This is a genomic window from Allomuricauda sp. ANG21 (genome assembly GCF_040705235.1).
In the GTDB taxonomy this organism is placed as follows: Bacteria; Bacteroidota; Bacteroidia; order Flavobacteriales; family Flavobacteriaceae; genus Flagellimonas; species Flagellimonas marina.
In genome coordinates, this window is sequence record NZ_JBFCVT010000002.1 from 1 (window position 1) to 230,686 (window position 230,686).

208 protein-coding genes and 1 riboswitch (1 of these 209 cut by a window edge) are annotated in these 230,686 nt (G+C 41.8%); of the genes, 103 read left to right on the forward strand and 105 right to left on the reverse strand.

What is annotated here, in order from left to right; all coding sequences use genetic code 11:
- The coding region (locus tag AB1A65_RS02335; protein WP_366585248.1) for a hypothetical protein at positions 1-214 on the reverse strand (214 nt) is incomplete at its 3' end.
- Between the two features lie 57 nt (positions 215-271).
- Positions 272-1,291: a LacI family DNA-binding transcriptional regulator gene (locus tag AB1A65_RS02340; RefSeq protein ID WP_366585250.1), complete on the reverse strand. Its 1,020-nt coding sequence runs from the start codon at positions 1,289-1,291 to the stop codon at positions 272-274.
- A 374-nt stretch (positions 1,292-1,665) separates the two neighbouring features.
- Between AB1A65_RS02340 and AB1A65_RS02345 the strand changes: the two genes are divergently transcribed.
- The 8 genes from AB1A65_RS02345 (at position 1,666) to AB1A65_RS02380 (ending at position 19,579) form a co-directional block, all read left to right on the forward strand.
- Positions 1,666-4,776 carry a SusC/RagA family TonB-linked outer membrane protein gene (locus AB1A65_RS02345; protein WP_366585252.1) on the forward strand — a complete coding sequence of 1,037 codons (3,111 nt, stop codon included), beginning with the start codon at positions 1,666-1,668 and terminating at the stop codon, positions 4,774-4,776.
- Positions 4,777-4,795: 19 nt separating this feature from the next.
- Positions 4,796-6,394, forward strand: coding sequence for a RagB/SusD family nutrient uptake outer membrane protein (locus AB1A65_RS02350; protein ID WP_366585254.1), 1,599 nt, complete (start codon positions 4,796-4,798; stop codon positions 6,392-6,394).
- Between the two features lie 179 nt (positions 6,395-6,573).
- Entirely contained in the window at positions 6,574-9,897 is a 3,324-nt protein-coding gene (locus AB1A65_RS02355) for a VCBS repeat-containing protein (RefSeq protein ID WP_366585256.1), read from the forward strand.
- Positions 9,894-13,235, forward strand: a complete 3,342-nt coding sequence (locus AB1A65_RS02360) for an FG-GAP-like repeat-containing protein (protein WP_366585258.1) — start codon at positions 9,894-9,896, stop codon at positions 13,233-13,235. Before AB1A65_RS02355 ends, AB1A65_RS02360 begins: the two co-directional genes overlap by 4 nt.
- On the forward strand, positions 13,228-16,467 hold the full coding sequence (locus AB1A65_RS02365) for a VCBS repeat-containing protein (RefSeq protein ID WP_366585260.1): 3,240 nt from the start codon (positions 13,228-13,230) through the stop codon (positions 16,465-16,467). The genes AB1A65_RS02360 and AB1A65_RS02365 overlap by 8 nt, the downstream gene beginning before the upstream one ends.
- Positions 16,468-16,471: 4 nt before the next feature.
- Positions 16,472-17,806: a vanadium-dependent haloperoxidase gene (locus AB1A65_RS02370; protein ID WP_366585262.1), complete on the forward strand. Its 1,335-nt coding sequence runs from the start codon at positions 16,472-16,474 to the stop codon at positions 17,804-17,806.
- A 22-nt stretch (positions 17,807-17,828) separates the two neighbouring features.
- Positions 17,829-18,719 (forward strand): GyrI-like domain-containing protein, encoded by an 891-nt coding sequence (locus tag AB1A65_RS02375; protein ID WP_366585264.1) that lies wholly within the window; start codon positions 17,829-17,831, stop codon positions 18,717-18,719.
- 2 nt (positions 18,720-18,721) lie between these two features.
- On the forward strand, positions 18,722-19,579 hold the full coding sequence (locus AB1A65_RS02380; protein ID WP_366585266.1) for a hypothetical protein: 858 nt from the start codon (positions 18,722-18,724) through the stop codon (positions 19,577-19,579).
- On the opposite strand, the gene AB1A65_RS02385 is transcribed toward AB1A65_RS02380, so the two are convergent.
- Positions 19,576-23,289, reverse strand: a complete 3,714-nt coding sequence (locus AB1A65_RS02385; protein WP_366585268.1) for a metallophosphoesterase — start codon at positions 23,287-23,289, stop codon at positions 19,576-19,578. The genes AB1A65_RS02380 and AB1A65_RS02385 overlap by 4 nt on opposite strands.
- Positions 23,290-23,345: 56 nt before the next feature.
- Between AB1A65_RS02385 and AB1A65_RS02390 the strand changes: the two genes are divergently transcribed.
- Positions 23,346-24,539, forward strand: coding sequence for a Pycsar system effector family protein (locus tag AB1A65_RS02390; RefSeq protein WP_366585270.1), 1,194 nt, complete (start codon positions 23,346-23,348; stop codon positions 24,537-24,539).
- A 1-nt stretch (position 24,540) separates the two neighbouring features.
- Here AB1A65_RS02390 and AB1A65_RS02395 read toward each other — a convergent pair whose 3' ends face one another.
- On the reverse strand, positions 24,541-26,913 hold the full coding sequence (locus AB1A65_RS02395; protein ID WP_366585272.1) for a GAF domain-containing protein: 2,373 nt from the start codon (positions 26,911-26,913) through the stop codon (positions 24,541-24,543).
- Positions 26,914-27,030: 117 nt separating this feature from the next.
- Here AB1A65_RS02395 and AB1A65_RS02400 point away from each other — a divergent pair, with 117 nt between their 5' ends.
- On the forward strand, positions 27,031-27,927 hold the full coding sequence (locus AB1A65_RS02400; protein ID WP_366585274.1) for a metallophosphoesterase: 897 nt from the start codon (positions 27,031-27,033) through the stop codon (positions 27,925-27,927).
- On the opposite strand, the gene AB1A65_RS02405 is transcribed toward AB1A65_RS02400, so the two are convergent.
- The gene (locus AB1A65_RS02405) at positions 27,924-29,186 is read right to left on the reverse strand and encodes an aminotransferase class V-fold PLP-dependent enzyme (protein WP_366585276.1); all 1,263 of its coding nucleotides are present in this window, start codon (positions 29,184-29,186) and stop codon (positions 27,924-27,926) included. The two genes, AB1A65_RS02400 and AB1A65_RS02405, sit on opposite strands and share 4 nt — an antisense overlap.
- Positions 29,187-29,266: 80 nt before the next feature.
- On the opposite strand from AB1A65_RS02405, the gene AB1A65_RS02410 reads away from it, so the two are divergent.
- Both AB1A65_RS02410 and AB1A65_RS02415 read left to right on the forward strand, forming a co-directional pair.
- Positions 29,267-30,430 carry an AraC family transcriptional regulator gene (locus tag AB1A65_RS02410; RefSeq protein ID WP_366585278.1) on the forward strand — a complete coding sequence of 388 codons (1,164 nt, stop codon included), beginning with the start codon at positions 29,267-29,269 and terminating at the stop codon, positions 30,428-30,430.
- A 103-nt stretch (positions 30,431-30,533) separates the two neighbouring features.
- Positions 30,534-31,667, forward strand: a complete 1,134-nt coding sequence (locus tag AB1A65_RS02415; RefSeq protein ID WP_366585280.1) for an acyltransferase family protein — start codon at positions 30,534-30,536, stop codon at positions 31,665-31,667.
- 31 nt (positions 31,668-31,698) lie between these two features.
- On the opposite strand, the gene AB1A65_RS02420 is transcribed toward AB1A65_RS02415, so the two are convergent.
- Entirely contained in the window at positions 31,699-32,361 is a 663-nt protein-coding gene (locus tag AB1A65_RS02420) for an outer membrane beta-barrel protein (protein WP_366585282.1), read from the reverse strand.
- A gap of 179 nt (positions 32,362-32,540) precedes the next feature.
- Between AB1A65_RS02420 and AB1A65_RS02425 the strand changes: the two genes are divergently transcribed.
- Positions 32,541-33,182: a hypothetical protein gene (locus tag AB1A65_RS02425; RefSeq protein WP_366585284.1), complete on the forward strand. Its 642-nt coding sequence runs from the start codon at positions 32,541-32,543 to the stop codon at positions 33,180-33,182.
- On the opposite strand, the gene AB1A65_RS02430 is transcribed toward AB1A65_RS02425, so the two are convergent.
- The 7 genes from AB1A65_RS02430 to AB1A65_RS02460 all read right to left on the reverse strand — a co-directional run bounded on the left by AB1A65_RS02430 (position 33,183) and on the right by AB1A65_RS02460 (position 39,772).
- Positions 33,183-35,345, reverse strand: coding sequence for an acylase (locus tag AB1A65_RS02430; RefSeq protein WP_366585286.1), 2,163 nt, complete (start codon positions 35,343-35,345; stop codon positions 33,183-33,185).
- Between the two features lie 51 nt (positions 35,346-35,396).
- Positions 35,397-36,434, reverse strand: a complete 1,038-nt coding sequence (locus AB1A65_RS02435; RefSeq protein ID WP_366585288.1) for a TPM domain-containing protein — start codon at positions 36,432-36,434, stop codon at positions 35,397-35,399.
- 76 nt (positions 36,435-36,510) lie between these two features.
- On the reverse strand, positions 36,511-36,843 hold the full coding sequence (locus tag AB1A65_RS02440; protein WP_366585290.1) for a ferredoxin: 333 nt from the start codon (positions 36,841-36,843) through the stop codon (positions 36,511-36,513).
- A 28-nt stretch (positions 36,844-36,871) separates the two neighbouring features.
- Entirely contained in the window at positions 36,872-37,228 is a 357-nt protein-coding gene (locus tag AB1A65_RS02445; protein ID WP_366585292.1) for a four helix bundle protein, read from the reverse strand.
- 29 nt (positions 37,229-37,257) lie between these two features.
- Positions 37,258-38,316: an NAD(P)/FAD-dependent oxidoreductase gene (locus AB1A65_RS02450; protein ID WP_366585294.1), complete on the reverse strand. Its 1,059-nt coding sequence runs from the start codon at positions 38,314-38,316 to the stop codon at positions 37,258-37,260.
- Positions 38,317-38,381: 65 nt separating this feature from the next.
- Positions 38,382-38,621, reverse strand: a complete 240-nt coding sequence (locus AB1A65_RS02455; RefSeq protein WP_366587032.1) for a NifU family protein — start codon at positions 38,619-38,621, stop codon at positions 38,382-38,384.
- Between the two features lie 11 nt (positions 38,622-38,632).
- A complete protein-coding gene (locus AB1A65_RS02460; RefSeq protein WP_366585296.1) occupies positions 38,633-39,772 on the reverse strand; it encodes an Mrp/NBP35 family ATP-binding protein in 1,140 nt (379 codons plus the stop codon).
- A 282-nt stretch (positions 39,773-40,054) separates the two neighbouring features.
- On the opposite strand from AB1A65_RS02460, the gene AB1A65_RS02465 reads away from it, so the two are divergent.
- Complete coding sequence (locus AB1A65_RS02465; RefSeq protein ID WP_366585298.1) at positions 40,055-41,713, forward strand: amidase; 1,659 nt, start codon at positions 40,055-40,057, stop codon at positions 41,711-41,713.
- On the opposite strand, the gene AB1A65_RS02470 is transcribed toward AB1A65_RS02465, so the two are convergent.
- From AB1A65_RS02470 to trmB, 3 genes are read right to left on the reverse strand one after another with little or no spacing between them, the layout of a single operon-like run.
- Positions 41,710-42,033: an MGMT family protein gene (locus AB1A65_RS02470; RefSeq protein WP_366585300.1), complete on the reverse strand. Its 324-nt coding sequence runs from the start codon at positions 42,031-42,033 to the stop codon at positions 41,710-41,712. The two genes, AB1A65_RS02465 and AB1A65_RS02470, sit on opposite strands and share 4 nt — an antisense overlap.
- A 1-nt stretch (position 42,034) precedes the next feature.
- Positions 42,035-42,664 (reverse strand): LysE family transporter, encoded by a 630-nt coding sequence (locus tag AB1A65_RS02475; RefSeq protein ID WP_366585302.1) that lies wholly within the window; start codon positions 42,662-42,664, stop codon positions 42,035-42,037.
- A 3-nt stretch (positions 42,665-42,667) separates the two neighbouring features.
- Complete coding sequence (gene trmB, locus AB1A65_RS02480; RefSeq protein ID WP_366585304.1) at positions 42,668-43,336, reverse strand: tRNA (guanosine(46)-N7)-methyltransferase TrmB; 669 nt, start codon at positions 43,334-43,336, stop codon at positions 42,668-42,670.
- A gap of 84 nt (positions 43,337-43,420) precedes the next feature.
- Here trmB and AB1A65_RS02485 point away from each other — a divergent pair, with 84 nt between their 5' ends.
- Entirely contained in the window at positions 43,421-44,533 is a 1,113-nt protein-coding gene (locus AB1A65_RS02485; protein ID WP_366585305.1) for a glycosyltransferase, read from the forward strand.
- Here AB1A65_RS02485 and AB1A65_RS02490 read toward each other — a convergent pair.
- Positions 44,437-45,513, reverse strand: coding sequence for an ATP-binding protein (locus AB1A65_RS02490; protein ID WP_366585307.1), 1,077 nt, complete (start codon positions 45,511-45,513; stop codon positions 44,437-44,439). The genes AB1A65_RS02485 and AB1A65_RS02490 overlap by 97 nt on opposite strands.
- Entirely contained in the window at positions 45,513-46,199 is a 687-nt protein-coding gene (locus AB1A65_RS02495) for a response regulator transcription factor (protein ID WP_366585309.1), read from the reverse strand. The genes AB1A65_RS02490 and AB1A65_RS02495 overlap by 1 nt, the downstream gene beginning before the upstream one ends.
- 178 nt (positions 46,200-46,377) lie before the next feature.
- On the opposite strand from AB1A65_RS02495, the gene AB1A65_RS02500 reads away from it, so the two are divergent.
- From AB1A65_RS02500 to AB1A65_RS02525, 6 genes are all read left to right on the forward strand, one after another.
- A complete protein-coding gene (locus AB1A65_RS02500; RefSeq protein ID WP_366585311.1) occupies positions 46,378-49,227 on the forward strand; it encodes a TonB-dependent receptor in 2,850 nt (949 codons plus the stop codon).
- A 62-nt stretch (positions 49,228-49,289) separates the two neighbouring features.
- Positions 49,290-51,533 (forward strand): hypothetical protein, encoded by a 2,244-nt coding sequence (locus AB1A65_RS02505; RefSeq protein WP_366585313.1) that lies wholly within the window; start codon positions 49,290-49,292, stop codon positions 51,531-51,533.
- Between the two features lie 153 nt (positions 51,534-51,686).
- Positions 51,687-51,995 (forward strand): T9SS type A sorting domain-containing protein, encoded by a 309-nt coding sequence (locus AB1A65_RS02510; RefSeq protein ID WP_366585315.1) that lies wholly within the window; start codon positions 51,687-51,689, stop codon positions 51,993-51,995.
- A gap of 145 nt (positions 51,996-52,140) precedes the next feature.
- Positions 52,141-52,464, forward strand: a complete 324-nt coding sequence (locus AB1A65_RS02515) for a T9SS type A sorting domain-containing protein (protein ID WP_366585317.1) — start codon at positions 52,141-52,143, stop codon at positions 52,462-52,464.
- A gap of 74 nt (positions 52,465-52,538) precedes the next feature.
- On the forward strand, positions 52,539-53,516 hold the full coding sequence (locus AB1A65_RS02520; protein ID WP_366585319.1) for an acyl transferase: 978 nt from the start codon (positions 52,539-52,541) through the stop codon (positions 53,514-53,516).
- 116 nt (positions 53,517-53,632) lie between these two features.
- Complete coding sequence (locus AB1A65_RS02525; protein WP_366585321.1) at positions 53,633-54,178, forward strand: quercetin 2,3-dioxygenase; 546 nt, start codon at positions 53,633-53,635, stop codon at positions 54,176-54,178.
- A gap of 137 nt (positions 54,179-54,315) precedes the next feature.
- On the opposite strand, the gene tyrS is transcribed toward AB1A65_RS02525, so the two are convergent.
- Complete coding sequence (tyrS, locus tag AB1A65_RS02530; RefSeq protein ID WP_366585323.1) at positions 54,316-55,611, reverse strand: tyrosine--tRNA ligase; 1,296 nt, start codon at positions 55,609-55,611, stop codon at positions 54,316-54,318.
- An 84-nt stretch (positions 55,612-55,695) separates the two neighbouring features.
- Here tyrS and AB1A65_RS02535 point away from each other — a divergent pair, with 84 nt between their 5' ends.
- Positions 55,696-56,694, forward strand: coding sequence for an SDR family NAD(P)-dependent oxidoreductase (locus AB1A65_RS02535; RefSeq protein WP_366585324.1), 999 nt, complete (start codon positions 55,696-55,698; stop codon positions 56,692-56,694).
- Here the strand turns inward: AB1A65_RS02535 and AB1A65_RS02540 are convergent.
- Genes AB1A65_RS02540 through AB1A65_RS02550 form a run of 3 tightly spaced genes read right to left on the reverse strand, consistent with a single transcriptional unit; the run spans position 56,684 to position 59,181 of the window.
- Positions 56,684-57,112, reverse strand: coding sequence for a DUF4296 domain-containing protein (locus AB1A65_RS02540; protein WP_366585326.1), 429 nt, complete (start codon positions 57,110-57,112; stop codon positions 56,684-56,686). The genes AB1A65_RS02535 and AB1A65_RS02540 overlap by 11 nt on opposite strands.
- 3 nt (positions 57,113-57,115) lie before the next feature.
- Complete coding sequence (locus AB1A65_RS02545) at positions 57,116-58,450, reverse strand: dihydroorotase (RefSeq protein ID WP_366585328.1); 1,335 nt, start codon at positions 58,448-58,450, stop codon at positions 57,116-57,118.
- Positions 58,451-58,452: 2 nt separating this feature from the next.
- Positions 58,453-59,181: a polyprenol monophosphomannose synthase gene (locus AB1A65_RS02550; protein ID WP_366585330.1), complete on the reverse strand. Its 729-nt coding sequence runs from the start codon at positions 59,179-59,181 to the stop codon at positions 58,453-58,455.
- Between the two features lie 116 nt (positions 59,182-59,297).
- Here AB1A65_RS02550 and AB1A65_RS02555 point away from each other — a divergent pair, with 116 nt between their 5' ends.
- Genes AB1A65_RS02555 through AB1A65_RS02565 form a run of 3 tightly spaced genes read left to right on the forward strand, consistent with a single transcriptional unit; the run spans position 59,298 to position 62,359 of the window.
- Complete coding sequence (locus tag AB1A65_RS02555; RefSeq protein ID WP_366585332.1) at positions 59,298-60,956, forward strand: glycosyltransferase family 39 protein; 1,659 nt, start codon at positions 59,298-59,300, stop codon at positions 60,954-60,956.
- Positions 60,953-61,609, forward strand: a complete 657-nt coding sequence (locus tag AB1A65_RS02560; RefSeq protein WP_366585334.1) for a DUF4271 domain-containing protein — start codon at positions 60,953-60,955, stop codon at positions 61,607-61,609. Before AB1A65_RS02555 ends, AB1A65_RS02560 begins: the two co-directional genes overlap by 4 nt.
- Positions 61,610-61,615: 6 nt before the next feature.
- Positions 61,616-62,359, forward strand: coding sequence for a uroporphyrinogen-III synthase (locus tag AB1A65_RS02565; protein ID WP_366585336.1), 744 nt, complete (start codon positions 61,616-61,618; stop codon positions 62,357-62,359).
- 52 nt (positions 62,360-62,411) lie between these two features.
- Here the strand turns inward: AB1A65_RS02565 and pckA are convergent, their stop codons facing one another.
- Both pckA and AB1A65_RS02575 read right to left on the reverse strand, forming a co-directional pair.
- Positions 62,412-64,028: a phosphoenolpyruvate carboxykinase (ATP) gene (gene pckA, locus AB1A65_RS02570; protein WP_366585338.1), complete on the reverse strand. Its 1,617-nt coding sequence runs from the start codon at positions 64,026-64,028 to the stop codon at positions 62,412-62,414.
- 63 nt (positions 64,029-64,091) lie between these two features.
- Positions 64,092-64,484 carry a DUF423 domain-containing protein gene (locus AB1A65_RS02575; protein ID WP_366585340.1) on the reverse strand — a complete coding sequence of 131 codons (393 nt, stop codon included), beginning with the start codon at positions 64,482-64,484 and terminating at the stop codon, positions 64,092-64,094.
- A 79-nt stretch (positions 64,485-64,563) separates the two neighbouring features.
- Here AB1A65_RS02575 and AB1A65_RS02580 point away from each other — a divergent pair, with 79 nt between their 5' ends.
- The 4 genes from AB1A65_RS02580 (at position 64,564) to AB1A65_RS02595 (ending at position 67,457) form a co-directional block, all read left to right on the forward strand.
- Positions 64,564-65,937, forward strand: coding sequence for a saccharopine dehydrogenase family protein (locus AB1A65_RS02580; RefSeq protein ID WP_366585342.1), 1,374 nt, complete (start codon positions 64,564-64,566; stop codon positions 65,935-65,937).
- A 45-nt stretch (positions 65,938-65,982) separates the two neighbouring features.
- Positions 65,983-66,453, forward strand: a complete 471-nt coding sequence (locus AB1A65_RS02585; RefSeq protein ID WP_366585344.1) for an Lrp/AsnC ligand binding domain-containing protein — start codon at positions 65,983-65,985, stop codon at positions 66,451-66,453.
- A gap of 39 nt (positions 66,454-66,492) precedes the next feature.
- Complete coding sequence (locus AB1A65_RS02590; protein ID WP_366585346.1) at positions 66,493-66,813, forward strand: hypothetical protein; 321 nt, start codon at positions 66,493-66,495, stop codon at positions 66,811-66,813.
- Between the two features lie 125 nt (positions 66,814-66,938).
- The gene (locus AB1A65_RS02595; protein WP_366585348.1) at positions 66,939-67,457 is read left to right on the forward strand and encodes a ferritin; all 519 of its coding nucleotides are present in this window, start codon (positions 66,939-66,941) and stop codon (positions 67,455-67,457) included.
- A gap of 46 nt (positions 67,458-67,503) precedes the next feature.
- Here AB1A65_RS02595 and AB1A65_RS02600 read toward each other — a convergent pair whose 3' ends face one another.
- The 5 genes from AB1A65_RS02600 to leuS form a co-directional block, all read right to left on the reverse strand.
- A complete protein-coding gene (locus AB1A65_RS02600) occupies positions 67,504-68,046 on the reverse strand; it encodes a DinB family protein (RefSeq protein ID WP_366585350.1) in 543 nt (180 codons plus the stop codon).
- Positions 68,043-68,399 carry a helix-turn-helix domain-containing protein gene (locus AB1A65_RS02605; protein WP_366585352.1) on the reverse strand — a complete coding sequence of 119 codons (357 nt, stop codon included), beginning with the start codon at positions 68,397-68,399 and terminating at the stop codon, positions 68,043-68,045. Before AB1A65_RS02605 ends, AB1A65_RS02600 begins: the two co-directional genes overlap by 4 nt.
- 130 nt (positions 68,400-68,529) lie before the next feature.
- Complete coding sequence (locus tag AB1A65_RS02610) at positions 68,530-69,231, reverse strand: zinc metallopeptidase (protein ID WP_366585354.1); 702 nt, start codon at positions 69,229-69,231, stop codon at positions 68,530-68,532.
- A 90-nt stretch (positions 69,232-69,321) separates the two neighbouring features.
- Complete coding sequence (gene ald / locus AB1A65_RS02615; protein WP_366585356.1) at positions 69,322-70,422, reverse strand: alanine dehydrogenase; 1,101 nt, start codon at positions 70,420-70,422, stop codon at positions 69,322-69,324.
- A gap of 429 nt (positions 70,423-70,851) precedes the next feature.
- Positions 70,852-73,719, reverse strand: coding sequence for a leucine--tRNA ligase (gene leuS, locus AB1A65_RS02620; RefSeq protein WP_366587035.1), 2,868 nt, complete (start codon positions 73,717-73,719; stop codon positions 70,852-70,854).
- A gap of 217 nt (positions 73,720-73,936) precedes the next feature.
- Between leuS and AB1A65_RS02625 the strand changes: the two genes are divergently transcribed.
- The 5 genes from AB1A65_RS02625 to AB1A65_RS02645 all read left to right on the forward strand — a co-directional run bounded on the left by AB1A65_RS02625 (position 73,937) and on the right by AB1A65_RS02645 (position 77,506).
- Positions 73,937-74,815, forward strand: coding sequence for a permease-like cell division protein FtsX (locus AB1A65_RS02625; RefSeq protein WP_366585358.1), 879 nt, complete (start codon positions 73,937-73,939; stop codon positions 74,813-74,815).
- Between the two features lie 100 nt (positions 74,816-74,915).
- Entirely contained in the window at positions 74,916-75,179 is a 264-nt protein-coding gene (locus AB1A65_RS02630; RefSeq protein WP_366585360.1) for a DUF3098 domain-containing protein, read from the forward strand.
- A 1-nt stretch (position 75,180) separates the two neighbouring features.
- On the forward strand, positions 75,181-75,975 hold the full coding sequence (locus AB1A65_RS02635) for an undecaprenyl-diphosphate phosphatase (protein WP_366585362.1): 795 nt from the start codon (positions 75,181-75,183) through the stop codon (positions 75,973-75,975).
- Between the two features lie 31 nt (positions 75,976-76,006).
- A complete protein-coding gene (truB, locus tag AB1A65_RS02640) occupies positions 76,007-76,693 on the forward strand; it encodes a tRNA pseudouridine(55) synthase TruB (RefSeq protein WP_366585364.1) in 687 nt (228 codons plus the stop codon).
- An 87-nt stretch (positions 76,694-76,780) separates the two neighbouring features.
- A complete protein-coding gene (locus tag AB1A65_RS02645) occupies positions 76,781-77,506 on the forward strand; it encodes a hypothetical protein (protein ID WP_366585366.1) in 726 nt (241 codons plus the stop codon).
- Here AB1A65_RS02645 and AB1A65_RS02650 read toward each other — a convergent pair.
- The gene (locus AB1A65_RS02650) at positions 77,489-78,121 is read right to left on the reverse strand and encodes a thioredoxin family protein (RefSeq protein WP_366585368.1); all 633 of its coding nucleotides are present in this window, start codon (positions 78,119-78,121) and stop codon (positions 77,489-77,491) included. The genes AB1A65_RS02645 and AB1A65_RS02650 overlap by 18 nt on opposite strands.
- A gap of 162 nt (positions 78,122-78,283) precedes the next feature.
- Here AB1A65_RS02650 and AB1A65_RS02655 point away from each other — a divergent pair, with 162 nt between their 5' ends.
- The 3 genes from AB1A65_RS02655 to AB1A65_RS02665 are packed head-to-tail and all read left to right on the forward strand — an operon-like array spanning position 78,284 to position 80,082.
- Positions 78,284-78,847: a DNA-3-methyladenine glycosylase I gene (locus tag AB1A65_RS02655; RefSeq protein ID WP_366585370.1), complete on the forward strand. Its 564-nt coding sequence runs from the start codon at positions 78,284-78,286 to the stop codon at positions 78,845-78,847.
- Positions 78,834-79,412 (forward strand): hypothetical protein, encoded by a 579-nt coding sequence (locus AB1A65_RS02660; RefSeq protein ID WP_366585372.1) that lies wholly within the window; start codon positions 78,834-78,836, stop codon positions 79,410-79,412. The genes AB1A65_RS02655 and AB1A65_RS02660 overlap by 14 nt, the downstream gene beginning before the upstream one ends.
- On the forward strand, positions 79,399-80,082 hold the full coding sequence (locus AB1A65_RS02665; RefSeq protein WP_366585374.1) for a DUF2490 domain-containing protein: 684 nt from the start codon (positions 79,399-79,401) through the stop codon (positions 80,080-80,082). The genes AB1A65_RS02660 and AB1A65_RS02665 overlap by 14 nt, the downstream gene beginning before the upstream one ends.
- On the opposite strand, the gene aat is transcribed toward AB1A65_RS02665, so the two are convergent.
- From aat to AB1A65_RS02680, 3 genes are read right to left on the reverse strand one after another with little or no spacing between them, the layout of a single operon-like run.
- Positions 80,053-80,733, reverse strand: coding sequence for a leucyl/phenylalanyl-tRNA--protein transferase (gene aat, locus AB1A65_RS02670; RefSeq protein ID WP_366585376.1), 681 nt, complete (start codon positions 80,731-80,733; stop codon positions 80,053-80,055). The genes AB1A65_RS02665 and aat overlap by 30 nt on opposite strands.
- A 37-nt stretch (positions 80,734-80,770) precedes the next feature.
- Positions 80,771-82,147: a TIGR00366 family protein gene (locus AB1A65_RS02675; RefSeq protein WP_366585378.1), complete on the reverse strand. Its 1,377-nt coding sequence runs from the start codon at positions 82,145-82,147 to the stop codon at positions 80,771-80,773.
- Between the two features lie 9 nt (positions 82,148-82,156).
- Complete coding sequence (locus AB1A65_RS02680; RefSeq protein ID WP_366585380.1) at positions 82,157-82,534, reverse strand: DUF3127 domain-containing protein; 378 nt, start codon at positions 82,532-82,534, stop codon at positions 82,157-82,159.
- Positions 82,535-82,657: 123 nt separating this feature from the next.
- Between AB1A65_RS02680 and AB1A65_RS02685 the strand changes: the two genes are divergently transcribed.
- Entirely contained in the window at positions 82,658-83,803 is a 1,146-nt protein-coding gene (locus tag AB1A65_RS02685) for a HAMP domain-containing sensor histidine kinase (RefSeq protein ID WP_366585382.1), read from the forward strand.
- 10 nt (positions 83,804-83,813) lie between these two features.
- Entirely contained in the window at positions 83,814-84,164 is a 351-nt protein-coding gene (locus AB1A65_RS02690; RefSeq protein ID WP_366585384.1) for a hypothetical protein, read from the forward strand.
- Here the strand turns inward: AB1A65_RS02690 and AB1A65_RS02695 are convergent.
- Positions 84,157-84,549 carry an HIT family protein gene (locus AB1A65_RS02695; protein WP_366585385.1) on the reverse strand — a complete coding sequence of 131 codons (393 nt, stop codon included), beginning with the start codon at positions 84,547-84,549 and terminating at the stop codon, positions 84,157-84,159. The two genes, AB1A65_RS02690 and AB1A65_RS02695, sit on opposite strands and share 8 nt — an antisense overlap.
- 69 nt (positions 84,550-84,618) lie before the next feature.
- Positions 84,619-85,095 carry a transcription elongation factor GreA gene (gene greA, locus AB1A65_RS02700; RefSeq protein WP_366585387.1) on the reverse strand — a complete coding sequence of 159 codons (477 nt, stop codon included), beginning with the start codon at positions 85,093-85,095 and terminating at the stop codon, positions 84,619-84,621.
- A gap of 185 nt (positions 85,096-85,280) precedes the next feature.
- Here greA and AB1A65_RS02705 point away from each other — a divergent pair, with 185 nt between their 5' ends.
- Both AB1A65_RS02705 and AB1A65_RS02710 read left to right on the forward strand, forming a co-directional pair.
- Positions 85,281-85,718, forward strand: coding sequence for a hypothetical protein (locus AB1A65_RS02705; protein ID WP_366585389.1), 438 nt, complete (start codon positions 85,281-85,283; stop codon positions 85,716-85,718).
- Positions 85,719-85,727: 9 nt separating this feature from the next.
- Positions 85,728-86,714 (forward strand): aldo/keto reductase, encoded by a 987-nt coding sequence (locus AB1A65_RS02710; protein ID WP_366585391.1) that lies wholly within the window; start codon positions 85,728-85,730, stop codon positions 86,712-86,714.
- A gap of 3 nt (positions 86,715-86,717) precedes the next feature.
- On the opposite strand, the gene AB1A65_RS02715 is transcribed toward AB1A65_RS02710, so the two are convergent.
- On the reverse strand, positions 86,718-87,719 hold the full coding sequence (locus AB1A65_RS02715; protein ID WP_366585393.1) for a Gfo/Idh/MocA family oxidoreductase: 1,002 nt from the start codon (positions 87,717-87,719) through the stop codon (positions 86,718-86,720).
- Positions 87,720-87,828: 109 nt separating this feature from the next.
- Positions 87,829-89,952, reverse strand: coding sequence for a TonB-dependent receptor (locus tag AB1A65_RS02720; RefSeq protein ID WP_366587038.1), 2,124 nt, complete (start codon positions 89,950-89,952; stop codon positions 87,829-87,831).
- A 220-nt stretch (positions 89,953-90,172) separates the two neighbouring features.
- A riboswitch (TPP riboswitch) is annotated at positions 90,173-90,303 on the reverse strand.
- 110 nt (positions 90,304-90,413) lie between these two features.
- On the opposite strand from AB1A65_RS02720, the gene AB1A65_RS02725 reads away from it, so the two are divergent.
- Positions 90,414-92,873, forward strand: a complete 2,460-nt coding sequence (locus tag AB1A65_RS02725; RefSeq protein ID WP_366585395.1) for an ATP-binding protein — start codon at positions 90,414-90,416, stop codon at positions 92,871-92,873.
- Here the strand turns inward: AB1A65_RS02725 and AB1A65_RS02730 are convergent.
- The 6 genes from AB1A65_RS02730 to AB1A65_RS02755 all read right to left on the reverse strand — a co-directional run bounded on the left by AB1A65_RS02730 (position 92,848) and on the right by AB1A65_RS02755 (position 98,903).
- Positions 92,848-94,185: a sigma-54 dependent transcriptional regulator gene (locus AB1A65_RS02730; protein ID WP_366585397.1), complete on the reverse strand. Its 1,338-nt coding sequence runs from the start codon at positions 94,183-94,185 to the stop codon at positions 92,848-92,850. The two genes, AB1A65_RS02725 and AB1A65_RS02730, sit on opposite strands and share 26 nt — an antisense overlap.
- Positions 94,186-94,323: 138 nt before the next feature.
- The gene (locus AB1A65_RS02735) at positions 94,324-94,626 is read right to left on the reverse strand and encodes a hypothetical protein (RefSeq protein WP_366585399.1); all 303 of its coding nucleotides are present in this window, start codon (positions 94,624-94,626) and stop codon (positions 94,324-94,326) included.
- Between the two features lie 651 nt (positions 94,627-95,277).
- The gene (locus AB1A65_RS02740; RefSeq protein WP_366585401.1) at positions 95,278-97,377 is read right to left on the reverse strand and encodes a DUF4301 family protein; all 2,100 of its coding nucleotides are present in this window, start codon (positions 97,375-97,377) and stop codon (positions 95,278-95,280) included.
- Positions 97,332-97,973, reverse strand: a complete 642-nt coding sequence (pnuC, locus tag AB1A65_RS02745) for a nicotinamide riboside transporter PnuC (RefSeq protein ID WP_366585403.1) — start codon at positions 97,971-97,973, stop codon at positions 97,332-97,334. Before pnuC ends, AB1A65_RS02740 begins: the two co-directional genes overlap by 46 nt.
- Complete coding sequence (locus AB1A65_RS02750) at positions 97,957-98,217, reverse strand: thiamine-binding protein (protein ID WP_366585405.1); 261 nt, start codon at positions 98,215-98,217, stop codon at positions 97,957-97,959. Before AB1A65_RS02750 ends, pnuC begins: the two co-directional genes overlap by 17 nt.
- A 44-nt stretch (positions 98,218-98,261) precedes the next feature.
- Positions 98,262-98,903, reverse strand: a complete 642-nt coding sequence (locus AB1A65_RS02755) for a 4'-phosphopantetheinyl transferase superfamily protein (RefSeq protein WP_366585407.1) — start codon at positions 98,901-98,903, stop codon at positions 98,262-98,264.
- 73 nt (positions 98,904-98,976) lie between these two features.
- Here AB1A65_RS02755 and ahcY point away from each other — a divergent pair, with 73 nt between their 5' ends.
- Positions 98,977-100,293, forward strand: a complete 1,317-nt coding sequence (gene ahcY / locus AB1A65_RS02760; protein ID WP_366585409.1) for an adenosylhomocysteinase — start codon at positions 98,977-98,979, stop codon at positions 100,291-100,293.
- Here ahcY and AB1A65_RS02765 read toward each other — a convergent pair.
- Genes AB1A65_RS02765 through AB1A65_RS02775 form a run of 3 tightly spaced genes read right to left on the reverse strand, consistent with a single transcriptional unit; the run spans position 100,290 to position 103,243 of the window.
- Entirely contained in the window at positions 100,290-101,372 is a 1,083-nt protein-coding gene (locus AB1A65_RS02765) for a hypothetical protein (protein ID WP_366585411.1), read from the reverse strand. The two genes, ahcY and AB1A65_RS02765, sit on opposite strands and share 4 nt — an antisense overlap.
- A gap of 35 nt (positions 101,373-101,407) precedes the next feature.
- A complete protein-coding gene (locus tag AB1A65_RS02770) occupies positions 101,408-102,163 on the reverse strand; it encodes a LytTR family DNA-binding domain-containing protein (protein WP_366585413.1) in 756 nt (251 codons plus the stop codon).
- The gene (locus AB1A65_RS02775; protein ID WP_366585415.1) at positions 102,164-103,243 is read right to left on the reverse strand and encodes a histidine kinase; all 1,080 of its coding nucleotides are present in this window, start codon (positions 103,241-103,243) and stop codon (positions 102,164-102,166) included.
- A 246-nt stretch (positions 103,244-103,489) separates the two neighbouring features.
- Here AB1A65_RS02775 and AB1A65_RS02780 point away from each other — a divergent pair, with 246 nt between their 5' ends.
- Both AB1A65_RS02780 and AB1A65_RS02785 read left to right on the forward strand, forming a co-directional pair.
- The gene (locus AB1A65_RS02780) at positions 103,490-105,877 is read left to right on the forward strand and encodes a TonB-dependent receptor (protein ID WP_366585417.1); all 2,388 of its coding nucleotides are present in this window, start codon (positions 103,490-103,492) and stop codon (positions 105,875-105,877) included.
- 76 nt (positions 105,878-105,953) lie between these two features.
- Positions 105,954-107,066 (forward strand): D-TA family PLP-dependent enzyme, encoded by a 1,113-nt coding sequence (locus AB1A65_RS02785; RefSeq protein ID WP_366585419.1) that lies wholly within the window; start codon positions 105,954-105,956, stop codon positions 107,064-107,066.
- Between the two features lie 98 nt (positions 107,067-107,164).
- On the opposite strand, the gene AB1A65_RS02790 is transcribed toward AB1A65_RS02785, so the two are convergent.
- The 6 genes from AB1A65_RS02790 to AB1A65_RS02815 form a co-directional block, all read right to left on the reverse strand.
- Positions 107,165-108,184, reverse strand: coding sequence for a phytase (locus tag AB1A65_RS02790; RefSeq protein ID WP_366585421.1), 1,020 nt, complete (start codon positions 108,182-108,184; stop codon positions 107,165-107,167).
- 94 nt (positions 108,185-108,278) lie between these two features.
- Entirely contained in the window at positions 108,279-111,182 is a 2,904-nt protein-coding gene (locus AB1A65_RS02795) for a TonB-dependent receptor (protein ID WP_366585423.1), read from the reverse strand.
- 170 nt (positions 111,183-111,352) lie between these two features.
- Complete coding sequence (locus AB1A65_RS02800; RefSeq protein WP_366585425.1) at positions 111,353-112,951, reverse strand: tetratricopeptide repeat protein; 1,599 nt, start codon at positions 112,949-112,951, stop codon at positions 111,353-111,355.
- A 148-nt stretch (positions 112,952-113,099) separates the two neighbouring features.
- Positions 113,100-113,360 carry a 50S ribosomal protein L27 gene (rpmA, locus tag AB1A65_RS02805; RefSeq protein ID WP_366585426.1) on the reverse strand — a complete coding sequence of 87 codons (261 nt, stop codon included), beginning with the start codon at positions 113,358-113,360 and terminating at the stop codon, positions 113,100-113,102.
- A gap of 24 nt (positions 113,361-113,384) precedes the next feature.
- Positions 113,385-113,936, reverse strand: a complete 552-nt coding sequence (rplU, locus tag AB1A65_RS02810; protein ID WP_366585428.1) for a 50S ribosomal protein L21 — start codon at positions 113,934-113,936, stop codon at positions 113,385-113,387.
- Positions 113,937-114,039: 103 nt separating this feature from the next.
- The gene (locus tag AB1A65_RS02815; protein WP_366585430.1) at positions 114,040-114,486 is read right to left on the reverse strand and encodes a DUF4199 domain-containing protein; all 447 of its coding nucleotides are present in this window, start codon (positions 114,484-114,486) and stop codon (positions 114,040-114,042) included.
- A 186-nt stretch (positions 114,487-114,672) separates the two neighbouring features.
- Here AB1A65_RS02815 and AB1A65_RS02820 point away from each other — a divergent pair, with 186 nt between their 5' ends.
- The 5 genes from AB1A65_RS02820 to AB1A65_RS02840 all read left to right on the forward strand — a co-directional run bounded on the left by AB1A65_RS02820 (position 114,673) and on the right by AB1A65_RS02840 (position 120,138).
- A complete protein-coding gene (locus AB1A65_RS02820) occupies positions 114,673-115,995 on the forward strand; it encodes a pitrilysin family protein (protein WP_366585432.1) in 1,323 nt (440 codons plus the stop codon).
- 1 nt (position 115,996) lies between these two features.
- A complete protein-coding gene (locus AB1A65_RS02825) occupies positions 115,997-118,069 on the forward strand; it encodes a pitrilysin family protein (RefSeq protein WP_366585434.1) in 2,073 nt (690 codons plus the stop codon).
- A 96-nt stretch (positions 118,070-118,165) separates the two neighbouring features.
- Complete coding sequence (locus tag AB1A65_RS02830) at positions 118,166-118,540, forward strand: hypothetical protein (RefSeq protein ID WP_366585436.1); 375 nt, start codon at positions 118,166-118,168, stop codon at positions 118,538-118,540.
- A 73-nt stretch (positions 118,541-118,613) separates the two neighbouring features.
- A complete protein-coding gene (locus AB1A65_RS02835) occupies positions 118,614-119,633 on the forward strand; it encodes a transporter (protein WP_366585438.1) in 1,020 nt (339 codons plus the stop codon).
- Positions 119,634-119,703: 70 nt separating this feature from the next.
- Positions 119,704-120,138 (forward strand): hypothetical protein, encoded by a 435-nt coding sequence (locus tag AB1A65_RS02840; protein WP_366585440.1) that lies wholly within the window; start codon positions 119,704-119,706, stop codon positions 120,136-120,138.
- Here AB1A65_RS02840 and gldD read toward each other — a convergent pair whose 3' ends face one another.
- Genes gldD through mutY form a run of 4 tightly spaced genes read right to left on the reverse strand, consistent with a single transcriptional unit; the run spans position 120,139 to position 123,560 of the window.
- Positions 120,139-120,696, reverse strand: a complete 558-nt coding sequence (gene gldD, locus AB1A65_RS02845) for a gliding motility lipoprotein GldD (protein ID WP_366585442.1) — start codon at positions 120,694-120,696, stop codon at positions 120,139-120,141.
- Positions 120,686-121,996 carry a gliding motility-associated protein GldE gene (locus AB1A65_RS02850; RefSeq protein ID WP_366585444.1) on the reverse strand — a complete coding sequence of 437 codons (1,311 nt, stop codon included), beginning with the start codon at positions 121,994-121,996 and terminating at the stop codon, positions 120,686-120,688. The genes gldD and AB1A65_RS02850 overlap by 11 nt, the downstream gene beginning before the upstream one ends.
- Positions 121,997-122,019: 23 nt before the next feature.
- Entirely contained in the window at positions 122,020-122,499 is a 480-nt protein-coding gene (gene ssb, locus AB1A65_RS02855; RefSeq protein ID WP_366585446.1) for a single-stranded DNA-binding protein, read from the reverse strand.
- A gap of 23 nt (positions 122,500-122,522) precedes the next feature.
- Complete coding sequence (gene mutY / locus AB1A65_RS02860; RefSeq protein WP_366585448.1) at positions 122,523-123,560, reverse strand: A/G-specific adenine glycosylase; 1,038 nt, start codon at positions 123,558-123,560, stop codon at positions 122,523-122,525.
- Between the two features lie 123 nt (positions 123,561-123,683).
- On the opposite strand from mutY, the gene AB1A65_RS02865 reads away from it, so the two are divergent.
- The 3 genes from AB1A65_RS02865 to AB1A65_RS02875 all read left to right on the forward strand — a co-directional run bounded on the left by AB1A65_RS02865 (position 123,684) and on the right by AB1A65_RS02875 (position 126,323).
- On the forward strand, positions 123,684-123,974 hold the full coding sequence (locus tag AB1A65_RS02865; protein ID WP_036380395.1) for an HU family DNA-binding protein: 291 nt from the start codon (positions 123,684-123,686) through the stop codon (positions 123,972-123,974).
- A gap of 274 nt (positions 123,975-124,248) precedes the next feature.
- Positions 124,249-125,799, forward strand: coding sequence for a ribonuclease E/G (locus AB1A65_RS02870; RefSeq protein ID WP_366585450.1), 1,551 nt, complete (start codon positions 124,249-124,251; stop codon positions 125,797-125,799).
- 53 nt (positions 125,800-125,852) lie between these two features.
- Entirely contained in the window at positions 125,853-126,323 is a 471-nt protein-coding gene (locus tag AB1A65_RS02875) for a regulatory protein RecX (RefSeq protein WP_366585452.1), read from the forward strand.
- Here the strand turns inward: AB1A65_RS02875 and AB1A65_RS02880 are convergent, their stop codons facing one another.
- The 4 genes from AB1A65_RS02880 to bioA form a co-directional block, all read right to left on the reverse strand.
- The gene (locus tag AB1A65_RS02880; RefSeq protein ID WP_366585454.1) at positions 126,324-127,193 is read right to left on the reverse strand and encodes a cupin-like domain-containing protein; all 870 of its coding nucleotides are present in this window, start codon (positions 127,191-127,193) and stop codon (positions 126,324-126,326) included.
- A 59-nt stretch (positions 127,194-127,252) separates the two neighbouring features.
- Positions 127,253-128,353, reverse strand: a complete 1,101-nt coding sequence (gene bioB / locus AB1A65_RS02885) for a biotin synthase BioB (protein ID WP_366585456.1) — start codon at positions 128,351-128,353, stop codon at positions 127,253-127,255.
- An 83-nt stretch (positions 128,354-128,436) separates the two neighbouring features.
- Entirely contained in the window at positions 128,437-129,600 is a 1,164-nt protein-coding gene (locus AB1A65_RS02890) for a beta-ketoacyl synthase N-terminal-like domain-containing protein (RefSeq protein ID WP_366585458.1), read from the reverse strand.
- 9 nt (positions 129,601-129,609) lie between these two features.
- Positions 129,610-130,896 carry an adenosylmethionine--8-amino-7-oxononanoate transaminase gene (gene bioA, locus AB1A65_RS02895; RefSeq protein ID WP_366585460.1) on the reverse strand — a complete coding sequence of 429 codons (1,287 nt, stop codon included), beginning with the start codon at positions 130,894-130,896 and terminating at the stop codon, positions 129,610-129,612.
- A 62-nt stretch (positions 130,897-130,958) separates the two neighbouring features.
- Between bioA and AB1A65_RS02900 the strand changes: the two genes are divergently transcribed.
- A complete protein-coding gene (locus AB1A65_RS02900) occupies positions 130,959-132,443 on the forward strand; it encodes a glycosyltransferase family 39 protein (protein ID WP_366585462.1) in 1,485 nt (494 codons plus the stop codon).
- Here AB1A65_RS02900 and bioD read toward each other — a convergent pair.
- Complete coding sequence (gene bioD, locus AB1A65_RS02905) at positions 132,435-133,049, reverse strand: dethiobiotin synthase (protein WP_366585464.1); 615 nt, start codon at positions 133,047-133,049, stop codon at positions 132,435-132,437. The two genes, AB1A65_RS02900 and bioD, sit on opposite strands and share 9 nt — an antisense overlap.
- Before the next feature lie 370 nt (positions 133,050-133,419).
- Positions 133,420-134,568 (reverse strand): pyridoxal phosphate-dependent aminotransferase family protein, encoded by a 1,149-nt coding sequence (locus AB1A65_RS02910; RefSeq protein ID WP_366585466.1) that lies wholly within the window; start codon positions 134,566-134,568, stop codon positions 133,420-133,422.
- A gap of 87 nt (positions 134,569-134,655) precedes the next feature.
- Here AB1A65_RS02910 and AB1A65_RS02915 point away from each other — a divergent pair, with 87 nt between their 5' ends.
- Entirely contained in the window at positions 134,656-135,186 is a 531-nt protein-coding gene (locus AB1A65_RS02915; RefSeq protein ID WP_366585468.1) for a GNAT family N-acetyltransferase, read from the forward strand.
- A 47-nt stretch (positions 135,187-135,233) separates the two neighbouring features.
- On the opposite strand, the gene AB1A65_RS02920 is transcribed toward AB1A65_RS02915, so the two are convergent.
- From AB1A65_RS02920 to AB1A65_RS02945, 6 genes are all read right to left on the reverse strand, one after another.
- The gene (locus AB1A65_RS02920) at positions 135,234-135,512 is read right to left on the reverse strand and encodes a F0F1 ATP synthase subunit epsilon (RefSeq protein WP_366585470.1); all 279 of its coding nucleotides are present in this window, start codon (positions 135,510-135,512) and stop codon (positions 135,234-135,236) included.
- Between the two features lie 79 nt (positions 135,513-135,591).
- Positions 135,592-137,100, reverse strand: a complete 1,509-nt coding sequence (gene atpD / locus AB1A65_RS02925) for a F0F1 ATP synthase subunit beta (RefSeq protein ID WP_366585472.1) — start codon at positions 137,098-137,100, stop codon at positions 135,592-135,594.
- A gap of 163 nt (positions 137,101-137,263) precedes the next feature.
- Entirely contained in the window at positions 137,264-140,026 is a 2,763-nt protein-coding gene (locus tag AB1A65_RS02930; RefSeq protein WP_366585474.1) for a TonB-dependent receptor, read from the reverse strand.
- A 209-nt stretch (positions 140,027-140,235) separates the two neighbouring features.
- The gene (gene glmS, locus AB1A65_RS02935) at positions 140,236-142,083 is read right to left on the reverse strand and encodes a glutamine--fructose-6-phosphate transaminase (isomerizing) (protein ID WP_366585476.1); all 1,848 of its coding nucleotides are present in this window, start codon (positions 142,081-142,083) and stop codon (positions 140,236-140,238) included.
- A gap of 129 nt (positions 142,084-142,212) precedes the next feature.
- Positions 142,213-144,048 (reverse strand): DUF4270 family protein, encoded by a 1,836-nt coding sequence (locus tag AB1A65_RS02940; RefSeq protein ID WP_366585478.1) that lies wholly within the window; start codon positions 144,046-144,048, stop codon positions 142,213-142,215.
- Positions 144,049-144,053: 5 nt separating this feature from the next.
- Complete coding sequence (locus tag AB1A65_RS02945) at positions 144,054-144,863, reverse strand: glycogen/starch synthase (RefSeq protein ID WP_366585480.1); 810 nt, start codon at positions 144,861-144,863, stop codon at positions 144,054-144,056.
- A 102-nt stretch (positions 144,864-144,965) separates the two neighbouring features.
- Here AB1A65_RS02945 and panC point away from each other — a divergent pair, with 102 nt between their 5' ends.
- The 5 genes from panC (at position 144,966) to radA (ending at position 149,796) form a co-directional block, all read left to right on the forward strand.
- Positions 144,966-145,814 (forward strand): pantoate--beta-alanine ligase, encoded by an 849-nt coding sequence (gene panC / locus AB1A65_RS02950; RefSeq protein WP_366585482.1) that lies wholly within the window; start codon positions 144,966-144,968, stop codon positions 145,812-145,814.
- 12 nt (positions 145,815-145,826) lie between these two features.
- Entirely contained in the window at positions 145,827-146,177 is a 351-nt protein-coding gene (gene panD, locus AB1A65_RS02955) for an aspartate 1-decarboxylase (protein ID WP_036380451.1), read from the forward strand.
- Between the two features lie 2 nt (positions 146,178-146,179).
- The gene (locus AB1A65_RS02960) at positions 146,180-147,145 is read left to right on the forward strand and encodes a lysylphosphatidylglycerol synthase transmembrane domain-containing protein (RefSeq protein ID WP_366585484.1); all 966 of its coding nucleotides are present in this window, start codon (positions 146,180-146,182) and stop codon (positions 147,143-147,145) included.
- A gap of 25 nt (positions 147,146-147,170) precedes the next feature.
- Entirely contained in the window at positions 147,171-148,316 is a 1,146-nt protein-coding gene (locus tag AB1A65_RS02965) for an alpha/beta hydrolase-fold protein (protein ID WP_366585486.1), read from the forward strand.
- Positions 148,317-148,434: 118 nt separating this feature from the next.
- Positions 148,435-149,796, forward strand: a complete 1,362-nt coding sequence (gene radA, locus AB1A65_RS02970; RefSeq protein WP_366585488.1) for a DNA repair protein RadA — start codon at positions 148,435-148,437, stop codon at positions 149,794-149,796.
- 1 nt (position 149,797) lies between these two features.
- Here the strand turns inward: radA and AB1A65_RS02975 are convergent, their stop codons facing one another.
- Positions 149,798-150,838, reverse strand: coding sequence for an aldo/keto reductase (locus AB1A65_RS02975; RefSeq protein ID WP_366585490.1), 1,041 nt, complete (start codon positions 150,836-150,838; stop codon positions 149,798-149,800).
- A 61-nt stretch (positions 150,839-150,899) separates the two neighbouring features.
- A complete protein-coding gene (locus tag AB1A65_RS02980; RefSeq protein WP_366585492.1) occupies positions 150,900-151,664 on the reverse strand; it encodes an exodeoxyribonuclease III in 765 nt (254 codons plus the stop codon).
- Positions 151,665-151,791: 127 nt separating this feature from the next.
- On the opposite strand from AB1A65_RS02980, the gene AB1A65_RS02985 reads away from it, so the two are divergent.
- The 6 genes from AB1A65_RS02985 (at position 151,792) to AB1A65_RS03010 (ending at position 157,533) form a co-directional block, all read left to right on the forward strand.
- The gene (locus AB1A65_RS02985; RefSeq protein WP_366585494.1) at positions 151,792-152,304 is read left to right on the forward strand and encodes a hypothetical protein; all 513 of its coding nucleotides are present in this window, start codon (positions 151,792-151,794) and stop codon (positions 152,302-152,304) included.
- A 27-nt stretch (positions 152,305-152,331) separates the two neighbouring features.
- On the forward strand, positions 152,332-152,886 hold the full coding sequence (locus tag AB1A65_RS02990) for a cysteine hydrolase family protein (protein WP_366585496.1): 555 nt from the start codon (positions 152,332-152,334) through the stop codon (positions 152,884-152,886).
- 31 nt (positions 152,887-152,917) lie between these two features.
- Positions 152,918-154,021, forward strand: a complete 1,104-nt coding sequence (locus AB1A65_RS02995) for a Gfo/Idh/MocA family oxidoreductase (RefSeq protein ID WP_366585498.1) — start codon at positions 152,918-152,920, stop codon at positions 154,019-154,021.
- Positions 154,022-154,057: 36 nt separating this feature from the next.
- Complete coding sequence (locus tag AB1A65_RS03000) at positions 154,058-156,118, forward strand: TonB-dependent receptor (RefSeq protein ID WP_366585500.1); 2,061 nt, start codon at positions 154,058-154,060, stop codon at positions 156,116-156,118.
- A 70-nt stretch (positions 156,119-156,188) separates the two neighbouring features.
- Complete coding sequence (locus AB1A65_RS03005) at positions 156,189-156,836, forward strand: Crp/Fnr family transcriptional regulator (RefSeq protein WP_366585502.1); 648 nt, start codon at positions 156,189-156,191, stop codon at positions 156,834-156,836.
- A gap of 70 nt (positions 156,837-156,906) precedes the next feature.
- Positions 156,907-157,533: an NAD(P)H-dependent oxidoreductase gene (locus tag AB1A65_RS03010; RefSeq protein ID WP_366585504.1), complete on the forward strand. Its 627-nt coding sequence runs from the start codon at positions 156,907-156,909 to the stop codon at positions 157,531-157,533.
- 27 nt (positions 157,534-157,560) lie between these two features.
- On the opposite strand, the gene AB1A65_RS03015 is transcribed toward AB1A65_RS03010, so the two are convergent.
- Positions 157,561-157,749, reverse strand: a complete 189-nt coding sequence (locus tag AB1A65_RS03015; RefSeq protein ID WP_366585506.1) for a hypothetical protein — start codon at positions 157,747-157,749, stop codon at positions 157,561-157,563.
- Between the two features lie 94 nt (positions 157,750-157,843).
- On the opposite strand from AB1A65_RS03015, the gene AB1A65_RS03020 reads away from it, so the two are divergent.
- The 4 genes from AB1A65_RS03020 to AB1A65_RS03035 all read left to right on the forward strand — a co-directional run bounded on the left by AB1A65_RS03020 (position 157,844) and on the right by AB1A65_RS03035 (position 161,067).
- Positions 157,844-158,068 (forward strand): helix-turn-helix transcriptional regulator, encoded by a 225-nt coding sequence (locus AB1A65_RS03020; RefSeq protein ID WP_366585508.1) that lies wholly within the window; start codon positions 157,844-157,846, stop codon positions 158,066-158,068.
- 32 nt (positions 158,069-158,100) lie between these two features.
- The gene (locus tag AB1A65_RS03025; protein WP_366585510.1) at positions 158,101-158,727 is read left to right on the forward strand and encodes a hypothetical protein; all 627 of its coding nucleotides are present in this window, start codon (positions 158,101-158,103) and stop codon (positions 158,725-158,727) included.
- A gap of 53 nt (positions 158,728-158,780) precedes the next feature.
- Positions 158,781-159,293 (forward strand): DUF3124 domain-containing protein, encoded by a 513-nt coding sequence (locus AB1A65_RS03030; protein ID WP_366585512.1) that lies wholly within the window; start codon positions 158,781-158,783, stop codon positions 159,291-159,293.
- Positions 159,294-159,399: 106 nt separating this feature from the next.
- The gene (locus tag AB1A65_RS03035; protein WP_366585514.1) at positions 159,400-161,067 is read left to right on the forward strand and encodes a formate--tetrahydrofolate ligase; all 1,668 of its coding nucleotides are present in this window, start codon (positions 159,400-159,402) and stop codon (positions 161,065-161,067) included.
- Here the strand turns inward: AB1A65_RS03035 and AB1A65_RS03040 are convergent.
- Together AB1A65_RS03040 and AB1A65_RS03045 are read right to left on the reverse strand one after the other, a co-directional pair.
- Positions 161,064-162,605, reverse strand: coding sequence for a glycine--tRNA ligase (locus tag AB1A65_RS03040; RefSeq protein ID WP_366585516.1), 1,542 nt, complete (start codon positions 162,603-162,605; stop codon positions 161,064-161,066). The two genes, AB1A65_RS03035 and AB1A65_RS03040, sit on opposite strands and share 4 nt — an antisense overlap.
- Before the next feature lie 36 nt (positions 162,606-162,641).
- On the reverse strand, positions 162,642-163,538 hold the full coding sequence (locus AB1A65_RS03045; protein ID WP_366585518.1) for a hypothetical protein: 897 nt from the start codon (positions 163,536-163,538) through the stop codon (positions 162,642-162,644).
- A 65-nt stretch (positions 163,539-163,603) separates the two neighbouring features.
- Between AB1A65_RS03045 and AB1A65_RS03050 the strand changes: the two genes are divergently transcribed.
- Both AB1A65_RS03050 and AB1A65_RS03055 read left to right on the forward strand, forming a co-directional pair.
- Positions 163,604-164,275, forward strand: a complete 672-nt coding sequence (locus AB1A65_RS03050) for a phosphoribosyltransferase family protein (protein WP_366585520.1) — start codon at positions 163,604-163,606, stop codon at positions 164,273-164,275.
- Positions 164,276-164,344: 69 nt separating this feature from the next.
- Entirely contained in the window at positions 164,345-165,964 is a 1,620-nt protein-coding gene (locus tag AB1A65_RS03055) for an Ig-like domain-containing protein (protein WP_366585522.1), read from the forward strand.
- Here the strand turns inward: AB1A65_RS03055 and AB1A65_RS03060 are convergent.
- From AB1A65_RS03060 to katG, 3 genes are all read right to left on the reverse strand, one after another.
- A complete protein-coding gene (locus AB1A65_RS03060) occupies positions 165,948-166,724 on the reverse strand; it encodes an amidohydrolase (protein WP_366585524.1) in 777 nt (258 codons plus the stop codon). The genes AB1A65_RS03055 and AB1A65_RS03060 overlap by 17 nt on opposite strands.
- The gene (locus tag AB1A65_RS03065; protein WP_366585526.1) at positions 166,721-167,200 is read right to left on the reverse strand and encodes an ankyrin repeat domain-containing protein; all 480 of its coding nucleotides are present in this window, start codon (positions 167,198-167,200) and stop codon (positions 166,721-166,723) included. Before AB1A65_RS03065 ends, AB1A65_RS03060 begins: the two co-directional genes overlap by 4 nt.
- A 103-nt stretch (positions 167,201-167,303) precedes the next feature.
- Complete coding sequence (gene katG / locus AB1A65_RS03070) at positions 167,304-169,517, reverse strand: catalase/peroxidase HPI (RefSeq protein WP_366587040.1); 2,214 nt, start codon at positions 169,515-169,517, stop codon at positions 167,304-167,306.
- A gap of 277 nt (positions 169,518-169,794) precedes the next feature.
- On the opposite strand from katG, the gene AB1A65_RS03075 reads away from it, so the two are divergent.
- Positions 169,795-170,400 carry a DinB family protein gene (locus AB1A65_RS03075; protein WP_366585528.1) on the forward strand — a complete coding sequence of 202 codons (606 nt, stop codon included), beginning with the start codon at positions 169,795-169,797 and terminating at the stop codon, positions 170,398-170,400.
- Between the two features lie 100 nt (positions 170,401-170,500).
- On the forward strand, positions 170,501-171,031 hold the full coding sequence (locus tag AB1A65_RS03080) for a lipid-binding SYLF domain-containing protein (RefSeq protein ID WP_366585530.1): 531 nt from the start codon (positions 170,501-170,503) through the stop codon (positions 171,029-171,031).
- 48 nt (positions 171,032-171,079) lie between these two features.
- Here the strand turns inward: AB1A65_RS03080 and AB1A65_RS03085 are convergent, their stop codons facing one another.
- The 3 genes from AB1A65_RS03085 to AB1A65_RS03095 form a co-directional block, all read right to left on the reverse strand.
- Positions 171,080-171,568, reverse strand: coding sequence for a hypothetical protein (locus AB1A65_RS03085; RefSeq protein WP_366585532.1), 489 nt, complete (start codon positions 171,566-171,568; stop codon positions 171,080-171,082).
- A 65-nt stretch (positions 171,569-171,633) separates the two neighbouring features.
- A complete protein-coding gene (locus AB1A65_RS03090) occupies positions 171,634-173,007 on the reverse strand; it encodes a DUF5689 domain-containing protein (RefSeq protein WP_366585534.1) in 1,374 nt (457 codons plus the stop codon).
- 10 nt (positions 173,008-173,017) lie between these two features.
- Positions 173,018-175,759, reverse strand: coding sequence for a TonB-dependent receptor (locus tag AB1A65_RS03095; protein ID WP_366585536.1), 2,742 nt, complete (start codon positions 175,757-175,759; stop codon positions 173,018-173,020).
- 102 nt (positions 175,760-175,861) lie between these two features.
- Between AB1A65_RS03095 and AB1A65_RS03100 the strand changes: the two genes are divergently transcribed.
- Positions 175,862-176,899: an endonuclease/exonuclease/phosphatase family protein gene (locus tag AB1A65_RS03100; protein WP_366585538.1), complete on the forward strand. Its 1,038-nt coding sequence runs from the start codon at positions 175,862-175,864 to the stop codon at positions 176,897-176,899.
- A gap of 28 nt (positions 176,900-176,927) precedes the next feature.
- Here AB1A65_RS03100 and AB1A65_RS03105 read toward each other — a convergent pair whose 3' ends face one another.
- The 8 genes from AB1A65_RS03105 to uvrC form a co-directional block, all read right to left on the reverse strand.
- Positions 176,928-177,365: a hypothetical protein gene (locus AB1A65_RS03105; RefSeq protein ID WP_366585540.1), complete on the reverse strand. Its 438-nt coding sequence runs from the start codon at positions 177,363-177,365 to the stop codon at positions 176,928-176,930.
- A gap of 94 nt (positions 177,366-177,459) precedes the next feature.
- Entirely contained in the window at positions 177,460-180,141 is a 2,682-nt protein-coding gene (locus AB1A65_RS03110; protein WP_366585542.1) for a TonB-dependent receptor, read from the reverse strand.
- Positions 180,142-180,311: 170 nt separating this feature from the next.
- A complete protein-coding gene (gene pgi / locus AB1A65_RS03115; protein WP_366585544.1) occupies positions 180,312-181,949 on the reverse strand; it encodes a glucose-6-phosphate isomerase in 1,638 nt (545 codons plus the stop codon).
- On the reverse strand, positions 181,949-183,229 hold the full coding sequence (locus AB1A65_RS03120) for a peptidoglycan DD-metalloendopeptidase family protein (RefSeq protein WP_366585546.1): 1,281 nt from the start codon (positions 183,227-183,229) through the stop codon (positions 181,949-181,951). Before AB1A65_RS03120 ends, pgi begins: the two co-directional genes overlap by 1 nt.
- Position 183,230: 1 nt before the next feature.
- Positions 183,231-184,211, reverse strand: a complete 981-nt coding sequence (locus AB1A65_RS03125) for a tryptophan 2,3-dioxygenase family protein (protein WP_366585548.1) — start codon at positions 184,209-184,211, stop codon at positions 183,231-183,233.
- Between the two features lie 5 nt (positions 184,212-184,216).
- Positions 184,217-184,996 (reverse strand): DUF3108 domain-containing protein, encoded by a 780-nt coding sequence (locus AB1A65_RS03130; protein ID WP_366585550.1) that lies wholly within the window; start codon positions 184,994-184,996, stop codon positions 184,217-184,219.
- A 336-nt stretch (positions 184,997-185,332) separates the two neighbouring features.
- Positions 185,333-187,546 carry a patatin-like phospholipase family protein gene (locus AB1A65_RS03135; RefSeq protein WP_366587042.1) on the reverse strand — a complete coding sequence of 738 codons (2,214 nt, stop codon included), beginning with the start codon at positions 187,544-187,546 and terminating at the stop codon, positions 185,333-185,335.
- A gap of 61 nt (positions 187,547-187,607) precedes the next feature.
- Positions 187,608-189,395: an excinuclease ABC subunit UvrC gene (gene uvrC, locus AB1A65_RS03140; RefSeq protein ID WP_366585552.1), complete on the reverse strand. Its 1,788-nt coding sequence runs from the start codon at positions 189,393-189,395 to the stop codon at positions 187,608-187,610.
- Between the two features lie 479 nt (positions 189,396-189,874).
- Between uvrC and AB1A65_RS03145 the strand changes: the two genes are divergently transcribed.
- Complete coding sequence (locus AB1A65_RS03145; protein WP_366585554.1) at positions 189,875-190,438, forward strand: 5-formyltetrahydrofolate cyclo-ligase; 564 nt, start codon at positions 189,875-189,877, stop codon at positions 190,436-190,438.
- Here the strand turns inward: AB1A65_RS03145 and AB1A65_RS03150 are convergent.
- The 4 genes from AB1A65_RS03150 to ileS form a co-directional block, all read right to left on the reverse strand.
- Complete coding sequence (locus tag AB1A65_RS03150; RefSeq protein WP_366585556.1) at positions 190,426-191,076, reverse strand: lipoprotein signal peptidase; 651 nt, start codon at positions 191,074-191,076, stop codon at positions 190,426-190,428. The two genes, AB1A65_RS03145 and AB1A65_RS03150, sit on opposite strands and share 13 nt — an antisense overlap.
- 32 nt (positions 191,077-191,108) lie before the next feature.
- On the reverse strand, positions 191,109-191,666 hold the full coding sequence (locus AB1A65_RS03155; protein ID WP_366585558.1) for a DUF4097 family beta strand repeat-containing protein: 558 nt from the start codon (positions 191,664-191,666) through the stop codon (positions 191,109-191,111).
- 91 nt (positions 191,667-191,757) lie between these two features.
- On the reverse strand, positions 191,758-192,141 hold the full coding sequence (locus AB1A65_RS03160) for a TraR/DksA C4-type zinc finger protein (RefSeq protein ID WP_366585560.1): 384 nt from the start codon (positions 192,139-192,141) through the stop codon (positions 191,758-191,760).
- A 3-nt stretch (positions 192,142-192,144) separates the two neighbouring features.
- Positions 192,145-195,546, reverse strand: coding sequence for an isoleucine--tRNA ligase (ileS, locus tag AB1A65_RS03165; RefSeq protein ID WP_366585561.1), 3,402 nt, complete (start codon positions 195,544-195,546; stop codon positions 192,145-192,147).
- Between the two features lie 183 nt (positions 195,547-195,729).
- On the opposite strand from ileS, the gene AB1A65_RS03170 reads away from it, so the two are divergent.
- Positions 195,730-196,038, forward strand: a complete 309-nt coding sequence (locus AB1A65_RS03170; RefSeq protein ID WP_366585563.1) for a hypothetical protein — start codon at positions 195,730-195,732, stop codon at positions 196,036-196,038.
- Positions 196,039-196,089: 51 nt separating this feature from the next.
- Here AB1A65_RS03170 and AB1A65_RS03175 read toward each other — a convergent pair whose 3' ends face one another.
- From AB1A65_RS03175 to AB1A65_RS03190, 4 genes are all read right to left on the reverse strand, one after another.
- Entirely contained in the window at positions 196,090-198,504 is a 2,415-nt protein-coding gene (locus tag AB1A65_RS03175) for a TonB-dependent receptor (protein ID WP_366585565.1), read from the reverse strand.
- 1 nt (position 198,505) lies between these two features.
- Positions 198,506-199,225 (reverse strand): DNA repair protein RecO, encoded by a 720-nt coding sequence (gene recO / locus AB1A65_RS03180; RefSeq protein WP_366587044.1) that lies wholly within the window; start codon positions 199,223-199,225, stop codon positions 198,506-198,508.
- Positions 199,226-199,315: 90 nt separating this feature from the next.
- Positions 199,316-200,659: an NADP-specific glutamate dehydrogenase gene (gene gdhA, locus AB1A65_RS03185; RefSeq protein WP_366585567.1), complete on the reverse strand. Its 1,344-nt coding sequence runs from the start codon at positions 200,657-200,659 to the stop codon at positions 199,316-199,318.
- A 128-nt stretch (positions 200,660-200,787) separates the two neighbouring features.
- Entirely contained in the window at positions 200,788-201,942 is a 1,155-nt protein-coding gene (locus AB1A65_RS03190; RefSeq protein ID WP_366585569.1) for a cystathionine gamma-synthase, read from the reverse strand.
- An 85-nt stretch (positions 201,943-202,027) separates the two neighbouring features.
- On the opposite strand from AB1A65_RS03190, the gene AB1A65_RS03195 reads away from it, so the two are divergent.
- On the forward strand, positions 202,028-202,768 hold the full coding sequence (locus AB1A65_RS03195) for a DUF3298 and DUF4163 domain-containing protein (RefSeq protein ID WP_366585571.1): 741 nt from the start codon (positions 202,028-202,030) through the stop codon (positions 202,766-202,768).
- A 17-nt stretch (positions 202,769-202,785) separates the two neighbouring features.
- On the opposite strand, the gene AB1A65_RS03200 is transcribed toward AB1A65_RS03195, so the two are convergent.
- Positions 202,786-203,337, reverse strand: a complete 552-nt coding sequence (locus AB1A65_RS03200; protein WP_366585572.1) for a conjugal transfer protein TraO — start codon at positions 203,335-203,337, stop codon at positions 202,786-202,788.
- A 209-nt stretch (positions 203,338-203,546) separates the two neighbouring features.
- On the opposite strand from AB1A65_RS03200, the gene AB1A65_RS03205 reads away from it, so the two are divergent.
- The 4 genes from AB1A65_RS03205 (at position 203,547) to AB1A65_RS03220 (ending at position 205,950) form a co-directional block, all read left to right on the forward strand.
- Entirely contained in the window at positions 203,547-203,900 is a 354-nt protein-coding gene (locus AB1A65_RS03205) for an ArsC/Spx/MgsR family protein (protein WP_366585574.1), read from the forward strand.
- Positions 203,897-204,790, forward strand: coding sequence for a DMT family transporter (locus AB1A65_RS03210; RefSeq protein ID WP_366585576.1), 894 nt, complete (start codon positions 203,897-203,899; stop codon positions 204,788-204,790). The genes AB1A65_RS03205 and AB1A65_RS03210 overlap by 4 nt, the downstream gene beginning before the upstream one ends.
- Positions 204,791-204,910: 120 nt before the next feature.
- Complete coding sequence (locus AB1A65_RS03215; RefSeq protein ID WP_366585578.1) at positions 204,911-205,291, forward strand: hypothetical protein; 381 nt, start codon at positions 204,911-204,913, stop codon at positions 205,289-205,291.
- Positions 205,288-205,950, forward strand: a complete 663-nt coding sequence (locus tag AB1A65_RS03220) for an SMI1/KNR4 family protein (protein WP_366585580.1) — start codon at positions 205,288-205,290, stop codon at positions 205,948-205,950. The genes AB1A65_RS03215 and AB1A65_RS03220 overlap by 4 nt, the downstream gene beginning before the upstream one ends.
- On the opposite strand, the gene AB1A65_RS03225 is transcribed toward AB1A65_RS03220, so the two are convergent.
- Positions 205,947-206,420 (reverse strand): acyl-CoA thioesterase, encoded by a 474-nt coding sequence (locus AB1A65_RS03225; RefSeq protein WP_366585582.1) that lies wholly within the window; start codon positions 206,418-206,420, stop codon positions 205,947-205,949. The two genes, AB1A65_RS03220 and AB1A65_RS03225, sit on opposite strands and share 4 nt — an antisense overlap.
- Before the next feature lie 116 nt (positions 206,421-206,536).
- Between AB1A65_RS03225 and AB1A65_RS03230 the strand changes: the two genes are divergently transcribed.
- The 11 genes from AB1A65_RS03230 to AB1A65_RS03280 all read left to right on the forward strand — a co-directional run bounded on the left by AB1A65_RS03230 (position 206,537) and on the right by AB1A65_RS03280 (position 213,616).
- Positions 206,537-207,514, forward strand: a complete 978-nt coding sequence (locus AB1A65_RS03230; protein WP_366585584.1) for a nitronate monooxygenase — start codon at positions 206,537-206,539, stop codon at positions 207,512-207,514.
- Between the two features lie 18 nt (positions 207,515-207,532).
- Positions 207,533-208,495 carry an alpha/beta fold hydrolase gene (locus AB1A65_RS03235; RefSeq protein WP_366585586.1) on the forward strand — a complete coding sequence of 321 codons (963 nt, stop codon included), beginning with the start codon at positions 207,533-207,535 and terminating at the stop codon, positions 208,493-208,495.
- Positions 208,496-208,610: 115 nt separating this feature from the next.
- Positions 208,611-209,093: a cytochrome c gene (locus AB1A65_RS03240; protein WP_366585588.1), complete on the forward strand. Its 483-nt coding sequence runs from the start codon at positions 208,611-208,613 to the stop codon at positions 209,091-209,093.
- A 71-nt stretch (positions 209,094-209,164) separates the two neighbouring features.
- The gene (locus tag AB1A65_RS03245) at positions 209,165-209,542 is read left to right on the forward strand and encodes an ester cyclase (protein WP_366585590.1); all 378 of its coding nucleotides are present in this window, start codon (positions 209,165-209,167) and stop codon (positions 209,540-209,542) included.
- 2 nt (positions 209,543-209,544) lie between these two features.
- Positions 209,545-210,249, forward strand: coding sequence for a membrane or secreted protein (locus tag AB1A65_RS03250; protein WP_366585592.1), 705 nt, complete (start codon positions 209,545-209,547; stop codon positions 210,247-210,249).
- 92 nt (positions 210,250-210,341) lie between these two features.
- Positions 210,342-210,761: an META domain-containing protein gene (locus tag AB1A65_RS03255; RefSeq protein ID WP_366585594.1), complete on the forward strand. Its 420-nt coding sequence runs from the start codon at positions 210,342-210,344 to the stop codon at positions 210,759-210,761.
- Positions 210,758-211,573, forward strand: coding sequence for an META domain-containing protein (locus tag AB1A65_RS03260; protein ID WP_366585596.1), 816 nt, complete (start codon positions 210,758-210,760; stop codon positions 211,571-211,573). The genes AB1A65_RS03255 and AB1A65_RS03260 overlap by 4 nt, the downstream gene beginning before the upstream one ends.
- Position 211,574: 1 nt before the next feature.
- A complete protein-coding gene (locus AB1A65_RS03265; protein ID WP_366585598.1) occupies positions 211,575-212,063 on the forward strand; it encodes a hypothetical protein in 489 nt (162 codons plus the stop codon).
- 10 nt (positions 212,064-212,073) lie between these two features.
- Positions 212,074-212,427, forward strand: a complete 354-nt coding sequence (locus tag AB1A65_RS03270) for a hypothetical protein (RefSeq protein WP_366585600.1) — start codon at positions 212,074-212,076, stop codon at positions 212,425-212,427.
- 114 nt (positions 212,428-212,541) lie between these two features.
- On the forward strand, positions 212,542-213,003 hold the full coding sequence (locus tag AB1A65_RS03275) for a YciI family protein (RefSeq protein WP_366585602.1): 462 nt from the start codon (positions 212,542-212,544) through the stop codon (positions 213,001-213,003).
- A 10-nt stretch (positions 213,004-213,013) separates the two neighbouring features.
- Entirely contained in the window at positions 213,014-213,616 is a 603-nt protein-coding gene (locus AB1A65_RS03280) for a DinB family protein (protein WP_366585604.1), read from the forward strand.
- 1 nt (position 213,617) lies between these two features.
- Here the strand turns inward: AB1A65_RS03280 and AB1A65_RS03285 are convergent, their stop codons facing one another.
- On the reverse strand, positions 213,618-215,144 hold the full coding sequence (locus AB1A65_RS03285; protein ID WP_366585606.1) for a SulP family inorganic anion transporter: 1,527 nt from the start codon (positions 215,142-215,144) through the stop codon (positions 213,618-213,620).
- A gap of 82 nt (positions 215,145-215,226) precedes the next feature.
- Positions 215,227-216,192 carry a phytanoyl-CoA dioxygenase family protein gene (locus AB1A65_RS03290; RefSeq protein ID WP_366585608.1) on the reverse strand — a complete coding sequence of 322 codons (966 nt, stop codon included), beginning with the start codon at positions 216,190-216,192 and terminating at the stop codon, positions 215,227-215,229.
- Between the two features lie 128 nt (positions 216,193-216,320).
- On the opposite strand from AB1A65_RS03290, the gene AB1A65_RS03295 reads away from it, so the two are divergent.
- Entirely contained in the window at positions 216,321-217,163 is an 843-nt protein-coding gene (locus AB1A65_RS03295; RefSeq protein WP_366585610.1) for an AraC family transcriptional regulator, read from the forward strand.
- A 96-nt stretch (positions 217,164-217,259) separates the two neighbouring features.
- On the opposite strand, the gene AB1A65_RS03300 is transcribed toward AB1A65_RS03295, so the two are convergent.
- Entirely contained in the window at positions 217,260-218,180 is a 921-nt protein-coding gene (locus tag AB1A65_RS03300; RefSeq protein ID WP_366585612.1) for a nicotinic acid mononucleotide adenyltransferase, read from the reverse strand.
- Positions 218,181-218,304: 124 nt separating this feature from the next.
- Here AB1A65_RS03300 and AB1A65_RS03305 point away from each other — a divergent pair, with 124 nt between their 5' ends.
- Complete coding sequence (locus AB1A65_RS03305; RefSeq protein ID WP_366585614.1) at positions 218,305-219,306, forward strand: NAD(P)H-dependent glycerol-3-phosphate dehydrogenase; 1,002 nt, start codon at positions 218,305-218,307, stop codon at positions 219,304-219,306.
- On the opposite strand, the gene AB1A65_RS03310 is transcribed toward AB1A65_RS03305, so the two are convergent.
- From AB1A65_RS03310 to AB1A65_RS03320, 3 genes are read right to left on the reverse strand one after another with little or no spacing between them, the layout of a single operon-like run.
- Positions 219,303-220,970 carry a glycerol-3-phosphate dehydrogenase/oxidase gene (locus AB1A65_RS03310; RefSeq protein WP_366585616.1) on the reverse strand — a complete coding sequence of 556 codons (1,668 nt, stop codon included), beginning with the start codon at positions 220,968-220,970 and terminating at the stop codon, positions 219,303-219,305. The two genes, AB1A65_RS03305 and AB1A65_RS03310, sit on opposite strands and share 4 nt — an antisense overlap.
- Positions 220,971-220,976: 6 nt before the next feature.
- Entirely contained in the window at positions 220,977-221,285 is a 309-nt protein-coding gene (locus AB1A65_RS03315) for an antibiotic biosynthesis monooxygenase (RefSeq protein WP_366585618.1), read from the reverse strand.
- 1 nt (position 221,286) lies between these two features.
- Positions 221,287-221,643: a hypothetical protein gene (locus AB1A65_RS03320; RefSeq protein ID WP_366587047.1), complete on the reverse strand. Its 357-nt coding sequence runs from the start codon at positions 221,641-221,643 to the stop codon at positions 221,287-221,289.
- A 59-nt stretch (positions 221,644-221,702) separates the two neighbouring features.
- On the opposite strand from AB1A65_RS03320, the gene AB1A65_RS03325 reads away from it, so the two are divergent.
- From AB1A65_RS03325 to AB1A65_RS03350, 6 genes are all read left to right on the forward strand, one after another.
- A complete protein-coding gene (locus AB1A65_RS03325) occupies positions 221,703-222,230 on the forward strand; it encodes a CvpA family protein (RefSeq protein WP_366585620.1) in 528 nt (175 codons plus the stop codon).
- A 153-nt stretch (positions 222,231-222,383) separates the two neighbouring features.
- Positions 222,384-222,893 (forward strand): CAP domain-containing protein, encoded by a 510-nt coding sequence (locus AB1A65_RS03330; RefSeq protein WP_366585622.1) that lies wholly within the window; start codon positions 222,384-222,386, stop codon positions 222,891-222,893.
- Between the two features lie 117 nt (positions 222,894-223,010).
- Positions 223,011-223,553: a 3-hydroxyanthranilate 3,4-dioxygenase gene (locus AB1A65_RS03335; protein WP_366585624.1), complete on the forward strand. Its 543-nt coding sequence runs from the start codon at positions 223,011-223,013 to the stop codon at positions 223,551-223,553.
- Positions 223,553-223,924 carry a DUF1304 domain-containing protein gene (locus AB1A65_RS03340; RefSeq protein ID WP_366585626.1) on the forward strand — a complete coding sequence of 124 codons (372 nt, stop codon included), beginning with the start codon at positions 223,553-223,555 and terminating at the stop codon, positions 223,922-223,924. The genes AB1A65_RS03335 and AB1A65_RS03340 overlap by 1 nt, the downstream gene beginning before the upstream one ends.
- 70 nt (positions 223,925-223,994) lie before the next feature.
- Entirely contained in the window at positions 223,995-225,548 is a 1,554-nt protein-coding gene (locus AB1A65_RS03345; protein WP_366585628.1) for an aldehyde dehydrogenase family protein, read from the forward strand.
- Between the two features lie 415 nt (positions 225,549-225,963).
- The gene (locus AB1A65_RS03350; protein ID WP_366585630.1) at positions 225,964-226,512 is read left to right on the forward strand and encodes a hypothetical protein; all 549 of its coding nucleotides are present in this window, start codon (positions 225,964-225,966) and stop codon (positions 226,510-226,512) included.
- Here AB1A65_RS03350 and AB1A65_RS03355 read toward each other — a convergent pair whose 3' ends face one another.
- A complete protein-coding gene (locus AB1A65_RS03355; RefSeq protein WP_366585632.1) occupies positions 226,513-227,508 on the reverse strand; it encodes an acyl-ACP desaturase in 996 nt (331 codons plus the stop codon).
- A 42-nt stretch (positions 227,509-227,550) separates the two neighbouring features.
- Positions 227,551-228,276 carry a metallophosphoesterase family protein gene (locus AB1A65_RS03360; RefSeq protein WP_366585634.1) on the reverse strand — a complete coding sequence of 242 codons (726 nt, stop codon included), beginning with the start codon at positions 228,274-228,276 and terminating at the stop codon, positions 227,551-227,553.
- Positions 228,277-228,432: 156 nt separating this feature from the next.
- On the opposite strand from AB1A65_RS03360, the gene AB1A65_RS03365 reads away from it, so the two are divergent.
- Positions 228,433-229,377 (forward strand): carbohydrate kinase, encoded by a 945-nt coding sequence (locus tag AB1A65_RS03365; RefSeq protein ID WP_366585636.1) that lies wholly within the window; start codon positions 228,433-228,435, stop codon positions 229,375-229,377.
- Positions 229,331-230,686, forward strand: the 5' portion of a protein-coding gene (locus AB1A65_RS03370; protein ID WP_366585638.1) for an alpha-amylase family protein. The gene runs 621 nt beyond the window's last position; only the first 1,356 of its 1,977 coding nucleotides appear in the window; it begins with the start codon at positions 229,331-229,333; its stop codon lies beyond the right edge, outside the window. The genes AB1A65_RS03365 and AB1A65_RS03370 overlap by 47 nt, the downstream gene beginning before the upstream one ends.

Genomic DNA, 230,686 nt, shown 5'->3' on the forward strand with positions numbered 1-230,686 from the left:
TCCACCATCCCACACGGGTCTTGTCCGGGTAGTAGACCCCTGCAATATAACTGCCCTGAAACGTTTCTCCGGAATAGTGTTCTTCAAAATTGGCACGTTGGCCCATGGCCCCGTTGCCCAAACTGAAAAGGCTTTCGGACGACTCAACCTGCTCACTATCAAATCCCTCCTCTATAATTGACCAAGGGTGTGCCTTTATATAATCCTGATTCATTGCTTACCAAAATTGTGGGGCAAATGTAGTTACCTTTATGATAAGGATAGTATAAACTTAATGAAATATGGAGTCCCTTACTACCAAGGTAGGTTCCAAAATCTTGGTCTGGAAGGTTTCCTCCTCTTCTTTTTCTCCCTCTACCTTGTCTATCAACATTTGTGCGGATATTTCTCCCATTTTTTCCCCATGTTGGGCCACTACTGTTAAGCTGGGATAGGCATATTTCGATAAAAACCCATCTGTAAAGCCTATAAATGAGATATCTTCTGGTATCTTAAGACCCTTCTCTTGGGCCAAACGCATACTGTAGACAGCAAAAATCTCATTGACACATAGAACGGCATCTACATCTTGGTGGCCCTCGAAAAAATCCTTGATCCCTTTTTCATCCATTTCCATGGTGGGAAGTTTCAGTATTCTAGATTCGTCAACGCCCAAACCACTATCTGTCAACGCTTTTTTATATCCCATGGTACGGGCTTTGCTCACACTTAAGTAGTCATCGGTAGTGATTAACGCTATTTTTTTTCGTCCTTGCTCTATGAGTTTTTGTGTAGCTCTATACGCCCCGAGTTCATCATCAATAACTACTTTGTCACACTCTATCTCATTGGTGATTCGGTCAAAAAGCACTACAGGAATACCTTGTTCCGTAACCTCCTTTAAATGGTTATAGTCACCTTTTTGCTGGGTTTCTGAGGATAAAGACATGATAAATCCATCAATACTTCCGTTAGCCAACATTTCCATATTGATCACCTCCTTGTCAAAGGATTCTTCTGAAAGACATACAATTACATTATATCCTCTGGCATTTGCGTATTTCTCAATCCCCCGAATGACAGTGGTAAAGAAATGATGGACAATATCGGGAATGACCACACCAATATTCTTGGTCCTTTTGTTTTTGAGGCTAATGGCAATATTGTTGGGCTTGTAATTATAGAGTTTTGCAAAAGCCTGGACTTTTTCCTTGGTATCCCTACTAATTTCCTCACTGTTTTTTAATGCTTTTGAGACAGTGGAAATGGACACCTCAAGCTCTCTTGCTATATCTTTTAATGTAATCTTCACTTTGTGTTGGTGCTAATTTGGTTCAAAAAATGAGTTAGGAATTTACATAATAAAGAAAAGGGGGTAGGCCAAAATATACTTTTTAACAAAATCAATACCGAAGTTCGAAAAAACTCTTATTAAAACGTTAATAGGTACTAAAGAATAAAAATACTATATTAGTGGTAAAATTGCACTTTTCTCATTTATTTGCTTTTATTTTATGATATAAGTGTTATACGCACATTAATTTTGTCAACCTTCTACAGATACAAAGTTATTAACACGAAACCGTTTTCGCTCTATGTTGCGATATGCTTAAATTTAGATTAACATTTTTTTTATATATGTTTAACACTTGAATTGAAATTAACTAAACTTAAAATTAACTATTTATGAAGATTACGCTACTTAGAAGCTTTTTGCTGCTGGGAGCATTTTTATGCTTTGGTTTGGTGAAAGCTCAAACAGTATCTGGTACTGTTTCGGATGCAACCGGACCTCTTCCGGGGGCAAGCGTATTGGTTAAAGGAACAACCAATGGTACGCAAACCGATTTTGATGGTAATTACACATTGGATGGTGTTGGTGACTCAGCCACCCTTGTGTTCAGTTACATTGGATACAAAACCGTTGAGGTTTCCGTTAATGACAGGTCTACCATTAACATTACCTTAGAAGAAGATGCTCAAGCATTGGATGAAGTGGTTATTATCGGCTATGGCCAAACCACTATTAAAGATGCAACCGGTTCCGTATCGGCTGTTACTTCAGAAGAATTTAATACAGGTATTATCGCTTCTCCTGAACAGTTGATTCAAGGTAAGACTGCTGGGGTACAGATTACCCAGACCAGTGGTGCTCCTGGAGCAGGAATCGATGTGAGAATTAGGGGTACAAACTCTGTACGTTCCAACAACAACCCACTTTTTGTGGTGGATGGTATCCCTCTACCTGGGGGATCCAGTGCTCCAAACACCGGAAACCAAGGTGTTGGAACTTCGCCAGCTTCAAACCCATTATCATTCCTTAACCCCAATGACATTGAAAGCATCAGTATTTTAAAAGATGCCTCTGCAACTGCTATCTATGGGTCCAGAGGTGCAAATGGGGTGGTCATAGTTACAACAAAAAGCGGCAGAGCAAGTAGAGGTGGTGTATTTGAGTTTTCCTCTTCTTTGGGTATTGCTACGCCAGCTAATGAATATGACTTGCTTGGCCGAAACGCATTTTTGGACGGTGTGGAGCAATTTGGAGGCGACAGAGACGCCCAAGACTTTGGAAATGACACGGATTGGCAAGATTATGTGACCCGAACTGTTGCTTCCCAAAACCAAAACTTGTCATATTCTCAAAGTTACGAGGGTGGAAATGTTCGTGCTACCTTTGGTTATGGTAAGCAATTTGGTGTAGTTGAAAACTCATCCCTTGAGCGTATTACAGGAAGAATCAATGCAACACATAGATTCCTTGATGACGATTTGACAGTGACTTTACAAGCTTCCATTTCCCGCGTTAATGAGGAGCAAGCTCCGTTGAGTGGTAGTGCAGGGTTTAGAGGTGACCTCCTTGGTGCCGCATATTCAGCCAACCCAACATGGCCCACAAGTCCAGATTTTGACACTGGTGGGCAATTGAGTCCTGCGACCTTATTGAACTACACCCAAAACACCGTAAATACGAACCGATTACTATTGAATGGTTCTGCAGAATACAAAATAACGCCAGAACTGGCAGCCAAAGTAAACCTTGGCTATGACGCTTCACAAAGTGAAGCACTTGCGCTATCCTCTGGCGCAGCCCGAAATTTGGATAGAAATACTTTTCAAAATGGTAGAGGTGGATACGGTACACAGGAATTGGAAAACAGACTTCTGGAAGCCACGTTGCAATACAACAAAGAATTTGATAATTCCTTTCTGGATCTTTTGGTCGGTTATTCCTTCCAAGACTTCAAAACAAGCGGCCGTGTGACCGAAGCTTGGGGCTTTTCCACACAAGACTTAAATAAAATGGGGCAGGATATCATCGCTTCTGTTGAAGCTGTGGAATCCAACATTGATGGTGAATATCAACAATATGGTTTCGATTCAAGATCAAACGATGTTTTTGTAAACCGCCTGTTTCCAGAGGTTTCCCAAGACCAAGTCCAAGCTAAGAGTGGCGCCTTGGTTCGATCTCTTTTCGCAGACAGAAACTTTACTGTTGACGAACTACAGTCCTTTTTTGCTAGAGCAAATTTTACACTGGCAGATAAATACTTATTCACTGCCACCTTTAGGGCAGATGGTTCTTCTCGATTTGGTGGAAATAACCAATACGGTTACTTCCCGTCTGGTGCCGTTGCATGGAAAATTAACGAGGAGGACTTCATGGGCGATACCTTTTCCACCTTGAAATTGCGTCTCGGTGCAGGTATTACAGGTAACCAAGAAGGTCTAGGGTACGGTAACTTCCTAAGAAGACAACGATATGCTGGTGCCACTACCCAAGATAATGGTAATATCGATCAACCTGGCTTGACCACTGCAACGTTTGCAAACCCAGATTTGAAATGGGAGGAAACTTTTGACGTCAATATCGGTATTGATTATGGTTTCAACAACGACAAGGTTTCCGGTAGCATCAACGTGTATCGCAAGGAAACTACTGACTTGTTATTGAATATTGAAGCTGCTCAGCCTTCTCCACAACCACGATTCTTTCAAAATATCGATGCAACCTTAATTAACCAAGGGGTTGAATTCGATATTAATGTTGATTGGGTACAAACTGAAGATGTAAGCTTTAGTACTGCCTTTAACATTGCGTACAATGATAACGAATTGCAGGATTTTGGTGGACAGATTCCAGCTGGTACTATTAGAGGACAAGGACTATCCTTGGCATTTGCCCAGATTCTTGCGGGTGATAGACCCCTATTCTCTTATTTCTTGAGAGAGTTTGAAGGGTTTGATGAAAATGGCCAGCCAATCGGTGATGTGCAAACCTTTGTTAACGAAGACGCACTACCTGACATCAACGCAGGTTTTTCATTGAACTTCAACTACAAGAATTGGGATTTTTCAACTTTCCTTGCCGGTCAATTCGGATTCTCAGTATATAACAACACCCGAAATGCCTTTTTCACAGCAGGTGCCATAAACAACGCTCGTAACGTTACTCCAGATGTGTTGACTTCTGGTGAGGCGGGAAGTGCCGCGGCAGAAGTTTCCACTAGGTTTTTGGAAGATGGTGATTTTGTAAGACTTCAGAACGCAACCCTTGGCTATACTGTGCCTCTAAGTGGTGAGGGAACTTTCAAAAGCTTGCGACTGTCGGTTACTGGCCAGAATTTATTCTTAATAACCGATTACAGTGGTTTAGACCCTGAAATTAGCGTTCAACCAGGATCTCCCATAAATGGTGTTAGTGATGCCCTGAACAATTTACCTACTGCAGGTATTGATTATACAGCCTACCCAAGACCTAGAATTATCACTTTAGGTTTAAACGCTACTTTTTAATCAAAAAAAATTGAGAAAGATGAAATTAAATTTTAAACTATTTTTGACGGCAGCAATTAGTGCCGCACTCACCTTCTCTTGTACCAATCTAGAGATTGATGAAACTGACTCGGTTTTCCCAGAAGATACAGGGGAAGGTTTCACAGGAGTTGAAGATCCAGAATCTGGATTGAATAACCTTTATCTAGATGTTCAAGGACAAGTTGGTGATCAAGCGAACTTATTTGCTTTGAATGAAGTGACCACCGATGAACAGTTGGTTCCTACAAGGGGAACAGACTGGGGAGATAATGGAATTTGGAGAACATTACACGCGCACACATGGTCTCCAACCCACCAATATATTTTGAATACTTGGAACAATTTGAACCAAAATGTGTTCCGTGCCTCCGAATTGATTGATTCGCGAACTGCTGCTTCCGCCGAAGTGGTTGCAGGAGCGAAGTTTTTAAGAGCTTGGAGTATGTGGTATGTATTGGACTTCTGGGGCCAGGTTCCTTTTAGGGAAGTTGATGAAGGACCAGAAATCAACCCAAGAATTCTAACTCCAACTGAGGCCGTGGATTTGATTGTATCAGACTTAAATGATGCAATTGCTGGATTACCTTCCGTTGCGGCTCCAGGAGGCGATGATTTAGAAAGAGCTTCTAAGGCTGCTGCCCGCCATCTTCTAGCAAAGGTTTTATTGAACAAGCATATTTATCTTGGCACCGCCCCAGATGCTGCTGATATGAACCAGGTAATTTCTTTGGTTGATCAAATTGCTGCTGAAGGGTATGCCTTGGAGGCTGGTTACTTTAATATTTTCCGTGAAGCTCCAGACAACGAAACCATTTGGTGGTTGGGTGCAGCTGTTGGTAACCGAATCTTCAATGGACTTCATTACAATTCTACATCAATTAGTGGCGGTGGATGGAATGGTTTCAGCACACTGTCCGAGTTTTATGATTTATTTGAGGGAGACCCCAATAGCAATAGAGGTGAATTGGACGGTACTCCATTGGACGGTCAAGAAGAGCGTAGAGGATGGGTACCAAATGCAGGTACCCCATTTACCGGTGCTGACGAAACTACCGACAATGGAGGTTTCGAGGACGGATCTAATGTTGGTCTTGGTTTCTTGATCGGTCAGCAATATGCGCTTGATGGAAGTAAATTAAAAGACCGCCCAGGTAATGATTTGGTATTCACAAGGGAAATGCCAGGATTAATTGGTAACAATGAAAGAACAGGTATTCGTGTGCAAAAGTATGCAGCAAGATACGATGCTTTCAACCCACACCAGATCGTTTTCAGATATGCAGATTCACATCTCATGAAAGCTGAAGCAATAATGCGAACTGGTGGTGATCCAACCGCAATGGTCAATGAGCTTAGAACACTTAGGGGCGCTACTCCACTTGGTACTGTTTCTGAAGCCGACCTTTTGGCCGAAAGAGGAAGAGAGTTGTATGTAGAGTTCCAGAGAAGGCAAGATATGAGAAGATTTGGACAATACACCAGAGATTGGGAATTCAAAGACCCTGCTGCTGTGGGGGACGTTAATAAAGAATTGTTCCCTATTCCTGTAAACGCCCTGCTCTCTAATCCAAATCTAACTCAGAATCCCGGTTACTAAACAAAACAAAGTTTAGGTTGTTTATACATAACAAAGGCCGCCCATGGGCGGTCTTTTCTTATACTATACCACGGTATATCCCAACACCTAAGTTTTCTCCATTATTAGCTGACCTTTAACCTATCATTAATCAAAGATTAATCGTTTTCACTTCTATTTTTCTTACGGAAATGCCTATTTTGAAATCGCTTTTGATACATGAAATGAGAGGATTACGTCTGTTGATTTTTGGGGGAATTTTACTGATTTACGGCTGTTCAAAAAACGAACCGAAAACCCTTTTTGTTCAAAAGAACTCATCCCAAACTGGAATTACCTTCGCCAACAATCTAACACAGACTCCCCAACTCAACATTCTAAATTATCTTTATTTCTATAACGGCGCTGGAGTTGCCTCTGCCGATTTCAATGGAGATGGTCTGGTAGATCTATACTTTACATCCAATCAAGAAGCGGATAGGTTATATCTTAATAAGGGGAACTTTAAGTTTCAAGATGTCAGTCAAGCTGCTCATATTAATAATGATTCTGGATGGACCACTGGTGTAACCCATGTGGACATCAACAATGATGGGCTTCTTGATATTTATGTCTGTAAAGTGGGGGACCACGGCCCTATACGAGGTCATAATCTACTCTATATCAATAAAGGCAGTGATAAAAATGGTGTCCCCAGATTTGAAGAGCAGGCCAAAACATATGGACTTGATTTCATTGGATATTCCACACAAGCCGCCTTTTTTGATTATGATTTGGATGGAGATCTTGATATGTATCTCTTAAATCACTCTGTAAATCCTAACCGTTCCTACGGAAAAGGTGCAAAACGAAAAATGATAGATTCCATGTCTGGCGACATTCTTTTTAGGAATGATGATGGCTATTTTGTAAATGCCTCCAAAGAAGCTGGTATTTTTCAAGGCTCCATAGGTTATGGCCTTGGACTGGCCATCAGTGACATCAACAATGACGGTTACCCAGACATCTACGTGGGTAACGACTTTTTTGAAAATGACTATCTCTATATCAATCAAAAAGATGGGACATTTACAGAAGTTATTTCCCAAGATGGTTCAAAAATGGGGCATACCACACATTTCTCCATGGGAAATGACATCGCCGATGTTAACAATGACGGCTTGGCCGATATTCTATCCCTGGATATGCTCCCAGAAGATTTGGAAACCTACAAAACCTCCGGGTTGGAATACACTTACCCCGTATATCAACAATACCTTAAAAATGGATTTGCCCCACAATACATGCAAAATGCCTTCCACCTGAACTTGGACGGTGAAAATTTTGGGGAAGTTGCCAACCTAAGTGGCATCAATGCTACAGAATGGTCTTGGGGAGCACTTTTCGCAGATTTTGACAATGACGGGCTCAAAGATCTCTTTATTTCCAACGGAATCCAAGGAGTTACCAATGACATGGACTTCATTAATTACATTTCCAATGACGAAATTCAAAAAAACATTGCTTCCGGCCTGTCCGACAAGGACATGGAGCTAATTGACCGGTTGCCCAGCAAAAAAGTCCCTAACTACTTTTATAAAAATAATGGAGGTATCACTTTTTCTGATGTAACGCACACTTGGAGTACTAAAACCCCATCTTACAGCAATGGCTGCACCTATGCCGACCTCGACAATGATGGCGATTTGGATTTGGTGGTGAACAATGTGAACGGCGAGGCGTTTGTGCTTGAAAACACCTTGTCCGAAGGAAATTTTATCAAGATAATATTGAAGGGAACATCTAGAAACAGATTTGGTATTGGTGCAAAAGTCATTCTCTACCAAAAACATCACAAAGCCGTTCAAGAAAATAAAACTACAAGAGGTTTCCTGTCCGCTATGGAAAACCGATTAAATTTTGGTATCGGCAAAGACAGCATAGTAGATTCCATTCAAGTTGTTTGGCCTAATGGAAGGTTTGAGACCTTGAGGAATGTCCCAGCCAATGAAACTTTGGTGGTATCGGCCGAAAATGCATCGGGCAATTATTATATGAATCTTCCTACCAAAAATCAATCTCAATTTTCTACCGTTTCAAACATTTTGAATTTTGCCCATAACGAGCGGCCCTCTCTGGATTTTGATAGAAATCCCTTGGTTCCTTTCGCCTATTCCAATGAAGGACCTTCGGCATCTGTTGGGGATGTCAATAACGATGGAGTGGATGATATTTTTATTGGAGGGGCAAAAATGCAACCCTCCCAATTATTTATCAGCAATGCTAATGGTTCCTATTCCGAGCATCAAACAGAATTGTTTGCTAAAGATGCTATCGCCGAAGATATTGATCATGCCTTTTTTGATGCGGACAATGATGGTGATATGGACCTAATTATAGTTAGCGGTGGCAACGAATTTACCGAAGGCACTCCTTTGCAACCCAGACTTTATATGAATCAGAATAGCACCTTTACTAAAAAAGAAGGACTATTTACACAGATTGAGGTAAATGCTTCAAAAGTAGGCACTGTTGACATTGACAATGATGGTGACCTGGATATTTGTATTGCCTCCAATGCTGTTCCCACCAAATTTGGTGAAGTTCCAAGGCAATATGTCCTAAGGAATGATGGAAACTTCAAATTCACCGATATTACCGCTTCTTATGCCCCAGAATTTGAGACCATCGGAAACATTCGAGATTTTATTTGGACAGATTTAGATGGTAATGGATTTAAAGATTTAGTGGTTGCAGGGCACTGGACCCCCATCACCATTTTCCTCAACAATGGCAAAAAATTGGTAAAACAAACCAAAAACGGCCTTGAAAATACAAATGGTTGGTGGAATTGCATAAAAATGGCCGATTTAGACCATGACGGTGACCTGGATATTCTGGCCGGAAATTGGGGATTGAATACAAAATTTAGGGCTTCCCAAGACAAACCTATAACTGTATACATCAATGATTTTGATGGTAATGGTTCCATTGAGACCGTGGTTACTTATTTCCATGGCGATAAAGAAACCGTATTTTCATCCAAGGATGAACTGGCTAAACAAATGCCCTTTCTCAATAAAAAATTCCTCTTTTACAAAGATTTCGCCAAGGCCTCTTTGGAAGAGCTTTTTGGCAAGGAAAATTTGGAGAACGCTGTCAAAAGAAAAGTGTATAGGCTGGAGACCTCCTATTTTGAAAACGATGGTAATGGCAATTTCTCCAGCAGAGAACTCCCACTGATGGCGCAGTCCTCAACCGTGAACGATATCTACATCAATAATAATGACGAAAAAAAGATTAATGAAATATTAATGGTCGGGAATAATTTTGAGATAAGCACCCAACTTGGTAGATTAGACGCTTCGCATGGGTTAGTATTACAAAGTGATGAACACGGCGCCATTTATTGGAAAGAAAACTTGAACATTTCCGGGGCCGCCCGTAGTATTGAAAAAATAAAACGAAATGGGAACGAAGAACTCATCATCACACTGAACAATGATTCTCCCGTTTTTCTAATCAAAAAACAGAACACCAAATGAGATTAAGAGCTGTAATCCTATGCCTTATTTTGATTCACTGGGGGTGTGCCGACAAGGAATCCAAAGAATCAACGGAAGAAAATATTGAAACACTCTTCACCTTGCTCACACCTGAAGAAACGGGAGTTGAATTTGTCAATGCGGTTGAGAATCAAAAGAACTTCAATATTTTCAAGTACCGGAACTTTTACAATGGTGGTGGTGTTGCTATCGGCGATATCAACAACGATGGTCTTTCGGACATTTATCTAACCGGAAACATGGTGGAAAACCGTCTGTATTTGAACAAAGGTGATTTTAAATTTGAGGATATTTCCGAAAGTGCCGGTGTAACAGGAAACAAGCCGTGGTCCACTGGCGTGGTTATGGTGGATATCAACCAAGATGGGTTGTTGGACATCTACGTTTGCAATGCTGGAAATATGGAAGGGAACAACCATGACAACGACCTCTACATTAACAATGGCGACCTAACCTTTACCGAAAGGGCCGAAGAGTTCAATTTGGCCAAAACAGGGTTCACTACCCATGCCTCATTCTTCGATTATGATAAAGACGGTGATTTGGATGCTTACATCCTAAATAATAGCAACATTCCGGTGAGCAGTCTTGGGTATGCCGAACAACGTGAAGTACGTGCACAAGACTGGGAAGGTGTTCCCGATATTTTTAAAGGGGTTGGTGACATGCTCTTGCGCAATGATAACGGCAAATTCGTAGATGTAAGTGAAGATGCAGGTATTTATGGAAGTTTGATCGGGTTTGGCTTGGGCGTCATGGTCACCGATTTTAATGGCGATTTGTATCCAGACATCTACGTTTCCAATGATTTTTATGAGCGGGATTATCTGTACATCAACCAAAAAGATGGAACCTTTAAAGAAGAAATTAAGAAATGGACCTCACACCTGAGCCTTTCTGCAATGGGAATAGATATTGCTGACATTAACAACGATGGGCATAACGATATTTTCATCACCGACATGCTTCCTGAAGAAGAGCGTCGGGTAAAATCAGTCATGGAATTTGAGGGATATACTGTTTTCAATCTCAAGCAAAGTAAAGATTTTGGCCAGCAGTACATTCAGAACACCTTGCAGCTCAACAATGGAAATGGCACATTTTCGGAAGTGGCTTATTATAGCGGAGTGGATGCCACAGACTGGAGTTGGGCGGGGTTACTATTTGATATGGACAACGATGGCCTAAAGGATATTTTCATCACCAATGGCATTAACCATGACCTTACCGATTTGGATTTTGTGGACTTTTTTGCCAATGAAATTGTTCAAAAAATGGCCCTGACGGGTAAAAAGGAATCCATTGATTCCATCATCAATAAAATGCCGGTAAAACCACAGCCCAATTATGCGTATAAAAACAATGGGGACATTTCCTTTAAAAATGCCAACAAGGAATGGGGTTTTGAACTGCCCACGCGTTCCAATGGGGCAGCTTACGGCGATTTGGACAATGATGGAGACCTGGATTTGGTCATCAACAATGTCAATACAGAGACTTTTATCTATAAAAACAACGCTGATACCCAATTGAACAACAACTACATTCAATTGATTTTCAAAGGACCAAAAACCAACCCATTTGGTGTAGGTGCATTGGTTCAATTTTACTTTGATGACAACATCATCAACCAAGAAATGATTCCGTCCAGAGGCTTCCAGTCCTCCATGGAATACGGTATGACCATTGGTCTCGGAGCATCGAAAACATTGGATTCCATGCGTGTGGTCTGGCCCGATGACCAAACCCAAAAGCTTGAAAATGTACAGGCCAACCAGCGCATTACGCTAAGCTATGATGAAGCATCGGAAAAATATGTCCCTGTCAAAAAACAAAGCCAAAAATCCTACCTGTCCGAAGTGAATACTGGAACGGTAGTGGCTCACGAAGAGGACAATTACAATGATTTTGATTACGAAGGCCTTATCTATCAAAAGCTCTCCCAAGAAGGCCCTTCCCTTGCGGTGGCAGACATTAATGGCGATGGACATGAGGACTTTTTTATAGGGGGAGCCCGAAATCAGCCGGGAACCATCTATCTGCACAACGGAAATGGAAGAATCTCCCAAAAAACATCATCCGCTTTTGAAGAGGATAGAGCTTTTGAGGATGTAGCGGCCGCATTTTTTGATGCTGATGGTGATGGTGATCTGGATTTAATGGTAGGCTCCGGCGGCAACAACGTTAGCGAGCAACGAAATTACATCCCACGCTTGTACCTCAATGATGGAACAGGAAATTTCAATAAATCGCAAAGTCAGCTGCCATCAACCTTCAAAAATATTTCTACCATAACCCCGTATGATTTTGACAATGATGGCGATATGGATGTCTTTATCGGCTCCCGAAGTGTTGTTGGGGTGTATGGCATATCTCCCGATCACCTTTTCTTGGAAAATATGGGTGATGGCACTTTTAATGATGTGACAGAGCGATTGGGATATGACCTAAAAGATGCCGGAATGGTTACTGATTCCAAGTGGGTGGACATTGATGGGGATTCAAAGAAAGATCTTATCATCACCTCGGAGTGGGATACCCCAAAAATCTATAAAAATACAGGCAGAAGACTTGCAAAAATGTCCTCGTCCTTGGACAGTCTCTACGGATGGTGGAACACTGTGGAAAGTGCCGATTTGGATAACGATGGGGATATGGATTTGATTTTGGGCAATCAGGGTTTGAACCTCCATTACAAACCCACTAAAGAAAACCCCATGAAACTGTGGATAAATGATTACGACAACAATGGAACCATTGAACAGATTGCCACATTGGGGCAAGATGGTGGGGATTATCCCATCCATCAAAAAAGGGAACTTACCGAACAATTGCCCGGTCTAAAAAAGCAAAATCTCAAAGCTTCCGACTATGCACAAAGAACCATCCACGAATTGTTTTCGGAAGAATTGGTGAATAATGCCATTGTAAAAAAGGTGGAGACTTCGGCCTCCGTAATCGCCATTAATGAAGGTGGTGGCAAATTCACCATCAAAAACCTTCCTCCCAGGGTTCAACTTTCCTGCGTATGCGATATAACCTGTACCGACGTAAACAAGGACGGCAACTTGGACTTAATCATGGCCGGCAATAATTTTGAATTCAAACCACAGTTTTCGAGACTGGATGCCAGTTACGGCAATCTTTTGTTGGGCGATGGAAATCTTGGGTTCACTTGGCAAGAGTATGATGTTAGTGGTTTTAAGGTGAAGGATGAGGTAAAACACATGGAACAGTTTAAGGACAAAAGCGGAAAAACCTTTGTAATTGTGGCCATCAATAACAGCAAACCAAAGATTTTTGCCATTGATGAATAAGTTCTACATAGTAATTTTGGCTGTACTCTTCCTTGCGGGTTGCAAGAAAGAAGGTAGCCTTTTTGAAAACCCTTCAGCCGAAAAGACCGGGGTGGACTTCACCAATACCTTGACTTCAACAGAAGATCTTAGCATTTTGGACTACCTCTATTTTTACAATGGTGGTGGGGTTTCGCTTGGCGACATCAACAACGATGGGCTCCCAGATGTTTTCTTTACCGGAAATCAGGTGAAAAACAAATTGTACCTCAACAAAGGCGACCTAAAATTTGAAGATATTTCCAGTTCCGCAGGAATTGAGGGCAATAGTAGCTGGAACACCGGAACAACGATGGCTGATGTAAACGGCGACGGCCTTTTGGATATCTACGTTTGTGCCGTGGTGGGCATTAATGGGTTCAATGGGTTCAACGAACTTTATATCAACAACGGAGACAATACCTTTACCGAAAGTGCGGCCCAATATGGACTCGATTTTGATTCCTATAGCTCCAACGCTGCTTTTTTTGATTATGATCTGGACGGAGATCTGGATCTATACCTCCTGAACCATGCGGTGCATACCCAAAACTCGTTTGGACGATTTGACCTGCGGTTTGAACGCAGATATGAAACAGGTGACAAATTACTTCGTAATGATGGTGGTAGATTTGTAGACGTAAGCGAGGAAGCAGGCATTTATGGTGGTATAAATGGATATGGCCTCGGTTTGGCCATTGCAGATTTTAATCAAGATGGATACCCAGATATCTATGTGGGCAATGACTTTCACGAAGATGATTACTACTATTTAAATAACGGCGATGGTACATTCACCGAGAGTTTGAAAAAATATTTTGGGCACACCACGCGGTTTTCAATGGGTAATGATGTCACCGACATCAACAACGATGGCCGTCCAGACCTTATTTCTTTGGATATGCTGCCCGAAGATGAAGTGGCCCTGAAATCTTCTGAAGGTGATGACAATATACAAACGCAAAAGCTCAGGGTAGACCGTTTTGGATATCACTATCAGTTTACCCGAAACATGCTCTTTGTGAACCAACCTGATGGTAATTTCATGGAAACCGCCCTTATGAGCGGTATTGCAGCAACGGATTGGAGTTGGAGCGCCCTATTTGGAGACTATGACTTGGATGGCACCCAAGACCTTTTTATCTCAAACGGAATTCCAAAACGGCCTAATGACCTCGATTTCATAAAGTTTGTCTCCAGTGATGAAATCCAGAAAAAGATAGACAACACCAAACTTGTTGATGAAGAGGCGATCAACTTAATGCCCTCTGGAAATGTACACAACTATGTTTTCCAAGGGAGCAAAGATCTAAAATTCAAGGATAAATCCGATGACTGGATCACTAAAGACACGTTGATTTCCGGGGCTACGGCCATGGCTGATTTGGACAATGATGGTGACCTGGATTTGGTCACCAACAACATCAACCAACCCGCTTCGTTGTACATCAATAAAGCTTCAAAAAAAGGGAACTACCTAAAATTGAAGTTTAAATTCTCCCAAAAAAATACATTTGGAATTGGAACCAAAGTGTATTCGTATCAAAATGGCAGACTTCAATTCAAAGAATTGTTCCCAACGCGAGGTTTTCAGGCTTCCTCCGAACCCATGATTCATTTTGGATTCGGCCCCCTTCAAAAAGTGGATTCGCTCAAAATTGTTTGGCCAGATAGGACCTATCAAATCTTAAAAGATGTAACCACCAACCAAACGCTTACCATTTCACCCAAAAATGTAAAGCCATTCGATTACAACTTGTTACGCAAGAGCCGTAAAAATCTTTTTGAAGCGGTCCCGGACAATCTGGGTATCGACTTCACCCATGTGGAGGACAATTACACTGATTTTAATCGGGAAAAGCTGATTCCATACCAAGTTTCCGATAGAGGGCCTGCGCTGGCTTTGGGCGACCTCAACAGCGATGGAAAAGAGGATATTTTCATAGGCGGATCAAAATTCATCCCTTCTAAAATTTACCTCCAGCAAGACACTGTTTTTGTCGGTCAACGTTTTGACGGCATTGCCAAAGATTCCATTAAAGAAGATATTTCTGCGGCTATTGCTGATTTTAACAACGACACGAAAAATGATTTGTTTGTAGCTACTGGCGGAGGCGATTTCTTTGGTGAATCAAATGCCCTTTTGGAAAGCTACTACGTTCAGCAAGATTCCGGCTTTTCAACCGTGGCATTGCCCCAATTTTTTCAGAATGCATCTGTCATGAAAACCCACGATTTTGACAACGATGGGGATTTGGATATTTTTGTGGGAGGTCATACCCTAACTGCCAAGTTTGGTGCTCCGGCCACATCCTACGTATTGGAGAACAACAATGGAAATTTCTCAGTTTTTAAAGGATTTGAGGCTTTTTCCAAAGGAATGGTGACAGACGCGGTCTGGGATGATTTTAACGGTGATGGGGTTACAGATTTGATTTTGGTAGGAGAATGGATGTCGCCCAAATTCCTTCAATATAAAAATGGGGCGTTCAGTGAAGCCCATTCTTTGGGATTAAACGGCCTATGGCAAAGTATCGCTACTTTTGACATAGATGGAGATGGTGACAAGGATTATCTTTTGGGAAATTGGGGAACCAACTCAAAGTTTAGGGCATCCAAAGAGTATCCGATGAAGTTGTTTTTTAATGACTTTGACAACAACGGTCAAACTGAGACCATAACCGCCCTTGAAAAAAATGGCGAATACTATCCGCTGGAATCATTGGATGGGCTTTCATCACAGTTGGTATATTTAAGAAAGGAATTCACAACCTACAGGTCCTTTGCCGGAAAAACCATGGAAGAACTGTTTGGAAAGGAAGTCTTGGATAAGTCAACACTTTTGGAAGTGAATACCCTTGAATCTGGGTATTTAAAAAATGATGATGGGAAGTTCACTTTTGTTCCGTTCAAGAGCGAACTCCAAGTTTCGCCCATATTGGAATTTTTGGTTGATGATTTTGATGGAGACGGCACCCAAGAAGTACTGATGGGCGGTAATTTTTTTGGGGTAAAACCGTACCATGGACGATTGGACTCCTTTCCCGGGGCCCTTCTGAAAAATGAAAATGAAATACTTTTGGGAAATACGCTAGGCCTGGATTTTACCAAGAAGTCTGTAAGGCATTTAAGCACATTAACCTTTAATGGCAAAACGTATATACTTGCCATTTTTAATAACGATAAAGTACAAGTCTATAGCATAAATAAGTAAGATCATGAAAGAAAGAATTAGTTTACTGGTAACAGTACTGTTGGTTTTTGTTTCCTGTCAAAAAAAGCAGGAGCCCTTAACCATATCGCCCGAAGATTATCATAAATCGGTGGACAAAGTAATCGAGGTCATGATTCATGATATCTTCTCACCTCCTGTGGCAAGTCGAATTTTTGCCTATCCCAATATTGCAGCGTATGAAATCATCGCAAAAAAAGATGACGGGTACAAATCGTTGGCGGGGCAAATTCATGAATTAGGGGAAATTCCAAATCCCAAAACGGATGAAAATATCAATTATGAAATGGCCGCTCTGGTGGCGCATATGGATTTGAGCCGAAAGCTAATTTTCTCTGAAGATAGGGTAAAAACCTTCCGCGATAGCCTGTATACGCTATGGGCCGATAAAAATGAGCCTGTTTTCAACGCGTCCAAGGAATACGGCCTCGAGGTTGCCGATTTTATAGCCGCTTGGATGGATAAAGATAATTACAAGCAGACGCGAACCATGCCAAAGTTTACGGTAAATACTGAAGACCCTTCGCGCTGGCAACCCACTCCTCCCGCATATATGAGTGGTCTTGAACCCCATTGGAGCGAAATTCGCCCTTTTGCCATTGATTCTTCCGAACAGTTCAAACCTATACCCCCACCCGAATTTTCCATGGAAGAAGATTCGCCCTTTTACAAAGAATTGATGGAAGTGTATGAGGTCAGAAAAAGTATGGTCGGCAAAGGTGATAAATCCGAAGAAATTGCCATTGCCCAATTCTGGGATTGTAACCCCTATGTATCCGTGACCAGGGGACATCTGATGTTCGCCACAAAAAAAATAACCCCGGGGGCGCATTGGATTGGCATTACCAAAATAGCAAGTAGAAAAGACAATGCGGATTTTGCCAGAACGGTCTATGCCTATACCAAAACTTCAATTGCGATTGCCGATGCATTTATTAGCTGCTGGGACGAAAAATACAGAAGTAATCTCATCCGCCCAGAGACCTTGATCAACGAGTATATTGATGATAGTTGGGAACCCGTATTGCAAACCCCTCCCTTCCCTGAATATACCAGTGGCCATAGCGTTGTATCAGGTGCGGCCTCCACCGCCCTAACCGATATTTTTGGTGATAACTTTTCCTTTGATGATGATACAGAAGTACCCTACGGTTTGCCGGTTCGCTCCTTCACATCCTTTAAACAGGCTGCGGATGAAGCGGCCATAAGCAGAATGTATGGTGGCATCCATTACCGAGCGGCCATAGAGGTAGGTGTAAAGCAAGGTCGGGATTTAGGAGAATATATTGTGAATAAACTTGATATGACGACTAGAGGGTAATTACCTATTTTTGCCATCTGCTATGAGAAAAATATCTATACTGGTCTTAACATTGTTAGTAATCGCCATCTTTTGGTATCTTTTTCTAAAACCACAAGATTATCAGGTAAGTTTTAAGGCAAAAGCTCTTCCTGGTACCGTATTTGAAACCGTTAAGGCATGGAATAAGACTCTGGACAGTGTAGTTCCGGTGCAATTTGAAACCTTGGAAGACTTTTCGCAGATTATCGTTACAGGTGATTCTCTGCACACCTATCAATGGAACATCACCAAAGTGCACGATTCGTTGAGTCAGGTTGATGTAAATATCAAGGACAAGGATCATTCCCTGATGAATAAAATCAAAATACCATTTTCGGATACCGATTTTGAGAAAGGTTCAAGAAAAACACTCTTGGATTTCAACCAGTTCTTGAAGGTACACCTTGAAAAGTTCAAAGTCTCCATTGTGGGTGAAGAAGAGCTTTTCTCCACATTTTGCGCTTGTGTCCCTTTGACCACCGAACCCGGTGAAAAAGCTGGAGGAATTATGGCCAATTATACGTATCTAAGTTCCACGATTTTTGAGAATGGCGTTGAACCCAATGGCCCACCTTTTTTAGAAGTGGAGGAATGGGATATAAAATCCAATTCATTATCCTATAACTTCTGCTTTCCTATTGTCCGTTCAGAAAAATTACCGATGAATCCAAGCATAAAATATAAAAGGATTTTCAATAAACCGGCACTTAAGGCCATCTACAATGGAAACTATGTAACTTCTGACAGGGCTTGGTATGCCCTTGTAAACTATGCTGAAGAAAACAATATTCCAATAGAAAAGAAACCTATTGAAGTCTTCTTCAACAACCCTAACATGGGAGGCAACGAAATGGAATGGACAACTGAAGTGTACATGCCGATAAAAGAATAGAAATGAATCGGTTTTTCCTCTTCTTGATTTTAGTGGTTGCCCAAGCATGTGCCCAAAAAACCCATTATGGTAAATTGAATCATTTGGGGGACTTCCCTTCAAAGCTTAAAGAAGTATCGGGAATGGCCATTCACAGCGGTGATATTTGGGTTGCTGAGGATAGTGGTAACAAAGACAGAATCTATAAAATTGATAAAAAGGGGAGTATCACCAAAAGCCTTAAAATTGACCACGCCAAAAATGAGGATTGGGAAGATTTGGCCATGGACATAGAAGGCAATCTCTACATCGGTGATTTTGGTAATAATGCTAACCTCAGAAAAAATCTGACCATTTATAGGGTTTCAAGTGCACAGCTGAAGAAAAAGGAGCCCAACGCTGAAAAAATTGAGTTCCGTTACCCTGAACAGAAAGATTTTCCGCCCCAAAAAGATAGTTTGCTCTTTGATACCGAGGGTTTTTTCCATTGGAAAGACCACTTGTACATTTTCACGAAGAATCGCACACGGCCTTATAGTGGAGAAACTTTAATTTATCGGGTTCCAGATGAAGAAGGCGAATACGATGCAGAATTCTTAGGATCCATAACGCTGTGTAAAAGTCAAGACCATTGTTCGGTGACAGGCGCAGATATTTCAGCTGATGGAAAAACCATCGCCCTTCTGGGATATGGCTTTATTTTTTTGGTGACCAACTTTGAATTGCCAAATTTTGACTCTGCTTCTGTCCAAATCATTGATTTTGATAGCAACACACAGACTGAGTCCATTGGCTTTTTGGATGAAAAAACACTCTTGATTGCGGACGAAAGAAATAAAACAACTGGAGGGGGTAAGCTTTACTCTTATTCCATCGATTAAAATCCAAATCCTACCCCAAAAGCAAACCGAAGGCCATCGGCACTATTGAAGAGTCCAAAATTAGCGGTAAGTATGTCAACTCCGTTTACAAAAAACCCGCCTCCATATGAATTGTGCCATTGATTGGAATCCTCTCCCGGAAACCACACGCGACCATAATCAAAACCTCCATAAATCCCTGGGGTTACTGGCAACAATCCCGTTTGTGTTCGCCTAAAACTATAGCGTAGGTCTGTACTTTGGTAAAATGCAGTCTTCCCGGTAAAACGTTGAAAACGGAAACCTCTTAACCCATCATTTCCTCCAATACTTGCAGCTTGATAGAACTCAAAATCATCTCCAATATTAATGTGCCCCTTTACTTTGGTCGCCAAGACCAACCTACCATTGGAACACAATCTATGATCCACGGAAAGGCTAGGCACCACGTATCCAAACGACCTGCCAGATTCCGTAAGATTGGTTTTATACCCCCCGAGCAATCCAAAACTCATTCCCAAAGTGGGAAAAGCTTCATTATCTGTATTTGAATAACTGTACTCCGCATCCACACCAAAGAAATTTAGGTGTTGTTCTTCTCCATTTGCCAAAAAGAAGTCATTGATGAACCTATCCTCAGTAGCCTCGACCTCAATATCTTCATATGAAAGCCCAACCCGAACTTTGGACCCTAAGTAACCACGCCAAACCAACGAGGGAGCAAATTGCAATGTCCGCAACTTTACCCTGTTGTAATCCAATCCTAGAGGTTCATCATCATCATTGTTTTCAGTTTCATTGCCAAAACCAAAAAAGTTTAGGGTGAAATTTGGACTCGTAAACCGAGCCTGAATCTCAAGATTTACCTTATTGATCACATTGGCAAATTCACCTTTGTACCCGAAATCAAATCCCGCTGTGGCAAAGTAATATGCCGCGTTAAAAGTGTGCTGCTGGGTAAAAGGATTTTGCCTGAAAGCGTTGTAGGTGTAGGTATCGGTCAACCCAATTCTAAAACCATCATCTGGATTGAAACCAATGGTTGGCAGCAATTGGTTGTTGCTCGCCTTAATCTTTAAAAACTCATAGGTGTTAGTCTCATAGTCGTTCAAACGATGGATTTTTCCTCCAAAGGCCTCGTCATAAGTATTCTTTTTCGTCTTAAAATCATAAACATAAGTTTTCTTGGATTCCTCACCAATCTTGTAGACATCATTGTTCTGGCCACCCACAATCCTGATCTTTATCTTGGATGTCTGGGCATGAACTTCAAAAACATCGTCGTCATCCAGACCATAAACCCAAATTTCCTTGGTGTATTTGGGGTCATAGACCTTCTGAAAGAAAATATCAGCCTTTTCGCCTCCTTTGATTCGGTATCCCGTTACCTCAAGGCCTCCGTCTGTAAGGGAATTAATGCTAAAATAATCATCTTTGTCCGTTCCAGTGATTACGCTGTACTTGTTAAGAACAGCGAAATATTCCCTAGCCGTTTCCACCAGATTTTCCTTTCTGGCCAACAAGATGTTTTTGATGTCATCAACCGTTTTATCCCGCACTTCTTCTGGGAAAGCAGTGAAAGCATCATCGATTACAGTCTCATTAATGTGTTGTTGAATGAACTTGGCCTGGTCCACCCACATTTGCATATCAGTTTCAGACAGAAGGGTCATATCCAATGCAAAGGTTCTTGGTGAAGAAGAAAACCCTTTTACGCTGCGAATCTCATCATGAAAACCTTCAAAAATCCGCAAAGAAGGTACCGCCCTTGAACCGAATTGCATAATCAACCCATCACCCCAACGGGAAAACACTTGGTCTCTGTCTCTTGGAATAGGCTTGTAAATTTTAGTGCCATCCTCGCTTTTAAACTCAGCCCATCGCCATTGATCTACATGGCGGTCCCAATCACCCAAAAGAATATCGAACAAACGGGCCTTTACATATTCTCGTTGGTCGATTTTAAATTCTTCATCTTTCCTTAACTTATTGATAAGGTCATAGGTACTTTCAATTTTCTCGGTCTTTCCAAAACTTTCAAGATCATCATGGCCTTCGGATACATGTTCCTCAATCATATAAAGACCATCGCCGAAATCGGTATTGAAATCACCCAAAACGGATTGTTTGGGTATGTAGTACAACTTTGGATTGGTATGGTAAATATCAACGGCATCGGATAATTTGGCAATGGTGAACGGGGCGTACGGGTGCGCACCAGTGTAGAGATCCAACAACAGATTTTCCGTATAGGTATCTTCGAACTGACCAATGATATACTGATCTTGAAAAGCGATGGCTTGAAGGTACCGCTCAGCACTTTTACGTAGACCACGCATTACATATTCCCTACCTTCACTATCTACCAATCGCAAGGAATTGGATTGGTTTCCTCCTCCCTTTCGCACCACGGTAAGTCCACCAAAGAGCGTGTCCAAACGAACTGTAGGCGCCTTTACCTTGGCGGCATAATATTTTCTATAGCGCTCCCCCCATAACCATTTATGAAATCCACTTTTATCAATTTCTTCCTCAGTGTAGACGGAAGCCTCCTTGAACGGCGGGAAATCATCTGGTAGCGACGTCTTTAGTGTAGACCTATCGGGTGGAAGGACCTCGGAAGTATAAAGTGGAATGTCATCAGATGCATCCGCCCCATAAAAACTGACGCTGGACGACCCATCCTTGAACACTTTCAACACTGCAAAACCCATTTGTCCCGTGGAGAACTTGCTACCGTTCAACAGTCGGGTAGCACCGGTTTTGGCCCCGGCCCCACTTACAATCTGTGGTTTTCCGGATTCCACAATATATTGAAGGGTATGCTCATGCCCTGAAGCAAAAATGACCTTATCCGAATATTGCGAGAGGGTTAAAATTCGCTTTCTGAGTTCATTGTATTTTTTGTTGGATACATCTTCAATGGTAACCCCAGCTGTCCTTCTCAGCAAATTGGCCACAGTACCCAAAACCGGAAGTGGAACCCCACCACCACTAGGATAAATATGTTGCTTAAAAGAGAATTGCCCTCCATGTGAGCCATAAGTGAACATGGGGTGGTGCAAAGCAATGATGATAGTCTTGTCCAGATTCTTCTTAATTTCACTTTCCAACTCCTCAAAAAAGCGTCCGCGATCTTTAATCTCACATTTATCATTCATGGTAGGATGCTTGTCCCAATCAGTGAGGTACCACTCCGTATCAATGGCGAGCAGCAAAATGTTGTCACTGATTTCAATGTCTTCGATAGGACAACCATTATCGGGAAGGAAAACATCTTTACTGTCCAGTGCGTCTTGGATGTATTTTTCTTCCCGTTCCAGTCCTTTCAAACCATCACTGTACCAATCATGGTTTCCCGGCAGAAATACCGTTCTTCCTTGAAAGGATTCCACCGTACTTAATTGGGCGTTTAAATAGTGTTTTGATAATTCATGTCCTTCAGGATCATCATCTTCATCCGGAAAACCGGCAGGGTAGATATTGTCTCCCAAAAAAATGGCAGTACTGTTGGCATCAGCCTTGGCTAAAACTGATTTAAACTTTTTTAAAGCAGGGTTTAATTCCCCCGCTGGGGACAAACCGGCGTCCCCAATTAAATAGAAAGTGTGCTCAACTTCCTTGGTGTCAAAAGTATTGGGAGTGCTTGGGGAATCTGCATATTTTGCCTCATAGGTTGCACATCCGTAGACCATTGCCAACAAGAGGATGAACATGTAATGTTTCTTCATAAGCAGATGAGGTTGACTCCAAAATTTTGTACTTTGGATTATTCAAACAAGCAGTTATGTCGGATATTGTTGAAAAAACTGAACACTTTGTCTGTGAACTTTTTGATAAAAAGCTCGATCCGAGGTTTTTATACCACAACTTGCGACATACCCAGCGTGTAGTTAAAAGTACTAAAGAATTGCTCAACTTCTATGACCTAAAAGAAGAGGAAAATGAAAAGCTTCTGCTAACCGCTTGGCTGCATGATACGGGCTATCTGGAGAGTCCCGAAAACCATGAAGAGGCCAGCTGTAAAATTGCTACTGATTTTTTACTCGATAATGGATATAATTCTGCGGATGCAAAGGAAGTCTGCGATTTAATCCTTGCCACCAAAAAACAGCATGAGCCCCAAAATTTACTGGAAGAAATCATCCGGGATGCCGATATGTCCCACTTTGCCAAAAAAAGCTATTGGGAAACCACTGATTTTTTAAAGAAGGAGCTAAAGGAATTGGGCATTGCCAATTATTCCTCAAAAGAATGGCGCGAAAAAAACATTCAGATGTTCAAAAATGGACAAAAGTTCTATACCGAGTACGCCAAAGAAAATTGGGAAGAAGGCAAGCAGCGTAACTTAAAGCAATTGCTAAAAGACAAGAAAATAGAAAAGAACATTGCTAAAAAGGAAGCGCTCAAGGCCAAATACAAAGAGGAAAGCCCAGATCGGAGTGTACAGACCCTGTATCGGGTAACCCTTAAAAATCACTTAAAACTCAGTGATATTGCAGACACCAAAGCCAACATCCTGTTGTCTGTAAATGCCATTATAATTTCTTTGGTGTTGGCCAATTTGCTCACCAAACTGGACAACCCTAGCAACACTTACCTTATCTACCCTACGTTTATTCTTATTCTTTTTAGTGTGATTTCAATGATTTTGTCCGTTTTGGCAACAAGACCCAATGTCACCACTGGAAAGTTTACCAAGGAAGATGTAGAAGAAAAACGTGTAAATCTTCTGTTTTTTGGGAACTTTCATCAAATGGATTTAAACGAATATGAATGGGCCCTAAAGGAATTGGTCAAGGATAAAGATTATGTGTATTCCTCCCTGACCAAGGACCTCTACTATCTTGGATTGGTATTGAACAAGAAGTACCGAATACTTCGTATCACCTACAATATTTTTATGATCGGAATGGTGATTTCGGTGTTGGCTTTTGGAATTGCTTTCCGGTTTTTCGGTCCTGACCGATTGATTTTTTAGGCTAAGATTTTAACTCCTCCATTAAATCATCATAAGTGTAGGTCTGCTCAGACTGTTTGTCTTTTTTGTACAGAATCTCTGCCCTGATCGCTTTTAATCCGGTCACTCCTTGGAGTCCTTCCAACTCCACAATTTCAATGTTGTCTGTAAAGTAGCCCTTATTTTTTAAGAACCGAATGTAGCGCATGTATTCCCGCTCATCTTTTCGTTGGGAATAGACAATCGACAGCTTCCCTTTTTGGGTCAACCTTTCGTTGGTTCCTTTGATAAAGGATTTGTCAATTCGTTTTTTAATGACTTCATATCGAGCATTGTAGGTGCCATCCACATCGAAGCGTTTTTCATCCATACGGAAACGGATAGACAAAGAGGTACTGTATACCAATACGAGAGAGGCAACATCCAATTGTACGGGTAAATATGGTTTTAGGGAATAGTATTTGTTCTCCATATCGCACATTACCTGAAGCTGCCATAACCTTAGGTTGCTCAGATAAAGTTCGTTGAACTCTCTGTCTCGGGCAATGGAACTCCCAATGTACATGTTATGTTCCACTCCATCAGTTTTATAACGCTCAAAATAATGCGGAAACATCTCTTGCGCGGCCAATTGCTTTTTGTCCAAAAGTGCAGCCAATTGCATATTGGCTTCCATAACGCTCTCGTCATAATTACGTCGATGATCGTAATAAGACTCTGTATTTGGGTCAATTTTGGCTTCATAGGCCTTTATCAGTGCCTTGAGTTCATCATCCTCCTTTTTCAAATGCTTGAAAACCGGATTAATTTCTTCTTTCACAAAATCAAAGACCGCCTGTTCTGTATGGGTGTAAAGTGCTTCCTTTACCTCATTGAGGTAAGTGTTTACACGAAACATCAACTCCTCATAAATAGGCAACCCATATTTTGCAATGGCTACTTCCAAAACATCATTTATTTCAGAAAGTTGAATCATTAAATCACGTTGTATGGAAAGGTTACGTTCCTTGGAAGAATCTTTTATATCGATTTGCCCATAGAGGGGATGTACGTCCTTAAAAACAATTTCTTTGAATACCGGTTGATTTCCAGACAATTCATCCGTCATAAATCGCTTGGCCTCCTCTTGAAATTTCCAATACACAGATGGGTGTACCGTAGTACATTCATGTTGAATAATGGCATCCACCAGGTTTTCTTCCTCCTCAATGGACCGCAGCACCGATGATATGATGTACGGCATTACATCATCCAGCTTATTGGCATTGACACTGTTCAATTCGTTTACAGTATCCGATACCAGTTCCAAAACTCCCAAAAGCTCCCCCTTGCTCGAAATAGGGGCCAGGATGGCGCTTCGTATCCCCTGTTCATAAAGACTTTTGTAGGGCTGGGCCTGCTCCTCTTGCCTATGATATTTTTCTACATTGGAGATGGCAAAATACTTGTTCTCCCTAAAAAGTTTTCCCTGGGAGTGTTCGCAAAGCATTAAATCGCACGATTCCGTTTCCTTTCCATTGAGAATATAGCTCTCCATTCCCCTACCATAGATCTTAAAGAAACTATTGGCACTGGAATCATACCCCGCAAAACCTACATTGATTTTCTTGAGTTTGAAGAGCGATCTGAAAGTATCCTGAAAACTTTCCATATAGTTTTCGTTCTCGCTCTTCTTTTTTCCAATAAGTGTTGATTTTATTTCAGAGATGGAATGCTCCGTGGTAACATCGAACATGTTGGAAATAACAAAGCCCTTTGCAATAAAACTATTAGGCGGTATTTTCTCCTTCCAAAGGTCCAGATTGTCAAAATTGTCCAATAGTTCATCAACATCCTCTTGGGTCAGTTTCTTGGATTTTTCCGTAGGAAGAATTTCCATAAAGTCCGCATTGTACAAAATGCGATAATGACGCATTACTCCATTGGCATCAGGAATATTGTAGAAGATGGGTCGTTTAAAATCTAAATGGAACCCATAGTAGAAGTTCAGTATCACGGTACATTTCATGATATAACTGAGCTCTGTGGGTATGTTCTGGATTTCAAGTTCAAAGTCCTCACCGGCTTCTTTCAATATTTTTTGAAAGCGTTCCGATGAATTGAACACCGAACTTTCAAAAGCTGTTGAAGCTGTTTTTATTTCGTTATTGGTCAAAGCAGGCGCAAAACTCTCCTTCAAAATAATACTGATGACGTCCTTGTGCTTTTCCAATAAGCTAAGATCGGTAAACCCGTCCCTTAACTCAGGATAAGGTGCCTGGGCATCCAAGACATATCTTGCCCAGTCAGCAAAGAATTTATCCTTGCTTTTGGCTTGCTGGTCGTAGTGTTCCAACAGTTTGTTGAAACTTACCAACTGCATCATCGGGCTATCGGTATTGCAATTCTGCTCCATACGGATATTGGTCGTAGATTGAGCGGTAAAGTTACAAAAAGAAAGGATGCCCGTCTTATAATGGTAATCTTAATAGATTAATCGCCATTTTTGAAGATATTTAGTAAAAATCACACTATGTCCTCCACGTATAGGTTAGATCGGGCCTACAACAATGCCAAGATTATTCCTTTTGATGATGATTCCAAATTCATCTTCTTTAGTGATTGTCATAGAGGGGACAACAGTTTTGCCGATGATTTTGCCAACAACCGCAACATTTATTTTCATGCCCTCAATCATTACTATCGTCAAGGATTCCACTATTGTGAACTTGGTGATGGGGATGAACTCTGGGAAAACATAAGCTTTGAGGAAATTTTTGAAGCGCACAAAAATGTCTACCAATTATTGCGACAGTTTCATTTGGAAAAACGCTTGCACATGGTCTGGGGCAATCATGATATGGTGTACAAAGACCAGAACTATGTAGATAATCACCTCTCCAGTTATTTTGAGCCGATTGATGGTTCGGACAAGGAACTTTTTGAAGGAATTACCTACCATGAAGCCATCATTTTAAAGCATTCAAAAACGGGGCAAGAACTTTTTTGCACCCACGGGCACCAGGCGGATTGGTGGAACTATGTCTGCTGGCGCATTGGCCGATTTCTGGTTCGTGTATTATGGAAACCCCTTCAAGTGGTGGGTATAGCGGACCCCACCAGTCCAGCTAAAAATTACAAGGAACTCATTCGAATAGAAAAACGCATTAAGCGCTGGATTTTAAAGAAAAATTTGAAGATTACGATTGCCGGACACACTCACAGACCCCGATTTCCCGAACCCGGACAAATTCCTTTTTTTAATGATGGAAGCTGTGTACATCCCAGAAGCATCACCGGCCTTGAAATTGAAAAGGGCAAAATTTCACTCATCAAATGGCATATTGCCACCAAAGCGGACGGCACCCTGCAAATAGTAAGGCTGTTGCTGGAAGGCCCAGAAAAACTATCGGATTATTTAGACACTTAAATGCGCTTTGCTATGGTTTTAATGGCAGACACAAAGCGATCCAATTCATCAAAGGTAGTATAGACATTGGGTGTGATTCGGCATCCATGAACATTTTCAAAATCTATGGCAACAGTCCAAACATTAAATTCATTTAAAAGGGTTTTTGCCAAATCATGGGGTTTCATATTCTTTAAACCGACATTGGCAATACCACAACTTCTATGGGGTTCAATGGGGGTATTGATCACCACATTGTCCACATTTCGTAGTTGATTGCTCCAATACCGTTGTAATTCTCGCAAACGTTCCTCTTTTCGCTCCATACCGATCAACTCCAGATAGTCCACACAATCGTTGATGGTAAGGTCCGTGTGCACCGGGTGGGTCCCTGTATGGTTTAACCGCCGGATTTTGGTCTCATCATCCTCATGTTCAGCCAACAAAGGCCAAATTTTGGGGATATGTCTTTCGGCTACATACAACATTCCAGCGCCAAGCGGTGTACTCAACCATTTGTGTAGGCTTGACCCATAAAAATCGCAGTCCAGTTCCGCCAAATCAACTTTTATGTGGCCCACGCAGTGGGCGCCATCCACCATGACCTCAACACCATGGGCATGGGCCATATCGCAAATTTTCCGAATAGGTAAAATCTGTCCTGTTACATTTACCATATGGCAAACCATCAATAACTTGGTCTTTGGAGTAATCTGGGATGCATACAATTCCACAATCTCTTCATCAGATTTGGGATGGTTTGGCAATGACACCTTTTTACAAACCATGCCATACCGCTTTTGCATCTGTTCAAAATGAATCTGCATGGCACCATAGTCCTGTACCGCAAAAATGGCTTCATCTCCCTTTTTCCAAGGAAATCCCCCTATGATCAAATCCAACGATTCGGTGGTGTTTCGGGTGATGATCAGTTCTTTTTCTGAGCAGTTTACCAATTGGGCCACACGAGCGGCAGCCTTGTTTTTATTCTCCCATTGCACCGTTCGCATGTAGTAGGAGCCTTGATAATTCACCTCTCTCACATGCTCGATGTATTTGTTCAAAATGGGAGTCGGGACAAAATTGTAGTATCCATTTTCCAAGTTAATGTACTCCGGTTTAAGTCTATAATCCATTCTGATACGCTCCCAAAAAGCTTCACTATTCTTATCTGGATATGGCACTATTGCACTGGAATCTTGAGCACTTGCTGTGATAGGGAAAAAGGGTGCGGCCATGGCCGCACTGCCCACATACCGTAAGAATTGTCTTTTTTTCATTTTTGGTCAACAGTTGATTAAAAAAAGAATGGTAATTTCCACTTTTGACGGAGTATTAAGATACGATTTAAGTTGTTAGCATGGAAGATATTACGGTCTTATTGGATAAAATTCCCATTCGGCACAATCTAGCATCACATATAATGCTTCTTGGTATTGTTCAAGGCTTGTTTTTGGTCTTGGTCATTTTTCTTCGAACCAAAAGAAATTCTGCTATCCGATTATTTGGATGGGCTTTGTTGGTGCAATGTTTGGTGTTTATAGACATCTACCTTTGCTATACAGGACTCATGAAAAAGGTACTGTTCCTAAACGATTCCACCGAAGTTTTTGTCCTGCTCATAGCACCCACGCTTTATTTTTTCCTCTATTCCCTGCTCAAACGCGAACCTTTTACGCTAAAAAAACATTGGTATCATTTTGTTCTTCCAGTAGCTTATGGGTTGTCTCAAATTAATTATTCCTTAAGTCCAATAGAGGTCAAACTCAATGCCTACATTGGGGCTTATCATCGTGATTTAGGCTTTGTGGACGTGCCTAATTCCGTTAATTATTCCTATCATATCATCAAAGATCAGTTCCGGTGGATATTATTGTTCGGCTTTGCATTCTACCTTATTTTATCCGCGCGATTGGTGGTATCAACATGGCGTACAAAAGAAATGTCGGCAAAGAATATTAAAGTGGACAAGTACACTTTCTCAAGAAACACTGTATTCTTCTTTTTGGCATTATTGCTATTCATTTTTTTAATATTCATTAATTATGATGATGACCGGGGTGATCATTACATTGGCATTTTTGGAACGATGACCATCTTCGCGACTTCTTTTTTTATTCTTTCTGAGTCACGCTTTTTTGAAAAAACCTGGATTGCGGACAAATACGAGACCCTCTCTTCCAACTCACTTGAGTTTGGGGCAGTGGAAGATTTTTTGAATCAAGGTGCTTATTATTGTCATCAAGATATTTCACTAAAGGATTTGGCTGAAAATCTCAATACCAATACCAATACCGTTTCTAAATTGATCAACTCCAAGACTGGGATGAATTTCAACGACTTCATCAACCAAAAAAGGATACAACTTGCCAAAATTCGGTTGTTGAATGAAGAATTTGCCAATTATACCGTAGAGGCCATTGGGCAGACGGTGGGTTTCAGGTCCAAATCTGCCTTTTATAGTGCCTTCAAAAAACACGTTGGAAGCTCTCCCTCGAGCTTTATGAAACAAAATAAAGGGTAAAAACACCCCTAATTCCTCCTAAATTGTAATTCTGGACGTCTTGAAGCTCCAAAAACTGCAACGCTTTGGAATGGAACCGCATCTTTGGTGAAATTCATCAATCATGCAAACAAAAATTAGACGTTACGATTTAGATTGGCTACGGGTCATAGTTTTTGGACTCCTTATTTTTTATCATGTGGGAATGTTCTTTATACCATGGGGGTGGCACATTAAAAACAATACAATTTATTCCTGGCTGCAATGGCCCATGCTTTTTTTGAACCAGTGGCGTTTGCCTATTCTTTTTGTCATTTCAGGTATGGGCACCTATTACGCCTTTGGAAAACGAACGGTTCGCCAGTTTAATTGGGAACGTTTCAAACGCTTGGGCATTCCGCTCATTTTTGGCATGTTGTTCATTGTACCGCCACAGGTGTACTTTGAACGTGTAGCGAATTCTCAGTTCACAGGTTCGTATTGGGAATTTTTTGCTACTGTGGCCCGAGATGGCATTTATCCAGAAGGAAATTTCTCTTGGCACCACCTATGGTTTTTGCCTTACCTACTCATTTTTTCTTGGGTTTTGTCCCCTATTTTCCTTCGAATCCGGAAAAACCCTGGGAAGTTTGTGCAATGGATAAAACGGTTTGTTGCAAAACCACTGGGACTGTACTGGTTTATTCTGCCACTTTATCTCTGGGAGTCTTTGGTAGAACCTTTTTTTGACATTACCCATGACCTCATCCGCGATTGGTTTGCCATCATCAACTACAGTACGCTTTTCTTTTATGGCTTTGTATTAATCTCACTGGGAGACACTTTTTGGGAAAATGTTGAAAAAATAAAGAGAAAAGCCTTGATCATTGGATCGGTATGTTTTGTGGGGCTCATCATTTGCTGGCAATTTGAGGATGGCTACACCAGACACTTCACCGAAGCCTTGTTAAAGGTGGTCAATCTATGGAGTTGGATACTAGTTCTGTTTGCTTATGCCTCACAATATTTAAATCGTCCCAGTAAAACATTGGCCTACGCCAACCGTGCCGTGTATCCATTTTATATCCTACACCAGACCGTTACCATTGCCATTGGGTACTATCTTATGAATTTGGATTGGGGCTTTATCCCAAAAGCCATCATTTTGGTGGTGGGTACTTTTGGAATCAGTTGGTTGATCTACGATTTGATCATTCTTCGGATTCCACTATTACACCCATTGTTTGGATTAAAAAAGAATAAGCCCGCTGCAGTGTAGCGGGCTTCCCAAGCTTGTTGGATTCAATTCATTAAAAGTAATAGGAAAGTCCAAAAAATAAACTTGAAGGATCTAAGCTAAGGTTGACACCACTACTCGTATTATCAAATCCATTGCTTTGGTCACTTTTAGTGGCATAATATTCCAGTACTCCTAAGGAGGATTCCAAGGCCAGTTTATTGGAAACAAAAAAAGTTATCCCCGGCCTTATGGATACGTTAAACCGATCTGAGGTTGAAGTGGCCCTTTCCGAACTGCCTGAAATATTTTCAGACCATGACGCAGAATACCCTAGTTCTCCCTGCAAATTGAAAAGAAGATTTTTGCCCACTCCAAAATACCTTCTAATGTATGGCGCAACTGATATGGACTCACCTTTGTTCTCAGTTTCACCTGTAAACTCTCCATTTTCAATACGTTCATTGTCAGATTTACTGAAACCATACCCAGCTTTCAGGCCTAACATCCAATTATCAGCGAAGACATATCCAATCCGAGGGGAAAAAGAGAATAAATACCTATCCAAATTACTGGTTGAAGCTTCATTTGTAGATTCTTGATCGTGAAATCCGAAAGAAAAATCGCCCCCGATGTTCCAAGTACCTTTTGGGATGGTTCTTTTGTCGTTTTCAGAATCTTGTGCTTGCAGGGCCACTGCGCCCAACAACAGGGTAAAAAGTAATACGTGTTTCATTTTTTGATATAATTAAAAGGTTAAGCCAAAAAAGTATCAAGCTTCATACCTGAGTTTCCCAACAAATCCTATTTGTGATGACTTTAACTCGTATCCGTTTTTTATCGATTTAACGCCACTTTATCATCTTCATGGCAAGGTATTTGCTAACTTTATATTTATCTATGGACCAAGTTGCTATGAAAAAGCTTGTTTTGTTTCTTACGGGTTTTGCAATGGGAATCAGCTCCCTGATAGCGCAATCCGATATACCTACAACCCGCCCCCTAAAAATTGGCGACAATAACAACTTGGATGTAAAGGCCAGTAATCAAGGTACTTTATTGCGTATGCCTTCCATTATTGACGAAAATCTAACCTCCGAAAATGAGAAACCTGGCGTTAAAATGTTACCGGATAGGGAACTGCTCCAGGCCGGGCATGATTTGGTAATTGACCCTAAGGTGGGAGAAAAGGAGAAAAAAAGTTCCAACGAACATTTTGGTGATCAATATCTGGGTGATTTAAAGACGACGTCCAAATTTGTGGGGATTGTATGCCGTGACCACGAGTACGTAGACGGTGACCGAATAAAAATATACCTCAACGGTGAAGTAGTGGAATACAACTTGCTGCTTTCAGGTGCTTTTAGAGGGGTTAACTTGGATTTGGCACCAGGATTCAACCGAATTGAATTTGAAGCTTTGAACCAAGGTTCATCCGGACCCAACACAGCCCAAGTCGTTGTTGCGGATGAAAAAGGTCAAGTAATTCATAATAATCGCTGGAATCTTTCCACAGGCTCCAAAGCCAGCTTGATTATTGTTAAAGAAGAAGAGTAATCACTCTCCCGGCTTATATGTCCGCTTCGCTCTTTTCAACACGTCTTCCTTGTAATAGGCTGCATCCTTAAATTTCATGTCTACATAACGTTGTGCCTGGTCGTCAAAATGAGGTGAATCCGGGTCGCCACTCTGCCCTCCGGCCAATATCGTCTTCGCTTTTACCTTATCGCCGAATTCCACAACGGCCACAAAACTGTTGCCACGGGTACCATATATTTTTTTGGTCCCATTGTCGTACCGGGCGCCATAGGCTGCCAAAGCGCCCCAAGTTCCGCTGGCAAAACCAATGGGAATACTTGGCTTGGCATCATCAAAAGGTTGGCGGATGTCCCCATTTAAACGTTGATACCGATTTACCTCACCCCAAGGCATTTTCCACGTTCCAAAATCATTCTGCAATTGGGCAATGGCTTCTTGAAACAGTTCCAATTTTCTGGTATTGGGCCAATCGCTCCCCCAATAATTCACCCACTCCATGGAATACATCCCTTCTGGCCGTTCCGCTTTTGCATAGCAATGTGTTCCATAATAATGGCCCAAAGTCATGGCCATGGATTCTTTGGATGTGGTAAAATCCCAATCCCGAAGCACTTGAATCGGTTCGCTTAATTCGGGAATTGGATTTGCGTCATACGCTTTAATCAATCCCGGAATCAAAGCTTCAAAAGCAGGCAAATACGGGTCGTGTGCCAACACAATAAGGCTGTCCAAGGTATAGCCGCTACGCCCGGTCAATAATTCAATAGCATGGACACCCCTAAAATTTTCTTGGTCGCGCGACATATAATTGGGGTAATCTTCACGTTTAGGACTGAATTCCAAGGCCGAGGTATAGGGGGTGGAATTACAGTTCTGAATCCACCCGTTTTCTGGGTTCAACAACAAAATATTCTCATCAACCGTATGCAGCCCTTGCCAATCGGTTTGGGGATTACTTCCGTCCACAGGTTGGGTGTAATCAAAAATAGTATCGCGTTTTGGTACAAAGTTGCCATGAAAATAGGCAATATTGCCCTCCGCATCGGCATACACCGTATTGTTTGAGGAATTGGTTCGGATATCCATCATTTCCCTAAAACCTTGATAACCGTTCTGTTTCGTTCTGATATAGGATTGTTCCAAAGCCTTCACAGGTTCCCACATCATTGCCGAAGCGGTCCACTGGCCATCCACCATATGCGTGATGGGACCATGATGGGTACGGTACATGGGGAAGGTCCTTTCTTTTAAAGCATCCCCATCCTTATATTTTAAAGTGACCTCCAATGAATCCACAGGCCGTAGTTCCTCTCCATATTGATAGAACAAATTCCCATCGTTTTTGATCAGGGTCTCTTTAAATTCATCCATTACATCGGTATAGGTTGATGTGTGCATCCATCCCGTTTTTTCATTAAAGCCTTGGTATACAAAAAATTGTCCCCAAGTTACCGCTCCGTAGGCGTTCAATCCTTCTTCACTTACCACATGCACCTCGCCCCTAAAATAAAATGAGGTGTGGGGATTGATCAAGAGCATGGCATTGCCCGATTGTGTCAACTTTCCCGATAACGCAATTCCGTTGGAGCCTTGAGGTTCGGCCATTTCCTCTTCTTTTTTGAGCTGAAGCGCTTCCATTTTTGGTAGCTCCATGCCACTTTCATAAAACGCCTTGATTTTTTCTGTGGAAATCCGCTCAATATCCCCTCCAATAGAACCTTCACTAAAATACATGGGCATCCAAGGTTCAAAATGGGTCAATAACTTGGGTTGTACTTCTGGATGGGTATGGAGGTAATAATTGATGCCATTTGCAAAAGCATCGCACAGTTTTTTCAACCACTCTGGGCTGCTCTCATACTTGGCGATGGCCTCTTCTTCAGTCATGAACAGTTTTGCACGCAAGTCGCTGTAGATGGCTTCCTCGCCCTCAACCTCAGCCAATCGGCCTGTGGCCCAGATATAGTTTTGTTCCACTCGGTTAAAATCGTCCTCACATTGAGCATACAACAACCCGAATACCGCATCGGCATCGGTCTTGCCATAGATGTGGGGCACACCAAAATCATCTCGAATTATGGTAATGTTTTCCGCTTGTGCTTCCCATTTTTCAACTTCAGTTTGGGGCTTGTCGGCACAGGAAATACATACAGATAGGATAGCTAGGATTGCAATTCTCATCTCAAGGGTCTGTTTAGTTAGTGTTGTGAAAATACGGTAAATCAAAAACAATTACCAACTTCCGCTGGCACCGCCACCCCCTGAGCTTCCACCACCCCCGGAAAAACTACTGGAACTGCTGCCTCCAGAACTTGAGCCAAACGAATGACTACCCCCAGAGGAAAAGATTTTGCTCATATAGGTGCTGTCTGACTTTACCCACGAAAGTTTGAAATCTTCCTTCCCTTTGATCAAAATCTTTATGACCGCAAAGGTTATGGTGACCGCAAAGAACCCAATGGGTACCACATAGAACAAAGCAGTGTTCAGGCTAACATTATCTGGATCAAAATCGAATCCAAAGACCATGGCCAGAAAAAATAAGGGCATCAAAACAAAAACAAGCCCAAAGACTACCATCATCAAGGTGGGGATAAGCATAAATAGTCCTGGAAGAAGTCCAAGTTTCCCAATGAATATTCCTCTGAACATTTCAACGAGATTGGAATATCCTTTATAAAAAACAAAACCTCCCGCGGCTATGAACACGGAAAGAAAAAGCGTCATCAATATCAGGGCCCACCATGGAAATTCCCCTTCCGCCTCAATCTGCCGATTGAACTCTTCCAATGCTTCAGGGTTTTTTAAGAACTCAATGATTAGATCAGTGGCCAGGTCGATGCCTCCATAGTAATCCTCCTCCTTAAATTTTGGAATCATGGTGTTTCTGATGATACGCGAAGCCACGGCATCGGTGATATAGGGTTCCAGTCCGTATCCGACTTCAATACGCACTTCCCTATCCAATTTTGAGAAAAGAATCAGAATCCCGTTGTCTTTTCCCTCCTGTCCCAATTTATTTTGATTGAACGCGCCGTTGGCATATTGCTCAATGGTCTCAGAGCCCAATTCATGTATGGTAAGTACCACTACCTGATTGGTGGTCTCGGTTTCAAATTGGGTGAGTTTGGCACGTAAATCCTCTAGTTGGGCATGGGAGAAAATCTCTGCATTATCCGTAACAATCTCTGTAAATTGCGGATACTGATCCTGCGACCAGCAAACTGCTGATACCAAAACTAAAAAACAAGCAAAAAGAGTCTTTCTCATTTTCTGATGACAAGAAAGACTAAATATAAGATTTTGCTGCTATCCTTTTAAGGATTGATGGAATACGTGTTTCGGATTAGCCTTCCTCTGGAGCCAATTCCACCTCTAGGCCATCCAAATCTTCAGTGATATGGATTTGGCAGCCCAAGCGGCTATTAGCCTTTACAAAGAAAGCTTCCGCCAGCATGGCTTCTTCGTCATCTGATTTTTCCGGTAATTGGTGATCAGATTGAACGTAACACTGACATGAAGCACACATGGCCATACCGCCACAAATTCCAATGGTCCCTTCGGGGGCCAATTCGTAGGAACGTACCACTTCCATCAAGTTCATGTTCATATCGGTTGGGGCATCCACTTCGTGTGAAACACCCTCTCGGTCGGTTATTTTAAGTTTGATATCACTCATTCTATGTATTGGAAATAGGGATTAGGGCTTAGGGATTAGTCTTCATGGACTTTATTAATCCATAGAGTAACTTCGACACTTCATTGGTCATCTCAATTATTTTATCTGCTCTTCCTTTAGCCAACAAATTTAGTTTAACAGAAAGATAAATCATAGACCTTACTTCACTATTCGAACCAAGTGAGTAAAATAAGAACTTGGAAAAGTCAGCGTTGGAACTTCTCTCGAAACCTTCAGCTATATTGTTCGATACCGAAACTGCGGCCCTTCTTATTTGGTCTCTAAAAGCAAAATCATTACATCTTTCAAAATCTTGGTAAATAAGGAGTGCCAGTTCTTGCGCTCTTTGCCAAACAATTAAATCTTCAAATTTTTGAACTGCCATACTAAATCCTATAGACTAATTCCCAACTCCTAATTAATTGCTTTGACTACTGCTTTTGGCGCCTCTTTTTTACTTCCGTCAAATCCGGTTACGCCACCAACAGTGGTATATTTCATGACATATTTCTTATCTGGATGAATACGTTGGTAGGCACTTTGGCACATCAAGGTCGCTTCATGAAACCCGCACAGAATCAATTTTAATTTTCCAGGATAGGTATTCACATCACCAATGGCGTAAATACCGGGTATATTGGTTTGATAGTCTAGCGAATTATCGACTTTTATCGCATTTTTTTCGATTTCCAACCCCCAATCGGCAATGGGGCCCAACTTTGGGGAAAGTCCAAAAAGCGGGATAAAATGGTCAACATTAATCTGCAATTCTTCTGATGCGTCTGTTTTCTTGACCGTTACTTTGTCCAATTTTCCTTCCCCATGGAGTGCCACGACTTCGGCTGGTGTGATCAAACTGATTTTCCCTTCATTTTTAAGTTGCTGTACTTTTTCAACGGAATCCAACGCACCTCTAAATTCATTACGCCGATGTACCAACGTTACCTCATCGGCCACATCGGCCAAGAAAATGGACCAATCCAAAGCGGAATCGCCTCCACCGGCAATCAGCACTTTTTTACCGCGATAGATTTCCGGTTCCTTGATCATATAGGCCACACCATTCTCCTCATAATCCGAAAGGTTGTCTAACAAAGGTTTTCTGGGCTCAAAACTTCCCAATCCCCCGGCAATGGCAATCACGGGCGCTTGATGCTTTGTGCCCTTGTTTGTGGTTACCACAAAAGAACCATCTTCCAATTTTTCAATGGTCTCCGCACGTTCACCTAGGGTAAATCCGGGCTGAAACGGCTTGATTTGCTCCATCAAATTATCCACCAATTCTCCGGCCAGTACTTCTGGATAACCGGGAATATCGTAGATCGGTTTTTTGGGATATATTTCGGCGCATTGACCCCCGGGTTGGGGCAAGGCATCAATTAAATGGCATTTGAGTTGCAACAGGCCAGCTTCAAAAACAGCAAAGAGACCCGTAGGTCCCGCTCCAATAATGAGTATGTCGGTCTGAATCATGTAACAATAGTTTTTGGAAATGCAACATATTTGTTGCTCCAGGAAGGATTCATGATTTTTATCAGTTAGCTCACATTGATGACTTCCTCTATTTGAGGGGCGTATTTTTTGATGGTCATTTCCACACCACTTTTTAAGGTCATTTGATTGACACTACAGCCGATGCAGTTGCCCTCCAACCGAACTTTCACTGAATTATCGTTGTCTATTGAAATCAATGTGATATCACCTCCATCGCTTTGAAGGAAAGGCCTGATTTCTTCCAATGCTTTCTCTACATTGCTCCTTATTTCTTCTGATGTCATTGTTGTCATGCTCATTTCTTTTTAACGGCGACACAACCAGCCATTGTTGTAATTTTTATTGCTTCAGTGGGTGGCAAATCGGTATTCCGTTTTACCAACTCACTTACCACATTCTTCGTCAACTCCTCAAAGGCCTCCTCCGAAGGTGTAGCCGTTTGCAATGCAGCTGGTCTTCCTACATCGCCGGCTTCGCGAATACTTTGCACCAAAGGAATTTCTCCTAAGAATGGCACATCTAAATCTTCCGCCAAGTTTTTGGCACCATTTTCTCCAAAGATATGGTATTTGTTGTTAGGCAGCTCTTCGGGCGTAAAATAGGCCATGTTTTCCACTATGCCCAGTACAGGTACGTTTATGGACTCTTGTTGGAACATGGCCACCCCTTTTCGGGCATCGGCCAATGCAATTTCTTGCGGAGTGCTCACCACCACCGCTCCGGTTACGGGCAGGGATTGCATTATGCTCAAGTGAATATCACCTGTTCCCGGAGGTAAATCCAATAATAAAAAGTCCAATTCTCCCCAATGGGCATCAAAAATCATTTGATTGAGTGCCTTTGCGGCCATAGGTCCACGCCAAATCACCGCTTGGTTGGGTTGGGTAAAAAATCCTATGGACAACAGCTTCACCCCGTAATTTTCAATGGGTTTCATTTTGGCTTTTCCATCCACGTTGATGGATAGTGGCTTTTCCATAGCCACATCAAACATAATAGGCATGGACGGTCCGTAGATGTCGGTATCCAAAAGTCCCACTTTAAAGCCCATTTTGGCCAAAGTGACCGCAATATTTGCAGTGACGGTAGATTTACCTACACCCCCCTTACCGGAAGCAACGGCGATGATATTCTGAATTCCGGGAATAGGGCTGCCTTTTATTTGATTGACTTGGGGTTTGGCAGGAGCATCAACCTTTAGGTTGACCTTAATCTTTGCCTTTTCATATACTTCTCTGTGGATACACTTTAAAATTTCCACCTCAGTCTTCTTTTTGGCTTGAAGACTAGGGTTCTTTATGGTTACATCCACCTCTACTTCATCCCCAAAAACCTGAATATTGGTAATTGCGCCGCTCTCTACTATATTTTGTCCATCACCTGGTGCGGAAATTTTTTCCAATGCCTTTAGAATGTCTGCTTTTTTCAGCTTCATGTAATCCTAATTTTATATGCAGTCGTTTGTACTGATTCTTAATTACAAAGATACGGCGTAGGTCTTAGATTAAGAAGTTGGTCCATTGAAATTCAATATGGTAGAACAACTTGCCTCTATAATGTGAAGTTTCATCCCATTTTACCTTGTAATTAAGTCTTGTCCCGTCTCAATCCGCTTAAAAATATTGATTGCAAGCTGATAGAAATAAAATTCAATGCGCCCCTATTTTTTGAAAAAAATGTAGCTTAGACCATCGTATGGACCAATAATCAACCGTAAATGCCTCTCAAGTCTAAAATCCACTCTTTTTTTCCCTTATTTGGTTTACTATTTCTCTTTTCCTGTGCCTCAAAACAGGAATTTACCAAAAGGGATGTCAAGAAATCAGAACGTCTTATCGGCATTCACTTTGCAAAACAGGGCAGGGATACACTTTATCCGTATTTAAAACGAAACCGCGAAGGCTTCGATTCCCTCCGAAAATACCCATTGGACAATAACGTTTTCCCTGCAATCCGTTTTGATCCCGTTCCTTTTGGTTTTGAGATGCCCCAACAAATGGAAAATCGAGCTTGGGAAATTCCAGATAATGTAGAAATTCCAAAACCTTATGACGCACTGGCTTTTTATACAATTCCGCAATTAGCCTCCTTGATCAAGCATCAAAAAATCACTTCAACAGCGTTGACCCAATTCTTTCTGGACCGATTAAAAAAATACCAACCAGAATTGCAATGTAGCATCAGCATTATGGATAGTCTGGCTTTGGCTCAGGCCAAACGTGCCGATGATGAGATACAAAATGGCACATACCGGGGCATATTGCATGGTATCCCATATGGTACTAAAGATTTAATGGCTGTTCCCGGATATCCCACTACGTGGGGCGCGGCACCCTATCAAAATCAAATGCTCAATGAAACAGCTACAGTGGTGAAAAAATTGGAAGAGGCCGGAGCCGTTTTGGTTGCTAAACTGGTTTCAGGGGCTTTGGCCCGGGGCGATGTATGGTTTGGGGGCAAGACCAAAAACCCTTGGGATTTAAAACAGGGTGCCAGCGGTTCATCGGCGGGGTCAGGTTCCGCCACCGCGGCAGGATTGGTCCCATTTGCATTGGGCACTGAAACCTTGGGCTCCATTACTTCACCCAGCACCCGAAATGGAATTACGGGACTTCGACCTACCTACGGGCGTGTAAGCCGACATGGGGTCATGAGTTTGAGCTGGTCCATGGACAAAGTTGGCCCCATGGGAAGAAATGCAGAAGATTGTGCCATTGTTTTTAGCGTAATCCAAGGAAAAGACAAAAAAGACCTGACCACAGTGGATTTACCTTTTGGCATGAATTGGGGCAAGGACATTTCAGAACTTAGGGTGGCTTATCTAAAAAAGGACATTGAAAAAGATACTACCGAAAGTGGTGATAATCTTCGGACCGCTATAAAAACATTGGAAGAAATGGGAATACAGCCTACCCCTGTAGAAATGCCAGACGGCATTCCATACCGTGGGTTCGATATTATTTTAAGGGCCGAAGCAGGTGCCTTTTTTGATGGATTGGTACGCTCTGGGGAAGTGGATTTAATGGTGGAGCAAGACCAGCGTTCCAGGGCCAATTCATTAAGGCAAAGCCGGTTCATCCCTGCGGTGGAATACTTACAGGCCAATCGCCATCGGCAAGTGCTGATTGAAAAAATGCAGAACTTAATGGAAGATTATGATGTGCTTATTTCCCCGAGTTTTGGTAACGACCAACTGTTGGCCACCAATTTAACGGGGCATCCGGTTATTGCCATCCCTACGGGATTGGATAAGAAAAACCACCCTACGAGCATGACCGTTGTAGGCAATTTATATGATGAAGCCAGTATTTTACTATTGGCCAAGGCCTTTCAGGAAAAAACAGAATTTGATGAATTGCATCCACCTGGGTTTTAAAGTTCTTTAGCCGGGTCCCAAAAATGCTTTTGGAAATCAACAATTTGGTTGTCTTTAACTTTTACACCTTCGTTTTCAAGTAGCTGCTGCATTAAATTGGTTCCACTAAAATGGTGCTTTCCTGTAAGCACCCCAACACGATTCACCACTCGGTGAGCAGGCACGTCTTTAGCTGACGAATTGTTCATGGCCCAACCTACCATTCTTGCGCTTCGGGCGGCGCCTAAATATTTGGCGATGGCTCCGTAAGAAGTAACCCTGCCGTAAGGAATCTTTCTGGCCACTACATATACTTTATCAAAAAAATTAGCTTCCTCCATATTATCGATAAAAGATTCGAAAAAGGGTGATTACCAAGAGTACGAGCATCAGGGCACACAAAATGTAGTTGGAATTCTTCGAGAATCGATTGGTTTTGGTCTCTAATTTATCGAAATAAAAAGTATACAAGTAGAGCACAGAAAAAGTTCCAGCGCCGGCGGCTACCACAAAAGTGATGATATCCTTGGCCTCAAATTTTATCCACCCTGCCTCGTTCCACATAGCATTTAAACCACTATAATACGGAATGGTCAAAAGGTTGAGTGCGGCAAGTAAAACCCCCTTAAAAAAACTGTTCTTTTTACTGACATTAACCTTCTTAAAATTCTTGACTCGGTTTCGTTTGGCGGCAACAAAAAAATAGATGGCAAAAAAGGCAAAAACCACAATGGCTATTTTTAGCAATAGGTCTATTACCTCTGGGTTACGGTACAGAAATTTTGAGATATTTACGGCAATATAGGCCTGTACCATTATCATGGAGGAAACTCCCAAACTGAAAATAATCCCATTCAGTTTTCCTTTTTCCACGCTGGTCTTTGCTGCGTTCATATTGAGCAGACCTGGAGGTACGGTAGCCATAAATGCAGCCGAAAATGTGGCAAAAAAAAGGATGATGATATGGGTCATTGGTTAGTTTATCCTACACTGTATGTAGGTAATTGGTTTTCCAGCATCAAGATACTGATTTTCATAGAAAGTCTGAATTTCCAAAACTTCTGGAGGGCTTCCTTCATTCTTGTACACATCATGATTAGCATATAGAATTTCATGCCCCAGCCCCTGCAAAAGCCCTAAGGTATAACCATGCATGAACTCGCTATCGGTCTTTAAATTTACAATCCCGTTTGGCTTTAGAATTCTTTTGTATCGTTCCAAAAACACAGGGTTCGTCATTCTATGTTTGGTGCGCTTGTATTTAATCTGTGGGTCGGGAAAGGTAATCCAGATTTCATCCACCTCGTTTTCCCCAAATATATGGTCAATCAGTTCAATTTGGGTACGAAGAAACCCCACATTATCCAAATTTTGCTCCAAGGCCGATTTTGCCCCGCGCCAAAACCGCGCTCCTTTTATATCGACTCCAATATAATTTTTGTCTGGGTTGCGTTGGGCCAAACCAACAGTATATTCGCCTTTACCACAACCCAGTTCCAAAATAATGGGATTATTGTTCTTAAAAAAAGAGGCCCAGTTGTTCTTCAATTTGAAGCCCGACAGAACTTCCTCTCGTGTGGGTTGCACCACATTGGCAAACGTTTCGTTTTCCTTAAACCGTTTTAGCTTGTTCTTACTTCCCACCACCTGTGTTTTTGCGCAAAAATTTAATGTTTTGGCAAAACTAAGGAAATCTACAAGCAATTTCGATTTTGTTTTTTTGCTGTTATGCAAAATTCGAAACGTATTTTGGTAGCTCCATTAAATTGGGGTCTGGGGCATGCCACGCGCTGCATTCCCATCATTAATGCGCTCTTGGAACACGGTCACCAGCCTTTTATTGCTTCGGATGGGGTTGCTTTGGCCCTTTTGCAGAAAGAATTCCCGGATTTACCTTCTTTTGAATTGCCCTCATACAAAATCACCTATGCCGAAAAAGGGAAGAATTTTAAAATTAAAATGATATGGGATTCACCCAAAGTGCTCAAGGCCATAGCCAAAGAGAAAAAGGCGGTTAAAAAGTTGGTAAAGGAGCATCAATTGGACGGAATCATTTCGGACAATAGGCTTGGGGTGTATTATAAAAAAGTGCCTTGTGTTTTTATCACCCACCAGCTTAATGTGCTTTCTGGCAATACCACTTGGATGAGTTCACAGGCCCATCAAAAAATCATAAAAAAGTTCAACGCGTGTTGGGTTCCCGATGTGGAAGGAAAGCCCAATTTAACGGGAAAGTTGGGCCACTTGAAGAAATCCAAACTCAACATAAAATATTTGGGGCCGTTGAGTCGGTTTGAAAAAATGGATGTCCCTCTTATTTATGACCTAATGGTTTTACTCTCCGGTCCTGAACCCCAGCGCACCTTATTGGAGGAAAAACTTTTAGGTGAGCTTCAACAGTTTCAGGGAAATATTCTCTTTGTGGGCGGTAAAATTGAGGCATCCCAGACCAAGGAGGTAATCACCACTGAGAAAGGTTCTTTATTGCACATCAATTTTATGCAATCACACGAACTGCAAACCGCATTGAACCAAAGTGCCAAAGTGTTATGCCGTTCGGGTTATACTACGGTGATGGACTTAGCCAAATTGGAAAAAAAGGCTTTTTTTATCCCAACTCCAGGGCAGTACGAGCAAGAATATTTGGCCAAACGTATGGAAAAGCAAAATCTAGTGCCTTACTGCGATCAAGATGGTTTCACTTTAGCGGAATTATCCCGGATGGATACTTTTAAAGGATTGGCTCAGTTTGATTCGGAAGTTGACTTTGCCGATTTGTTTACGGCTTTTTCCAAGGTGAATGAAAATTCAGAGCCCACATCTTCCTCACTCTCCACGTAGATTTTTTCACCATGCACTTCAATAATGTGTTTTACAATGGCCAATCCTAGACCTGAGCCACCTTCATTTCGACTTCCACTCTGATCTACGCGGTAAAAACGCTCAAAAAGTCGGGGGATGTGTTGTTTTGGGATACCCTCACCGTTATCCGTTACTCGAACTATGACCTTGTTTTTGATTAAATTCTCCACGCTCACCTCGGTGGTGCCGTTTGGATATCCATACTTGATGGAGTTTACAAGGAGATTACTAATTACCTGCTGAATTTTTTCCCGGTCGGCGTTCACGTAGATGGGCTGGTTGTATTCCATATCAAACGTTAGTGCGATATCCTTCTCCGCGGCCTTCATTTCAAGGAGGTCGAACACATTTTTAATGAGCTCAATAACATCAAAATCCGTACGCTCCAGTTTAAGCCCCCCTACTTCAAGTTTGGTGATTAAATCTAGGTCCTTTACAATATAAATCAACCGTTCCACACCTTTACTGGCACGCTCCAGATATTTTTCCCTAAGCTTTTTGTCTTTCATGGCGCCATCCAAGAGCGTTAGAATGTAGCCCTGTACGGTAAAAAGTGGGGTCTTGAGTTCGTGAGACACGTTTCCCAAAAAGTCCTTTCGGTATTCTTCCCTGATTTTGAGTGTATCAATCTCAATTTTCTTTCCCTCAGCAAATTTTTCAATTTCTTCGGTAAGGGTTTTCATATCGGTGGTTACCGGTTTGGATGAAAACGTGGATGATTCCAAAAGAGAGACGTCGTCATATATTTTTTTAATTCGCCTGTAGATAAACCGTTCTACCCGAATCTGAAGGATAGTAAAGCAAATGACAAAGCACAATAATGAAAATAGGATGGCATAGGGCCAATTCATTGGTCCATTGTCCAAAAGAAAAGCAACGAACAATCCAGTTAAACACGTGGTGATGAGGAGGGAGGACCTTAAGGCAAATTTGTAGGATTTCCTTAGTTTAATGGCCATTACAGAACAAACTTATACCCTACGCCCTTAACAGTTTTAAAGTGATGATCCCCTATTTTTTCACGTAGTTTTCTGATATGCACATCAATGGTACGGCCACCGACCACAACTTCATTTCCCCAAACTTTGTCCAAAATCACTTCTCTCTTGAACACTTTACTGGGTTTTGAGGTAAGAAGCGACAAGAGTTCAAATTCTTTTCGGGGCAGTACAATTTCTTCCCCGTCGTTAATAATCTTATATTCTTCCCGGTTGATCACAATGTTGCCAACTTTGACGATATCCTCAACTTCCTTCTTTTCTTCCTTTAACCTTCTCAACAAAGCCTTCACTTTACTGACCAAAACCTTGGGTTTAATGGGTTTGGTGATGTAGTCATCTGCACCAGCATCAAACCCTGCAACTTGCGAATAATCCTCCCCACGAGCCGTTAAAAAGGTAATGATGGTATTTTCAAGTCCTGGGGTGTTGCGAATCTGCTCACAGGCTTCAATACCATCCATTTCGGGCATCATTACATCAAGGATGATCAAGTGTGGTGCTTTCTTCTTGGCCTTTGCCACACCTTCGGCGCCATTTTTGGCGGTAAAGACCTCATACCCTTCTGCAGACAGATTATAGCTTACAATCTCCAGAATATCAGGTTCATCGTCAACAAGTAAAATCTTAATGTCCTTGGTTTTCATGGGATGGTATTTCTAAGTTAAACGCCCAAATGTAAAGATAATACTATAACGGGATAAATGCTTAACATTCATTTAATCTCATAACATTATTGTAACGGTTCTCAAATAAACACTTAACACACAGCTAACATCGCTTTTACAGCCTGTGGCGTTCTTTGCGCCAAATACTTACCTGATAATGAAATATTTTTTAGTGATTATGACCCTTGCAGTAACAATGCAAGCGGTAGCACAGGATACCACGGGAAGCATCGTAGGTAAACTGACTGATAGAGAGCTTAATGATGAGCCTCTAGCCTTTGCAAATGTTCTTATAAAAGGAACAACCAAAGGAACAACCTCAGATTTTGATGGGTTGTATGAAATTCCAAATGTAGAACCTGGAGTGTACACGTTGAGCTTTAGTTATTTAGGGTACGAAACCGTTGAAATTCCAAATGTGGAGGTGGTAGCGGGTAAAGTAACCAGTGTAAATGCACCAATGAGTGCATCATCTGGATTGGCTTTGGATGAAGTGGTAGTGACTACTGTTTCCAGAAAAGACTCCGAAATTGCTTTGCTTTTGGACCAAAAGAAAGCCATTACCCTAGAAACTTCAATTGGTGCACAAGAATTGGCCAGAAAAGGTGCAAGTGACGCCGCCGCCGCTGTAACCAAAGTCACGGGGATTTCTCGTGAAGAAGGTTCCAACAACGTTTATGTGCGTGGTTTGGGTGACCGTTTCAACATTACAACCCTGAACGGACTTCCATTACCCTCCAACAATACTGCCAAAAAGAATATTGATCTAAGCCTATTCGGAACAAGTATTATTGAATCCATTGGAATAGACAAAACGTATAATGCACAAAACTACGGTGATTTTGGTGGTGCCAACATCAACATTGTGTCCCGTAACTACACTGGCTCAGGTTTTTTGGAGCTTGGTGTGGGTTCTGGAGTGAATACGGAAGCTATTGGTGTTGACCAATTTTATCTGTTTGATGGACCGAATTTTTCCGGTTTTTACGACAAATCCATTCCAAATGGAGCTTTCAATAACAGTTTTGATACAAGCTGGGACCGAGAAACCCGAAGCACTCCCATAAATTCCAATATTTCCCTTAAAGGAGGAAACTCATTTAACTTGGGTGAAAATTCAAGGTTGAACTTCTTTGCAGTGGGTTCATTCAACAATGGAAATTCGTACAGAGAAGGGGTCAACAGAGGTGCTCCCAACTTGGGAACCGGATTGCCCAACTCAGATTTTGATTATCAGAAATACAGCTACCAAACCGCCACAACCTTAATGGGCAATGTTGGATTACGATTGGGTAACGCAAATGACTTCAAGTACAACTTTTTGTTGCTCAACAATAGTGAACAAAAGCATGAAGAATTCAATGGTATCTTGGACAGGGAAGATGATGCTCCCAATGGAGGTGGTTTTATACAGCGCCATACTTTTGACAAGACCTTACTGATTGTCCACCAACTTTTGGGGAGTCATGACGTTACCGACAAATTTGAGGTAAACTGGGGTCTGGGCTACAACTTTGTTCAAAACTTGATACCAGATCGTCGTCAAAACACTTTACTTCCCTTCACCAATAATGAACCAGAAGGGCCAAAATCATTTAGGCTGGTTTCAGCTGCTTCAGCAAACCATAGGTTTTTCCAAGAATTGGAAGAAGAAGAGATTTCGGCGAATTTGTCCACTGCGTTCAAGTTCAAGAAGAATGAAGATGATGGTTTTGATGGAAAATTTACCATTGGTTACAACGGACGTTTTAAAAACGTTGATTTTGAAGCGACACAGTTCAACTATCAAATTTTGAATGTTGCCAATCAGCCTTTTGTTGACCCCTATAATATTGATGCTTATTTTGAAGAAAATGGCCCAGATTCTGGCCTTTGGCAGATACGTACCTTTAGGGGAACAGCATCAACCGAAGGTTCTTTAGACCCACAAACCTATGGTGGTGAGCAGCAAATTAATGCTGGATATGCAACATTGGAATACAAATTTACCCCTAAGTTCACCTTATTTGCAGGGGCCAGGGCAGAGCAAATCAATCAAACTATAGAATGGAGTACTGTAATTCAAGGGGATGACAGTAATGAGTTGGATACCTTTGAGTTTTTACCTTCGCTAGCTCTAAAATACGAGTTGAACGAAAAGCAAAATCTACGATTTGCCGCAAGTAAAACATATACTTTACCTCAATTTAAGGAAAGAGCTCCCTTTCTTTTTCAAGAGGAAATCAACCAAGATACCCAAGGTAACCCCGCTTTACAGAATTCTACCAACTACAATTTTGACCTAAGATGGGAACTGTTCCCAACATCCAGCGAGTTGGTATCCTTGGCCGTGTTTGGGAAGTTTATTGAAAATCCAATCAACTCATTTTTGGTTGTATCAGCCGCAAACAACTTAAGCTATGCAAACACAGGAGACAACGCCAGAGCTTTTGGTGCCGAGTTGGAAGTGAAATTGGACGTTATTGAAAATGAAAGGGAAACCGCTGAAAGTTTTCTTGTCGACAGACTGTCCATAGGTGGTAATGTTTCCTACTTGAACACCAGTCAAGATTTGGATTTCCAAAAGGTTTCGGATGAAACGATCTTCGCCGCTGCTTTCACCAATACAAAAGCACCATTGCAAGGAGCATCTGACTTTATTTTCAATGCTGATGCGAGCTATTACACGGAGTTTTCTGAGAATAAAAACCTAAGGACAACCCTTGCCGCAAATTATTTTTCAGACCGCATCTATGCCTTGGGAAGCACCGGTAGGGGCCATTTGGTTGACAAAGGTTTTGTAACCCTTGATTGGATTACCGCAGTGGAACTTGGAGACCATTTTGGTATAGGACTGAACATGAGAAACCTTCTGAACCCAACTATTGAGCGTGTGAACGAGAATGCTGAAGGCGATTTGGATACAGAAAACCCTGCTATTCCTGGATTTTTGGAAGACGGACCCGTCACGGCCCTCTCTTTAAAAAAGGGAGTTGACTTTAGTTTGTCATTGACCTACAAATTTTAATAACGAATACTACTAATCAAAGTAAATATTAATCTGAATCTTTTAAATCTAAAACTATAATTATGAAAAAATCACTTTTCAAATTTTTGCTGAGCTTTGCTGCAATGGCTTTTATAGTCTCCTGTACAAGCGACGATAATGGCCCTACGCCAGATGATGATGACCCAGTAGCTACATGTTCCGATAACATCCAAAACGGTGATGAAACCGGTGTGGATTGTGGTGGATCTTGCAACGCATGTCCTGAACCTCCTGTTGAACTTTCTGATGACGTTACCGAAGACACGGAGTTGGATGCTTCAAACGATTATACCCTAACAGGTGCCTACATTGTTAGAGCTGGTGCTTCTTTGACCATTCCTGCTGGAACCGTTATCAAAGCTTCCGGTGGAACCGCTGCGTTTATCGGTGTTGAAAGAGGTGCACAAATCTTTATTAATGGTACAGCTGCTGCGCCTGTTGTTATGACTTCAGATGCTGCTTCTCCTGCCCAAGGTGACTGGGGTGGTTTGGTCATTGCAGGTGATGCACCAACCAACAAAGGTGTTGATGTAACCACAGAAGTAGGTGAACTTACCTACGGTGGTAGCACTGCCGATGACAATTCTGGTTCTATCACTTACCTTCGTGTTGAGTATACTGGTGCTACCTTCTCTAACGACAAAGAGTTCAACGGGGTTTCCTTGTTCGGTGTTGGTTCTGGAACTACCTTCGAGTATGTTCAGTCTTACAACGGAGGTGATGACGGTATCGAATTTTTCGGTGGTACTGTAGATGGTAACTACTTGGTATCCATTGGAAGTGGTGACGACTCCATAGACTTTGCCGATGGGTGGACTGGTTCTGGTAGCAACTGGTATATTGCCAATGGTGCAAAAGCTGGTATTGAAGGTTCCAACAATGGAGACAACGGTGATGCCACTCCTGTGACCACCACTACTTTGAGCAATATTACTGTGGTAGGCCCAACCAGTGATGAAGGTGCTCTTTTCTTCAAAGAAGGAGGAGGTAACTTTACCATTGACAACTTTTACGTTAGCAATGCCGTAGTAGGCATCAACATGACCGAAACTGATGCACAAGCTGCAACTCGTATAGAGGCAGGTGATTTAGCCATTACAAATATTCAATTTGCTGATACTCCAGAAGGATTCCTTGCCACAAGTTACACAGGTGCAAACCAATCTTTCTATACTGAAGGTGTTGCCACTGGTGCTGGAAACGGTGCCGCTTCTCCTGATTGGGCCTCTGGCTGGACCATAGGTCTTGATAATAGTGGTTCTACCCAAGAAAACTTGGCTGGTGAAGTAACTGGTGATGTTGAATTGGATGCTTCCGTAGAATATTTCCTTACCGGTGCTTTCATTGTTAGAGAAGGAGGTTCCTTGACCATCCCTGCCGGTACAACTATAAAAGCTTCTGGTGGAACGGCTGCTTTTATCGGTGTTGAAAGAGGTGCTCAAATCTTTATCAACGGTACAGCCGCTGCTCCGGTTGTTATGACTTCTTCTAGTGAAACTCCTGCTCAAGGTGACTGGGGCGGATTGGTAATCGCTGGTGATGCGCCAACCAATAAAGGTGTTGATGTGACCACAGAGGTAGGTGAGCTTACCTACGGTGGAAACACAGCCGATGATGATTCTGGTTCCATCACTTACCTACGTGTTGAGTATACAGGTGCTACATTCTCCAACGACAAAGAGTTCAATGGGGTTTCCTTGTTCGGTGTTGGTTCTGGAACCACTTTCGAGTATGTTCAGTCGTACAACGGAGGTGATGACGGTATTGAGTTCTTCGGAGGAACCGTAAATGGAAATTACCTAGTATCCATTGGAAGTGGTGATGATTCCATCGACTTTGCTGATGGATGGGCCGGTAATGGAAGCTTCTGGTATATTGCTGGTGGAGCTAAAGCTGGTATTGAAGGTTCAAACAACGGAGATGATGGAGATGCCACTCCTGTGACCACCACTACCTTGAGCAACATCACTGTAGTAGGTCCTGTTACTGAAGGTGCTCTTTTCTTCAAAGAGGGAGGTGGTAACTTTACGATCACAAACTTCTATACAAGCGGTGTTGATTTAGGTATCAACGTAACTGGCACAGATGCTGAAGCTGCCGCTCGTATCGAAGCTGATGCCTTGTCCATCAACCCAATTCAGTTCGATGCCACTGCAATGGGCTTCTTGAATACCAACTATGCTGGAGCCAATTTGGACTTCTTCACAGTTGGGGATAATGATGGTGCCGGTGCCGGTGCTGCGCAACCAGATTGGGCCGCAGATTGGACCGTTGGTATCGAATAATATCTTGATACTACCCTTGAAATAACAAAAGCTCCCGAATCATCGGGAGCTTTTTTCGTTATTCATCAATTCAAACTACCTTTTCGTCAAACTGCACACCACCACTTTTATATTTTTATATCTTTGTGGCATAGCCTTTGTAATCAATACTCTATGAAGCACTTTTACCTTGTCATTTTCTTTTTTGTCTGTGCCCTTGGTTTTTCACAAGAAAGTACCTCGAGTTCAGATATTGACGGGTTTAAGCTGTATCCCAATCCCGTTACGCAAGGCAAGGTATTTATCGAAACCTCAGAAAATGCCCCTAAGCAAATCCTAATTTTTGATGTGTTGGGCACCCAAGTCCTTCAAACCACAATTCTAGGGAAAGAACTCAATCTTTCAAAACTCAACAAAGGGGTGTATATTCTGCGGGTATTTGAGGGCAATAAAATGGCCACTAGAAAGCTTATTGTCAAGTAGTTTACCCTTTTTAGGACTTTCTTCCCCGCGCTAAACCACACATTTTACGCTTTTACCTACATATTTTTCTGTTTCACAACAATTTATGGCAGTAGAGCTGAGCTTCACCTATTTTTACATTGCACATGATCCCAAATCAGCTTGTATGAAGAAAATCTACTTTATTCTTATTATGGCTTTACCTATAATTTCCTACGGTCAAGAGTTGGTCAGTGTCAACACTGAGCCAGTACAAGAGCTAAAGGGTTTTAAAATGTACCCTAACCCCGCTTATGGCGAGGAAATCTATATCACTACAGAAACCAATGGCAATAAAGAGATAAAAATTTTTGATGTCTTTGGAGAAATTGTCCTAACGGACAGGATTGCCACCAATACGTTGGATATATCTCGATTGGTACCTGGGGTTTATGTGCTCCAAGTAACCGAGAAAAAGAAAACCATGACCCGAAAACTGGTCGTTAAATAATAACCATGCTGTTTTAAAAGCCCTTCTGCAGAAGGGCTTTTATTTTTGGGTACTTTTATGCCCCAATGGGCAACATGGATATTCAACAGATTTTCTCCATTTCAAATACGCAGGAATTTGAGACAGTAACCTTAGAAGTTTTCAGGTTTCAATACCACAACAATAGGGTTTACAAAACCTATTGCGACCATTTGAAAAAATCGCCATCCCATGTGACCCATTCTTCAGAAATCCCCTTCCTGCCCATTGAGTTTTTCAAGTCCCACAGAATAACCTCTAGTCCAAAATCCCCAGAAGCTATTTTTGAGAGCAGTGGCACCACTCAAACATCGACAAGTAAACACCATGTTCCAGATCTAAAAATCTATGAGCAAAGTTTCCGAAAAGGCTTTACCACGTTTTATGGCCCTGTTGAGGATTATTGCATTCTTGCTTTATTGCCCTCCTATCTGGAGCGCGAGGGTTCCTCTTTGGTCTATATGGTGAATGACCTGGTTGCCCGCTCCAATCATCCAGATAGTGGTTTTTATCTCCATAATCTGCAAGCATTGCACCAAAAACTCATCGATTTGGAGAAAAAGCAAACCAAAACCCTGTTGATTGGGGTGTCTTTTGCTTTAATGGATTTGGCGGAAAAAGCTCCACTCGCATTAAAAAATACCACCATTATGGAAACAGGAGGCATGAAAGGAAGGCGAAAGGAATTGATTCGAGAGGAATTACACCAAATTCTTAAAAATGCGTTCGGTATACCCCATATTCATTCAGAATATGGAATGACAGAACTTTTATCACAAGCCTATTCCCATGGAGATGGGATTTTTAAGGCACCACCTTGGATGAAAATCAGCACTCGGGATACCGAGGACCCGTTGACCCTGCAATCGCACACGAAGAGCGGAGGAATAAATATTATTGATTTGGCCAATGTGTACTCCTGCTCCTTTATTGCCACCCAAGATTTGGGCAAAACCTATTCAGATGGTTCCTTTGAAATTATGGGCCGTTTTGACAATTCGGATATCCGGGGCTGTAATTTGATGGTGTTCTAGATCTCCTCCTTGTTTTCCTTTTTACCGTTTATACATATTTATTGTTCAACCATGTAGATTCAATACGTTCTGTAAGAAGTTTTTATAACTTATGGGAGTAACCAAACAAATACATTATGGACAGAAGTGCATTTTTAAAAAGAGGGGCGTTATCCGCGGCAGCCCTCGCATCCCTGCCGGCATTCGCCCATTTTTCACCAAAACGGGAAAAAGATGGTGAAAACCTACCTCCAAAAATTGTTCGAAAAGGAGAAGGCCAAAAAGTAAATGTCCTTGGAGACCAACAAACCTTTAAACTAACCAGCGAGGACACCAACGGTCTCTTCTCACTAATTGAAGAGGTCAACCCGCCTGGCACCATGATTCCTCCCCATGTACACACCAAAGAGGATGAAATCTTTAAAGTATTGGAGGGCGAACTTGAGGTAACCGTTGGTGATGAAACCACCATTTTAAAGGCAGGGGATTTAGCCTTTGCTCCCAGAAATGTGCCCCACACATGGAAAGTGGTTGGCGATCAAGATTGCAAAACCATATTAAGCGTTTTTCCTGCTGGTCTGGAAAATATGTTCGCAGAATTGGGAGCGCTACCACCTGGCCCACCAGATTTTCCAAAAGTGGCCGAGATTTGTGGCCGATATGGAATTACTTTTATTTCATGATACAAAAGAGTGCCCTAAAAGTGTCATTCTGAATGAAATGAAGAATCTTTAATGCGTACATATCCATTGTACAGAACTTATTGGGATTTTTCGCCTTCGCTCAAAATGACAAATGGGGCACTTTTAGGAATTCCATTTTACTCCACCACCAGCACAAAATAGTTTTTCTTGCCTCGTTGCAGCAAAACAAACTTGTTGTTGATCAAATCATCTTCTGTGATCAGATAATCCTCTTTTACCTTTTCTTTATTGACAGAAATGGAATTCTGTTTTAATTCCCTACGGGCCTCACCATTTGAACCCAAAAAATTGGTCTTGGCCGCAAGTGCTCCGATCATGTCCAGTCCTGGAGTAAGTTCGCTCATTGAGATTTGGGCTTGTGGAACACCCTCAAAAACATCCAAAAAGGTCTTTTCGTTCAATTGTTTTAAATCGGTGGAGGTTGATTTACCAAAAAGAATATCACTGGCCTTCATGGCGTTTTCCAAATCTTCCTTGGAATGGACCATGGTGGTGATTTCCTCTGCCAATTTCTTTTGAAGCGTTCGTAGGTGCGGTGCTTCTGTATGCTCCGCTACCAAACCTTCAATCTCTTCTTTCCCAAGAAAAGTAAATATCTTGATGTACTTCTCAGCATCCTCATCTGAGGTGTTCAACCAATATTGGTAAAATTTATAGGGTGAGGTACGTTCGGCATCCAGCCATACATTGCCGCCTTCAGTTTTTCCAAATTTGGTCCCATCGGCCTTGGTGATCAAGGGGCAAGTCAAGGCAAAACCCTTTCCACCACCAATCCTACGGATAAGCTCTGTACCCGTGGTAATGTTCCCCCATTGGTCGCTACCTCCCATTTGTAGCGTACAATCATGGTTTTGGTAGAGGTATAGAAAATCATACCCCTGCACCAATTGATAGGTAAATTCAGTAAAGGACATCCCCTCTTTGGCATCTGAAGACAAACGCTTTTTTACGGAATCCTTCGCCATCATGTAGTTTACGGTAATGTGTTTTCCAACATCACGAATAAATCCCAAGAATGAAAAATCCTTCATCCAATCGTAGTTGTTTACCAGCACCGCAGCATTCTCCGCATCACTCTCAAAATCCAAAAAGCGACTCAACTGCCCCTTGATGGCCTCTTGGTTATGTCGAAGGGTTTTTTCATCCAAAAGATTCCGTTCCGCTGATTTCCCCGAAGGATCACCGATCATCCCCGTTGCACCTCCCACCAAGGCAAACGGTTTGTGGCCGGCCAATTGAAAATGCCTTAACATCATTACGCTTACCAAGTGCCCAATATGTAGGGAATCTGCTGTTGGGTCAATCCCCACATAGGCGGCCCGCATCTCTTCCATAAGATGCTCCTCAGCTCCGGGCATTACATCATGCACCATTCCTCTCCATTGTAGTTCTTGAACAAAATTCTTCGTCATGATTGTCTTTTAGGATAGCTGCAAATATAAAATGAACTTGGCACTTCCCTCAATAAATCCGATACAAATAGGTACTTTTATTGCATGATATTGGTTACCGGAGGCACTGGATTGATTGGTTCGCACCTACTGTTTCATTTGGTTAAGGATGGAGAGAAGGTAAGGGCAATCTATAGAAATGCGGACACCCTTAACAAAGTGGCCAAGGTTTTTGGGTATTATTCCGATAAAGCCTCGGTTTTGTTGGAGCGCATCGAATGGGTTAAGGCAGATATCACCGACATTGCGGGCCTTGAAGTTGCTTTTAAAGACATAAACTATGTTTATCACTGCGCTGCTTTGATTTCCTTTGATCCAAAAATGTACAAGGCTTTGGCCAAAATCAATGTGGAAGGAACAGCCAACGTGGTAAACCTTTGCTTAAAACATGATATTAAAAAATTGTGTTATGTAAGTTCCATTGCGGCCATAGGTTCAAGTACCAAGGAAAGTTTGGTGAAGGAAGACAACGAATGGAACGACACCAATGCTTCTGTCTATGCCATTACAAAACACGATGCTGAGTTGGAGGTTTGGCGGGGTTCGCAGGAAGGGCTGAGTGTTGTTATAGTAAACCCCGGTGTGGTTATTGGTCCCGGTTTTTGGAAATCGGGCAGTGGAACTTTTTTCACATATGCAGCAAAGGGTAAAAAGTCCGTTATTCCCGGTGGCACCGGTTTTGTTACTGTTAGCGATGTGGTGTCAGCCATGATTAGGCTAATAGACTCCAATATTGCCCAAGAACGGTTCATTTTGGTCAACGAGAACCTTACGCATGAAGAACTTTTTCAAAAAATAGCCCCTCAACTGGGTGTGGCACCCCCAGCAAAAAAAATACCGTTTTGGCTTTTAGAAGTATTTTGGCGATGGGACTGGCTCCGAAGTAACTTACTTGGAGAAAGAAGAAGATTGACCAAAACCATGACAAAAGGACTTTATCATCAAGAAATGTACAGCCATGTAAAGTTAGTGGGCGCCCTTAATTTCAAATTTGAGGACTTGGATGCGGCAATTGCCTTTTGCTGTAAGAAATTTAAGGGGTAACGGAATCCTTCTCTTTTTGTAGCGCTTTAATGGAATCCCTTCTTTTGTTTTGCGCCTCTCGGATACTGTCATTCCTTCTTGTGGTTGCTTTTTCCATAGCTTCCTTTCTTCTTTCAATCCTTGCATCTATATCCTCATAAATGGATTGGTATTGTAGGGGAACAGAAGCATAGTACAAATCACTTTCTGCAAACTGGATGCTGTCTATATCATATTTTTCGTAAAGAAACTCCATAATGTCAATACCAGTTTTTTCAAAAACACTGGAGAATGATGATTTTGTGGCGTTCAAAATGGCCAAATCGTAAAGAATGTCTGTCATTTTTTCCTTTGGAATCAAGTTTTCAGGTTCTTCCACCACCTTCTCTCCGCATGCAAGAAAAAAAAGTCCAACAAAGATTAGTATTGTCTTTTTCATGGTCTACCGATTGAACGTTAGTCGTTTTGCATTTTTCTTTTCCGAAAAAATTCCTTGGTCATAGGCCAAATGTCCATTTACAAAAGTGCGCAGCACTTTGGAGTCAAAAGTAATGCCTTCAAAAGGAGACCATCCGCATTTATAGAAAATATTGGTTTTTTTAACGGTTTCTTTGGAATTTCGGCTCACTTGGACCAAGTCAGCATAGTACCCTTCCCGGATATATCCTCTTCGGTCAATATCAAATAATTTGGCTGGATTATGGCACATTTTCTCCACCATTTTCTCCAAGGTAATGACTCCCTCCTTTTCTTTTTGAAGCATGGCCAACAGCGCATGTTGCACCAATGGCCCGCCAGAAGGTGCTTTGGTATAGGGGTTATTCTTCTCATCCAAGGTATGTGGCGCATGATCTGTCGCCACTACATCAATACGGTCATCCAATAGCGCTTCCCACAGTTTTTCTTGGTCTGTCTCAGTCTTTACGGCAGGATTCCACTTAATGAGCGTGCCCTTGTCCGCATAATCAGCATCTGAAAACCACAAATGGTGGATGCAGACCTCAGCGGTAATTTTCTTCTCTTCCAACGGAATTTCATTGGTGAACAAATCCGTTTCAATTCCTGTGGATACATGGAACACATGCAATCTTGCTCCCGTTCTTTTGGCCAAGGCAATGGCTTTGGAAGATGAAAGGTAACAGGCCTCAGCACTCCGAATGATGGGGTGAAGCTCAATAGGAATGTCTTCCCCATACATTTCTTGATATTTGGCCATGTTGGCCCGAATGGTTCCTTCATCCTCGCAATGGGCGGAAATCACCATTTCCGTATTGCTGAAAATCTTCTCCAAAACGGCTTCATCATCCACCAACATGTTTCCAGTGGACGAACCCAAAAACAATTTTACACCGGAACATGTATTTTTGTCCAAACGTTTCAACTCTTCCAGATTGTCGTTGGTTCCACCAAAAAGAAAGGAATAATTGGCCGAGGCATCCTTTGCGGCGATGGCAAATTTTTCTTCCAACTTTTCTATGGTGGTCGTCTGCGGATTGGTGTTGGGCTGCTCCATAAAAGTGGTGATTCCGCCAGCAATGGCAGCCCTGCTTTCCGTGGAAATAGTACCTTTATGGGTGAGACCGGGTTCCCTAAAATGTACCTGATCATCAATGATTCCCGGAAGCAATAGATCGCCCTCTAGATCAATGACATGGGCATGGGTATCCGAAATGTCAGTAGCAATACGGGCAATGAAATCACCTTCCAACAAAACATCGGTCTCAAAAATGCGATTCTCATTGACAACTTTGGCATTTTTTAATAGCGTTCTTGACATTTCTAAAAGTTCTTTTTGAAAAATATACTCCTAAACTTCATGGCAATGACCCCAAAAATGGCTTCGCGGATTATGGCTGAGTTCATTTTTGATTTTCCATTGACCCGATCCGTGAAAATGATGGACACTTCTTCTATTTTGAATTTTTTGAGGTATGCCCTGTACTTCATTTCTATCTGGAAAGCGTAGCCGATAAACCGAACATTGTCCAGATTGATGGTCTCCAAAACCTTCCGTCGATAACAGATAAAGCCAGCTGTGGGATCGTGAACCTTCATTCCCGTAATGAACTTCACGTAAAAAGAGGCTCCGTAGGACAACAAAATTCGGAACAACGGCCAGTTGACCACATTGACGCCTTTTTTGTATCGGGAACCAATGGCAACATCTGCTCCGTTGAGACAGGCGCGGTGCAAACGGGATAGATCGGCAGGGCGATGCGAAAAGTCCGCATCCATTTCAAAAATGTACTCATACCCTTTTTCCAATGCCCATTTAAATCCATGGATGTAGGCCGTTCCCAAACCAGATTTTTCCTTTCGCACTTCAAGGAACAACCTATCCGGAAAGTCCTTTTGCAGTGATCGGACCGCATCAGCAGTACCATCGGGCGAATTGTCATCTACCACAAGCACGTGAAAATCTTTCTTAAGGTCAAAAACCGTTTTGGTTATGGCCTCAATATTTTCAATCTCATTGAAGGTGGGAATTATGACCAAGCCGTCTGCCATTCGTACTGGATTAGGGGGTAAAAATACGGTTTTCTAGTTAGCCATAACAGCTTACTTCAAAGACCCGTATGCTCTTGGTCAATATTTGTAACTTTGCGCCATCTAAAATCCATTTAATGACCCAAAAGTTTCCCAGACTCTTTCTTGTTCTACTGGCTTTTCTCTTTGTTTTAAACCTTGTGCAGAGCTATTTTACAGGAATCATTTATGATGAGGCTTACTACTGGTATTATGTCCAAAACATGGCTTGGGGCTATTTTGACCACCCTCCGATGGTGGCTTTTTTAATTAAAGTGGGCGGCCTTTTGTTTGATGGGGAACTAGGGGTTCGTTTTATGAGCAGTGTGCTCTCGGCAGGTACGTACCTCATTCTTTGGTTATTGGTAGACCATCCAAAGAAAAAGGATTATGTAGTTCACTTTTTCCTATTGGTATTCTCCTTTACCTTAATGAATGCCTATGGTTTCTTAACCTTGCCAGACACCCCTCTGTTATTCTTTACGGCTTTGTTTCTATGGCTATACAAACGCTTTTTGAAAGAACCTTCGGCTTGGACTACCATCCTTTTGGGATTGACCATGGCCGCATTGATGTACAGCAAATACCACGCGGTCTTGGTTATATTGTTCGTGTTTCTGTCCAACATCAAGCTCATCACCAACAAAAAAGCTTGGGTGGCCGTGGTTTTGGCTTTGCTGTGCTACATGCCCCATTTTGTGTGGCTGTACCAAAACGATTTTGTTTCCATCACTTTTCATTTATATGAACGCCCTAACCAAGCCTACTCGTTTGAAGGCTTTACCCTTGGGTATTTCTTGAACCTAATCATCATTATTGGACTGCTTTTTTATTGGGTATATGCCGCTTTTTTTAAGTTCAGGGCTACAGATACCTTTTCAAAAGCATTGATTTTCTTGGTGTACGGTATCATCATTTTCTTTTTTATATCCAGTTTTAACCGAAGGGTACAGGCACAATGGGCTATTGTGATTTCAATTCCCATGGCTGTTATTGCCTTTACTTATCTTTTGGAAAATCCCAAAGGTCGAAAATGGATGTTCAGGATTGGAATGGTGAGTGCCATCCTTCTTTTCTATGCGCGCGTATGGTTGATTTATAGACCCTTGTTCCCGATGATTTTTGAAACCCATGGAAACAAGGAATGGGTGGCAGAACTCACTGAAAAAGCAGGGGGGATACCGGTTATTTTTGAGAATTCGTACCGGCGTGCTTCCATGTATGAGTTTTATTCCAGAATTCCCGCATTTTCCCTCAACAATTACATGTACCGAAAAAACCAATACTCCATTGATGATTCTGAAGAGCGTGTGAGAGGCAAAAAGGTGCTCTATGTAAGTCAATATCGCAAAACTGGGGATATAAACTATATGCACTTGGACAGTACGGTTTTTTACGGGAATTTTATTGAGGATTTTCAATCGTACCGAAAGCTGGAATGTATTGTGACCAAGGCACAAAGTGGAATAAAACATTCCTTAAAGGTCTATAATCCGTATGCCTTTGATATTCCCTTGGAAAAATTGAAATACACTATCTCCTATTCCAATGAACACAAACAAGTTAAGGAAATGTTGCCTTTGAAGGTCCAAAACCTCTATCCCAAAACCTCATTTCTAAAGACAAAGGACACGCTTTATTATGAATTTGAACTTCCGCTGCCAAAAATGCAAAATCCTGGGTATTTTAGAATCGGAATATCGGAAAATGGATTGCTTCCCGGTCTCAATGGAAAACCAATCAAGATGACGGAATGAACCCTATTGAGAGAACCATTTTTTCATTGGATTGGATGACCATGGTGCTGTTCATCAGCATGTTGGTTTTTGCCTTGGGCAAATATTTGAACCACAGCAAATTCCTCAATTTCGTTATCCTTCCCTTCAATGACAAGTACGTGCTGCTGCACAAGAAAAAAGGGCAATTGTTCAATTGGTTCCATGTGCTGCTCACCATTTTCCAAGCTATAAACCTATCATTCTTCATTTTTCTGTTCTTGAGCACTTTTGATGCCTTACCGAGCGGGAACCCGATGACTATTTTTTTCTTGGTTTTACTATTTGTGGTTCTTTTCCAAATAGTCAAATTGGCATTGCAATTTATCAACGGATTTGTTTTCAATACCCAAGAACTCATTTCAGAATTGGTGTTCAACAAAACCTCTTATCTCAACCATAGCAGCATCATTTTATTTATCAGCAATGTAATTTTGATATACATCTTCAAGGACTCAAAAATCATAATTTACACTACGATCATCTTAATTTTATTGATAAATGGCATAGGGGTGGTCAAGCTGTTGAAGAACTATCAAAAAGCTATGTTTCCGTATTTTGTCTATTTTATTTTGTACCTTTGCGCACTCGAAATTGCGCCCTTGGTGATAATTGGAAGCTATCTAAAAGTTTAAAAACTTATGAAAGTAAAAACAATTTTGGTTTCCCAACCAGAACCTAAAGTCGAAAACTCCCCCTATTCAAGATTGATCGAAAAAGAAAAGGTTAAAGTGGATTTTAGACCTTTTATTCACGTTGAGGGGGTTGAGGCCAAAAATGTTAGGCAGCAAAAAATTGACTTGAACAATTTTACGGCAATCATCTTGACCAGCAGAAACTCTGTGGATCATTTTTTTAGGATTGCCGAAGAGATGCGCTTTAAGGTTCCGGACACCATGAAATATTTTTGTCAGTCAGAGGCCGTGGCCTATTACCTGCAAAAATATGTAGTGTACAGAAAACGTAAAATCTATGTGGGCAAGCGAACGTTCAATGAATTGATTCCCTTGATCAAAAAGTATAAGGATGAAAAGTTCCTTTTGCCATCATCTGATGCATTGAAGCCTGCAGTGCCGCAAGCTTTGGATGAAATCAGCGTAGATTGGAAACGAGGTGTGTTCTACAAAACGGTCATTAGTGACCTATCGGACCTTAGGAACGTTTACTATGACATATTGGTTTTCTTTAGCCCTTCTGGTATTGAATCGCTTTTGAAGAATTTCCCGGATTTTGAACAAAACAACACAAGAATTGCCGTTTTTGGCAACAGTACCGTAAACGCAGCTACGGAAGCCGGACTTCGAATAGACATTCAGGCGCCAACACCGGAAACACCATCCATGACTATGGCGCTACAGAAGTACATTACCAGTGTAAATAAGTAAACTATTTTATTGGAAAAAAATCAACGCCCGATCAATGATCGGGCGTTTTGTTTTAGAAAGCATACCGCTGCGGTCCTCCCCTACGGATTTCTTCACTGGCATAGGCCTCAAACTTTTTAAAATTCTCCCGAAACGCATTCGTCAATTTAAATGCAGTTTTATAGTATGCTTCATCATTGTTCCAAGTTGCCCTAGGACTTAAAACGCTGGTGGGCACTCCGGGGCACTCCCGGGGCTGTGCCACTCCAAAAACGGAATGAATATGGTACTTGTCATAACTGTATAGCCCCAACTCCCCACTAAGGGCAGCACTGATCATAGCACGGGTATATTTTAGCTTCATACGGGTGCCAACACCATATGGTCCACCTGTCCATCCTGTATTGATCAACCAGACATCCACGCCAGATTCCTTCATCTTGCGACTAAGCATTTCAGCGTACTTGGCAGGGTGCAATGGCATAAAAGGAGCACCAAAACAGGCAGAGAATGACGGCTGCGGTTCAACCACGCCAGCTTCCGTTCCTGCTACTTTTGCTGTGTATCCCGAAATAAAATGATACGCCGCCTGTGCTGGCGTAAGTTTGGAAATGGGAGGCAAGACCCCAAAAGCATCCGCCGTCAAAAAAAAGATATTCTTGACATTTTTGCCGATAGAGGGCTCCTGAATATTGTCAATATGATAAATAGGGTAGCTTACCCGTGTGTTCTGGGTAATGGAAGTATCGGAAAAATCAACCACACCGTTTTTGTCCATGACAACATTTTCCAATATGGCACCCTTTTTAATGGCCCCATAAATTTCGGGCTCATTTTCTTCGGAGAGGTCAATAACTTTGGCGTAACATCCTCCTTCAAAATTAAAAACGGTGTTATCCGGTGTCCAACCATGCTCATCGTCCCCGATCAACTTTCTATCAGGATCTGTGGAAAGCGTGGTTTTACCAGTTCCAGAAAGTCCAAAGAAAATTGCGGTGTCACCATCTTCTCCCACATTGGATGAGCAGTGCATGGGAAGCGTGTTTTTGTAAACCGGAAGAATAAAGTTCAATGCCGAAAAAATTCCTTTTTTAATCTCGCCCGTATAACCCGTTCCTCCAATCAAAGCAATCTTTCTAGTAAAATTGAGAATGGCAAAATTATGCTGACGGGTTCCATCTATCTCTGCGTTGGCCATAAAGCCAGGCGCATTGATTACCGTCCATTCTGGCTCAAAATCTTCCAATTCCTCTTCGGTAGGCCGCAAAAACATGTTGTACGCAAACATATTGGACCAAGGATATTCATTGATAACCCTAAGGCTCATTCGGTAATCTGGGTCAGCACATGCGTATGAATCCCGCACATACAAGTCTTTCGAGTTGAGGTAATCTATTACCTTATTGTACAGTTTATCAAACTTTTCACTCTCAAAAGGGATGTTTATGTTTCCCCACCAAATCTTATCCTCGGTAATGGCATCCTTTACAATAAAGCGATCTTTGGGAGATCTTCCTGTAAATTCCCCTGTGTTTACCGCAAGGGCACCCGAGGAAGCTTCCTTTCCCATGTCCTTTTCTATAGTGATGTCGTGAAGTTCATCAGGAGAAAGTTGGTATTGAAAATTGTTGTGTGTAATTCCGTAGGGTTTTAACGAAATCGTTTTCGTTATCGAGTCAGAATTCTTCATTGTTTTGTTTTAGTTGCAACACAAAACTAGAAAATAATACGATTTCACAACTGCATTTCTAGGCTAATTGAGCCGTTTTTGCGTCAAAATGTAGTATCCTAAAAGAAACCAACCCAGAATTAGGAAAACCCCTCCTATTGGCGTTAAAAAACCAATGATTTTAAAATCAAATGCAGTTAAACTGTTCAAAGCCAGTAGATAAATTGAGAAGGAGAACAGAATAACGCCCACAAGGACCATACTAAAGACTCTCTTTTTCATTACCCTCTCCAGCCCGTTCCAAATCCCCAAAAAAAGCAGGAACAAGGCATGGTACATTTGATAACGAACACCTGTCTCAAACGTATCAACAGCTTCAGCATCCACCAATTTTTTCAACCCATGTGCTCCAAAAGCACCAAGAATTATGGCCATGAGACCTAATACGGTGGCCACCAATAGTATTGTTCTGTTCATAACTTTTACCGCTTGTTTTTTTAGAGATATAACAATTTGATACCTTAGTATCCGTTTTATTCAAAATTACACAAAACCTATGGTCCGCACTATTTTGGTTATTGGGGCTGGTAAATCAACCTCATATCTTTTAGATTACCTTTTAAAAAAATCAGATGCCGAAAACCTGAAACTGGTCATTGGTGATCTTCAACCCGAAAACATTTCCAAGCAGTTTTCTTCCCATCCTAACTGTAACGTTGTGTATTTGGATATATTCAATGACGAAGGTCGAAAAAAAGCCATTGAATCTGCATCCATTGTTATATCGATGCTTCCAGCAAGTTTACATATTAAAATCGCAGAAGATTGCATCCATTTCAAGAAAAATTTGGTCACCGCTTCTTATGTAAGCAAAGAAATGAAGGCCCTGGATGATGACGTCAAAAAGAATGGACTGGTGTTCATGAACGAAATTGGCCTAGACCCGGGCATTGACCATATGAGTGCCATGGAGGTCATAGACCGCATTCGGGATGAAGGGGGCAAAATGTTACTTTTTGAATCGTTTACGGGCGGATTGGTTGCCCCCGAGAGTGATTCAAATCTATGGAATTACAAGTTCACTTGGAACCCAAGAAATGTGGTATTGGCCGGACAAGGCGGGGTTGCAAAATTTATCCAAGAAGGCACCTACAAATACATTCCCTATCAAAAACTGTTCAGACGCACCGAATTTTTAACCGTAGAGGGTCACGGCACCTTTGAGGTCTATGCCAACCGGGATTCGCTAAATTATAGAGAAGCATATGGCTTACAAGATGTCCTTACCCTATACCGTGGCACCATGCGCAGGGTTGGGTTTTCAAAAGCTTGGCAGATGTTTGTGATTCTTGGTATGACAGATGACAGTTACACCATTGAAAATTCCGAAGGAATGTCTTACCGGGAATTTGTAAATCTATTTTTACCCTATTCCCCAACAGATTCCGTTGAACTCAAATTAAGACACTACCTTAAAATTGACCAAGACGATGTTCGCTGGGGCAAATTGTTGGAGTTGAACCTATTTGATCATTCCAAAAAAATACCGCTGAAAAATGCTTCTCCTGCCCAAATATTACAACATATTTTAGAGGACAGTTGGACGCTGAGGGAAGATGAAAAGGACATGATTGTCATGTACCACAAATTTGGGTATGAATTAAATGGTGTTAAGAAACAAATTGATGCCAATATGGTGGTTATTGGTGAAAACCGTACCTACACGGCTATGTCCAAAACGGTTGGGCTTCCTGTTGCTATGGCTACCCTACAAATTTTAAATGGTGAAATAACCACTCCTGGAGTTCAAATTCCCATTCATAAAGAGGTGTATGGCCCCATACTCTCAGAACTAAAATCCCATGGAATTTCCTTTAAGGAGTTTGAAGTGCCCTATTTGGGCTATAATCCAGACTCTGTGGCTAGTTGAATTATACGGATTTCATATATTTAGCTTCAATTTTAAGCTGTTCCTGTGAAAAACCATAACAATTCAGTCAAAATTGATGGCATAGACAAAAAGATTCTAAGGTATTTGATGGAAGATGCCCGAAAACCTATTTTGGAAATTGCCCGAAACATTGGCATTTCTGGAGCTGCCATTCACCAGCGGCTTCGAAAATTGGAAAGTTCCGGTTTACTAGCGGGGTCTAAGTTTGTCATAAATCCGAGGGTATTGGGCTATACCACAATGGCTTACATAGGTATTTTCTTGGATAAAGCCATGGCCAACCCTAGAGCCGTCAAGGAGTTGGAAAAGATTCCCGAAGTTCTGGAATGTCACTACACTACAGGAAACTGGTCCATCCTTATTAAAGTGTTGTGCCGAGATAATGAGCACCTCATGCAGGTACTGAACAAAAAAATCCAACAAATTGAAGGCGTTTCCCGTACCGAAACGTTCATTTCCCTAAACCAGCAAATAGATCGTCAAATTCAGATCTGATATTTGTATTCAATCTAAATAAACTTTACATTTGTACCCATGAATGTAATAGCTCAGTCTTCATATTACACTTTATACCAGTCAGCAAAGGAACGTACCTTCCATGTTGATTTTGGCCAGAAAATGGTCCGTATGTCCCTTTGCCAATTACTGGCATTGCGGTACAAGGTAATGTCCATACCTATTGAAAGCCATTTCGACGGTGACTTGAACAAGCACGGATTTGAGGTTCTATTGCTGTGCAACAAGGAGCATCTCTTTGTTTTGAACACCTACGAAATTTTGGATTTAAAACAGTTTGTGGAGCAAAGTTTTATGGCCTTGGGACTTTCAGTAGAGGCAGAAACCGTGACGGCATAACCACGCATTCCCAATCCCTTATTTTTATTCAGTCTTAAATCGGCTTAAAATTAACTACTTAGCCCAAGTATGCCGCAAGAATTCCGTATTTTTGCAATATATAATTTTTAAAAAAATACATACGTATGAAAGATATAGCACGACAAAGTATGAGCATAAAAGTGGAATCCATGGATTTGCTCAACGGACAGATTAAAATGGAAGCCCATGCTTCTGCCACCTATTTGGCCATGGCGTCTTGGTGTGAGCAGAACGGGTTTTTTACCAGTGCCAAATTTTTCTACAAACAATCTGAAGAAGAACGAGGGCACATGATGAAGATTTTTGAATTTTTGGTCGATACCGGAGGCAACCCTGTTTCACCAGAGGTGACCGACATCAATCACGATTATGCTTCCATAGTGGATGTGTTTGAAAATACATTGGAACACGAAGTCAAAGTGACCAAGTCCATTCACAATATTGTGAAAAAAGCACGTGAATTAGGTGACATTGCTACCGAGCGATTCTTAGATTGGTTTGTTTTGGAGCAAGTTGAGGAAGAAAACACCATCCGCGATATTTTGGATATGATCGCCGTAACCGGAACTGAGGGTGTTGGTCTCCAAATGATTGATAACAAAGTTGCTGATTGGATTGAATAAATCCAACAAAAATATTTGTAATACAACGGGGCCAGTGGCCCCGTTTTTAATTTACATACCTTTCTTTTATGATATTGAAATGACGGAGTTCATGACCTGCAATATGATAGGCTAGTCCCCGAACTGTTCTTTGATTTATAATACTCCCATCAATATCAACTCCTTTGCCACCTCTCATAAAACTCTCCTCTGGCAGATACTTAAAAAGAGTCAGTGTAGACCTTCTAACCGATTCATATTCATCAAAAATACTTTCCAAACTCCGTTCATTGGCCTTTGAATATGTAGCATACGCATCTTGGTCAAATCCATGGAGCGGGGTGTCATCATTTCTGGCATACCGCAAAGCCCGATAGGCAAAAATCCGTTCATCATCAATAAGATGAACCAATATCTCCTTAATGGTCCATTTATCATTGGCATACCTATATTCAAGTTTTTCTTTCGGGAGGGCGTACACAAACTCTTTGATTTTGACAAAATTTTCCCAAAGATGTTTCAATACCATACCATCATCTTCCAACAGATCCATATAAATATGGGAGTATTCTGGATACTCCCCCTTAACTGGTTTCTTGATATATCTCATTTCGCTTGCTTTTTTTCATTGTTATGGGTAAAGCTTTTTGCCCATCGGTGCCGCGCCCAGCCTCCCATAGGTTCCAAAAGTTCATACAGTTCTTGGCCATACTCTGTAAGGGCATAGCCTTCCAAGGTCCTTTTAATGAGGTTGCAGTCTCGCAACTCCTTTAGTCTTGTGTTAAGTGTTGTGGGCGAGATGGACTCACAATAGTCTTGCAAGCCCCGAAACGTATTTGGGCCGGCATACAAATGCCAAACAATGCCCATGGCCCAGCTTCGACCCAATAAATCCAATAACGCCATAATGGGTTGCCCACTTTTTGAACCGCGAACGGGAGCCCCAGGTTTAGGAATATCCATAATGATACATATTTTATAGCAAAGCTACAAATATTATAGCATTGTACACAAACCGTATTTAAATTCAATAAAAAAAGCCTGTTTGGGTGAATTCAAACAGGCTCCTTAATTATGTGTCTTGAAAATTATCTTAGTCTCGTCCCCCAAATACTTGCACCGCCCAGTAGAGCAAGGATGCCAATGCACCTAAGGCAGCGACCAAATACGTACGGGCAGCCCATTTTAAAGCATCTTCTGCCCCTGCATATTCTTGCTGGCTTACCATGTTTTTTTGTTTCAACCATACCAAAGCCCTTCTACTGGCATCGTATTCCACAGGAAGCGTAACAAAACTGAATAATGTGGCCATTCCCATCATGATCAATCCGGCCACGGCAATATAAAAGCCTATACCCCCAGCGACTCCTGTGGCAGCCATCAACATGATACCACCAAAGACAACCCAAGTGGACATTCCTGAGGTCACACTTACCACAGGTACCAACTTGGAACGCATGGTCAACCACTCGTAAGCTTGTGCATGTTGTACGGCATGGCCGCATTCGTGAGCCGCAACAGCTGCGGCGGCGGCGTTACGTTGACTGTATACGCCTTCACTTAAATTCACAGTTTTATTTTTTGGATTGTAGTGGTCTGTCAACATTCCGGGTGTAGAGATTACTTTTACATCCCTGATTCCGTGGTCATCCAACATTTTTTGGGCAATTTCAGCCCCACTCATCCCATTACGGAGATGCACCTTGGAATATTTCTTGAATTTGCTCTTCAATTTGCTACTTACCAGCCAACTGATCAACGCAATTCCACCAATCAATATATAATATGTCATCATAGCTTTTCTATTTTGGTAATTTAAATATACCACATAAATGCAAAAACCCCGCCAAATATTAGCAGGGTCTTTTTACTGACAAAATGTATGTTACGCCACTGCTGGCTCCCAATGAAAGGCTTCAATAATCTCTTTATAGACCACTTCACCTTCCACAATGTTCAATCCTTTGGCCAGTGATTTATCTAAATTGCATGCGCTTCGCCATCCCATATTGGCCAATTTTAGCACATAGGGCAGTGTTACATTCGTCAAGGCAACTGTAGAAGTATAAGGCACTGCCCCTGGCATATTGGCTACACAGTAATGAACCACATCATCTATGATGTAGGTGGGGTTCTCATGAGTTGTGGGTTTAGTGGTTTCCACACATCCACCCTGATCTACGGCCACATCCACGATCACGGTGCCGGGATGCATGTCCTTGAGCATGTCCCTAGTGATCAGGTTAGGCGCTTTGGCACCTTTTAAAAGTACACCCCCAATGATAAGATCATGGGTTTTAATATGTTTTCTGATATTGAATTCGTTCGAGAACTCGGTGATTACGTGACTTGGCATAATATCGTTCACATAACGGAGTTTCTTCATGTTCACATCCAAAATGGTTACCTGAGCCCCTAAACCAGCTGCCATTTTTGCAGCCTGAATCCCAACAGTACCAGCTCCCAAAACCAGTACACGACCGGGTGACACCCCAGGAACACCACCCAAAAGCACACCTTTGCCCTTTACGGGTTTCTCTAAATATTTGGCTCCTTGTTGAATCGCCATTCGTCCGGCCACTTCAGACATTGGTGTAAGAAGCGGAAGGCTTCCATCTGAATCCTCAACCGTTTCATACGCAATACATATGGATTTACTTTGAATCATAGCCTGGGTCAATGCCTCGCTTGAAGCAAAATGAAAGTAGGTAAACACAATCTGCCCTTTTTGAATAAGACTGTATTCCTGAGGTATAGGCTCCTTTACCTTTACGATCATATCACTCATGGCATATACCTGACCGATAGTATCCAAAATGGTGGCCCCGGCCCGTTGGTAATCTTGATTGAAAAACCCACTGCCCTCACCCGCACCTGACTGCACATAGACAGTATGGTTGTTCTTTACCAGTTCAAAAACCCCGGCTGGTGTCATCCCAACCCGGCTTTCATTGTTCTTGATTTCTTTTGGTACCCCTACAATCATTTTGTTGTGTTTTATGATTACCCTCCCAAAGTTGTTACAAAAAAAACAAACTGAGAAAGAAAATCGACAAAAAGTGGGGTGTATTGGTTAAAAACTATCATTTTTAACATTTATACCCCTATTTTAACAGGGGTATTAGTCATTATAAAATTTTTTATTTGCTTACTCCCCTATAATTTTTAAGGGTTAAGTGCTTTAAAAAACAAAAATACATGCCAAAAGGCATGCATTTTAGAAGTATTTTATTGAATTCTTATTTTTTATCTAAGTTTTATCGCAAAGATCACGTTAGCAAACCTCAGCCTGCCTGTCGGCAAAGGCAGGTTTCAGGTTCTCATAAGACTAGTCATGAGTCTGATGGGATTCCGAAACCCCGCCTGCGGACGGGCAGGTAGTTCGGAATGACGTAGAATCAAATTTGATGTAAAACTATCCTACGATATTCACAATCTTGCCTGGCACTACAATCACCTTTTTAGGGGTACGCCCTTGCAATTGTTCTTGGGTTTTTTCATGCGCCATGACAGCGGCTTCGATTTCATCTTTGCCCATATCCAAGGGAAGCTCCAACTTAAAGCGCATTTTACCATTAAAGGAAATAGGGTATTCCTTGCTGCTCTCCACCAAGTACTTTTCTTCAAACTTGGGGAATGGGGCTTCTGCAATGGACTCGTTATGACCCAATCGCTCCCAAAGTTCCTCGGCGATGTGTGGCGCATAGGGCGACACCAAAATGGCCAACGGTTCCAAAATGGATTTACTGGTACATTTTTGGGCCGTTAATTCATTCACACAGATCATAAAGGTTGATACCGAGGTATTGAACGAGAAGTTCTCAATGTCCTCTTCCACTTTTTTGATGGTCTTGTGGAGGGTTTTTAGGTTTTCAGCAGTGGGTTCCGCTTCCGTAACACTTCGACTACCTGCCCGACCGGCAGGCGGGCGCTCAGTGTCCAAATCGAAAAGAGGGGAATATAGTTTCCAGAGTTTTTTGAGGAAGGAATGTACTCCAGTAATCCCTGCTGTGTTCCAAGGTTTGGATTGCTCCAGTGGTCCTAGGAACATTTCATACAACCGAAGGGAATCTGCCCCATACTCCTCACAAATGGCATCGGGGTTGACGACATTGTACCATCTTTTTGACATTTTCTCCACTTCCCTGCCAACAATGTATTTCCCATCTTCAAGAATAAAATCTGCTTCTTGATATTCTGGCTGCCAATCCCTCAAAGCCTCAACGTCTAGTTCATTCGAAACATTAACCAAATTAACGTCGACCCTAAGTTCCTCAGTTGTATACTCATCTTTCAATCCGTATGAAGCATACTTATTGGTTCCAGAAATACGATAAACAATTGCTGATGTCCCCGTAATCATCCCCTGGTTGATCAACTTTTGGGCATACTCATCTTTGGGCACATAGCCCCTATCAAACATAAACTTCTGCCAAAACCGGGAATATAACAGGTGGCCCGTGGCGTGCTCACTTCCTCCTATATATAAGTCCACATCCTGCCAATAATCAATAGCTTCTTTAGAGAAAATAGCCTCCTCATTGCGCGGGTCCATATACCGATTAAAGTATTGGGAACTTCCTGCCCAACCCGGCATTGTGTTCAGTTCTAAAGGAAAAACCTTTTTGTTATCAATTAATTGATTACTGACCACTGTACATTGTTCAACATCCCAAGCCCAATGCGTAGCATTGCCCAAGGGCGGTTCGCCCGTTTCGGTGGGAAGGTATTTCTCCACCTCAGGGAGTTCCAACGGCAAATGTTGCTCATCAATCATTTGCGGCATCCCATCTACATAATATACCGGGAAGGGCTCTCCCCAATACCTTTGACGACTAAAAACCGCATCCCGAAGGCGATAATTCACCTTTCCAACGCCATGCCCAATCTTTTCCAACTCCGAAATGACCTTTTTGGTGGCTTCTTTATAGGAAAGTCCATTCAAAAAGTCGGAATTGGCAATAATGGTAGTGGCTTTATCAGCAAAAGCCTCTTCGGAAATATCGATTCCTTCAAAAATGTTGGGGATAGGAATGTTGTAATATTTGGCAAAATCGTAATCCCTTTGGTCCCCGCAGGGTACCGCCATCACCGCACCAGTTCCATAACTGGCCAAAACGTAGTCGCCAATCCAAATGGGAATGGACTCTTTGGTGAAGGGGTGCTCCGCATACGCTCCCGTAAACACACCTGAAACCGTTTTTACATCCGCCATACGATCACGCTCGGAGCGTTTGGCCGTGGCTTCCACATAGGCATCCACCTCGGCTTTTTGTTCTGGCGTTGTGATTTTGGCCACCAAATCATGCTCAGGGGCCAAGGTCATAAAACTTACCCCAAAAATGGTGTCGGGACGGGTGGTGAAGACTTCGATGGTGTCTTGAGATTTCTCGCTATCGCTCGAAATGACATTGAAAGTCACCGATGCTCCTTCCGAACGACCGATCCAGTTGGTTTGAGAATCCTTGAGCGGCTGTGGCCAGTCAATTTTATCCAAACCATCCAACAAACGTTGGGCATAGGCCGTAATTCGCATGCTCCATTGCGTCATTTTTTTGCGTATTACAGGGTGGCCTCCACGTTCGGAAACGCCGTTCACAATCTCATCATTCGCCAAAACCGTTCCCAAAGCAGGACACCAATTCACTTCGGTATCCGCCAAATACGTCAATCTATATTTTAAGAGGATTTCCTGCTTTTCCTTTTCCGAGAACCCAGACCAATCTTCAGCAGTAAAAGCTGGAGTATCGTCATCACAGGCAGCTTCAACTTTTGAATTCCCCGCTTTTTCAAACAGAGCAACCAAGGTTGAAATATCCTCGGCTTTATCCGATTTTTTATTGTACCACGAATTAAACAGCTGAATAAAAATCCACTGTGTCCATTTATAATATTGTGGGTTTGAAGTGCGCACTTCCCGGTCCCAATCGAACGAGAAACCCAATTGGTCCAACTGCTCGCGGTACCTTTTGATGTTATTTTCCGTGGTTATGGCCGGATGCTGACCCGTTTGAATCGCATACTGCTCCGCAGGAAGCCCGAATGAATCATACCCCATGGGATGCAGCACATTAAAACCCTTATGTCTTTTGTAGCGTGAATAGATATCCGTGGCAATATAGCCCAGTGGATGCCCCACATGTAAACCGGCCCCAGAAGGGTAGGGAAACATGGACAATGCATAAAATTTGGGTTTGTCGGAAGTGTTGGACGCCTTAAAGGTTTTGTTTTTAGCCCAATACTTCTGCCATTTGTCTTCAATCTGACGGAAATCGTAATTCATCATACTTCTTTATGTTCAATTTGTCACATCGAGCCCTTCGACTTCGCTCAGGGCGAGCTCCAATCGAGATGTCCCTAGCAGAAGGGAAGAGATTTCTCGCCTGAATTTCATAAAGGCTCGAAATGACAAAAAACTGTATCTCTTTTCGAGTTGCAAAAATAGGTTTAATCCCCTAAATACAATTTACTTTTCTATTTTTACGTATTGATTCCACTCTATGAGCCAATATATTGAAAGATATCAGCGAAGAAAACTGATTTCCTCTTATTTTTCTGTGGTTTTGAGCATCGCTTTGGTGCTGTTCCTCTTGGGAACGCTTGGTCTTTTGGTGCTGAACACCAAAAAATTAGCCGACCACTTTAAGGAACAGATAACTATTTCGGTCTTTTTGAAGGACAATGCCAAACCTGTGGAGATTGACCAATTACAAAAGAGTCTGACCTTGGCCGAGTATACCAAGTCGGCCGACTATATTTCAAAAGAAGATGCCGCAGAGCAATATAGCGAGGACATTGGGGAGAATTTTGTGGAATTCTTGGGCTACAATCCTTTAAAAAATTCTATCGACGTTCATTTAAAGGCGGATTTTGTCTCACCAGAACAAATCGCTGAAATCGCAGAAGATTTGGCCGCCAAGACGTATGTGGATGAAGTGAGCTATGACAAGCCGTTGATTTCACTGCTCAACGACAATGCCCGAAAAATTAGTTTATGGATTTTGGTGGCCAGTGCAGTTTTCACCGTGATAGCTGTTTTGCTTATCAACAGTTCTATTCGATTGTCCATTTACTCCAAGCGATTTATCATCAAGACCATGCAGATGGTGGGAGCCACAAAGACCTTCATACGAAGACCTTTTATTTGGCAGAACATAAAATTGGGCATGGTGGGCGCCGCCGTTGCTTTGATTTCCTTGGGCATTCTTGTTTATTATATCAACAAAAATTTCCCTGAGTTGAATCTGCTCCAAGATTATATGGTGCTCATCTTTTTGTTTGTGGGTGTTTTTGGACTTGGCGTACTCATTTCATGGGCCAGCACCCATTTTGCCACCCAACGTTTTTTGAATTTGAGGACAGATGACCTGTACTATTAGAAAAAAGATAAAAGACCGCTTCGCTTATAGATTTAAAACAGCATATCCACAAGGATTCCCAGTGGCTGGAAACTGGGAAACTTTTCACTAAATTTGAGCCATGAACAAGAAAAACAAAAACGTTCAAAAGCCCACCAAGGAATTTGTTTTCCAAAAGAAGAACTATCTCTTTCTTTTTATCGGCATCATTTTCATTGCTTTAGGTTTTATTTTGATGAGTGGTGGTGGCAGCGACGATCCCGAGGTGTTTAATCCGGATATCTACAACTTTAGAAGAATTCGTTTAGCACCCACTTTAGTGCTGATAGGTCTTGGCATTCAAGTGTATGCCATTTTGTTGAACCCTAACAAAAAGAAAGACTGATTTGGAACTTATTGACGCCATAATTCTTGGTATAATTCAAGGATTGACGGAGTTTTTACCCGTATCTTCCAGTGGACATCTAGAATTGGGAAAAGCTATTTTGGGCGCTCACGCCGTTCCCGAAGAGAGCTTGTTATTTACGGTAATTCTTCACTTTGCCACAGCTTTGAGTACCATTGTCGTCTTTCGCAAAGATATTTTGGAGATTTTTAAGGGACTTTTTCAGTTTAAATGGAATGAAGAGACCCAATTTTCCCTAAAAATCATCATTTCTATGATTCCCGCTGCGCTTGTGGGCATCTTTTTGAATGATTTTATTGAAGTTTTTTTTGACGGAGCCATTGTGATTGTGGGCATCATGCTCATTATTACAGCCTTCTTATTGTACTTAGCAGATTTGGCCAAAACTACCGAAAAAGGCGTATCGTTCCGAAGTGCTTTTGTGATTGGAATGGCACAAGCCGTAGCCATATTACCAGGAATTTCACGAAGTGGCGCTACCATTTCCGCTGCCGTTCTTTTGGGAGTGGATAAGAGTAAATCCGCCCGATTTTCCTTTTTGATGGTCGTTCCCCTTATTTTGGGAAAGGTTGCCAAAGACTTAATGAGTGGCGACATCAACTTTCATGGTGACCAAGCGGTAGCTATGGGTGCTGGATTCATTGCAGCCTTTATTGCAGGGCTTGCTGCCTGCACCTGGATGATTAAACTGGTACGCCAAAGCAAGTTGACCTATTTTGCCATTTACTGTTTAATTGTAGGACTCATTGCCCTTACTTGGAGCATTTGGGGATAGAACCGTATTTTTACCCTAAACCCCAAAGCTTTTGAAAACCAAAGAAGATTTCTTGAATGGTCAGATTTTATTAATCGACAAACCGTTGGAATGGAGTTCCTTTCAGGCGGTGAATGCCCTAAAATGGGCCATTCGTAAAAAATTTGACCTTAAAAAGATAAAAATTGGCCATGCAGGTACCCTGGACCCATTGGCCACCGGCCTTTTAATCATCTGCACCGGAAAATTCACCAAGAAAATTCCAGAGCTTCAAGGTCAGGTCAAAGAATATACAGGAACTTTTACCATGGGTGCCACCACACCATCTTACGATATGGAAACTGAAGTGGACCAGACCTATCCTACAGAACATCTTTCCGATGTGGCTATTAAAGAAGCGACCCATCAATTTTTAGGGGAAATCGACCAAATTCCTCCCATTTTTTCAGCGTTAAAAAAAGACGGTAAGCGATTGTATGAACTTGCAAGAGAAGGCAAAAAAATCGAAATAAAATCCAGGAAAATCGAGATATTGGAATTTGAAATCACTCGCATTGCACTACCAGAGGTAGATTTTCGGGTGGTTTGCAGCAAGGGCACTTACATTCGCTCTTTGGCGCATGATTTTGGTAAAGCTATGGGATCGGGAGCCTATTTATCCACCCTGAGAAGAACCAAAATAGGGGATTTCAACGTAAATAATGCTACAAGCCCCATGGTTTTCAAAGAAAACCTGTGATTATATGCCTAAAAACCACCTGAAGAGTAGGTTACATATAAGCGTTGGGGTAAAATATTTTTGAAAAAAAGCGGTTATAGTAAAACCATGAACTTTAATCTCAATAGAAGCCAGTTATCATTATTGATCACGTTCCTCTCTATGTCCATTGTGATATTGTTGCTGTTCAACATTCACTTGGGAGGCATGCAGGAAGAGGAATATGTGATTGAAATGAGTCTGGCTGATGAGGATATTGAGAAGTTATTGGAACAAGAAGAGGAGCGCTTGGAAGAAATGAAAGCGGCCAACGACCCAATCAAAAGCCACATGGCCTTTAACGAAACCGCAAAACCTTCTGTTGGGAATCCAGAACCTTTGAAAACTTTAGAGGAACTCTTGGAAGAAAGGGCATTGAGTAGCGAAACTGGTGAATATGCTGATAATTCCGGTTTTGAGGAACAATTGAAACAATTGAAGGCCCAACGGGATGAAAAAAAGCAAAAGTTGGGTGAGCGTGATGCCCAGAAAGAAGAGTTTACTCACTATCAGAAAGAAAGACAAACCTCCATTTCCTTTTCCTTGGTGGAGCGTAATGCCTATGAGCTCCCCCCTCCCATCTATACCTGTATTGAAGGCGGTAAAGTAGTCATTAACATTAGTGTAGACCACAATGGATATGTAACCGAAGCTACTTTCAATGATAAAAGCTCTGGAACCAGCAACGGTTGTTTGGTAGATAATGCTATTACCTATGCTTTAAAAGCACGGTTCAGCCCAGATTCAAAGGCTGCACAAATTGGAACAATTACCTACCTATTCCAAGGGAAGTAGATTTAAAACCTCCCTTAAGATACCTCTCCCTTTGTCTTTATTGTACCACACCTGAAGGTCCTGTTTGAACTCAGGGGTAAGTTTCCCATGTTCTTTTTTGTAGGCTTCCACCATTTCAGTTGCGGCGCGAGGTCTTGGTCCCCAGTCACCTACAATTTCCTTGTTTTCCTCGTCCCAAAGAATCACCTTGGGAATAGAACGGGCTTCGTTGGTCAAGAAAGCATCCATAATGTCAGGAACTTCGTCACGGAGAACAACCTTGTGATCTATATTTGGACTGAGTTCTGCAATCTTGTTGAAAACGGGCATGCTATGGGCTGCATCCCCACACCAGCTTTCAGTGATAGTTAAGAAAGTAAGTCTAGATTTTATATTGATTATCCTTTGCTGAACCTCATCAGGAATTGCAAAGGTTTTTTGCCATCGTTTCATTCGGCGATCATTGAGTTGGGTATAGTGAACATAGGCTTCGGTTTGTACATGACCCGTTGTCTGTTCAGTTTCCGCCAAATGATGCACCAAATCCCTATACTTTTCATAATCCATTCCCATGGAAATGCCTTGTTGCACCAATGTGGGCTTACTCTGTTGTTTGCGTTTTTCCAATAGTTCCATAAACTTCTTTCTGTAAATTTATCCTTCAAAAACAGCCTATCCGCTGACTTTTGTCATTTGTTGTATTGCACAAGGAAACCTTACACCTTTTCATTGAACGGATTTTGATGGATACTTTTCTGTTCTTCGGAACTTCCCCTAACTTTAGCTAAAATTTTCACCATGGATAAACATCGTTGTGGTTGGTGCGTGGGCGACCCGCTTTATGAAGCATATCATGATCAAGAATGGGGAGTTCCGGTTAAAGATGATGACACTCTTTTTGAGTTTTTGATTCTCGAGACCTTCCAAGCAGGATTAAGTTGGATTACAGTTCTCCGAAAGCGGGAAAACTTCAGGGAAGCATTTGATCACTTTGATTATAAAAAAATTGCCGGATACAATCAGGATAAAATTGATGAATTGTTGCAAAACCCAGGAATCATCCGAAATAAGCTGAAGGTAAATGCCACGGTCTCCAATGCCAAGGCTTTCATGAACATCCAAAAAGAGCTTGGAAGTTTCAGTAAGTACATTTGGGGTTTTGTGAACGGAACCCCGATTAAAAACACATGGGAAAATTACAAACAGGCCCCTGCCACTACCGAAATCTCGGATGTCATCAGCAAAGATTTAAAAAAACGTGGCTTTAAATTTGTGGGTAGTACCGTGATTTATGCCCATATGCAAGCCACGGGCATGGTGAATGATCACGAAATTCATTGCTTTAGATATGATGAAGTTTAATTTCATTTTTATAGGTTTTTTGTGTTTTATTCAGATAGGATTCGCACAAAACAAGTACGAGAAGGAGTCCAGAATAAAAAAGGAGGCCTTCCCTGAAAATGCGTTTGCGCTCATAGAAAGTTATTTAGAGGACGCCAGGCGTATTAGATTCTACCAAGAAACGGACAGTACCAAGAAAAGTTTTGAGGCAAAGTTCAAAAAAGGGCGATTACATTATAGCGTGGAGTTCAACCAAGAGGGTGATTTGGAAGATGTTGAGTTCATTATAAATGAAAACGACATTCCAGAGGATACTTGGAACAGGATCAAAAACTACCTCAACTCGCAATACCCAAAGTTGCGCATCAAGAAAATACAGCAACAGCATCCACGAATGGGGGACTCAAAAAAGACACTACGTGAAGCCTTCCAGAACTTAATGTTGCCCCACATCAATTACGAAATCATTTTTTCATCAAAAAAAGAAAAAAGGTTTCAGTCGTATGAAGCATTGTTCAATGCTGAAGGCAGCCTGTTGAACATCCGTAAATCATTCCCGCCAAGCTACGACCATGTCCTATACTAAATGGGTTTCTTTTCTACTTGTTTTTCTGTGTATCCACACGATGAATGCGCAAGATAACCTTACGGGGTATTGGCAGCCTCAAGTCGCCATTAATTATGATGTGGCCCCACTGTACTCCCATAACTTTTCTGTGACCAACCGAAATTATGTGCTAAATGACAGTGAGGTTCAATTAAGTGTTCGGCAATTGGACGTTGCACACTTTTCTAACCTTAAAATACAAGATAACCAAAGTATTGCGTTGGGTGTCCAATATCGGTTTAGGAATGCTTTTGAGGGAAGAGGGGATGAACTACGGTTTACGCAACAATACAACTTCACAAAAAAACCAATGACAATCCGGTATGGGCATCGGTTTAGAGCGGAACAGCGTATCACAAAATCCCCAACAATTCATCGATTTCGATATCGGTTTACCATGGATTTTCCATTAAAAGGAGAAACCTTGAATATGGGTGAAGCCTATTTTGTGGGCAATTTGGAAAACCTGCTAAGTGTTTCCAAAATGGCTTCTCCAGAATATGATGTTCGCTTGACCGGGCAAATTGGGTGGCAGCTTCAAGGAGGGTTAAAGCTTCAAACAGGCTTGGAATATAGGTTGGAAAACTTTTCATCGGGAGTGCCACAAAATGTGGTTTTCTTACTTACCAGTGCCCAAATCTCCCTGTAACAAATCCATGAATTTCTCCCGCGAGATCAATTCCGCACCCATACGTTCCAAATGATCGGTATGCACTTGGCAATCAATAAAGTGATACCCTTTTGCATCCAATTCCTGCGCCATTTTAATAAATGCAAATTTGGATGCATTGGGTTGAAGACTAAACATACTTTCCCCACAAAACACATGGCCCAAATCCACACCATATAATCCGCCTACCAAGTTGTTGTTCTTCCATACTTCATACGAACGCGCAAATCCTTTTTTATGAAGTTCGGCATAGGCATTTTTCATTTTTGATGTGATCCACGTGCCATCCTGCCCCTTGCGCTCCACCAAAGCACACTGCTGCATGACCTCATTAAAGCAAGTGTTTTGGGTTATTTTAAAAGCCCCATCACGCATAACCTTGCGCATGCTTTTGGACACTTTAACCTTTTTTGGAAAAAGCACCATGCGTGGGTCCGGACTCCACCATAATATCAAGGCATCATCATTGAACCAAGGAAAAATGCCACTTTTATAGGCCAGCAGCAATCGTTCTGGGGACAAATCGCCCCCTACTGCCAAAAGGCCGTCTGCATTGGCTGTCTCCACTGGCGGGAACTCCAAACGGTCCCCCAAAAAGTGAAGGGGAAAGTAATTTTGGTTATTTTCCAAAACGCAATTTTTACTAAAATACGGAAACCGAACAGGACTAAAAAACAAGGAGCCCAGCCATGTAGATCAAACTGCCAACAACCATAAAAAGAACTGTGTAGGGCAAAATTTCTTTGGCCTGTAATTTGGTAATGCCCAATAAAGGTAGCGCCCAAAAAGGTTGAAGCATATTGGTTACTTGATCGCCATAGGCCAAAGCCATTATAGCTTTCGGCAGTGGAACACCCAACTGCAGAGCAGATTGTAGCACCAAAGGCCCTTGAATGGCCCACTGACCCCCACCGCTCGGCACAAAAACGTTGACGAGTCCTCCACTTAAAAAAGTAAAAAGGGGCAAGGTAGTTGCTGTGCTTATAGATACAAAAAAGTCAGAAATGCTTTGAATCATCCCGCTGCCAGACATGATGCCCATAATGCCAAAATATAAGGGAAATTGTATCAGTATGCCCGCTGTATCCCCAATGGCTTCCTCAACCGCCATTAGAAAACTCTTAAAACTACCATGAAGGATAATGGCCAATCCCAACATAAAGAAATTGAGCATGTTTGGGGTAATGTTCAATGTTTTGAGCGCTGGTAAATATTGAATCAAGAAGGTCAGTAAAATCAAAATTCCAAATAGGGTGGAGACCCATGGGGAGTAATCCAATTTTTCCGCACCTTGCAAATGCTTCTTTTCCATTGATTTAAATTGATAACCCTTCAAATCCGTGGATCTGGCACTTGTTTTTTTACTCAGATAATAGGCCAATCCGGTAATGGACAAGGCTACCAATGCAAATAGCATCAAATTCCAATAGCTGAAAACAGTGAGTGCCGTGGAAATAGAATCGGGCAATTGGGCCAACACATCACTACTGGCGTTGGTTTCCAGCAATCCTTTTAAATGTCCTGACTCCGCCACTTTTATGGGGGCAGACCCACTGATTCCACCGTGCCAGACCATCAACCCAGAATAACCACAGGCCCCTATTAGTGGATAGTTGATGGAAATGTTGTTGTTTTGGGCATATTCTCCCACTTTTCGGGCCAAAATTGCTCCAAATATAAGTCCAAGCCCCCAATTGAAGAAGGAAACCAACAGTGTGGGCAATACCACCAATATCACGGCGTTCGACGTATTTTTGACTAAGCCAGTGATTTTTAAAATCAACCGTTCCATGGGTTTGCTCAGCACCAAAACATGGCCTAACACCAAAATGAGCATCATTTGATAGGCAAATACCAAAAGCCCATTGTTCCAAATACCTGCCTCCCAATAGGAAAGTAGGGCCGTGAAATGATTTCCATCGGAAGTATTCTCCGTAAAAATCAAGGCCAAAAGTAGCGTGAGCGCGGTAAGCAATACCGCAATGGTGAACGGGGAGGGCAAATACCTCCTAAAAATACGTTCTATGACCTTGGTAAGGCCCAAAGCTCCAATTTAAAAAGGAAGGTCGTCGTGGTCTTCCTCATTGAGGTCATCAGCGGGCTCAAAGGCTTCCATAGGTGGAACCGGAGGCATATCACCAGAACCGGATTCTGTCTGAAGGTTTTCAATACGCCAACCTTGTATGGAATTGAAATATTTGGTTTCTCCTTGTGGATTTACCCATTCCCTTCCTCTAAGGTTGATACTGATTTTCACCATTTGTCCTACACTATAGTTGTTCAGCAAATCGCATTTATCCTGCACAAACTCCACCAAAATATGCTGTGGATATTGTTCTTCCGTAGTAACGACCACCTCTCTTTTACGGAAACCATTGTTCCCATATGTCTTGGTCTCATCTATCATTTTTATTCTTCCCTGAACTTCCATGTATGCTAATTTTCAATGAATTTCAAATGTACACAAAATGATCTCCAATGGAAACCCAAGTTTATCACGAAGTATCAACATATTTTCCATTTTCCGCTATCTTTAATCACAATTCTGCCAAAAATGAACTTCAATCCCAAACGAAAAGCTTCCAATATCACCTTGCTGATTTCGGCATTCATTATTGTTAGCCTGATTTTGTGGAACACCAACAGCTTTTTTAAGAAGTTCAAGGAGGAGGAGCGTCTAAAAATGGAGATATGGGCCACGGCCCAATCGGAACTTATTCAATCTTCTGTAGATCAAGAACTGGGAAACCTTACCTTGAAGGTAATGGGCAACAATACATCCACACCCATGATTTTGATGAATGAGGAGGGGTCCTATAAAACTCATAACATCCCACAAGAACGAATTTCCGATAGCAGTTATATCCGCAAAAAAATACAACAGTTCCGCAATGAAAATGAACCCATTGAGATCATTCAAGATGGGGAACTTTTGGAGACATTATACTACGGAAATTCTGAAGTATTGAACAAACTAAAATACTATCCCCTTGCCCTTCTTTTGATCATATTTTTATTCGGAGCGGTCATTTTCTTCTTCTTCCGAACCAATAAAGCCTCGGAACAGAACAAGCTTTGGGCCGGTATGGCAAAGGAAACGGCCCACCAAATTGGCACTCCGTTGACATCTCTTTTGGGATGGAACGAGTTGTTGAAGTCAGAAAGCATCAATCCAGATATTACGCTGGAGATTGCCAAAGACATAGACCGATTACAGACCATTACAGAACGGTTTTCCAAAATAGGGTCTATACCAGAATTGGACGTGCATGACATTGTTGAGGAGACGAAAAAAGCGTACGAGTATCTAAAGAAACGCAGTTCCAAGTTGATACACTTTTCCTTTAGCTCCAATGTGGATGAACTTTACGTGCTATTGAATCCGCCGTTGTACAATTGGAGCATAGAAAATCTGGTGAAAAATGGCATCGATGCCATGAAGGGAAAGGGAAATATTGCCATACAAATTGATAAAAAAGGCCAAAATGTTAATATATTGGTATCGGATACGGGGCACGGTATCCCAAAAAGTGATTTTCAGAACATCTTCAGTCCGGGAGTAACTTCCAAAAAAAGAGGATGGGGATTGGGTCTTTCGTTGGTAAAAAGAATCGTGGAAGAGTACCACAAAGGAAAAATTAAAGTACTTTCGTCGAGTAAAGAAGGAACAATCATGCAAATTACACTAAGAGTAAAATGAACAGTGCACCATGTCAAAGGAAAAAAGAATTGTAATTAAGGATGCCGACATTACCAATAACTGCCCCGAGTGTTATAACCAAGAATTGAAGCTTACCTTTTACCAAAAACATACTTTAAATCCGTTGTATCACCGGACCACTGGCGAGGTTACGCATGAGATTAAGTGCAAGAAATGCCATTCCATCATTTACCCCGTAAATTGGACGCCAGATATTGAGCGCGTCTTTGACTATTATAACAAATTGGTACGCCCAGACCGACCTTCAGTCCGGTTTACCATGCTCTTTTTTATCCTTCTTATTTTAATTTTGTGCCTAGTAGCAGCTGGCATTTACTTTTATTTGGAAGGGCTTATTTAAGCTGCTCCTTTATTTTATGGGCTATGGCTTCAAATTCTTGGGCCTCCAAACTTTCCTTATGTTGAAATGTTGCATTTTTCATGCTGTGTAATGGAATTAAATGCACATGAACATGGGGCACTTCCAAACCAATTACCGTCATTCCCACTCGTTTACAATCAATTGCTGCCTCTATAGCCTTACCCACCTTTCTTGAAAAAGCCATGAGTTTCATGTACGCTTCTTCATCCAAGTCCAAAATCTTGTCCACTTCCTTTTTAGGTACGCATAGCGTATGGCCTTCGGCGTTGGGGTTAATGTCCAAAAAAGCAAAATTGTCGTCGTCCTCTGCAATTTTATAGCAAGGGATATCTCCATTGATGATCTTGGTGAAAATACTGGGCATGTTGTTGGTTTGGTTTTAAATAAAAAATCCTGTCGTGGACAGGATTAAATATAGGGATTCTATAAACTTTTAGTTACGGCTAATCTCCAAAATCTCCAACTTTAACGTTCCATTGGGCACTTTGATTTCGGCAACATCTCCTACAGATTTCCCCAACAGTCCTTTTCCGATAGGAGAGGTCACAGAAATTTTACCTGATTTCAGGTCTGCCTCACTTTCAGCCACCAGGGTATATTTCATTTCCATGCCATTACCCTGATTCTTTAGCTTGACGGTGGACAGCACCAATATTTTTGAAGTATCCAATTGGGATTCGTCTATTAACCTGGCATTGGAAAGGGTCTCCTCCATTTTGGAAATCTTCATTTCCAACAGGCCCTGTGCCTCTTTGGCAGCATCATATTCTGCATTTTCGGACAAATCTCCTTTGTCCCGCGCCTCCGCAATGGCCTGCGAAGCTTTGGGACGCTCCACATCTTTAAGATGGTTCAGTTCATCCCTTAATTTTTTTAATCCCTCCGCAGTGTAATAAGATACTTTGCTCATATCGTCATATTTTTATGCAAAAGAACATCGAAGAAAATCAAAAAATTTCCCCAATGGTCTTGTTCTCTACAAATACAAAAAATCCTCAACGATTACCATGACCTGCATGGTTTTTTGCGAGGATTTAACGCAAATATAGGTAATTTTTGTTCAACTTTGTAGAGCGATGAATTGAAATCCATACTATGAAGCAGTTTTGGGGCGGCGTCCTACTTATCCTTCTAATCTCCTGTAGTTCAGATAGTACCAACAGAAATCCCTATCTCCAAGAAGTGAGTTTCAGGTTTGAGCTTAACTTAAACCTTCCACTCTACAGTGGACTGAACACCATAGGGAATCCTGTATATGTAGGCAACAATGGAGTGGGCACTCGGGGCGCTTTTGTCATAAAATCCAGTTTGGACAGCTATTATGCCTTCGAAGCTAGCTGTCCCAACCATACCCCCAACAATTGCTCTACCATGAGCATTGATGGACAAAATGTGGTTTGCGATTGCGAAGGTTTTACGTATAGCCTTTTCACAGGACAGCAATTGGACCGTCCCGATGATGGGAAGAGATACTACGACCTTCTTTTTTATCGCGCCACACAAAGCGGAAACATAGTAACCATATCCAACTAAAAAAGTAGCATGCAATACAGAAAACTTGGAAAAACGGGACTTAATGTCTCTGAAATCTCTTTGGGAACATGGCAAGTGGGAGGCAAGTGGGGCTCTGGTTTTGATGATGCCCTAGCGGAACGCATTATCAATGAAGCGATTGATGCCGGAATCAATTTTATAGACACGGCCGATGTGTATGAAGCTGGGGCCAGTGAAGCTGCCGTAGGCAGGGTGATAAAATCCAGGTCTGAAGAAATTTATGTGGCTACCAAATGTGGACGGCAAATCAACCCACATGTAAACGAAGGGTACACCGTAAAGGCGTTGCGGAAGTATGTAGAGGATAGTCTTAAAAATTCAGGGGTGGAGTGTTTGGACCTTATCCAACTGCACTGTCCGCCTACTGAAGTCTTTTACAGACCGGAAATCTTTGAGCTTTTTGACCGATTAAAAGATGAAGGAAAAATAAAAAATCTGGGGGTGAGTGTTGAAAAAGTTGAGGAAGCCTTGAAAGGAATGGAATATTCCAATGTAACCACCGTACAAATCATTTTCAATATGTTTCGGCAGCGGCCTTCTGAACTATTTTTTGAACAGGCCAAAAAGAAAGATGTTGGTGTCATTGTTCGTGTGCCTTTGGCGAGCGGTCTGCTAACGGGTAAATTTTCTTCCAACTCCACTTTTGAAAAGGAGGACCACCGCTTTTTTAATCGCGAGGGTGCAGCTTTTGATAAAGGCGAAACTTTTTCGGGAATTCCTTTTGAATTGGGTCTGGAAGCTGTTGAAGAATTGAAAAAACTATTTCCTGATCATGATAATTTGGCCCCTATTGCCTTACGGTGGATTTTGGACTTTCCTGAGGTCAGCTGCATCATTCCGGGGGCTTCAAAAGCGGAGCATTTACATTCCAATTTGGAGGCGACAAAACTTCCGCCGCTAACAACCGAACAAAATCAGGCAATCAAGGCCATTTACGAGAAGTACATTAAAAAAGAGGTACATCAGCTCTGGTAAGATTCAAATCACACCCAAAATCCGGTCCATGACCCAACTGGTATGCAAAGCTGATTTCCCCAGAGAAGGATGCTCCCTTTTCCTTAGAAAATGGTCTCTGATATTTTCCACATGATGCTGTTGCACATGCTCTGGATGCGGGATTTCCAAAACTTGGTGTCCAGCTGCATTTTTTAACTCCACTGGAGCCTCATCCAATACCGAAAAGGTTATGGTTCCTTCGGAACCCAACAGTTCAACCTTATCAACACGATTTTGCGTTCCAAAATTCCAAACCCCATCACCTGTGATACCCGTATTGTGTATCCAAGAACCTGCAATGGCATCATAGGCGGAATACAACCCCTGCTGGTTGGTGGCAACACCATTTGCTTTCTCAATGTCTCCCAATAAAAACGAGAACAAGTTCAAGCCGTGACTTGCCAAATCGTCAAAATAGCCCCCTGGCGCCACAATTTTATCCGTTCGCCAATTGTACTTTCCGCTCAAATCAAATTCATTTGGTGGTTGCGTTTTTTGCCAATGGATATGGCGCACTTCACCGATTTGTTTCTCATCCAGCCATTGTTTTACTTTGAGAAAACGGGGTAAAGACCTGCGATAGTATGCAACAAAAAGAGGAATGTCTTTGGTTTCAAACGCATGGTAGATCTCCAAACTATCCTCATAATTCGGAGCCATGGGCTTTTCAATACAACAGGGTTTTCCTGCTACTGCTACTTGTAATGCGTACAATTTATGGGTGTCCGGAGGTGTGGCTATGTATATGGCATCAACATCTGGGTTTTCTATAACGGTTTTGGCATCTGTTGTCCAATTTGGAATATGGTGTCTTTTTGCATAATCTTCAGCCTTTTGGGCATCACGCCGCATTACGGAATGCACTTCAAAACCAGACGTTTTTTGATAGGCCGGTACGCTTTTCTTTTCGGCCACGCTTCCGCAACCGATTACCCCCCATTTAAGGGGCTTGTCTTCGGAAAAAAGAAAATGGGATTCTGTCATTGGTTATAAATGTACAGAATCCCATTAAAAACAATCGCTTAAAACACAGTTCTCGTTAATATCCTTTTAGTATTTCACTTGAACTGTCGCTTTTCTTTCCTCACATTGCTTAAAAATTAATGGTGGCACCAACCAAAAAGTTGATTCCAGCTTGTGGGTAATACCCTGCCCCCTCAATAGTGGTGATGGTTCCGGGATTGGAAAAATCATCATCATACGTAAAGAAATATCCATTGGAAACAATGTCGGCATCAAAAATGTTGTTCACCAAGCCCGAAAGCACAATACTCTTTACAAACGAACCGGTTTCAATCACGTACTGTACATTGAAATCGGTTTGGGTATAGCTATCCAAGGTTGAGTTTTCTGAATCAATATTTCCCATATATTGTTTCCCTACAAATTTCGACAGCAATGATACTTGCAAGTTTTCATTGGGCTGAAAAGCGAGAACATTTCCAGCAACCACTTGGGGTGAGTAGGCGATGTGGGTATTTCCCAAATCCTGAAGCTCTCCATCCCGCTGAAAAAAGAAATCGAGGTTTCGGTTATCGCTCAAGGCAATATTGGGCCGTAGCTTAAACTTGGTTCCCAATCGTAGATTTGCATCCACTTCCAAGCCCAAACGATAGCTGTCGCCCACATTGGCACGCAAAGGTGCCCCAACATCATTGAGCTCCCCGGTGAGCACCAATTGGTCTTTATAGCGCATGTAGTACACGTTGGTATTCAACTGGAAATCTGGGGAAACGTAACGCCACCCCAGCTCAAAATCGTTCAATTTTTCGGGTTTTGGGCTACCATTTTCATAATCGTTGCGGTTGGGTTCGCGGTTGGCCCTAGCGTATGACAAATAGAAATTGTTGTTCTGGTTCAAATCAAATGTTATTCCGGCTTTCGGGTTGAAAAAATTAAAGGTGTCATCAACCAAACCGGTATCATCACCGTTGGCCTGGTAGCTAACCCCGCGATACTGCACATCGCCAAAAATGGACCACTTGCGGTTTAATTGATAGTTAGCCTTGGCATATAGATTCAAATCTGTCTTTGTTGAATTGTCATCGTAATAGCGCTCTTCAATCTCACTATCGCTTGCATAACGGGCCCAAATGATTTCCCCAAAATGGTCTCCTTTGTACTCATTATACCCTCCACCAAGAATCAACTGAAGGTTGTCCTTATTATAAGTGGCCGAAAAAACAATACCATAGAAATCATTGTCCAGCCATCTCCTGCGTATTAAATCCGTAGTCTCAATGGTTTCTCCTCCGATAGCGATGGGCTCCAAACCGTATTCAGAAAAATCCTCATCTTCCCTGTACTGCTCAAAAAAACCACGTCCGCGGGTGTAGTGCAGTGCCAGGTTGGTGCTCCATTCAGGGCTTAAAGTTTCATTCCAATGCAATTGAAAATGGTCTTGTTTATAGTTATCGACCTCATTGTCGTAGAATTGTACATTTCCGTTCTCATCGGTATAAATACCAGCAGAATTGAATGTCCTATCGGTTTCCAATTCTTCAGCCGTGATTCCGTTCCATGCTTGATAGGTGATTTCATGCCCGCCAAAAAGTAATGCTTTCACCAAGGTGTTGTCATCTTGATACACTCCTTGCAGAAAATAAGAGTCCAAATCCGATCTTGCCCTATCCACATAACCATCGGAAGTAATTCTGGACAATCGCCCCGATATTTCAAAGTGATCGTTAAGGAGTCCCGTACTGAACTTAATGTTGTTCCGCAGTGTGTTAAAACTTCCTACGGAAGAAGAAATCCGGGCATAGGATTCTTCCGAAAAAGCATCCGTCAACAGGTTTAAACTGGCCCCAAAAGCGGCAGCCCCATTGGTAGAGGTTCCCACACCACGTTGCAATTGCAGACTCTGGGTTGATGAGGCAAAATCGGGCATATTTACCCAAAAGGTGCCTTGCGATTCCGCATCATTATAGGGAATACCATTGATGGTAACGTTGACGCGGGTAGCATCGCTACCCCGCACCCGAATTCCTGTGTAGCCCACTCCAGCACCTGCATCGGAGGTTGTGACCACAGCTGGTAAAAAGTTCATTAGAATGGGAATGTCCTGCCCCAAGTTTCGAGGTGTAATCTCCTCCTGATCTAAATTAGAAAACGTAATGGGAAATTCCTTGGTCGCCCGAATGGCTTGGACAAGAACCTCATCCAGCACCACTTTTGTTCCTTCCAAAGAATCGGTTTGCTGTTCTTGGGCACTCATTCCAAGTGCCAGCCCTGACAGGGCCAATGTTGCGAACAGATTTTTAACGCGATACCGTTTGCTATTTTTTGTCGGTCGTGTTGTGCCACATTTTAGTGCTGCGGTCCTGCACTGAATAATTGAATAAAGCGGTTTCATCCGTAAAAATTTTACGAATAAAAGGGGTCATTATTCTTGTTGCTATTTGATTTTTGTTTCTAAGGAAACATAGAAATTCCAAGATGCGCTTTGGCGCAATCCCTTGGCAGCATTACCCGCCCAGGTTCATTGGGTATAATCTCAGCTTGTCCTGAACTTGTTTTAGGACCTACCCAATTCAAGTTCGAGGTTTAAGCACCCCTTTGAGATGGCTGCAAATGTAAAAAGCAGCAATCTTTTTTCATAAGAATCCACAGAAATTAACTTTTGATAACAACTATGTGGTATACCTCAAAGCGTATATACTTTATCAACTGATGGCTATGAACCGTAAATCCAAAAGGAAATTCACGTTAAAAATCATAAGCAGCTATTTGGTTTTAGGGCTACTGGCCTGTTTGGCCGCTGCTTTTATCTATTCGGAGTTCAAAAGTTATACAGCTTCACAAAACAAAGAGGACGACAGTTTAAAATTGGTAAAAACCAATGTGCTGTTAACCAATCTGTATGAGGCTGAAAACCTGTCCAAACTGGCTTTACAGACAAAAAAGACCAAAGATCTTAGGGTCTATTCACAAAAAGTGGATTCCATAAATGTCCTTATTGATTCATTAAAGCCGTTGATTGATAATAAAGCAGGAACCCAAGTGGCTAAGTTGGACAGTGTGCAAAGATTACTTCAGCAAAAGGTGTACAACAGCGCGGAACTACGAAAATTAAAAGTGGAGAATGAAAATTCCACCTCTATTGATTCCATACTCGAAGCTTTCCATAAAATGGAGGTAGATATGGGACGGATTACCCCAGAGACCTTCGTACCCAACTTTAATCAGTTATCATCTGAAAATCAGGAATCCATCCGTAAATATGTGGCCATCCTTAACAAAAATATTCCAGACCCCAATGGAAACACCAATGCCAACAACATAGATTCCATTCTTCAGGTTTCCAAGTCAATTCTAAATAAGGCAAAAGTGGAAAATGCGGCACTTGAGCGCTCTATGTTTCAAAAAGAGCTGGAAATTTATCGAACAGACTTGGAGCTCTCCCAGAAAATGCGAAGTATTATTTCCACGTTTGAACGCGATATAGTTCAAAAGGCTTTTCGAGACAACCTTCAACAGCAACAAATTCTAAGACGGAGTACCCGGTTGGCAGGGGGTGCAATTGTTTTGGGACTATTGATCGTAATTATTTTCACCTTCCTCATTTCTCAGGATTTTTGGAAAATACAACGCTATCGAGATCAATTAGAGCGGGAAAAGAAAAACTCGGAATCCCTATTAAAAAGCAGGGAACAACTGATCGCTACCGTAAGTCATGATCTTCGAACGCCACTAAACACAATTAGCGGTTATACCGAGCTAATGGAGCACAGTGGCCTTAATGAAAAGCAACAGAAATACCTGAAGAACGTAAAATCAGCTTCAGGTTATGTTGAGAATCTGGTCAACGATCTTTTGGATTTCTCAAAATTGGAAGCTGGAAAGATACATTTGGATAAGGTTCCTTTTGTGCTCTCCACACTTATTGAGGACGCCGCACTACATTTTAGGGAAATTCACTCAAAAAAGGGCGTGGAACTCCGTCTGGATATTTCCGAGGCATTGGACAAACCCATCATTAGTGACCCCTTCCGAATCCGTCAAATCCTAACCAACATCATTGGCAATGCATTCAAGTTTACACACGAAGGGTTTGTGAAAATCGATTGCTACGTTAAAGGAAATAAAGTAATTATTAAGGTCGCAGATACCGGCATTGGGATTGAAAGAGAAAAACAAGAATTGATTTTTAAGGAGTTTACCCAAGCCGGAAATGACACCGAAAAGAAATATGGCGGTTACGGGCTGGGCCTCACCATCTCCAAAAAACTAACGGAACTTTTGGGCGGGAATTTGCTATTGGAAAGCGAGAAAAACAAGGGTAGTACCTTTACTCTATCACTCCCACTTGAGTTTTCATCGACCCCCCTTCCCCATAAGGTGCCCGAAAAACGGGGCGTCCAAAAAAAGTTATCAATGCTCATTCTTGATGACGACGAAAATATGTTGGGCCTATTGGAAGAAATATGTCAAGTCAATAAAATTGAAGTCCGTACTTTTAATCACTATTCTAAACTTACGGAAGCCACTCCCGAAGCATACGATGTTATCCTAACTGATATTCAAATGCCCGGAAAAGACGGCTTTGAGGTGATGGAAAAATTAAAACGAAATCGGATTGCCAACTATAAGGGCCAACCGGTTATTGCCATGACAGGTCAAAAAGTCAAGGATAAGACCCCTTATCTTAAAGCAGGTTTTATTGATGTTCTTCAAAAACCGTTCTCCAGCGATACGTTATTAAGCATTCTGTCAAAAGTAAATGGCAATGTAGAGTCACCACAGCATGAAACTCACTTAAAGGAGGAAATTCCCAAGCCAACCTCAAACCTGTTCAATACAGAAAGTATTGTCAGCTTTTTGGAAGACACACATGCCGTTATGGAAGTACTTGAAGTTTTTATGAAGAGTACCCACAAGAACATGGAGTTCATTACTCTGGCCGTTGAAGAGAACGATGCGGATGAGATACGGTCCATATCACATAAAATGCTACCCATGTTCCGCCAATTGGAAGTTCATGGGATTATCCCAATTCTTGAGCGATTGGAACATTTGGATGGGGATGCCCACAACAAGAAGGTCTTTTCAGATGTAACCCATTTGAAAAAAAAGGTCTTGCAGCTAGAAAAGGCAATTATGGGGTATTTGGCTAGACTTTCAGTTGGTAGTGACTGATTTTGTTGTAGAGCGTCTTCCGGGTCATTTGGAGGAGTTTGGCCGCTTTGGTCTTGTTGAAATTGGTCTGCTTTAAAGCATTCAGTATCCTGTCCTTTTCAAATTCTGATTTTGAAAAGTTCTGAGGAGTTCTGGTTCCCGCGCCATTGGCTACAACATCAGGAACTGATTTTGGCAGTACGGTATCACCTTCTGTGAAGAGAACAGCTCGTTTTATCATGTTTTTCATCTCTCGCAGGTTCCCCGGCCATGAATACTGCAAGAACATTTGTTTCACCTCTTCCGAAAATTCCAATACTTCCTTATCTAATTCGATGTTGGATTTATCCAAAAAATAGTTGGCAAACAACAAGATATCCTCATTGCGTTCCTGTAAAGAAGGCACCTCAATGGAAAACTCGTTCAAGCGGTGGTACAAGTCTTCCCGAAAACTACCTTCTGCAACAGCTTCCAATAAATCCTCATTGGTGGCGGCAATGATTCTAAGGTCTAATTGAATCTCTTTGGTACTGCCCACCCGTTTTATTTTTCGTTCTTGAATGGCGCGAAGCAATTGAATTTGATGTTCATAGGATAGGTTCCCTACCTCATCCAAAAAAAGAGTGCCCCCATTGGCTGCTTCAAAATGCCCTATTTTATCTTCAATGGCACCCGTAAAACTACCTTTTACATGACCAAAAAATTCACTGGTGGCGATTTCTTTGGGAATAGCACCGCAATCCACGGCCACAAATCTTTCGCCCTTTCGCTTACTGGCTTCGTGAATGGACTTGGCCGTTACTTCTTTTCCCGTTCCACTTTCCCCAGTCAATAAAACGGACATATTGGTGGGGGCTACCAATTGTACATACTGCTGTAATTTTTTGGATTTTTCACTTTCGCCAACCAGAAATTGACGTCGCCCTTCCTTTTTCTGAGGTTGCCTTTTGTTGGGCTCAAGTTTTGAATCGGGTTTAGCTTGCAGCGCATTTTGGATGACCAAAAGAATCTCCTCTGGGGTAAATGGCTTGGAAATATAATCAAACGCTCCTTTTTTCATGGCGTTTACAGCCGTTTTTACCTCAGCATAACCCGTCATTAAAATTACTTGGGTTTTTGAAGAATTTTGTTTTATCTGTGAGAGCAATGAAACCCCATTTCCTTTTGGAAGCCGCACATCGGATAGGATAACATCAAAGGTTGAATTTTTTAACTCTTCTTCTGCCTCTTGTATGGAATAGCTTGTGTTAACCTCAAAACCATGCCTGGTCAAAAACTTTTGCAGCATTTGACAGAAAGAAGTGTCGTCCTCGATGATCAAGATTTTGGGCATAATCGTGTCAGTAACTAATATACGATGACGACACTTTAAGAGACGCCCTAAGTTTTATAAAATTATCACAAAAAGAAAGGGCTGCAAATGCAGCCCTTTCTAACCAAACTAACTAACCTAACACGGTATCGAAAACTATTACATCTCAATCCAATTTCCTTCGGCATCAGCATATACGGTACCTTGAGTACCATCTTCTAAGGACAATTCCAATTTATATTGGTCTTTGTCATTTTTATATGCCTTGTCCACTGTTGCAGTGGGGTAATTTTGTGCCACAGCGGTTGTTACGGCCTCAGGAAGGTCAGAAACATTGATTTCCTCAAAATCCCCAACGGTGATTACGGTTGCTTTATCTACACTCAGTTCAGGTGCTTCTACACTGGCAAAAGCTGTGAATCCAACAAAAGATAATACGGTTGCTAAAACTAGATTTTTCATGGTATATGATTTTAATTGTTAAACTTGACTAACTATATGAAAAACCAGTGCCAAGATTTTTAATCAGTCAAAAATAAATGTAACTACCTGAATAAAAGATTTTTATAGTTTTTGTTCAATTAGCCAAACTGTGTAAAACTGTGTAATGAATTCCCAAAACCGTATAATTTTTATACAAGAAAGGCTGCCGAAGCAGCCTTTCAATGCCAAGATCATAGTCCCAAGGAAAAAGACTATCAACAGGTTTGGCATGGTGGAAAATGCATGATTAGTGTTTATTGCATAGCATCATCCTGATTTTTATGTTCGTTTCTTCTTCTCATATCCCTTACATAAGATGCCAATACGTAAATAACAATGGCCTATGAGATGATGTTTAGGAATAGAATTATTTTGTACAGCATTGTTGTTTCGTTCCTTTATCAATTTATGGTTGTAAAAGAAAGCCGTACATAGTGCACGGCCTCCTAACCAAATCAACCAACCTAATTTCAAATAACCGGTACCTGTCATTTACAGTCTGTCCCATTTTGTTTTTTGTATGGGATGGTTCGTTATCTTTTTGACACCATCTTTTGGACAAGGTCACATATTGAACAAAAAAATCCGCCTTTTTGGAGAGCGGATTTCAACTATCTGTGATTCAATTTTTTAGGCCTGGTGGGTAGGCTTCAATAAATCATTGACTGTTTTTACTGGATTGAAGGTAACCAAGGGAACTTCAACAAAAATGGTGTTCCAAAAGGCCATGCCACCATTCCAAAGACCGGGTAGTTCCAAAGCCTTTAGTTCTTTTCCTTCTTGGGTTTTGCCCGTTATGAACCCTTGCTTCTCATCTACAAAATCCAACAGGTTGTACTTTTTACCTTTGTGGTCGCGTACACCACAAACTAAATCTACCGGGTTAAAGTGGGTTGAATTTTTTAAAATAGCGGCTTGTTCGTCATTGGACATATCTATTTGTGCAGACTCAATAATCTGCAGTGAAATGTTCCCCTCCCCATCCTTTATCCAAAATGGGCCGCCGCCGGGTTCGCCCTCATTTTTGACCATACCACAAACTCGAATAGGTCTGTTTAGTTTTTCCTGTAAAATTCTCAATTGCTCATCAACCGACAGGTCATCATAGTTATCGGGCATGCGAACGTTAAGGTCCTTTTCCAAAAAGGCCTTGATTTGATCTGCTGTTTCTGGTGGAACATTGCCTTTATCCAACATTTCAGAATGGGCGAACGCCTTATCCTGAACTTTTTTAAGTACTCCGGCCAACATCTTTTTACTATTAGCTACTGCTTCCAAATTTTTATCAATCACCACATTGTCTATATTCTTGATGAAAATGATGTCGGCATCTTGATCGTTCAGGTTTTCAATGAGTGCCCCATGGCCTCCTGGCCTAAATAAAATGGAACCATCACTGTTCTTGAAAGGCTTATTTTCCATATCCACGGCAATGGTGTCCGTGGATGGTTTTTGGTTTGAATAGGAAATCTGAAATTCGGTATCGGTAGATTTTGAAATTTTTGGTCCTACTTTGGACTCCTCCTCCGCGAACATTTCATCATGCTGTTCTGAAACCGTAAAATGAAGATTGGCCTTGCCATCGGTTTTGGCGTAAAGGGCGGCCTCTTTTAAATGCTCCTCAAATGGGGTGGCACTGCCTGATTCATACTGGTGAAATGGTAACAAACCTTTTGGATAGAATCCGTAGTTGAGTCCATCTTCCATCAGCATTTCCTTTACAAAGAGATAGGCTTCCTCATCTTTATTGGCTGCCTTGCCCTTAATTTGTCCCATAATCAAATCGTAAAAGGGCAGCTTATGCAGATTATCGGTAAATTTTTTGGCATCGGAATCCCCGGTTCGCTCAATGTAGACTGAAAGCGATTCTTTGGATGGGTCATACGCATCCACAAAATTGAACATGGCCTTAAACATTCGGGATGCGGCCCCCGAGGCAGGAACAAATTTCAAAAGATCCAAGTTACCCCTTGAATTTTCAAAGTATTGAATAAGTTCCTCTTGCTCCTGTTCTGAAAATCGGAGAATACCATTGGAAACAACAGCGGCTTTCACCAAATCTACAAACGGGATTCCCTCTTTAAAGGTTTCAATTTGGCGGGCTACTTTTTCTTTGGAAATGCCTTTGCTTTGCAATTGTTCCAAGTCTTTTGGACTTAAATCGATCATGTTATGGAGAAGTTTATCAATGTGTTTTATTGCTGTTGAAAGCCGAGATGCTTTATCTCCCTTTAAAATAATAAAATTCCTGTGATATTTTTCCAAAGTCTCTTTGAAATACGCAAACATCCGTTCCCGTTCATTGGGTTTGTCCCGAAGATCATCTGCTTCCCATGGAGTATCAATATAGGTCAGCAGATATAGGTCATAGGAATTCTGCAACGCATATTTCTCCAAAATTGGATCACAAGAACCTGAATAATACGCCTCTGAATATACTTTGGTTTCCAAAAGATCGGTATCGCAAATGAGAATTTTATGTGCTTTTTTGGCCAACTCATTTTCCAATTTCATTTGTCCGTGGGCAATGGGCAGAAGATCTTTGGGCTCACAGGTATTTTGTTCCCTGTCCCATTTGTCTTGCAGGTATTCACGAGCATATTCCGGAACCCATTCCGTTTGGTAGTGTTCAGCCAATTCTATGGAAAGTGTGGTCTTCCCTGTGGATTCTGGTCCAAAAAGGACTACTTTAATGAGGTTTGTAGGGTCTTGTCCAAGTCTTTCTTCCATGCTAAATATCCCTGAATGGCCAATACCGTGAAGATAAGGTATTGCAATGAGAACATGCCCCATCCTCTATATGCGTATAAGGGCACGGTTATGATATCCCCTATGATCCAAAGGGTCCAGTTTTCGAGTTTTTTGTTGGCCATGTACCACATTCCGGTAAAAAAGATTCCCGAAGTTAGGATGTCAACATAATTGGTGACCTTAATTTCCGCCCCAAAGGCTTTATACACTCCAAAAGTGACCAATAGTGTAAGGAGGAAAAGACCGAATCCAACCCATTTTTCCTTGGTGCTGGTTCTGGAAATCTTCACCACAAATTCCCGGTTATTTTTTCTTCTGGCCCAGTTCCACCAACCATAAATACTCATTATGGAAAAGTAGAAGTTCATCATCATATCGCCCAAGAGTCGATCTACAAAGAAAATATAGGTGGTTATGGCCGTGGCCACCAATCCTGTGGGATATACCATGATATCTTCCCTTTTGGCATAGACCACACTGGCTATTCCAAATAAAAAGGCAGTGGCCTCCAATATGATGAGGGAGAGTTCACGATCCTCGTATGGACCAAGGAAGAAATCAAAAATGGGGTTCATAGTCGCTTCGATCAGATTTAACCATTTTCATGGTCAACACTACATGGTCTAGCTTCTCAAATGTTTCCTTTATTTCGGTGTGAAGCAATTCCATGACCTTATCGTACTCCCCATACACTTGTGTGCTCATCGGGTTTTCCAAAACCGTGAGTCCGGAAGAGCGCAATTTTTTGATAAAATCAATGATTGGAGGTTCAAAATTATCTTGAAGGGGGGTAAGGGTAAGTTCAACGGAAACTTTCATGGGATATGCAGAATTTTCAGGAGCAAAACTACAAAAAGGAATCGTCATCCTCCCATCATTTTTAAGGCGTATACACAGGTGAAACCTTCAAACTCCAAAAATTCAATCTCGTAGTGCGATTTTTTTCCTTTATATAAAATTTCGGCCACAGTGCGGGAATCCTCAAAGGTAAAATCCATTACGTTGATATGCCTTAAAAAACTCAACCCTTGTTGCGCATATATTTTGTAGAGCGATTCCTTGGCACCCCAAACAATAGTAAGTTTCCGAATGAGCGCCTCGGTATTGGCCAAGGTTTTGTATTCCTCTATTGGTGTAAATTTATGGGCTATCTTAAGGATTTTTTCGCGCTGCATTTCTATATCTATACCAACTTCATCCGTTTCGCTCACAATAATCCCTGTAAAATTATGGGAATGGGTAATGGAAATATGGTTGCCATCCCTTAAATGGGGCTTTCCAAAATCGTCATAAAATAAATCATGATCTTCATATCCCGCTTCCGCCATTAAGTGTCTGATACTCAAAAAAGCCCTTCGGTGAGCTTCTGATTTCATACCATCCATACGGCTTTGGCAATGAGGCGTGAGTTTAATTCCATCAGCTAAATCCTCTTCGGGTTCTTCAACCTTCCAAATATACACGGATGTTGTTGGAGAAACTGTTATGGTTTTGTAAATGGGCATGACCAAAAATTAAGCGAATTCGTATCTTTGTCGCACTAAAAGCGAAGCTACAAAAGTAAATTTATATAAAGTTATGAGCACAAAGACAATTCCGTATGTACCTTATAAGGTAAAGGATATTTCCCTGGCCCAATGGGGAAGAAAAGAGATTGAGCTTGCCGAAGCTGAAATGCCCGGACTAATGGCGTTGCGTGAGGAATACGGTAAAGAGCAACCTCTTAAGGGGGCCCGAATTGCCGGTTGTCTGCATATGACCATACAAACCGCGGTATTGATAGAGACCTTGGTTGCCCTTGGTGCTGAAGTTACCTGGAGTTCCTGTAATATTTTCTCGACCCAAGACCATGCAGCAGCTGCAATCGCTGCCGCCGGGATTCCCGTGTATGCTTGGAAAGGCATGAATGAAGAAGAATTCGACTGGTGCATTGAACAAACCTTGTTTTTTGGAGAGGAAAGACAGCCTTTAAATATGATTTTGGATGATGGGGGTGACCTTACCAATATGGTTTTTGATAAGTATCCAGAGTTGGCTACTGGAATAAGGGGCCTCTCTGAAGAGACCACTACTGGGGTTCATCGTTTGTATGAGCGCATGAAAAAAGGAACATTGCCAATGCCTGCTATCAATGTGAACGATTCGGTGACCAAGTCCAAGTTCGACAATAAATACGGTTGTCGGGAAAGTGCTGTGGATGCCATCCGTAGGGCCACCGATACCATGTTGGCCGGAAAACGTGTAGTGGTTGCCGGTTATGGGGATGTTGGAAAAGGAACTGCAGCTTCTTTCCGCGGTGCAGGTGCCATTGTAACTGTTACCGAGATTGATCCCATTTGTGCGCTTCAAGCCTGTATGGATGGGTATGAAGTGAAAAAGTTGGAGACCGTTATTTCCAATGCAGATGTGGTGATTACCGCTACTGGAAATAAAGATATCATCCGTGAGGAGCATTTCCGTGCGCTAAAGGACAAAGCCATTGTTTGCAACATTGGACATTTTGACAATGAAATTGATATGGCTTGGTTAAACGGAGCGTATGGGAATACCAAGGACGAGATTAAACCACAAGTGGACAAATACACCATTGATGGAAAGGATTTGGTCGTTCTTGCTGAAGGCAGATTGGTAAACTTGGGCTGCGCTACTGGGCATCCCAGTTTTGTGATGAGCAATTCGTTCACCAACCAGACCTTGGCACAGATCGAACTTTGGAACCACAGCGACAAATACGAAAACGAAGTGTACATGCTTCCGAAGCATTTGGATGAAAAAGTGGCCCAATTGCATTTGGCCCGTTTGGGTGCAGAGTTGACTGAGCTTAAGCAAGACCAAGCAGAATATATTGGTGTGGAGGTAAAAGGGCCTTTTAAGCCGGACTATTACAGGTATTAGGGTTTGGCTTTTTCAATGAGGTTGTCATCCAAATTTTCATCCTTGAGCGCCATTTGGTAGAGATCTGGGCTTAACTCAAAAGCTTTTTTCAAATTAAGGACAATCAGTTTCTTTAATTCGTCATTTTGATTTTGATTTGAAGTTTGGTTGCCCTGTTGGCTCCTATTGTATTGTCTACTGTAATTACATGCTAAATTGTAATACGCGGGGGCAAAATCCTTATGTTTTTCTATTAATTTTAGAAGTATTTTATTAGAATTTTGTTCTCCATTTTCGGAATACTGGCTTTGCAGGTACGCAGAGTTTAATTTGGAATACAATTCTCTTTCGTCCTTTTCATAGATGTGGTCAAAAACATGGATTGCTTTCTCATATTCTCCGAAATACACCAAGAATTTGCCCAATTTTTGCAACAAACCGATGTCATCAATCTCCAAATAGTTTTCATACATTGCTAGGATTTCCTTTTTCTCTTTTTCTGAAATTTTTAGTTTGACCTTCCCTTCATCATTGATTCTAAGGATTTCATTTACCGGAAGTTTGGCTATCTGGGTATTCTTAGATATTACTTTGTCTATTTTTTTCTCCCAGATTTCTGACATTTTTTTTTCATTGGCAATAAGATACTTGACAAAATCCGTTATTGTGAAAATATAAATTGATGTAAACCCGATGAAGAAAAATTCAATTAGGAGGGTACTTGAAAAAATTATTCCTGACTCTCCAACACCTAAATAGGTACTTGTGTCCAAAACAATATCTTGAAAATATCCAATGATACTTTTCAACTCTACCAATGTAATCCCGATAGTTATTTTGGTTATCCAATCAGCTATCTCCTTAAGTGAATTGTTTTTTTCATAGGCTACATCTTTGTTATCATTCTTTATTACTGGCAGGCCAAAAATAAAACCCAAAACACCACCAATCGAAAATGCAGATGCAGCTATTAATATTCCTAGTGACACTACCTTGGCAAAATCCCCTGTTTGGAAGGCGTATAAAACAACACATAGCATAGTTACCACAACTATGATTAGCAAATTCCGTAAATAAGGTTTTAGGTTGAGGTTGAGCATCTTTTCACTTTTGCTTCTGTAAGATAAGCAAATTCCTACATATCCAGCCACCGTTTAAAATTTGTGGTGCGCTCCCGGGATACAATGACTTGTTCTTCTTCCTTCGGCAGTAATTTTAGCAGCAAGCGACTGTTGAAGTAGCTATGAATCTCCACAACAGACTTGACCGATATCATAAACTTTCGGTTGATCCTAAAAAAATGGATGGGGTTTAAAATATTCTCCAATTGATCTATGGTATATTCAATGGGAAAGGACTGCCCGGTGTGGGTATATAGGCAAATTAAACCTTCGTTTGATTTAAAATAGGCAATGTCCTCTACATTGAACGAGCGAAATTGGTTCCCCACCTTTACCATAAACCTGTGTTTGTACTCTTTGTGGAAAAGCTGTTTGAGATGTTCCAAATTCTCAGTGGAGGTATGGCCGTTTCGGGTCACATTCTTTTTGAATTTTTCCAGTGCCGTTTTTAAATCAGACTTTACGATCGGCTTTAAAAGATAATCCACCCCATTGTATTTAAATCCACGAATGGCAAACTCATTATAAGCGGTTGTAAAAATAACGGGGGGATGATCCTCGATACCATCCAGAATATCAAACCCATAACCGTCATTGAGTTGAATGTCCAAAAAGACTAGGTCGGGCTGTTTGTTTTTCTTGAACCATGCAGCCCCACTCTCTACGGAATTCAATTCAGCAATAATCTCAATATCTGGTGTCAATTCTCCAACCAATTGGGTCAATCGCTTTGCCGCAAATTCTTCGTCCTCAACAATAACTGCTGTCATTTAGGATATCTCTTTCAAGTTTATTTCGTTTACTTTTTTGCTCAACAGAGGGATTATTACCTCAAAACAACTGTCCTCTTGCCTTATCAGCACCTGTTTATTGGTGTAATAAGAGTATCGCTTTTTAATGTTTTCCAAGCCCAATTTGGTGGTCTCTTCCTTTAGCTCACGCTTTCTTAAACTATTTTTTATGGCTAAGGCATTGTTTTCAATGGAAGTAATGGAAATCTGAAGCGGTTTCTCTTTGGAGTACCAATTGTGTTTCAGGGCATTTTCAATCAACATCTGCAAGGTAAGCGTGGGAATCCAATATTCTTCTGCCTTGACTTTGATATCCATTTGTATGGAAATAGCATCCTTATGCCGCACCTCCATCATAAAAACATAGGCGTCCAAAAAATTGAGTTCTTTTTGTAGACTCACCAAATCTTCTTCCTTATTATCCAGGATGTAACGATAACTGGTTGCCAATCGGGTGACGAAGTCCGAAGCAAGATCACGATCTTCATACATCAGGGAAGTAAGTGTGTTTAAACTATTAAATAAAAAATGGGGACTGATCTGACTTCTCAATGAGGAATATTTGGAAGCAATCATCTCCTTTTTCAGGTTTTCCATTTGTTCTTCCATTTCTTCCCTGTGCTTCATAGAAAAATAAAATAGATTAACAAATACTACTGTGGAACCAATCAACAAGGCCCTTGACACATCGCTGATGAACTCAACAATAACGGGTTCCTCACATTGAATCCCCAAAGTGTCCTTCAAAGGAAACAAGGCCAGGTAATAGGTCAATGTGCTCAAAGGCAGTAAAACTGCCATGGTCAACGCATAGATTTTAAGGCTATTATTAAGGTCAAGACTTCCTTTTTTACGCTCCCTATGAATCAGCCAATCATTAAACTCCCAAGTGACCATAAAAAAAAGGAAGGCCGTCCAATAGTAAAATTGACTAGTGGGATTTAAGAATGAATGCCAAGCGTCATTTTCGTGCTCAGAAGTAACCTTGATTAGGAAAAACACCACAGTGGCCACCATCCAGCGGAACAAAAGCTTTTTTACGCCCCTTTTGTTGAACATCCCAAAAACCATTTGTTAAAGATACTGAAGTCCTCGTGACACCTAAATTTCTCTCACTTCAAATGTCAAAAAAAGGATTGAACCGTGCTTAACTGCTATTAACTTGATTTTAAGTCTCCAGTAAACCGAATATCAGCCTTAATTGCCCGTTACACGGCTTCATCAGCAAATACAACAGTTCAAAAGTTTTAAGTTCCATTAGGAAAAACTTTGGGGCAACTTCGGCTAAAATCAAAAAACCTCGTCATGAAAAACATAATTTTAGTCCTCACATTCCTTTACGGATTTTCCATGTTTTGCCAAACGGGCACGCTAAAGGGAATCGTTGTAGACAAACAATCTGAAAATCCTTTGGAAGGGGCCACTGTTGAACTTTTGAACATGGAAATCGCTACTGGTGTCATCACCGATTTTGATGGTCGATTTACTTTAGAGAACGTTCCTATTGGCCGACAAACGGTACGTGTCAGTTACATTGGGTTTGAAAGCACTACCATTCCCAATGTTATAATCACTACGGGAAAAGATGCCTTCATTACCATTCAACTATTGGAGTCTTTTAATCAATTGGATGAAGTTATTCTCACGAACTCCGACCATAAAAATGAGCCTTTGAACAAACTGGCAACAGTCTCCGCCCGACAATTTGGTGTGGAGGAAGTGACCCGTTTTTCAGGTGGGCGAAGTGATGTAGGTCGCTTAGCCGCCAATTTTGCTGGGGTTTCGGCTCCAGACGATAGTAGAAACGATATTGTCATTCGAGGGAACTCCCCAACAGGTTTGCTGTGGCGTTTAGAAGGTGTCCCCATTCCAAGTCCCAATCATTTTTCCACCATTGGAACCACCGGAAGTCCTGTTTCGGCCTTAAATCCCAATCTGCTCAAAAACTCGGATTTTATTACCTCTGCGTTTCCCGCCGAATATGGGAATGCCATTGGAGGGGTATTTGATCTAGGCTTTAGAAAAGGAAACCCCGATGATTATGAATACACCCTTCAAACTGGTGTATTTACAGGTTTGGAGGCCATGGCCGAAGGTCCTTTGGGCAAAAACAGAGGTTCTTTTTTGGTGGCAGCACGATATTCCATGACCAGCATTTTAGGTGTCGGTGGCGCTGGGGGAACTTCTTCCGTTCCCAATTATAATGACATCTCTTTTAACGTTGATTTTGGAAGGGTGAATTCTGGAAATCTTTCCGCATTTGGAATTATCGGAACATCAGATATTGAATTTAAAGGGGATGATATTGACCCGGATGACCTATTTGCCGCCGAGGATGAAAACTCTTATGTAGACTCACAGTTTGGGGTATTAGGTTTGAAATACAATTTAAGCCTGAATCAAAATTCATTTTTACGGACCGTGGCTTCCCTGTCCTATTCCGGAAACAATTTCAAAACCGACCGCTATTTGGATATGGATACACCAGAAGAACGACTGGTTCGCTATACGGAAGCTGATAATTCCGAAACTCGGTTTACCTTTTCTTCACTCTATAATACTAAACTAAGCGGCAGACTCACCTTTAGAACTGGATTGTTATTAGAAACTTTCAATATTCAGAGTTTGTTGTTGGATCGAACGGAACAAGGGGACAATAATGGTGATGGCGACCCAGATCTGGTTAATTTTAGGGATATTGATGAAAATATTACCCTCTGGCAACCTTACATCCAAGGACAGCTCAGGGTCACCGAAAAATTGACCTTGAATGTAGGTCTTCATGCTCAATATAGCTCATTGAACAGCAAATTTGTGTGGGAACCTCGTGCCGCGCTAAATTATGCCCTATTTCCCAACCACACCCTTAATCTCGGATATGGACTTCACCATCAATCCATTCCCTTGCCCCTTTTGTTTTTGAATGAAAATGTGAACGGTGAAATCCAGCAGACAAACCGGGAATTGGATTTTGTTAGAAGCAGCCATTATGTCTTGGGCTATGATGTTCGCTTGGCCGATAGCTGGCGAGGCAAGGTGGAAATTTATTATCAAGATATTGATAAGGCAGGGGTTGAAGCTTTTCCATCCAGTTATTCCACCTTGACCGAAGGTGCTGACTTTGGTTTTGATAATGATCGGGTCTCCCTGGTGAATGAAGGAACCGGTTTTAACCAAGGTATCGAACTTACTTTGGAAAAATTCTTCAGCAAAGGGTATTATGGTTTATTGACGAGCTCCTTTTTTGAAAGCAAATACGAAGGCAGTGACGAAGTTGAACGCAATTCACCTTTCAACAATGGCTATGTGGTCAACCTTTTGGCCGGAAAGGAATTCAAGGCTGGTCCATCTGGAAAAAATATATGGTTTGTAGACACCCGACTTACCACTTCTGGTGGGCGTTATTACACTCCCGTTGATTTGGAAGCTTCGCAAATAGCTGGTTATGAAGTGTTGCAGGAAGACTTGGCCTTTACCCAACAATATGATGATTATTTCCGGTGGGATGTGAAGTTTGGTCTCAAAATCAACAGCAGAAAGAAAAAACAATCACATCAGTTTTATTTTGACCTCCAAAATGTGACCAACAATGAAAATATTTTTGTGCGCCGCTACAACCGTTTGACCAACAATGTGGACCGAGTGGACCAAATCGGGTTCTTCCCCGACTTCGGGTACAAGTTTCAATTTTAAGAGGAATCAACCCAAGTTTCCTCACAAATGATTACATTGTTTGCCAAACCAAAAGTTGAAACAAACAGCATTGAAGATGGTAGAAGATTGGTACGTAATCAAAAATGTGGAAACAGTGGATTCCCCTTCCGTGGCCTTGTATTTAGAACACCTCAAGTACAACATCAATGAGATGGTCACTTTGGTGGATGGCCAAACGGAACGATTGATGCCCCACATCAAAACCAACAAAATGCCTAAGGTAATGCGGGTTATGTTGGAGTCGGGAATTACCAATTTTAAGGCGTCCACGATTTCAGAAGCAGAAATTGCCGCTGAAGCTGGAGCTGAATCTGTCTTAATTGCCCATCAATTGGTTGGCCCTAAAATAGACCGCATTTTAAGCTTGATAAAACATTATCCCGATACCCAGTTTTCTACCATATTGGATAACGAGGACAGTGCAGAGCTTTTAAACCAAAAAGCGTTGGAACAAGAGCTTTCCGTTGCTGTTTATATTGATATTAATAATGGAATGAACCGCTCAGGCATTGCAATTGGCCCAGGGCTGGATGAGCTTATGGCCTATTTAAAAATATGCAAGGCATTGATTTTTAAAGGACTTCATGCCTATGATGGTCATTTAAGGGATTCTGAATTCGCGGTTCGTAACCAAAAGATAGAAGCCGGTGTAAAAGATGTTGACGTCTATTTTGAAGCGTTGAAAGAAAGTTATCCCCATGCTGAATTGATCTGCGGGGGAACACCTTCCTTCACTTCACATTTACAAAAACAAAAGAGAATAACCAGTCCTGGTACTTGTGTACTTTGGGATTGGGGCTACGGTGAAAAATTAACGGAGCAGAACTTCAAATACGCTGCCCTCCTGGTGACCCGAATTATCTCCAAGCCTACCGAGGGGATTATAACTGTAGATTTGGGCCATAAATCCGTCGCCGCGGAAAATCCCATTGACAAACGCGTAAAATTCCTGAATCTTGAGAATTACGAATTGCTTTCACAAAGTGAGGAGCATGGCGTGATCCAAGTAAAAGATTGGGACAACTATAAAGTTGGGGATGTCCTGTATGGCATTCCGTATCACATTTGTCCTACTATTAACCTTCATGATGAGGTATCTGTCATTGAAAATGGAATGAAAACAGATACTTGGGCCATTACAGCCCGAAAACGAAAATTGCGTTTTTAAGCTCTGGTTTTGTATCAGTAGCCACATAACTTTGTCAACTTGAGCGCCTGTCTGCCGACAAAGGCAGGCTCGATGTGATGATTATATTGAGGTGATTTCTATTTAGACTCCAAGAATTTTCCCAAATCGTAAAAGTAAAAGTCCTTTTGATCGTTCATGGCAACAAAAAGTCCATTCGGAAAGGTTTCGTTCAACGCAACAGTAACCGCATCACAACCATCTGTTTCAAGGGTGGAAAGATTGACTGCTTTTATAAATGAATTATCCTTTCTTGAAAAAATATTGAACTGACCACGTTGTTGGTCGGAAACAATGATATAGCCTTCTCCGTTGGGGTATCTGGCAATGGCGATGCCCTCAATATCTTCCAAAAACAATTCCCCCCCAAAACAAGCCAACTCTTCGTCACCCATGCTGGGTTCTGTGTAATATTTTTTTATGCATTCGCCTTCATCAGAATAATACACAAAACCGAGTTCGTTGTCCACTGCAATGGCCTCAATTTCTTTTCCTCCGGTAAAACTTCCAAATTTTCGTACCAAATTGGCGGATACCCCGGTGCTATCGGATTCAAATTTATACTGATAAAGGTACGAACCACTTGGCCCAATTTTTCTTCCGACAATGGCATAAATCGATGAATCTTTAGGGGATTTATACAGGCTGATTCCCATTGCCAAACGTTGCTCCACATCGGTTTCATCCTCAAAAACAGGGAAACCACCACTGTCCAAGGGTTTCATATCGGGGACAGAGAACAATCGAATTTGTTGCTTCTCTCTTTCGGTAAAGGCAATTACGTCAACAGCTACAGAATCATTCAATTGAAAACCGTATTCCAAATCCACATTGTTGGGGCGTTGAATACCTGTGATAGACTTCTCTCTGATTATTTTTCCATCCAAATCGAAAGCATAAACACCTCCGTTGGTTTCCTTATCGGTTCCAAAAACAATACTTTTTGAAGCATCTTCAGGATTGATCCAAATGGCAGGGTCATCGGTATCGTTTGGGGTTTTTTCGGTGATAACATCAGGAGCTATGGCCGGCAGTGAACTGCCTTGTTTGCACGAGATGATTCCCAACACCAAAATAAATGGGATATATAATTTTTTCATACTAGAAACTTTATGGGTAACGGTTGTCACTCCAAGTACCCGTCAGTAATTGACGGGTACTCATCATGACTTAGTATATAAAATACTACCTGAATTATTTTCTGAACAAATCGTATTTCAACCCGAATGTAAAACGGATATCGTAAAATTCCGCTTGTTGGGTCCTTTCTTTCACACTTTGGAAATACCGTAGGGGTTGATTGGTGATGTTGTTCACATCGGTATAAATCCTCAAGTTGTTGGTAATGGCATAGCTGGCATTGAAATCCAAGAAAAACTGGGTGTCATAGTAGCGGTCTTCAAAAGCGTTTCCTCCAATTTCATCGATATACGAATCGGAAAAGTTGGCTGAAAGTCGCGCGCTAAACCTTTTATCGGCATAGCCCAAAGATCCGTTGAACATATTAGGCGCTGTGTTGGGAAGATCCAAATCGGTACGCTCATCACCATCCTCGTTGCGGATACCATCGGCACTGGAAGATAAGTAGGTATAGTTTAAATAAATACTAAAGTTTCTGGCGAAACCAGGTAAGAAATCCAACTGACGCTGGAAGGATAATTCTGCTCCAAAAATGGAAGCGCTGTCTCCGTTCAAAGGTTGAAAAACATCATACCCTGTTGTTCCAGAACCAAAGGAATCATCTTCAGCTTCTGTGATATAGGTATAAATAAAGTCGTTGATTCTTTTATAGAAAAGACCTCCGGAAAGGATTCCCACGCTTTGAAAATAGTGTTCGGCATTTAAATCGAAGTTCATGGAAGTGGTTGGGTCCAATTCTGGATTCCCCACGATGACTTCCTCATCCTCGTTCACAATTTCAGCTCTTGGAATTAAATCCTGGTAATTTGGACGTGCCAAAGTATTGGTCCATGCAAAGCGAAGGATAGTGTTGGTATCCACATCGTACTTAAAATGAATGCCCGGCAGCAGATTGGTATAGGAGTTTTCATCAGATACAGGCTCAACTTCAATGCCTTCCTCTATGCCTGCGTCCTCATCTTCTTCAATGTAAACAACCCTATTGCCATCCGTTTCCAGTTTAGTGTTCTCCAATCTTGCTCCAGCCAATACACTCAATTTATCAGATAGTTTTTGATTGAACATTATATAGGCTGCCAATACATTTTCCTTTACCTCAAAGTTCCCTGGCAAGAATTCATCCGGTAAAGCTTCACCGTTGGTACTGTTCAAGTTCAAACTGCCCAACCATTCCTCACTGGCAAAGGTTCCCGCTTGGTATTTCTCACCTGCTAGAAAATCTGGATTGGTATAGCTTTTTACGGGAACTGCGCCCAAGGTTGGAAAATCATCTTCCAAATCGTATTCAAAGAAATCGTTGTCTCTTAATTTGGTTTTAAATCGACCTCTTGCACCAAACTTAATGGTTCCATTCCCTTGTCCAAAGAAATCCGCAGGAAGCTCAAAGTTTGCAAAGAAGTTGATGTCCTCCTCTTCTGTATATTGGTTTTCATTGGTGATTTCATCGAACTCAAAATTGTCCAAATTGTTAAAATCACTTGGGTCTGAAGCCGTCATTATGGGGTACTTTGGGTTGCTGTTGTCATTGTTGACGATATATTCAGCAGCGTAAGCGGCATAACGTTCGTTCAAACGCTCTTCGGAAGCTTTGGCATAAGACCCCATCCAATCGAACTTTAAATTACCAAAGAGATGGTTACCTCCCAAGGTATAGTTTTGCATACGCTGGTCTTCCAACCTTCGGTTTTTGTTGCGCCCTCCTGCAATACCACCTTTGGATTCACGCACAGCTTCAATAGGGAAACGGGTCGGGATTCCATTGGTTATGGTAAAATCTCCCTCTTCTATATCCTCACCATCCAATATTTCTTGGGCAAAAGCGAATCGATTTTCCCGATCGTCCCTCCAGTTGTACATGGTTTTCAAATAAATATTGTTAGCAGCATTGATTTGGTAATCAAAATTGGCAGAGAAACTTCTTCGTACCCGCTGAACCAAATAGGTTCGTTGTTCAGTTACGTTAGTGTAAGGGTCTACATCCGCTTCTTCCAAAATAGGATCTCCTTCTTCATCGTCTTCACCGGTATAGTATTCGAATTCATCGCTCCATTCGGCTTCAATGTTGTCCGAACCAAAATCATTGTCGTTGATGGTTGCTGAAAACATGTACCCGAATTTTCCATCATTGGTGCGGTCACCAATTAAGAGTGAACCATTCCATATTCTTTTATCGGTAATAAAATTGATTCCCGACCCTGCGGTGGCAGAAATCCTAAATCCTTGCGGCGCGGTACGGGTCACCAAGTTTACAGACCCTCCCAAAGCGTCCGCATCCATATCTGGAGTTACGGCCTTGTTCACTTCAATAGTCTGAATCATATCTGAAGGAATCAAGTCCATTTGAATGTTACGGTTATCCGATTCAGCAGAAGGAATACGGCTTCCGTTCAGGGTAACTGAGTTCAATTGAGGTGAAAGACCACGAACAATAATATTTCTTGCCTCACCTTGATCTACCTGCATGGTGATACCGGGAATACGCTTTACGGCGTCTCCAATGTTGGCATCGGGGAATTTTCCAATTTGGTCTGTGGAAACCACGTTGGTAATGTTCAGATTGGTACGTTGCGTGTTCAAGGCTTTGGCTTGACCACTAAGTCCATAAGCACTTACCTGAACCTCATCCAGTTCAAAGTTACTGGGGTTCAATACAATGCTAACACCTGTGGTTTGCCCACCAGATACAGAGACTTCTTGATCAACATCAGCATAGCCCATGTAGGTGATCTTTAAGGTATAGCTCCCTTCAGGAATACCAACAAGGGTAAACCTTCCATCAAAATCGGTAATGGCTCCCTTTGAAAGTGATTCAATATAGACATTGGCACCCGGAACATAAATCCCGTTTTCATCGGTTATGGTTCCCTGTATATTACCTGTTTGTGCTTGTGCCTTTGCAAAGCCAAACATCAAAAAAAGCGTTACAAAAAGTAGTTTTCTTGCGTTCATTGATTTCATTTTGGTTCTAGTTAGAATGCAATCCAAAACTATGTATATCAGCTTATTAAGATTTAAAATAAAGGGAAACAAAAAGGAAACAAATCGGTAGTAGGGCAGAAACAAGAGGGCAACAATTACATTTTTTTTACATGGGGCTAACCTTTTCAAAAAATTGGAGTGAAATTGACTCAAAGCTCTATCATAAAATTTACCAGTTCATCTTTTTGGTCAATGGGCAATTTTTTGCGAAGTCGGTGTCGGGCCACGCGAACACTATCTGGGGTCACCCTTAAGATAGAAGCGATTTCCTTGGAGGAAAGGTTCAATCGTAGTAACATACCCAATCGAAGTTCTGCGGGAGAGAGACTGGCATCAGAAAGTGTGGATAGTTTTTTGATGAACTCTGGGTGTATCTCCTTAAAGAAGTTCATGAATTCATCCCATTCGTCTTCCTGTTGAAGGTTAAAATCAATTTCCTTAACCAAGGCTTTTATTTTTTCCGAAGTATCCATGTTTTTTCGGGAAGCGATATTGCGAAGCGTATTGGCCAAATCGAGCAAGATTTTGTTCTTCTGGGACAAGTGCAGGCTGTACCGGGATAGTGAAGCCGTTTTGAGCTGCACCTCATTTTGAAGGTTTTCTTCCTCGATGGCTTTTTTATCAAGCTCCGCTTTGAGCATTCGCTGTTTGTATTCTTGGATTTTGAGTTTGGCCTTCCGTTTTCTACCCAAATAACTGTACAAAATGGTGAGGATGGCCGCCAGGGCAAACAAAGCCACCCACAAGAGGTTCTGATTGGCAGCACTTACCTTATTCTGCTCTTTCAACAATTGTATTTCAGCCTCTTTTTTATTGGTTTCATAAATGGTCTGAAGCACATTGAGTTGATTGGTATTCTGTGCTCTTAGCATGGCACTGTTGTACTCTTCAGATTCCAGTAGTTGAGCATGGGCATTTTTAAAATCGCCCATGAGTGCATAGGTTTTAGAAAGGTCTTTATGGGCACTTTCCAACTGATGAAAATCGTTCAACTTCTCTGCAATTTCCTGGGCTTTGCTGGTATATTCAATGGCTGAATCATACTTTCCCGTTTTTCGAAAACTATCGCCCAAGTTATTGAGCACATTGATTTCTTCGGTTGTAGTGCTACCTTGCAAATACGCATAGGCTTTATTAAAATATTCGTAGGCCAAGTCAAACTGCTCCAAATCCTCATAAATACTCCCGATGTTCTCATTGGTCATGGCCACCCCATGTTTGTCGTTCAACTGTTCAAACAGTAATAGGCTTTCTTTTTGGTAGGCCAAGGCTTTGTCGTATTCCCCTTGTTTTTCATAGCATGCGCCTAGCAACGCCATGGATTCAGCCTGTCCTTTGCCGTAATCCAAATTCACTGTGGTGTTCATGGTGTCAGTGAAGTGTTGTTCCGCCAACTCAAAATTATTTTGGGAGAGGTATACCCTACCAATATTATTGTTTAGGGTGAGGTAGAGGGTATCGTTGAAATCGGTGCCAATCTGTTCCAGTGCCCTATTGTACTGTTCCATGGCTTCGGAATACAATCCCAATGAGCGGTAATATTCTCCAAGTTTTAAATGGCTTTGGGCGATTTGTTTTGGAAACTCGGGTTTACTTTTGGATTGCTCCAACTGCTTTTGAAGCTCCAGATAGGTTGGGTCTGATGTTTTTGCCGAAGTAAGGTCAATAGACGTTTGTTGGGCCAAACCATTATTATGAATCAGGACCATCACCATCAAAAGAAAAAAAGGTCCAAAAAGTGTTCTCATTGAACGTAATTGGCAAAGAAGGTTCAAGAAACACAATTACGTTCGCCCAAATATCACCGTTAGGTTAACAAACCTTTACCAATCGGTTAGGCAGAAAAAAGAAAAGCCCCGCTATTGCGGGGCCTTTAATATGATATAACTTCTTGTCTTATGCTTGAAAAGGCTCGATGGAAACATAGGATTTTCCACCCACTTTCTTTTCAAACTTAACAATACCGTCTACTTTGGCATGCAAAGTATGGTCTTTTCCTGCATAAACATTTTCGCCAGGATTGTGCTTGGTACCACGTTGTCTAACGATGATGTTACCAGCAACTGCTGCCTGACCACCAAAAATCTTAACACCTAAGCGTTTCGATTCTGATTCTCTACCGTTTTTTGAACTACCTACACCTTTCTTGTGAGCCATGATATATAAATTTTAGTTCGTGTCTTATTTACTTAACGCTTTGATCAACTCAGCTTTCTTCATGGAAGAGTAACCGGTGATTTCCTTGGCTTTTGCCATTTCTTTCAACTCTGCTACGGTTTTAGAGCTTAAATCTTCAGTAGCCTTAGCTTTTGGAGCTTCCTTTTTGGGAGCTTCCGCTTTTTTGGCTACTTCTTTCTTAGGCTCAGCAGCAGGTTTCTCTTCAGCTTTGGCCTTAGCAGGAGCAGCAGCTTTCTTGGCTCCTTTGGCCACGATACTTTCAACAACAATCTCGGTCAAATATTGTCTGTGACCGTTTTTCTTGCGGTATCCTTTACGTCTTTTCTTTTTGAAGACAATTACCTTATCTCCTTTAAGATGCTTTACAACTTTGGCCTCAACAGCCGCACCTTCTATGACTGGGGCGCCAATGGTAACGTTTCCATTGTCATCCAAAAGAAGAACTTTGTCAAAAGTAACTTTTTTGCCTTCTTCAGTCTGCAAACGGTGAACGTACACTTTCTGGTCTTTTGCAACTTTAAATTGCTGCCCTGCCATCTCTACAATTGCGTACATAATGCGTTAATTAGAATTAATTTATGGTCGCTTTATTAAATTAGCGGGTGCAAATATACTGCTAAATCCTTAATCCACAAGTGCAATATCCCATTTTGGGCCATTATTTTTTGTGGTTGTTGGAGGATTTAAAGAGCTGCATGAAGGAAAGTGTTAAAACCAAGGTCGTGGCAAAACCCATGATTGCCACCGTAAAGAATACGATTCCTTGAAAATTTTTATAGTCTTTGGACCATGTTTTGGAGAGCTCATCCAAAAAAGAGCTGTTCAATTCCGTACTGTACAAAGCAAAGAAAATGGTGAACAATAGGGTCGCTATAAACCCTGTAGTGATTCCTGCCGTGAACCCCTTACCATAACTGAATCCCTTTCCTTGTCTAATTTTGGTGTACTTGATGGTCTCGTAAATGCCAAATCCCGTAATGACCCCATTGAATAAACTATAGAACACGTTGGTGTGCTTGCCCATGAGGGACAAAATCAAAAAATACGCGATAAGAATAGCACTGGTGACTATCCCAAACCGAATCGGAAGGGTTACATTTTTCATCTCATTTTATTTTTGGATGCGTTGATTAATTTAATGAATGTTTACGAATTATCCCATACTTTCCTACAAAGACTTGCACCTTCCCCGTTGGTCTTGTAAATTTTGTTCTATATTTAGTGTAACATCAGTCAAACAATCAATACCAACCTCGTAGTTCAACATACACCAACATTAAAATAAGGTAAGATGAAAAGACGATTACCATCAATGCTTTTCATATTTTTCATGGGCAACCTGTTATCTGCGCAGGAAGTAGCTTTTGAAGAGTATGATCTGCCCAATGGCCTACATGTAATTTTACATCAGGATAACACAGCACCTGTGGTGACCACGGCGGTGATGTACCATGTGGGTTCCAAGGACGAAGACCCACAAAAAACTGGATTCGCCCATTTTTTTGAGCATTTGCTGTTTGAAGGCACCCAAAACATTGAACGGGGCGAATGGGACAAAATAGTCTCCTCCAATGGCGGAAGAGGCAATGCCAACACCTATTTGGACCGGACCTATTACTATGAAACCTTCCCCTCCAATAGTTTGGAAACGGGTCTTTGGTTGGAGTCAGAGCGTATGATGCATCCCATTATTGGTCAAGTGGGTGTGGATACGCAAAAAGAAGTGGTGCAGGAAGAGCGACGACTTCGGGTGGACAACTCCCCTTATGGTGCTTATTTTGAGCAAATTTGTAAGAATCTCTTCATTAAACATCCCTACCGATGGGCGGTAATAGGTTCTCTGGAACATCTGGCCAGTGCCACTTTGGATGATTTTAAAAACTTCAACAAAACCTACTACGTCCCCAACAATGCGGTATTGGTCGTAGCGGGCGATTTTGAAACCGAAAAGACCAAGAAAATGATTTCCGATTATTTTGGCCCCATTCCAAAAGGTGCTGAAATTGATAGACCCAAAATAAAAGAAGAGCCAATTACCTCAACCCTATATGCCACCTATCATGACCCAAATATTCAGATTCCAGCCATCTTTCTGGCATACCGAACTCCCGGCCAGGCTGAAAGAGATGCGTATGTCATCAATATGATTTCCACGTATTTGAGTGATGGGGAAAGCTCCAAGCTCTACAAAAAGTTGGTGGACGATAAAAAAATGGCACTCCAGGTTTTTGCGTTCCCCTTGGATGGTGAGGATTACAGTGCTTATATTTTGGGTGGTCTTCCCTTGGGAGAATACACCATTCAGGATCTAAAGGATGAGATTGATGCTGAGATTTTAAAACTCCAGACCGACCTTATTTCGGAAAAAGACCACCAAAAGCTCCGAAACAAGTTTGAAAACGGGTATGTGAATGCGAACAGTGGTGTGGAAGGAATTGCTAGCTCCCTCGCTGAAGACTATATGCTCTATGATGATACCAACCTCATCAACACAGAGATTGACATTTACCGCTCCATCACCCGGGAAGAAATCCGTGAGGTGGCCCTGAAGTACCTAAAAGTCAATCAGCGATTGGAACTGGAGTATTTACCTGAACAAAAAGATGCCAATTAAGATGAAAAAGTATATCCTATTTTCCGTACTGTCGCTTTTCTTGGCAGTTACTAACGCCCAAATTGATCGTACCACTCCTCCAAAAAAAGGCCCCGCTCCTGAAATAAACCTAAAGGAACCCGCTCGCTTTGAACTGAGCAACGGGCTAAAGGTAATGGTAGTGGAAAACCATAAGTTACCACGGGTAAACATGTATTTGACCATAGACAACCCACCTATTTTACAGGGCGACAAAGCTGGCGTATCCGATTTAACCTCCAGTATGCTGGGGAAAGGTTCCAGTTCCATCCCCAAGGACGATTTTTATGAAGAAGTGGACTTTTTGGGAGCGTCTATAAATATTAGCAGTCAGAGCGCATCCGCAAACTGCCTCTCCAAATACTTTCCTAGGATTTTGGAACTCATGGCCGATGCAGCCCTAAATCCCAATTTTACCCAAGAGGAGTTCGAAAAAGAAAAGGAGCAACTATTAACTGGACTTAAAAGTCAAGAAAAGGATGTTTCCGCCATTGCAACACGAGTGCAACTGGCCCTTGCCTATGGCAAGAACCATCCGTATGGGGAAATCACTTCAGAAGAAACCGTAAACAACGTAACCTTGGCAGATGTGGAACAATTCTACAGAAACTATTTTGTGCCCGCCAATGCCTATTTGGTCATTGTTGGCGATGTAGATCTTGAAACTGCTAAGGCGCTCATCACCAAAAATTTCACACCATGGTCCAAAGCGGTACCCCCATCATTCAGTTATTCAAAACCTACAGATGTACAGTACACGCAAATCAACTTTGTAGATGCACCCAATGCCGTACAGTCTGAAGTGGCCGTGGAAAACATCACAGAACTAAAAATGAAGGATTCCGACTATTTGCATGCCCTTTTGGCAAACCGGATTTTAGGTGGAGGATCACAAGGCAGGTTGCAGCTAAACCTTAGGGAAGACAAGGGGTACACGTATGGGTCTTACTCAGCCATAAGGGACAACAAGTACAGCCCTATTCGCTTTGACGCCTCTGCTCAAGTGAGAAATGCGGTTACGGATAGTGCCGTGGTTGAAATACTAAAAGAAATCGACAAAATCATCAACGAGCCCGTATCCGTAGAAGAACTTTCCAATGCTAAGGCGGAGTATGCAGGAAGTTTTGTAATGGCCTTGGAAAATCCTACGACCATTGCGGCTTATGCCCTCAACATTGATACAGAGGACCTTCCCAGTAATTTTTACAAAACCTATTTGGAGCGACTTGATGCAGTTTCCATTGATGATGTGCAAAAAGCTGCCCAAAAACATCTTACCACGTCAAATGCCAGAGTAGTGGTTGTTGGGAAGGGAAGCGATATTGTGGAAAACCTTGAGAAAGTCACTTTTAAAGGCAAGGAAGTTCCCGTATTCCACTACGATAAGTTTGCCAACAAAACCGAAAAACCTGAGTATAATGCAGTGGTTCCAGAAGGCATGACCGCTAATTCGGTCCTAGAAAGGTATATTGAAGCCATCGGTGGAAAATCCAAATTAGAGGGTGTAGAATCATATGCTATGGTGGCCGAAGCAGAAATGCAAGGCATGAAATTGGAACTTGAGATGAAGAAGACCTCACAAGACCAATTTATGCAGAACATAAAGGTAATGGGCAACTCTATGCAAAAACAGGTTCTAGATGGAGAATCAGGATACATGGTGGTGCAAGGGCAACGCAAAGACCTTACCCCGGAAGAAATTGAGAAAATCAAGGAAGAGTCCGCTGCGTTTCCTGAATTGAACTATTTATCTGTTGGCAATGTTTCTTTGGAAGGCATTGAGCCTGTCGGTGATAAAAAGGCATACAAGCTTAAGATTACCGACAAAAAAACAGCTTTTTATGATATTGAATCCGGTTTGAAGATTCAGGAAATTTCTCTGGAAGAAATCCAAGGGCAGCAAATACAGAATGTTATGGGGTTTGCTGACTACCAAGAAGTCTCAGGAGTCAAATTCCCCTTTAACTTATCACAGAGTATGGGTCCCCAAACTTTTGAGTTTACTGTTACGGAACTCAAGGTGAATGAAGGGGTAAGCGCTTCGGATTTTGAGTGAGCAGACCACACAATTGTTAAAAGGCGCTCTAAAAGGGCGCTTTTTTATTGCAGGATTTCTCCTTATCTATAATTTTGCAGCGCAAAATCCTCACTATTGAACCGGCTCATTGCCCATATTTTTATAGCACTCTACTTTTTAGCCATGGCACGCCCCGTTGCACCATTGTTGGAGTACATTATTTATGAGGACTATATATCGGAATTTCTTTGTATCAATAAAGACAATACTGAATTAGAATGTAATGGTAAGTGTTACTTGATGCAGCGTATTTCGGAACAAAACGAACAAAAAAAACAGAATCTTCCCAGAATTGTATTGGAAGAATATCCCATAGGATTTGTTGAGATATTCGATTTAGATTCAGAAGATATTTTCTTTGATCAACTTCCCAATGGCTTTCATTACATCAACACTTACGCACACCTCTATTGTGCTCTTAATTTTCATCCTCCCAGCTCTGTTGGTTAATTTTTGAACATACTTTTTTTTAGAGCAACCTCTTACATGAAACGGTTGCCATCAATTTCAACATATAAATCGAATGAAAATATATATTTCGGCCATCCTTGTTATGGCCACAATTGCCTTGTGCGCACAGGAAATTAATGACAATACAGAAAAATGGTCTTCTGGAAGACCGGATGGACATGCTCCCATTTCGGTGATGGGTGACCACATGCATGGTAAAGGGGAATGGATGTTCTCCTACCGTTATATGTACATGAACATGGATGAACTGAAACAGGGCACGGATAATGCCTCCTATGGCAATGCATTGGAAAACTATATGGTAACCCCTACAAGTATGCCAATGAACATGCACATGTTGGGCACCATGTTTGCACCAAGCGATAAAATTACGCTAATGGCCATGATCAATTATATTACCATGGAAATGGAGCATATAAATCGCATGGGAGGGACCTTCACCACCGAAACCGAAGGCTTTGGAGATGTTCAGCTTTCGGTTTTGTACAAATTCTTTAATGCAAACCTACAGTCACTTCACGCACAATTGGGCTTTTCAATCCCAACAGGGGGCATCTCGGAAAGTGATATTACTCCTGCTTCAGCACCTAATGAAACCGAATTGCCCTACCCCATGCAATTGGGTTCTGGAACATTTGACACCAATTTGGCCTTGACCTATTTAGGCCAAAGTAATTCTGTTTCTTGGGGAAGTCAAGTAAGAGGTCTGTTTCGTTTTGGAAAAAATGACCGGGAGTACCGTTTGGGAAATAGATATAGCTGGAATAACTGGTTTGCAGTGAAAACCACAGATTGGTTGAGTTTTTCAGCTCGATTGGAAGGGTTGGCCATCAGCAAAATTGAGGGTGCCGACCCCAATCTAAATCCCATGATGGTAATCACTGTGGACACCTCAAATTCTGGAGGCACTTTGGTTAACAGTGGTATTGGTTTTAACCTCTATGTCCCTACAGGCGCTTTAAAAAACCTTCGGTTTGGTTTTGAATGGGCTATGCCATTGTTTCAAGACGTAAATGGAATTCAACTAAGAACCAAAGAGTCCGTAACATTGGAAACACAATACTCATTTTAAATTTTAACTTCCTGCGGGGCATACAAAATGCCTCGTAGGAATATAGTATTTTTGAAAAAAGACCAACGATATGAAAACAATACTTTCAATATGTATCAGCACTATCATTCTTATAACTCTTTCTTGCAAACAAGAAAAAAAAGCCTCTGACGGCCCATCCCAAATGGAACAGGTTATGACTGTACATGACGAGGTAATGCCTAAAATGGGGACTATCGGCAAATTGGTCGGTGAGCTGAAAACCAAGGTAGATACCACTGAAACCGGACAACAGTACGCCACTGCCATGAAAGATTTACAGGATGCACATGCTTCCATGATGGATTGGATGCAAAACTTTGGCAACCGTTTTGATCATGAAGAAATTCTCCAAGGCAAGGAGCTTTCTGAGCAAAAACAACAATGGCTGGATGAAGAGGAAGAAAAAGTGAATGCCCTTAAATCACAAATCAATGGTAGTATTGAAAGGGCTGAGGCACTACTTGCAAAAGACTCCGTGCAATAATCACTTTTTCCACCGCAAGGTTTCCATAATCCTACGGATGTCATTTTGTAGGTACATGGCGGCTGGGAGAATGGAATCGTAATTAGGCTTGGCATAAAAATAGAGCGACCCAGTAACAAAGTGTTCGGTGCTATCGGTTACATAAAATTGGGATTGGGAAGCTGCATTTCCACTTACTTCATAAAACATTCCGTAGACACCATCCTCAGGGTTCACAAAGGGCTGATCAATGATGTTGTCCGCCTTCCGAACATGCTCATAGGAGAGTTTTTGCGCATCAATCAATAAGGTGTCCAAATTACCATTTACGGGTTTATAGGTAAGATAAACGGAACCCTTCATCATGGGATAATCCAAAACCAAGGAGCAATCTTGGTTCTCCTTAATGGTGGAAAGCACGTTTTGATCAAACGTATACGGGCAGTCAATGTTGGATTCGGCATAATCTGCCTTTGGATAGTCCAATCGAAGCATGGCCTTTGGTTTAGGCTGAACATCATCTTTACACCCAAGCGTAAAAATCATTAGTACAAGAAAGATAAGGGGGCTATGCTTCATGGGGCAAGGTTACTTTTATGCGTTTTAATCTTTTCTTGTCCAAATTTTCCACGATGAATTGATAGTCATTGAAAAATACCTTCTCTCCTCGTTTGGGAAAACCGCCAGAAATCTCCAACACAAATCCGGCAATGGTTTCTGACTCACCTTTTTTCGACTCAAACTCTTCTTCATTTTCAATCTTTACCACCCGGTAGAAATCTTTAAGTGCCGTTTTTCCATCAAAAACGTAATTGTAGTCGTCCAATTTTGAGAAAACAAGGTCTTCATCATCAAATTCATCACTGATATCCCCCACAATTTCCTCAATGATATCTTCCAAAGTCACAATTCCAGAGGTTCCTCCATATTCGTCCACAACCACCGCCAAATGGTTTTTCTTATCCTGAAATTCCAACAATAGATCATCCAATTTTTTGTTCTCCGGCACAAAATAGGGCTCCCGAATCAAGGACATCCAATTGAAAGTTTTACGATCTATATACGGCAATAGATCTTTCACATAAAGTACACCAAGTACATTATCCATATTTTCAGAGAAAACAGGAATTCGGGAATACCCATTTTTTTTGATTTCCTGAAGCACTTCCGGGAATTTCATTTTCTCGTTCAGTGCAAAAATATCAATACGGGGCCGCATGACCTGTTTGGTATCGGTGTTCCCAAAGGTTACAATTCCTTCCAATATTCGCTGCTCTTCCCTTGTGGTATCTCCTTCGGAGGCCAATTCCAAAGCCTGCGATAAATGGTTGACGCTAAAACTGGATTTCTGTTTTCCCAACTTATCTTCCAAAAATAAGGTTGCAGAGCGCATGGGAGCACTTAGTGGGGTAAACAAAAAATTCAACCCTTTTAGGGGCAAGGCCATAAAATGGGAAAATTGCACCCGGTTTCTATTCGCGTAAATCTTTGGGAGAATCTCCCCGAACATTAAGATCAAGAAAGTAGCAACAACAACTTCAAGCAAAAAACGCCATGTTCCATCAATCTCTGCAAAAATGGTATTTCCAATGGAACTGAACAGTAATACAATACCAATATTGATGGCATTGTTGGTAATAAGTATGGTGGCAAGAAGTTTTTTGGGCTTTTCCAACAATTCAACAATAAGTTTACCTCGGGAAGTATCCCTTTCCTGCATCTCGTTTAAATCAGTTTGGGATAGGCCAAAAAGAGCAACCTCAGCGGCCGAAATCAACGCTGATCCGCACAATAGAAGCAAAAGCACAACTATTTTTAAGGTGAAGATACCACCAGTCGCTGCAAAGAAAAACACCAAACAATGGGGCTCAGGGTCCAAATTATATTGCTTTAAGCTTGTATTTAAAAGGGTAGATCGTCATCCTCTTCGGTATCGTCAATCGGCACCTCGGGTGCATTTGGTTTGGTAGGGTTATTCTGAGTTTGATTGCCAGAAGACTGCTGTGCATTGGCCATACCTAGCTGTCCACTAGCTTGGCTTTCGTTCTTGGTGGTCAAAAAGGTAAAGTCCTGTACATGTACCTCCGTAGTGTACCTCATATTGCCATCCTCACCTTGCCATTGTCTATTTTTTAGTCTTCCTTCCACATAGACCTTATCTCCCTTGCTCAGATATTTTTCACAAATTTCCGCGGCCTTGTTCCGTACAACAATATTGTGCCAATCCGTATTGGTGACCTTCTCCCCTGTCTGCCTATTGGTATAGGTTTCATTAGTGGCCAAAGGAAATCGAGCAATGCAGTTCCCTCCTTCAAAATAGTGGATTTTCACTTCGTCTCCCAAATGCCCGATCAGCATTACTTTATTCAATGTTCCGCTCATACGTCTTTAATTAGTCAAAAGTACTAAAATTTAAATTTTTTAATGAAATCCGCAATCAAAACTGGAACGGGATAGGCCATTATTTTCTTCCATGGTGTACCTTCTTCCAACACATCATCTGTTTTTAGAATCCAGAACTTCGTATATAAATGCTGATGGGAGAGTTTATGTATGATGGGTTCGGTGTTAAACAAGGAAAGGGATTCCGTATTGGGAAAATCAGTTTTGCAGGTCAATTCGCCCTCCATCTCGTCGGTTTGAAGCTCCTTTTCTGATTCCAACAATGGAAATTGATACAGATTTTGCCATATTCCCCGACCTTTCCGTTGCTCCATTAGCGTGTTTTCTTGCTCATCCAGAAACACCAAATAATTGAAATGACGCTCTTTAATCTTGGTCTTGTTGAGTTTTACGGGAAGCACATCAACTTTGTTTTCCTTTAGCGCAACACAACCATCTTGCAATGGACATAACAGGCAATACGGTTTCTTGGGCGCACATTGAATAGCCCCAAACTCCATAATGCCTTGGTTATAGTCTCGTACATTTTTGGTTTCCATAACCTCTCTGGCCAACTCTTTAAAGTATTTAGTGCCCTCGGTGCTATTAATGGGCAGCTCCACTCCAAAGTATCTTGCAAGCACGCGATACACATTTCCATCGACCACAGGTTCTGGCACATCAAAACAGATGGATGCAATAGCGCTTGCCGTATAATCGCCAACACCTTTTAAAGATTTTAACCCTTCATACGTAGTTGGAAACTCCCCATTAAAATCTTCAACAATCATTTTAGCAGTGGCATGAAGATTCCTTGCCCGCGAATAATACCCCAGTCCCTGCCAGAGCTTTAAAACTTTTTCCTCTGAGGCATCGGCCAAATCATGAACTGAAGGAAAAGCTTCCAAAAACCTATGGTAGTAAGGCATTCCCTGTACTACTCTTGTCTGTTGCAGGATGATTTCAGATAGCCAAATCTTGTAGGGATCACGGGTAGAACGCCAAGGCAGTTCCCGCTTATTTATGTGGTACCAGTCTAAAATTTTCTCAGAAAAAGACATCTAGAAAAATACTATTGCCAAAATGAATGAGTTTATATACTTAAAATTAAAGGCTTTAAACAAAAGATTAATTTTAATTTTTATATTTGCAAGCCGAAAAAATAAGAAAAATAATCAAGAGAAATGACGAAAGCAGATATTGTAACTAGAATCTCAGAAAAACTAGGAATTGAAAAAGGAGACGTACAAGCAACAGTGGAATCTTTTATGGAGGAGGTTAAGTCTTCCTTGGAAAACGGAGACAACGTTTATTTAAGAGGTTTTGGAAGCTTTATCATCAAGACAAGAGCCGAAAAAACAGGTAGGAACATTTCAAAAAACACTACCATTAAAATCCCCGCGCACAATATTCCTGCCTTTAAACCAGCAAAAGTGTTTGTTGAAGGCGTTAAGAGCAACGTACAAGTAAAATAGAAATAACTAACACAAAAGGAGAAGTACTATGCCGAGTGGTAAAAAAAGAAAAAGACATAAGGTAGCTACCCACAAGCGTAAAAAACGCAGGAGAGCTAACCGACACAAGAAAAAGTAGTTGTTAGCCAACTACTTTTTCATTTTGTATTTACACGTTCTTTGACATAGAGATTCAAGAAACGAATTTCAGTCGGTTTGAAATAGAACCGATTCTATATATTGTTTAATCATTTATCCCAAAAATTGGTATGGGATAAATACAAAATCGATTCAGGTGAATAGAGAATTAATTGTTAGATCTAGTCCTGAAGCAGTCGATTTTGCCTTACTCAAGGATGGAAAACTTATAGAATTACACAAAGAAGAGGACAACAACAACTTTTCCGTAGGGGATATCTTCCTAGCCAAGATACGTAAACCCGTTACAGGCCTAAACGCGGCATTTGTCAACGTAGGTTATGAAAAAGATGCGTTCCTGCACTATCATGACCTTGGTCCGCAACTGTCCTCCATGTTAAAATTCATCAAAAAAGTTAGAACAGGGAAGTTAAAAGACTATGCCCTTAAAGATTTTCCATTTGAAAAAGATATAGACAAGAATGGCAGCATCAATGATGTTATCAAAGCCAATCAGTCATTATTGGTACAAATTGTAAAGGAACCCATTTCCACCAAGGGGCCAAGAATCAGCTCAGAACTTTCCATTGCTGGGCGATATTTGGTAATGGTGCCTTTTTCAGACCGGGTCTCGGTGTCGCAAAAGATAGCGAGCAAGGAAGAAAAGGACAGGCTCATACGACTAGTAAAGAGCATAAAACCCAAAGGATTTGGAGTCATTATCCGTACCGTAGCAGAAGGCAAAAAAGTTGCAGAACTAGACAAAGATCTTCAGAACTTGTTTTCCAAATGGATAACAATGTGCAAGAAATTGCAAAGAGCACCTCATCCCTCCAAAGTATTAATAGAGCTCAATAGAGCCTCTTCCATTTTAAGGGATGTCTTCAACGATTCCTTTACGGGAATCCATGTTGATGAGGAAACGCTCTACAACCAAATCAAGGATTATTTGCACGAAATAGCACCCGAAAAAGAATCCATTGTAAAGTTATACACCGGTTCAGCTCCCATTTTTGAAAAGTTCGGGATTGAGCGTCAAATAAAGACCTCATTCGGACGTACGGCTTCCATGAGCCGCGGGGCATATCTTGTTATTGAACATACCGAAGCACTTCACGTTATTGATGTGAACAGTGGTAACCGTTCCAACAAGGCCAAGAACCAAGAAGATACCGCCTTAGAGGTAAACCTGCTCGCCGCAACAGAAATTGCACGGCAATTGCGTTTGCGCGACATGGGTGGAATCATCGTAATAGATTTTATAGACATGACCCGAGGTGAACACAGAAGAAAGCTGTTTGATCACCTACGGAACGAAATGAAGGACGATAGGGCAAAACACAAGATTTTGCCGCCCAGTAAATTTGGACTTGTACAAATTACAAGACAACGGGTACGTCCGGAAATGAACATCAAGACCAGCGAGGAAAATCCCAACGGCACAGGTGCCGAGGTGGAAGCTCCAATTGTCTTGATCGATCACATCCAAGCAGATTTAGAGCGAATCCTAAAAGGTGACCACAAAAACAACGGAATTGTATTGAATATACACCCGTTCATTGCGGCCTATATTACCAAAGGATTTCCCTCAATCCGTTCCAAGTGGTTTAAGACCTATAAAAAATGGATCAAGGTACAACCTAGGGATGCCTACAAATATCTTGAGTACCGTTTTAAGGATAAAGACGGTAAAACAATACGACCATAACAAGAAGCGACTCCAGAAATGGGGTCGCTTTTTTGTTTTATGTACATTTGAATATGCTGCATACCAAAAGTTACACCCTATCTGAAGCCACAAAAAAAATGGAGCATTATTGTGCCTACCAAGAGCGTTGCCATGTTGAGGTGGTTGAAAAATTAAAGGCCATGCGCATGATTCCCGAAGCCATTGACCAAATTGTGACCCACTTGATCCGAGAAAATTATTTGAACGAGGAACGCTTTGCCCGAAGTTTTGCCCGAGGGAAATTCAAAATTAAAAAGTGGGGCAAGCAACGTATCGTAAGAGAATTAAAGCAGCGCCAGATTTCAGTATTTAACGTTAAGTCTGCCCTAGCAGAAATACCCGATGAAGATTACCACGACACCTTGGATGAGCTTGCCAAAAAAAGATTGGACCAAATCAAGGAACCAAACATCCAAAAAAGAAAGAAAAAATTAGCGGACTATTTGCTATATCGAGGCTGGGAAAGCCATTTGGTCTACGAAAAGCTTCAAGAATTGATTTAACTATTTCTGAGCCAATAGTCTTTCGGTACGAACAACTGCCTCCTCATTCTTCCAATCAATCCACTTCTGACCCTTTAGCCTTCGCATTAAATTATCAAAATGCCGCATAAAAAAGATGTTATAGACTGCTTTTCCAAAATTTTTGGGTTTTCGGGCTATGGCTCTCAGACTCATTGAAAATCCTGGGGTAACATACTTCATATGGTGCCAATACCCTTCGGGTATATAAAGCACATTTCCATGTTCCAACTGGGCCACGTGTCCCTTGGCATGTTTTAAGGCCGGCCATTTGTCCAAATCTGGGGCATCAAAATCTATATCTTCCCTTGTAATCAAAGAATGTGGAATCTTATAAAGGAACTTTGTTTCCGATTGGGAAAAGAGGATGCACTGCTTTTTTCCTTCAAAGTGAAAATGGAAAATATTGGCCAAATCAATATCGTAATGCATGAAAGTGTGCGAATTACTTCCGCCAAAAAACAACATGGGCAGGCCTTTCATCAAGGGCAGGCCAAAATCCGGGTATGAAAAATCCTTTTGCAGTTGGGGTACTTCCTTCAACACATTCCACAGAAAAATTCGGTATTTGGTGGGCTTGCTTTTTAGCAGGTCGATGTACTCCCGCATCTTCATTTTAGCATGGGGCTCATTGAATCCCTCATCGTGCTTTACTGGACGATCGTCATACAGGGGAACTTCCTTTTCACCTGCAACATCCTTCATATAGTCCAAACTCCATTTGGAATAAGCGGGCCAATCCTCAATAAAGCGTTCTATAACAACTGGCTTTTGAGGTTTGAAGTACTTTTGGATAAACTCCTTCTTGGAAAGGGTCTCCTCCCTGGGAATTTGTTCAAGGTTTAGTTTCAAGATTTCAATGAGTTTGAAACTACTAAATTAGTAAAAAGGTTTTATAAAATATTGAAACCTTATTCCTTGGAGACCAACCCTTTTTTTTGCTTGGCCGCTTCATTTCGGTCGATGGTATGTCCTGGTCTGGACCATTTGGGTTTTTCTCCCAAAGGCTGAAATTGTGACTCGGCGGCTTCAACAGTCTGTGGTTGTGGCGCTTTTACAAAGGCTTTCTGCGGATTCAAGCCCAATTGTTTAAACATGGCCATATCCTCGTTTACATCTGGATTTGGAGTCGTCAATAATTTATCGCCAGCAAAAATGGAATTGGCGCCAGCAAAAAAGCACATGGCTTGGCCCTCTCTACTCATTTCTGTCCTTCCTGCGGATAAGCGAACTTGGGTTTTTGGCATCACAATTCGAGTAGTGGCCACCATGCGAATCATTTCCCAGATTTCCACAGGTTTTTGTTCTTCCATAGGTGTGCCCTCAACCGCCACCAAAGCGTTTATCGGCACCGATTCCGGTTGCGGATTTAAGGTGGAAAGTGCCACCAACATCCCCGCGCGGTCTTCCTCAGATTCACCCATTCCAATAATTCCACCACTGCAAACGGTTACGTTGGTCTTCCGAACATTCTCAATGGTCTGAAGTCGGTCTTCATAACCACGAGTAGAAATGACCTCTTTGTAATATTCCTCTGAAGTATCCAAATTATGGTTATAGGCATATAATCCAGCTTCGGCCAAACGTTTGGCCTGATTCTCGGTAACCATCCCCAAGGTACAGCACACTTCCATATCCAGTTTGTTGATGGTACGGACCATGTCCAACACCTGATCAAACTCAGGGCCATCCTTTACATTTCTCCAAGCAGCTCCCATGCAGACACGGGAACTTCCAGAAGCCTTGGCACGCAGGGCTTGGGCCTTTACTTGCTGAACGGTCATTAAATCATTGCCCTCAATATCCGTGTGGTAACGCGCAGCTTGTGGACAATACCCACAATCTTCTGGGCACCCTCCGGTTTTTATGGAAAGCAAGGTCGACACCTGAACCGTATTCGGATCATGGTATTGCCTATGAACGGTAGCCGCTTCATACAGCAATTCCATCAATGGTTTGTTGTAAATTTCCAGAATTTCTTTCTTGGTCCAGTTATGTTTTGTACTACTCATAATACTCGGAATCTGATTCAAAAATAAGGCATTCTTTAGTATTAAAACCAAGAATGGACAGATTTAGAAATAGTCTTTTAGTATTACTTTGTAGATTTTAGCAGAATGGTCACGGCATTTCCGCCAAAGCCCACAGCATTTACCAGTACCGTTTCCACTTTATTTTGTTCTCCCTTATTTTGATAAAATGGTGTTGGAATGTAGTGTTGATGTTGCAACATTAAAACGGCCAATTCCAAGCTCAATAAGCCTGATGCACCAAAGGTGTGACCCACTTTCCATTTGTTGGTGGTCAAGAAAGGTACGTTTGTGCCAAATACTTTTTTGATGGCGTTGAACTCGGTCAAATCGCCTTTGATGGTTCCTGGGGCGTGCATAACGATGGCATCTACCTGATTTAGACCAGCACTTTTAAGGGCCATTTTCATGGAATCTTGAAAACATTGGGCATCCGTGGAAATTGATACACTGTGCTCCAAAGGTTCTGTTGCATAACCTATACCCGCAACCAAAGCCAAAGCATCGGTTTTTATTCCTTTTTCCAAACAAGCCAATCCCGCGGCTTCACCTAAAACCATGGTATTTTGGTTCTTTTCCAAATCCATGGCTTTACAAGGATACGCATCCATTTCCCTTGAATAGATTTTCAAGGCCTGCATTTGTGCAATGGTAAACGGTGTCAGTGGCGCTTCGCTTCCGCCGACTAAAAATTGGTCTGTCAATCCACTTTGAATCCAAGCCACAGCATTTAACAATCCATGCAGCGCAGTGGAACAGGTAATGGAGTGTGATATTTCAGGTCCTTTTGATTTTAAGTCGTGCGCCACCCAAGACGAAATATTGCCCAAGGTGGTAGTTGGCGAGGCGAGCGTAGACGTTTTTCCTTGCTCTAAAAATTCTTGATGGTACTTTTCAAAAAGGGATGTGGCTCCCCGAGATGATCCAATGTTAACCCCAAAATTGGAGCCTGACTTCCACCCTGCCTTTTTAATCACCTTGCGGGACACATAAATCGCAAACAAAACGGTGTCATCCAAATCATTGTACTTAGGGTCGGATTGCCGAAGTGTTTCAATTGCTTTTTTGATTTCTTCCGATAGTGAAGATGCCCAGACGTGTTGTTTTCCAACTTCAGTTTTTGTAAAATGGTGGTTTTTATCAAAATAGGAATTCCAAACTTCTTCCGTACCATCTCCCAATGAAGAGATGGATGACAATGCGGTAATGGAAATGGGTTCTTTTAACATAAATTCAATTTATACCAAATCCAAGGCCGACTTGATAGCCCCATAAATCCGTTGCATTTGCTTCTTGGTTGTTATGAAAGGCGCCAAAATGTAGATGGTATGCCCCAAAGGTCTCAGGAACACCCCTTGCTCCATAAAATGATTGAAGAGTTTGTTTCGTAAATTACCATAACGCTCCATTTGCACCTTTAAATCCAAGGCATAAATGACCCCCAGTTGCCGTGTATTGGCTACTTTGGGGTGGTTTTTTATTTCCGCATCAAATTTTTGATGCCACTGAATGCTATTTTGAATCCCGGTCTGAATTTCATCCGTTTGGAGGAGTTCCAGTGCTGCCAAGGCCGCCGTGCACGCCAACGGATTGGCGGTATACGTATGCCCATGGAACAAGCCTTTGGCTATATCATCACTATAAAAGGCCATATAAACTTCTTCTGTACAAGTAGTAAGCCCCATGGGAATCAGGCCAGCTGTCAACGCTTTCGAGAGACACATGATGTCTGGCTTGGTCTGCACATAGTCTGATGCAAAATACTTTCCTGTTTTGCCAAATCCGGTCATTACCTCATCGGCTATCAGGAGTACACCGTGTTCCTTTAAAAATGCGAGAATTTTATCCAAGCCATCTGAATCGTGTATTTTCATGGCTGCAGCGCCTTGAACCAAAGGTTCATAAATAAATCCAGCAATATTGTTCTTTTCCAAGCGCCTTTCAAGAAACGTCAAAATCTGATTGATATTTGTTTCTGTGGGCACAGGAATGCGCTCAACCTCAATAAAAAAATCCGCAAAGGGACCGTTATATACCGATAGCCCCGAAACCGACATCGCTCCAAAGGTGTCTCCGTGGAACCCTTCCTCAAAAGCCAATAAAACATTTCGTTTTTCGCCTTTATTATGATGGTACTGCAAAGCCATTTTTATGCCAACCTCCGTGGCCGTGGAACCATTATCTGAAAAGAAAAGCTTTTCCTGATTCTTGGGCAGAATTTTGATAAGTTCTTCGGACAACCGAACCGCAGGTTCATGGGTAAACCCACTGAACACCACCTGGTCCAAATGTTGCATCTGTTCCGAAACCTTTTTCAAAATATAAGGATTGCAATGGCCGTACATACAGGTGTACCATGATGAAATGCCATCCACGTACTCCTTTCCATCCTCATCAAAAAGTAAGGCTCCCTTAGCTTTTGAAATACCCAACATATCTGGACTCACCTTGTGCTGGGTCAACGGGTGCCAAAGGTGTTTTTTGTCCCTATCCGATAATTTTTCCAACGCTACTGTCTTACGCAAAACCCTTAATTTATCTATATTGCAAAGATGACAATTAATAGCCAAAAAACTTAATCCGGAACGTGTTTACTAAAATCAACTCGCTTACTTCTCCAAGATATGAAGGCTTTGACTGGAAGGCGGTTTTCTTGATTTTGTTTTTGGCGGCCCTTTTTATTCGTTTCCCTTTTTTCTTCCGGGATTATGTAGATCGGGACGAAAGCACCTTTATTATTATGGGGCAATCTTGGGTAAATGGTCATTTACCATACACCCAACTTTGGGATTTAAAACCTCCGGTTACGTTTTTCTTCTTTGCCCTCGTCATAAAATTATTCGGAAAAAGTTTTATTGCCATTCGGTTGTTCGGGACTTTGCTTGTGGCATTGACTGCCTTGTTTACGTTCGGAATTGCATCCAAAATAACCTCTAAAAAAGTAGCGTTCTGGACTTCAGTATTCTGTGTCTTTTTTCAAAGTCTTTTTGGGAGTTTGCAAGGCGTAATGTCCGAACATATCTGTACTTTCTTCTTTATAGTGGGACTCTTTATTTTGTTTTGGAAGCATGATGCCAAATGGTTTTTTACTGCAGGTCTTCTTTTTGGACTTTCGGTCATGACCAAACTGAACATGGTTTACCCTGTATTGTTTTTGGGCATCTATTTTTTATGGGAAGGATTCCATAAAAAGCAAATCGGGGCCAACCTTAAGAATTTAATTTTTATGGGGGTAGGATTTGTAGTTACCATTGCATTAACGGCATTGCCCTATTATCTACAGAACAGTACCGCATTGTGGTGGGAATCTATTTTTAAAGCACCACTGGCTTATTCAACAGGGAAGTTTCATTCGCCAATGAAAACTTTACCATTTCTAATTGTGATTTTGGGATTGCTCATCACTGGGTTTATGACCAAAATAATTGACTGGAAAAACCGGGAACTGCAAATTTTGACCTTCATTGTGGTTGGGGTTTTACTATCGTTCATGCAAGCGGGAAAAGTAAATGGACATTACTTGATTCAGCTGTATCCTTTTATTTTGATACCCATTGGAATGGGAATTTCCAAAATTCCTGTCTTAACGAAAAAGTGGAGGCCCGTGATTATAGTATTGCTTCTATTAATTCCGATGGAATCCTATCTGGAATACGCCAATATTATTTCCAACAAAGCCCAAAAGGGTTCCTTTTTTAATGGAGAGGGCATTGATGTCCCCAACTATATCACTTCCCATAATCTGGAAACTGAAAACATTTTTTTTACGGAGTACCATATTGGGTATTGGCTACTGAATGAAAGTCCTCCAACCAAAGCAGCTACGCACCCCAGCAATATTACCCGTGAAGAGCTTTTCCCTTACATGCAAAATCCAAGGAAAACGGGAATGGAAGAATTGCGGTATATTATGGAAGTGATTCGGCCCAAGACCTTGGTGGCTAGAAAAAATAAGGAAATTTTTGATAAAAAACTACTAGAGTACAATGCCTATATCGATGCCCATCTCATGGAACATTACGCATTGGTGGGTACTGTGGGAAGGGGGCTGATTTACCAACGACTAGAATGATTCCAAAGCAAGTTTTAATTGCTCCGCATATTTTCGGATTACTTCCTTGTTGAAATTCGGCTCCTCATTGATTCTTCCCAAAAAAGCAACTCTAGATTTTTTTAAGATGATTTCCTCGGTGGTTGGGTGTTCGTCACCACTAAAAATAATTCCCACTTTTACATCCTTTTTCCTGAGCTTCTCCAAAGTCAAAAGGGTGTGGTTAATGCTTCCCAGATAATGCCGGGAGACCACAATTACTTTGTAATCGGGTTGGATAAGATCAAAAATAGTATCGGTGTCATTTAAGGGCACCAACAACCCACCTGCCCCTTCAATGACCAAATGGTTATTCGTTTCTGGGGGAACAATTTTTTCCAAGTCAATGGTTATTCCGTCAATATCAGCCGCGGCATGCGGGCTCATTGGGGTTTGCAACGCATAACTATTGGGGTGGATTACGGTTTTGGTGTTAGAAATATAGCTTTCAATTTTATGGCTATCCGAATTGCCCAAATCCCCAGCTTGGACAGGCTTCCAATAATCGGCGTGGAGCGCTTCCACCACAATGGCAGAAGCCACCGTTTTTCCTACTTCAGTTGAAATTCCAGTTACAAATAGCTTCATAATATCGGTCTTGTGATAAAATTGCATTGCATGCATCTGTATTTAGTCGATTCAAAAAATGGAAACAATTTGAAGAAAAGTCCTTTTCTAGAATAATAGGTCTCTGATTTTGTGGCTTTGCAATTAGGGCAAACAATCAGGTTGCCATGCTTGTCCCTCGCATAGTTTTTAACCTCCTCATATACGCGTAGTGCTTCATCCTTTTGAGACAGATAGACTTGGAGCCGAATCCTTGAATAGCTTGTGGCGGTATGGTAATTAAGGTTTTCTTCCCAAATAAAAGCCGGTATACCCTCAGACTCAAGCTTTGCTTTGGCGATTTGGGCGTCGGACTCCAGAAAAAATGAGTCAAGAGTGTAAAATTCCTTTTTCACTGAAGTTCATTTTTTAGCGTATTCAAAACTCGTGAAATTTCCTCTTTTGTATTGAAGGCATGTAAACAAAATCGCAAGCGTTCCTCCCCTTCTTTTACCGTTGGGGAAAGAATAGGCCTAACATCAAAGCCTTCAAGTTGTAATTGAGCTGAAATTGATTTCACTTTAGAATTCCCTGAAATTATGGCACATTGGATCGCGGAGTCACTTTTGATATATATAGCTGCTATTCCCAATTCTTCCACTTGTTGTTTGAAATAGTCAATATTCTGTTGAAGTTGCTGGCATTTTTCACTTCCTACATCTTTTAGATATTGATACGAAACCAAAAGATTTGCAATTGTGTGGGGAGGCAAAGCGGTGGTATACATTAAGCTTCTAGCAAAATTGACTAGATAGTTTTTTAACGCTTCACTTCCCAAAATAGCCGCTCCGTGGCACCCCAAAGCTTTTCCAAACGTAATGATTCGGGCAAAAACCTGTTCCTCCAACCCTAATTGACATGTCAAGTCCCTTCCTTCCCCAAAAATTCCAGTGGCGTGGGCCTCGTCAACAATCAAATGGCAACCATTATCCGAACAAAAATTGGCCAAAGCTTGCAAATCTGGAGAATCACCATCCATGGAAAAAACCGACTCTGTAACAACATAAATTTCGTATTCGCTCTCTACATTTCGACTCCGCTCAATGTGACGGCTTAAATCACCAATGTTATTATGGGCAAATTTGTAGCTTTTGGCATGTCCCAGTTGTATCCCATCCCGAATGCTGGCATGTACCAGTTCATCATATAGAACAATGTCTCCACGCTGTGGCACGGAAGAGAAAAATCCAACATTGGCATCATAGCCAGAATTAAATACCAACGCTGATTCCGATTTGTGGTGCTTTTTCAAAAAATTTTCCAATTCAACATATAAAGAATGATTTCCCGAGAGCAATCTTGAGCCTGTGGCCCCACTTTTTTGAGGCTTGATTGTCAGATAATTGGAAATTTCTTTGGACAGGTCTTGGTTTCGGGCAAAGCCCAAATAATCGTTAGAGGAAAAATCTACCAATCCCTCAACAGATGATAGGCTTCGTAAGGCATCGTTCACCAATCGTGCAGATAGTTTCTGCCGTAATTTTCTGGGCAATTTCTCCATATCGCAAATGTAGCACTTACTGTTTTTAAACCGTATCTTGGTTCTTCAGAAACCTTGCTAAAAATACCTAAGTCTCAATACTTCTGGATGATTTACTACAAACAAGCCTCCAGCGATCAAGAATTGGAACAAATTCTATCGCTACAGCAAAAAAACCTCATCAAGAGTCTATCGCACGAAGAACAGGAGAAAGAAGGCTTTGTAACCGTAGAACATTCCCTAGAAATCCTAAAAGCCATGAACGACGAATGTGGCCACATCATTGCGGTTGAAAATGGGGATGTGGTTGGTTATGCACTATGCATGCATCCCATTTTTGGCGATTCCATTGAAGTATTACGACCCATGTTCGCCGAAATCAACAAGGTGATGCCCGAAAAAAATAATTATATGGTCATGGGCCAGATTTGTGTGGCCAAGAGTCATAGGGGCAAGGGTATTTTTAGAAACCTATACCTAACCATGAAAAACCGATTGCCCGAAGGTTTCGACGCTATTATTACGGAAGTAGACGAAAAAAACAAAAGGTCGCTTGCAGCACATGCTGCTGTTGGGTTTAAAACCTTAAAGGTGTATAAATCCGGAGGAAAGAAGTGGCACCTTATTATTTTGGAATAAAAAAGCCACTCAAATTGAGCGGCTTTTTATAACTGAATTCATTTATTTTAGTCGGCCAAGACAATTACTTTATTGTCTTTCATCTCCACTGTACCGCTGGTAATGGCAAGTATGGTCTCTCCATCGTTTCCTTTGGAAAATTTGCTTTGAAAAGCTTCCTCAATTGCAAGATTACCTTTCACTTTTACTTTACCTTCTTGAAGCAAAGAAACTATGGGTGCGTGGTTTTCCAACATTTGAAACTCCCCGTTCACGCCAGGGACGGTAACCGAGGTTACTTCTCCTGCGAAAAGAGTGGCTTCTGGTGATACTATTTCTAAATACATGTTTTCTCTAGTCATTCCCGTGAAAGCGGGAATCTTTTGTAATTAATGATGCTTCGACTTCGCTCAGCACTCGCTTCGGCTATGCCTCAGCGAGCATTTTCTCTCCAGCCTCAATGGCCTCTTCTATGGTTCCTTTAAGGTTAAAGGCAGATTCTGGCAAGTGATCTAATTCACCGTCCATAATCATGTTGAATCCTTTAATCGTGTCCTTAATATCTACCAGAACTCCAGGGATACCGGTAAACTGCTCAGCTACGTGGAAGGGTTGGGATAAGAAACGTTGTACACGTCTTGCTCTACCTACCGCTAATTTATCTTCTTCTGAAAGTTCTTCCATACCCAAGATGGCTATGATATCTTGAAGCTCCTTATAGCGTTGCAATAACTCTTTTACGCGTTGCGCACATGCGTAATGTTCTTTACCCAAAATTTCGGGAGTTAAAATCCTAGAAGTAGAATCCAAAGGATCCACCGCAGGATAAATACCCAACTCAGCAATTTTACGTGAAAGTACAGTAGTAGCATCCAAGTGGGCAAATGTTGTCGCTGGTGCAGGATCCGTTAAGTCATCCGCAGGAACGTAAACCGCCTGTACAGATGTAATGGAACCTCTTTTTGTTGATGTAATTCGTTCCTGCATGGCCCCCATCTCTGTTGCCAGAGTTGGTTGGTACCCTACCGCGGAAGGCATACGACCCAAAAGCGCGGATACCTCAGAACCTGCTTGTGTAAATCGGAAGATGTTGTCCACAAAGAAAAGTACGTCTTTTCCTTGTCCGTCTCCTGCCCCATCACGGAAATATTCGGCAATGGTCAATCCAGACAATGCCACTCGGGCACGAGCACCCGGAGGTTCATTCATCTGACCGAACACGAAAGTAGCCTTTGATTCCTTCATCGCTTTTTTGTCCACTTTGGACAAATCCCAACCGCCTTCTTCCATAGAATGCAAGAAATCGTCTCCATATTTAATAATACCAGACTCCAACATCTCACGAAGCAAATCGTTTCCTTCACGGGTACGTTCACCTACACCGGCAAATACTGAAAGTCCACCGTGTCCTTTTGCGATGTTGTTAATCAATTCCTGAATCAATACGGTCTTTCCTACACCAGCACCACCGAACAATCCAATTTTACCACCTTTTGCGTAAGGCTCAATAAGGTCGATTACTTTAATACCTGTAAAAAGCACTTCTGTTGAAGTGGAAAGATCTTCAAATTTTGGCGCTTCCCTGTGGATAGGAAGTCCATTGTCTCCAGCTTTAGGAAGGTTTTCCATACCATCAATGGCATCACCTATTACATTGAAAAGTCGTCCATACACCTCTTCTCCAATAGGCATTTGAATTGGGTTTCCGGTAGCAACTACATCTACACCCCTGCTCAATCCGTCAGTAGAATCCATGGAAATGGTTCGTACCGTATTTTCTCCAACGTGGGATTGTACTTCCAATACCAATTTGGAGCCATCGGCTTTTGCAATTTCCAGGGAATCGTAAATTCTTGGAATTTCTACTCCTGATTCAAACTCAACATCAATGACCGGGCCAATAATCTGGGCAACCTTACCTGTAACTTTAGACATTACTGTGTTTATTTTTAATTGAATACACGAAAAAAACTGGTTTTTTTCCGGCTGCAAAGATATGCTTTTTCCTTTTTTAATAAGAAACTAAATTCCTCTTTTTTTACCAAGAAAAAAGGCACTGGGAAAATCAGTGCCTTTGTTACTTAGTTGTTTAGTTTTATTATGGATTGATGGTCCAAGATACATAGTAAATGGAACCTATATTTCCAGTACCTACTGCCGTGAAGTATTCATCTCCCAAAATATTGGAGCCACCAACCTTAAATATGGATTTAAGGCTAGGTACAGCATAGTTTATCTGAGCATCCAACACCGTAAAGGCCGGAATTTGACCATCTGCAAAGGAAGCTTCCCAGAAATAACTGTCACTCCATCTATAGTTTACATTAAAGCCAAAATTCTCAAAAAGCGCCGTATTCCCAAATGACGCCTTGACCTTATGTTTTGGAGTGTTAAAGTTGGTTCTAAAATCTGTCAACCTACCTTCATCGATATCCAGTTCGGCAAATGTGTAATTGACCCCCAGATCAAAGTTGCCCAATTTGGTGTCCACACCTACCGTTGCACCGTAGGAGTTGATGTCCTCATCTGAATTGGTATAGGTTTGATATACTTGGAAGTCTCCATTCTGAATGGCCAATAAAGACAATCCTCCATCCCCAGCTTCACCATAAAATGGCACAGCGGTAGTGGTATTGGCCAAGAAATTCTTGTAACTGTTATAATACCCACTCATGTCAATGGTAAACTTCCCTACTTGGGCTCTATATCCTACCTCATAAGCCGTAATTTCTTCAGGTTGTACTAAAGGTGTGTTTACGGCCTCAGGTGCTCCAGCTTGTAGCGAACTGGTGGAAAAGGCATTCTCATAAGCTGCCCGACCCACAATCTCCACGGTGGCTGGCTGACCCAAATTATCCTGCGCCGCTTGACTTACATTAAACGTTCGTACATCACGATCCAAATTCGCAGGGGCAGAACCCACCAAAATAGCTCGACCGGCATTCAAACCAATGAACAAATCTTGTGTGGTTGGGTTTCTAAAACCTTGTTGCACTGATACCCGAATGTTATGGTTTCTTTCTTCTCCCAAGGTATAGGCCAAGGAGAGTCTTGGAGAAACAAATCCATCGAAGAATTCGTTTTTATCATAACGGGCAGAACCTGTAAACTTCAATCGTTCATCTAAAAATTTCTTTTGAACTTGAAGATAGGCACCATATTCATTATAGGTAATTGGGCCATCAATATCGGTAAAGATGGTTCCGTTGGAATTTAATTCGTATTCCCTAAACGATCCACCGATTTGTATATCTGCCCAATTATCAATCAAGTGGGCCAGATTATAGTTACCGTTAACATGACGAAATTTGGTCCTGTCGATAAACTTTGCTCCCGTGGTCAAGTCACCATCATTTGTAACCCTATTGAATGCACTTTGGAATTCTGGCGTTCCAGGCACCAACCTTCCAGTGTCTGCAGCTTGTCTTCCTGCAATGTGCGCTTGGGTGGAAGCTTGTTCAGGGGTTAACCCTCCTTGTTGAATCCCTCCAAGGTAGGTAGGGATATAGGTGCTTGCATAGTCTGTGAACCATTGTGTGTCCGACTTCCATGCCCTATTTATATTGATGGCCGCAAAACGGGTATCATAAGCATCTCCTGAATTTTCGGAAACAATGTATCCTCTAAGGAAGAAATTATTGTTTTTGATTTCAACTTTGTGCTGTTGCATGGTAAATCCTGCAACGGCATAGCGGTTGGCACCCTGATATATGGTAGTACCTCTACCTATTCTACTGTTAAAGATGACCTCCAAGTCATTACCAAAAGGTCTATAGTGCAATGCAAAATCGGATTTGACACTTTCCGCATTGTAATTGGCCAAGTCGGCCTCATCATACCCCGTTCTGGAAACAACTGCCGACCCAACAGTTCCGGTAGGCAACCCGGCCGCAGCGTCAAAATTCAGGGTTGTTGAAACTTCATCTCCATAGACGTTTAATCCGTCGTACGCCGGATTGGAACGGTCGGCACCTGGGTTGTTTAAATCTATAGTTCTGTTGGCATGCCAATCCTCACCGGTTAGTACAGATAAATTCGCTTTTACGGCCAATTTATCATTGAAAGCGTGTGCTGCACGTATGCCAAAATCCTTATAAAAATGGCTTCCTGCAGCTTCTTGAACGGTATATCCGCCTTTGGCATAGGCACTTATCCCTTGAAAATCGAACGGATTTTTACTCGACATGAACAAGATACCGTTGAAGGCCCCTGCTCCATACAGTGCAGAGGAAGCTCCTGGCAGTATTTCCACGCTTTGTACATCCAATTCGGACATCCCCACCAAGTTACCGAGTACAAAGTTTAGACCCGGCGCGGTGTTGTCCATTCCATCTACCAATTGTAAGAAACGGTTATTGGCGAATGTGGCAAAACCTCTTGTGTTAATGGATTGAAAAGTTAAACTGTTGGTGTTGATATCTACACCCTTTAAATTTTGAAGACCGCCGTAAAATGATTCAGCGGTAGTGTTCTTTATTTCCCTGAGTCCAAATCTTTCCACGGAAACGGGAGACTCAAAAATACGTTCCGGGGTTCTTGAAGCAGAAATCACAATCTCATCCAGCAAGGTATTGGCTTCGGATAGGGTTATGGTAAGTGTCTGGTTGTTAGAAGTGACATTGGCCACAAAATCTGAAAATCCAATACTGGTAAATCGAAGTTGAAATGGGGGCTGTTCCGAAGTATTGAAGGTGAAATTTCCATCAAAGTCAGTAGTGGTTCCTTCTGCTTTTCCCACTAAGACCACATTGGCACCAGGTATGGGCTCATTGTTATCATCAACTACCTTACCCTGGATGGTTGTTTGCGCATAGGACACAACTCCAAACATCATCAGGGCAATGAATAAAAGTCTTCTCATCAGCTTTGAATTAGAGTTAAATAAGTTTTAAGTATCTGTTAAGCATTGGAGGTGGAAGATACATTTTTTTTTATTTGATTTCCACAAATATGAAAAAAATTATGCATGCATAATACTTTTTTCGTAAAATTTAGATGCTATATCTATGCATTTAATAAAAAAGGCACCCAAATGGATGCCTTTCTCTAGTAATTTAATAATGTTAAAAGTTACTCCACGGTAACTGATTTAGCCAAATTTCTGGGCTGATCTACATTGCATCCCCGCATTACAGCGATGTGGTACGACAGCAATTGTAGTGGTATGGTGGTTAAAAGCGGCGATAACCCTTCTGAAGTTTCCGGGACTTCAATAACGTGGTCCGCCAGTTCTTTTACCGTTTCGTCGCCTTCAGTGACTACGGCTATTATTCGTCCGTTTCTGGACTTGATTTCCTGGATATTGCTGACCACCTTTTCGTAATGCCCTTTTTTGGTAGCTATTACAATGACTGGCATTTGTTCGTCTATCAAAGCGATTGGCCCATGCTTCATTTCAGCGGCAGGATACCCTTCGGCATGGATATAACTGATTTCCTTCAGCTTTAAAGCACCTTCCAGTGCGACGGGAAAATTATAGCCCCTTCCCAAATACAAACAGTTAGTGGAATCCTTATATATTTCCGAAATCTGCTCTACGATTGAGTTGGATTGTAACGTCTTTTCAACTTTTGAGGGAATACTCTCCAATTCTGTCAGATACTCATGATATTTTGATTGGGAGAATGTTCCCTTTTCATGGGCCAGTTTTAAGGCGATCAGGGTGAGTACCGTAATCTGTGTTGTGAATGCCTTTGTTGAAGCTACTCCAATTTCCGGTCCAGCATGGGTATAGGCCCCAGCATCTGTTTCCCTAGCAATTGAGGATCCCACAACATTGCAAACTCCAAAAACAAAAGCACCTCTTTCCTTTGCCAACTTAATGGCTGCCAAGGTATCCGCGGTTTCTCCAGATTGGGATATCGCAATCAACACATCATTTTCTGTGATTACCGGGTTTCTATATCTGAATTCGGAGGCATACTCCACTTCAACAGGGATTCTGGCCAGGTCCTCAAAAATATATTCGGCCACAAGGCCCGCATGCCATGATGTTCCGCAGGCAACTATAATAATTCTATTGGCGTTAAGGAATTTCTCCAAATTTTGATCAATCCCTGCCATTTTAATAATGCCTTGGTCTGCTAGCAGTCGACCTCTGTAGGTATCCAAAATGGCCCTTGGCTGCTCATAGATTTCCTTCAGCATAAAATGCTCATATCCTCCTTTTTCAATTTCTTCAAGGTTTAACTGAAGCTCAAGAATATTGGGGTAGGCAATGGCATCATCCTTAATTTTTCTCAATTTTATTTCCTTCCCAATACGAACAATGGCCATTTCTTCGTCTTCCAGATAAACGGCATTGTTGGTGAATTCAATAAACGGGGAGGCGTCTGAAGCAATAAAATATTCATTTTCACCAATTCCAATGGCCAACGGGCTACCTAATTTGGCCACCACAATTTCATCAGGTTTGTTTCGGTCAAAAACCGCAATGGCATAGGCTCCAACAACTTGGTTCAATGCAATTTGAACCGCTTTGCCTAGTTTAACACCCTCTTTATTTTTAATTTCCTCTATTAGGTTGACCAAAACTTCAGTATCAGTGTCCGAATGAAATGTATATCCTCTTTTGATCAACTCTTTTTTAATGGACTCATAGTTTTCTATGATGCCATTGTGAATAATGACCAAATCACCTGAGTTTGAGTAATGTGGGTGTGAGTTTATATCATTTGGAACACCATGGGTTGCCCAGCGTGTATGTCCGAGACCTAATTTTCCTTCAGTGGATATTGTATTCTCAGCCTTGTTCTTTAAGTCTTCAACCTTGCCCTTTGTTTTGGACAAACTTGTGTCTTCTCCATTGAAAAGTACGATGCCGGCACTGTCATACCCTCTATACTCAAGTCTTTGAAGACCTTTTATTATGATGGGATAGGCATCTCTATGACCTATATACCCTACTATTCCACACATAAGCTAGATATTTAATGAAAGGTTGTTGTTGGGTTTTGGCTCGTAAAATTATAATCTTATAACTAAAAATCAACCAAACGACACGCCCAAAACGATGAACAACATAAAATTAACCATAAGAAGCAACTTCTAGTTCGCTTCGGTATAGTAAATTTCAAGTTTTAATTTCTTGTCTTCGTTTGCGGCGTCAACATTGCTGCCATAAAGTATGGTGCCCAAGGGGCTAATAGATGCCCGAACCGGTATGTCAATTCCATCACCGCTGCTGTCCATGCCCTCCTGCACGGTTGCAAACCTAATATTAGAAGTATGTGTTAATGCAAGGCTTGCATTTGTGGAATCCCTTACAATTATATTGTTGAGATGTTCTGTTATTCTAATGGTATATTTTAAACCTCTGTTATTTTCCTTTTGTATGATACCATCATGATTCAGATAAATTCCCAACGGCGCATTATTTGCATCGTTTATATTTCCATTGTTTTCAGTGGGTATATTGTACAAAGGCTGGTTTGTCTCTGCATTATACAGATAAAGTCGAGGTGGTTCATCAACAACATCTCCCAAAGAGTTTCTATCCACATAAAATACCAAGTTGGCCTCGTTTATGATCCAATTATTTTCCCGAATCTGGTTTATTATTGCGCCTCCACCGTTCAAAGTCTCTTCAAACAAGCGTATTTCCGCAAGGGTCTTTGCTCCTTTAACGTAAATACGCGATGCATTTTCACCATTGTCCAACGCTCCCTCAATATCTGGCATTAGGGGGTCTTCCTCAAAAATATTGATGGCATTCCCAACAAAAGAACTGTTACTGACCGCCAATAAATTAAGCGTATAGTCTCTTTCAGCCGTTTCAACGACCTCATCCTCGGAATTGTAATCTTGATATTCGTAGGTGATGGCAATATTGGCTTCGGTCAAATCGAGCAGAAACATTAATTGCTCTGAATCAGTGTCAGCAGCAGAAATATGTATTCCTCTGAAGAAATTGGCAAAATTGGATTGGCTCAATAACTCCGGTTGCCCTTCTTTATCCAAAATGTTCTCTTGAAAGAAATCAGGGTTCAACGGTACACGAATTCCTGGAGGCCTCCGTGTAGCCACCACAGTTTCAGATTCGTCCACATCAGTATCAGGGTCATCCTCCGCAAAAATCAAAGTTTCTTTATTGTCAATTGTTACCGTTTTCTGACCGGGAATCGTAAGTTCCTCACCAACAAAGCTTGAAAAATCCTGATTGGAAAAATAACGCTGCCGTTCCTCAAAGTTGGTGTTGGGATCCAAATCCCTTAGAAAATAGGTGGATCTTGACACAGTAATATCAAAAGTTTGGGTCCTATCACCGTAAATACTGTCCAAATCAAAGGTTCGGGGAAAAATATTGGCCACAAAACCTTCTCCCGAGCCATCTTCATCTGGATCTAGGGGGTTCGAGCCAATGTTCTTTTCATCAATATCCGTTACACCATCGCCATCTGAATCTGAGGTAGGGTCGAAAGGATCGTCGTCCAACTCATTCGCCACACCATCCCCATCGCTATCGTTGGATACCGATGGCGGTGTTTGGAAAGGAATAAATAAATAAACCTCTTTTACCGTTTCTTCTTCGGGAATGGTAGAATCATTATCGTCGGAGTCCGCATTGTTCTCCGTAGTTTGGGAAAAATCTCCAAAAATAGGTTCGGAGCTTGGCAGGGTCACTTGGGTTATTATACTTGCCTTGCGTTTTCCATAAACAGGATCATTGTAAGTACCCAACTGGTATAAGGGCAAACGATTGGTCTGCACGGCAGCAATGCCCTTGTTAAAAGCAAAAACATCATACTCTGCCTTGCCCGTGGTAAAGGGCTCTCCTCCCACAACACCTTCCCCAATGGTGTCCAGTTCATCTTCACAAGAAGCAGTCATCAAAAATAAAGCTCCAACCAAGGTTGAAACTTTCATCATCCTGGAAAATTTCATGCAATTTATTTTAAAACCTCTGTTTTATAGAAATTTGTGTATGCTTCCTCTGCTTCCTGAAGAGAAACATAAGGCAGCACCGGTTTGGAAAGATTGGCTATGTGGTTCTTTAAATCCTCTGACACCTCTTCCGCGGCTAAAATAATGGCATCGGAATGATCTACGGCAACCTTTAACAAATTATTATAGTCGGGGTGCTCAAGAGATGAAATGTGTGCTTTATCAATTCCATCAAAAGCAATTTTATTGATCATCTCTGGATCCAACTCCCCTTCATAACTTTTGTTATAGATGGAGGTTACTATTTTGCTGTCAGCGAACAACGGTTCGTCAGCATAGTATTTTCTAAGGTATAATGGAAGTAAAGAAGCCATCCAGCCGTGCACATGGATGATATCTGGCGACCAGTTCAACTTTTTAACCGTCTCCACAACTCCTTTGGCAAAGAAAATGGCTCTTTCATCATTGTCTTGAAATAGATTTCCTTCTTTGTCAGTAAATGTTGCCTTCCGCTTAAAATATTCTTCGTTATCTATAAAGTATACCTGAATTCGCTCCCTTGGGATGGACGCAACCTTAATGATCAACGGCATGTCCATGTCATTGATGACCAGGTTCATCCCCGATAACCGAATTACTTCATGCAATTGATGTCTCCTTTCATTGATGTTTCCATATCTTGGCATAAAAATGCGGATTTGCCCACCATTGCTATTGACCATGCGTGGCGCTTCGTACGACATTAAGGAAACCGGATTCTCTGGGAGGTAAGGAACTAATTCAGAAGATACAAACAATATCTTTTTACCATTCATAAACACTTTCTTTTGTTTATCCGAAAAACGTAGCTGCAAAAGTACAAAAATTATGCTGATTACCAGTATTTATAGTATTTTTGCACGCTTTTAAACTATGTAATGCACATTTTTGACCATAAAAAAGAACTCATGTCCTTTCTACAGAAAGAGCGCAACAACAACCGTACCATTGGGCTGGTGCCCACCATGGGCGCACTTCATGAAGGTCATATTTCCTTGGTCAAAAAAGCTCTTTTGGAGAATGATTTGGTGGTGGTAAGTATTTTTGTGAACCCAACCCAATTTGACAAAAAAGATGATCTTGAAAAATACCCCAGGAATCTTGAAAGGGATCTAAAACTTTTGGGGCTCGTATCAGAAAATATTATTGCTTTTATTCCTTCTGTAGATGAAATCTATGGCAAGGACATTAAATCTAAAACATACGAGTTCGATGGTCTGGACAAGGTGATGGAAGGTGAATTTAGAGCCGGTCATTTTGACGGTGTGGGTACCATTGTGGAACTTTTTCTGAGAACCGTTTTACCGAACAGAGCCTATTTTGGGGAAAAGGATTTCCAACAACTCCAAATCATTCGCAAGATGGCAGCTTCCAAGAAATTACCTTGCAAAATCATTGGGTGCCCCATAGAGCGGGAACCCCATGGCCTGGCCATGAGTTCTCGTAATGAAAGGCTCTCAAAAACGACTAGGGAAGAGGCGAGTTTCATTTATGAAACCCTACAGTCTGCCAAATCAAAATTTGGCACGGAAAGTGCAAAGAATATTACGGATTGGGTAAAGGATGGGTTTGAAAAAAATCCGTTGTTTGAATTGGAATATTTTCAAATTGCAGATGAGGATACGCTCACTCCAATGCTCAAAAAACAAAATGACACAAAATATAGGGCGTTCATTGCCGTTTATGCCGATGGTGTTCGCCTCATAGATAATCTAAGATTGAATTGATACATTTGCACCATGCAAGTAGAAGTTGTAAAGTCTAAAGTCCACAGGGTAAAAGTAACAGGAGCCGACCTTAATTATATCGGCAGCATCACCATTGATGAAGACATCATGGATGCCGCCAATATCATTAGGGGTGAAAAAGTGCAGATTGTGAACAACAACAACGGCGAACGGCTGGAAACATACGCCATTCCCGGGCCTCGTGGTTCTGGGGAACTTACCTTAAATGGTGCCGCAGCCAGAAAAGTGGCCGTGGGCGATGTATTAATTCTGATCACCTATGCCTGGATGAGCATTGAAGAAGCCAAGTCATTCAATCCCGCTTTGGTCTTCCCCAACGAAGCCACCAATCTTTTGAACTAATTTTGGGCACATCCCTAAAAAAATTCCTGAAGATTTTTGTTCCCATTGCCGTTGGGCTCTTTTTGGTTTGGTATTCCTATAACTCCACCACCCCAGAAGAACGACAACAAATTATCCATTACATCTCCAATGCAAGCCCTTTTTGGGTGACCGTTTCCGTAATCTTGGGTATTTTAAGCCATATTTCCCGTGCCGTTCGGTGGAACTATCTTTTGGAGCCCATGGGGTATCGCCCCAAAATCATCAACAATATCTTTATTGTACTCATTTCCTATTTCGCCAATCTGGGAATTCCAAGGTCAGGCGAAATCTTGAGGGCCACCGCTTTGACCACCTATGAAAAAGTGCCTTTTGAAAAAGGATTTGGCACCATTGTTACCGAAAGGGTCATCGACCTATTGATGTTGTTGTTGGTCATTGTCATAACCCTATTGCTCCAAACCGATATCATTTTGGCCTTTTTGGAAGAAAAAGGGGTTAATCTTATTGGTGCCTTTGGTATTCTACTGGTTGGCATTGTTGGTCTTTTTTTGGCCACTGCTGTCATCCGAAAGTCAAAATCAGCCATGGCACAAAAACTCAAGGCCTTCTTGAACGGCCTGCTCGATGGCGTCCTCAGCGTCTTCAAAATGAAGAAAAAATGGGCCTTTATTTTCCATACCTTTTTTATTTGGGCAGCTTATATTGGCATGTTCTGGGTCATCAAACACACCGTCACCGAAACCATATCACTATCCCTGAGCGAACTTCTAGTTGCTTTCGTGGGAGGTGCCTTTGCCATGTCCACCACCAATGGTGGAATAGGTCTTTATCCTATTGCCGTAAGTGCCGCTTTGGGCATTTTCGGAATCAGCTCTGTTTCTGGCGATGCTTTTGGTTGGATCATGTGGATAGCCCAGACCTTAATGGTTGTGGTTTTCGGTACAATATCCTTCATCGTCCTACCGTTATTGAATAGAAATAGGTAGGCCCCGACCAGCTAAATCTTAACCAATGAAAAAATGTCTATTGTTTCTTTTGATGGGCTTCGTATGTCTTAATCTTGGAGCACAAGTAAAAAAAGAAATCTTTGAATCCTTCAAACTTCAGGAACGAAGGGACGTCTCCTATTATTTTCCCGAAGATTATACCGATGAGAAAAAATATCCCTTACTAATTGTTTTGGATGCCGAATACCTATTTGACCTTGTTGTGGCCAATGTAAAATTCCAGAGCAGATTAGGGCGCATGCCCCAAGCCATTGTTGTGGGCATTGATCAAGGCAAAAACGATATCCGTTGGGAAGATTGCGCTTATGAAGAGGATTCCGGACTTCCTTCAGACAAAGGAAAAATGTTCTTTGAGTTTTTGGGAACCGAAATCATTCCCTATATCGAGACCAATTACAATATTGCCCCATTCAAAATGTTTGTTGGGTACGACATTACTGCCAATTTTGGTAATTATTACCTATTCAAAGACCGATCTCTTTTCAACTCGTATGTAAGTATCTCTCCTATTTTGGCCCCTGAAATGGAAAATAGGGTTCCTGCCCGGTTGTCCGCTTTGGACCAAGAGATTTTTTACAATGTCATTGTAGAAAAAGAAGCATCGGATGACAGACAGCTTATCCTTCAGATGAATCACAACATCAAATCCATCACCAAGGAATCCTTACATTATTTCTTTGATGAGTACGAAAATGCCGATCATGTTTCCATTGTAGCTTACGGAGTCGGAAAGGCTTTTGATAATGTGTTCAACATGTTCAGGCCAATTTCACCAAAAGAGTACAAAACAGAAATCATTACCTCAGATGAGCCTGCTTTTAAATACTTGGAGGATAGGTATGCTTTGATCGAAAAACTCTTTGGTTTTGAAAAACCCGTGGAACTCAATGATATTATGGCCATTTATGCCGCGTGTAGAAAAAAGGACGATTTTGAATCCCTAAAACCATTGGCAGAACTCTGCAAGGAACAATATCCCGAGACCATGATGGGCTTCTATTTTGAAGGCGAGTACTACGAGGAAATTGGCGAACCTAAAAAAGCCTACAAAACCTTTGAAAAGGCATTCCAAATGGAGGAAATCGACTTTTTGACGAAGGATATGGCCCTTGAAAAAATAGATGCCCTCAAAGCAGATTTTGGATATTAGATTATCGGAAAGTTGGACTTTTGGATCTTTAGACGGTGCAATCCAATAATCCAACTAGCTAAGTATCCATAAATCCAACAATCTAAATCCATATCTTTAGGCCCCTCATTACGTTGGAATGGCCAAGACCAAAACTGCTTTTTTTTGCCAAAACTGTGGCACCCAATACGCTAAGTGGGTCGGGCAATGCTCTGCTTGCAAGGAATGGAACACCATTGTGGAAGAAGTTGTCCAAAAAGAAGACAAAAGAGGTTGGAAAGCCAGCAATGTTTCAGACAAAAAGGCCAACAAACCCCTTCGGGTCTCCGAAATTACTCATGAAAGCGAGCTTCGACTGGACACGAAAGACCAAGAGTTCAATAGGGTTTTAGGAGGTGGATTGGTTCCCGGCTCCCTGACCCTGTTGGGCGGTGAACCGGGCATTGGTAAGAGTACCCTGCTCCTTCAGATTGCGTTAAAGTTGCCTTTTAAAACTTTGTATGTTTCGGGCGAGGAAAGTCAACGGCAAATTAAGATGAGGGCAGACCGCATTCAACCTAATAGTGAAACTTGTTTTATCCTCACCGAGACCAAAACCCAAAACATCTTTCAGCAAATTGCTTCGCTGGAACCGGATTTGGTCGTCATCGATTCCATCCAAACCCTGCACACCGATTATATTGAATCGGCCGCCGGAAGCATTTCACAGATTCGGGAATGTGCTGCGGAACTCATTAAATTCGCCAAGGAAAGTCATACTCCGGTGATTTTGGTGGGACACATCACCAAAGATGGCACCATTGCAGGACCCAAAATATTGGAGCATATGGTGGATACAGTACTTCAGTTTGAGGGTGACCGCAACTACGTGTATCGTATCCTCCGTTCCCTCAAAAACCGTTTCGGTTCCACCGCAGAATTGGGCATTTATGAAATGCAGGGCAGCGGACTTCGTGAAGTGAACAACCCTTCCGAAGTGCTCATTTCCAAAAACGAGGAAGACCTCAGTGGTACGGCCATTGCCGCAACTGTGGAAGGCATGCGTCCTTTACTGATTGAAATTCAAGCTTTGGTCAGCACTGCCGTTTACGGAACACCACAGCGTTCCGCTACGGGATTCAATGCCAAACGATTGAACATGCTCTTGGCCGTGTTGGAAAAACGGGCGGGTTTTAAGCTGGCCGCCAAGGATGTTTTTTTGAACATTACTGGGGGGATTTCTGTGGATGACCCGGCCATAGATTTGGCCGTTATGGCCGCCATTCTTTCCAGCAATGCCGATATTCCCATTGAAAAAGGGGTCTGTTTTGCTGCTGAAGTGGGTCTCGCTGGGGAAGTTCGGCCTGTACAACGGGTAGATCAGCGCATTCTGGAAGCTGAAAAACTGGGTTTCACCACGATTTATGTTTCCAAAAGCAACAAAATAGGGCTAAAAAGCTCTGCAATCCAGATTCAGAAAGTGAATAAGATTGAAGATGTAGTTGGGTTACTGTTCGGTTAAATTATGGCGCCGGATTCGGAATAGCATTGTGGATTTCCTCAATACCCTTCAGCACCTCATCCGAAAGATTTACTTCAATACTGCCAATATTTTCTTTGAGCTGCTCCATGGTAGTCGCCCCAATAATGTTGCTTGTTACAAACGGACGGGTATTCACAAAGGCCAAAGCCATTTGCGCCATGCTCAACCCATGCTTCTGGGCCAATTCCGCATACTTTTTAGTTGCTTCTACAGCAGTTTCACCACTGTATCGATTATAATTTGGGAAAAGGGTAATCCTTCCTTTTCTGGGAGGAATCTCATCCAGATACTTCCCGGACAACACACCAAATCCAAGCGGTGAATAGGCCAAAAGTCCTATCTGCTCCCGCATTGAAATTTCTGAAAGTCCCACTTCAAAAAGGCGGTTCAACAAACTATATGGGTTTTGAATCGTCTTTACTCGAGGTAAGGTTCTGTGCACCTTGCTCTCCTCTAAAAATCGCATGGTTCCCCAAGGTGTTTCGTTTGAAAGACCCAAATGCCGAATCTTTCCTTCGGCAATCAAATCCCGAAAAGTTTCCAAGACTTGATGAATGTTATCGTCCCACGAATCTACGGCATGGGCATTATAGCCGCGTTGCCCAAAATAATTGGTGTTCCGTTCTGGCCAATGCAGTTGGTACAAATCAAGATAATCCGTTTGGAGTCGCTTTAAACTCTTTTCCACAGATTCAATAATTTCTCGTTTATTGAACCCTTCATCCCTAATGAACGAAGCCGGCCCTCCCGGACCTGCCATTTTGGTGGCCAAAACAACCTTATCCCGATTGCCTGTCTTAGCAAACCAGTTTCCGATGATTTCTTCGGTAACGGCATACAGTTCTTTCTTGGCAGGAATGGGATACAGTTCTGCAGTATCAAAAAAGTTTACGCCTTGGCCCAATGCATAATCCATCTGCTCAAAACCTTCATCCTGGGTGTTTTGGCGCCCCCAGGTCATGGTACCCAAACAAATCTTACTTATTCTGATATCCGTATGTGGAATTCGCGTGTATTTCATCAAGCTTAATTTTTAAACGACTAAGGTAGTCAATCCTAATTTTTGGGTTTTAAAGCAATTGTTATTTTTCCAACTCCAACAAAATGGGACAATGATCGCTGTGCTTGGCCTCCGAAAGAATTACGGAGCGCTTTAATCGGTCTGCCAAAGACTCGTTCACCATGCCATAATCCAAACGCCAACCTTTGTTGTTGTTCCGGGAATTGGCCCTATAGCTCCACCACGTATAATTGTGGGGCTCTTTGTTAAAATGCCGAAAACTGTCAATAAAGCCACTATTTATAAAACTCCCAATCCACTCGCGCTCTACAGGTAAAAATCCAGATACATTTTTGTTCCGCACCGGGTCATGAATGTCTATGGCTTCATGGCAAATATTGTAATCCCCACAGATTACAAGATTGGGGCGCTCTTTTCTAAGTTCATCAGCATACTTTTGAAAATCGGCCATATAGGTCAGCTTATGGTCCAATCGGGCCAAGTTGGTGCCAGATGGTAAGTACATGCTCATAATGGAGACATCACCATAATCAGCACGAATGTTTCGCCCCTCAAAATCCATATAGTCGATGCCCGTGCCGTATTCCACATGGTCTGGTTGTTCTTTGCAAAGCAACGCTACTCCACTATATCCTTTTTTCTGCGCACTGAACCAATAATGATATGGATATCCAGCTTCCTCCAAAACAGAGGTGTCCACCTGTTCCTTCATCGCCTTAATCTCTTGCAGGCAAACCACATCGGGATTTACCGTCTTCAGCCATTCCACAAACCCCTTATTGATGGCAGCGCGAATGCCATTTACATTATATGAAACAATCTTCATGCTCAAATTTTGCCTAAAAATAACCATTGCAGCTCTTTTGTTAAAATAAAGCAAGTCTGCATTCATACTGTACCTTTGTTTTTGGAATGCTAATTGATTATCCTTCTTGAATTTAAAAACATGCCTCATGAAAAAACTTTTGCTTCTTGGGTTCCTGCTCTCCGGTTTTGTTATGTCGGCCCAAGCCTACCCTCCACTTTACAATAGCAATGAAATCAAGCTGAACATAGGTTTGTTTTTGGCCACTTCCACGGTTGAAGGCTCCTACGAATACTACTTTAGTGAAAACGCCAGTATTGGTGCAACGGTTTATTTTGATAATGATGCCACCGATTACAACGGTGATTTTGGAATTGGACCCAATTTCAGGGCTTATTTTGGCTATCAACCCAGAAGCGGATTCTTTGCCGAAGCCTTTGGACTCTACTACACAGGTGAGGATGAAATTGATAATGACCTTCAACCAAACAGGGATTACAGCACCACAGCTTTAGGATTGGGCCTGGGCAACAAATGGTCTACCCGAGACCAACGATTCACCGTGGAAATTTTCGGTGGTTTGGGTCGGAACATTAATCCAGAGGATTTTCAGGATGACTTTATGTACCGCGGGGGACTGTCTGTGGGTTTCCGGTTTTAATCTTTATTTTTATGAGAAATTTAGGGAATGACCACCTTACTCCTTATCGATATTCAACAAGGGCTTCAGGAAATGGAATTTTACGGAACGGAACGAAGCAATCCGCATGCGGAGGCCAACTGTTCAAAAATCCTGACTGTTTTCCGACAGAAAAAATGGCCTATCTTTCATGTGCAGCACTGCTCCACTAATCCAGAATCGCCCCTACATCCGAGTAAAGCCGGAAATAATTTCCATCCCTTGGTAAAACCTTTGGACAATGAGCCTATCATTCCAAAAAATGTGAACAGTGCCTTTATCGGAACCGATTTGGAAACTAGGTTGAAATCGGAAAAAATAAACGATTTAATCATTGTTGGCCTAACCGCGGAGCACTGTATTTCTACTTCGGTTCGCATGGCATCCAATTTAGGTTTTAACGTTACATTGATTTCGGATGCCACTGCCGCTTTTGATAAAATTGGAGTGGATGGCAAACGGTTAAGTGCTGATATTATCCACAATGCTGCCTTGGCCAACCTCAAGGATGAGTTTGCCAAAGTGATGAATACAACAACTTTGTTGAAAGAACTGGCAGATTAGTTCTTATTTTTAAGCCCAATTAAACAAACACATGCTTCGCAATCTCATTGCCCTTATTTTTTGCACGATTAATGTATCGGTTGGTCTATCCCAAGAAAAACCCTTAAAAATTGGAGTGGCCGGGCTCACCCATACCCATGTCCATTGGATTTTGGGCCGTGAAGACATTGGTGATATAGAACTTGTGGGCATCGCTGAATCCAATAGGGAGCTGGCCCAGCGATATGCCGACCAACATGGTTTTTCCATGGATTTGGTCTACGATTCGCTGGAAGAAATGATAGCTGCTGCGAAACCTGAAGCAGTAACGGCCTTTGGGACCATATACGACCATTTGGAAGTTGTACAGACCTGTGCTCCAAAAGGTATTCATGTAATGGTTGAAAAACCTTTGGCCGTAAATATGGACCACGCTACAAAAATGAAGGCCTTGGCCGAAAAATATAATATCCATCTGCTCACCAACTATGAAACTACCTGGTATCCTACCAATCACATGGCCAAAGAACTATTGGATCAGGGAAAAATTGGGGATTTGCGCAAAGTAATTGTGCGAGATGGACACCGGGGTCCCGTTAAAATAGGGGTCAACCAAGAATTTTTGGAGTGGCTCCAAGACCCCATTCTCAATGGTGGTGGCGCTATTACCGATTTTGGTTGTTACGGGGCCAATCTTATGACCTGGCTCAAAAAAGGAGTGCGTCCCAAAACGGTTACAGCAGTGACCCAGCAACTTCAGGCCGAAAACAACCCCAAGGTGGATGACGATGCCACCATCATACTTACCTATGATGATTCCCAGGCCATTTTGGAACCCTCATGGAACTGGCCCATTGGCAGAAAAGATATGGAACTCTATGGACTTACCGGAGCCATTTATGCCGATAACCGCAACACCTTACGCATCCGTATGGCGGAAGGGTATGATGGCTATGACGAAGAAAAAATGGTTCTTGAGGAAAGACCTACTCCGTATAACGATCCCTTTTCGTTGCTTGCCTCAGTCGTCCGAGGTAAAATTACCCTTTCGCCACATGACCTTTCTTCTTTGGAAAATAATATGATCGTTGTGGAAATTTTGGATGCTGCCCGAAAGAGTGCCAAAAATGGCAAAACCATCAATCTTAAAAAATAATAGCTTTTGTTCGCATATAACTCCCCTACAAACACAATGAAACTACTTTTTTACAGTATAGCGCTACTCTGTACAGCACATATTTTGGGTCAAGACATTCAAAAAGATTCCATAACACAGCTGGATGAGATTATCTTAACTGAAGATCTCGCTCCCAAAAAAGCCACGGGAATTACGGCTTCGTCCACCATCAGCACCAAAACCTTTGAGCGCTTTAACCCAACTGATATTCCATCCGCAGTGAACCAAATTTCAGGAGTATATATCCTCTCGGGGGCAATCAATACCAACCGGATTACCATTCGCGGAGTGGGTGCAAGAACCTTGTACGGAACTGACAAACTTCGAATGTATTTCAACGGCATTCCTGTGACCAACGGTACTAATTTTTCTGATATTGAGGCTTTCGATTTAGAAAATTTGGGTTCTCTTGAAGTCATTAAAGGACCTAAAGGAACGGCCTACGGTACTAACTTGGGCGGTGCCCTAATTTTGGATACCAAATCGGCACAAACAGATGAGACCCATCTTATCAATACCGCCACAGTGGGTTCATACAATATGTTGAAGGACAACCTCTCTTTCACCCATTCTGAAAAAACCTTCAACCTGACTTTTAGTTACAACCATTTGGAAACGGATGGGTATCGGCAGAACAGTTATTTTGAGCGTGATGGATTTTTATTGACCAGTAACATCAACCTCAATGCAAAAAGTAGTGTGGGTGTATTGGTGAATTATATCGATTACACTGCGGGTATTGCCAGTTCCATCAACCAGACCGATTTTGAGGAAGACCCTACCCGCGCCGCTGGAAACTGGCTGGCAGCCCAAGGCTTTGAAGCTAACAAATATGTACTCACAGGTTTGTCGCACACCTATCAATTTTCGGAAGCGTTCAAAAACACCAGTAGTATTTTTTATACCTACACGGACCATTACGAGCCACGTCCATTCAATATTTTGGATGAATTCACCAACGGTTTTGGTTTCCGAAGTCAATTTGAGGGAAGTTTTGACAAAGCTGAATACACCTTTGGGGCCGAACTTTACAAAGATGAATACCATTGGGGCACGTTTGAAAATCTCTACCAAGACAACAATGGGAATGGAAGTCTTCAAGGTGACCGTTTGAGCCAAAATACCGAGTTCCGAAGACAGTTCAATGCTTTTGGGACCTTCACCTACGCCTTGACCACCGACTTATCTGCCCAAGTGGGGCTCAACCTCAACAAGACGCATTACAACTTTAAGGATTTGTTCAATCAAGGTGCGGCCAACACCTCTGCTATTCGAGATTTTGATGCCATCCTTCTGCCCAGTTTTGGATTGCAATACGCCCTGAATAATGGGAATCTATATGCCAACATCAGTCGTGGATTTTCCAATCCCAGTTTGGAGGAGACTTTGACACCCGAGGGCGTCATCAACCCTGATATTGCCCAAGAAACGGGCACCAATTACGAAATTGGGGCGCAATGGACTTGGTTGCAAAAACGCTTTTCGGCCAACGTGGCATTATATCGAATGGACATCAATGATCTTTTAGTGGCCCAACGCGTGGGCGAGGACCAGTTTGTGGGTGCCAACGCAGGGGAGACGCGTCACCAAGGCGTGGAAATGGACGTAAAATACATTGCCAGACTTTCCAACCAACTATCCTTGGCACCTTATTTTAGCTACACGTTTAACGACCATGTGTTTGTGGATTTTGTGGATGAGGACAATGATTATTCCGGCAATCCGTTGACCGGAGTGCCCAAACACCGATTGAATACGGGGGTAGACCTGCAACATTCCAATGGTTTACAACTGAACCTTACCCACCAATATGTAGACAACATTCCGTTGAACGATGCCAACACCTTGAGCAGTGATTCCTTTAACGTTTTTAATGCCCGATTGGGGTACAAAACCCAACTCTCCAACCACTTTTCATTGGGAGTGTACTCGGGAATTAATAATGTGTTTGACACGAATTATGCGCAATCTGTGTTGATCAATGCCACGGGCTTTGGCGGTTCACAACCTCGCTTCTTTTACCCCGGAAATGCCAGAAACTATTTTGCCGGGGTACGTTTGGGGTATCTTTTTTAGGAATGGTTTGGTGGATTAGGTGAAAGTGCGGTAGTGGCCAAAAATGCCTCTACCAAGTTTTTAAAGGTGATTGGGGAATGATATCATGTTTCTTCTTCAAACAACTTACTCTTATCCGCTATCTTTGAAGAGATTATATGATATTCAAATGCATCCTCAACTAATACAAAATATATCAAAACACGTACAGCTTAGTCCTAAGGAAAAAGGCCTTTTTGACACTTTTTGGACAGAAAAAACTTTGCATAAAGGGGATTATCTTTTAAGGAATGGTGAGGTTTGCAAAAATGATAATTATATCATATCTGGTGCACTTAAAGCATTCTACATAAATTCAGATAAGGGCAAGGAAGAAATTCTTTATTTTTCCATTGATGATTGGTGGGCCACAGATATCCTAAGTTTCCAAAGGCAGAGACCATCATTGTATAACATACAAGCACTAGAGGAAACGAGGTTGTTGCAAATCAATTATCAGTCCTTTCAAAACATGTTGGTCGCTATACCAAAACTTGAACGGTATTTTCGTGTTATTTTGGAAGTCTACCTAGGCAGTTTGCAGCGAAGAATCATAGTTGGCAACACCTATGACGCTGCCTATAGATATTCTACATTTTTAAAAGATTACCCAAAAATTGTACAAAAAGTGCCTCAATACTTGATTGCCTCTTATCTAGGTGTCTCTCCCGAATTTATAAGTCGTATCAGAAAAAAATAAATCTTTATTGAACTAGGTCAATTTTTACATTTTCATTTCGTGCCAATTTTGCACTATAAAAATAAGGCACATGAAAAGAGTACTTATCATCAACGCAAGTGTACGAGATAAAAAATCACAAAGCAGAAAACTTACGGAACTGTTCATGAAAAATTGGAGACAAAAGTATCCTGAAGATATTTTTACCTTCAGGGAGGTTGGGCTCAATATTATTCCTCCAATTGATGAAAGTTGGATTGCCAGTGCATTCATAAGTCCAGAAAAACGAACCAATGCCAATCAGAAAGGTGTTTTGTTGAGCAATGAGTTCATCAAAGAGTTGAAAGAAAATGACATTTATGTAATTGGAAGTCCTATGTACAATTGGTCCATACCAAGTGGATTAAAAGCATATATTGATCAAGTCATGCGTATCAATGAGACGTGGAAATTCCGTTCCGGTAAACCTGATGGGGATTACGTTGGACTGTTGGAAGATAAAAAGTTGTTTATTCTATCCAGTAGGGGAGATACGGGTTATGGTGAAAACGAAAAAAACGAGCATATGAATTTTCAAAGCACCTATCTCAAGTTCATTTTTGGAATCATGGGTGTTGTGGACATTACCACAATTTCATTGGACAATGAAGAGTTTGGAGGTGAAATATTTGAACATTCAAAGCAGGAAATCCGAAAAAAAATTGCCATGATTGAATAGTTGTCCCCTAACAACATGTATAAAGCGTCAACCCAAAACTCGCTTTATCCCCTTCAACGCTGTCACCACATCCTGCACTTCAATCTGTTCAAAGGCATCTTTTTCCAAGTAAAACAACATTTCCACGGCCAGGTCAAAGTAATGAGCCAGGACCTCGGGGGTGCCGTAGGTATCGGTGATCCATGCTTGGAGCTGTGTGATTTGGATTTCGTTCATGTTTTGGACATTTATATCTAAAGATATAAAAAGAATTCAAAATAACTACTAATTAGTAGTTACTTATTAATAGCACTCTTGATTTCTTTACTTTATGGACAAATCCAAAGAGATTAAGAAGTTAGCAGAGCGTATCAAATCCTTACGGCTTCAAAAAGGATACTCAAGCTATGAAGGTTTTGCCAATGACCACGGTATCCATCGTGCTCAATTTGGTCGTTATGAAACTGGAACGGATATGCAGTACACCAGTCTTCTTAAAATTGCCCAAGCATTTGACATGACCCTTGACGAATTTTTCAGTGAGGGTTTTGATTAAACTAGCAGGGGTCTCTTGTAAATTTTCATATTGTGAATAAATACAAATTCGTAGAGAAATTTCAGGATAAAACAGATTCTGAACTTCAAAACATCATTTCAGACAAAAAATCCTATGTTGAAGAAGCCAGGTTTGCTTCCCTTCAAATCCTAAAAGAGAGAAATGGTAACTCACCAGAACTAGAAACTTTAGAAAAAGAATTGACTGAAGCCAAAGTAAGGAAGACAGCCTTGCAAAAACAGAATACGGAAGAGAAAAAGAAGAAGGATTTTCTAACCGATGACCCCGATGCCCCAGAGCTACACTCAAAGAAAGTCATTCTTGTATTTTCTGCAATATTTTCGACAATTTTCGGAGCTGTTCTATTGATGTATAATATGAAGCAAACCAACAATGGAAAAGGCAGAATCCAAGTTTTAATTTTTGGAATCCTTTATACCATATTAATAATGATAATTGTCAACACATTGAAAACCAGTTTTAATATTTCCATAATATTAAACCTTATAGGAGCTTCAGTCTTAAATGAATATTTCTGGAACAAGTTCATTGGAAAAGAGTTTTTGTATAGAAAAAGAAGTTGGATAAAGCCTGCGATAATTTCTGTAATCATTACTGTTCCCTTTATTTTGGCACTCATTTATGGTGATAGCCTCTAAAGCTGAATAAGCAATCTAAGAATCCGTATCTTAGTCAGACCTAACATCATCCTATGCAAAAGTTGGTCCTGATTGTTTTGTCACTTTTTATCTTTTCCTGCGTCGAAAAAGAGCAAAAAGAGGTGAGTTCCATGCATCCGGTAAACTGGAATAACCGCATGGCAACCCTTTCGGCCAGTGATTCCTTGGTACAGGGCATTAGTTACCTTTCTGTGTATTCCCAAATCTATAGCGAAACGGAGCATCGTACACACAACCTTACAGGGACCATCAGCATGCGGAACACCAACCTTAGGGACACCATCTACATCCGAAAAGCGGAATATTTTGACACGCATGGCAATTCCATCCGCACCTATTTCAACAAACCCATCTATATTAAACCCATGGAAACCGTGGAAATTGTGATTGATGAAAAAGACCAATCTGGGGGAACGGGGGCCAATTTCTTGTTTCAATGGTCTATAAAACCCAACACCCACGAACCCTATTTTGAAGGGGTGATGATCTCCACTTCGGGACAACAGGGCCTTTCCTTTACCACAAAAGGCATTCGGGTTGAATAAACCCAGGGGAACATTTGCCTTAGATTTAATTCGCCGATTATAGTATATTGTAAATCAGTTTGGTGGAAGACGAGTTGATTCCTTCAAACACAAAAATTTCTACACTATGACCGATTTGCAAATCGCGAAGGAGGTTGAACTGCAACCCATTTCCGCTATTTCCGAAAAGTTTGGAATTCCCGCCGATGCCATTGAAATGTACGGTAAATACAAGGCCAAGCTCCCCCTAAAAGCAATTGATAGGGAAAAGGCCAAAAAGAGCAATCTTATTTTGGTTTCGGCCATTTCCCCTACTCCCGCTGGTGAGGGGAAGACCACCATGTCCATTGGCCTGTCGGAAGGGTTGAATCGACTAAAAAAGAAAACAACAGTGGTGCTTCGGGAACCTTCCTTGGGTCCGGTCTTTGGAATAAAAGGTGGTGCCACGGGCGGCGGATATTCCCAAGTGTTGCCCATGGAAGACATCAATCTACACTTTACTGGGGATTTTGCTGCCATTGAAAAGGCCCACAACCTATTGGCAGCTATTATCGATAACAATATTCAAAGTAAAACGAACTCCCTGCTCTTAGACCCGCGAACCATTGGATGGAAACGTGTAATGGACATGAACGACCGTTCCCTGCGGCATGTGATTGTTGGTCTGGGAGGAACTACTTCGGGTGTTCCCCGGGAAACGGGTTTTGACATTACGGCTGCTTCAGAAATTATGGCCATTCTCTGCTTGGCCGAAAACCTCAGTGACCTAAAAGAACGTTTGGGAAATATTTTTGTGGGCTACACTTTTGATAAAAAACCCATTTATGCAAAGGACCTAAAAGGGGAAGGTGCCATGGCTGCCCTACTGAAAGATGCCATAAAACCCAATTTGGTACAGACCATTGAGGGGAATCCAGCGATTATCCATGGAGGGCCGTTTGCCAATATTGCACAAGGTACCAATACCGTCATTGCCACGTTGATGGGCATGTCACACTCCGACTATACTGTTACCGAAGCGGGCTTTGGATTTGATCTTGGGGCCGAGAAATTTTTCGACATTAAATGCCAAAGTGCCGGGTTGAAACCAAAAGCAGTTGTACTTACTACTACTATCCGAGCTCTAAAATATCATGGGGGAGCCGATTTAAAATCACTCACTGAACCCAATGTGGATGCTCTTAAAAAAGGGTTGCCCAATCTGGAAAAGCATTTGGAGAACATTGCCAAGTTTCAAGTAGTTCCCGTAATTTCCATTAATAAGTTTACTTCTGATACTGAGGAAGAGATTCAAGTGATCAAGGATTTGGCAGCATCAAAAGGTATTCGCATAGCCGTTGCCGATGTGTGGGCGAAAGGAGGGGAAGGCGCATTGGATTTGGCCCAGCACGTCATTGATGTGGTAGAGTCCAACACCTCCAACTTTAAACCACTGTACGATTGGAAATCCAGTGTTACGAATAAAATAGCCACCATTGCCACCGAAATCTACGGAGCAGAATATGTGGATTATACCGCTAAAGCCAAGGCCAACCTTCGTAAAATTTCCGATTTGGGATTGGAGCAGCTCCCTGTTTGTATTGCCAAGACGCAAAAATCATTATCAGACAATCCCAAGTTGTTGGGAAGGCCCAAAGATTTTATCATCACCGTACGCGAGATTGAAATTGCGGTTGGCGCCGGATTTTTGATTCCCATCACGGGTGATATCATGCGGATGCCCGGATTGCCTGCGCATCCTGCTTCGGAAGGAATGGATATCAATGAGAATGGAGAGATTACCGGATTGTTCTAGAGCTTCTGCAACCAATACCGCATGTCTACTTCTTTGGAGATGATATCCTTCACCTCTGAAAGTTTTACGCGTTTTTGGTCCATGGTATCTCTATGGCGAATGGTAACCGTATCATCTTCCAGGGTTTGGTGGTCAACCGTAACACAAAATGGGGTGCCCGCTGCATCTTGGCGACGGTAACGACGCCCAACAGCATCCTTCTCATCGTAATCCACATTGAAGTCCCATTTGAGCTCGTCCACCAATTTCTGGGCCACTTCGGGAAGACCATCCCGTTTGAGCAATGGTAAAACTGCCACTTTGTTGGGAGCCAATACCGCCGGAATCTTCAAAACGGTTCGTGTGGTACCATTTTCCAATTCTTCTTCTTGCAATGCGTTGGAGAAAACGGCCAAAAACATACGATCAAGCCCTATTGAGGTTTCCAACACGTAGGGTACGTAGCTTTTGTTTTCCTCTGGGTCGAAGTATTGCAGTTTTTTGCTTGAATATTTTTCGTGGTTGCCCAAATCGAAATCGGTACGGGAGTGGATCCCTTCCAACTCCTTAAACCCGAAGGGGAACTTAAACTCAATATCAGCCGCCGCATCAGCGTAGTGGGCCAATTTTTCATGGTCGTGGAAACGATAGTTGTCTTCTCCCATTCCCAAGGAAAGGTGCCACTTCATTCGTTTTTCCTTCCACGCTTCGTACCATTCCTTTTGCGTGCCAGGTTTGATGAAAAATTGCATCTCCATCTGTTCAAACTCCCGCATACGGAAGATGAATTGTCTAGCCACAATCTCATTTCGGAAAGCTTTTCCAGTTTGGGCAATTCCAAATGGAATTTTCATCCGTCCGGTTTTTTGCACATTTAAAAAGTTGACAAAAATACCTTGGGCAGTCTCTGGTCTTAGGTATAAATCCATGGCACTGTCAGCAGAAGCACCTAGTTTAGTGCCGAACATAAGGTTGAACTGCTTTACATCAGTCCAGTTTTTGGAACCGGAAACCGGGCAGGCAATTTCCAATTCCTCAATCAAAGCTTTTACATCGGCCAAATCTTCATTTTCCAAAGATCGGGCCATGCGCTTCAGGATGGTATCCGCCTGTTCTTGGTAACCCATTACTCGTGGGTTGGTCGTCAAAAATTGTTCCTTATCAAAACTATCACCAAAACGCTTTTCGGCTTTAGCAACTTCTTTATCGATTTTGGCTTCAATCTTGGCTACATAGTCCTCAATCAAAACATCGGCACGGTATCTTTTTTTGGAATCTTTGTTATCAATCAACGGGTCATTGAAGGCATCCACGTGGCCCGAGGCCTTCCAAGTGGTGGGATGCATGAATATGGCAGCATCGATGCCCACAATATTCTCATTGAGTTGCACCATGGCTTTCCACCAATATTCGCGAATATTCTTCTTTAGCTCGGCACCGTTCTGTCCGTAGTCATACACTGCACTGAGTCCGTCATAAATCTCACTGGATTGGAACACGTACCCGTATTCCTTTGCGTGGGAGATAACCTTCTTAAAAATGTCTTCCTGATTTGCCATTGGGCAAAAATAGAATTTTACCCAAAAAGAAGTGCGCTATTTTAGCTGAAATTCTGTGGAAGCGAGCAATCTTTCGTCCTCAAAAACATTAAGGGTATAAATTCCTTCCAGTAAGGAACCTTCTGGAACCGTAATGGCATCACAAATACTGATTTCCTTACCCGTGTAGACAATCTCCACTTTTTTACTGTATGTATTCCCACTCACGGAAATGGTATTGGCGTTGTCTTCAATAACGGCCATGTTGGGGTCTAAAAATTGGAGATAGAGTACTTTTACATCGCCTCGTTCATTGGGGTCACTCAAGACTGTAACGCAACCTCTGAGTTTTTCAATAGTGGATGCTTTGTTGGTTTTGATGGGTCTTCCTGCTCGCAGTCGGAAACCACTGCCTTCAGCATCCTGTAATTTTAGATAACTTTTTATACGCAGTTCTCGGGTAAGCTCCCTGTTGGTTTCTCGAAGCAATGATTCTGTTTGCTCCATGGAACTGGCTTTTCCCCGGAGTTCCTCAAGCTGTCTGCGAGTCTCTTCATAACGACTTGCCATTAAGCTGTTGTTATACCGAAGGAAGTTGTTTTTGAGTTTTAAGCTATCAAACCGGATTTCCAGTTTTCGAAGTTCTTTTCGGGTCTCCTTTAATTTAGTGATGCTGAAATTGAGCCTTCCCACAGAATCCAACAATTGCTGTACCCTGAATCTGGATGTTTGCAGTTCAATTTCGTTGACTTCATTAAGTCCGGATAAACGGTCTACTTCGGCTTTCATTAAAGTAAGGTCCTTTACCAAAATGGATTTTTCGTCCTCCAAAAATGACATTTGGTTCTTGGACTGTGCATAACTATAATAGAAAGCTATGAGAATACCCACGATGACCGCAACAAGTGCAGCAAAGATAATCTTGTAGTTGAAATTGTTATCTTGGGGACCCATGGGTTAATAGACTTGTCTAACGCATATAAGATTTGATACCAAAAAGGTTGGCTAAGATACTAAACGTGATTAACAACATCCTATTGCCACAGGTATGTTTTGGATGTAATACCCAATTATTTGGGGGAGAACACATTTTGTGTGCCGTTTGTCGACATGATGTGCCACTCACCGATCATAACTTTCTGGAAGAAAACACAGTAGACCGTATATTTTATGGGAGAATTCCTATAAAAAAGGCCGCCGCCTTCGTTTTTTTCTCAAAAAATGGGATTGTAAAAAACCTGTTGCACTGGTTAAAATACAAAAATCAGGAACAAATTGGAGGGTTTTTTGGTGATTGGTGCGGTGCTCTTTTGAAAAATGATGGGACCCTTAAAAAAGTGGATGTTGTGGTACCTGTTCCCTTACATCGCAAAAAATTGAAAAAACGAGGATATAACCAATCGGCTTTGTTTGCCAAAAAGATAGCCTCTTCTATTGGGGCCGATTACCGGGATGATCTGCTTCTGAAGACCATAAACACAATAACACAGACCAAAAAAGATAGACAGTTGCGTTGGGAGAACTCCAAAGAGGCGTTTCAACTTAATCCCAAGGCTGATTCCTCTTTCAAACATGTGCTTTTGGTAGATGACGTCATCACCACCGGTGCCACCATAGAGTCCTGTGCAAAAGCACTCTTGCAACTTAAAAATGTTGATGTTTCCGTGCTTAGTATTGCGGTTGTACCGTAGGGTTAAAATTTGTGAATCCTTGGGCCAAGTTTTTAAATTAGTTGTTTCTTTGCCCCATTGGTTTTGAGTATGGCATACATCAAAAAAATATTGGGTTTTCTGTTTTTTGCCTTTGCGGTACTGGCTCTTTGGCAATGTGCCCAAAGAGGTTCGCCATCAGGAGGTCCGGAGGATATTACCCCGCCAAAACTGACCCGCGCCGAACCCGAAAATTTCTCCACCAATTTTAAGTCTGAAAAAATACGGCTCTATTTTGATGAGCTCATCAAGCTACAGGATGTGCAACAACAACTGGTGGTTTCTCCTCCTTTAAAGCACCAGCCTGAAATTACACCACAAGGCGGACCTAGAAAATTTATAGAAATTATCCTAAAGGATACCTTACGGGAAAACACCACCTATACCCTAAATTTTGGGCAAAGTTTGGTGGACAACAACGAAGGGAACCCAAACAGCTTTTTAACTTATGTGTTTTCCACAGGAGACTATATTGATTCCTTGACATTGAGTGGTGCGGTGAAAGATGCCTACAACCGAAGAGCTGATGAATTTGTGAGTGTTATGCTGTATGAAATTGATACGGCCTATACGGATTCCACGGTATACAAAAGCTTGCCCAATTACATTGCCAATACAGGCGATAGTTTGCCACTTTTTGAATTAAAAAACCTGAAATCTGGCACGTATGCACTTTTTGCCTTAAAGGATCAGAACAAGAACAATCGGTTTGATCAACGTCTGGATAAAATAGCATTCTTGGAGGATACCATTTCTCTTCCAACCGACTCTATTTACTTGCTCAATCTATTCAAAGAACTACCTAACTACAGTGTTTCGGTGCCCAGTTATGTTGCCAAAAACCGTATCATCTTTGGGTACCAGGGCAATCATGAGGATATTACCATAGAGAGCTTGACCGAACTTCCAGATTCTGTGCAGACCGTAATTCTTAAAGACCGGGAAAAGGACACCTTGAATTATTGGATCACTCCCACCGATTTAGACTCGATAATTTTTACGGTATCCAACCAAAAAATGGAGTTGATCGATACCTTCACGGTTAAAACACGAAAATTACCTTTGGACTCCCTTACCTTAAGTTCAGGTGTTAAAGGTAAATTTAATTTTGAGGATACCTTCAGTGTATTGGCAAATACTCCGATTGCTTCGATAGACTCCACCAAAATTGGACTTGTATTGAACGATTCCTTGATTGCGCCCTACAGCTATTCTTTGGATTCGTTGGGCAACAAGATTGATTTTGATTTTGATATTGAACCCAACCAAAGCTACCGTTTTGCCTTTCTTCCCGGTGCCGTAACCGATTTTTTTGGTGTTCAAAACGACACATTGGACTATACCATTTCAACTGGAAGCTATGCAGATTACGGAAATTTGCGCTTTAACCTTAGTGGAGACACCCGGTATCCGGTCATTGTGCAACTCCTGAACGAGAAAGAAGAGATTCAGCGCGAAATTGCAGCGACCCAACCCCAGACATTTGAGTTCAGTAATCTTAATCCTGGAAATTATGTTGCTCGTGTTGTGTTTGATGACAATGCCAACGGAAAATGGGATACGGGAAACTACCTAAAAAAAATACAACCTGAAAAAATCAGTTACTATCCTGATGTAATTGAAGTACGTGCCAACTGGGAAAAAGAAGAAAACTTTATCCTAGTAGAGTAAACTGGTCTCGATCTTCCAAAAACCGCAATTTATTTCGGGTAGTTTTTATATGGTTCTTGTCCAATGTGACATACAAAATCTCTTCTTTGCCTGAATAGGCCAACTGTTTCCCCAAAGCATCGTACACCGCCGAATGTCCGGGATATTCATGCTCCAAATCATCCAAGCCAATCCTATTTACGCCAATTGTGTAGGCCAAATTCTCAATGGCCCTTGCTTTAAGAAGTGTATCCCAGGCAGAAATCCTTGGTTTGGGCCAATTGGCCACATAAATAAGTGCATCGTATTCCTCCACATTTCTGGACCATACCGGAAACCGAAGATCGTAACAAATCATTGGACAAATTTTAAACCCTTTGTAATCCACGAACAACTTTTGTGTTCCTGCCTCATAGACCAAATCTTCGCCAGCTAAGCTAAAAGTGTGCTTTTTGTCATAGGTTTTTACATCACCATCAGGAAAAACAAAAAACAACCGGTTAAAATATCTATTGTCCTCATGATACACGATACTTCCCACTAAGGCAGCCTTCTTTTGTTTGGCCAACCTTTGCATCCATGCAATAGTTGCATCACCCTCAGGATGTGCAATGTTCTGCGGCTCCATGGTAAAACCTGTAGTGAACATTTCTGGAAGAACGATCAAATCTACGTCATCGGGGATGGAAGCGATTTTCTCTTGGAACATAACCCTGTTGCCCAAAGGGTCTTCCCAATATAACGGGCTTTGAACAAGTGCTATTTTTAGTTTTGGTGTCATCTGGTTTTTTTCAATAATTCCACTAAGGGTTGGATTCCTTGCTCTTGCGCATAGTCTAAAGCAGTGTTGCCCCTTGCATCTTTTACGGAAACCGTGGCTCCATGTTTCAATAGCAGTTTCGCAATCTCTTGACGGTTGAAGGTGACAGCGTAAATAAGACAAGTAGACCCCATTGCATTGATATGGTCAATATTGGCTCCTGCGTGTATTAATTTTTCCGCAATTCCAGTATATCCTTTAAAGCAAACTCCCATTAGGGCCGTATTGCCCGATCCATCCTTGGCATCCACCTCCGCTCCTTTCTTCAATAAAAAGTCTACCATTTCATCATGGCCGTAATACGCCGCCAACAACAAGGGTGTTGACCCCCGCTGGTCTTTGGATTCCAACAATTTGTGATTTTTTTCCAAAAGGTCTTTCACCTGCTGTGTATCACCGCTTCGAATATGATTGAATAAATTATCCGTGTTGCTCATCTATGTGTGGAAGTTATAAAAAAACTGCCACAACCTATGGGGGGATGTGGCAGCTTGTCAAATTAATTTTCTTTTTCTTACAATACTATAGAAATGCTTTTTTCTAATTCAAGTCAAAGCGATCTAATTTCATCACCTTGGTCCATGCCGAAATAAAATCAGAAACAAACTTTTGTTTCCCATCTTCAGCAGCATATACTTCAGCCAAGGCTCTTAAGATGGAGTTGGAACCAAATACCAAATCGGCTCGGGTACCCGTCCATTTTACATCACCGGTTTCACGATCACGGCCTTCATACAATGATTTTTCCTCATTAACAGAACTCCACTCAGTGGACATGTCAAGCAAGTTCACAAAGAAATCATTGCTCAATACCCCAACGTTATCGGTGAACACTCCGTGTTTAGAACCGTCAAAATTAGCACCCAATACACGTAGACCACCAACCAAAGCAGTCATTTCCGGTGCGGTAAGGGTCAATAATTGGGCTTTATCCACCAATAAATGTTCGGCAGGTACCTTAACACCTTTCTTCACATAGTTACGGAAGCCGTCATATTTTGGCTCCAGATCGTTAGTGGACTCAATATCGGTCTGATCCTGACGAGCATCGTTACGTCCGGGTTCAAAAGATACTTCTGTTGAAAAGCCTCCGTCTTTAGCTGCCTTTTCTACAGCGGCCGTTCCTGCCAAAACAATCATATCAGCCAAGGAAATTTTCTTGCCTCCACTTGCATTGCCGTTAAATTCGTTGGCAATACCTTCGAGCACTTTAATTACTTTTCCTGTGTCCTTGTTCACTTCCCAACCGTTCATTGGTTCCAAGTTGATACGTGCACCATTGGCACCTCCTCTTTTATCTCCTCCGCGAAAAGTGGAAGCCGAAGACCATGCTGTGTATACCAAATTAGAAATGGAAAGCCCGGAATCCAAAACTTTTGCTTTCAACGCTTTTACATCAGAAGCATCCACTAAAGTGTAGTCTACTGCTGGAATGGGGTCCTGCCATTCAAACTCTTCTTTTGGCACTTCAGGTCCAAGGTAACGGGAACGGGGTCCCATATCACGGTGGGTCAACTTAAACCAAGCACGGGCATAAGCATCAGCAAAGGCCTGTGGATTTTCCAAAAATTTACGTGAAATCTTTTCATAAGCCGGATCAAAACGCAACGACAAGTCGGTGGTCAACATGGTTGGTTTTTTATTGGGTCCACCGAAGGCATCAGGAATAATGGCTTCTGCATCTTTGGCCACCCATTGGTGTGCCCCGGCTGGACTTTTAGTCAATTCCCATTCATATTTGAACAAAAATTTGAAGAAATCATTACTCCATTGTACGGGGGTAGAGGTCCAAGTTACTTCCAATCCAGAAGTAAAGGTATCAGGGCCTTTTCCTGAACCATTTTTATTGAGCCATCCAAAACCTTGCAATGCCAAATCCTCCGATTCTGGGTCAACGCCCACCAATTCGGCATCACCATTACCGTGTGTTTTACCTATGGTATGACCTCCCGCAATAAGGGCCACTGTTTCTTCGTCATCCATGGCCATTCGTTTAAAGGTCTCGCGGATATCATGTGCCGCTGCAACTGGATCAGGGTTAGCGTCCGGTCCTTCAGGGTTTACATAGATCAATCCCATTTGCACCGCCGCCAAAGGGTTTTCCAAATCGCGTTCTTCTTTATTGTGGGAATAGCGGCTGTTGGGTGTGTCACTCAAGGCCAACCACTCTGTTTCGCTTCCCCAGTATACGTCTTGGTCGGGTTCCCAAACATCTTCGCGTCCCCCCGCAAAACCAAAGGTGCGGAATCCGGTTGACTCCAAGGCTACGTTTCCGGCTAATATCATAAGGTCTGCCCAAGATATTTTCTGACCATATTTTTGTTTGACGGGCCACAATAGACGACGAGCTTTGTCCAAGCTCACGTTATCTGGCCATGAGTTTAGAGGCGCAAAACGTTGCTGACCACGACCTCCACCGCCACGACCATCTCCAGAACGATACGTTCCGGCACTATGCCAAGCCATACGGATAAACAAACCAGCGTAACTGCCAAAATCGGCAGGCCACCAGTCTTTTGAATCGGTCATGACATCCAAAAGGTCTTTTTTGAGTGCTGCATAGTCCAATTTTTTAAATTCTTCGGCGTAGTTGAACTTATCCCCAAGTGGATTTGATTTCTCTGAATGCTGGCTTAAAAGCTCCAGCTTAAGTCGGTTGGGCCACCAATGCTCATTTTGCGTGCCACTTCCGGCCACTTGTTTCATTTCCCCATTCAAAAAAGGGCAAGAGCCTTCACCTGTTCCGTTAGCCATTTCTTTACTCATTTTATTCGTATGTTTTATGTTTAATTTCAGTCCCATAAATTTACAAAATTGCCTACCAGGAGCATAGACAATTGATATTAAAATATTATAAAATCATAGATTTATCTTATTTTATAAATTAAGTTTCATAGATTTTATCTTTTGCTTAAACACCCCGCATTTTGGCATAATCACCCCCTAAAAGGGTGTTTATTTACATTATCTTTACGATGGATTCCACTTTTGATCCGAAAACACTATCTCAACAGACACAAAAACCACACAAATGAAAAAATTTATTCTACCCGCAGTAGCCTTGGTGCTCTTCAGTTTCAGTGCTGATAGCCCCAAGCTTACCGATGCAGAACGTGAAATGGTGAACAAGCACCTCACCGAAACGCGAGATCACATGCTGAATGTCTTGGACGATTTAACGGATGAGCAGCTCAACTTTAAACCTGACGAGACCACTTGGTCCATTGCTGAAGGCGTTGAGCACCTTGCCGTTGTTGAAAGTACTTTTAGGGGCTTAATCGGTAAAACTGTAGCTGCCGGACCCAATCCTGCACTAAAAGATTCGCTGGCCTTTAAAGATGAACAAATCATGCCCGTAATTACAGACCGAAGCAATAAAGTGAAAACTTCCGAGCCCTTTGAACCCAGCGGCAAATTTGGTTCCCATGAAGAAACATTACAAGCCTTTTTGGAGAAGCGAAGTGAGCTCATTGACTACGTAAAAACCACAGACGACGATTTAAGGAACAGGTACAATAAAGACCTTCCTTTTGGAACCGTTGACGGGGTTCAACTCATTATGTTCACCGCCGCACATACGGAACGTCATGTATTGCAAATGGAGGAGGTAATGGCCCATTCTGATTTTCCCGAATAGACAAAACCATAAGCTTTCATTAACAATAATTGGCAAACCCTTTCCATTTTGGAAGGGGTTTGTTGTTTAACTTTGGGAAACACTATAAAACAAGAACACTATGAAAGTTTTAAAATCAATTTTGCTGGTGGCATTGGTAGTCTCTACCACCAGTGTTTTCGCCCAAAATAAAAAAGATAAAAAAATAATGGCCGATGCTGTGGAAGCAAAGCAAACACTTTTGACCACAGTTCCTGGATTGGAAAGTTTTTTTGAAAACTCAGCCGGTTATGTCATTTTCCCCAATGTTGGGAAAGGAGGTTTTATCATTGGTGGTGCCTCTGGAAACGGCGTTGTTTATGAAGGTGGCGTGGCCGTAGGCATGGCCGACCTTAAAAAATTGAATATTGGTTTGCAAGCCGGCGGACAAGCCATTATAGAGGTTATCTTTTTTGAGACCCCGGTAGACTTACAGCGTTTTAAGGAAGAAAAGTTCCAATTTGCCGCAGAAACTTCCGCCGTTGCGCTTAAATCTGGTATTGCTTTTAATGCCAAATACAAAGATGGTGTTGCCGTTTTTGCGTTGCCAAAAGCGGGCCTTATGGCCGATGCCTCAGTGGGGGGACAAAAATTTGGGTACAAACCGTTTTAAAGACGTAGACCTCATATAAAAAAAAGCCCCGATACGGGGCTTTTTGTATTAAAACTGATATCGTATACCAAGACCTAAATCAAAATCAAAGCCATCTCCGTAAGAATCATCCCCAAAACCAATTTCTGGTCTCATATCCAAGGATAAAAGCAAAGGAATCTTGAAATTATATTCCAATCCAATATTCCCAGCCAGCAACGCAAAAGTGTCTGACCCACCAAAATCATAGTCCACATTGCCTAAACCTGCACCGGCTCCCACATACCAGTGAAATGACTGGTCTAAAGGCATCACCCATTGGTAAAGACCGACAGCTTTGAAAGCATCATAAACATCTTTTTGACTTCTTATCCCCAAATTAAATTCCAATCTATTGTTTTGTAAAATACCTAATTGGTAACTGATTTCCGCTCCTAAGGAATCAAACCCATCATCATCACCTATACGGATGCCAAGAGCATTTTTTGATATACGCTGTGCCTGACATTGACATATCAGGGCAACACCGAACAATATTGCAAATGTTAGTTTTTTCATTTAGTTAAAAGTTTAAGGTTCAGTACAATATACATAGTTTTTTTCACCTTCTTATAATGGTACTGTTATTCCCTTTTGCCCGGTGTAAAATCTTCAGGGGCATTTTGGGGTTGCTGTATGGTCCCTGCATCACCTGTATCGTTATAAACGGTCCATTCTGAAAAAGAGTAGACCGGATTTCCCTCTACTATTTCTGGATTGCGAACAGCCCGACCGTCCTCAAATTCATGGTTGGTGCCCGTACCATCTTCTCCAATAACTCCAAACACATCGATCACCTTACCAAAGGGGTCAACCAATTCCAAATTATCATCGCCATTGGAATCTGCCGGGCTGTTGGTGGAAACACCCAAATCTGGTGGGAATCCATAGACCATTTCAAAACTTTCAGCATCTGGCGAAATCACCAAAGTACTTTCAGGATCAATGATTAGCCCGGATAAATCAATGGTGGAACTTAGCTCGGTATTGTCGTTGGTATAGCGCCGAAGTGTCCATAGGTTTAAATCCAATGGTTCTGTTGCTGAATTGTAGAGTTCCACAAAACGTGTATTGATATCCCCGGTGGAATTATCTGGATCCGCCAATTCTGAAATAAAAATTTGAGTGGATGTAAACTCCGTTATGATTTCTGGACAGCGCTCATTGGAAAAATTAAGATCTTCCAAACTACGAATTACCAATTGATGTTTCTTTCCGTCTTTGATTAAAATCCCAGTGACCGATCCATTGTTTTCCGGAAGCAACTCGGCCTGAAAGTCGGAATAACCACTGTTCAGCATTCCAATTTCATCTTCCATGCAGTCTTTTAGGATTCGTTCCGTTTCCTCTTGGGCAATGGCAAACGATTGCCCTAATTCAACTTCCACAAACTCCAAACTATCTATTTGGACCAAGGTGTTCGAAGGAACATTTTCCAATTCAGCAATTGTGGCTTTAACAGGCTTAACCACACCATTATCGTCGCATGCCAAAAAAATATGCTCAGGGACCTTCAATCCAGGCAAACGACCTACTGAAATATTCCCAAAAGACGTGAACGTTCCTCCCAACTTTACGACATCACCACTTTTTCCCATATACAAGCCTTTCAACTTTACCAACACCTTGCTTCCTTCGGGGTAAAACAAATAGGATTCACGGAAATCAATTTCAATCTGTATGCCCATTGTGGGGTTTTCTGGAGCATCTTGTAGGTGCAGCACATTGAAAAAGTTCCCCGCTTTGTCAGAGGAAATCACATAGCCTTCTAAAATTAAATCGTCATGAACTTGAACAACTTCATCCCCGATTAACTCATCCAGTTCAGAAAAGGTTAAGTTAGGTTCCAAGTTGGTATCACATTGGGTATTGGGCGTGTCAAAATCTACGCTTCCCACGCAAGATGTCATCAAAATCATACTAAAAAGAATTGCATAGCGGTATCGTTGTTCTCTCATATTTTTAGTGTTAAAAACTTATTGCCAGATTTAAAAAATAGGTTCTTCCATAGCTGTACCAATATTTTGGCGCGAAGGATGGGGTACCGCTCAAATTATCTTGTTGCAATTGTCCAAAATTGCCATTACGACTTTGTTCATATCCTCCAGTCCTAAAAACCGAATCAAAGAGATTGTTGATACTTACAAAAGCACTGATGTATTTTTTGCCCCACAGCCACGATTTGCCCCCAATGAGGTTAAGCAGGTAGATATCATCTAAGGGCTGCTGTTTTAAAAGTGCATCAACATTTTCGTCTGTGGCATCAGGAAAGGGCTCGCCGGTGTCTGGGTCCAAAAGAAAGCTTGGCGTACGCGTGATGGTGGATATGTTAATGTAATTATTGGTAAGGTAATTCGCCGTAGCGCCAACCCACCAATATTTTGGAGCTCTGTATTCCACCCCTAAGGCAAGGGCAGTCTGTGGGCCTTGGGACAATTTTAAATCCTTAAGTTTGGCAATGCCCAAATCTATGGTGCCCTCCTGGGCTATGAGTTCTTCTTCTGCCCCAGCGGTATCGAAATTTATTTGAACATAGGGGTCGCTAGCGTACACGTAGTGTCCAAAATTACCAACAGCGGTTATTTTTACGTTGGATGACGCCTCATATTCTAAACCAAACTCGATTCCTTTGTGCAATTGATCTAAACCCGTTATCACCTCCTGCACAAAGTCGGAGCCCAGACCCGAGTCCACAAAAAAGAAATTGATGTCGGTTCTATTTTGAAAACGGGTGTAGAATGCACTTATCCGTCCGGTTACATCGGGCAATCTGATAAAATAATTCAAATCTAAAGTGGTGATGGTCTCTTTTTGAAGGTCGGGAACAACAGCGTTGTTTTCTCTTGGGTTGATAAAAGTGTTTTGGAGTGTAGGCACGCGTTCAATTTTTGCGCCGTTTGCCGTAAACCAATGACGCCCCGTAAAAAAGTAGGTGAGACCTCCTTTTAATCCCACGGTGGTGAATGCTACTTTTTCACTTGGTCCAAACGAGCTGTCCAAAAAGCGTTCATTGGTGAACAATCCGTTTCGTTGCACAGAAAAACCGGTCATGGAAGCCGAAGCAAATCCACTCCACTTTTTAGTCGATACCAAAGCTTGACCGTAAGCTTCAAACTGGGAAGCATCCAAGTTATAGTGATAATTAAAAATGTCATCTTCCATTTTTTGCAAACTGCCGTTGGCATCATTCAGGGTATTGGAAAAAGCATCAATATCCTCATGAAACTCAGCGCCCAACAAATCCTGAATCTTGGCATAGTTATCTGAAGACAATTTTCTATAATTACCCCCCAGGCCCAAATTGATCATCTCATTAAGATGGTAGTCTAAACTAGTTGAAAATGTCATTTGGGCATCACTGGCGACATCGTTGTAAAGTACATAGGCAGCCTTGCCATTGGTGTTAGGGTTGGTATTCGCGATATAGAGTTGATTCCAGTCCATTTGGGGGTTGTCCAAAAGAGCTTCCTTGGCCAGATTTGCATTGATAAAGTCGGCCCCAATGGAGCTGTTGATGTAATAGCTGGGCAGATATCGATAGTAGGTAGGGTCTGGGTTTGGTGCGTTAAAATAGCCCAATCGGCTCCTTGCATTGGACCCAAATTGATAGGCAACACCCAAATTCCAATCCAAGCTTTCCAGGTTTAATTTGTAGTTCAACAGGAACAGGGGTTCAAAAATGTCACGTTCCCTAGAGTTTCGAATTCGTCCGTCTTGGATGCCCCAATAGGGATTGTATTGATTCCCCATAAGCTGGAAAGCTTCTTCCGTAAGTGCCGAAGAACGGCCCCTTCGATTTCGCGCCAAAATGGAGGTAAGGATAATACTGTTCCTAGGATTAAATTGGTATTCCAAGGAGCCAAAAAAGGAGTAGGCGTCATACAATGTACCCTCTACAAATCCTTCTTTGGCCCATCTCCGAGAAGCGGAAAAGGTGTAGGCCAATCCCTTTTTTCCCAAACCTGAATTATACGTAGCCATCAGTCTACCTCTATAGGTTCGGTTGGATGCAGAACTGGACAAACGGATGCCCGACCTCATCCCAGACGGGCTTGTATCGATATTTGTGGTACCCAAAACCCCTCCAAAAGCATACGTGTTCTCCGTTAAGCCATAGGTATATTCCTGATTTCGGACCACATCATTGAGCCCGCCCCAATTGTTCCATTGCGGTCTTCCATCAAAAAATTTGTTCATGGGAATGCCATTGACCAAAACACTGCCGTTTTGGGAATCGTACCCCCGTACTTTAAAGAATGCCTGGCCAAAATCGAACGCAGCCCTATTCAGGAATATATCCTTGGTGGATTGCAATAATCCCAAGGCTCCCGAAACAGATTCTCCATCATCTAAAAGGTCACCATCCGTAAGAGTGATCAAGTTGTCCGTTTTTTCCCGTTCAATGTCTCTTTCCAATAGAATCTTACCCAAGTCAATGGTCTCGCCAGACAGATATATCGAAAAGCGTTTGGTAATAAAGTCCGGTGCGGAAATGGACAACAAAACATCCCCAGAATAATGAATCTCAAACTCAAAACTCCCGTCTTCATTCGTAAAAATTTCTTGGGATAGGGCTTCTGCTGAAATGATAGCATTGTGGATGGGTACATTTGTCCCCTTTTCTTGTACGCGTCCCATAATGGCAGTGTCCTGTTGTCCATATTGCAAATTGAAGCAACAGAACATAGCCAAGAACATGGCTGTTCTCATAGCCGTTGAGTAGGTTAATTAATAAAAAGGGGTTGTAATTGCCTTACAGGCTGCGCGATAATTTCACAATCTTACTTATTTTAGGGGCAAAATCAAAATAAAATGCGATTATTAATATGCCTACTTGTATTAATATCGACCTCACTTTATGGACAAACGTCCAAAATCTACACCCTAAGAACCATTGCGTTCTACAACGTTGAAAATCTGTTTGATACCGAGAACGACTCCCTCACTTTTGATGATGAACGCACACCCGAAGGAAGTTATCATTGGACCCATGAGCGGTATCTCCGAAAGATTGAACATGTTACAAAAGTGCTTTCCAAGATAGGGGAGGACACGTCCAAAACTTCACCGGATGTTATTGGATTATGTGAAGTGGAGAATAGAAAAGTTGTTGAAGATCTAATCCTACATCCCAATTTAAGGGACAAAGATTACGGAATTGTTCATTTTGATTCCCCTGATGCCCGTGGGATTGATGTGGCCCTGCTCTATAAAAAAGCTTCGTATCTGCCCAGTTCATTTAAAAGTCATCGGCTTTTGTTGTTTGATGACCTTGGCGAACGCGTTTATACCCGAGACCAATTGGTGGTTGGTGGACGTATGGATGGGGAGGATGTCTACTTTGTGGTGAACCATTGGCCGTCCCGAAGGGGCGGTGCTTCCAAAAGCAATCCCAAGCGGGTGCGGGCTGCACTGTTGAACAAGCGAATCATTGATTCCATCCAAAACCTGAACTGGAAGGCCAAGATTATTTGCATGGGTGATCTAAATGACGACCCAAGAGACAACAGTCTTAAAAGTATTTTGAAAACGAAGGGGAAAACCAAAGAACTGGACAGCTTGGACCTCTTTAATCCCATGGAACAATTGTACAAAAAGGGAATAGGTTCCTTGGCGTATCGCGATAAATGGAATTTGTTCGACCAATTTTTTATGACCGCCAATTTGGTCAATAATGAGAAACAAACCTTATCCTATTGGAAAGCGAGTATCTTCTCCCCTTCCTTTATGAGAACCAATGGCGGAAAATATAAAGGGTATCCCCTAAGAACATATTCTGGAGGAAGCTATACGGCGGGATATAGCGACCATTTTCCGGTGTATTTGTTTCTGATTAAAGAAAAAGAATGAGATTCCCGCCTTCGCGGGAATGACAGCCTTAACTAAACCACTGCCCCCATGGAATACGGCTAAGGATCAACAGCAACCCAAGGCCATAGAAAATGGTAATGGTCTTGAACTTTTTATCGCTTTCCATAAACTTTTTATGGCGAGACCACCCAATGGTGATCAAGGCAAGTGCAATAATGTTTGTGAACGGATGTTCCAAGGCCAGAAGACGAGCGGGAGCGTTCAATCCACCCATGCCCAAAGCCTGTATGGCCTTTAGGCCGTTTGCCGAAACAAAGTACAGAATAAGTCCAACCAAAAGCTGAATGTGACTTAAAATTAGCGCGAAAAGACTTATTCTAAGGTCCTTCTGCAAGGTAAAGTCCTTTTTGCCAAGCCAGCCCATGATAGCATTTACAACAGCAATGATGAGTACAGCCAATACAATGTAGGCAAGATACGAATGTAGGTTCTTGATAATTTCCATTTTGAGTGTAGTTTTTCGGTTTTAAAAATAACGAATTTGAAAATAAAAAAACCCTGCCGGTTGGCAGGGTTTCCTATATTTTTTTGAGATACAATTAAAAATCGTAACGCAGTGTAACGTTCCAGGTTCTTCCCCAACCAAAGTATCCTTGGTTGGAAACTGCAATACCTTCATAAAGCTCATCACCAGCTTCGGCAAAATTGGCCGTGGTCAATCTGGAGATATATTCTTTATCCAATACGTTGTTCATATTGGCCCTAATCTTTAGGTTCTTGGTTTTGTCAATTCCAACAGGAAGGTTAAAGGTAACCCCTGCATCCAACAAGCTGAAGGATGGCAGTTCCAGATTTTCCTTGATGGCCCCAACATCTGCATACAGGTTGTCATAGTATCTGAAATCAGAATCAATGGAGAACATGTTGGAAATTCTGTATGCAAAGCCAAGACCTCCAGAAAGCTGGGCAGCACCACCTACTTTACCTCCATCAATATCTTGGTTCTCGGTGCTAATTACGTTACGCTCTTCGTCTGTCACTTGGGTTACGGTCTCGCCTTTGTACTGCCAATCTCCTATAGAAGCGAAAGCATTAAGGCTAAGTCCGCTGCAAGGTCTTACTTTAGCATCCAACTCTATACCACTGTGCAACTGCTCTGCACCAAAGTTAGAAGTAAATGTAACCACATCGTCTACAACATCTGAACTGGTCACTACACGATCTTTCCATGAAGTGCGGTACAGGTTTATATTACCAGAAAAAATAGAGCTAGAGTATCCATAACCCGCTTCCAAACCAAAGATTTTCTCATTTTCGGTCAACGGATTTATTTGGTTGGTAAAGTTCAAATAAATGTTATCGTGATACGGTTGACGATTATAGTATCCTGTGTTGAAGTAAAAACTGTGTTGGTCAGTTGGGCTATAGCTGAATCCACCTTTTGCATTATATCCAAAGTTGTTCACTTTTTCTGAATCCACCCCTGGCTCTATTCCAGCAGGTAGTGGAGTTCCTGTCCATTGTGGAGAAGTACCATCGATCAAAGATTGATCAGCGTACTGGTATGGATCAAATCTTTGGTGATACTGATTGGATATTGACCCTTGGAAGAAAGCAGAAAACTGATCGGTAGCATACTCTAACTGCGTGAACAATCCTCCGTAAGAAATACGCTCATCATTGCTATAGGCAATTTTTTGGTCTTCTGGATAGCTGTTGAAAGCAGCAGCCCAACCTGATGGTCTGAATGACTCAGTAGCAATTACTTGCTTATACGTACCAAAAGTACCATAGGTTTCATGATTGTTGTTTTGATCTCTCAAACGAATATTTTCTTGCCATGAATTTAGGCCGTGGAAGTTAGAGACTACCCTGAAGTGTTTTCCATAATAGGTTCTTAGATCAAAACCTACGTTCCAAGTCAAATTATCAGATAATTGCTTTTCAAAGTTTGAAATCAACCCATACCAGTTGTGCAAGTTCATGGATGCTCTAGTAATATACCCTCCACCTGCAGCAAAATAGCCGCCGGCACCATTAGGTACACTGTTATTGAAAGCGTAGATAGCGTCATAGTCTATATAGCCATCATCTGTTCTAATTCGGTTACCACGATCTCCAGTACCTCCACCATTACCCCAAGAGGCATACAAAACCGTAGACAAACTAGTGGATGAATCAATGTTCCAGTCCCAGTTGAGGTTAGCAACAGGCTTGTGATAAAAGTTTCTCCTTTCAGTAAGGTATTGGCCATTATAAGTACCCCAGTTATTATTGTATCGCAATCCATATTCCAAATAGTCAGCAATAGGCTTGGTAAAGTTTTGGTCATGGAACTGAGGTGCCCCAGTAATCAAAAAGTTGAAGTTATGGCTGTCGTTTGGTGTGTATCCAACCGAAATGAAATAGGTCTGACCTTCACCAAAATTACCTTCATTATATCCATCTCCTTGCCAGTGCGAAAGCATTACACTCAATCCCCAACCCTTGTCAGAAATACCGGTGTTGTAGCCAGCAGAAGTTTTAATATAGTTGTTGTTGGCCACAGTGGCATATCCAAAGCCTCCTTCATTCATTTCAGTGGCTTTTGTCACAAAGTTCACTGTACCCCCTACAGAAGAAATAGCCAATTTTGAAGATCCCAAACCTCTTTGAATCTGTACTCCAGAGGCGATATCGTTCAATCCAGACCAGTTTGACCAGTACATCAATCCATCTTCCATACCATTGATAGGCTGACCGTTTAAAAGGAAAGCGGTATTGTCTTGGTCAAAACCACGCACTCTCATGTTGGTATCTCCAAATCCGCCTGACTGTCCTGATACATAAACAGAAGGGGTGTTTACCAAGGTCATGGTAACGTCTTGTGTGCCAATTTTTTCTTGAATGATCTTTACGGGAACGGAAGAAACCGCAATTGGGGTTTTTCTATCAGCAGCAAGGTCGATAATACCGGTACCCACCACTACTACTCCTTCCAATTCCTCGGCATCGGGCTGTAGGGTAATTGTCCCTACACTCCCAGTAGAACTAAAAGTAATGTTCTTCTTAACAAACCCAATATAAGAAACCACCAAAGTCCCGGAAGCTTGGTTGACTTCCAAGGTGAAGTTTCCATCAAAATCAGTAGAGGTACCAATGGAAGTACCCTTAACCACCACGCTAGCACCAGGGAGCGGGCCACCAAGCTCGCCGTCCACTACAGTACCAGTAATTGTTCCTTGTGAAAATGCCATTGCAGATACAAAAATCGCTACAATAGCCAAGTAGATTTTTTTCATTATTCAATGTTTAAGTGTTTAATTTGCCCTGCAAAAGTGCTGCATTTTTGACACTCAACGATTAAGTCAAGGTTAAAATGACACTTATACAGTTAACACAAAATTAACAAACAAAAACAGTTGACAAACAAATGTTTATGGTTTTTCTTAACAAATAAAAACCTACTTAATTAGCTCTTAAAAAATTGTAAAAGACGTAACGTAGAGCTATCATGCTTGCCAATTTCTGAATTTTCAATGTCGCTGAGAATAGTTTTGGCCAGTTGCTTGCCCAATTCCACGCCCCATTGATCGTAGCTAAAGATGTTCCAAATTACACCCTGAACGAAGATTTTGTGTTCATAAAGTGCAATCAATGCTCCCAGACTTTTGGGTGTAAGCTTGTTAATAAGTATGGTATTGGTGGGTTTATTGCCCTCAAATACTTTAAACGGAAGTAGGGACTTTTGCTCATTTTCTGACACACCCTGTGCTTCCAATTCTTTTTTGACCTCATCAACAGTTTTTCCATTCATCAATGCTTCGGTCTGTGCAAAAAAGTTGGCCATTAATTTGTTGTGATGGTCTACATCACCGTGCAAGGATTTTTTATATCCGATAAAATCTGTCGGTATCAATTTTGTGCCTTGATGGATCAATTGAAAGAAAGCATGTTGGGAATTGGTGCCCGGTTCTCCCCAAATAATGGTTCCGGTCTGGAGATCGACCCGGTTGCCTGCTCGGTCCACGCTTTTTCCATTACTCTCCATAATGCCCTGCTGCAAATAGGCCGAAAAACGATGCAAGTATTGGGTATAGGGAATAATGGCCTCGGTTTCGGCCCCATAAAAATTATTGTACCAAACACTTAACAAAGCCAAGACAACAGGAATGTTTTCTGAAAAGGGTGTTTCTTTAAAATGGGTGTCCATGGTATGTGCCCCTACCAAGAGGTCATCAAAATTTTGATATCCAACCGAAAGCGCTATGGATAAACCAACCGCACTCCAAAGCGAAAATCGCCCCCCGACCCAATCCCACATGGGGAACACATTATCATCGGCAATACCAAACTCCTCAATTTTTTCAAGGTTGGTGGAAACCGCCACAAAATGTTTGGCCACATCTTCTTGGGAAGCATTTTCCAAAAACCATTTTTTAATGGTGAGGGCATTGCTCAAGGTTTCTTGGGTTGTGAAGGATTTGGAGACAATAACAAATAAGGTAGTCTCTGGGTTGAGTTCTTTTAATACCTCGTGCACATGATCCCCATCAACATTGCTCACAAAGTGGGTCTTCAAGTGGTTCTGATAGAACTTTAGGGCTTCAGTCACCATTGCAGGGCCTAAATCCGATCCGCCGATGCCTATGTTGACAATATCGGTAAAGGCTTTTCCCGTAAATCCCTTTTTGTTTCCTAAAATCACCGCTTCGGAAAAGGATTTAATTTTTTCTTTTACTTGGTATACTTCTTCAACAACATTTTTGCCATCCACATGAACAACATCTCCTTTCTTTGCCCTGAGCGCAGTGTGAAGAACTGCCCTTCCTTCGGTTTGGTTGATCAAGTCTCCTCCGAAATATCCTTCCATGGCCTCCTTGAGTTTTACCTCTTCGGCCAAATCCAGCAAAAGCGAAAGGGTTTCTTCCGTGATTCGGTTTTTGGAATAATCCACGAAGAAATCGTTCCACTGAATACTGAACTTTTTGCCTCTGTTCTTGTCTTTGGCAAAGAGTTGTCTTAGGTGGGTGTCTTTATTTTCGGTGTAGTGTTTAGAAAGTTTTTTCCAAGCGTTGGTGGTTGTAGGGTTGATCTTGGGTAGGGCCATTACTGGTTATACGTTAATAGGTTCTCTTCTGGTTCTGGTGTTGGGTCCACAAATTCTATGCAATCCAATTGATCTCGCAATGGTTGAATGTATGCCAAATAGTCGGTACGCAACGAGTCTGCAATAGGTTCCGCAGCAGGAAGTTCTTCCCTAAATGGGTCTACTTGTCTTCCATATTTCCAAAAACGGTAACAAACGTGTGGGCCACCCGTATTTCCGGTCATTCCAACCCATCCTATCACATCGCCTTGACGTACAAAATCACCTCGCTTAACGTTTTGTGCCTTCATGTGAAGGTACTGGGTGCTGTACGTATCGTTATGTCTGATTTTTACATATTTACCATTTCCGCCCCTTCGGGTAGATTCGGTTACGGTACCATCAGCAGTGGCCACAATGGGAGTGCCAATGGGTGCAGCAAAATCGGTGCCTTTATGGGGTCTTACTTTATAACCGTAATAGGCAATTCTCCTTTTTAGATTATAGCGCGAGGATACTCTATATTTAAATTTAATTGGGGCACGCAAAAATGTGCTTCGTAGATTGTTCGCATCTTGATCAAAATATTCCAAGATATTGTTGGTGGAATCTGATATGTATGGGAAAGCATAGATGGTTTTACCCTTGTGCTCAAAATAGGCCGCCTTTACCGCGCCAATTCCCGCATAAATGGTATCATTGATATAGCGTTCCTCAAAAACCACCTTGAATTTGTCGCCTTTGTCCAATCGACCAAAATCAATGGTCCAGGCATAGATATCGGAAAGTGCAAAGGTAAGGTTGTAATCTACCCCCAACGTATCTATGGACATGGACAGGCTATGGTCTATAACGCCCCCTATTTCGCGCTCCACCAATTTTACTCTTTTTTTGCTCTTATACGCTTTGGTTGAATCGCGAAGGTCAACTACGGTATAATTGATCTTATCGTTTTGGTAAATGAACACTTCGGCAACTTCAGAGGTGTCTTTTGACTTTAAAATAAGGTAAGGTTTGCCTACTTGAATTTTTCTGACATCGAAGGTGTCACGATAGTTCTCCGAAATGGCTGCAATTTTTGGATAGTCTACCTTGTTCTTCAACATTAACTCCCCAAAGCTGTCCCCATTTCGTACCGTATCATGAACAACGGTATAATCTTCTAGGTTAAAGCCGTAATGCAACACAGGTGGTTTTTCTATGGTTTCCACCTTTGCCAACTCTTCATTTACAACAACCTTTTCTTCTTTACATGACACTAGAACCACCAGCGTCAAAATTGCCCCAAAAAATTTTTGCATGCTATTCTTGTTCCTTGTATTCCTTGTTTGCCGGATTAAATATATGGTCCACCCATTGTTTTCCCCATGTATCCAGCTCATTTTCTGAGTACAAAGTTGGGAAAAATATTATTTTCTGAAAACTGGGCGGTAAATACTGTTTCCAATTGGTGCCTCCAGTGGCATCAATCTCTTGGTTTCCCTTGGCCAGATATCTGTAAGCGGAACCCATATGCATTAGCGGCCAATTTACATTGGCGTTCATATCCAAATCTTTTAACGCCTTAATCAACTCTTTATTATTCCGAGATGTATCGGGCAATTGTAGATATTTTTGATATACAGTGCTTTCCTTAACCTGATTGGCAATGCGCAATAAACGAGGAGTGTATCGAATCTCAAATTGTTTGAGGGTCAAGGTCTTTTCTCCTGTGTCCTTATCAGTTGCTCCATTTTTCCAATAGATATGCTCAAAAAGTTCCTCAATACTATCTTTGGCCGAAAAATCATCGCGCTCTGTATGGTGCACCAAATTTTGCAAAGGGGTGGCATAGAGCTCTATCATCCGGTACTGTGCTGATTGAAATCCACTCGCAGGCAACAACGCCATTCGATATCGCAAAAACTGTTCCCGTTGCATTCCCTTAATCATTATGCTGAACGAAGAAATAAGGGCCTTGAAGTAGTTGTTGATCCTAGTTACTTTTTCAATAAAGAATTGGATGTCTTGTGAGCGGTCTTCTACAATCTGTTTTTGCTCATGGATGATCAATTTAAAATAGAGTTCGGTTATTTGGTGGTACATGATGAAGATTTCCTCATCGGGGAAATGGGTGCGGGGCACCTGAAGGCTCAGAAGGGTATCCAAATGTATGTAGTCCCAATAGGTAAGGTATCTCTGGTAGAGCAAACCATCCAGATAAGAGCTTAAGTCCTGACCCGAATTTTTGTACTTTTCCTCAAGCTTATTGATTTGGGACTCAATTCGCTCATCATTCTTCATCCAAACTAATCCATTATTATTTTAAACTGGTTTCGCAGTCCGTTGTACGCATCCAAATCCGCTTTCAACGACCCTACTGCCAAATCGGCTTTGATTCTTATCGGAATTTTGTTCAAATCGTTTGAAACCCAGAGGGTAAGGCTCTCTTTTTCTTTAAAAACACGACCCGACTGAACCAAAGGCCTAAATTTAAGACATTCCACCTTTCCAAACTTGGTTCTGAGCACTTCTTTTCCTAAATATTTCAATTTAAACTGAAAAACCCCGTCATCATCGAACAACATATCAAGATTAATGGATTGGCCTTCCTCAAATTCTTCCAGATTGTAATTGTTCCTCATAAAATAGGAAGCCGAGATAAGATCCTGAATTTTATTGTGCACCGGTATTCGCTGCTCGGTCCCATTCTTGTTATCCCTAAGAACGGCCATTTCCTCTTTATAGTTAAAGTCGATTTCGATATCCTTGGTATAGCCCCCTTCGTCTATCTTTCTCACAAATCTATAGGGTTTTCCATTCTTGCGGCCAAAGTAACTTTCATAGGTGTCATCGACCTTAAAGAAGATACTGGCAAATCCAGTAGTCTTTCCTTCGCCGACCACATGATATACCGGAATACTATCCAATGTATCGGAGGTAAGGTGTAGTGTGGCATAGCTTGCGTTCAAAAATCCGTAGTGAATTCTGAACTTTAGCCATTCACCTGACTTGTATGCTGGTTGGAACTTTTGCCCCAACACAGTTGCAGAAATAAGCAGGGTAAGTACAATCAATGTCTTTTTCATGACCTTTTTATTGCTATAAAATTAATAAAATCGCTCTCGGGGCTATGCGCTTTACATTTACTTAAACAAATCTTGTTCCAAAATATTATAATACAAAAAAAGCCCAGTCTTAAAACTGGGCTTTTCCTAAATAACCAACCAAACTTTAAATTATGAAAAACCAATACTTAAAGTTATAAGGGAACCACCCCTTATGTGATGTAAAGATACATTAAGCCTTTGTAGGAAAATAAGTTTTTAACGGACTTTAACTTAACTTCGATGAGATTGATGCTTTCCGTGCTGATTTTTGGCAGTTTATTAAGAAAAAATGGGGTTTCGTGAATATTTCCTTAACTAGAACCAATATCCAATACTAAAGAAAATACTGTCATTTTTTATCTCTGGGGTCCAAGAATAATAAATTTGGATTGGACCAATGAAAGACTCAAATCCATAGCCTAATCCATAGCCCGAAAAAGTGGGTTCACTGAACCAATCACCGGTTCTAAAAAGATCGTCATCCACATTGGCAAAATTTGCTGAAAACAATAAATGGTTCTTAGGGGCAAATCGGTAATCCAGCCTTCCGAATGCCTTTACAAAACTGTTCCCGGGCAGACTCAAAAAATCATACCCGAAAAAGGGCACAAAATTGTTTACAAAATCGTTCCCAAATCCACCCAGAACAAAATCAAAAGAGGTGACACCAGAGGTGCCAAATTTAACACCCCCTTCGGTCTCAACATTAAAACTTAAGTTGTGGGACAAGGGAATTACGGTACCCAACCTGGCCTTCCCCACGGAAAATTCTTTGAAATTCTCATTAAAATCCGAAGAGAAGAGATACAAATGAAAATCACTGTCAAAATACAGGCCTTTGGTTGGGAAGTATTTATCATCATAGGTGTCCAACGTAATTTTTCCGAAAGTGCTGAAGTAATTGGAATTTTCAAAATAGGTCCGCTCCGGCGGATTGGCCAACGACTCCTCGGCAACCTCACCTTCAAACTGGTTCAGGGTTCGGGTGCTGTATCGTAAAAGTTTATGCTCCGCCCCAATGGTAAAAGCAAATTCTTCTTGTAAAACGGTCTGAAGGTAAATCTGATTGGTTAAATCGGTAACATCCAAATTGATCTGCCGAATGTTGGGGTCATTTGGCACGTTAAAATTGGACTGAATCAATCCAAAGTCAATTTCCTCATCAAAATCCGTGAACTTGGAATTTACCCCAAAACTCCAATAATAGCCTTTGTCCAAATAGTACTGCATGTTGTACCGCACATGATCGCCCAAAATAAAATCAAATGAGGCCACATCATCCTTCATGAAAAAATTCTTTTTGGTGAGGTTGATGAGCGCCGCACTTTTGTAGAGATCATCGTAGTGCGCTGAAAGCTTCATGAACATCTTTGTTGGATTCTCTTTGAGCTTTAAAACCAAATCGGTTCCAAGGCCATTGGAGATCAGCTCATACCGGATAGCTTTAAAGTTCCCTGTGGCCGAAAGATTGTTCATTCCCTGTTTTAGGTCATCAAAAGAAATTTTTTCAGCCAAATTGAACCGCAATTTTCCTTTGATGTACCCCCGGGTATACTGATCATTTCCCCTAATAATCATCCGGTTAATGGTAAGGCTATCTATGGGCTGTACCCGTTTCTTGCTTACCCTCGGGTTACTTTGTCTTTGGGCCAAGTCCTGTAATTCCTGTTCTTTGGTCTTGGCGGCTTCCTCCCCGCTTTTTACGATTGCTTTGCTTCTGCCAAAGTCAATTACAGAAAAATCGTCAATCTCTGGTCGGATGTAGATATCGGTTTTGGCTGCCTTCTTTTTCATATCATTGACCGTCCTGTAATTGTTGATTTGAAGCAAAATTTCGGTGGCGGACATCAGTGATTCTCGTGTGGAGAGATTGTGCTGTACGTCCACCCCAATGATAACATCTGCTCCCATTGCCTGTATCTTGTCTATCGGATAGTTATTTACCACGCCACCATCAATTAAAATGTCCCCATCAATCTCCGATGGCTCAAAAAGTGATGGAAAGGTACCACTTGCCATAATGGCCTCGGGCAAATACCCCTGATCCAACATGACCTCTTCACCCGTTTCCACATTGGTGGCCACGCACAAAAACGGAATGGGCAATTTTTTAAAATCTTGAACGTCCTTCACATGGTAGAGCAATCGCACCAATTCATTATAGATGTTCTGCCCTCCAGAAATAGCTTGTGGAAAGGAAATACTGAAATTAGTGAACGGCAAGGCCAGTGCGTACCGCTCTGAATCCTCCTTTTCATAAAACGTCTTGGCACCCCTGGGCACGTTATCTTGGATGAGTTTAGTGAAATCGGTCACCCTAAAAATAGAGTCCAGCTCATGGGCGGAGTAGCCCGATGCATACAAAGCACCCACAATGGCTCCCATGCTTGTGCCTCCTATGTAATCTATTTTCACACCGGATTCCTCAATCACCTTAATGGCACCAATATGGGCGAGTCCCTTGGCACCACCACCACTGAGAACCAGCCCAACTTTGGGTGGAGCGTCACCTTTTGGAGTCTGGGACATGCCCAAAACCCCAGAAAAAATAAAGGCTATCGCGAAAAGAATTTTTTTTACACCCATGCTGTCAGTGAAAGGATTTATAAATCTTTTTTGCCTTTGCCATTCCCACAGACTCGGCCAGACTTTCTATTGTGGCTTCTTTAACACGCTTTACCGATTTAAAGTTTTTCAACAATTGCTCAGCGGTTTTTTTGCCGATGCCGTCAATGTTCTCCAATTCCGAACCAATGGCTCCCTTGCTCCTTTTGTTCCTGTGGTGGGTAATTCCAAACCGGTGAGCCTCATTCCGAAGCTGTTGGATGATTTTCAACGTCTCGGACCGCTTATCTAAATATAATGGAACTGAATCATTTGGAAAATAAATTTCCTCTAACCGCTTGGCAATACCAATAATGGCGATTTTTCCCCGCAGCCCAAGCGTCTCCAAACTTTTCAGTGCAGATGAAAGCTGGCCTTTGCCACCATCTATAACAATAAGCTGTGGAAGCGGCTCCTCCTCATTCAGCAATCTTTTATATCGTCTAAATACCACTTCTTCCATACTTGCAAAGTCATCCGGACCTTCCACGGTCTTTATGTTGAAATGCCGATAGTCCTTTTTGGATGGTTTACCGTTCTTAAAGACAACACAAGCGGCCACAGGGTTGCTTCCTTGGATGTTTGAATTGTCAAAACATTCAATATGTGTAGGCTCCTCTGATAGTCGCAAATCGGCTTTCATTTGTGCCATGATGCGTTTGGTATGCCTATCTGGGTCAACAATTTTTATTTGCTTTAACCTATCCTGTCGATAAAAACGGGCATTGCGTTCTGAAAGTTCCAAAATCCTGCGCTTATCTCCCAATTTGGGCAAGGTCACTTTTAAGGTATCCTCCACATCAACAGGAAAGGGTAGGTAAACTTCTTTGGACCGTGAATTGAACCGTTGTCTGATTTCTGTAATGGCCAATTGAAGGAGTTCTTCATCGGTTTCCTCCAATTTTTTCTTGATTTCCATGGTGTGGGACCGAACAATGGAACCGTGGGAGAGCTGTAAAAAATTGACATAGCCATGGGTCTCATCGGACACAATGCTGAAGACATCCACATTGTTGATTTTAGGGTTGACCACCGTTGATTTGGCCTGATAGTTTTCCAGCACATCAATTTTCTCTTTGATTCGTTGTGCCTTTTCAAACTCCATTTTTTCGGCATAAACATGCATCTGTTCCTTGAAAGCCTGCAACGAACTCCGTAAATTTCCCTTAATAATCTGACGGATATCCTCAATTTGCCCATGATATTCAGCTTCACTCTGAAAGCCCTCACAGGGACCCAAACAATTCCCTAAATGGTATTCCAGGCACACCTTGTACTTTCCTGCGGTGATTTTTTCTTCGGAGAGGTCATAATTGCAGGTCCGCAGAGGATAGAGGCTTTTTACTAAATCCAGCAATGTTCTCACCGTTTTCATGCTCGTGTAGGGCCCGTAATACTCGGAGCCATCCTTTATAAGTTTCCGGGTTGGAAAAACCCTGGGAAAACGTTCTTTTTTGATACAAATCCATGGGTAGGATTTATCGTCCTTGAGCATTACATTATATCTGGGCTTTAGCTTCTTAATCAAGTTGTTCTCCAAAAGAAGCGCATCAGACTCTGTGGCCACCACAATATGTTTTATATTATGGATTTTCTTCACCAAAACCCGGGTTTTTCCATACTCCTGTTTTTTATTGAAATAGGATGACACCCTTTTCTTAAGGTTCTTGGCTTTTCCTACATAGAGGATTTTTCCATCGGCATCGTAAAATTGATATACCCCTGGACTATTGGGCAGCACACTGATTTGAACATTGATGGATGGGTAGGACATAAATATTTCAGGAAATATTCCTTAATCGGCTTTTAACAAAGTTATGTTTTAATTGCAGTGTTTTTTGTTAAACTTGATGCTTTCTTGGTCTGATTTAACCGCTGGGGCGTTCCACTTTACCAATACCATTTATTTAGTTTAAGAGCCATATTCCAATCCTATTATCAAAAACTGGGGTTTTCTCCTAAAAAAACTATGGAAAACCTACAGTTTGATTTTTAGAGTGAATCTAAATTGTTAAACAATTGATAAAAATCATGCATTTCATCGATAAAAGGTGCATTTCATGGTGAATTTTAAAATTGCTTTACCTATATTTAACGGTATAAATACAATTCTATGGAAAACTATGTTATCGTTTTGGGAATGTATTTGATTTTGATGCTTTTCTTCAAAATCTTCTTCTCAGTATCAACTCGAGGAGAGTAGAACAGTATTGCCCCAAAACACAACCCCTAAAATCTTCAACATTATTTTAAATGTTGAAACATGAACTAAGAAAAAAGTACAAAAGTCTGAGAGCGAATCTTACTTCTTCGCAAGTCTCAGATTTAAGTATGGATTTAACGAATCATGTACTTCAAATCCCGGTTTGGGATTTTTTTTATTTCCATATCTTTTTGACCATTGAAGAAAATAAAGAAATAGACACCCTTCCGCTCATAACCCTCCTCCAAGGAAAAGATAAACATGTTGTGATTCCAAAAACACAGAAAAACTATACCTTGGAAAACTTTTTATTGACAGACAGTACCGTTATCAAAAAAAATAAATGGGGAATTCCTGAGCCTGTGGATGGGATTCCAATCCCAGAAACCAAAATTGACGTCGTCTTTGTACCCTTATTGGCGTTTGACCTACAGGGCAACCGTGTTGGGTACGGTAAAGGGTTTTATGATACTTTTTTGCGCAAATGCAGGGATGAAACCATAAAGATTGGACTTTCCTTGTTTGGGCCTGAGAAAGAATACATCACAGATGTACATGACAATGATGTGCAATTGAACTACTGTATTACCCCAGAAAAGATTTACGCATTTTGATCTACCACTTCCTGTGTATCTTCTGATTTTTTTGGAAAAGCCTTTTTATTGAAGACAATCAAAATGCCCACTCCGGTACTAATGGCAGTGTCCGCTATGTTAAAAACGGGCTCAAAAAAACGGAAGCGTTGCCCGCCAAAGGAAGGGACCCAATCGGGCCATGTGGTATCAATCAATGGAAAATAGAGCATATCCACTACTTTTCCATGAAACAAAGTTCCATAGGGTTCATTTGAAAAGAACGTGGACACCTGACCGTTGCTGTGGTCAAAAATTATCCCATAAAAGACAGAATCGATGATGTTCCCCAGAGCTCCTGCAAAAATGAGGGATACGGCCAAGATTAGTGTTCTAGGCGATTGTTTTTTAATGATGTCCCACAACCAATACCCAATCCCCAAAACAGCAAAAATCCGGAAAACGGTCAAAACAAGTTTCCCAATAGATTCAGAAATAGGCAATAAATCACTGAGTTTGGTACCCCAAGCTGCACCTTCATTCTCAATAAAAAGTATCTTGAACCAACCTAAAACGTCATGAGATTCGCCCAAAATAAAATGGGTCTTGATGTAGACCTTGCTAATTTGGTCCACAAGGAGGATCAATACAATGATTATGAGGGATTTTTTTAGATTCATGCCATTAAAAAGTGGTTGCAAAAATAGGTATATTATTTTGTTTTCCTAAGATGGATATTGCCCTGTACCGTCTTTAGGATATATTGGTTATTTCCGATTGGAATTTGATCGTTTTCCACGAGTCCGTAGGTGCTCTCAGCAAGGATGGTGCCGCTGTTCGCATTCACCCAAATATCTCCCTTTTGAGTGGTTACTTCCACGGTTTCCGAAACATTGTTCAACTCGCATCTGCCATCGGATAGTGTTACATCGAGATTTTGATACTTCCCCTCTACTTCCACATTGGTATTGGTTCCAAAAATGGAGACGTCTTTGTATTGGGGCACCGTAATCTGCAAAGCAATGGAAACCACTTTGTGTGCACTTAGTTTGTCATTGGGGTTGATGAAGTTGGGTTGAAACCCGGCACTGATTCGCACTGTAGTGCCATTTTCTTCGATGGAAATGAGCAAATCCTTGGCATATTCGCCCTCTATACTGGCCTCCACCTGAACTTCTTTGGTCCGGGCCGTTTGCAAATCAATCTGGTAACAATGTTGCGAATCTATTTGAATGGATTGTGTTCTTGGACCAATAAAGGCTTTCTTCACCAGTTTTTGTGCTTGCACGTGCACAAGAAAAAAAAGACCAACAACACAGAACAGTGGTTTCATAAACAAAAAACGCCCTGAGGCGTTTTTATTATTTCTGCATGTTCTTGGCCTCAATGCTCAATGTGGCATGCGGCACCAGCTTCAATCGCTCTTTATTGATGAGCTTTCCGGTAACACGGCATATTCCATAGGTCTTGTTCTCAATACGCAATAGTGCACTCTTTAAGTCGCGGATAAATTTCTCCTGACGAATGGCCAATTGCGTGTTGGCTTCCTTACTCATGGTCTCCGACCCTTCCTCAAAAGCCTTGAATGTTGGAGAGGTATCATCTGTACCATTGTTTCCATCATTCATATAGGCACTCTTTAAAAGGTCCAAATGGCTTTTTGCCTTTTCTATTTTTTCTTCGATTAAGACCCTAAACTCATTCAGGTCCTTATCTGAATATCTAACTTTTAGTTCTTCTGCCATTTTCTAATGTTTTTGAATAAACAATTTTGTATTCACTTCATCAAAGGCAACTGCAATGCCTTCATCCAGTTTCTCTTCGAAATTCAGCTGGGCTGTCAATGTTTCTGTTTTAATGTAATCTTCATTACTTGAAACCGCATTTTCAACCAAACCGTCCTTCAATATTTTTATGTCAATCTTATCAGTTACTTCAAACCCAGACTCCTTTCGGATGTTCTGAATCCGGCTCACCAATTCACGGGCAATTCCCTCTTTTCTTAACGTGTCATCAATGGTCACATCCAATGCAACGGTCAATGGTCCAGCACTGGCAACCAACCATCCCTCAATGTCTTGGGAACTGATGTCTACATCGGTTAACTGTAAATTAACGCTTTTATTTTCCAACTCTAGCATTAATTCCCCTTCTCTTTCTATTTTTTGGATATCCTCTTGCCCCAATTGACCAACAGCTGCGGCAATCGCCTTCATATCCTTACCAAATTTCGGCCCCAAAACCTTAAAGTTAGGTTTTATTTGCTTCACCAAAATACCCGAAGCATCATCCAATAGTTGAATTTCCTTGACATTTACTTCTGATTTTATCAACCCTGATACTGCTTCAATGTCCAATCGTTGCTCATCATCCAAAACGGGAATCATGATTTTTTGGAGTGGTTGGCGAACCTTAATTTTTTCTTTCTGACGGATGGACAACACCAAGGATGAAATCTTTTGGGCCAACTGCATCTTCCGCTCCAATTTCTTATTCACCAAGGAAGCATCAAAAACTGGGAATTCTGCCAAATGAACACTTTCAAAATCTTCTTTTTGTGTGGTGGCATTCAAATCCAAATACAAGCGATCCATAAAGAATGGCGCCACAGGAGCCGATAGTTTGGCCACTGTATTCAAACAGGTGTACAAGGTTTGGTAGGCGGATATTTTATCTTGCTGGTAATCGCCTTTCCAGAAACGTCTTCTGCTTAAACGAACATACCAGTTGCTCAGATTTTCCTGCACAAAATCAGAAATCATTCTACTTGCCCGGGTCGCTTCATAATCCGCATACGCCTCATCCACATTCTTAATCAAGGTGTGGAGTTCAGACAAAATCCATTGGTCAATTTCGGGCCTATCCTGCAAGGCAACATCAGCCTCAGAATAATCAAATTCATCAATATTGGCGTACAGTGCCATAAAGGAGTAGGTGTTGTACAAGGTTCCAAAGAACTTTCTTTTCACCTCAACAATCCCGTCAATGTCGAATTTAAGGTTATCCCACGGGTTGGCATTGGAAATCATGTACCAACGTGTGGCATCGGGACCATGTTCTGGCAATACCTCAAAAGGATCTACGGCGTTGCCCAATCGTTTGGACATTTTTTTGCCTTCTTTATCCAAAACCAATCCATTGGAGACCACATTTCTATAAGCTACGGAATCAAAAACCATGGTGGCAATGGCATGAAGCGTATAGAACCATCCACGGGTCTGGTCCACACCTTCAGCAATGAAGTTGGCCGGAAAAGCCACGCCCTCATCAATCAACTCCTTGTTTTCGAACGGATAATGCCATTGGGCATAGGGCATGGAACCACTATCAAACCAAACATCAATAAGGTCGGCCTCGCGTTTCATGGGTTGCCCGGATGGGGAAACCAAGGTAATCCCATCCACGATATTTTTGTGTAAGTCGATTTTGTCGTAATTCGCTTCGCTCATGTCTCCGGACACAAAATCAGCGAACACATCTTTTTCCAAAACTCCAGCATCAACGGCTTTGGCCATTTCATTCTTGAGTTCTTCCACAGAACCAATGATCATTTCCTCCTTGCCATCTTCGGTACGCCAAATGGGCAATGGAATACCCCAATACCGAGAACGAGAAAGGTTCCAATCGTTGGCGTTGGCCAGCCAGTTTCCAAACCGACCCTCACCGGTGGCTTTGGGCTTCCAGTTGATGCTCTGGTTCAATGCAAACATGCGGTCCTTAACGTCCGTCACTTTAATGAACCACGAGTTCAACGGATAGTATAAAATAGGTTTGTCCGTACGCCAGCAATTGGGATAACTGTGGACATACTTTTCAACCTTAAAGGCCTTGTTCTCTTCTTTTAGTTTGATGGCAATCTCAACGTCAACAGACTTTTCTGGTGCCTCACCATCATCATAATATTCGTTCTTTACATATTTGCCGCCAAACTCCTTCAACTCTGGTCTAAACCGTCCCTGAAGGTCCACCAAGGGAACAGGGTTGTTGTTTTCATCCAAAACCAACATGGGAGGAACTTCTGGCGTAGCCTGTTTGGCCACCAGGGCATCGTCTGCACCAAAGGTGGGTGCTGTGTGCACAATTCCTGTACCGTCTTCCGTAGTCACAAAATCGCCGGAAATCACCCGGAAAGCGTTTTCTGGATTTTGATACGGTTGCACGTAATCAATCAATTGCTCATACTGAATACCGACCAAATCCTTTCCTACAAAACTTTCGCCTATCAAAAATGGAATTTTTTTATCCCCTTCTTTAAAGGAGTTCAATTCTTCCTCTGTCTCGACCTTAGCGAACTTTCCGGAAAAATTATAGCTAACCAAGTTTTTGGCCACTACAACATTGATCGGCTCAAAAGTGTACTGGTTGAAAGTCTTGACCAGCGTATATTCAATTTTTGGGCCTACGGTCAAAGCTGTGTTGGATGGAAGCGTCCAAGGTGTGGTCGTCCATGCCAAAAAGTAAATGTTCCCATCCACATTTTTGAGAAAATCGGGAAGAGTTTCTTTCTTGGCTCTAAATTGGGCCGTAACCGTGGTATCGGTAACATCTTGATACGTCCCGGGCTGGTTTAGCTCGTGCGAGCTCAATCCCGTGCCCGCCTTTGGCGAATACGGCTGAATGGTGTAGCCTTTATACAGCAATCCTTTGTCATAAATCTGCTTCAGCAACCACCAGACAGATTCCATGTACTTGGATTTGTAGGTGATGTAGGGGTCATCCATATCAACCCAATACCCAATTTTTTCGGTCATTTCGTTCCAAACGTCCGTGTAGCGCATTACCGCTTTCTTACAGGCCGCGTTGTATTCTTCAACCGATATTTTTTTGCCAATATCCTCTTTTGTAATCCCGAGTTCTTTCTCTACACCAATTTCAATGGGCAGTCCGTGAGTATCCCAACCGGCTTTTCGCTTTACTTGATAGCCCTTCATGGTCTTGTAGCGAGGAAAAATATCCTTGATGGTACGGGCCATTACGTGGTGTATTCCGGGCATTCCATTTGCAGATGGCGGGCCTTCGTAGAAGACATAACTCTCCTTGCCCTCCCTTGTGGAAACACTCTTTTCAAAAATCTGTTTGTCCTTCCAAAAGTTTAGAACTTCTTCTGAAACCTTCGGCAAATCCAATCCCTTATATTCTGCAAACTTCATATATTCTGCTACTTCTTCTCGAATTCCAAGTTTGCAAAATTATGAATTTAGATGGAATTACACCCCTGGTTTTGGGTATTAGTATTTCCTTAATACCCTTAACCTAAATATGATATGCTTCAGATCATCGTTTACATTAAATTCACTATCTTGATTCTTCACTAACACTAAACCATTTAAAGAATGAAAAAAGTTGTAATGGCCGTAATGGCACTGTCTTTATCCCTTTCTGTAATGACCTCTTGCAAAGAGGCAGCGGATAAGGCCAAGGAAGCTTCTGAAGAGGCCAGCGAAACATTTGAGGAAGCAGGTCAGGACCTAAAGGAAGCCACCAATGATGCGGTTGACGCTGTTAAAAAAGCAGGGGATGAAGCCATGGAAATGGGTGAAAAAGCCGCAGATAGTATTAAAAAGGCCGGTGAAGAGGCCATGGAAAAAGTCAAAGAGGTCGGCGAGGATGCCAAAAAAACCATGGACAGTATTAAAATGTAAGAATACAAAGCTTGAAAAAAGGCAAGGAAATTCCTTGCCTTTTTTTGTTTTCTAGAAAACGTATCCCAATCCCAAAATAAGATTGGTTCCCGGCGCCACAATGCCTGATGAATATGTTCTATATCGCTGGTTGGTCATGTTCTCCAAGCCAACTGTAGCCTTTAAGGCATGGGAAATTTGGTATTGTGATCTAAAATTCAAGGTATACCAAGAGGGGGAAAACGGATTGCCATTGGCATCACTGGCATAAATATAACCTTTACTCTGCTCAGAAAGTGCTAAGTCATCATTAGTAACCTCCCCGTTGTAATTCACGAAAATATCTGCTTTCAATTTTTGATTCTGCCAAACTAAATGGGCATCACCAAAGGTGGGTGCGGCATGACGTGCAGGTGTATCGGTGCCATCGTCGTCCTCCTCAATACCTTCGGTAAGGGTCAAGTTTGATGAAAACGACCAATTTTCATCAAAAAAGGCTTCCATCCCAAATTCAAAACCATAGACATAGGCTTTAGCGGCATTCTGAATCGCTTGTACATTACTCAATTCCCCGTTGTACTCAATCTCGGTTTCACCATTAAAGCTGAAATCCCTTCGTACCAAAGCATCCACCAAGTAGGTATAATAGGCTGCGCCTTTTAAAACGAGTCTATCGCCAAAGTTTTTTCGGATTCCCAATTCGCCATTGTAGGCATATTCGGGTTCCAAATCTGGGTTGGGAACTACCACAGAACCGGGTTCTGAATCAAATATTTTTCCAATGTCATCAATGTTAGGTGCACGGAATCCCGTAGATCCGTTCAAGGTAATCTGCCAGTCGTCCCTGGGAAACCAACTAAATCCTACACTTCCAGTAAAGGCCCCGGTTACAATATCGGCCTCATCAAAAGGAAACGGGTAAAATGTTTTCTCAAACTCAGCATCCACCCAAACTTGGCTGTATCGAACCCCAGAAAGCAAGGTGAAATTGGGCTCTATTTGATATTCTCCGTTAATGTACCCGGCAAAAGTCTGCCAAGTGGCCCCATCTGGGTAGCGGGATGCGGTGCGTTCCGTTGCATTGGTTTCAATATTTTGCATGCTTCCTTTCGAGTTTACCTTGTTCAAAACATATTCGGCACCATAATAGAGATGAAGACCTCCCAATTTTTTGTTTTCAAAGTCCAAATTCATGGAGAGGGCATCGACTTTCTCCTTTGTAGAAAAAAGTTCCACATCGCCAAATCCTCGGTCATACCTGCTCTCCTCAAAAAACTGATAGGCAGTGGTAAGTTTTACGCGATCGTAAAATTTGCTATTCCCTTTTTTGGTAATCTGAAAGTTTCCCATGAACCATTTTTGGGGGCCATAGTACCATTCAGCGGAGCGAAGCCCCTGTCCGTCACTTGTAGGCCGAATCAACCGGTCATACCTTGGAAAATCTGAGGTCTCGGAATAGTACAATCCCAGATTATAATTCCAGGTATCGTTGGGCCGATATGCAAACTTTTGAAGGAAGTTCACTTGATCGTATCCTGTTGAAATCTGCTTTTTGGGATTATCATTGGGCACCAAAACATCCATTCCATTTTGTTGAATGACATAATTGTTCCGTAGATACGAATCTGGCCCATGCTCTCCCATTTTTAAATCATCAAAATTATTATAGGTAAAACTGGTATGGGAAGCCCACTTTTTTTGTCCAAAATTGAACTCTGCATGAGTGGTACTTTCGTTGTTGGCCGAAGCAAATCTATAGTCTGTCTTTCCCGAAAAAGCCAAGCTATCCGTAAAAGAAAAATGGGGTTTTTGAGTGTAGAAATTCATTACCCCACCAATAGCATCACTACCATAAATAACAGAACCGGGGCCAAATATAATTTCGGTCTTATTCACGGTAAAGGGGTCTATGGAAATCACATTTTGAAGGTTCCCACCTCTAAAAATGGCGTTGTTCATCCGAACACCATCAACGGACAACAACAATCTATTGGTGGCAAAACCACGAATCATGGGGCTTCCCCCACCCAATTGACTTTTTTGCACAAAAACCTTTCCGCTGTTTTGTAATAGATCTGCTGAAGTTTGCGGGGCGGTAAAGGAAATACTTCGGGCATCTATGGTCTCGATTTTTTGGGGAACGTTCTTCTTTTGTTGCTCCCATTTGGAAACGGACAAAACCACTTCCTCCAGTTCTTCAGACCTTAAATAAAGGTAAACCCTATTTCCTTTTTTTGCGATTTGTGATTTTGTGGTAGCATAAATCTCATAGCTCAGGTGTTGAAAGGTAATCCGTTCATTGGGATTAAAAATTCCCAAATCACTCTTTCCATTAAAGTCGGTAACCGTGATCTTGGACTTGTCCCTGTTAAAAATGGCCAAATTGGAAATGGGCACTCCTGAATCGGCATCCAGAACAGTTACTTCTTGGGCGAAAAGCGAAAAGGAAATAAATAAAAAAAATAAGGCTACGGTTGGTTTAAACATGTTATTGAAAAACGGCATTTAATACAGCAAGAGACTTTGGTTCCCTAAATCCATGCACATGCAACCGGAAATAAAGAATGACCATTTTTAAGAGTTCCCGCCTATTTGACTTAGTTAGTTGTTTCGTGTGTAATACATCAAAATCCGTGCCTAAAAACCCCTTGAAATCGTTCAATAATTCATTCTGAATCAGCGGGTTGAGCGACGGTGTTTTGCAAAAACTTCCTTCCTGAAGATCAAAAAAAGGCGCGTTTTGGAATGAAGTATCTGGGTAGAAGCCCAAATATTTGGTGAGATTCAACAAAAATAGAAGGTGAAAATTGGAATTCGTTGGATGTTCGTCCAACCAAAGCAACGCGTATTCCAAATAATTGAAAAGACTTTTATCCTGTTCCTCTTCATGGATGCTATTGCCCAGCATTTCAGCCAAAAAAAGAACAATGCTGTTTTTTACAATATCCGTATGGAGGGTCTTGTAAGGTACGGCCACCTTCACTTCTCGAATGCTTTCCAATGTGCCTTTGTTCTTATGGTACGCTAGAATTTCTAACTGCATGAGTGGCTGAAAATACCCAGGTTTCAATTTTCCTTTTTTGGACCCCATAACACCTTTCAACAAGTAAGATTTTAATCCATCTGAAGCCGTAAGTGCCTTAACAATAAGGCTGGTGTCGCCATATTTTAAAGAGGAAAGCACTATGGCCTTGGTGGTCACTTGCATAGGGTACAAAAAAAGGCAGTTACAGAAAGGGGTAAAAATAAGCACTCCTTCCGGTAACTGCCAACCAAAAACTCTGGTTGATTATAAGAATTATATCACTCCTTGGGCTAACATGGCGTCTGCCACCTTAACGAAACCAGCTATATTAGCTCCTTTTACGTAGTTGCAATAGCCGTCTTCTTCTTTTCCATATTCGATACAGGCATCATGAATATCACCCATGATTCCCTTTAATCTCTCATCTACTTCCTCTCTGGTCCAGCTAATGCGAAGTGAGTTCTGTGACATCTCCAAACCTGATGTGGCAACACCTCCGGCGTTTGAAGCCTTCCCGGGCGCGAACAGTATTTTGGCATCGTGAAATGCATGGATGGCCTCTGGGGTTGAAGGCATGTTGGCGCCTTCTGCCACAGCTATACATCCATTTTTGATCAATGCTGCTGCTGCATCTCCATCCAACTCGTTTTGGGTGGCACAGGGCAGAGCAATATCACAAGCCACTTTCCATGGCGTTTCTCCTTTGTGGAATTCTGCCGATGGGTATTTATCCACATATTCGGAAATCCTACCTCTTCTGTTATTCTTCAAATCCATGACAAAGGCCAGCTTTTCTTCGTCAATGCCGTCTTTGTCATAGATAAATCCGGCAGAATCGGAAAGTGTCAATACCTTACCTCCAAGGTGTAATACCTTTTCGGCTGCGTATTGCGCCACATTACCTGAACCTGAAATTACGACTTTTTTGTCTTTGAAGGTTTCATTTTTGGTCTTTAACATGCTGTCTGCGAAGTACACAGTGCCGTATCCGGTAGCTTCAGGACGAATCAAAGAACCTCCCCAAGAAAGTCCTTTCCCTGTCAATACTCCGGTAAACTCATTGCGAATTTTTTTGTACATCCCAAAAAGGAAACCAATTTCGCGGGCGCCTACGCCAATATCCCCAGCTGGAATATCGGTGTTTGGACCAATATGCCGGCACAGTTCTGTCATGAAAGCGTGGCAAAAACGCATGATTTCATCGTCGGATTTCCCTTTTGGATCAAAATCGGAACCTCCTTTTCCACCGCCCATGGGCAGCGTGGTCAAGCTGTTTTTAAAGACCTGTTCAAAGGCCAAGAACTTCAATACACTGGCGTTCACGGTAGGGTGAAAACGAAGACCACCTTTGTACGGTCCAATGGCTGAGTTCATCTGTACGCGATAACCACGGTTTACATGGATCTCACCATCATCATCTATCCATGCCACCCGAAATGAAATCAATCGTTCGGGTTCCACCATACGCAAAAGGATATTCTTTCCGTTGTAAATATCTTGTTGGGCGATGTACGGAATTACAGTTTCGGCAACTTCTTGAACCGCTTGGATGAATTCTGGTTCATGACCATTTCTGGTCTTGACCTCATCCATAAATGCTTTAATTTTTTGTTCCATATAAGGATTGTTATTTTGTTGTTTCTGCAACTTTAAAAAGCCACAGTTTTATTGAATCTTGAATTTGAACGCAAAATTATGATATTTACACAATTCAAATGGGCTTTTTTTAAAAATTTTTCAATTTCCTAACCTATGGCCTGCTCCAAATCGGCGGTCAAATCGGCGGCATCTTCAATACCCACGCTCAAACGAATCAAGGCATCCACCACGCCACTTTTTTCACGTTCTTCTTTGGGGATACTCGCATGCGTCATACTTGCCGGATGACCCGCCAAACTTTCCACACCTCCCAATGACTCGGCCAGAGTGAAAACTTTGAGTTTTTCCACAATTTTAATAGCTTCTTCATAACTGCTCCCCTTGGGCACAAAGGATATCATTCCACCAAAACCGCCCATCTGACTTTTGGCTATGTCGTGGTTTGGGTGCGACTCAAATCCAGGCCAATAGACTTTCTCAATTTTAGGGTGTTTTGCCAAATAGTTGGCTATGGCTTCCCCATTATCGCAATGGCGCTGCATACGCACATGAAGCGTTTTTATACCACGGAGTGTTAAAAAGCTATCCATGGGTCCACACACGGCACCACTGGCGTTCTGAATGAAATAGAGTTTATCCGCCAGTTCCTTATCCTTCACTACCAAGGCTCCGACCACAAGATCACTGTGTCCTCCCAAATATTTGGTGGCCGAGTGCATTACTATGTCAGCACCTAATTCCAAGGGTCTTTGCAAATAGGGTGTTGCAAACGTATTATCCACAGCCAACAACAGCTTATGTTTTTTGGCCAAAGCAGATGCTGCCTTTATATCGATGATGTTCATCATGGGATTGGTTGGTGTCTCTACCCAAATCAGCTTAGTTTTGGAGTTGATGTGAGCTTCAATGGCATCCATGTCCTGCATCCCGATAAAATGAAACTTTATGCCATATTTTTCAAAAACCTGTTTGAAAAGTCGGTAACTGCCTCCGTATAAATCATTGGTGGAGACCACTTCATCACCAGGCTGCAATAGTTTTATCACCGCATCGATGGCCGATAACCCACTGGCGAAAGCCAACCCATATGTCCCACTTTCTATACTAGCCAAAGCATTCTCCAAAGCGGTTCGGGTAGGGTTGGCACTTCGTGAGTACTCAAATCCCTTATGTCCGCCCGGAGTGGTCTGGGCATAGGTTGAGGTTTGATAAATGGGGGGCATAACGGCTCCGTACGCTTTGTCTGGATGCTGCCCACCGTGAATGGTCTTGCTGTTGAATCGTAATTCTTTTTTGCTCATTTTCTTAGGATCTTCATACAAATGTATTGCTATCTTTCGGAGTTTTCAATGAAGTCTTATTTTTGGGAACCCTAAAACCTCACTCATGAAAAAGTATTTCGGCCTACTTTTAATCCTCTGGATTCCTTTTGGTTGTGAAACCGAACAGAAACTTACTTTTGAGCCGCTCGAATTGCACGGGGAATCCTGTGGGAATTGTCCTGAAATCACAATAGCCCTTCCACATGCCCTGGATGATTCCAATGTGGCCACCGCCATAAACCGAAGTTTACGGGAAGAGGTGATTGCTTTGCTATCTTTCAGCGATAACGAAGACATTGAGAATGTTGACCAGGCCATGGCATCATTTACTGAAAGTTATAAAGAACTGAAGACCAAGTTCACTGACGAAATAGGGTGGGAAGCGAAAATCAATGGTGAGGTTATCTATGAGGATGAGCATTTGGTCACCATTGTGGTGAACTCTTATACCTTTACGGGTGGTGCACACGGCTATGGTTCCACAAGTTATCTCAATTTTGATAAAGCAAAAGGCGCCGAGCTGGAAAACTGGGAACTTTTTGATGACCTTGAAGGATTTGAAAAGTTTGCGGAAGCTAAGTTCAGGATTCAGGAGAAAATTCCCCAAGATGGCAACATCAATGCCACAGGTTTTATGTTCGAGGGTGATGCATTTCATTTATCCAACAATATTGGCTATACGAAAGATGGGGTGCAGTTGATCTACAACCAATATGAGGTCGCCTCCTATGCAGATGGACCCATCATCCTAACGCTTCCTTATGCTGAGGTCAATCTTTTTTTGAAGCGTAAGGTGAAATCCTAAAAGAGAATTGTGCCAACTCACTTCAAATAATACCGAATACCAACCCCCAACAACAGTGTGGTATCATTGAGGTCGCTGTTAAAATGGTAAAAACCGTTTATCGGAACAATCAAGGAAAAGGCATCAGAAATAAAGAAATCCATTTCAAAAGAAGCGTAGCCCCCATAAATAAAACTGCTTTCGGCGGAAAGGGCATTAAAAGCAAATTCGGTTTCCCCGTTATTGATGTATTTATACCCCACGGAGGGCCCTCCTCCAAAATAAAAGAAGAAGCCTTTTTTGGGCGAGGTCAGTATTGTCGTAAAATACCCCAGACTAAACAAATAATCATGGTAGGGAAACTCAACACCGGAATTGGGCTGCTCATTAGAAAAAGTGGCCGCCATTGCTACTTGAAGATAATCGGTGGTGCTATGGGTATAATTCAAGCTAGCTTGAACACCATATCCATCGGTTTTGTAGGTTGGCACAACCCCAACCGATAAGTTGCCGCGTTGGGAATGCATTTGCTGAATAGGAATTACGAACAAGGCCCAGAGGCCCAAATAGATTAAGTAGGTCTTTCGCATTTTGGTTACGATTTGGAATTAAAGAAACCTGTATTATCAATTTGGGGTACTGCGCAATCGCATTTATACATTCAAAGATACAAAATGGGGAATATTCAACTAATGTGAAGTTTTGTCTAAGTATGAATTAAAAATCATGATGTTGAATTTGCACTCTCATAACGCGAATTGATTCAATTTTAACTTCCTTTGTGCCTTAGAACATGATCATGAAAAAGATTTACCACTTGGGCAGTTGCTCTACCTGCCAACGCATCTTAAAAGAATTAGAGCCATTGGACGGTGTTCAATTGCAAGAAATAAAGTCAGAAGCAATGACTCCGAAGCAATTGGAGGAAATGGCATCCCTTGCCGGTGGATACGAACCTTTGTTCAGCAAAAGGGCCATGTTGTACCGCCAAAAAGGATTGCATGAAAAACAACTTTCCGAGAATGATTACAAGGAACTCATACTTGAGCATTATACCTTTTTAAAGCGACCTGTTATTTTGGTTGACGGACAGATTTTTATTGGAAACTCCAAAAAAGTGGTCCAGGCCGCAAAAGAGGCCCTTCACGGATGAACAAAAGAACACTGGCCATTTTGGCTGCCTTGGGTGCCACTGCAATTTATGGCGTAAACCATACTATTGCTAAAGGTGCCATGCCCCATTATGTTGGGCCCTTTGCCTTCATTATGTTGCGGGTGGGAGGGGCTACGCTCTTATTTTGGTTGATCTCCTTTTTTGGACCCAAAGAAAAATTGGAGAAAAAAGACTGGGGCCGTATTCTTGCCTGTGCTTTTTTGGGAATGGTGATCAATATGTTGGCTTTTTTTAAAGGGCTACAGCTTTCCACACCTATAAATAGTGCGGTTTTGGTAACCATTACCCCAATTATTGTGGTGATTCTATCGGCCTTATTCCTCAGTGAGCGTATTACTATGAACAAAGGTTTGGGAATTTTTTTAGGCTTTATTGGCGCTTTGGGTCTTATTCTTTTTGGAGCTGAAGTGAGGCAGGATGCCCCCAATATTCCCTTTGGGAATTTTTTGTTCATTTTGAACGCCACCTGCTATGGATCGTATCTTATTTTGGTAAAAAAACTATTGGAAAAGTACCATCCCTTCAATCTAATGAAGTGGTTGTTCAGTCTGGCCTTTATTATGAATTTCCCCATAACCTTGCCCGAGTTTTTGGAAATACAATGGACCACCATGCCCCTTTGGGTCTACGGCTCAATAGCCTTTGTGGTTATCGGCACAACCTTTATGACCTATTTGTTCAATGTTTTTGCCCTAACGCAGCTTAAAGCTTCAACTGTAGGAGCGTTTATTTACATCCAACCCCTCATTGGCATCTTGTTTGCCCTATTTGCAGGCAAGGACCATCTTACCTTAATCAAGATTTTAGCCACTTGTCTGGTGCTATTGGGGGTATATTTGGCGGGGAAAAGACCTAAGGCGGGAGCCTGACCCAAAGATTCTTCCACACTTTCTTATTCGTCAACCTGTATGGGTTGTTCATCAATTGGCAGGACAAAACTCCATTTTTGAAAGCTAGATTACAGCTCTAATTGAACGAATCAAGACATCATGAATTTATTAATTTCTGGAATTGTAACTGGCATTCTCCTATTTTTGGCACTGCTTTGGGTTGAAAAAAAATTGATGAAGGCTTTTGAAATAAATCCACTGCTGGAATTAGGATTACTATATCTTGGTTTTCATTTGCTCCCAGATTTGGCAAATGATTTTCTTCCAGCTTCTTGGAGTATAAAGCAAATTGACACACCCTTTCAACTTATGGGTTCGCTAGGTTTTCTCCTACGTTTAAACAAACCTACAATGTCTATGGTAGATGTTGCGTTTGCCGTTTTTATATTGTGCATATTAATTCGCTTCGTTTACGTAATTGGAGGTAAAAAAACTATGTGGGGGAAGTTGGGCAATAAAGAGAACAAGGATACCATATGACCAATACTCCGCATTTCTATCAAATAGGTCGGATCAGAAAAAAGCTGATAGAGGCTAAACAGATTGATAAAGATTGCTTGGTCTTTGGAGCAGCAGCCCACAAATATAAACTTCATCCTCCGGCCACTACCGTACAAGTAGAAGCTTTTGAAGTAACTCACGGGATTCAGCTACCAGATTGTTACCGTGCTTTTGTATTACAGGTTGGAAATGGAGGAATATCTTATCAAAACTCTGGAGCTGGTCCCTATTACGGAATCTACCCCCTCGGAAATCATTTGGACACATTGGTCTACGGAAACCCAAAAACATTTCTAAAAAATGACTGCCTACTTTCCCCTAAAATGACGGATTCAGAATGGGGAAACCTAACTAAAGCTTTAGATCAGGATAATCTTTCAGATGAAACCTATTATAACGAATTTTCCAAAGTCTACGGTGGAATCTTGCCTTTGGGCTCGCAAGGATGTACTTATGTTCATGGACTTGTTTTGAACGGGCCACACAAAGGCAAAGTCGTAAATCTAGAAATGTCTGCGGACCAAAAACCCTCCTTTGCCCCGGACACTAGTTTTTTGGACTGGTACGAGCATTGGCTAGATGAAATTATTTCTGGAAAGCTGATTAAAAAAACGCCAAGTTGGTTTGGCTATCCCTAAAGATCTTTAGGAACTTGAACAAACTTCCGGGTATCAGCCTTGGTCAAGGTCTTAAAATCTTCAGTTCTTTCCATTTTTTCGAACGCTTCTAGGAATTGTTCGGGCAGACCTACGAGTTTTCGCTCTCTCAAATCAATCCAAGCCCCCATCATTTGACATCGAGCAAAATTTTTGCCATTGCTGTCGTAAAAATTATGTTCAAACTCAAAGAACATCCCATCTGCGCTCATTCCTTTAAATCCCAAGGAAACTTTTATAGGTTTTCCGGCAAAGACCTCCTTAAAATAATACATGTGCTCATAGAAGACCACAGGACCTATATTGTGTTCGGCCATGCTTTTTTGGTTAAAGCCAAGCTGGCCCAGATACGCCATCCGGGTATGGCTCATAAAGTTGATATAGGCCGAGTTGGCCAAATGGCGATTGGCGTCCAAATCGCTCCATCGAATCTCAAATTCTTTAAAAAACATAGTGGTAATTTGTTATGCATGCATAATAGATGGCAAAAATACCATAGTTTTATAAACTGATTTCAATGAAGTACCATTAATAATTCTATTTTTAAACATAGTTTAACACAAAGTCCATGAGCCAAAAAGCTGAATTTATCAAAGACCTTTCACTACCCGCAATAGCTGCACCCATGTTTCTTATTTCTGGTCCGAAATTGGTCGTGGAATGTTGCAAAAATGGCATTGTTGGCACCTTTCCCGCTCTTAACCAGCGCACCAGCGAAGGGTTCGAGGAATGGCTCATACAAATTAAAACAGAGCTGCAACAATTTGAAAAAGAAACGGGCAAAAAGGCCGCTCCTTTTGGGGTAAACCTGATTGTACATCCCACCAACCCTAGATTGGAAGCCGATGTAAAACTATGCATAAAGCATAAGGTTCCCCTAGTGATTACTTCACTCGGTGCGGTAAGTATGGTAGTGGATGCCATACACAGCTATGGCGGATTGGTATTCCATGACATCATTAAAAAAAGACATGCCGAAAAAGCGGCAGAAGCAGGGGTGGATGGTTTAATTCTAGTCTCAGCCGGTGCCGGCGGGCACGCGGGAAACATCAATCCCATGAGTTTGGTCACCGAAGTGAAAAAAATCTTCAACAAGACCATAATTCTTTCCGGATGCATAAGCACCGGACGGGACATTGCCTCAGCCATGCAAATGGGTGCAGATTTGGCCTATATGGGAACCCGTTTCATTAACACCGAAGAGAGCAAAGCCACGGACGAATATCGAAAAATGATCATTGAGGCAGGGGCCAATGATGTGGTCTACACCGCAGCCATTTCTGGAGTACATGCCAATTTTTTAGCTGCCAGCCTAAACGCTGCCGGAATTTCCGAGGAAGATTTAAAGAAAGACCATAAAATCGATTTTGGAAAAGAACTCGATACCGAAGCCAAGGCTTGGAAAACCATTTGGTCCGCTGGTCAAGGGGTTACGGCCATTGACAATGTTTTACCTATTTCCACATTGGTTGCGCAGCTTAAAGCTGAATTTAAAATTGCTGTAGAGGAACAATGCCAATTACTAAAGACCTTTCCTAAGGAATAATTCCTTAATTGCTTTGCAATGCCTTTGGTTACGTCAACTTATTCACCACCGCTCTTTTTTAAAAATGGTCATTTTGCCACTATTTACTGTGGCCTTTTCAGAAAAGTCAATGGGGCTTTCCAAAAAAGGGAGCGTTTACCATTGTCTGATGGAGATTTTTTGGATTTGGATTGGAGTGATTCCATAATACCTTCAAAAAAATTGGTCATCTTGCTCCATGGTTTGGAAGGCGATGGTCAACGACCCTACATAACAGGAAGTGCCAAGCTCTTCAATCAAAATGGATATGATGCCTGTGCTGTAAATTATCGAGGGTGTAGCGGTGAGACCAATTCCTTGTATCGTTCCTACCATTCCGGCGTTACGGAAGATCTAAAAGAAGTTATCGACCACATATTGAAATCCAAGGATTATTCGGAAATCTATATCAAAGGCTTCAGTTTGGGCGGCAACCTGGCGTTGAAATATTTGGGAGAGGACTCCGCCGTCCCAAAGGAAATAAAAGGGGCCGTGGCCGTTTCCGTGCCCTGCAATCTGCACAGTTCTTGTCAGCAATTGCTAACATTCAACAATATCCTATATGCCATTCGGTTTAAGGGAAACCTGATTGCAAAGCTTAGGGAAAAACAAGAATTGTTTCCTGACCTCATCACTGATTCTGACATCAAAAAAATAAAAAACCTAAAGGATTTTGATGATATCTACACCAGTAAGGCCCATAACTTTAAAGACGCCCTGGATTATTACACCCAATGCAGTTCCCTCCAATTTTTGCCTAATATAAAAGCGCCTTCACTTATCATAAACGCATTGGACGATTCTTTTTTGGGCCCAGAATGTTATCCTTTTTCTGAAGCGCAGCAAAATCCAAATCTGTATTTGGAAACTCCAAAACATGGTGGGCATGTAGGTTTTTGGGGGAAGCACAACATCACCTATACAGAGAAAAAAGCATTGGATTTTTTCAACCAGTTACTCTAATAATGGTTATAAATGCAACAAAGGAACGAGGTAGTGCAAAAACCGCTATAAAATTAGTCGTCAATTACCTATCTTAGTAGCTGCATTAACACAAACTACAACAGAATTGATCAAGATGAAAAAATTACTCCTTTTTATTGCATTGGGAGCCTTTGTGGCCAGCTGCGGCGGAAAAAAAGAAGAGAAGAAGGACGACGGCTTTGAAGTGAGCCGCACCAAAACCGAAGAGACAAATGCCAAAGCCAGTGAAGGAGTTCCCGTGGATTTGGATAATAAGGGCGTTGGTCCTATTGAAGATTTGACGTTCCCAGATACTATTGATGAAGAAATGGCTGCCCGCGGAAAGGCCAAATTCGATGCCATCTGTGTGGCCTGCCATATGGTGGATAAACGTATGATTGGTCCTGCCATGAAAGGAGTTTATGAGCGAAGAAGTCCGGAATGGGTCATGAACATGATCTTGAACCCCGATGGAATGCTCAAAGAGGACCCCATAGCAAAAGCCTTATTGAAAGAATATAATAATGCTATTATGCTCAACCAGAACCTTACCGAAGATGAGGCAAGGGACGTGGCCGAGTACCTAAGAACATTATAACAATCAACCATACATCTTTGAAATGCTGTTGTTTTTCTTGAAAGGCAACAGCATTTTTGTTTATACCGATCATGGATTTAGCAACAAACAAAAACAATGCAATGGCCTTCTATAAAATGGCCTATGAAGGAAGCCCACGAGAAGCCGTTGAAAAATTTGTTGGGGATGTCTACATTCAACACAACCCAGATGTTGCAGATGGCAAAGAAGGATTTATCTCCTATTTTGAGAAAATGCAACGAGAATACCCCAACAAATCCATAGCTTTTGTAAGGTGTATCGCCGAAGGTAATTTGGTTGCCCTTCATACACATCAAACTTGGCCCCAAAATGATGAATATGTAACTATGGATTTTTTTCGCTTTGATGACAACGGGAAGATCTGTGAGCACTGGGATGCCATTCAACAAATACCAAAAACAGCAGCACACGCCAATAAAATGTATTGATTATGAAAAAATATGTTCTATCCCTAATCCTCATCCTTCTGGCCATATCCCTTTCCAATGGCCAAGACCTTAATGGCGCATGGCAGTCAACAGTTACGAATAATGAAGGTGTTTCGGTGCAATTTGTGGCCATTGTTTCTGGTGATTATTTTTCCCAAGCCTTTTTTGAAAAAGAAAACGGTAAGTTCATGGGCACCATGGGCGGAGCCTTGTCCCTTAAAAATGGATCGCTTACCTATACCTTGGAATTTGCCTCTTTCGACCCCGATTTAGTGGGAACCTCAGATAGTCTTCCTTACAGGCTTGATGGAAACAAGCTATATGTAGATGACAAAACATGGACTCGATTGGATGATGGTTCTCCCAGCAATCTTGCTGGAGCGTGGTTGATATCTGGACGCAAGCGCGATGGCCAAATTGTAAAAAGAGATACCTCCGGACCACGAAAGACCATGAAAATACTTTCCGGAACACGCTTCCAATGGATTGCCTTCAATACCGAAACCAAAGAGTTTATGGGAACCGGTGGTGGCACCTATACCACAACCAATGGAAAATACACTGAAAATATTGGTTTCTTTTCTCGGGATGACTCACGGGTGGGGGCCAGTTTACAGTTCAATTATGAGCTTGTTGATGGCGATTGGCACCATTATGGACTAAGCAGCAAGGGGCAGCCCATCTATGAAGTCTGGAGTAAAAGGTGAAATAAAACATTCCCGTATTTAGTTGATTTGTTGAAGGTTTCATCATTTTTTTTAGTATTTTTCTGTACCATTAACTATAATTTTCTGTACAAATGAAATCCTCTATTATCCTTTTTTTAGGTGTCCTGATTGTGGCTGGTTCCTGCAATCCAAAACCGGACAGTTCTGAAGAACTCTTTAACTCCACTTGGGAATTGATTTATATTTCTGGCCCTCGCATCGCTTTCGATGGCCTTTTCCCAGAGAAAAAACCACAAATTTCTTTCAACAAAGAAACCCACATGGTTACCGGAACCGATAGCTGCAATGGCTATTCTGCCGACTTTGAATTGAACGGGGACTCTCTTTCTTTTGGAGAACCCGGACCCACAACCATGATGTTCTGTGGTGGAGGTGAAAGACAATTCCTAAACATGATGCAAAAGATTGATGGATACATCATTGAAGATGGTGAACTCAACCTCATGATAGGTGAAGTCCCCATGATGCGTTTCAAAAAAATTGAGCCATGAGAAAATCGATTGTCCTAATGGGCACCTTGTTGCTTTTCATAGGTTGTATTGAAAAGAAAAAGTCGCCGCCCGAGATGAATGAAGCCGTTGAAAAAGCTACCGACACCGTACAAAAACAAGTGAGAAAAATGGAGGCTTTGGCCGTCACCCCAGATGGTAGTTATTTTAAGGCTACGGGAACTGAACCTTTCTGGGGTTTAAAAATCCTGGAAAATAGTGTGGAGTTGAACATGATGGAAGATACCATTTATACACCCCACGCCGAACCGATTAAGGCCCAAGATTCGAACATAAGTATGTATCGCATCCAAACGGAAGCCGTGGAACTGGATGTGATCATTGCCCATAAAGAATGTACCAACGCCATGTCTGGCGAAAAATCACCTTATACCGTAACCATTGCCTACAAGCGAACCGGAGATGAAGAAACCCATGCGCTGGAAGGTTGTGGGACCTATATAACAGATTATCGCTTACATGATATTTGGGTATTGGAAGAAATGGATGGCGAAATGGTATCCGCAGCCGACTTTAATGGGCAAGATGTTCCCAACATGGAAATAAACATCAATAACAATCGGTTTTCCGGTTTTTCAGGATGCAACCGAATGACAGGTGGGCTTTTTTATGAGAAGGATGTTTTACGATTTACCCAAATAGCAGGAACCAAAATGGCCTGTCCGGGGATGGATAAAGAATCAAAGTTCTTGCAAAATCTTCAAGCCAGCACCCAATATACTATTGCAAACAACAGACTGACCCTTTCCAATGGTAGCAAAGAGAATCTCCTTATTTTCAAAAAAATAGATTGATATGAAAAAAATAACAATAGCCTTTTTCTTGACGGTACTGGTAATCAGTTGCAAAACCAAAGAAGAGAAATCAACTGAAAGCTCAGAACAAGAAACCTCCACAGAAATAATGGAGGAAACTGAAACTCCATCAACGAGATTGGAAATTGGTTGCTATACGTATACTGCCAACGGAAATAAAATCAGCTTGGAAATCACCGATATGTCCAATACAATTCTGGCAAACTTAGATTATGCCCTTAAAGAAAAAGATGCAAACACAGGAACCTTTGCTGGAACCTTAAACGATAGCATTCTAATAGGTAGGTATACATTTGCTTCGGAAGGTATGGAAAGTACTCGCGAAGTAGCCTTTTTGGTAAAAGAGAACCAGTTGATTGAAGGCTACGGCGAATTGGATGAAACCGGGACAGCCTTTAAGGACAAAAACAACTTAAGTTTCAGTTCCTCAATGCCCTTGACCAAGACTGACTGTGATCCCGAAATGTAAACCCAGTATAATGAAATACATTGTACTATTCCTCCTTTTGCCCTTGTTCATGATTGGGCAGGAAAGCGAAAAAGAGAAATCTCGTTTTGTGGCCTTGTATACCATTGGTTCGCTTTGGGACACAAATAAAGCTCCCAATGACCAAGCCTATTTCAAGGAGCACTCCGCATTTTTGTCGAAACTAAGAAAGGACAATACCATTGTTATGGGAGCTCGGTATGGCGATACGGGAATGATAGTTTTGAAGGCTACGGACTTGGAAGCGGCCAAAAATCTTTTGTTCGAGGATGTTGCCCTTCAAAATCAACTTTTTAATGTTGAAGTTCATCCGTTCAATGTTTTTTACAAAGGTTGTTTTGATTGAACAAGTGGGATTTAAGCGCTCACTTTCACCCCGCTTTTTGGCAATAAAGCTGCTAGGTTTTGACCGTCAATTCGTTATTTTTGGTCGATAGGCATACACGTAAAAACTATCACTATGAATTCAAGATTAATTTTTCTTTTCGTTCTATTGAGCTGTTCCGTAACATGGGCTCAATCTGAAGAAGTAGTATATAATGCGGAAAAAGCCAAAAAGTACGGTGCTGACGATTATGGGATGAAAAAGTACGTTTTTGCCTTTCTGAAACGAGGTCCCAACCGCGACCTTTCCAAAGAAGAGGCCGCAGAATTGCAGGCCGCCCATATGCAGAATATTGGTAAAATGGCCCAAGAGGGGAAATTGGTGTTGGCCGGTCCCTTTTTTGGCAATGATGACCTAAGAGGCATTTATATTTTTGATGTGGATTCCATTGAAGAAGCCAAAATGCTCACAGAAACCGACCCTGCCATACAAGCAGGGAGCCTTGTAATGGAATTGAAAGAATGGTACGGTTCAGCAGCGCTCAAAGAAGTAAACGAAATTGGCCTTACCTTGGCTAAAAAATCCATCATGGACTAAGCATTTCATCATGAAAAACCATTCCCTTCTACCTTTTTTAGGTTTAGTTTTCTTCTTTACCTTAGTTTTAAAATCAACAGCCCAAGACATGGAACTGCCCTATCATCAAATTCCTGATTACGCCGAGGAATACACTCCCGGTAATGTTGTAGCGCGAATGATTGATGGTTTAGGCTACCGATTTTATTGGGCCACCGAGGGGTTGACCCAAAAAGATTTGGACTACAAACCTTCGGAAGATGGGCGAACCGCGCTGGAAACCTTGCAACATATTTGCGGAATGTCCTATACCATCTTGAATGCCCCTTCGGCCACACCCAATGTACGTCAAGACCTTTCTGGTTTTTCATTTGAAGAGCTACGGCAAAAAACCTTGGAAAATCTCAAGGCAGCCAGCGAGGCTGCATCAGGAAAAAGTTCAGATGATATGGCGTCTTTCAAAATTATTTTCCAGCGGGGCGACCAGCAGACCGAACTTCCCTTTTGGAACATGCTCAATGGCATGCTCTCGGACTGCATTTACCACACTGGGCAAATTGTTTTGATGCGCAGAGCTAGTGGAAATCCGCAGAATCCCAACGTAAATGTGTTGATGGGAAAAACGAGGGAATAACTTATCTATCTACCACAACTTTGTAGGTTGGATCTTCCAAAACATTTACCTCGATGATGTCATCGGCATTGGCCAATAATCTTCTACAATCTCGGCTCAAATGTTTTAGGTGTACTTTTTTGCCTACTTTTTTGTAACGTTCGGTGATTTTGTTCACAGCTTCAATGGCCGACATATCCACTAATCGGCTTTCGGCAAAATCTATCACGATTTCATCGGGATCGTTCAAGACGTCAAATTTCTCTGAAAAAAGCGTGGTGCTTCCAAAAAAGAGGGGACCGTAGATTTCGTAATGTTTTACCCCATCCTCATCAACTCGTTTTCTAGCCCGAATACGTTTGGCGTTGTCCCAGGCAAACACCAAGGCAGAGATAATAACGCCCACCAAAACGGCCAAGGCCAAATTGTGGAGAAAAACGGTTACCAAGGTCACCAAAACCATGACCAAAACATCAGATTTTGGCATACGTCTAAAAGTTCGCAAACTGGCCCATTCAAAGGTGCCCAGTGCAACCATGATCATCAGTCCGGTAAGTGCGGCCATGGGTACTTTTTCAATCAAACTAGACCCAAACATGATAAAAGCAAGGAGCATTAAAGCGGCTACAATACCAGATAATCTGGCTCTTGCACCGTTGGAAGTATTGATCAAACTTTGCCCGATCATAGCACATCCACCCATCCCAGAAAACAATCCTGAGAGAATATTGGCCGTTCCTTGGGCTACAGCCTCTTTGTTCCCACGACCTCGGGTTTCGGTGATTTCGTCTACTATGTTCAAGGTCAATAAACTTTCTATCAACCCAACTCCGGCTACAATTGCAGCATAGGGAAAAATGATTTCCAAGGTTTCCAACGTAAATGGTAAATCAGGAATATGGAAAGGAGGAAAGGTTCCCTGAATTGATGCGATATCCCCAATAGTTCGTGTATCCAACCCAAAGAAAAACACAATGCCAAAAACCAAAAGAATGGCAGCCAAAGATGCAGGAATTACCTTGGTCAATTTAGGCAGTCCCCAAATGACGAGCATAGTCAAAAAAACCAATCCCAAAAAAATATACAGTGTACTGCCGGTCAACCAAGCTCCATCTGCAGTCTGGAATTGACTCAGCTGTGACATAAAAATAATTATGGCCAATCCGTTTACAAATCCGAAAATTACGGGCTGGGGCACCAAGCGCATCAATTTCCCCAAGCGTAGCAATCCTGCGGCCATCTGCAGAAGTCCGGCCAGGATTACGGTGGCAAAAACATATTCCACCCCGTATTGTTGCGCCAAACTCACAATGACAACTGCCACTGCCCCGGTTGCTCCTGAGATCATACCGGGCCTACCTCCCAAAATAGAGGTGACCAAGCCCATGACAAAAGCTGCATATAGTCCAGTTAAAGGTGAAAGTCCCGCAATGAACGCGAAAGCAATTGCTTCGGGAACCAAGGCCAAGGCCACGGTGAGACCAGATAATATTTCGGTTCTGTAGTTTACCTTTTGTGAAAAGTCGAAAAGATTAAGGTACTTTTTCATGGCTTCTTTCTTGAAGCGGGCAAAAATAACACTATTCAGTACAAGACCCTAATGGACCAAGGATTTTTAAGGATTTGACAATCTACCAGTTAGTTAACCCCAATAACTTTTCGCCGAGAGGACTTAGTTTTGCAGTATTATATTTAGTTTGTTCCCATTTTCTTGGATCTCCAGGAAAAGCATACCCCTCTGGAGCAATTCTATTTTTCCATGAACTGATTCTCCATTCCCGCATTTCCATATTTTCTTCTTCAGCGGGCATCATAGAAATGTACTGTGCAACCCTAACCTTATCTCCAGATTTATTTGGCCGGATGCCATGCGGTTGTGTACTGTTGAAAATCAATAAATCGCCCGCTTCCAATTTTACTTTTACAATTTTGTCTTCCAGCCCTGTTACATCAGGTTGAAAATGGTCACGGTCTTCAGGTTGCGTTAATTTCCATGTATCATAATTTCGATAGAGCCAAGGAATACATTGAAACCCTCCCATATTTTCATCGGTTTGATCAGCCAGAGCCAAAACCCCCTGCACATTTTGCGGTCTGGTCTCAGGGTCATAATCCCAATGAATAAACCCTTTTTTGTTTTCTCCCGGGCGTTGGGGCATATTCAAATTGGCCCTATCAATGGTCACCCACAGCTTTTCGGTGCCCCAAATGTCCACAAAGGCATCATACACCCTTTGGGTCTGTCTGTTGTTCCACAAATGTTGATGGTTGTAGACTTCCACCATTCCGGTACCCGTGAGTTCTTTCATTTTCATTTCTGCACGCGGAGGTGTGTACCACGTTTCTGGGTTGCTCGGGTCTTTTTCATCAAACTCCCATAAAAAATCGGCAGTAGCCTTGGCTTGTTCTTTTGAAACCGCATTTTTTATCACAATGTAGCCGTTCTCTAGCCAAAATGACCAATCTTCTTCGGAGAGCACTCGTAAAGGTTCGCCATTGGATCTATCATTAAGCTTCTTTTTACTACTGGTTGCTGTGGATGGATTCCCAGGTATTGCTTCATGGGCCTTATTGGCCATTTCCATTTTCTGTTGCATGTTTTTTTAGTTTAAAACTGATATACCAAAACTACATGGGCTGTGTACAGGGTTCCACCCTAGAGTTGACCAATATTTGAACTATATTGACTTTTAATGATTATTTTTAAAAATATTTAAGCAATTCAGTGAAAATACAACTTGAAAACATACAGCCCAACGATAAGAGTTCTTTCCATTTGTTGCATAACCCTAAATTGAACGATCTCTTTTTTTGGCATTTTCATCCAGAGTTTGAGTTGGTCTACATTGAAGGGGCCAATGGTAAGCGCAATGTAGGACACCATATTTCAAACTTTAACGGTAGCGATCTGGTACTGATTGGCTCAAATATTCCCCACCTCAATTTTGATTATGGCATTAAAACAGCTTATCATAAAGAAGTGCTTCACATAAGTGCATCTTTTAAGGAGAAGGTTTTTGCCGAAATTGAGGAACTGGAGGATGTCTATGAGCTTTTGGACAAATCGCAACATGGTATTGCTTTTTATGGGAAAACAAAAACTGTGGTTGGAAAAATTATGATGGAATTGCAGTCGATGAATCGGTTTGAGCAGTTCATTAAGATTTTACAATTACTGAAACTTTTGGCAAAGAGTGATGAATTTGAACTATTGCACGCAAATCCTATCATAAATGACAAAGCCAATAAACAACAGGAGCGTCTACAAAAAGTGTATTCCTACATAGATGAGAATTATTCCAAAAAGATTAGCTTGGAGGATATTGCTAAATCGGTCAATCTTGGTAAGGAAGCCTTCTGCCGATATTTCAAAAAAAATACAGGGAGTACATTCAGTAATTTTTTAAACCAATACCGCATTACTCAGGCCAAGAGATTGCTCCTAACGGGCAGGAACATTGGCGAAACCTGTTTTGAATGTGGTTTTGAAAGTTTGTCCTATTTCAATAGAACCTTTAAAAAGATCAGCGGGGAGAATCCTTCAGCCTACAAAACAAGAAACCACTAAAAAAAGAACCGCCCCGAGCAAAGGTGCTCGGGGCGATACTTAACTAAATAACCAACCAAAAAACTTGTTTGTATAGTCGAAGACCATACTATTTCCTTACATTTTTCTTTGTCGGACCACATTCATGACAGGATTCTTGGTTTTTACCCTCATTTTACCTGTCTCACTGCCCGATTTCAAGTACTGTTGGAACCCTCTTCCTGTAAACTCATATATAGTTCCGCTGGACACGTGGTACAGCTCAATAGTACTGTCATTAATAACGTAGATTTCAAAATAATCATTGCCCAAGTAGTCATAATCGAGTGTTAAAGTTTTAAGTGTAACATCGTTGGCCACATCAAACACCTCATAATCACCTTCATAGTCCCATTGTAAATTGACCAAAGGGGTTCCAGAAACATCAATGGATGATCTAAATGTGCCTATGTTGCCTGCAAAAAACTGTAGGTAATTCTCCTCATCGAACTCATTTAGGGCTCCCTCTTCACTGACAAAGGTTTTCTCCCAAACCTGATATTCCTGTAAGAAATAGTGAATATTGTCATAGAAAACCATGTCATAATCAAAATTATTCCTTTGGTATCCCCGCAATACGTATGAAGTATTTGAATTTGGGTCGTACAATTCCAAGGTATTGTTGTTTACGGCATAGACATCCAATAGCCAAAGTCCATCGACATCATGGTCCACTTCCACTGTTCCACTGAAAGTTCCGTATGTTCCCACATCAATCCCCAGACCGTTTCCGGTTTTTCCAATTCCCACCAAGTTGTTATTGGCATAGACCACACCCCTATCAAAAGAAAGGGTAAAGGCGCGTTGCAGAAAGGGAACTTCACCATTTCCTTGGGTAGCGTTGATATCGATGTACCAAATATCATACGATTCCAAAACCAAAGCGGTATTCACGGGAGATGCCTCAATGTAATCGTCTTCCAAAATCACCTCGGTGTAACACGAACTGGCCAAAAACGCTATCAGTAAAATTCCAAAAAGTAGTTTTCCATTTTTCATAATCGAGGTTTTAACATTCAACCTACATAGACCAAGCATCATGCCAAAACACATAACTTTTTGATAATCAGTATTTAACAAAGAGAATGATATATTTTTTAGTTTTGCTCACTAAATTGTGAGCATGGAAGACAAACTTAGGTTTGGTGTTTTTGGAGGAGGAAGCTGGGGAACCGCCCTGGTAAAGATGTTGTCGGAGAACATGTCTACCGTTGGGTGGTATATGCGGAATGAATCTGCCATTCGGCACATTTTAAAGGAGGGTCACAATCCCAACTACATCAGTTCTGTGGAATTTGATGTGGGCAAATTGGGGCTCAGTCATGATATCAACCAAATTGTGGAAACCTCAGACGTCTTGATTTTCGCTATTCCATCCGCTTTTTTGGATACCGAACTCAAGGCCTTAGAAGCTTCTTTGGAAGACAAGATTGTGTTTTCGGCCATTAAAGGTATTGTTCCCGAAACTGGACTTATTGTTGGAGAGCACTTCCATAAAAACTATAATTTGCCCTTTAAAAATATTGGCGTGATAACTGGGCCGTGTCATGCTGAGGAAGTGGCTTTGGAACGCCTGTCCTATCTCACTATTGCTTGTGCCGATGCCAATAATGCCAAACTGGTGGCCCAAGCATTAAAAAGTGACTACATCCGGACTAAAATTTCTGATGACATTATAGGTACCGAATACGCTGCCATGCTGAAGAATATTTATGCCATTGCCGCAGGTATTGCCCACGGTCTTGGGTATGGAGACAACTTTCAAAGTGTGTTGATGAGTAATGCCATCCGTGAGATGAAACGATTTATTGACCGCGTCTACAAAATGAAGCGCAACATCAATGCTTCGGCTTATTTGGGCGATTTGTTGGTGACGGGCTACTCCACCTTTAGTAGAAACCGATTGTTCGGAAATATGATCGGTAAGGGGTACACGGTTAAAAGTGCCATGATGGAAATGAACATGGTGGCCGAAGGGTATTATGCAACCCAAAGTGCACACTTGTTGATGGATAAATTGGAGAAAAAGTCCAAAACACCCATCATCAATGCGGTTTACCAAGTACTCTACAAAAACAAAAACCCCAAGAAAGTTTTTGAAAAGTTAACGGAGAAGCTGGATTAATCCCGCTCCAAAGAAAAATCGGAATGCTCCTTTAATTGCACATCCAAATCTTTGGAAAATACATCCATTGCTTCATTTGAATAGTTGTAAGCTTTCTGAAACTCTTCAAAAACCGGAGCATTGTATTTCCGTACACTTTCAATGTCGAAGTAAAGGCGCCCCGTTCGTCTGATAAAGAAGTCCAACGGGCTCAAGGCCATCTCATGGGCAATTGCAAATTGTGCCTCGGCTCGAATCATGCGCTCGTGCACATCTGAGCCACCAATAGCGGAATAGTTCTCCAAAATGGTCTCGGTCTGTTTGCCATAAGTGGTTGCCAAATACCAAGCATCATATTCCGTAAAACCGCTGTCCTTGATGCGATCAAAAAGTTGGGCCATGTATTTTTTCACATGCTTGAACTTTTTAAAATCGCTTCCGCAGAGCGGTATTTTGTCGGTGGTGCACGCCTCCAATTCCATTTCGTGATTCTCTTCCAGATGCCTCGCAATTCGATTTACCGTTCGTTCTGCCATTTTGCGGTAGCCCGTCAATTTTCCACCAGCGATGCTCACCAATCCCGTTTCGGAGGTAAAGATTTCATCCTTTCGTGAAAGTTCCGAAGCTGATTTCCCTTCTTCATGAATCAAAGGGCGTAATCCAGCCCAAGAGGAAACAATATCACTTAGCTCCAAATTAATATCAGGGAACATGTTGTTCACGGCAGATATCAAATAAATGGCATCGGCAATGTCTGTGGTCACATGGTCTTTATCCAAGTTAAAATTGGTGTCCGTAGTGCCAACATAAGTAATTTTTCCACGGGGAATGGCGAACATCATCCTACCATCTGGAATATCAAAATAGACCGATTGTTGTACGGGAAGCTTTTCCCTCGGAAAAACCAGATGCACTCCCTTGGTCAAATGCAGTCGTTTACCTCTTTTGGAATGGTTTATGGACCTGAGTTCATCCACCCAAGGCCCTGCTGCATTAATTACATATTTTGAGGAAACACTGAACTCATCCCCAAATACCTCATCTTTAAATTGCACACCTGCCACACGTTCATTTTCATACACAAAATCAGTGACCTGGGCATAATTCAAGGCCTGTGTTCCAAATTTGAGGCTGGTCTTAATGTTTTCCAACGTAAGTCGGGCATCATCTGTACGGTACTCGGCATAATAGCCTGCTCCATTCAATATTTTTTTGGGCAAGAGAGGTTCCAATTTTAAGGCCTCTTTTTTCTCCAACATCTGTCGTTTATCATCCCCAGAAACTTGGGCCAAAATGTCGTAGACTTTTAGTCCGATGGAGGTGAGCCATTTTCCATAAGAGCCCCCTTCAATCAAGGGCAACAACATTTTTTCGGGAATGACAAGATGAGGTGCCAATTTGTGCACAATGGCCCTTTCGGAACCTACCTCCTTCACCAACCAAAAATCGAACTGTTTTAAATAGCGGAGTCCCCCATGAATCAATTTTGTGGATTTACTGCTGGTGCCCGAAGCAAAATCGCCCTTTTCCAACAACAGGACTTTGAGTCCCCTGGAAGAGGCGTCCAAAGCAATGCCGGCTCCTGTAATACCTCCGCCGATAACCACAAGATCAAAGTTCTCCTTTGCTATTTTTTGAAGCGTCTTTTTTCGGTTTAGGTTTGTAAAAGGAATGTTCTGGCTCATATTATTTTATTTGGTGAATTCATATTCCCGTTCAACTTTGCAAATCCGAACCTTATACCACGAATACCATGTTTTAATGCCATTTCGTTGCGCGACTCTGTGGTCCATATTGGATTTCCAGTTGGCAATGGCCTCCAAGCTTTCCCAATAGCTTACGGTAATCCCCAATCCATCCCTGGCACTTTCAAAATCCAAAAAACCGGGCTGCTGTCGGGCCAATTGTTCCATTTCTTCGGCCATTTGACCATAGCCATTGTCACCCTCGGTTCGTGTACTGGTGAAAATAACGGCATAATAGGGTTTTTGCAATTCCATATTAGAGAATATATTCTTTTTCCAAAAAATAATTGACCAAGGCCTCCTTCATTAAAACGGTTTGTTCTCCAGCCTTCAAAGGTGGTAATTGCTCTTTGATTTTGTAATGCGGCCAACCTTCATCATCAAAAAAATCAAAATCGTAGTAGCCATACGGTTCCAACAACCTACAAATGGCAATATGCATCAGGTTGATTTTCTCATCCTTTTTAAAATTTCGGTGAAAATTGCCGAGTTCCTGCACCCCTACCAAATAAATGATACCATCCATTTCCAAGGGGTCACCATCGGAGAACTGAGCGGACAATTTTTCCACCAAAAGCTCCCACCGTTCCTTTAATTTTTCGTCTCTGGACATGTTCTTGATAAGAATTCCAAAGGTACAAATCAATATTCTATATTTGTTAAAACCCGTGTATGAGCTTTTTGGATATTGTTTTGGGAATTCTTTTGGTCTGGGGGCTGTATAAAGGTCTTAAAAATGGGCTTTTTGTTGAAGTGGCATCCCTTGTGGCCCTCATTGCAGGAATTTATGGAGCCATCCATTTTTCCTATATCACAGGGGATTATCTCGCAGAGCGATTGAACTGGAGTGACCAATACATTAAATTGACAGCATTCCTGATTACCTTTTTTGCCATCATACTTCTGGTGAATTTTGCGGGTAAATTCTTGACCAAAATCGCGGATTTTGCCATGTTGGGACTTTTAAACAAGATTGCCGGTGGAATTTTTGGCGCACTCAAAGTGGCCATTATATTAGGTGCCATGCTGATATTTTTTGAACGACTTGCTACTCCTTTGAACCTCATTAACGAAGAAACCAAAAAACAATCTGTGTTCTACGAGCCTCTCAAAGAAATTGGGGCCTTTGTTTTTGCTCTCGTACTTGAGGAAGAAGAAAAAGAGCAAGCTCCTTCCAACCCTAACATGGAGGTTATATAAAGTGTTTTCTTTTCTCGATAAATGGACACTGTTTGCAATTCAACGTAAGAATTTGCCTTCTGCGGACATTTTGTGGTAAATGCAAGCCTCTCAACTACATTAGTGCGCAGAACACTTAGGGAACGTAGAACACTCCCGAAAAACACCCCGAAAATGAAAAAGATATATGGCAAACTGCTGGTCATAAGCCTTGCCTTTGTTGTTAGCATGTGCAGCACTACCTCACAACAAGACGAACAGGAATACACAGAAGCATTTCTTGGCAATGAAAAAGTAACGGTTGATCCCGTGTCAATGGAAAAAGATCTTCTGGATTTAGTGAACCAACATAGAACTTCAATTGGTGAAAATGTCCTTCAGAACAGTCCATCTTCCTATAAATATGCCGAAGAGCACAACCAATACATGATTTCCAAAGGCAAGTTAAGCCATGATAATTTTGAGGACCGTGCCACCCAAATAGCAGCCGAAACGGATGCTATAGGTGTATCGGAAAATGTGGCAAGATATTACACCTCAGCCGAGAAAACTTTAGAGGGTTGGTTGAAGAGTTCATCACACAGAGAGGCCATGGAAGGAGATTTTACCCATTCTACCTTAAGCGTGCAATTGGACAAAGATGGTAGACCCTATTACACACAGATATTCTTAAAAGTGGAATAACTGACCCATTTACATTCGTTTTAGGCAACAATGGAGCCCCTCACTGAAGGGGCTTTTCTTTTTCCAAACACTATGTTTCCAGCAAGGTTTTTTTTACCTTTCGTAAAATCTTGCGCTATGGCGATAAAGGCACCTTTTAACCTGAATAAATGGATTGAGGAAAATCGGGATACCCTAAAACCCCCGGTTGGCAACAAAAACTTATACAAGGAGGCCGGCGATTACATTGTTATGATCGTAGCGGGGCCCAATGCCCGAAAAGACTATCATTATAACGAAACCGAAGAGCTTTTTTACCAATTGGAAGGGAGTATTGAAGTCCATATCCAAGAAAATGGGGAGAAAAGGACCATGAAGCTTGGTCCGGGGGATATGTACCTGCATCCAGCTAAAATTCCGCATTCCCCAGCACGAAAAGAGGGCTCCATCGGCTTGGTAGTGGAGCGAAAAAGAGCAGATATGAAGGTCGATGATGGGTTGTTGTGGTTCTGTGATAATTGCAACCATAAACTCTACGAAGTGTATTTTACCTTAAATGATATTGAAAAGGATTTTCTTAGCCATTTTAAACATTTCTATGGCTCCAAAGAATTGCGCACCTGTGACAAATGTGGCACCGTTATGCCAGTTGATGAACGCTTTGTATCCAAAGAAGAATAATGCTTATCCTCGCTAAAATAATTGTTGCCGTCGTGGCCTTGCTCCATCTCTACTTTCTGTGGTTGGAGATGTTTGCATGGACCACCAGGGCCAAAAAAGTGTTTCGGCAATTCCCGGAACATTTGTTTGAACCCACCAAGACCCTTGCCGCCAATCAAGGGCTATACAATGGCTTTCTTTCTGCAGGATTACTATGGTCTTTAATCATTACGGACCCTATTTGGCAGATTTATGTAGCGTTTTTCTTTTTGGGATGTGTGGCCGTGGCTGGAATTTATGGAGCTGCAACAGCATCAAAAAAAATCTTTACGGTACAGGCGCTTCCAGCTTTGATCGGAATTGTCCTGCTCCTGCTTCACCTTTTCCTCTAAAACAGCATTATCCATCAGGATTATTTGTAATTTTGAAAAAATATAACAATTCACACATAAAAAGTTATAAATGTCAGAAACTGCTATTGATTTTGGAATGGACAAAGCCCTTGAAGAACTTGGGCTCAAAGAAATAAATAATGGCACTTCCACCGGTAAGGAATGGTTCTCAAATGGTGAAATCATAGAATCCTATTCACCCGTTGACGGCTCCCTTGTTGGTAAGGTAAAGGCCACTACTCGCGAAGATTACGAAAAAGTTATCACCTCTGCCCAAAAAGGGTTTAAAATTTGGCGGACCATGCCGGCACCCCAACGTGGCGAGATTGTTAGAAAGTTTAATGACGAACTCCGCCGCTTAAAGGAACCATTGGGCAAATTGGTTTCCTATGAAATGGGAAAAAGCTACCAAGAAGGTTTAGGTGAGGTTCAGGAAATGATTGATATCTGTGATTTTGCTGTGGGCCTTTCTAGACAATTGCATGGACTTACCATGCACAGCGAACGCCCCGGCCACCGCATGTATGAACAATATCATCCGCTTGGGGTTGTAGGTGTCATTTCCGCATTTAATTTTCCCGTTGCAGTTTGGTCTTGGAATACTGCCCTAGCTTGGGTTTGTGGCGACGCCTGTATTTGGAAAGGTTCTGAGAAAACGCCAATGACTTCCGTTGCCTGCCAAAATATCGCTGCCCGTGTCTTTTCGGAAAATGGTGTGCCAGAGGGAATTTCCTGTTTAATTACCGGCGATTATACCGTAGGGGAGTTTATGACCAAGGATGAACGAATCCCGTTGATTTCAGCTACAGGCTCTACCCGAATGGGAAAAATTGTGGCAAAAACCGTTGGTGAACGCCTTGGAAAGTCTCTTTTGGAACTCGGAGGAAACAACGCCATAATCGTAACACCAGATGCCAATGTCAAAAACACGGTGATTGGAGCTGTATTTGGGGCGGTAGGAACATGCGGACAACGTTGCACCTCAACCCGAAGACTAATTGTTCATGAAGATGTCTACGACAAAGTAAAAGATGCCATTGTCAATGCATATCAGCAAATACGCATTGGTAATCCGTTGGATGAAAACAACCATGTTGGTCCACTAATCGATAAGGATGCGGTAAAAAACTACTTATCTGCCTTGGAAAAAGTTAAGGCTGAAGGTGGAAACATTTTGGTTGAAGGTGGTGTGCTTGAAGGTGAAGGATATGAAAGCGGATGCTATGTAAAACCTGCCATTGCCGAGGCTGAAAACCACTTTGAAATTGTTCAGCATGAAACTTTTGCCCCGGTTTTGTACCTTTTAAAATATCGCGGTGATCTTGAAAACGCATTGGAAATACAAAACGGGGTCAGACAAGGCCTGTCATCGGCCATAATGACCAACAATTTGCGTGAAGCGGAGCGTTTTCTTTCGGTAGAAGGATCGGACTGTGGTATTGCCAATGTAAATATTGGAACCTCTGGCGCAGAGATTGGGGGAGCATTTGGAGGCGAAAAAGACACTGGAGGCGGACGTGAAAGTGGATCGGATGCCTGGAAAATCTATATGCGTAGACAGACGAATACCATTAATTATACCACAGAGTTGCCTTTGGCCCAAGGCATTAAATTTGACTTGTAAAATAAAGCCGCCCATCTAGGATGAACACTGGATGGGCGATCTTAAAAAACCAACTTAACTAACTCAAACTTAACTTAGTTAAACCCTACTCCAATGCCGGAACCTTGTCGGGAGAAATAGGGTTTCTTACCTAATATTTGCCGCTAATTTCCTGCCTTTTCAGGAATATTCCAGAGGCTATCGTGTCAGTGGTCTCAAAAAGTGTATGGTTGGTATTTTTTGATTGATTTTCTGTCCCAGGTTTCGTTCTATTTTCCTAAAACTGCTTCCAACTCGCTCATATTCTATAAATTAAATTCGGAATTTTAAGGTTTTTTTAATACTTTAAGACTTGTTTCACCAAGTCTTCCGTAGCCCAATTTTAGGTGTTTATCCTTCTTGATATGGCATTGTTATATCCATCAAACACAACCCCATGGAAACTGATACTTTTGACATCTTATTTTGGATTGTTTTAGCGATAGTCGCCATCACCATCGGCATTATTGGCTATTTACTTGGGAAACGAAACAGTGCCCCTACTGTTGATCACACATCACTTTTAAAAACATTGGAGATTGAAAATGCAAAACTACGATCAGATCTTGAGGCCTGTCAAAAACAAGCAGATGCGGCCAAGATGCCAAAACCCAAACCCATTTCAACATCTACCAAATCCAGTCTTTCTTTTGACGCACAAGTAGCCAAAGCGGCAATGGGCAAAAAAGTTGTAAAGGATGATTTAAAAATAGTGGAGGGCATTGGGCCTAAAATCCAAGAACTATTCCACAATTTTGACATTAAAACATGGAAAGCACTTTCCGAAACTTCGGCGAATAAATGCCAAGAAATCCTCAACTCTGGTGGCAAACGATACAGAATCCATGACCCTGCTTCTTGGCCCATGCAAGCTAAAATGGCCCATGAAGGACATTGGGAACAATTGCACGAATGGCAAGAAAAGCACAGGGCTGGTAAATTTTAACTACAACATTCCGTTGGCCTCCACCCATTTAAATTTATGCTGGTCCGGAGAAAATTGCATGCGTTCAGAAATACGCTGCAACCTGTCTGGAAGTTTCATGAGGTAATCACGTGCTTTTTCCGCTTGGTCCGAAAGTCCTCTTAAATGGCCAATGGCCCAATATTCATTCAGTTTTTTAAGGATGTCTATATAATCCTGTGCCGTGTAAACCCCCAAGCGTTGGGCACAATTTGAGAATTGTTCAAATGCAGTACCAATACTGCCCCCTGATTCCCTCAAAAAATGGGCGGGCATTACAATTTTTCGCTTCATCATATCGGCAAAGGCAAGGACCATTCCATTGGGATCCTGCTCCAAAATGGTCTTCACAAATTCCCGGTACGCTAAATGGTGGCGCATTTCATCACCTGCAATAATGTTGCACATTTTGGCTAAGAGACCATTGCTCTTTTTCTTAGCCATCATACCCACGCGCTTGTGCGAAATGTTGGTGGCCAACTCTTGAAATGTAGTGTATACAAAATTTTTGTAGGGATCTCTGTCCGTACCGATATCGAAGCCATCTGATATTAAATGCTGGGTGGAAATCTCAACTTCCCGCATGTTCACCCTTCCAGATAGGTACAGATACTTGTTCAGAACATCGCCATGGCGGTTCTCTTCGGCGGTCCATGCGCGCACCCACTTGCTCCAACCATTTTCCTTTCCGCTGTGCTGATCAATTCCTTCCACATCCATCAACCAAGATTCATAGGTGGGCAAGGCTTCTTCGGTAATGGTATCGGCAACCAGTGTCACCCAAAAATCATAGCCCAATTCCTTTGCTTCACCCCGAATCTGCTCAATTTGATCATAGAAATCCTCACTTTGGGAATCGGGCAAGAAATCTGTGGGCTGCCATATTTTTTCTGTTGGAATCAAAAATGAATCCATAAACCCTTCAACTTTGGGCTCAATGGCTTGCATTACTTCCAATCGTATGTTCTTTATTGACATATAGTGCTTTTTAGTTAATGAGATTTTTGAACTCTTTTGGTCTCAGTTCCGGCCTCGTTCCCCTGGATAAAATGTGTGAACGGGATCACTTTGCCAAAACTCTTTGGTTTGCACGTCCATTATGGTAAGTCCTCCCATAAAAGCCGCCCCGGTATCTACATTCCAGACATTTGCACCGCTTTGTGGTTCCACCACCGTATTCTTGGACAGTGGGGTATGCCCTATGAAGACTTCCTTGTAATGGGTCAATCTTTTGGGAAACTTAGGGTCATCTGGGTCCAAGTTTGAATCGATAGCCGTGGCCAGTTCCCACAAGGTCCTGTCCCAATAGAAGGATTGTTCAAAATATTCAAACTCTATCCCCTTTAAATTGGTGTAGCCTGCGTGTAAATACAGTCTGTTATCATCGGCAAGATAATAGTTCTCCAACCCAGCGTAAAAATCGAGATGGGAGCTCCAATCTTCCCTATCATCATTCAAATAAGAATCTCTGGTGGCCGTACCGCCATGGGCCAACCATTGTGGATTCTCTTTTTTGGTCAACAACCAATCCCTGCAAAGTTCATCATGATTTCCCCGAATAAAGGTGCAGTTAAACTCTTTCTGTAAATCAATTAAAAAATCAATGGTTTCCACTGCAGTACTCCAAGCATCTACATAATCCCCCAAAAAAACAAGGTGGTCGTCTGGGGTAACTTTTGCTTTGGATAAAATTTGCTTTAATGCCTTTAATCCAGAATGGATGTCACCCACAACCAATGTTCGCATAGAAAATTTTTTACAAAAATACGGACAAAAGATCCCACCTATGTGAAATTCTGCCTAAAGTTTTGCCCCAAAACAATCCAATATTTCCAAAAAGCCCTCATCTTTTTTTGGTCAACGAATAATTTTCTATGTACCTTACGTTATTACAAAAGTTCAATGAAAAAGGTATTCTGTATTGGTGAATTATTGATAGATTTTGTTGCGGAAAAGCAAGGAAATGATTTATCCAGGGCTACCCATTTCACCAAAAAAGCAGGTGGTGCACCTGCCAATGTGGCCTGTGCCATCTCCAAACTTGGCGGAAAAAGCATTTTTTTAGGCTGCGTAGGTGATGACCCTTTTGGGCAGTTTTTACTGGGCGTGCTTAAAGCCGAAGGTGTTGATGTTTCCATGGCGCAGTTGTCCAAAACCTTCACCACCTTAGCTTTTGTTTCTTTGGCCGAAGATGGCGAACGCGATTTTGTGTTCAGCAGGGGCGCAGATAAAGAACTTGAGTACGACCCTACGCTTCGAAAGAGTCTTAAAGACAACATTTTACATTTGGGAGCTGCCACAGCCCTTCTGGGAGGTTCTTTGGAAAAAGCCTACGGAAAGTACCTTTTTGATGGGCTTACAAAAGATATGTTCATCAGTTTTGATCCCAATTTTAGAAGCGACCTGTGGAAGGAAAATGAGGAGCAATTCATTAAAAAATGTATGCCCTTCATTGAAAAATCCCATTTGTGCAAGTTTAGTTTGGAGGAAGCACAATTGCTTTCAGGAAAAAATGATGTGAACCAAGCCTGTGATTTTTTTCATAAAATGGGGGCAAAAATCATCACGGTCACCTTGGGCAAAGAAGGTACCTTATTAAGCCTTACCGATTCAAAAAAACTCATCCCCAGCATAGAGGTAAGTCCTGTGGACACCACTGGGGCTGGAGATGCCTTTATTGGATGTTTGCTCTATCAAATCTCGGATTTGGGAAATTTCGATTCCGTTTTTCAGGATCGGGATGTATTAGAAAAAATGGTAGTAATGGCCAATAAGGCCGGGGCCATTACCACGACCAATTATGGCGCAATCCCATCCCTGCCCACCAAAGAACAGTTGGAAAAGTAAAATGAACCAAGCCAAATTACATAGACTGGTCTCCGATCAATTCAGGGAGAAAGATTCTAATGCGCTGTTTGACCTTCGGTTGACAACGAACCTTAGTCTCATCCAACACTTATTTTTCTCGCTTTATGCGGAAGAAGAACACTCAGAAGCCTTTAAAAAGTTGTTGAACCAGCTCCCAAAATTATTTGCCACAAGACCTGACGCCTTAAAAAAACAAGATGTACAGCGGTTGAAGGACGGAAATTGGTACCAGTCCCAAAAAATAATGGGCATGCAGTTGTATGTGGAACATTTCAACAAAGACCTAAAGGGACTTCAGCACAAAATTCCTTATTTAAAAGAATTGGGTATCAACTTTGTCCACATGATGCCCATCACCACAAGACCCAAAGGCGAAAGCGATGGTGGCTATGCGGTCAACAGTTATCATGAGGTGGACAAAAAGTACGGCACAAAGGAAGATTTATTAGAGTTGACCTCCGAGTTCCGCAAACAAGGAATATTTCTCATGTTGGATTTTGTGGTGAACCATACCTCCAACGAGTTTTCTTGGGCCAAAAAAGCCATGAAAGGAGATAAAAAATATCAGGGCTATTACTACACGTTTGAGGATGATACCATTCCAAAGGAATATGAAAAAACACTTCCAGAAGTATTCCCAGAAACCTCGCCGGGCAACTTTACCCATATCCCCGAGATGAACAAATGGGTCATGACAGTCTTCAACACCTATCAATGGGACCTAAATTATACCAACCCAGAAGTCTTCATGGAAATGTTGGCCAATCTGGTAAAACTAGTGAACATGGGGGTAGATGTGGTTCGATTTGACGCCTTGGCCTTTCTTTGGAAAAAGATAGGCACTATTTCCCAAAACCTCCCAGAAGCCCATAATCTCATAGCACTGTTTAGAATGTGCCTGCAAGTGGTGGCTCCTGGCGTTGTGCTTTTGGCCGAAGCCATTGTGGCCCCCACCGATATTATTAAATATTTTGGGGAAGACCAAAAAGAAGGCAACGAGTGTGAAATTGCATACAATGCCTCTTTAATGGCACTTTTGTGGAATTCCATTGCCACTAAAAAAACACAGTTGCTCTACAAAAGTTGGGCCCATGTGCCTCCCAAACCCAAAGACTGCACTTGGATAAATTATATCCGTTGCCATGATGATATTGGTTTGGGATATGAAAACAATCTGCTCTATGAATTAGGTCTAAACCCCGAAATGCACCGCAAGTTTTTGCTGGATTACTATTGTCAGCGGTTGGATTGGTCACCCGCTACGGGGCAAGTCTTTATGTACAATCCA

What these genes read in the sequence shown, in the direction of transcription:
- AB1A65_RS02345 (WP_366585252.1), top strand. Translation starts at nt 1,666, where the DNA reads ATGAAGATTACGCTACTTAGAAGCTTTTTGCTGCTGGGAGCATTTTTA.
- AB1A65_RS02350 (WP_366585254.1), top strand. Translation starts at nt 4,796, where the DNA reads ATGAAATTAAATTTTAAACTATTTTTGACGGCAGCAATTAGTGCCGCA.
- AB1A65_RS02360 (WP_366585258.1), top strand. Translation starts at nt 9,894, where the DNA reads ATGAGATTAAGAGCTGTAATCCTATGCCTTATTTTGATTCACTGGGGG.
- AB1A65_RS02365 (WP_366585260.1), top strand. Translation starts at nt 13,228, where the DNA reads ATGAATAAGTTCTACATAGTAATTTTGGCTGTACTCTTCCTTGCGGGT.
- AB1A65_RS02370 (WP_366585262.1), top strand. Translation starts at nt 16,472, where the DNA reads ATGAAAGAAAGAATTAGTTTACTGGTAACAGTACTGTTGGTTTTTGTT.
- AB1A65_RS02375 (WP_366585264.1), top strand. Translation starts at nt 17,829, where the DNA reads ATGAGAAAAATATCTATACTGGTCTTAACATTGTTAGTAATCGCCATC.
- AB1A65_RS02380 (WP_366585266.1), top strand. Translation starts at nt 18,722, where the DNA reads ATGAATCGGTTTTTCCTCTTCTTGATTTTAGTGGTTGCCCAAGCATGT.
- AB1A65_RS02385 (WP_366585268.1), bottom strand. Translation starts at nt 23,289, where the DNA reads ATGAAGAAACATTACATGTTCATCCTCTTGTTGGCAATGGTCTACGGA.
- AB1A65_RS02390 (WP_366585270.1), top strand. Translation starts at nt 23,346, where the DNA reads ATGTCGGATATTGTTGAAAAAACTGAACACTTTGTCTGTGAACTTTTT.
- AB1A65_RS02395 (WP_366585272.1), bottom strand. Translation starts at nt 26,913, where the DNA reads ATGGAGCAGAATTGCAATACCGATAGCCCGATGATGCAGTTGGTAAGT.
- AB1A65_RS02400 (WP_366585274.1), top strand. Translation starts at nt 27,031, where the DNA reads ATGTCCTCCACGTATAGGTTAGATCGGGCCTACAACAATGCCAAGATT.
- AB1A65_RS02405 (WP_366585276.1), bottom strand. Translation starts at nt 29,186, where the DNA reads ATGAAAAAAAGACAATTCTTACGGTATGTGGGCAGTGCGGCCATGGCC.
- AB1A65_RS02410 (WP_366585278.1), top strand. Translation starts at nt 29,267, where the DNA reads ATGGAAGATATTACGGTCTTATTGGATAAAATTCCCATTCGGCACAAT.
- AB1A65_RS02415 (WP_366585280.1), top strand. Translation starts at nt 30,534, where the DNA reads ATGCAAACAAAAATTAGACGTTACGATTTAGATTGGCTACGGGTCATA.
- AB1A65_RS02420 (WP_366585282.1), bottom strand. Translation starts at nt 32,361, where the DNA reads ATGAAACACGTATTACTTTTTACCCTGTTGTTGGGCGCAGTGGCCCTG.
- AB1A65_RS02425 (WP_366585284.1), top strand. Translation starts at nt 32,541, where the DNA reads ATGAAAAAGCTTGTTTTGTTTCTTACGGGTTTTGCAATGGGAATCAGC.
- AB1A65_RS02430 (WP_366585286.1), bottom strand. Translation starts at nt 35,345, where the DNA reads ATGAGAATTGCAATCCTAGCTATCCTATCTGTATGTATTTCCTGTGCC.
- AB1A65_RS02435 (WP_366585288.1), bottom strand. Translation starts at nt 36,434, where the DNA reads ATGAGAAAGACTCTTTTTGCTTGTTTTTTAGTTTTGGTATCAGCAGTT.
- AB1A65_RS02440 (WP_366585290.1), bottom strand. Translation starts at nt 36,843, where the DNA reads ATGAGTGATATCAAACTTAAAATAACCGACCGAGAGGGTGTTTCACAC.
- AB1A65_RS02445 (WP_366585292.1), bottom strand. Translation starts at nt 37,228, where the DNA reads ATGGCAGTTCAAAAATTTGAAGATTTAATTGTTTGGCAAAGAGCGCAA.
- AB1A65_RS02450 (WP_366585294.1), bottom strand. Translation starts at nt 38,316, where the DNA reads ATGATTCAGACCGACATACTCATTATTGGAGCGGGACCTACGGGTCTC.
- AB1A65_RS02455 (WP_366587032.1), bottom strand. Translation starts at nt 38,621, where the DNA reads ATGACATCAGAAGAAATAAGGAGCAATGTAGAGAAAGCATTGGAAGAA.
- AB1A65_RS02460 (WP_366585296.1), bottom strand. Translation starts at nt 39,772, where the DNA reads ATGAAGCTGAAAAAAGCAGACATTCTAAAGGCATTGGAAAAAATTTCC.
- AB1A65_RS02465 (WP_366585298.1), top strand. Translation starts at nt 40,055, where the DNA reads ATGCCTCTCAAGTCTAAAATCCACTCTTTTTTTCCCTTATTTGGTTTA.
- AB1A65_RS02470 (WP_366585300.1), bottom strand. Translation starts at nt 42,033, where the DNA reads ATGGAGGAAGCTAATTTTTTTGATAAAGTATATGTAGTGGCCAGAAAG.
- AB1A65_RS02475 (WP_366585302.1), bottom strand. Translation starts at nt 42,664, where the DNA reads ATGACCCATATCATCATCCTTTTTTTTGCCACATTTTCGGCTGCATTT.
- AB1A65_RS02485 (WP_366585305.1), top strand. Translation starts at nt 43,421, where the DNA reads ATGCAAAATTCGAAACGTATTTTGGTAGCTCCATTAAATTGGGGTCTG.
- AB1A65_RS02490 (WP_366585307.1), bottom strand. Translation starts at nt 45,513, where the DNA reads ATGGCCATTAAACTAAGGAAATCCTACAAATTTGCCTTAAGGTCCTCC.
- AB1A65_RS02495 (WP_366585309.1), bottom strand. Translation starts at nt 46,199, where the DNA reads ATGAAAACCAAGGACATTAAGATTTTACTTGTTGACGATGAACCTGAT.
- AB1A65_RS02500 (WP_366585311.1), top strand. Translation starts at nt 46,378, where the DNA reads ATGAAATATTTTTTAGTGATTATGACCCTTGCAGTAACAATGCAAGCG.
- AB1A65_RS02505 (WP_366585313.1), top strand. Translation starts at nt 49,290, where the DNA reads ATGAAAAAATCACTTTTCAAATTTTTGCTGAGCTTTGCTGCAATGGCT.
- AB1A65_RS02510 (WP_366585315.1), top strand. Translation starts at nt 51,687, where the DNA reads ATGAAGCACTTTTACCTTGTCATTTTCTTTTTTGTCTGTGCCCTTGGT.
- AB1A65_RS02515 (WP_366585317.1), top strand. Translation starts at nt 52,141, where the DNA reads ATGAAGAAAATCTACTTTATTCTTATTATGGCTTTACCTATAATTTCC.
- AB1A65_RS02520 (WP_366585319.1), top strand. Translation starts at nt 52,539, where the DNA reads ATGGATATTCAACAGATTTTCTCCATTTCAAATACGCAGGAATTTGAG.
- AB1A65_RS02525 (WP_366585321.1), top strand. Translation starts at nt 53,633, where the DNA reads ATGGACAGAAGTGCATTTTTAAAAAGAGGGGCGTTATCCGCGGCAGCC.
- tyrS (WP_366585323.1), bottom strand. Translation starts at nt 55,611, where the DNA reads ATGACGAAGAATTTTGTTCAAGAACTACAATGGAGAGGAATGGTGCAT.
- AB1A65_RS02535 (WP_366585324.1), top strand. Translation starts at nt 55,696, where the DNA reads ATGATATTGGTTACCGGAGGCACTGGATTGATTGGTTCGCACCTACTG.
- AB1A65_RS02540 (WP_366585326.1), bottom strand. Translation starts at nt 57,112, where the DNA reads ATGAAAAAGACAATACTAATCTTTGTTGGACTTTTTTTTCTTGCATGC.
- AB1A65_RS02545 (WP_366585328.1), bottom strand. Translation starts at nt 58,450, where the DNA reads ATGTCAAGAACGCTATTAAAAAATGCCAAAGTTGTCAATGAGAATCGC.
- AB1A65_RS02550 (WP_366585330.1), bottom strand. Translation starts at nt 59,181, where the DNA reads ATGGCAGACGGCTTGGTCATAATTCCCACCTTCAATGAGATTGAAAAT.
- AB1A65_RS02555 (WP_366585332.1), top strand. Translation starts at nt 59,298, where the DNA reads ATGACCCAAAAGTTTCCCAGACTCTTTCTTGTTCTACTGGCTTTTCTC.
- AB1A65_RS02560 (WP_366585334.1), top strand. Translation starts at nt 60,953, where the DNA reads ATGAACCCTATTGAGAGAACCATTTTTTCATTGGATTGGATGACCATG.
- AB1A65_RS02565 (WP_366585336.1), top strand. Translation starts at nt 61,616, where the DNA reads ATGAAAGTAAAAACAATTTTGGTTTCCCAACCAGAACCTAAAGTCGAA.
- pckA (WP_366585338.1), bottom strand. Translation starts at nt 64,028, where the DNA reads ATGAAGAATTCTGACTCGATAACGAAAACGATTTCGTTAAAACCCTAC.
- AB1A65_RS02575 (WP_366585340.1), bottom strand. Translation starts at nt 64,484, where the DNA reads ATGAACAGAACAATACTATTGGTGGCCACCGTATTAGGTCTCATGGCC.
- AB1A65_RS02580 (WP_366585342.1), top strand. Translation starts at nt 64,564, where the DNA reads ATGGTCCGCACTATTTTGGTTATTGGGGCTGGTAAATCAACCTCATAT.
- AB1A65_RS02590 (WP_366585346.1), top strand. Translation starts at nt 66,493, where the DNA reads ATGAATGTAATAGCTCAGTCTTCATATTACACTTTATACCAGTCAGCA.
- AB1A65_RS02595 (WP_366585348.1), top strand. Translation starts at nt 66,939, where the DNA reads ATGAAAGATATAGCACGACAAAGTATGAGCATAAAAGTGGAATCCATG.
- AB1A65_RS02600 (WP_366585350.1), bottom strand. Translation starts at nt 68,046, where the DNA reads ATGAGATATATCAAGAAACCAGTTAAGGGGGAGTATCCAGAATACTCC.
- AB1A65_RS02605 (WP_366585352.1), bottom strand. Translation starts at nt 68,399, where the DNA reads ATGGATATTCCTAAACCTGGGGCTCCCGTTCGCGGTTCAAAAAGTGGG.
- AB1A65_RS02610 (WP_366585354.1), bottom strand. Translation starts at nt 69,231, where the DNA reads ATGATGACATATTATATATTGATTGGTGGAATTGCGTTGATCAGTTGG.
- ald (WP_366585356.1), bottom strand. Translation starts at nt 70,422, where the DNA reads ATGATTGTAGGGGTACCAAAAGAAATCAAGAACAATGAAAGCCGGGTT.
- leuS (WP_366587035.1), bottom strand. Translation starts at nt 73,719, where the DNA reads ATGAATTACGATTTCCGTCAGATTGAAGACAAATGGCAGAAGTATTGG.
- AB1A65_RS02625 (WP_366585358.1), top strand. Translation starts at nt 73,937, where the DNA reads ATGAGCCAATATATTGAAAGATATCAGCGAAGAAAACTGATTTCCTCT.
- AB1A65_RS02630 (WP_366585360.1), top strand. Translation starts at nt 74,916, where the DNA reads ATGAACAAGAAAAACAAAAACGTTCAAAAGCCCACCAAGGAATTTGTT.
- AB1A65_RS02645 (WP_366585366.1), top strand. Translation starts at nt 76,781, where the DNA reads ATGAACTTTAATCTCAATAGAAGCCAGTTATCATTATTGATCACGTTC.
- AB1A65_RS02650 (WP_366585368.1), bottom strand. Translation starts at nt 78,121, where the DNA reads ATGGAACTATTGGAAAAACGCAAACAACAGAGTAAGCCCACATTGGTG.
- AB1A65_RS02655 (WP_366585370.1), top strand. Translation starts at nt 78,284, where the DNA reads ATGGATAAACATCGTTGTGGTTGGTGCGTGGGCGACCCGCTTTATGAA.
- AB1A65_RS02660 (WP_366585372.1), top strand. Translation starts at nt 78,834, where the DNA reads ATGATGAAGTTTAATTTCATTTTTATAGGTTTTTTGTGTTTTATTCAG.
- AB1A65_RS02665 (WP_366585374.1), top strand. Translation starts at nt 79,399, where the DNA reads ATGTCCTATACTAAATGGGTTTCTTTTCTACTTGTTTTTCTGTGTATC.
- AB1A65_RS02680 (WP_366585380.1), bottom strand. Translation starts at nt 82,534, where the DNA reads ATGGAAGTTCAGGGAAGAATAAAAATGATAGATGAGACCAAGACATAT.
- AB1A65_RS02685 (WP_366585382.1), top strand. Translation starts at nt 82,658, where the DNA reads ATGAACTTCAATCCCAAACGAAAAGCTTCCAATATCACCTTGCTGATT.
- AB1A65_RS02690 (WP_366585384.1), top strand. Translation starts at nt 83,814, where the DNA reads ATGTCAAAGGAAAAAAGAATTGTAATTAAGGATGCCGACATTACCAAT.
- AB1A65_RS02695 (WP_366585385.1), bottom strand. Translation starts at nt 84,549, where the DNA reads ATGCCCAGTATTTTCACCAAGATCATCAATGGAGATATCCCTTGCTAT.
- greA (WP_366585387.1), bottom strand. Translation starts at nt 85,095, where the DNA reads ATGAGCAAAGTATCTTATTACACTGCGGAGGGATTAAAAAAATTAAGG.
- AB1A65_RS02705 (WP_366585389.1), top strand. Translation starts at nt 85,281, where the DNA reads ATGAAGCAGTTTTGGGGCGGCGTCCTACTTATCCTTCTAATCTCCTGT.
- AB1A65_RS02710 (WP_366585391.1), top strand. Translation starts at nt 85,728, where the DNA reads ATGCAATACAGAAAACTTGGAAAAACGGGACTTAATGTCTCTGAAATC.
- AB1A65_RS02715 (WP_366585393.1), bottom strand. Translation starts at nt 87,719, where the DNA reads ATGACAGAATCCCATTTTCTTTTTTCCGAAGACAAGCCCCTTAAATGG.
- AB1A65_RS02720 (WP_366587038.1), bottom strand. Translation starts at nt 89,952, where the DNA reads ATGAGTGCCCAAGAACAGCAAACCGATTCTTTGGAAGGAACAAAAGTG.
- AB1A65_RS02725 (WP_366585395.1), top strand. Translation starts at nt 90,414, where the DNA reads ATGAACCGTAAATCCAAAAGGAAATTCACGTTAAAAATCATAAGCAGC.
- AB1A65_RS02730 (WP_366585397.1), bottom strand. Translation starts at nt 94,185, where the DNA reads ATGCCCAAAATCTTGATCATCGAGGACGACACTTCTTTCTGTCAAATG.
- AB1A65_RS02735 (WP_366585399.1), bottom strand. Translation starts at nt 94,626, where the DNA reads ATGAAAAATCTAGTTTTAGCAACCGTATTATCTTTTGTTGGATTCACA.
- AB1A65_RS02740 (WP_366585401.1), bottom strand. Translation starts at nt 97,377, where the DNA reads ATGGAAGAAAGACTTGGACAAGACCCTACAAACCTCATTAAAGTAGTC.
- pnuC (WP_366585403.1), bottom strand. Translation starts at nt 97,973, where the DNA reads ATGAACCCCATTTTTGATTTCTTCCTTGGTCCATACGAGGATCGTGAA.
- AB1A65_RS02750 (WP_366585405.1), bottom strand. Translation starts at nt 98,217, where the DNA reads ATGAAAGTTTCCGTTGAACTTACCCTTACCCCCCTTCAAGATAATTTT.
- AB1A65_RS02755 (WP_366585407.1), bottom strand. Translation starts at nt 98,903, where the DNA reads ATGCCCATTTACAAAACCATAACAGTTTCTCCAACAACATCCGTGTAT.
- ahcY (WP_366585409.1), top strand. Translation starts at nt 98,977, where the DNA reads ATGAGCACAAAGACAATTCCGTATGTACCTTATAAGGTAAAGGATATT.
- AB1A65_RS02765 (WP_366585411.1), bottom strand. Translation starts at nt 101,372, where the DNA reads ATGCTCAACCTCAACCTAAAACCTTATTTACGGAATTTGCTAATCATA.
- AB1A65_RS02770 (WP_366585413.1), bottom strand. Translation starts at nt 102,163, where the DNA reads ATGACAGCAGTTATTGTTGAGGACGAAGAATTTGCGGCAAAGCGATTG.
- AB1A65_RS02775 (WP_366585415.1), bottom strand. Translation starts at nt 103,243, where the DNA reads ATGTTCAACAAAAGGGGCGTAAAAAAGCTTTTGTTCCGCTGGATGGTG.
- AB1A65_RS02780 (WP_366585417.1), top strand. Translation starts at nt 103,490, where the DNA reads ATGAAAAACATAATTTTAGTCCTCACATTCCTTTACGGATTTTCCATG.
- AB1A65_RS02785 (WP_366585419.1), top strand. Translation starts at nt 105,954, where the DNA reads ATGGTAGAAGATTGGTACGTAATCAAAAATGTGGAAACAGTGGATTCC.
- AB1A65_RS02790 (WP_366585421.1), bottom strand. Translation starts at nt 108,184, where the DNA reads ATGAAAAAATTATATATCCCATTTATTTTGGTGTTGGGAATCATCTCG.
- AB1A65_RS02795 (WP_366585423.1), bottom strand. Translation starts at nt 111,182, where the DNA reads ATGAAATCAATGAACGCAAGAAAACTACTTTTTGTAACGCTTTTTTTG.
- AB1A65_RS02800 (WP_366585425.1), bottom strand. Translation starts at nt 112,951, where the DNA reads ATGAGAACACTTTTTGGACCTTTTTTTCTTTTGATGGTGATGGTCCTG.
- rpmA (WP_366585426.1), bottom strand. Translation starts at nt 113,360, where the DNA reads ATGGCTCACAAGAAAGGTGTAGGTAGTTCAAAAAACGGTAGAGAATCA.
- rplU (WP_366585428.1), bottom strand. Translation starts at nt 113,936, where the DNA reads ATGTACGCAATTGTAGAGATGGCAGGGCAGCAATTTAAAGTTGCAAAA.
- AB1A65_RS02815 (WP_366585430.1), bottom strand. Translation starts at nt 114,486, where the DNA reads ATGAAAAATGTAACCCTTCCGATTCGGTTTGGGATAGTCACCAGTGCT.
- AB1A65_RS02820 (WP_366585432.1), top strand. Translation starts at nt 114,673, where the DNA reads ATGAAAAGACGATTACCATCAATGCTTTTCATATTTTTCATGGGCAAC.
- AB1A65_RS02825 (WP_366585434.1), top strand. Translation starts at nt 115,997, where the DNA reads ATGAAAAAGTATATCCTATTTTCCGTACTGTCGCTTTTCTTGGCAGTT.
- AB1A65_RS02835 (WP_366585438.1), top strand. Translation starts at nt 118,614, where the DNA reads ATGAAAATATATATTTCGGCCATCCTTGTTATGGCCACAATTGCCTTG.
- AB1A65_RS02840 (WP_366585440.1), top strand. Translation starts at nt 119,704, where the DNA reads ATGAAAACAATACTTTCAATATGTATCAGCACTATCATTCTTATAACT.
- gldD (WP_366585442.1), bottom strand. Translation starts at nt 120,696, where the DNA reads ATGAAGCATAGCCCCCTTATCTTTCTTGTACTAATGATTTTTACGCTT.
- ssb (WP_366585446.1), bottom strand. Translation starts at nt 122,499, where the DNA reads ATGAGCGGAACATTGAATAAAGTAATGCTGATCGGGCATTTGGGAGAC.
- mutY (WP_366585448.1), bottom strand. Translation starts at nt 123,560, where the DNA reads ATGTCTTTTTCTGAGAAAATTTTAGACTGGTACCACATAAATAAGCGG.
- AB1A65_RS02865 (WP_036380395.1), top strand. Translation starts at nt 123,684, where the DNA reads ATGACGAAAGCAGATATTGTAACTAGAATCTCAGAAAAACTAGGAATT.
- AB1A65_RS02875 (WP_366585452.1), top strand. Translation starts at nt 125,853, where the DNA reads ATGCTGCATACCAAAAGTTACACCCTATCTGAAGCCACAAAAAAAATG.
- bioB (WP_366585456.1), bottom strand. Translation starts at nt 128,353, where the DNA reads ATGAGTAGTACAAAACATAACTGGACCAAGAAAGAAATTCTGGAAATT.
- AB1A65_RS02890 (WP_366585458.1), bottom strand. Translation starts at nt 129,600, where the DNA reads ATGTTAAAAGAACCCATTTCCATTACCGCATTGTCATCCATCTCTTCA.
- bioD (WP_366585464.1), bottom strand. Translation starts at nt 133,049, where the DNA reads ATGAAGCTATTTGTAACTGGAATTTCAACTGAAGTAGGAAAAACGGTG.
- AB1A65_RS02910 (WP_366585466.1), bottom strand. Translation starts at nt 134,568, where the DNA reads ATGGAGAAATTGCCCAGAAAATTACGGCAGAAACTATCTGCACGATTG.
- AB1A65_RS02915 (WP_366585468.1), top strand. Translation starts at nt 134,656, where the DNA reads ATGATTTACTACAAACAAGCCTCCAGCGATCAAGAATTGGAACAAATT.
- AB1A65_RS02920 (WP_366585470.1), bottom strand. Translation starts at nt 135,512, where the DNA reads ATGTATTTAGAAATAGTATCACCAGAAGCCACTCTTTTCGCAGGAGAA.
- atpD (WP_366585472.1), bottom strand. Translation starts at nt 137,100, where the DNA reads ATGTCTAAAGTTACAGGTAAGGTTGCCCAGATTATTGGCCCGGTCATT.
- AB1A65_RS02930 (WP_366585474.1), bottom strand. Translation starts at nt 140,026, where the DNA reads ATGAGAAGACTTTTATTCATTGCCCTGATGATGTTTGGAGTTGTGTCC.
- glmS (WP_366585476.1), bottom strand. Translation starts at nt 142,083, where the DNA reads ATGTGTGGAATAGTAGGGTATATAGGTCATAGAGATGCCTATCCCATC.
- AB1A65_RS02940 (WP_366585478.1), bottom strand. Translation starts at nt 144,048, where the DNA reads ATGAAATTTTCCAGGATGATGAAAGTTTCAACCTTGGTTGGAGCTTTA.
- AB1A65_RS02945 (WP_366585480.1), bottom strand. Translation starts at nt 144,863, where the DNA reads ATGAATGGTAAAAAGATATTGTTTGTATCTTCTGAATTAGTTCCTTAC.
- panC (WP_366585482.1), top strand. Translation starts at nt 144,966, where the DNA reads ATGCACATTTTTGACCATAAAAAAGAACTCATGTCCTTTCTACAGAAA.
- panD (WP_036380451.1), top strand. Translation starts at nt 145,827, where the DNA reads ATGCAAGTAGAAGTTGTAAAGTCTAAAGTCCACAGGGTAAAAGTAACA.
- AB1A65_RS02965 (WP_366585486.1), top strand. Translation starts at nt 147,171, where the DNA reads ATGAAAAAATGTCTATTGTTTCTTTTGATGGGCTTCGTATGTCTTAAT.
- radA (WP_366585488.1), top strand. Translation starts at nt 148,435, where the DNA reads ATGGCCAAGACCAAAACTGCTTTTTTTTGCCAAAACTGTGGCACCCAA.
- AB1A65_RS02975 (WP_366585490.1), bottom strand. Translation starts at nt 150,838, where the DNA reads ATGAAATACACGCGAATTCCACATACGGATATCAGAATAAGTAAGATT.
- AB1A65_RS02980 (WP_366585492.1), bottom strand. Translation starts at nt 151,664, where the DNA reads ATGAAGATTGTTTCATATAATGTAAATGGCATTCGCGCTGCCATCAAT.
- AB1A65_RS02985 (WP_366585494.1), top strand. Translation starts at nt 151,792, where the DNA reads ATGAAAAAACTTTTGCTTCTTGGGTTCCTGCTCTCCGGTTTTGTTATG.
- AB1A65_RS02990 (WP_366585496.1), top strand. Translation starts at nt 152,332, where the DNA reads ATGACCACCTTACTCCTTATCGATATTCAACAAGGGCTTCAGGAAATG.
- AB1A65_RS02995 (WP_366585498.1), top strand. Translation starts at nt 152,918, where the DNA reads ATGCTTCGCAATCTCATTGCCCTTATTTTTTGCACGATTAATGTATCG.
- AB1A65_RS03000 (WP_366585500.1), top strand. Translation starts at nt 154,058, where the DNA reads ATGAAACTACTTTTTTACAGTATAGCGCTACTCTGTACAGCACATATT.
- AB1A65_RS03010 (WP_366585504.1), top strand. Translation starts at nt 156,907, where the DNA reads ATGAAAAGAGTACTTATCATCAACGCAAGTGTACGAGATAAAAAATCA.
- AB1A65_RS03015 (WP_366585506.1), bottom strand. Translation starts at nt 157,749, where the DNA reads ATGAACGAAATCCAAATCACACAGCTCCAAGCATGGATCACCGATACC.
- AB1A65_RS03020 (WP_366585508.1), top strand. Translation starts at nt 157,844, where the DNA reads ATGGACAAATCCAAAGAGATTAAGAAGTTAGCAGAGCGTATCAAATCC.
- AB1A65_RS03030 (WP_366585512.1), top strand. Translation starts at nt 158,781, where the DNA reads ATGCAAAAGTTGGTCCTGATTGTTTTGTCACTTTTTATCTTTTCCTGC.
- AB1A65_RS03035 (WP_366585514.1), top strand. Translation starts at nt 159,400, where the DNA reads ATGACCGATTTGCAAATCGCGAAGGAGGTTGAACTGCAACCCATTTCC.
- AB1A65_RS03040 (WP_366585516.1), bottom strand. Translation starts at nt 162,605, where the DNA reads ATGGCAAATCAGGAAGACATTTTTAAGAAGGTTATCTCCCACGCAAAG.
- AB1A65_RS03045 (WP_366585518.1), bottom strand. Translation starts at nt 163,538, where the DNA reads ATGGGTCCCCAAGATAACAATTTCAACTACAAGATTATCTTTGCTGCA.
- AB1A65_RS03055 (WP_366585522.1), top strand. Translation starts at nt 164,345, where the DNA reads ATGGCATACATCAAAAAAATATTGGGTTTTCTGTTTTTTGCCTTTGCG.
- AB1A65_RS03060 (WP_366585524.1), bottom strand. Translation starts at nt 166,724, where the DNA reads ATGACACCAAAACTAAAAATAGCACTTGTTCAAAGCCCGTTATATTGG.
- AB1A65_RS03065 (WP_366585526.1), bottom strand. Translation starts at nt 167,200, where the DNA reads ATGAGCAACACGGATAATTTATTCAATCATATTCGAAGCGGTGATACA.
- katG (WP_366587040.1), bottom strand. Translation starts at nt 169,517, where the DNA reads ATGGCTAACGGAACAGGTGAAGGCTCTTGCCCTTTTTTGAATGGGGAA.
- AB1A65_RS03075 (WP_366585528.1), top strand. Translation starts at nt 169,795, where the DNA reads ATGAAAAAATTTATTCTACCCGCAGTAGCCTTGGTGCTCTTCAGTTTC.
- AB1A65_RS03080 (WP_366585530.1), top strand. Translation starts at nt 170,501, where the DNA reads ATGAAAGTTTTAAAATCAATTTTGCTGGTGGCATTGGTAGTCTCTACC.
- AB1A65_RS03085 (WP_366585532.1), bottom strand. Translation starts at nt 171,568, where the DNA reads ATGAAAAAACTAACATTTGCAATATTGTTCGGTGTTGCCCTGATATGT.
- AB1A65_RS03090 (WP_366585534.1), bottom strand. Translation starts at nt 173,007, where the DNA reads ATGAGAGAACAACGATACCGCTATGCAATTCTTTTTAGTATGATTTTG.
- AB1A65_RS03095 (WP_366585536.1), bottom strand. Translation starts at nt 175,759, where the DNA reads ATGAGAACAGCCATGTTCTTGGCTATGTTCTGTTGCTTCAATTTGCAA.
- AB1A65_RS03100 (WP_366585538.1), top strand. Translation starts at nt 175,862, where the DNA reads ATGCGATTATTAATATGCCTACTTGTATTAATATCGACCTCACTTTAT.
- AB1A65_RS03105 (WP_366585540.1), bottom strand. Translation starts at nt 177,365, where the DNA reads ATGGAAATTATCAAGAACCTACATTCGTATCTTGCCTACATTGTATTG.
- AB1A65_RS03110 (WP_366585542.1), bottom strand. Translation starts at nt 180,141, where the DNA reads ATGAAAAAAATCTACTTGGCTATTGTAGCGATTTTTGTATCTGCAATG.
- pgi (WP_366585544.1), bottom strand. Translation starts at nt 181,949, where the DNA reads ATGGCCCTACCCAAGATCAACCCTACAACCACCAACGCTTGGAAAAAA.
- AB1A65_RS03120 (WP_366585546.1), bottom strand. Translation starts at nt 183,229, where the DNA reads ATGCAAAAATTTTTTGGGGCAATTTTGACGCTGGTGGTTCTAGTGTCA.
- AB1A65_RS03125 (WP_366585548.1), bottom strand. Translation starts at nt 184,211, where the DNA reads ATGAAGAATGATGAGCGAATTGAGTCCCAAATCAATAAGCTTGAGGAA.
- AB1A65_RS03130 (WP_366585550.1), bottom strand. Translation starts at nt 184,996, where the DNA reads ATGAAAAAGACATTGATTGTACTTACCCTGCTTATTTCTGCAACTGTG.
- AB1A65_RS03135 (WP_366587042.1), bottom strand. Translation starts at nt 187,546, where the DNA reads ATGTCCCAGACTCCAAAAGGTGACGCTCCACCCAAAGTTGGGCTGGTT.
- uvrC (WP_366585552.1), bottom strand. Translation starts at nt 189,395, where the DNA reads ATGTCCTACCCATCCATCAATGTTCAAATCAGTGTGCTGCCCAATAGT.
- AB1A65_RS03145 (WP_366585554.1), top strand. Translation starts at nt 189,875, where the DNA reads ATGTTGAAACATGAACTAAGAAAAAAGTACAAAAGTCTGAGAGCGAAT.
- AB1A65_RS03150 (WP_366585556.1), bottom strand. Translation starts at nt 191,076, where the DNA reads ATGAATCTAAAAAAATCCCTCATAATCATTGTATTGATCCTCCTTGTG.
- AB1A65_RS03160 (WP_366585560.1), bottom strand. Translation starts at nt 192,141, where the DNA reads ATGGCAGAAGAACTAAAAGTTAGATATTCAGATAAGGACCTGAATGAG.
- ileS (WP_366585561.1), bottom strand. Translation starts at nt 195,546, where the DNA reads ATGAAGTTTGCAGAATATAAGGGATTGGATTTGCCGAAGGTTTCAGAA.
- AB1A65_RS03170 (WP_366585563.1), top strand. Translation starts at nt 195,730, where the DNA reads ATGAAAAAAGTTGTAATGGCCGTAATGGCACTGTCTTTATCCCTTTCT.
- AB1A65_RS03175 (WP_366585565.1), bottom strand. Translation starts at nt 198,504, where the DNA reads ATGTTTAAACCAACCGTAGCCTTATTTTTTTTATTTATTTCCTTTTCG.
- recO (WP_366587044.1), bottom strand. Translation starts at nt 199,225, where the DNA reads ATGCAAGTGACCACCAAGGCCATAGTGCTTTCCTCTTTAAAATATGGC.
- gdhA (WP_366585567.1), bottom strand. Translation starts at nt 200,659, where the DNA reads ATGGAACAAAAAATTAAAGCATTTATGGATGAGGTCAAGACCAGAAAT.
- AB1A65_RS03190 (WP_366585569.1), bottom strand. Translation starts at nt 201,942, where the DNA reads ATGAGCAAAAAAGAATTACGATTCAACAGCAAGACCATTCACGGTGGG.
- AB1A65_RS03195 (WP_366585571.1), top strand. Translation starts at nt 202,028, where the DNA reads ATGAAAAAGTATTTCGGCCTACTTTTAATCCTCTGGATTCCTTTTGGT.
- AB1A65_RS03200 (WP_366585572.1), bottom strand. Translation starts at nt 203,337, where the DNA reads ATGCGAAAGACCTACTTAATCTATTTGGGCCTCTGGGCCTTGTTCGTA.
- AB1A65_RS03205 (WP_366585574.1), top strand. Translation starts at nt 203,547, where the DNA reads ATGAAAAAGATTTACCACTTGGGCAGTTGCTCTACCTGCCAACGCATC.
- AB1A65_RS03210 (WP_366585576.1), top strand. Translation starts at nt 203,897, where the DNA reads ATGAACAAAAGAACACTGGCCATTTTGGCTGCCTTGGGTGCCACTGCA.
- AB1A65_RS03215 (WP_366585578.1), top strand. Translation starts at nt 204,911, where the DNA reads ATGAATTTATTAATTTCTGGAATTGTAACTGGCATTCTCCTATTTTTG.
- AB1A65_RS03220 (WP_366585580.1), top strand. Translation starts at nt 205,288, where the DNA reads ATGACCAATACTCCGCATTTCTATCAAATAGGTCGGATCAGAAAAAAG.
- AB1A65_RS03225 (WP_366585582.1), bottom strand. Translation starts at nt 206,420, where the DNA reads ATGTTTTTTAAAGAATTTGAGATTCGATGGAGCGATTTGGACGCCAAT.
- AB1A65_RS03230 (WP_366585584.1), top strand. Translation starts at nt 206,537, where the DNA reads ATGAGCCAAAAAGCTGAATTTATCAAAGACCTTTCACTACCCGCAATA.
- AB1A65_RS03235 (WP_366585586.1), top strand. Translation starts at nt 207,533, where the DNA reads ATGCCTTTGGTTACGTCAACTTATTCACCACCGCTCTTTTTTAAAAAT.
- AB1A65_RS03240 (WP_366585588.1), top strand. Translation starts at nt 208,611, where the DNA reads ATGAAAAAATTACTCCTTTTTATTGCATTGGGAGCCTTTGTGGCCAGC.
- AB1A65_RS03245 (WP_366585590.1), top strand. Translation starts at nt 209,165, where the DNA reads ATGGATTTAGCAACAAACAAAAACAATGCAATGGCCTTCTATAAAATG.
- AB1A65_RS03250 (WP_366585592.1), top strand. Translation starts at nt 209,545, where the DNA reads ATGAAAAAATATGTTCTATCCCTAATCCTCATCCTTCTGGCCATATCC.
- AB1A65_RS03255 (WP_366585594.1), top strand. Translation starts at nt 210,342, where the DNA reads ATGAAATCCTCTATTATCCTTTTTTTAGGTGTCCTGATTGTGGCTGGT.
- AB1A65_RS03260 (WP_366585596.1), top strand. Translation starts at nt 210,758, where the DNA reads ATGAGAAAATCGATTGTCCTAATGGGCACCTTGTTGCTTTTCATAGGT.
- AB1A65_RS03265 (WP_366585598.1), top strand. Translation starts at nt 211,575, where the DNA reads ATGAAAAAAATAACAATAGCCTTTTTCTTGACGGTACTGGTAATCAGT.
- AB1A65_RS03270 (WP_366585600.1), top strand. Translation starts at nt 212,074, where the DNA reads ATGAAATACATTGTACTATTCCTCCTTTTGCCCTTGTTCATGATTGGG.
- AB1A65_RS03275 (WP_366585602.1), top strand. Translation starts at nt 212,542, where the DNA reads ATGAATTCAAGATTAATTTTTCTTTTCGTTCTATTGAGCTGTTCCGTA.
- AB1A65_RS03280 (WP_366585604.1), top strand. Translation starts at nt 213,014, where the DNA reads ATGAAAAACCATTCCCTTCTACCTTTTTTAGGTTTAGTTTTCTTCTTT.
- AB1A65_RS03285 (WP_366585606.1), bottom strand. Translation starts at nt 215,144, where the DNA reads ATGAAAAAGTACCTTAATCTTTTCGACTTTTCACAAAAGGTAAACTAC.
- AB1A65_RS03290 (WP_366585608.1), bottom strand. Translation starts at nt 216,192, where the DNA reads ATGCAACAGAAAATGGAAATGGCCAATAAGGCCCATGAAGCAATACCT.
- AB1A65_RS03300 (WP_366585612.1), bottom strand. Translation starts at nt 218,180, where the DNA reads ATGAAAAATGGAAAACTACTTTTTGGAATTTTACTGATAGCGTTTTTG.
- AB1A65_RS03305 (WP_366585614.1), top strand. Translation starts at nt 218,305, where the DNA reads ATGGAAGACAAACTTAGGTTTGGTGTTTTTGGAGGAGGAAGCTGGGGA.
- AB1A65_RS03310 (WP_366585616.1), bottom strand. Translation starts at nt 220,970, where the DNA reads ATGAGCCAGAACATTCCTTTTACAAACCTAAACCGAAAAAAGACGCTT.
- AB1A65_RS03315 (WP_366585618.1), bottom strand. Translation starts at nt 221,285, where the DNA reads ATGGAATTGCAAAAACCCTATTATGCCGTTATTTTCACCAGTACACGA.
- AB1A65_RS03320 (WP_366587047.1), bottom strand. Translation starts at nt 221,643, where the DNA reads ATGTCCAGAGACGAAAAATTAAAGGAACGGTGGGAGCTTTTGGTGGAA.
- AB1A65_RS03325 (WP_366585620.1), top strand. Translation starts at nt 221,703, where the DNA reads ATGAGCTTTTTGGATATTGTTTTGGGAATTCTTTTGGTCTGGGGGCTG.
- AB1A65_RS03330 (WP_366585622.1), top strand. Translation starts at nt 222,384, where the DNA reads ATGAAAAAGATATATGGCAAACTGCTGGTCATAAGCCTTGCCTTTGTT.
- AB1A65_RS03335 (WP_366585624.1), top strand. Translation starts at nt 223,011, where the DNA reads ATGGCGATAAAGGCACCTTTTAACCTGAATAAATGGATTGAGGAAAAT.
- AB1A65_RS03340 (WP_366585626.1), top strand. Translation starts at nt 223,553, where the DNA reads ATGCTTATCCTCGCTAAAATAATTGTTGCCGTCGTGGCCTTGCTCCAT.
- AB1A65_RS03345 (WP_366585628.1), top strand. Translation starts at nt 223,995, where the DNA reads ATGTCAGAAACTGCTATTGATTTTGGAATGGACAAAGCCCTTGAAGAA.
- AB1A65_RS03350 (WP_366585630.1), top strand. Translation starts at nt 225,964, where the DNA reads ATGGAAACTGATACTTTTGACATCTTATTTTGGATTGTTTTAGCGATA.
- AB1A65_RS03355 (WP_366585632.1), bottom strand. Translation starts at nt 227,508, where the DNA reads ATGTCAATAAAGAACATACGATTGGAAGTAATGCAAGCCATTGAGCCC.
- AB1A65_RS03360 (WP_366585634.1), bottom strand. Translation starts at nt 228,276, where the DNA reads ATGCGAACATTGGTTGTGGGTGACATCCATTCTGGATTAAAGGCATTA.
- AB1A65_RS03365 (WP_366585636.1), top strand. Translation starts at nt 228,433, where the DNA reads ATGAAAAAGGTATTCTGTATTGGTGAATTATTGATAGATTTTGTTGCG.